This window comes from Reinekea marinisedimentorum (genome assembly GCF_004341165.1).
Classification (GTDB): Bacteria; Pseudomonadota; Gammaproteobacteria; order Pseudomonadales; family Natronospirillaceae; genus Reinekea; species Reinekea marinisedimentorum.
Genome location: NZ_SLZR01000010.1, coordinates 1 through 165,948, shown reverse-complemented (window position 1 = coordinate 165,948; position 165,948 = coordinate 1). Strand labels below are relative to the sequence as shown.

The following is a 165,948-nucleotide window of genomic DNA, read 5'->3' as shown; positions in this document are numbered from 1 at the left end:
TCGTCCATTGTTTTTCATTACTATGAATTATGATGATGAACGATAATTAAATAAGGTGGGAAATGCTACGTTCCCACTTGAATTGGGGAAGACCCATATATAGCCAGTATTTTGGGATTGAGTCAAGGTTAGTGATGGGTGTCTGAGCTTCGGTCGCAAGAGCCTGGGCCATTCTCCAATACGCCAAAACGCTTTGGGGTTATAGCTATGCAAAGTCAGCAGAGAAAGCATGGATGAAATGGTACAGCTGGGCAACTAAAAGTCGACTTACACCAATGAAGACCGCTGCAAAGTCGATCAAGGAAAAACTGTGGGGAATCATTAACGCCATCGTAAAAAACCGAACCAATGCAATGGCAGAAAGCATCAATGCAAAATTAAAAATAATAAAGGTAAGAGCGAAAGGATTTAGAAGTGAGACACGCTACAAAACCGCGATAATGTTCTATCTGGGTGGACTAACTCTGAAACATTAACCCACCGTAAAAGGTGAAGACCCATATATAGCCAGTGTTTTGGGATTGAGTCAAGCTTAGTGATGGGTGTCGGAGCTTCCCCGCGATGCGGAAGTTAACCTCCTGTACTGTATCGGTAAGTACCTGGTCTGCACGGATGTCTATATCACCAATGGCAAAAACCGGGCTCGCTAATAACAACGCACTTATAAAAGCTGTAGGCCGAATCACGATGTGTTCCTTTTTCGTTTTGGCAGTTTTAAAACCCTTTAAAACTACCGGGTCGCAAGTTTTCTACTACACTTAATGTATGAACAGCGCCGCCCGGTTACTTTTGTAACCAAGCCGCAATAGAGTACAACCAACCCAAATTTTCTTTTGGGATGATTAAAATAATTTTTCCGACTATCTGGCTGAGGTCTATTGGGCCAAAGTTGCGGCTGTCGGTACTTTGTTTTGGGTTGTCGCCCAGAACAAAGTAACCTTTTATATTTCCTAATGCTTGTTGCCTTCGGTAAGCAACTTAGCTTTGTGCTTTTATCGTCCATTTCGGTAATCAGTTTTGAAAAGGATACTGAATCACCTGGCACATAAGCGATACGCTCTATTAGCTTCATTTTTTTAACATTTGGGTCGTTTTAAACGATTAGGTCGCCTTTGTTAAAAGAATGATGGCTTTCAAAAATCGTGACTTGCACCAGCCATAGGCCGATGCAAGTTTTCAGTTTTATTTATTGCAAGACATCCGGATCGTTAAGTAATGGGTCGTGCATTTCAGGAATAAGCTCACCTTCTTCACCTTCGCATTCAGAAATAGAGGGGTAGCCTTTACTCCAGGTAAAGTCACTTTCTGAAAGCCACGATTGAATAATTGGCTCGTAAGTTTTTTGAGGCAAATATTCACCTGTAACACCCGCAACAGATTTTTTTTGGCTATCAAGATCCCGTTCGTAATGTGTATACACCTCAGAAATCAATGAAAATCCTTTGATACCACCAACGGTATTGGATCGATAAACCTTTTGCCATGTAACAAGATCTGGATTATTGTCACCATCAAAATCACCTTCGAATAGTTTTGTATAGGAGCGATGAGCAGCAAATATATAATTTCGACTAATGGCCCGACTCGAAATATATTGATAATCACTACCTCCTAGTTGATCTATAAATTCGACATACTCACCTTCTAAAGAAGATGCAACCCAGTCATCAGCAAATGGCATAAAGGAAAAAACCACACCACCATAAAGGGGTGACAAAACAACATGTTCAGTTAATAAAGCAAGATAAAGCTCGAACTCCCCATCACCTTCTATATCACCATATCGCAACGGAGACTTACGCATACAGCTTGGTATTTTATATATAAGATCATTTGGGTTTTGATAAAGTTTACCTCGAAAATTAATTCCGAACTCTTCTTTAAGCGGTAGGGATATGGCAGGAGGAGGTGTCAGATACTGCCAACGACTTAATGTCCATACGCCATCCACTGAACGACTCTCAAAATCAGTCAAGTAAATCACATTGGACTCAGACAAAGAAAACAACTGATTAGTTTCGTCAACCAAGTAAAATGCTTTAGCAAATCCATCATCATACTTTTTCTGTGTTGTACTAGCTTTAGCATATTCCCAACTTGATTTAGCAATTTCTGATATATTTTTACTATTCACGGAAGTCCCGACTACAAAACCATCAAAAGAAGAAGCCATTGAATAACTTCCAATCAAAACCAAAAAAAACTGAAAAATATTTTTCATAATTCCTCACCTGTAAAACAATCTATTCTCCCCTCTGCCGCCTCCTCAAGAGACCCGTATGCCGCATTCCTTACTGTAGAGAAGGAATCTCCTGACCAAACATTATCATCACCAACTTCACCCAGCCATTTCCCCTTAAAATACCCAGACACCCATCTTAAATAATAATCTAACCCATAACCACATAGCCTGCTCATGAACTGCTGGATGCCACCACGCTTGCTATCAATCGGCCAGTTCCAAGACGTTTCAAGTCAAAACCACCGATTTCAGGCATGCCAAGATTTCAGACCGGCTGAATTTTTCAGTATTGTTTGAAGGATTTTCTAAGTCAGCAGTACACCAACGTTTGGTATACGCTGATAGCCCAGATCGGGCAATTTCTGTTTCAGTGAATCCAGTTTTCCGGCAAAACCTTTAAAGCTTTCTTCAAAATGCTGAGCGCTGTAAATCCAGTTTTTAGGTTCAATGTTTAGACGTTTTAAGATGGGCGGCAAGTTGGCGGGTATTGCGCCTCGCTTGTCTTCACGTAGGCAGCGGCCTGTCCAATCGAGCAGTTGCAAGTAATCTTCAAGTTTGAATGGCAGGCCTTCGGGCATGGGCTGGCGTGGATTGCCGACGAATGGAAAGAGTGTTTTTGGTTGGTTGGCTTCGGTATATTCTGTGGGTGTTGTTTTCGCGTCGCTGATGCGTTTTTGTGCAGAAGTAAAGTCGGATTGTTCGGGGGTTTCGGCCATGCTGGCACGAACTGGGTTTAGGTCGACATACGCCATGCAGGCCGCGAGGGCTTGTTCATCGAGCAGTGCCTGAGATTTGAAGCGCCCTTCCCAGAATCGGCCGGTGCATTGGTCTTCAGCATTCGCTTCGCGAGCAATGCCTTCGTTTAATACGCGCATGAACCAGCTGATGTCCATTAACCGGGAACGCCAAGTATCGGTGAGTTCATTGACGACCGCCATTTCTGCATCGGTCATGGGTTCATCCCGCAAAAAGCGAGCAGACAGATGATTGCCTTTGAACAGGCTTTGCCAGCGGGCATGAACCGCTTTACTGGACAGCTGTTCAGCCTGCTGAGCATTGATGTGCAAAACCACATGGTAGTGATTCGACATTACCGCATACGCGCAGACATCGATGCAGAAGACTTGGCCTAATTTGAGTATTTTCTGCTCAACCCAGCCCCGCCGGTGTTCATAGCTGATACCGGTTTGAATATCAGATCCGCACAGAAAGGCACGCCGCACACAGCGTGAAATACAGTGATAGTAGGGGGTTGCATCGATGGATACCTGAGCACTCCTTGGCTTTGGCATGACATCCTCCTGGATGAATACAGCATGGATATATAGCCAGTGTTTTGGGATTGAGTCAAGCTTAGTGATGGGTGTCGGAGCTTCCTGAATCTGCCCGGCTAAGCAGATGCGCTCGCCTTTGGCTCGCGGCCTACAACGTGAACTGAGCAGTTCAGCTTCGGCTTCTTCAGCTTCGCCGAACCTAAAACAAAAACAGCCACCCAAGGGCAGCCGTTTTTGTTTTGAATCTGGTAGGACTAAGCAGATTTGAACTGCTGACCTCTGCCATGTCAAGGCAGCGCTCTAACCAACTGAGCTATAGTCCTGAATTGAGGGCGTATGATACTTATCTAATCTGTTGTGGCAAGGCTTTTCTGAAAAAAATGTTATTTTTCAGTGTGTTAACTCTCGTATCATAGCCAATAGCTCAGATCATACTCCTTAAAACCATAAATACGGCGGTGCTTACCGCTACGGCCAACAGGACGTTCTTAAACCGCCAGGTAACCAATACGGCGATAATTCCGCCCAGTAAATAGGGGTTCACTACGCTCACCAACAGTTCGCCTTCCGGCAGGAAAAGGATTGGGCCAATGATTGCGGCCAGTACAGCGGGCGCTGAATAGCCCAGAAACCGCTTTGCCGTGCTGTTCAGTTTTATGGGCAGGTTGGGTTCCAGGAAGACATAACGACTCAGGAACACGATGGCAGACATCGCCAGTATCGTTAGCACAATCATGCCTTTTCCTCGCTGAAGCGGGTTGCGCGAGCCCTTTTGCTTTGCCAGGTTTCGGCAATAAAGCCAGTGGTCATACCACTTAGGGCAGCGATAAGCAGTGAGCCAGGCACCTGATAAAGGCCTAAGACTACAGAGAGTACCAGAGCAACTATCACGCTGAGCACTACGGGCAAGGTGGTTATGTGCGGCACTACCAGTGCAATAAAGGTAGCGGCAACGACGAATTCCAACCCGACGTTGTTCAGCCAGGGAATTTGGCTACCCAGAAAAATGCCCGCGGCCGAGGCGATATTCCAGACAACATAGAATGAGCCACCCACACCCAGAGCGTACCAGCGGTCGAATTCGGCATCTTTTTGACTGCCGCACACGGCGAACAACTCATCGGTGAGCAGGAAGCCTAAAAGCAGCCGCCAGCGCTTAGGCAGCTTACTGATCTTCTGGCGCATGGATATGCCATACAGGAAATGCCGCGAGGTGATGATCAGCACCGTCAGCATCATGGTGGCGAAAGCGACGCCGCTCTTAAACATACCCGCCGCCACCAACTGAGCAGAGCCGGCAAACAGAATGCCCGACATCATTTGGGCTTCTACTACGTTCAGCCCGGCATCAATCGCGTAAGAACCGGCCAATACCCCCCAGGGGATCACGGCCAGCGATATAGGCAAAGCAACAACCACGCCTTTGAGCAGCTTTTTAGCGGGTGTCGTGTTTGGGTTTTGCAAGCGCCTCTCCAAACGAAAAAATTGAATGGGGCGCGAGTATAACCGAAAAAAAGCCAGCGAGTGCTGGCTTACATTCAAAACGCTAGCCAGCAGACCTATTCAATATAGATAAACCGCGCCGACTTTACTCAGGGTACCGTAATCTTCCGTTTCACTTCCGTCGGTGATGATCCCGCTAATACTATTATCTTCACCATAAGCACCGACTGCCAGAACACTTCCATCGCTGCTCAGTGCAACAAACTGTCCAAAATAGTCTTCAGACTCTGGGTTAGAGGCTTTAATATAAGCCCTTTGTTGCCATGATCCATCGATATTACTAAACAAGTAAACTGCACCTGCATTATCGAGAGTTTCATCATCTTCCGTAACATCACCTAATTGAATGCCTGCCAAACTATTATCTTCCCAATGCGCACCCACAGCTAATGCAGTGCCATCGCTACTTAAAGCTAATGTACGGCCAAAGTAATCCTTTTCTTCTGTATTCGAGGCTTTAATGTAGGCTGTTTCAACCCACTCTTCCGCTTCATAACTAAAAAGATAAACTGCTCCCGAGTGCTCAGCAAAGCCAGTTTCATCAATAACAGTAACACCACCACTCAAATCTGTGACCCCGCTAGCAGAGTTGTCTTCCCGTAATGAATTTACGGCCAGAAGCGTGCCATCATCACTCATTGACATTGTATAACCAAAGTAATCACCCTCTTCAATATTCGAAGGCTTTATGTAAGCTGCTTGCTCCCAGCCCGAGTCACTACTGGTAAATACATATACCGATCCGGAATCTTCCATACTGTTATCATCAGTAAAATCTGTTCCTGAAGCGATATAAACATCTGAACTACTGTCTGAATAGCAGGCACTGATCGCCATGACCGTACCATCATCATTCAGTTCTACTTGCCAGCCAAAGTAATCTGCACTTTCTGCATTAGATGCTTTGATGTATGTTGTCTCTACCCACTCATCTTCTATCAGCTCGTATAAATATACTGCACCTGAATATTCGGAATCTTCATCATCAGTGATGACCGCACCCGCTGTTAAGTCCACAATGCCCTGGCTGCTATTGCTTTCTAACGGCGCACCCACCGCTATTACTGTTCCATCACCACTCACCGAAAGTGACATGCCAAAATAATCGTACGAGCTGGCATTAGATGCCTTGATATAAGCATCCTGTTTCCAACTGCCACTTTCTTTGCTAAAAACGTAGACTGCGCCAGACCCTGTAGCAGTTTCATCATCAATAAGGCCACTGTCGGTATCATCTTCATTCACCACCCAGTTCGCAGGAATATCTTCTCCATGCGCACCAACAACCAGCAAATCACCATCATCACTGAAATCTATAGCATAACCCAGTATATCACCCTCGTTTGCACTCGAGGCCTTTACATAGGCTACCTGCTGCCAATAACCACTTTCATTGGAGTAAAGGTATACGGCGCCAGAACTTTCAGATTCAACATCATCTGCATCGCCGTAATATTCACTACCGTCGGTTATTACACCGGTTGCGCTGTTATCTTCATTAAGAGCACCAACAGCTAAGGTACTGCCATCGTCACTTAGTGCAACTGAGTAACCGTAGTAATCTGAATCCCCGGCATTGGACGCTTTAAAATAACCGATCATTTTAGTAATGGCTTCACTAGATGGCGTTTGAGTGTTTGAAACAACTACTTCGTCACCGTATGTAGCGATAATAAAATAACTGGATTCAAGAGCTTCTATCAGGCTATTCACACTGAATGAAACTTCATAGGTATCTGTAACTTCCGTAATTTGTTCGCAACTCGATTCCTGACTGTCATCTTCACGACAGACCTCGTAACTGACGCCACTGCCATCAAATGCACTTGACCAACTTAGAGTCATTTTCTTTACATCTTCAGTTGATGCTGTAATGTCCAATGAGAATGATGAAGAATCTTCGCTGGCTGTGTCTTCGGTAGTTGCGTCTTCGGTAGTTGCGTCTTCGGTAGTTGCGTCTTCGGTAGTTGTATCTTCGGTAGTTGTATCTTCGGTAGTTGTATCTTCGGTAGTTGTATCTTCGGTAGTTGTATCTTCGGTAGTTGTATCTTCGGCAGCCTGATCTTCAGTTACTGCATCGCTGCTTTCAAACTTGGCTTCCGGCATATCAATATTGCTTTCACACCCTACTAATAGAAACAACGATAAATGAGCAGCAAAAACATACCTAAACGTTTTTAAAATATAATCCTTATTCATACCTTTCCTTCGAATTAGTTAACATTCCTTTAATCTCTTCCGAGTAACGCTATTTACAGAGAGATAAAAATGATGATGTGTAAAAATAGAAAATCCCCGTCGAATGCGAGGATTTATCCAGTTTAAAGCCAGCAATTGCTGGCTCTATGTGTAATCAAACCTAACCGGCTATTCCTCTTCAAACGCAGTTGGCACATAAGTAAGCGTGACACGAATAAAGTACGGTGTCGCTTCTCCACTCCAGTCGGCATCAGTCACGGCCATATCTTCTGAGGTATCCGGGTCATTCAGGTACTCAAAATCTTTAACGGCAATGTAGAAGGTGCCTTCCCACTGCTCATCCACCCAGAAATCGGTGCTGTAGTCTGCTGTATCCAAATCTACGGCATCGTCGGTCAATGTGGTATCGCCTACCTGGCTAAATACGCCTTCGCCGGAGGTTGTTTCCTGCTCTTCAATTTCCATGTTTTGGCTAACATCGCGGTACATGCTCCAGGTGTATTCGCTGTTTTCGCCTTCGTTCGCTACCAGCTCTACCTGAATCAGGTAGTGCCAATCCGTTTCAGCCTCGACTGCTGGATCCGATACGGTATCTTCCAGTATGGCCAGGCCATTGAGGTCAATGGCATACCAATCCTGATCGCCACTGAAGTCAATGTAGCCACCCAGCCATGGGAACGCTATGGTTAGCGTGCCATCGTCATTTTCGGTGACCGTTGCGTTATCTGCTGCATCATCCGGGTAGCTGAAGTTCAGGGTATCCATATCTACCGCATAAAACTCGCTGGAAGCTGCACTGAGGATTAGCTCTAAAATATCCTCGTCTGCTTCATACTGAGCTTGTTCGTCTGCCTCTTCAGCAAACAGATAGTCAGTAACGACTGAAGGTAAGTTATCTTCGGAAAAATCATTCAGGCCTTCCAGTGTTGCCATCAAGCTATAGGTGGCATTGGCATCGCTCTTTTTAGCGAACTCATCACTGATTTTAATGTAATAGTTGAGACCTTCTTCGTTAGGCGCAACCAGTACGGCTTCCTGCAGGTCCAGGATGGCATCACCGGTTACCGGGTCTACCACTTCAACAACAGCATCATCATCCAAGTTTACCAGCATGCGGAAATCAACGTCGGACTCAACCGCGCTGTCACCGTCGGTGAAGCTTAATTCAAACACCAGTCGTTGGTAATTGTCAGAGGCAGGCACATTGATTACATACCAATCGATATCGCCGGCATAAGAAATTTTCTTACCGGTTACGGCCTCACCGCTGGTTAGGGAATAGGCATCTGCACTGGTGTTGTTAGCATCACCGGTTTCATCGGCATCGGTGACTGTTGTCGTTTCCAGAGCAACGCTATAGCTGGCCGACTCGCTGTAAACCTGATCCTCATCCAGAGATACCGTTAAGGTATAGTCACCACTGCTTAACAGAACTTCCAGAGAGTACGCTGCGGAACCCGCCGTATGCACATAACTGAAGACGATTTCACCCGAGGCATCGGTAATGACGTACAGAATATCCATGTCGCTGGTGTTGGCATCCAGCGTTACGCTCAACAGTGAAAGGTCATCACCGGTGACCGACGGCATTTCCAAAAGGTACCAGTCTTCATCACTGCTGTAGCCCAGGCTGCCCGTAACAGAAGCCACATCGGTGGTTAAATCGACAGAGGTTGCATCTTCCGCGGTGTCGTCAGTCATGGCCTCTTCGGTATCGGTAGAGGTTACGCATATTTCATAAGGGGAGCTGGCATCAGAATCGTTCTGGCCAAAATCGGCCACCGATACCAGATAGTTGCCTGCATCGAGATAGTCTGTCATTGAGTAGACTTCATCCACAGAGCTGTACCAGTTTTCGACCAGCGAGGTTGCACCGTCATTATTGCTGTAAAGCTTAATATTCAGGCTGACGTTGGTATCTGACAGCGCATTACTGAAATCGACATCAACTGTGCTGATAGCGCCGCTTTCAAGTGTAAAGCTATACATATCGACATCTGAATTGGTACTGACTGTATCGATTAGGCATTCACCATTTACGGTAATATCCGTTGCACCAGCAAGTGTATCGTCGGCGCTGTCGTCGGTACCTTCGTAAACCTTAATGCTGTAGTTACCGGTCGCTTTGGCATCGTCCATCAGGTCGCGCACAGCAATTAAAACGGGCTCACTGTTATCCAATCCATACACAAGGTGCAGGTCGGTTGCTGTTACTGAACCTTCGGTGGCGTGATCAGCATACAAGCGAACCAGCTCTTCATCTTCTTTCTGATACATGGTAACCAGCAATTCAATATCGCTGCGCAATGTTGCGCTGGTCACTTCAACATTAATCTGGCTATCGCTGGATTCCGGGTAATATTCGTACCAATCAACCTCCCCGATACTGCTGATTGAATCAGTTTTCAAACTGTTGGCCGATAACCGGGTAACTGTTTCACTATCACCTTCATCTTCGTCGGTAGCGAAATTACAGGCGGTCAACATCATTAACGTTAACGGCAGAACGGCGAAGGTTTTTGCTTTTATAGAAGCCGGCTTTTTCGCGAAGCCTACAACGGGTTTTAACGCTTTCATAGGGTCTGTCCTTATTCAAGCAATTCAAAAGTTAAAGACGATGAATTAAGGTCATCTTCGTCGTCATCGACATTGATATAAAATTCTGCAACTCGGAAAATTGGGTCGGTATCGGGGAAGTCTTCCGGTACTTGCGCGATATAAAAACGGATTAGATTATCCCCGGCAGACATACCACTATCGGTCACTTCGGCATAACGGCCAGCGATTAACGTATCGACAATATCGATATTGGTAACGGTATAGCTGTACTCTCGCTGGTACGAAACTTCATCGGTACCCTGATCAATTTCCACTAAGCCCTCATCGTAGATGTAATACTCATAGGCATAGTAAGCGGCAAGGTTCGGGTCGTTAGATTTTGGATTGGTATGCTCCATGACCTCCTGCCAGTTTTCACGGCCGTCAAAATCACTATCGGTACCCGTATCGTCTTCCAGAATATTGGTATCCGCAAAAAACTCGACAATATCGGGCATACCATCGTTATCGGTATCAATGGTATAGCGACTGGAACCAATCAGTATTTCTTCACAATCATTCAAACCATCGCTGTCGGTATCTGGCCATTCACCATTAACGAGGGTATAGGAACTGCAGGTTGTATCGGAAGCATCCAATGGGTCGAATGAATAGCTGGGTGTACTCATGCTTATTTCCACATAATCGCCCAGGCCATCATCATCGGAATCGTAATCTAGAGGGTCAGTTCCGTAGATGTTCTGCTCGTCGTCATTGGACAGACCATCTGCATCACTGTCTGCATAAATCAACTCCGTACCAGGAATGGTATTGAAGTTATAAGCGACCAGATACTTCACTTCGTATTCTGTGGTTAAGCGCAAATCGACAATGTCGATAAAGTCGATGGAGTCAGCCGATTCAAACAACGTAAAGGTACCACCGCCAGCGATGGCCATATCTTCTAACAATTCATATGCATTGCTATAGGTATCATCGTCATCATCCGGATCATCATAATCTGCAAGCCAATCATCAAGAAAAAATGTATGGAAAGAGAAACTACCTACACCGGCATCTTCCGCCATTTCAACCATATCTGAAACCTGCTGAATGATAGTATCGGTGCTCTGATCTCCACTTCCATCGCTAGCAAGCCCATCACTCAGAAAAAGTACGATATATTTAGATCGCGCCAGGTTATCACTATCATCCGAATTGTATATGTCGTCGTACAGATCGGATTGAATAGTAGAGAGAGTACCAATGTAATCTGTGTAACTTTCATTGGCAGCGCCGTCAATCACCCGGCTTATCTCATCTGGGTCTTTGGTAAAGCCGCAGTCGCTATTGCTTTCTTCGGTACAATCCAGAATAGAGCCACTCCAGAGGATAATTTCAAACGAAGTATCCTCATAGGTGTTGTATTCCTCTATGAAACTCTCAGCTGCTTCCAAGCGCAGGCCATCTGGATCGGAACCGATGGAAGCGCCATTCACTGAAGTGCCCATACTTAGCGACATATCAATCGCGAACAGCACCTTCACCGGGTAGGTAATATCATCCGGGCTTTCTGTCAGGAAGGTACCGTCCAGCTTAACAGTCGTTCGGTCCTGAACATGCTCCAGGCTAACGTTGTCTTCACAGGCGGTAAGCGCAACAACGAACAACGCCAACAAGGCATAGCTGTTAATTTTCGCAAACATCGCCAACACCATCTAAGTCTGAATCCAACTGATCGGCATTTGAATCGTATGGGCAGTTGTCACAGACATCACCAATACCATCACCATCGGTATCGTTGTTTTCATCTGAACGTGCCGCTAAACACATATCGGTGCCATCGGTATCGGTGAAACCGTCGTTATCGAAGTCTGAATCACAGGCGTCACCCGCGGTATCACCATCCATATAGGAATCCGAATTGGCCTGATCTTCGTTAGCGATATACGGGCAGTTGTCCAGATCATCAGAAACACCGTCACCGTCTATATCGTCTTCGCAGGAATCGCCCACACCATCATCATTGGTATCTGTCTGGTCATCATTAGAAACCAATGAGCAGTTATCTACGTCATCACTGACGCCATCGCCATCATCATCGGTGTCACAAGCATCGCCCATGCCATCGCCATCGGTATCCAGCTGATCCAAGTTAGAAACGTACGGGCAATTATCACAGGCATCGCCATAATCGTCGGCATCAGAATTTTCGGTCTGATCATTCGCAATAAATGGGCAGTTATCAATATTATCAATATAGCCATCAAGATCGTTATCTTCATCCGTTGTAACATTTGGCCCTAAATTCCAATCGACAATCAGCAATATGCCACCGCCACCGCCGCCATCACCACCCGTGGGGTCTGCACCACATTCTGGATCGTTTTCACATTCATCTATTTCAGGAGTGTCATCAGCAAAGCTAATGCCTGCAGCGAGGATAAAGACCAGCGCACTCAACCAGATTTTAAAGTTTTTCATATAAGCCCCCTGTTGAGCTTTATAAATATTGTTTAGCGTTCATAACCCAGAGTATCTTTAACATCACTTGTTTACTTTGAGTTCCAGTTAAATATTTACTTCTTACTGCTCACAGGTCTTTCTCGAACAACAGAATGGAATTACCTGCATCGTAATAGCTGACGAGTAAGGCTTTACCCTCATCAGTTATCTTTAATTGATTATATTTACCGATATCACTGTAATTGGAGACTTCCTGCAGATCCCAGCTGCCATCTTCTTTGTAGGCGACGGCGAGGTTAGTCAGCTCTGAACCACTGTAGGTTTCAATTTCGTAGTAAGCGATCATCGGGTTGCCTTCTCCATCGAAGGCCAGTGAAGGGTATTGGCCGATCTGCTTTGTGGTGTACAGGGGTTCAACAGTCCACCCACTCGCAGTTTGAGTTAAGTAGTGCAGCTTATGCCAATCGTCATCCCGTTCGTCATCGTCACTTTCACAACCGTAGGTATAAACGGCTGCACTGATGTAACCCTCCGGGTTAAGTGCCGCATCAATACCTTCAACAACACAATCTTCAAACTCATCAATCCACTCTATACTCCAGTCATCGGCCTCATTACGAACCGCAACCTTCAATCCATAGGCATCTGTATTGGTTTGCTGATGCGAATATAGAATGATCGGAATACCTGCATCATTAATCACAATTGAGTTTACGCCACCTGCTACATTTAATTCAGCACCCGACAACACACCACTAGAATAAGAGTACAGATTACCATCTACTGATTCCTCCAAAGCAGCATAAGCATCGTTTTCTAGGCTTGAATAGTCAGTATTAGCATCTAATAGAACATAGTGCAGATCTGGATAATTAAGGTTAATACCGTCACAACCTTCGTAATGGAATTGATACGAAATATGCTGATTTCCATCGCTGTCAATTGCGATATCCATCGAGCCACCCACCAAGCCGTCTGACAAGACATCGACTGTACGCTCGACCAAACCGATAGCAGCAGTTTCATCATACCAACCAAGGCTATCTTCCGATGAAACCATAATGTTTCCCTGACCAACTTGGCAGCTATCGACAATATCTCCACCTTGATAAATAACATTTGGTTGTAAACTTGAGGCATCGTATGCTGCAGACAAGCCAGAACTGTTATCAAGCACTTCCACCACTTCTGGCTCAATTACTATTTCACCAGCATCGACATCCCAAACCAGGTACATGAGGTCATAAACAGCATCAAATTCCTCACCGAAATCAAATGTTTCCCCTTCAACGACTGTATGAGCATCGTAATAAAAAACATGCAGTTCGTTATCGACCAGAATCGTTTGTATATTGGGTTTTAATAAGCCGTTTTCTCCCAATTCAACAAGCTCTATTGCCGCCCAATCGGTTGAATTGTCATCGCCTTGCTGGTCACCGCTGTAGGTTCCACCATCGGTCGTTTCAACGCCAGATGCACCGCAGCCGGCTAACAGCAACGGCACCAACGAAGCTAAGAATATTTGTTGAACAGTTTTCATAACCCGGCGACCTCACTGGATTGAGTAGTTTGCTTAAAATTGTTGTAGTGTTTAGCAACCAAATTGATGCAGGCGTATTTCGGCAGCGGTACCTGCCAGTCTGCCGGCAGTTTGGCAAAGCCCTGTTGCGCCTGCGTAGTGGCATCGTATTCGGCATAAAGAGACGCCAGGTTTGCGATTGCATTCAAATTGCTCGGCGTCAGCTCAATGGCCTGAGTGAAGGCCGCCTGAGCCGCTTCAATGTTGCCCTGATAGAAGTGCACCACACCGGCAATATTCATCAGCCTGCTTTGTGTGCCACTGCTTGCATCCTGCGAGTATTGAGTGGCCAGCAACAGCGCCTGCGCCAAATCACCACGCAGGTAGTACTGATGCACCAAATCCAGCAAGGCGGTTTCGTTTGATTGGTTGGCTATCAGCTGCTGATGCAGTTGATACAGCTCTTCATCGGTAATACTGGTATCCGCAGAAACCGCTTTACCTTTGTTATAAGAGTTCACCGGTATTGCCGCGGTTACACGGCTGTTACCATCACCAAAGTTGTGCAGTTTTTTATCCAGCAGCCCTAAGCGCTCGACTAAATCTTTAGCTGCGGTTTGATAGTTTTCAGATTCCTGCTGATAAGGTGCCGCCTGTTGAGCAATTAAATCGGCATACTGCTGTTTTTCAGCATCCGAAAGCTCGTTTGGTATCGGTGCGTTTAACAGGAAGCTGGCGTACTCGTTGTTGATCGCTGCCAAGCGATAGAGCGCGGCGGCCGACCATTTTGGCGACTGGTAATTCAGCACCTGCTGGTAGCTTTGACTGAGTTGCTGCAGACGCTCGGTTTTTTGCTGAACAATGGCGCCATCAATACCTTTGCTCAGGTTAAGCGAGTTATAAGCCTTCAGGCTGGCATCGCTGACATTGAACTGCAGCTGCGCCAAACGGCGATTCGTTAACGAATTACCCGTGGCGTTTTTCGCCATGGATTGCGCAATCAAACCAGCTGTCTGATAGTTACCCTGTTCTACCAGCAACAGGCCGGCGAGTGCATCGATATCTGCACGCTGAGCAGCCGAAAGCTGCTTACGGCTATCCATCAGGGTTGCCACTGCGTCTTTTTCGTCACCGTTGTTGATCTGGGTTTCAGCAATACTCAGGGTTACATCGGCCAGCTCTGAGCCTGCCGGTGCGTAGCTCTTGCGATAGCTTTCAAACGAGGCAATCGCGGCATCGTTCATACCCAGCTGCTGTTGAATTTTGGCGCTCTGATACAAAAACGCTTTACTGTCCTGCTCGTTCGGATAGAGCATGGCATGCAGCCCCAGGTTTTCCTGCAGCATTCGGAAGCTGCCAGATTTCAACGAGGCATCGATCATCATCTTAACGCCGGTATTAGCCGACTCTGACTGCGGTGCTTTTACAATCAGGTTATCGGTTGCTTTGCTGAGTGTGCGCAAATCATGTTTTTCCTGACTCAACGCCATCAGGCTACCCAACGCCTGTGCGCCCAGTGCTGCCGAAGGATTTTCGTTCGCGAACTTGAGCATTTCGTCTGCGCCGTTATCCCAGTCATCCAGCGCGGCGATGGTCATACTGGAAACGATCTTTTCCTGTGCAGCGGAAGCCAGGCGATTGAGATTATCTTTCTCGGCCTGAGGCAGCTGCGGTATGGCGGCGGCCATTTCAGTAAATTCGTGTAAGCCCTGCCAGTCTTCGGTGATCTGGTAAGAATCGATCACCAGTTCAACTGCGGCTGTTGCGGTATCGCCAGTCGGATATTTCTGCAGGAATTCAGAGAAGCCTAAGATGGCCTCATCGAATTTGCCTTCATCGTAACGAACCCATGCAATGTTGAATTCAACATCTCGGCTGTATTTAGAATCCGGGAAGCTGGCCAGGTATTGTCTGCCCGTTGCCACCAAACCGGAACGCGCCTGCAAGGTATGCAGATGATTCATAGGTTCCGGGCTCTTCAGTGACGCCTGATAAGCATGCAGCGCGCTGTACAGCAAATCACCCTGCTCTTCACCCTGAACACCCCCCTGCTCGGTCACCTTTTCATAGGCGATGGCGGCATTGAAGTAATCACCGGAATTATAGAAGCTATCCGCCAGGTTGAGCTGCATTTGCAGTGTGTGCTCATTGTTGTCGAACCAGGACAGGTAGGCCTCGTATGCCAGAGCAGCACGCTCGTAATCTTCTTGCTTGTTCGAAGCCTTCGCCTTTTGATGAATGCTGGTTGCGATATCGCGACTGTATTCTTCGATGATTTGTTCGGATTCTTGCTTAACTTCTTCATCGATATAAATAGAGGCAGATTGCAAACGCAACGCACGCACCAGCATTTGAATATCGGCTTCACTGCCCGGTAGCGCTTCCTGCCTGGCGTCATCGGCCTTTTGATAGGCATCGAACAGCTGGTGAGAATATTCAATCAGCTGTTCCGGGTCGTTCTCCAGTTTGATCAGCTCCCGGTAAAGCTCGAGCACGCGCGGCCAGTGTTGCTTAACGCGTAAACGCGATGCGGCTTTTTCCAGCACGGTAATATAAGAGGTACGCGACCAGGAAAGCTCTCTGAAAAACTCCAGCGCATGACGCGGGCTTTCGTCTTTGTAGGCATCCGGATAAACGAAAGCCAAATCGACCAGCGATTCCAGGCGAATATCCAAACCATCGTAGGTATCAACATCGCGCTCTTTCTGGGTGTTGGCATCTTTAATAGATTCCACCAGCAGAGCGACCGCTGTTTTGTAATCCTTGAGGTTAATGTGCACCCAGGCTAACTTGTAGCGTGCAATAACAGCTGCGGGGTTACCGGTATACTCGATAACCTGTTCGTAGTAATCCTGACTCTGCTTTGTTTCCGCTTTGCCGAAGTAGTAATCACCGGTTAGCAACAGCGCTTCCGGCGCCAGCGGGCTGGTCGGATGCTCCTCAATCAATCGTTCATACTGGGCAAGCATGTCTTCTTCACGCGCCAGTTCTTTAAACTCGTGCGCAAGATAAAAATGAACCTTGTCCCGCTCCAGAAACTTTGGATAAACATTTAAGATGCGCTGATATATCTCTACCGCCTGCAGCTTATAGTTTTTAGACTCCAGCGCAGAAAAATCAGAAGCATCGGCTTCCGGCCCCTGCAGCAGACGAACCTGCATGTAGGAAACCCGGGAGATTTCAATATACAGCTCTGCCAGCCGCAAATAGAGCTCTGGCAAATAGGCCTTGCTTTGCGATTTTCGGATTAAATCTTTGGTGTTTTGAATGGCACTGCTTAAGCGCTGTTTATCATCGTCATACTTGGCCGCGAGGCGTCTTGTTTCTGCTTCGGCGTCTATCTCTTCAAACAGGCTGGCTTCATTACTGTTGGCAACAGCCAATGAAAGAGGGTTGAGCGCGCCCAAACCCAATATAACAGGTAACAACAGCCTTGTTAGCTTTGACGAATTGAGGGCATATAAACTCATCGTGATGCCTCCCAAACTTCAGTTGTGGCACAGGCGTTTTCAAGCTCTATCACGAAGCTATCGAGTTCATCGTTCCAGTATTCGCCCTGAAACTTATAGGCCACCAGCTTTTCACGTTTTGCTGCCAGCTCATCACCCTTTTCTTCCAGTACTACGCTATCCAGCGCATTCTGATAGCGCTGAACACCAATTTCGTATTCGATCAAACTCATTTCTTCTTCAATTACCAGCGTCTGGTTAGCCAGCTGTTCAAATTGAGTCTCCAGCGCCTGCTTCAGGTACCAGCCGACAGAATCAATTTTCAGGGCATACAGTTCGTTCAGATGCAGCAGCAGGTTTTCTGCAATTAACTTATTTTTTTCCAGCTTTTGTGCTTCTTTCTGCAATCGTTCCATCTGCTTCCAATACTGCTGAACACCCGGGCGGGAAAGTAAGGGCTGATGAATTTGCGCGAAGCTCTCACTTAACGAGGGTTCACGCTCATACAGCGCATCGATGGTTTTTTGGTAGCGCTCAGTAAAGGCATCGGAAACGGCCTCGGCCGCGTTGTAATAGCAAACATCCTTATAGATGTGCGCTTTCAGAATGAAATATTCAGGTGCAAACAGTTTGCGGTAGCTCGGTGCCTGGAATGCATACAGCAAGCCCAGGGCGCGTTCACGGTCGCCCAACAGGTAATATGACCAGGCCAACTCCATAAGGATTGGCGAGGTGCCATCACCACGCTCTACAGCTTCTTCGTAAAGTGGAATTGCCTTTTCGAATTCCCTTTGCTCAAACAACAGGCGTGCGGTCAGCAGCTCTGTTTTTGCCAGAAACGCTTTCGGCAGGTTCTTATGTTTAAGGATGTTGTCAGCGAGTTCCTGAGCGGTTTCGATATCACCGGCGTATATTTTTTGCAGAGCAATATCGTACATGGCACGGTAGTGATAGGGGCTCTCCGGAGAGATCTGCGCAAAGTTTTCATCCCCCCAGGCAACTAAACCAACCCGCCAGTTGTACAGGCCCTGCTGGTAATTAATGAAATCCTGTAGGTCTTCATCAACAAAGCCAAAATCCTGATTTACCAAGCCAAAGTCGATCATCAGCTCCTGGTCGTAGCTGTCGGTAAAGCTCAGCTCTTCAAAGTAACGCAGCACTGCGGTGGTAATTTGTGGATTAGGCTTCTTGCTCAGCAGCTGGGTAAAGGTATCGACCGCTGCATGCTGAAAGCCCAGCTTCTGATAGCTAAGCGCCAGGAAAAACTGACCCCATTCCAGATTCTTGGTGCCTTCGTTCGCGTCTGTAACAAAGTTGTAGAACTGCTCGGCTGAGAGATAATAGCTGCCCTTTTCAAAGGCTTCATAACCGGTATCGAATCGTAGTTTCAGAGTTTCTTCATCGACCAGGGGTAACGCTTCTGTACTCTCGGCATCGGGCGCTAACGCCGTTTCTGCGCCGTCAGCCAGCAGGTCAGACTGCTCTTCTGCTGCACCCGTTTCGGTTGCTGCAGGAGTAGGCTGATCCTCTGCTACCGCAGTTGCGGACAACCCGGCTGTACTGAACAGAGCAGCAGCAACAAATAGCAGAGCGCTACTTCTCATCTGAGACTCCCAGATAATCATACAGAGAGTTCAGTTCTTCATTGGTCTCGGATAGTGGCTGCTGGCGTGAGAACTGATAGCTCAACCCAATGTTCAGAGCGAAGTTATTCTTAACGCCTTCATCTTTAAATGCCCACGATTCTTCCAACTCTACGTGCGCTGCCCAGCGTGCCGATAAATGGTATTTACGTGCCGCAGCCACACGCACCGCCCAGGCTAACTCCTGCGTGTCATCACCGTAGTTGTATTCCGTGTTGTAGGCCGCCAGACCGCCGCCAATCGAAAAATGCGTTTCATGGTTGACCACCCACCGGTTCAACACGCTGTCTTTACCGTAGGTCGGTTTAAAAACTGCCGAGGTATAAAAGCTGTACAGCGGGTAATCGAACTCTTCCGGTGAAAGCCCGTAATCATCGATCAGCTGGTTTTTAATATCGCGCGCCTGAGAAACAAAATAGGTGCCGCGAAAGGCTTCCCAGGCAATGTGATTATTCAGGTGATAGCGATAACTCAGCGATATCGGGTAGTTAACCGTGAAGTCTTCATCTGGCGTCCAGCCACCCCATAGGGTAAAGACGTGTTTATCCTGGTACAGGCGTTCCTGCACCGCTGCGGTGTATTCACTTTCCTCTGCATTCGCATTCAGTGCCAACACACAACCGGCGATTAATACGGCCTTTGTTAATTCCTTATAACTCATTAGAAACCTACCATGTCGAATACAAATGGATATGAAACTTCTACGCTCGCGTTGTTCGGGTTCGGGAAGTTCCAGGTACGGATGGCTCCCTGAATACAGGTATGAACAGCATCAGAGCGTACGGTAGAGCTCTGAATACCAACGCTGCCGACTGAACCGTTTCCAAGAATGGTCCATTCAAATGCAGCTTTACCGGCAATATTCGGATCGAACGCTAATGCTTTTTCATAACAGAAATTGATTTCATCCAGGTGCGACTGAATGACCTTACTGACAGCCGCCTTGCTGATGCCCGCAGAAGCCTGAACATTCTTCACCTGAATCGGCTCAACCAGTGCGCCTCGAACATCTCCACTGGCGGTATTACCTCGCGCCAGTGAAGCCAGCTGATTACCGCCTTCACCAAAGGCTTTACTGTTGCCAACTGAGGTAACAATTTCACCGGTTGGAACATTGGTGCGCACGCCATCAACCGCAGTTGCAAGCCCCGCGACTTTCAAACCTGAGTTGGTATTTGGTGATTCAACCGCATCCAAATTTGTCACTTGAGCAACGGCATTATTAGACGATGGTGCCGCAGCGGGCGCCGCACCCAAAGCGCCCAACAAACCAACCGATTTAACATCTTTGTTGACTACGTTTCCGTCCGATTTTTCAGACTGAACAACAGCCTTGGCCTGCTGAACCGGTTGTTGTTTTTGCGGTTGAGGTTCGGGCTTCACCTCTTCTACGATCTTCTTAGGGGGTTCGGGAATAGGTTCCGGCTCCGGCTCGGGCTCAGGTTCTGGCTCGGGTGCCTTAACTTCTGCGACGGGCTCATCCAGCAATGCCGAAAGGTCAATCTGTACGAATTCTGGCTCGGGCTCTGGCTTAGCGGCTTCATGTACAACAGCAAACAAACCAAGAATAACCAGCACTAAAAGGTGAGCAACGGCGGAGCCACCGAAGAACTTGCGCCAGTCAGTTTTATCCTGAGCTTCGGGCACGTATGGGCGAGTCTTGGGCGCAATAACCGCACGAACCAGGTAATGCTGCGACTCATGAATGAGATCAATACGCTCGCCAACCTTCAGGCTAACAGTCTGATCAGGCTCAATCCGTGTCGCTTCAGAGCCTCGATGCAATAACGCCTTGGTACAATTCTTTGGCAAGCGAATGGACTGTTTGCCATTTTTATCGAGCTTAACCAGAGCGTGTTTACGCCAGCCCTGCTTCAGCCGGAACTGATCACCGGCACAAACCAGATGTATGTTCTGTAGCTGCTTATTTTCAAATACAGCGATCTCTACATCGACAACAGAATCTTTAGTGACCAGTTGCGGTTTCCGCTTCAGGCTTTCAAGGTAATGCTTTTCAAGGTTAAAAAAGTTTCCGGCTTCCAGCTCTGGGTCATCTTCTGCTTCCGTCCTTGCGATGGCTCGACGTACAGGCTTGGGCTTCTGCTCCGTTGCGGTGTGGCTGGCGTGATTGGGTGCAGGGCTCGGCTCAGTTTGCTGGCGAGTTCTGCTATCTTCGCTGCTGACTTTCGCTTTCGTTTTAGTAAAGCTGGCGAATTTCTTTAAACCCGAAAGCGGTGCTTTGCTTTCTTGCTTAGCAGGCTCTTTGGTTTTCGCCTTCGGTACGGCAGTTTTCGGCAGAGCACTGGTTTGCTTCGGCTGTACAGCTTGCTTTTGCTTCGCTAAGACCTGCTGCTTGGATTTTTCCAGCAGGCTTTGTCCTTCAGATTTGAGCTTCGGTTCCGCAGGTTTTAAATCTTCATCATCATTCAACGCTGGGAATTCTTCAGAGCGGTGAACTTCTTCTGATAGCAGCCGTGAGTGCTCAGCTTCCAGAATATCTTCTACGTTAGATTCCAGGCTTGCGGTAATGGCTGCTTCTTTCTTGCTGGCCAGGTGCTTCTGCTTGCGTATATCCAGCAGCGCTTCCAGATCGTTGACACGCTTAGCCAGAATGACGATCTGGTCATTAATCTTAACGCCGCGCAGTTTGCTGACATCTAGCGGCTGCTTAGCCTGCTTGCTGAGTTCACGCGCTCGTTTATGAAGTGCAAACGCCAGACTGGATTTGGTTTTGTCATCCAGCAAATCCATATCGATAGAAACGGCATCAAACTTAATTCGCTGCTCATTCTTTTCAACATAGGCGGTATTTTGGGACATATTACGCTGGCTCATAGAACTCCCCTACTTACCCTGCTGAACAGGTTCAAAACCGGGCTCGTAGCCTTGCTGGCCATAGCTTGCGGGCATAATGGGCTCACCACTTTCATCAACAGGCAGGTAATCGAGCTCGAACAAAACTTCCAGCCGGTAGTTGCTGCGAATAGACAACAGGCTATCGAGCTCATTGGTCTTACGGTGTGATAAATAAACTGCACCAAAATCGTTGGATTGCCCCATGATACGGGCACTGGAAAAGTCGATACGGTCGGTCACCATATCCTCATCTTCAGCAAAACTGGTTGCAGCAATCGAAGCAGACAACAGCAATAGCGCTAATAGGTTTGCTTTCATTGTTACTGCTCCATTACGGCCAGTTGAAAGTTGGTGAAGCCAGCACTGCCGGCTGCTTTAATAACCTGATTAATCACACGGAAAGGAACATCGCGGTCGCAGAACAGAAGAATATGCGGGTCGGAAGGATCGAGAACTTCAACATCTGAAAGCGCGTTGGCTTCGGCAACTTCCAAACCTTCCGGCAAGGCTTCAAGGCTTTGTTTTTTAGCGGTAAAGGCAACTGCCAGAGGGCTTTTAGCAATATGATCCGGATCCAGATCTTTCACGTTTTCGCCATCGATCGTACCAATCACGTTTTCTTCCAGCTTGATGCTGCCCTGAGAAAGGTAAAGCTCCAAGGCATGATCGTAATTAATACTGCTGGTGGAGGTAGGCAGTTCAATGTCTTTAGAAACATCGAATTCATCCGGCTTATCGGAATAAGAGAAGAGCAGAAAAAATACGATAATGGTGAACATATCCATCATCGAGGTAATCTGAATAGCGGGCGGGACAAACTTTTTTTGCCCCTTCATGGTATTCCCTAAACTCATTTTGCAAGCTCCTTAGCGGCTACTTCAATATTCCACTGATGACGACTTTGGCAAACAGAGGTTCTTCCGGATCAACCCCACGGGCCGCATCCATCACCCGCACCATTGAGCTGTAAGGCACTGAATCTTCGGGCGACAACACCATGGTGTCGCTGTTTGGGTATTTCTTTTTCAGCAGCGAAAGCTTCGCCGTTAGGTTGGTAAACAGCGCATCGCTTTCTTGCACTGCTACTTCAAAATCGAGCTTTTCCAACTCTTCCAAAGAAAGTTCATCGGACATAGGCTTCACAATGATCGACTCTTCAGAAAGCGTCACCATCAAGCGGAGCTTCACTTCAGATTGCTCCTCGGTTAATTCACTGCTGCTTTGTGACCTTACCGGTATGGAGGTATTAATCGCTTTTAGATTAAGGAAACTTGAAGAAATCAACAGAAACGGAATGAGCACCAGAAACATGTTCATCACCGGCACCATATCGATTTCGACATTGGTTTCATCGCCGTGGCGGAAGCGAGATGAAAACATTTTAATCTTTACTCTGTTCGCGGGCTGTCAGCACACTGAACACAGACAGCGCCTTCTCATCGATCTTACTGACCAGCCAATCACTGCGGTTATTCAACAGATAGAAGCCCGCCATTGAAGGAATGGCGACCACCAGACCAAAGGCAGTTGTAAACATCGCAACCGAAATACCCGCCGAGAGGATCTCTTGTTTTTCAGAAGCGGCGGCATCGGCAACACCCGCAAATGCAGAGATCAAACCGATGATGGTGCCCAACAAACCCAACAGCGTTGCAATGTTTGCCACCAGGCTCAGGTAGTTAATTCGGCTTTTCAGATTAGGAACTTCGCGCAGTACAGATTCTTGCAGTGCCTGCTCAATTTCTTTGTCGCGGCGACCGGCTTTTAAAATTCCAGATTTTAAAACACGGCCAAGCGGGTGACGGATAATGCGATTGCACTCTTCAAGTGCGGCCTGATAGTTAGATTCCTGAAGCAGTTTTTTAACCTGATTCGCAGACTTATCGATGTTTAGATTCAAACGTAAAAATAAAAAATAGTAACGCTCTGCAAATAAAGCGAAGGCAATGACGGAGACAGCAAGGATAACCCACATGAAGCTACCACCACTCTGCATAATGTAAAGCATGCGATCAGTTCCTTTGTAAAGACATTGAATTTGGGCCGCAGTCTATTCGTGTGGGGAAGCAGAAAATGTGAACTCATGTCTGTAAATGAAAAAACACGGTTTGTTTTTTGTGGAAATCCGACTCAGTTCACGTCAACAAAGTGAATGCACGCATGTTTTAGAAATAAAAATGATGGCAGCCGAAAATTTTTGAAAGCCGCATGAAACGGCGGCCGCAGCAGGATAAAAGTCAGAATTTAGCGCTGTATTTCACTATTGAACGGTGAAGGTTAAATGGTGACATTTTGCGTCACCGACATTTATTTCCAGCTGATTTAAAATCATCGCTGCATTGGCCTGTAAAAATTATTGACCTTAGAGCCGCATCTAAGGTTTAAAATAGTGCCGTATGTGAAGACTTAAGGAACGCGCTATGAGCGACTTCGCCGCTATAGAATTACTGAATAACTTTCTGTTCATGTTTACTGAATCTGCACCCTTCTTATTGCTCGGGCTTTTTCTCGCCGGTGTCATTCATATGATCATCCCTTCTTCATGGGTTGAAAAAACACTCGGCAAGGGTAGCTCTGTAATCACTGCTGCGGTTATCGGTGCCCCCATCCCGCTTTGCTCCTGCTCTGTTATTCCTACAGCTATTGGTATTCGCCGCTCCGGTGCTACGAAAGCCTCTACCGCCAGTTTTATGGTAGCAACACCAGAAACAGGGGTAGATTCTGTCGGTGTAACCTACGCACTAATGGGGCCGGTCATGGCGGTAATACGCCCGGTCAGCGCGGTGTTGGCCGCAATATTTACCGGCACGCTGGTTCGCCTGTGGGATACAGAACAAGCAACCGCGGGTGCCAGCCAAGCCAAAGCATCCGGTACTTGCTGCAGCAATTCGGGTTCCGGTTCGGTGCCAGAAGAAACAAGCAGCTGCTGCTCATCGGGCAAAAAGGTTGAAGCAGAAAGCCCGGCCGACAGTTGCTGCAGCAGCAAGTCAACGCCGGCGAAGACTAGCAGTTGCTGCAGTAGCCGTAATTCAGAACCAGAACAGTCCAGCAGCTGTTGCAGTGGCAGCACACCTAGCAAACAAAAGGTAACAGCCTTAGGCAAGTTGGCCGATGCTGCCAAATATGGCTTCGGTAAACTGCTGGGGGATTTCATGAAGTGGCTGCTTATCGGTTTGTTCTTTGCCGCCGTTATTAAGACCTTTGTGCCGGATTCATTCCTGGCCAGCCACGGCTCCGGTATTTTTGCCATGGCAGTCATGGTGCTGGTTTCCGTACCTATGTACATCTGTGCCACTGCTTCCACACCCATTGCTGCCGGGCTGATGCTTTCCGGAATATCACCCGGCGCAGCGCTGGTCTTTATGATGGCAGGCCCGGCGACCAACATTGCCACCATCATGGTAGTTAAAAATGAACTCGGGGTTCGCTCTGTTTTTGCCTATCTTGTTGGTGTCATCGGCAGCGCCATGGTGTTGGGGCTGACAACAGATGCGGCGTTGAATGCATTAGATATCACCATCACGGTGAGCAGCGGTGAGCACGGAGAGGTACTTTCTGCGCTCTATTCGGTATCGGCGCTTGTTCTGGCAGGTTTAATTGTCTGGAACTTCTACGACCGTTTTATTGGCAAACAACAGCACGCTGCGGTCTAAACTACAGCGGCGATAGCTAACTCCAGAATGACAACACCGTAGTCACACGGTGTTGCAGGTTGTTGATAAACCCCTGGCTGTTATTTAACGTCAAGCTTGTACTGCGAAGTCTGCAGCCGCAATGATGCCGTCATTTGGCGAAGCTCCGCGATGCGTTCCTGCAACGCTTCCGCGCTGGCATTGGTTTTATAGGAGAAGTCACTGATGTTCTGAACATTAGTGTTCATCTCTTCCGCTACGCTGGATTGCTCTTCCGCCGCGGTCGCAATTTGCGTGTTCATATCATTCACATCGGTTACCGACGCTACAATCTGATCAAAAGAATCATCGGCATTACGAATCCTCTCAACGGACTCCTGCACCCGCTGTAATCCAAGCTCCATCGCCGATACAGCCTTATTACTTCCCTCAATCAGCCTGGAAATCATGCCATCAATCTCAACGGTCGAGCTTTGCGTTCGCGAGGCTAAGACCCGCACTTCATCAGCCACAACGGCAAACCCCCGGCCCATTTCACCGGCTCGGGCTGCCTCGATGGCCGCATTCAGTGCCAGTAAATTCGTCTGTTCAGAAATACCGGTAATGGTCTTGGTAATGTCTTTAATCTCCTGACACTCGTCGGCTAGCACATTAATCGATTGAGCAACCTCAGTAATATCTTCTGAAAGCTCGGTAATCGTTGTGCGGGTATCCGCTATCAATACCTTGCCGCTGGAAGCCGCTTTATCTGCCGTTGCCGCCAGCTCTGAGGTGCGTGCCGAATTCTGCGCGATCTCGTTTACGGTGGCGCTCATTTCATGCATTGCCGTGGCGACCAGATCTATCTGCGCATGTTGATGATTCATACTGGTGCGGGTTTCACTGCTGGTTTCGGCAATGTCTTCCGTTGCTGTTGCCAAATCGTTGGTGGAGTCAGAAAACCGCCCCATAACCGCCTTTAAACGGCCCTGCAGCATTTTCGTTGCGGCAACCGCCTCACCGATTTCATCCTTGCGTTCAATACGGATATTCTCGGTTAAGTCGCCAGCAGATATGCGGCGAAGATGGCTGTTCAGTTCAGAAACACGCGTTAGACAATGCTTATTCACGATGACACTCAGCCAGATAATCAAACCAAGTACAGACAGGTTGAGCAATTCATGCGAAAGCGTCGCCCGAAACAACGAGCCGGATTCAATCTCCAACCCGAGCACCGTCAGGAAGAGAACCAGTAACAAACCATTTAACTTGTACTTAATGTTCAGGTTTTTCCAGAAGCGGGGCTTGGGCAGTTGTTTACCGGCATCCTGGCGCATCTCTTTGTAGAGTGCCTCCGCCTTCGCTACCTGCTCTCGGGTTGGACAGCTGCGCACCGATTGATAGCCCACTTTTTTGCCATTTTCGAAGACCGGTGTTACGTAGGCATCCACCCAATAAAAATCACCGTTCTTGCAGCGGTTTTTCACCATGCCCTGCCAAGGCTTATCTGCTTTAACGGTGGACCATAAATCGGCAAACGCAGCCTTGGGCATATCCGGGTGGCGAACAATATTGTGGTGCGCGCCTATGAGCTCCTGTTCTGTATAGCCACTGATGTTGATGAAATCTCGGTTACAGTACTGAATATCGCCCTGCAGGTCGGTTACAGAGATCAATGTTGAACTTTCGGAAAACTTTTTCTCAGCCATGAATACAACTCTCATTTCGCAGGTGAAGCACCTGCGCGGATTGCAGAGTGCCGGATAAGAATAGAACAGATCACAGCCGACATCCGGTAATTGAACCCACAAGCAGCTTGCTCACTGTATCGGCCAGGCATCGGCTAGTTTTAACGGTTAATTCGACGTTCCAGAGACAGACTGGTGAAATGAAATTTACAAATGATATTAATTATCATTTGCATTAAGCAGAGAGATAGGGTTTACTTGTTTTCGTAGTCCTGAACTGAACACCGATCTCTTCCCGGTGATCAGATTCTTAGCCCGGTAACACATCTGTGCTACCGGGTATTTTTTTATTGCGGGCCTCTATTCATCCCGTGGTTAAATTTCAACCACAACGCGACCGCGTACTTTACCTTCCAGCAGTCCATTCGCCGTTTCAATGGCATCTTCCAGCGGAATAGTCACTGCGATAGAGTCGAGCACAGAGGCATCAACCAGCTCTGCCAATCGGGTCCAGGCTTGCTGGCGGTCTTCCAACGAGCGCATCACGCTATCAACACCCGCCAGAGTGACGCCACGCAGAATAAACGGCATAACCGTAGCAGGCAGGTCAAAGCCACCGGCCAGACCACAGGCCGCAACAGCACCACCGTATTTAATCTGCGAACAAACGTTTGCCAGCGTTTGGCTGCCAACGGTATCGACAGCACCGGCCCAGATTTCTTTACCCAGCGGGCGGCCTTTTTCAGATAGGGTCGCACGGTCAATAATTTCCGACGCACCCAGCTTTTTAAGGTAATCCGCTTCATTTACACGCCCGGTAGAGGCCGCAACGGTATAACCCAGCTTCGCCAGCAGCGCGATCGCAAAACTACCCACACCGCCATTGGCACCGGTCACCAGAACGGTACCGTCTTCTGGTTTAACACCCTGCTTTTCCAGCGCCATAACGCACAGCATGGCGGTATAGCCGGCTGTACCAATGGCCATAGCCTGCGCAGGTGTGAAGCCTGCGGGTAACGGAATCAGCCATTCACTTTTCAGGCGGGCGACTTCGCCCAGGCCGCCGCAATGCACTTCACCCACGCCAAAACCGTTCAACAGCACTTTATCGCCTACATTGAACTTGCCACTGGTGCATTCAGTAACTTCACCAACAAGGTCAATACCCGGAATCATCGGGAACTGACGGACCACAGGACTCTTGCCGCTGATCGCCAGGCCGTCTTTATAGTTCAGCGTACTGTGCGATACCTTCACGGTCACATCGCCTTCCGGCAGCACAGATTCATCCACCTGCTTTAACGCTGCGCGGTAGCCCTGCTCGTCTTTTTCAATGAGAACTGCTTTAAACATGAAAAACTCCTGAGTTTTAGAGATAGAAAAATTTCCCGGAGTATGAAGTGGGTCGCACTTTAATTCGAGCAGATGGGCAGATTTAACGGTTGCATTTACATGAATCTGAATTTCAATTTTGCTTAAGGCCGCCCTAATATAAAAGAACAGCCGAACGCAGCAGGCATTGTCATGTCAGAACAAATCACCACCCTTCCTGATTACCCCTCTTTAGATACCACTGAATTTTCGGAGCTGCTACAGAAGCTGACAGCAGACCCGGCAGTGGCCGGACAGGCTTCAGAAGATTTATGCCAGCTCGACCCGCGAGACGGCACCATGATTATCTACGCCGAACATCGTGCCCGCCGCCCTAATGAACATGAGCAAAAACCAGCCAGCACCAGTGGCGTAAAGCCGTGCCCGATATGCACGGAAGATCTGACCGCCATTGTAGATTACGCACCACTCAGCGAAGGCTTCACGTTCATAAGCCAAAACATGTACCCAGTACTCTACCCCACGGTTCATACCGAAGACCTGCACCTGAAAGCGCCGCTGTATGACGACCCCGACCACCTGGGCCGGGCAGCATTCGGCCTTCACCTGCTGCAATGGACCTCTTCGGTGCACAGCAACGACTGGCATAACATGCCGACAGAAGATTTGTTCATAACCCTGAGCAGACTGGCAGCTCTGGAGAATAAGTTGCTGTTCACTTGCGAAGACTACATGCCGATCAGCTGCGAAACAGATGGTGCACGCGGCTATTTATCGATTATTAAGAACTACGGCCCGGATGCCGGCGCCAGCTTGAGCCACGGCCATCAGCAGATTGCCTATTCCAATATCATGCCGCAACGAACGTTTAACAACGCCCGCTTCTTCGATCGCCACAACCGCACTTTTTGCTCTTACATGCATGAGCACAACCCTGAAAACCTGACCGTAGCTGAGGAAGGCAGCGCCAAAGTGATTATTCCTTACTACATGCGCCGGCCTTACAACCTGATGATTCTGCTCGACACCCAAAGCAACCACCTGAGCAAACAGACCAGTGGGCAACTGTGGGATCTGACCCGGGCTATTCAAAAGGTCATCAAAAGCCTGCATCTGCTGCTGCCCTCTATGGGCAAGAGTGTTTCATTCAATATGGCGATTCACACCGGCCCAAGGTGCGAGCTTTACGTTGAGTTTTTCCCGATAGTGCAGGCGCTGGGTGGCTATGAACGCATCGGATTATGGATAAGCCAGCTGACACCACGCAGTGCCGCCAGCCGCTTTAAGGCCATGTATGAATCGCTCGCCTGATCGTTACAGCGCAAGAGCCAGCTCGGTACCCTGTTTTATCGCCCGCTTGGCATCGAGCTCACCCGCCTTATCAGCGCCGCCTATCAGGTGAACGTTTAGGCCGGCCTCTGTCAGCGGGTCGAATAAATCACGGCACGGCTCCTGTCCCGCACAAATGACGATGTTATCGACCGCCAACAGCCGGGGCTCACCGTCAACCAAAAGATGCAGACCCTCATCGTCAATCTTCTGGTACTCGACTCCACTGAGCATTTCCACACCACGGTTCTTTAATGCCGTGCGATGAATCCAGCCGGTGGTTTTGCCTAAGTTAGCGCCCACTTTCGATTTTTTCCGCTGTAACAGGGTAATCTTTCGGGCGGCAGGTGGCACAGCGGTGCTTGCTGCCAAGCCACCGGCGCTGGCAACACTAATGTCCACGCCCCATTCGCTCAGAAACTCGTCTTTTCGCTGAGCCTGTTGCGGATTGCCATGCACCAGGTATTCGGCAGTATCAAAGCCGATACCTCCGGCACCGACGATGGCTACGCGCTCACCCACCGGCTGCTTGGATTTAAGCACGTCCAGATAGCTCATCACCTTTTCATGCTCAAGGCCGGGAATATCCAACACCCGCGGCCTAATCCCCGTGGCCAGAATGACCTCATCGTAACCCTGATCCACCAGCTGACCGGCACTGACAGGCGCACCAAGGCATAACTCAACACCCAGACGCTGTAGCTGAACAGCGAAATACCTGAGCGTTTCATTGAATTCCTCTTTTCCCGGAATCTGCTTGGCGATATTAAACTGACCGCCAATCCGATCAGCCTGATCAAACAACACCACCTGGTGGCCACGCTCCGCCGCCGTCACAGCGGCAGCCAAGCCCGCAGGCCCGGCACCGACAATCGCAACCTTCTTTTCAACCTGCGCCGGCATACGAATCAATTTGGTTTCGTTGGCGGCATAAGGATTTACAAGGCAGGAAACCTCACCACCGCTAAATACATGATCCAGGCAGGCCTGATTGCAGGCAATGCAGGTGTTTATTTCATCCGCAGCATTCGCCGCGGCTTTGTTCACAAAGTTCGGGTCTGCCAGCATTGGCCGCGCCATGGAAATAACATCCGCAGTGCCTTCCTGCAAAATGCTCTCAGCAACATCCGGGGTATTAATACGGTTGGTTGTAATCAACGGCACCCTGAGCTCTTTCTTCATTCGAGCCGTCACTTCCACAAAGGCCGCACGCGGTACACTGGTGGCAATCGTCGGCACTCTGGCTTCGTGCCAGCCAATGCCGGTGTTGATCAGATCCACACCTTCGGCCTCAATGGCCTTACCAAGCTGAACGACCTCCGCCCAGGTGGAGCCTTCTTCCACCAAATCGAGCATCGACAGGCGATAAATCAGGATAAACGCGTCACCTACCGCCGCACGAACACGGCGGACAACCTCTATCGGCAAACGGATGCGATTCTCATAGCTGCCGCCCCATTCATCGGTACGGTGATTCGTGCGTTTACAGATAAACTGATTCAGGAAATAGCCCTCTGAACCCATAATCTCCACGCCGTCGTAACCCGCCTGCTGCGCCAGCAGTGCGCAGTTCACGAAATCCTGAATCTGCTTCTCAATGCCCTCGGCATCCAACTCTTTCGGTTTAAAGGGGTTAATCGGTGCCTGAATGGCGGAAGGCGCAACCAGCATCGGGTTGTAGGCATAGCGGCCGGTGTGAAGAATCTGCATACAGATTTTAGCGCCCTCAACCTCGTGCACGGCAGCCGTTACCTGCTTATGCTTTTCAACCTCTTCCTGGTTAGTAAGCACTGCCCCACCCTGAATACCGACACCTTCCAGGTTAGGGCCAATACCCCCTGTGACAATCAGACCAACACCGCCCTCAGCCCGGGCTTTATAGTAGGCAGCCTGACGTTCAAAGCCCTGCGGGCGCTCTTCCAGACCCGTGTGCATAGAGCCCATCAACACACGGTTTTTCAATTGGGTGAAGCCCAGATCGAGTGGAGCAAGTAAATGCGGGTAAGCTTGAGTAGCCATTGCGACCCCTTAATTCAAACAGTTGTTTTAATTGTTCAACAACCATAGCTACTCAGGCGACAACTTGCCATGCGACTAAAGAAGAATTTCGATTGCAACTAAACACCAGAAGCCTGAGGCTCAATACCCGAACCTGAGGCCTCTCCGATCTTTTTATTCAACTTCCTCAATTCAAAAGACAACACCAGCCCGGTAACCAAAACGGAGATCAAGTCTGATGCCGGAAAGGCCACCCAAATGCCCTGAGCCTGATAAAAGTGAGACAACAGAAAGATCATCGGCAACAGCACGATAAACTGACGTGAAAGCCCCAACAGCATCGCCGGCCTGGCCTGCCCGATCGCCTGAAAGTAAATAGACGAAATCATCTGAAAACCGATAATCGGCGTCGCCATACAGAACATCTTTAATGCAGGGATCGCATAAGCCTGCAATTCCGGATCGGTGGTAAACAAGCCAATCAACGCCCCGGGGAATGTCATCACCAGCGAAAAGAACAGCAGCGAAATGCCCGCACCCAGGCCCAGCGCCAACATAAACACCTGCCGAACCCGCAAATAATTCTTGGCACCATAGTTAAACCCGGCAATTGGCTGAAAGCCCTGTGCAATGCCACCCAACGGCATCATCAGGAAAGACATCAACCGCGAAATAATACCGTAGGTCGAAATGGCAACCTCACCGCTGAATGAACCCAGCAGATTATTGATGATGGTGGCAATCAGGCCCGTACCCGCCATTTGAACAAAGTTTGGCAAGCCTAAAACGACAATCTCTCTGATCAGCTTGAAACGAAGCTTCAGGTTTTCCCGTTTAAGCTTGAGCACACTGTTTCCGCGCAGGTAGTAGAGGAACACCAGCACGAAGTTAACCGCCTGACCAATCACCGTCGCCCAGGCCGCGCCCTTAATACCCATATCCAGCACAAAGATAAAAATCGGGTCGAGAATAATGTTCAGGACGATGCCCGTCAGCATGACATTCATCGCCTTTTTCGCATTACCCTCAGCACGAATCAAATTCATGGTCGACATAGCTGCCATCTGCAACGGAACCGCCCAGAGCAGAACCTGCACATAATCTTTGGCGTAAGGCAAAATGGCGTCGGTGGCACCAAAAAGCGTTAAGGTTGATTCCAGCGTCATCGCAAGCAGGCCGGTCACCAAAACACCCAGTATCAGAACGAAGGCCACGCAGGCCCCTAACGCCGCTTCTGCCTCATCCTGCTTACCCTCGCCCAGCTTGCGCGATGCAATAGAGGCCGAGCCAACGCCAACCATCTGCCCCAAAGCCCCAAGGCTGATCTGCACAGGGAAGGCAATCGCCAAACCTGCTAAAGCCAGAGAGCCTGCCCCCCGACCAACAAAGATGCTATCGACGATGTTGTACATCGCCATCACCATCATACCGACCACAGCCGGAACCGAGAGCCGCATCAACAAAGGAAACAAAGGTTCCTTGCCTAAGAAATCTGAACTCGCTGCCCGCTTCATTTAGCACCCTTTAAACGTTTAGTGATTTTTTGAATGGTGCTGAGCGATTGAAACAGCGCCTCGCGCTCCTCATCCTCTAACACACTGAATTTGCGCCCCAAGTGCGCTCGTAACTCTTTATCTTCCCGGATTGCGACCTGCTGCCCTTTTTCAGTGATCGAAACCAGCACCTTGCGCCTGTCTTCCGGATGCTCCGACCGCTGCACCAGCTCCAGCTTGATTAACTTATCGACAACGGAGGTTAAAGAGCCTTTAGCAATGCCAACCCGGCTACCAATGGTACGCATAGAAACAGGCCCCTCACGGCGTATAGCCATAAGCGTACGGACCTCGGTTTTATTGATGCCCAGCTCATCGGGAACCACATGGTCATGCATCAGCAAGTGTATGAAATGGTGCGGAATCTGGAATGTCAGCAGAATATCGTCAGAATCTGAATCGATCATAGAATGGAGTAGTCTTTAATAAGATAGTTTGAAATCAGACTGTATTGATTCAGACTATTTCAGTCAAACGAAAAACCTTCGTCATCGTGTAAAGAGGTACTGCAACGTTGATGTTAGGCGGGACCAGCAAACCGGCCTAGATAAGGGCCTTTTGGCTGATATATTTCCAAAATTGATGGCCTTAGTATATTTTCAACAAAAATCAACTCAAGGCTGAGAAAAACATGAGAAAATTACTCGCAGTTATACTTTTTACATGGATACCACTGACTGCCCTGGCAGAACCGGTAAACATCAAATTCTCCTTAATCGTCAGTGAAGAAACGCCTGCCGGCAAAGGCGCAGCCCTTTTCCAACAGCTGGTCAGTGAGCGGCTTCCCGGGCAAGTAGAGGTAGAGGTGTACTACAACTCCGAACTGTACAGCGATGCGGATCAGTTGGCCGCACTTGAAGCAAACGACGTACAGATACTGGCGCCATCCATGTCAAAGCTCGGCAGTTACACCGATGAGTTGAAAATATTCGACATTCCCTTCTTATTTAATGACTTTGCAGCCGTACAGCAGTTCTGGAAGAAAGATGCCAGCACGCCACTGTTAGGATCCATGGCCGATCACGGCATCATCGGGCTTGATTTCTGGGGCAACGGCATGAAGCAAATCACCGCCAACAAAGAAATTCATATGCCAGAAGACGCCAACGGACTGAGCTTCCGTATTCAGGATTCCCAGATGATCTCTGAGCAATATCAGCACATTGGCGTAGAGCCGGTACCTATGGCCTTTGGGAAAACCTATGAAAGTCTGGAGAATGGCACCGTGCAGGGTACTGAGAACACCTGGTCCAATATCTACACGCAGAAGTACCAGCAGGTTCAGCCATACATGACAGAGACCAACCACGGCGTTATCGCCTACATGGTCATCACCAATACTGAATTCTGGTGGTCGTTACCCTTTGGCGTAAAGGTGGCTTTAACCGGTATTTTGGAAGAGGTTTCAACCTACGTAAACGAACAGGCCTACGACATCAATCAAGCGGCAATGAAGCAACTGAAGAGCAATTCCGATACCCAGATTATTTCGCTGACCAGCGAAGAAAAAGTCATCTGGAAACAACAATATAAAAGCTTCATAGACGCACACAAATCGACTATTAACCCGAACATCTACCGCGCTGCAGAGATGTCTAATTAGGGGTTGTGAGGGGTAGGACGTAAGACGTAAGACGTAAGATGCTAGCTTCTAGCTTCTAGATTCTAGTATCTCGCATCTAGCAGCTTGAAGCATCAGAGCTACCAGCCGGGGCTTTCTGCGCAGGTGCCGAGGGGTGTCTGAGGCCGCAGGCCGAGTTCCCGAACACCGAAGCAGAAAGTACCGGTTGGTGGGGCGTGGCGTTGGATGTGAGATGTATTAGCTCAGGCGCAATCTGATAGTAATAAATAAAAGTGACCTGCATTAATCCCGACCTTAAAGAACTAGACTAGACCATAGATATCTGAGTCATTATTGAGCATTAATGATTTATCGGACTCTGATCAATAATTGCTAACTCCGGGTGCAACCACTTCCTAGCCGATCAACCAATTCATAAATTCAATTGTGAAAGAGTACGTTAACCACTGCGACTAAATCCAGCTGAGTTAGCGGTAACAAATCCCCCCACCAATGTCCGCTTTACGTACGTAGAAGTAAAAAACGCAGGTCAAAGCCTGCGTTTTTTTTAAACCGACATCGCAGCTTCAATATCAACGATACGAGCCATCAGCGTCAGCGTGTCAAAAGGCGATTCAGTAAAACCAAATTTTAAATAAAATTTTTGAGCAGCTTCGTCAATTGCGTGAACCAATATACCTGCGCCACCAACGGTGGACATAGCGTGTGTTGAGCGAAGCACGCAGTCTTTCAACAGGCCAGAGCCTATGGAATGTCCCTGATAATCTTCATGCACGGCCAGCCTGCCTAAGATAACCATAGGAATCGGGTTTGGGCTATTTCGTTTTAGTGGTGAGATCGATGCTTCCCGTTGTACTGATCCCATCGAGATAGCGTAGTAACCAACGACTTGTTCGGTAGCGGAGTCTGTAGCGACATACACTCTGGCGTGACTGCGGTTTTGGCTTTTTAGTGCTTTTTTAGCTAACCAGCTATCCAGCTCCTCATTTCCACAATTGAAGTTTTCAATATTGTGATCAGCCGTTAGCAACTCTGGTTTTGTTATTCCCAAGGTGACTTCCTGCTCAGCAAATCAACCATGCCTTCATTCACTTCAGCAGGTGCATCAAGCGCTTCTTCAAACGCGGCAAAGGCTTTATCTTCCAGCAGGAAATCACGCTGATTGGCGATAATTTCGTGAGCTTCGCGTAGTGCTGCGGTTTGTATAAACACCGTTCGATCCACTTTTAATAGGTTAGCAGCGGCATCAATGATGCTTCGCACAGAGGGCTCAACCCTCATATTGATGGGTGCCGTTTTCGTTGCCATGACATCTCTCTATGTAGTCATTAGATATACAGGCAAAGTATATCCAACGACTACACATAAGCAAGCGTTTTTGAAATACCTATATCTCTAACTGTTCCGCCATTTCTAAGGCATCATCCGTCTCAATGCCTAGATAGCGCACCGTGCTCTCTAGGTTTGAATGGCCGAGAAGCAACTGTACAGCGCGGATATTTTTAGTTTTCTTGTAGATAAGCGTCGGCTTCGTTCGCCGCATGGAATGTGTGCCGTAATCGGCCGGATCGAGCCCAATCAGGGCAACCCAGCTATCGACAATACGGGCGTACTGACGGCCAGATATATGGTCGCCTGGGTTAACCTTACTGCCAAACAAATAATCGTTCAGCCCTAATCCATTTTTCTGAATCCAAACCTCCAATGCATCTCGTGTATTTTTTGTGATTTCAAATTGGACTGGGCGTTTTGTCTTTTGCTGCATCACCATGGCACGAGATTGAATGGTATTGCCATGCATAACATCCCGAACTTTTAGTTTCACTAAATCACAGCAGCGAAGCTTGCTGTCGATTGCCAGGTTAAACATGGCAAGATCCCGGTGTTGATGGTTTATTTCCAGCCGGGTACGAATACCCCAGATTTCCTGAAGCTTCAGCGGGGGCTTTTGACCAATGAGTTTGCCTTTATTCCAGACTGGATGATTTTGTTTTTGCTGCGTCATGAGATTCCCTCCTTACAGATAGGAATCTCAAATTTAGTTCCGGATGGGAAATAACGCAGGGCATTGATCTGTGTTATTTACAGCTTTGTCAGTAAAGCGGACATTGGTGGGCTAGTGAGCTTCAACTAATGCTGCCCAGAATCAAGGCCGCCGCTAATGTCTGCTTTTTAGTTGGTCGACCAACACAGCAAAAAGCATTATAAACTTTGAACAGTGGTATATGGCTCGAAAAGGGGCAAAGATAAGTTACATCACCGTCAGGATTAGTCTCAGCCTGCTTTAAGCTCTGTAAGGACGTGAGACGTGAGACGTGAGACGTGAGATGCTAGCTTCTAGATTCTAGTATCTCGCATCTAGCAGCTGGAAGTACCGGTTGGTGGCGCGTGGCGTTGAACGTAAGACGTAAGACGTAAGACGTAAGACGTAAGACGTAAGACGTAAGACGTAAGACGTAAGACGCTAGCTTCTAGATTCTAGTATCTCGCATCTAGCAGCTTAAAGTATCAGAGCTACCAGCCGGGGCTTTCTGCGCAGGTGCCGAGGGGTGTCTGAGGCCGCAGGCCGAGTTCCCGAACACCGAAGCAGGGAGTACCGGTTGGTGGCGCGTGGCGTTGAACGTGAGAGGTGAGATGCTAGATGCTAGATGCTAGCCCATCGAATTATCAAGTTGAGCTTGCCTCAGGAAACGCTACAATAGCCGCCCATTTTTTAACCGCTAACTATTAGCCACAACACGGGCAACTATCGCGCTATGGATAACATCATCAACACCTTTAACGTCTCTGAAGGCCACACACTCGACGCGCCGGGCAACATCGGCTTTGTCAGCCTGGGCTGCCCGAAGAACACGGTCGATTCCGAGCGCATCATCACTCAGCTGCGTGCTGAGGGTTACAACATCTCCCCCAGTTACGATAACGCCGATGTCGTCATCGTCAACACCTGTGGCTTCATTGACTCCGCCGTAAAAGAATCACTCGACACCATCGGTGAAGCCCTGCGTGAAAACGGAAAAGTGCTGGTCACCGGCTGCCTGGGCGCCAAAGAAAACGACATCCGCGAAGTTCACCCCAACGTACTGGCCGTCACCGGCCCGCACGCCTATGAAGAAGTGGTCAAACAGGTGCATGAAGTGGTTCCGCCCGCGCACGACCCGTTCACCTCGCTGGTACCGAACGCCGGTGTAAAGCTGACCCCTAAACACTATGCGTACCTGAAAATATCTGAAGGCTGCAACCACCGCTGCTCATTCTGTATTATTCCAAGCTTCCGTGGTGACCTGGTCTCACGACCGATCAGCCAGGTGCTGAAAGAGGCTGAAAGCCTTGTTAACAGTGGTACCAAAGAGCTACTGGTCATCTCTCAGGATACCAGTGCCTACGGCGTCGACACTAAATACCGAAAAGACTTCTGGAAAGGCCGCGAAATAGAAACGCGCATGAAAACACTGGGCGAAGAGCTCGGCCAAATGGACGCCTGGGTACGCATGCACTACGTATACCCCTACCCGCATGTCGACGACATGATCCCATTGATGGCTGAAAACAAAATTTTGCCGTACCTGGATATCCCCTTCCAGCACGCCAGCCATGCCGTATTGAAAAACATGAAGCGCCCGGCGCACGCCGAAAAGGTTCTGAACCGCATTCACAAATGGCGTGAAATCTGCCCCGACATCACCCTGCGCTCCACCTTTATTGTTGGCTTCCCGGGTGAAACCGAAGCCGACTTCCAGGAACTGCTCGACTTCCTCGAGGAAGCCCAGCTGGATCGCGTCGGTGCCTTTGAATACTCCAACGTTGATGGCGCTGCTGCGGCCAACCTGCCAAACCATGTTGACGAAGCCGTGAAGAAAGAACGCTACGAGCGCTTTATGGAAGTTCAGCAGCGCATCAGCGCTGCCAAGCTGCAGGCAAAGGTCGGTACGCAAATAGAAGTCATTGTTGATGAAGTGGTTGAAGAAGGTGCCGTGGCCCGTTCCAAAGCCGACGCACCGGATATCGACGGCCAGATCTTCCTGGATAACCAGACTCATCTGAAACCAGGCGATATCCTCACAGTTGAAGTTGAAGAAGCGGATGAGTACGACATGTGGGCTCATCCAGTTGCCTAATCGATACGCTTAAATGAGCACACTCAGTTAGTTAGCGTGTAACAGCAGAGAATCCTGATTCAAGCTGGTTAGCAATATTGAACGCTCATTAATAATCTCAACCCGGCTGCTTTGCTGCTCAGTTGTCAGCAGCCGGTCTCTCAGCTCATTGATCTGCTCTTTACTCACGCCAAGGCTGCGATTCGTCGGCACATTGGTTATTTCGGTATCTGTCAGAAATAGATAGTTACCGTGCATTTCCCACTGACCCGACTCTGTAAACTCAACGCTTACGGGTGGCTCACTGGCCGCATCATTGCCGTTCTTAAACACGTTTATGTGGGTCACCTTTATAAACACGCCATCCCTGAGATAACGGGTGTTGGAAAAAACCTCGACCTTGCTAAGCGGCGGAACATCTTCTGCACCCTGCTGTATATTCAGCTCAGAAAATACAATGACAGACTTGGATTTCCATTCACTCGCCGTAATCGCATTCTGCAGCCTGTATAAAGGCACCACATAGATTACGGCACATGCAATGAGAGAAGCAGCTAGTACACCGATAAAGAATTTTCTATTCATTGAGCTCCCCTTGAGGCTGGCAATAGGAGTAATCGGCTATTTCATTGCCGGTTAACCGTATAGTTTGGTTGAAATTAGACTGATCGAGACTGAATACAAAATTCATAGACAACCTCTGCAGTTTACCGCCGTTAATAATGACCTCAGAGGGCACTGGGTCGGCCAGACTGAACCTCATCACACAGCGTTCAATAGCGGCATTCCATTTTTCGTCCGGCGCCATACCGTCAGGCGTTTTAATGGCAATACCCTCAATCTGGTTAATGGTGGTGTAGTTTGGTTTTTCCGGTGTTGTCACAAAATAAAAAACAACAGGCAGTAACAAGCAGCCAAGAACAAACAGCGCTGCATAAAGACTGAAACTTTTAGGGTGCTCCTCTGCGCGGCTTTCAACGCCTGGCGCATCATGGCCTGTATCAACGGCCTCCACCGCTGAGGGGGCTTCAACGGTTTGAGGCTCTGCAACAGCTTGAGGCAGCTCATCGGCCCTACCCGGCTCTACGGCCTCCACTGCGGCGATAAATTTGTAGCCCTGGCGCGGTACAGTTTGAATGTACGCGGGTGCCTTGGATGAGTCTCCCAACAACTTTCTTAAATTAAAGATGGCCTGCGTCAGGCTGGAATCATCAACCTGAAACCCATTGTCTTCCCAAACATGCTTGTGAATCTCTGCTCTGGACAGAACCTGACCGGGACTCTGCATAAACAACCGCAGCAGATTCGCCTCATTGGTGCCTAAGGGTTGCTTTACATGGTCTGAGAGCTGTTCAAGTACATGTGTGTTGCCGCTGAACAAGAATTTATTCGAGATTTTAAAATCTAAATAAGTCTTATCCGAAAATTTAGTTTTCATTTCAGACACTTAATTCCCACACTGTTAAAAGGTATTCTAAATTCTTATAAATTTATCTAAACACATTGATTTTGCTGGCTTAGACGACTGGTGCGGACAATAAATTCAGTGGGGTTAACAGCAGGTTAAGAGCCGGTTCTTTTACCAAAACATATCAAAAAATAACGTTTAATATTCCTTAACTGGCAGTTCAGCGATGGTGAGCGCAATCTGCAGTTGTCCCGATTGAGGGGGAGCAGCCTGCCCAGAAGCACTGAAGACTCTCAATCACCTAACTGAAAGTATTTATTTCCAAAGATGAGGAATTACCATGAACAAATTCGCTAAAGTTTCTTCTGCTATTGCTGCTGCTGTACTGATCAGTTCTGCTTCTTTCGCCGGCTCTAACAGCGGTTCAACTACTCTGTATACAGGTACTTATGACAGCGCTTCCGCTGCCTATGAAGCAGGTTTTGATGTCATTGATGATCTGGCGCAGGCCTCTCAGGGTGAGCTGAAAAGCACCTTGAAAACCTACAATGAAGGTGTCGTTCGTAACCTTTCTATTGATGACACGAAAGTGAAAGTAGAGGAAGTGGCGGTTGCACGCAATGTCTATCAATACCGCGCAATGATTGATGTTGACTTTGAATTTGATGGCGGCAGCGACGACTAAGTGCCTACCCTTAAGGTAAGGCCTTTTCTCTGCAAAAGGCTTTACCCTGCCTACCCCTGCTAACCGGAAACCCGGCACAGCTTCATAGAAAATTTCTGCACCCCCTTCCCGAATACCAGGATAATCAAAAATGCGACTGGCCAGGCAATGAGCCAGGCATGTAGCCAGCGACCTACAAACTCACTGTCCAGACCCGTGTTCGCAGCCGTGATCACCGCCGTCATCATCGTCACCATAAGTACCGACATCAGAAACGCGTGAACCATCCTAAAGTGTTTTGCCTGAAACATGAGTGCCTCCACCCTTAATTTAGATAAACCTAATATAATGTATTTTTGCTGAAAATCAAACCTGAACCAGGAACATTAGCAGCTTTCTCTACGGATGGAATCGCAACATTTGCCGGCACACGCTGATCGACACCTAATACCCGCAAAGAAAACCCTAAGCCATTGAACTTTCAGGAACTTTTGAACGTTAAACCATACAAAGCTTTCAACTAACTTCGGAGTATTTGTATGAAACCGACATCCCAACCCTATCTTAACCATTTCTGGGCCATGACCCGGCGCTACTTAAACTTGCCTGGCCCACACCACTCGGCAACCGATGAAGGCGCGGAAAAACGCGGCCACGCCAACACCGCCAGCCGCAACTATCAACAAATCGCAGAGGGGGGCTAACCATGCAAGAAGCTCTCGCTACCACGCTGATGCTGTCGCGCATTCAGTTTGCCGCTAACATCAGCTTTCATATTCTGTTCCCGACCATCACCATCGCCCTGGGCTGGTTGCTGTTTTATTTCAAAATCCGCCATAACATTTCCGGGCACCCGCTGTGGATGAATATCTACCGCTTCTGGGTCAAGGTGTTCGCGCTCTCCTTCGCTCTCGGTGTCGTGAGCGGTATTACCATGAGTTTTCAGTTTGGCACCAACTGGCCCGGCTATATGGAGACAGTCGGCAATATCGCGGGTCCGCTGCTGGGCTATGAAGTTCTCACGGCATTCTTCATGGAGGCCACTTTCCTGGGCATCATGCTGTTCGGCATGAACCGTGTACCCAACTGGATGCATACCGGTGCAACGCTGCTGGTTGCCGTGGGCACCACGCTTTCAGCCTTCTGGATTCTGGTGCTCAACAGCTGGATGCAAACGCCGCAAGGCTACGAGCTGATCGACGGCGTCGCGCACGTGACCAGCTGGAAGGAAGTGATCTTTAACCCGTCGATGCCCTACCGATTTAGCCACATGCTGCTGGCCTCTGGTCTGACTGCCTGTTTCCTGGTGGCCGGTCTTTCCGCCTACCAACTACTGAAGGGCGACACCACCACCTCACCCCGCATGGCACTGACCACAGCGATCTTTACCGCCGCACTGCTGATGCCGGTGCAGGCCGTCGTCGGTGATCTGCATGGTCTGAACACCTTTGAGCACCAGCCACAAAAAATCTCGGCCATGGAAGGGGTTTGGGAAACAGAAAAAGGCGCGCCATTGCTGCTGTTCGCCTGGCCGGATGAACAGGCGCGGGAAAACCACTTTGAAATTGGTATTCCAAAGCTCGCCAGCCTGATTCTGACCCATAAAGCCGATGGTGAAATTCAGGGTCTGAACAGTTTTGCCGATCACCCGCCGGTGAAGCCGCTGTTTTTCGGTTTCCGCATCATGGTCGGCATGGGCCTGCTGATGCTCGCGGTTAGCTGGCTCTCAGCCTTCTTTATTTTGCGAAAACACCAGTTGCCAAACTGGCTGCTCATGGTACTCACCGGCATGACCTTTTCCGGTTGGATCGCCACTCTGGCCGGCTGGTATGTCACTGAAATCGGCCGGCAGCCGTGGCTGGTCACCGGCATCCTGAAAACATCCGATGCGGTTACCAGCGTTGCCAACACACAGGTTGGCACATCGCTGGCGCTGTACCTGGCGCTTTATGGTTTCCTGCTGTTCGCCTACGTTCAAACGCTATTTTATCTGGCCAAGAAGAATGTGAATGCCAGCCTTAACAGTGATCAGGGCTCAGTCAACAAAGGCTTGCCATTTATTCGTGGAGGTCAACAATGATCGATGCTTACTTGCCGGAAATTTTCCTCTGCCTGATGGGGCTTTCTATCCTGATCTACGCCGTGCTGGATGGTTACGACCTGGGCGTTGGCATGACCATGCCGATGGCCAATGAAGCGCACCGCGATAAGATGATCGCCTCGATTGGCCCCTTCTGGGATGCCAACGAAACCTGGCTGGTGCTGGCCATCGGTATTCTGCTGATCGCCTTTCCGTTTGCGCAGTCGATCATCTTCACCGCACTGTATTTCCCAACCTTTCTGATGCTGGTGGGTCTGATCCTGCGCGGTGTGTCGTTTGATTTTCGCGCCAAGGCCAAAGACCATCACAAATACCGCTGGGATTTACTGTTCAAGGCAGGTTCGTGGCTGACGGCACTGACTCAGGGCTACATGCTCGGCCGCTACGTGATGGGCTTTGAAGCCGGCTTCGGCCCGCAATTCTTTGCTTTGCTCAGTGCACTGTGCGTGAGTGCGGCTTACAGCTATATCGGCAGTGCCTGGCTGGTGATGAAGGCAACCGGTGCGTTGCAGAAGCAGGCCGCCAAAATTGGTCGGCGCGCCGGCTGGATGGCTACGTTAGGCATGCTGTCGATCAGCATCGCCAATCCGCTGATCAGCGATGTGGTGTTCGAGCGCTGGTTCAGCCTGCCGGCGCTGTTCCTGCTGGCCACTATCCCGTTCATGTGTATTGTGTTGATCATCAGTGTCGACCGCTACCTGGCGCATGTGCCGACTTATAAAGACATCGGCTGCTGGTTTCCGTTTGTCGCAGTCACGTTGGTATTTATGCTGAATTTTCTGGCGCTGGCGTACAGCTTTTACCCGCAGATTATTCCCGGGGTGATGTCAGCCCAGGAAGCGGCCAGTGCCACGGCGAGCCTGAAGGTTATCTTCTATGGTGTTGCGGTTGTATTGCCGTTCATCCTGCTATACACCGCTCTTGCTTACCGGATATTCTGGGGCAAGACCAAAGACCTGACCTACAGCTAACCATAAAAAGCCCGCAACTGTGCGGGCTTTTTCGTTACACGCCGGCCTTACACCTTAAACTGGCCAACGATACCGCTGAGCTCTTCAGCCGCTTCGGCCACCTCAGAGCTGGAAGCGTTAATTTCCTGAGCGCCCTGATAGGTCTGTTCGGCCAGTTCAGTAATCGCCACAATATTGCTATCGACCTCACTGGCAACCACCGTTTGCTGCTCGGTTGCGGTGGCAATTTGCGCGGCCATGTCGCTGATTTTGGTTACCGCCTCACGGATTTCATCGAACGAGTGCTTGGCCTGCTCGGTGTATTGAGAGGTCTGCATCACCTGACGCTGGTTTGCTTCCATTGAATCAATGGCACGCTTGGCACCGGACTGAATCGATTCAACCATTTGCTGGATATCCGATGCCGAGCCCTGGGTTTTCTGCGCCAGCGACCTTACTTCATCCGCCACCACCGCAAAGCCACGGCCATGTTCACCGGCCCGCGCCGCTTCAATGGCAGCGTTCAGCGCCAGCAGATTGGTCTGTTCAGCAATACTCTGGATGACATCCAGCACCGCTCCGATCTTCTGGCTTTCATCGTGCAGCGAGCTGATCGCCTGCGAGGTTTGCTCACCCTGCTGCACCAAACCGGCCACGGTTTGCAGCGTTTGCTCCATTCTGTCTGTTCCCTGATTCACCAACTGCTGGGCATCCGCCGAGTATCTGGATGTCTCAGCCGTATTGTTGGCAATCTCCTGAACTGTAGCCGACATCTCGGTAATCGCTGTGGCCACCTGATCCGTACCACTGCGCTGCTGCTCCACGGCATCCAGGGTTTGCTTTGATGTCGAGGAGGATTGATCCGCCGCAGAAGCCAGGCGGTGACTGCTGTCTGCCAGGCCGGCAATAATGTCCCGCAGGTTTGCCGACATATCGCGCATGGCCCCGTAAATGGTATTGGAAGACGCCTTGCTGCTGAATTCAACCGTCAGGTCTTTATCGGCTACCGATTTAGCAATGGCCACCATATCCAACGGTTCACCGCCCAGTGGCCGGGTTATGCTGTTGCTGATAACGATGCCCAGCGGCACGATCACGATGGCACAGCCAAGCACTACCAGCACGGCGCCCAGCTGTAATGAACGAATAGCCGCCATGGCTTCATCAACATCCATCTCTGCAATAATTGACCAGGAAAGCCCGTGGCGCTGCAGTGGCGCATAGGCAGAAAGTACCCTATCGCCTGAATAGCTGGTAATCACTTCACTGCCGCTTCGACCACTCAGCGATGCCTCTACGGCCGTTGTATCAACTCTGCCTGCCTCTTTATCAGCAAACGAAGCCGCTAAACTATGATGCTCAGAGTCACGGTTTGTATCGGAACGCATCAGTCTGTCTGGACCAACAAGATAGGTCTCTCCTGTTTCACCCAGCCCTGCCCGCTCAGTCATAATTTTATTTAACTGAACCACGGGAAATTGAAAAATCAGTACCCCTGCGACTTCATCGTCGACAAAAATAGGCGCAGAGACAAAGCCTGCCGGAGCATTATAAGAAGGCGCATACTGATCAAAATCGATAAAGTTAGCCTGACTCATATCGGTTGCGTTTAGAGCAGCGTTATAAGCTTGCCCTATGCCGGTATTACTGAAGGCACCGTCTTTAAGAGAAGTACCAAAATCTACTTCCTTAAAAACGGAATAAATAACATCGCCGCTCCAGGCATCGACCAAAAACAGATCGTAATACTTAAACCGTTCCAGATAATCCCTGAAGAAAGAGTGATAAAGAACGTGTTGCTTGCCGTAACCCTTATATTTATCAACGCCATCCAGCAGGTGCTTGCTGCCCACAGGTTCCGGATTTTCAGCTATATAGTCGAGTTGCAGCACAACACCGACATCAGAAAGCCGCTCTACATAGTCTGCACCAGAGGTGAAGTTTGGAGAATTACCGGCAGCAAAACGGGTTAGGAACTCTCGATCATAATAGTTGGCCAGCTGAGCTCGCTTTTCAGCCATATCAGAGTCATCAACACCTCTCGATGTCATATAGATGGCACTGGCATCGTTGAAATCCGTGAGTGCATTCATAACTTCGTTACTGGAAGCCAACGACAATATTTGATTGTTTATGTCATCAAGATACCGCTCAATGCTGGTCTTTTTGGCCTCACGCAATGACTCAAGCTGATCGAACACCTGCTTTTCAATCGCGTTACTTGCCATCACAACGGACAATATGGCCACCACCAAGCCTGTGACAATGGACACCGTTAGCAGGTTAACCAGTAATTTTATTTTTAGTTTCATTCCGTCCTCCGGCAACGCTAAGAATATTCACCGCCACTTATCACTGACAGCACAGTTCAATAAGTAAGAAAAATCAACGCAAAGCAGCACATCTGTTTTGTCTGACAATATTCTATTAGCGGCAGATTCAGAAAAAAATAAGGAGAAATTTCACAGAATAGCGATTAAGAGGCGAAAAGCCCGCATTCCGCGGGCTAACGAAGTCTATTGCAGGTTAGGCCAGCGCCTTTTGCACCTTTTCCAACACATCCGGCGAGCGCTGGCCACTGTTGAGTATTTTCTCCAGCGCGGCTTTCATCAGGGCACCGCGTTTTTCTGAGAACACCTTCCAGTTTTCCAGCGAAACCACAAAGCGCGACGCCATTTGCGGGTTAAGCGCATCCAGTTCACAGATCTTCTCCGCGACGAAATCGTAGGCATCACCCGCGGAATTGTGGAACGATTTAAAGTTAGAGATAAAGCCCCCCAGCACCGAGCGCACCTTGTTCGGGTTGGTTATATCGAAGGCTTCGTGCTGCATTAAGGCGCTGATGGAGTCAACGCTGACACCATCACTGGCCGACTGCATCGAGAACCAGGTTTCCACCATCTGGGTATCGTCTTTCCAGCTGTCATAGAAGTGGTTCAACATGGCGTTGGCGCGGCTGCGATTTGTTGAATTGACCACCGCCCTTAAGCCGTTCAACCGGTCAGTTTGGTTGTGGGCTGCGCGGTACAGGGCTTCGGCGGCATTCAGTGCGGTGCTGTTACCGGTCATCAATGCAAAGTAACCAAGCGCCAGCCCCTGCAGTTCACGGCGGCCCGCTTCCTGCGCGTTAAACTGATAGTCTTCGGCACTGGCCAACTGCTCTGCCAGCTGCTGCCATTGAGCGCTGAACTGTTCAGCAATCCGGTTACGCATGGCATCGCGGGCCTTAACAATTAATTCGGCATCGACATTCTGCTGAATATTATCCACCAGCATCTGGTAGGAAGGCAGTGTGAGCAATGCCGCCTTAATGGCGTGTGAAAGAGACTCGTCGGCAAGTGTTGCTTCAACAACCTGTTCCACAATGGCAGGCGTAGCTTCACTGCCGCTGCTGATCATGCCCAGCAGCGCGTCCAGATAGATTTTCTGCGCCGCGTCAAAGCGGTTGTAGGTGTTGCTGTCTTTCGTTGCCAGGGTAAAGATATCGCCTTCTGCCTGGTTGAAATCAACCCGGACAGGCGCGGAGAAATCACGGAACAGGCTAGGCACCGGCTTGGCCGCAAGATTACTGAAGGTCACGGTGGTTTCCGCTTCGGTCAGCGTCAGCACCCGGGTTTCCGGGTTGAAGTTGCCATCACAGTCAATGCTCAACTCATCGCCGGCATCGTTCAACAGGGCCATCTTCACCGGTATCACCATGGGGAGCTTTTCACTCTGGCCCGGCGTTGTTTTCAGGCTCTGGCTGAAGCTCAGGCTGTATTGCTGCTGTTCGGCATCGTAACGCTCTTCTACCTTAACCAGCGGCGTGCCGGCTTGGGTATACCAGCGCTTGAACTGAGTCAGATCCATACCGCTGACTTCTTCCATACAGGCGACAAAATCGTTGGTGGTCACTGCCATGCCATCGAAGCGTTCAAAGTATAGATCGGCTCCCTTATGGAATTGCTCGTCACCCACCAGGGTGTGGATCATACCGACCACTTCAGCACCCTTCTCATAAACCGTCACGGTATAGAAGTTATTGATTTCCATGTATTCCTGCGGTTGAACCGGGTGCGCGTTCGGGCCGTTATCTTCCGGGAACTGAGTGTTTTTCAGAAAGCGGACATCCTTAATGCGTTTAACGGTGGCATCGTGCATATCCGAAGTGAACTGACCGTCGCGGTAGACAGTAAAGCCTTCTTTCAGTGAAAGCTGGAACCAGTCACGGCAGGTTACGCGGTTGCCGCTCCAGTTGTGGAAATATTCGTGCGCAACAATAGCTTCGATGCGCTCGAAGCGGTCATCGGATGCGGTATCGGCGTTAGCCAGCACGGCGGCGCTGTTAAAAATGTTCAGGCCTTTGTTCTCCATGGCCCCCATATTGAAATAGTCGCTCGCAACGATCATGAAAATATCCAGATCGTATTCACGGCCGTACTTTTCTTCATCCCAGCGCATGGAACGCTTCAAAGCATCCATAGCAAAGTCAGTTTTATGGGCATTGTGCGGCTCCGCAAAGATACGCAGCGAAATTTCCCGGCCCGAGCAGGTGGTGAAGCTGTCATCTTTGCGCACCAGGTCGCCCGCAACCGCTGCAAACAAATAGGCCGGTTTTACGAACGGATCTTCCCAGGTGGCGAAGTGGCGGTCGCTGTCCAGATCACCGGCTTCTACCGGGTTACCATTGGCCAGCAAAACCGGGAAGCGGCTCTTATCCGCTTCAATGCGGGTTGAGAAGGTGGCCATCACATCCGGGCGATCCAGATAGAAGGTGATTTTTCGGAAGCCTTCGGCCTCACACTGGGTGCAATACGTAGAGCCGGATTTATACAGCCCCTCCAGCGAGGTGTTCTTTTCCGGTTCAATATGAGTGACGGCCTTGAAAACAAACTCATCGGCGGTCGGCTGAACGGTCAGCTGTTCGCCACTGTAGTCATATTCGGTGATGACAAAGTTATCAAAGGCCAGTGACTGAATTTGCTGATCGACACCATCCAAAACCAACGCCGGCAGCCCACGGACGGACTCGTTTTTTACCATGCTCAGCTCAGAAAGGACCTCGGTGTAATCGTCAAAAATACGAATGACCAGCTTGGTGTTTTTAATCCAGTAATCGGGTTGCTTGTAATCTTTTAGGCGAATCGTGACAGGTGTTTCAGTTTTCATAGAGCTTCCAGGTGATGACTTTAGTGCGTTTTGGTCGGATCAGCGCTTCAGCTTAACTGATGCTGACGGTATAGCCGCCAAAACGGCGAATATTGATGACCCCGGTATCAAAGATCAGGTACTGCCCTTTTATGCCTTGCAGTACACCTTCAACAACGGGTGTTTTATCGAAATTAAAGCTGGTGACCTTTTCCGGGTAGGTTTGCACCGGAAATTCAATCGAGAATGGATCGCCATGCGTCAGCAGCTGCACTGCTGCAATGCCATGCTTTTCGACCAGCGCGTCGAGCTCCGGCTTGGCCTGCTCGAACAGCTTGTCACGCTCGGTTGCCATATCCAGTTCGGCAGCGGTGCCTTTCAGCATGGTACGCCAGTTGGTTTTATCGGCCACATGCTTCTTGAAGATAACCTCCAGGAACCCCGCCAATTGACGGCTGGTGACCCGGGCTATGGTAATGGCCTGAATTGCGCCCTGATCGATCCAGCGTGTGGGCACCTGACCGCCGCGGGTAATACCCACCTTGATGCCACTGGCATTGGAAAGATAAACGTAGTGCGATTGCATACAGTTGCGCTCACCCCACTCCGGCTCCCGGCAGGTTCCTTCGTGGTAATGGCACAGCTCCGGCGACATGATGCAGCTGTCGTTCTGCGCCAGCGACATGAAATGCTTGTAGCAATAGCCCTGACCAAAGCTTTTGTTGGTCAGCTCACCGCAATGCAGGCAGTGAATTTCACCCTCGTAGGTCAGCTTAAGGTGCTGGCCAATGTAGGGAGTCATGTCAATCAGGCTGTCGCCGAGCGGCAGTGCATAGCTCACTTTGGCACCTTCGTGCCAGTGGCTGACCATTTTACGCACGGTGCCGGTGACCGGCTCTACAGCGGTCTGGTTGTTTTCGGGCTGATCAGCCATTTCAAACAGGTCCGGGGTGATCATTCGTTTTCTCCGGAATCGACCGAAACGGTAGGGATCGTTTCCGCTGCAGTTTCAGATTTACATTTATCGGCAATAAAACCGGTACGCTGCTCAACGGGAATATCCTGAGCGATTTCGTATTTGATAATGGCTTCAAGGCAAAGCGCCTTCTGTTCTTTAGTCAGCACGGAGCCTGTTGGCCAACGACCCAGTTCAATGGCTTCCCGTAACCGGCTGTAGATATCCGGCGTCATATTGGCGGCCAGTTCATCGAAATTCATTGATCGAACTCCTCGTCGTTGTTTTCCAGTTTGTTGCTCCAGCCCAGTTTAGTCCGGCAGATCTCAAAATAGTTGTAATCCACCAGATGAATCAGCCGAACCGTATGTGCGTATTTGCGGATGTGCAGCTCATCGCCATGCTCGAGCGGCAGGTGGATCTGCGCATCCAGGCTGACGTGCGGCGGGTAGTCGTTTTCATAGCCGAGCTTGATTCGCAATTCTGAATTCCCGCCCACCATCAGAGGCCGGTTAGTCAGGCTGTGCGGAAACATCGGCACCAGTATCAGCGCATCCATACTCGGGTGCACTAAAGGACCGCCGGCACTTAAAGCATAGGCTGTTGAACCGGTCGGCGTAGACACAATGAGGCCATCGGAGCGCTGGTTATAAACAAACTGACCGTCGACCAGCAGATCGAACTCAATCATACGGATAGATTGCCCCTGATGCAGTACAACATCGTTGAAGGCACAGTTCTCTTCCACGACCTCGCCGTTGCGCACAACCTGAACGTTCAGCAGAAAGCGCTGCTCCAGCTGGAAATCGCCATTAATGACCTCGGCAACCCGCTGTTCCATTTCCTGAGGCATCACATCGGTCAGAAACCCGAGCCGGCCGCGGTTGATACCCAGCATCGGCACACCATACTGAGCCAAATCACGCGCGGCGCCTAAAAAGGTACCGTCACCGCCGACCACAATGATCAGATCGGCCCAATTGCCCAGCTCGGTGCGGCTTTTTGCGCCACAGCCCAGTTCGTTCATTGCATCGAGCAAAGACAGCTCTACGCAGTATTCTTTATTCAGTTGATCGAGTAGTTGCGTCAGCCGCTTCACGGACAGCGCGACGGTACGGCTGTGTAGCCTGCCAACGATACCTACGCGCTTAAAGCTGCTGGCTAGAGATTTTGGAGCCATGATGGTGCCTGTGATTATTATGCTGATGGAAGCATATCAAAGGAGCGGGTGTTAGCGAATAGCCCGAAGGCAGGCTCAAAACGGCAATTCGTAGCTGAAGGTGATCAGTTCGGTTCCGGGGTTCTCATCAGCCAGCGAGGCATTGGACAGGTGCGAAAAGTGCAGCCCCATGCGGGTATTGTCGGCAAAGGTCCAGATCAGCCCGGCACTGGTGCGCAGCTCAAACCAGTGACCAAGGTCGGTATCGTCACCATCGCCATGCAGATAAATGCCCGGGCCAAAGGCGAAATGCACCGACAAGCCGGTTGCAGAATCGGTAAATTTGGAGGTTCGGCTAAAGCCCGTGTACAGGTAGTGCGATGCGTAGCGGGTGCGCATCAGGCCGACAAAGGGTTTAAAATCGTATCGGGTTTTACCCTCAGCAAACTGGTACTCAATGCCATACTGGGTATCCTGCGCCTCTTTAAAGGTATCGACGGTACCGATAAATACCTTACCAAACGCCTGCTCATCGGCACTGGCAAACGCACAGACAAACATAAGCAGAACTAACCCTTTTCGCATTGGTAAACCTTTTCTAATGACTGTTTGATTTTCGCTCAGTGTACTGAATGCATTACACCTGAGCCACTTAAGCTGCGTAAATATGTCCAAAGTAATGAACACTTAAACACGATATTCCAGTCAGAAACAACGCGATTTCCGTGCATACCCTTCGGTCAGAATTTGCCAACAGCCATCGGCTGCTACAGAATGTCGGCAATTTGTTAACGAAAGGCGAGTAAGAAATGACTGAAAACATCATGTCAGAAAATGTCGTTTTGGATACGTTGAATGAACTGCCAGTGCTGCGTATTGATAACCAGTATGCCACGGCAACCATTGCTGTACAGGGCGCGCACCTGATTGAGTACACCCCGCTCAACCAGGACAACGTGATCTTCGTGTCTCAGGAAGAGAACTTCGCAAAGGGCAAAGCCATTCGTGGCGGTGTGCCTGTTTGCTGGCCGTGGTTTGGTCCGAACACCAAAGAGCCCGATGCTCCGGCTCATGGTCTGGTCAGGGCTCTGGACTGGGAATATGAAGTGGTCAGCGATACCGCCGAACGCACCGATATTCGCTTTAGTTACACAACGACCGGCGACCAGCTGGGCTTTGCCTACAAAGCGACCTGTGAGCTGCTGATCAGCATTGGCGAAACGCTGGTCATGAGCCTGACCACCACCAACAACGATGACAAGCCCTTTGAAATCAGCCAGGCGCTGCACACCTACTTCAGTTGCGCCAACATTGATGATGTACGCATCCAGGGGCTGGAAGACGCGCGCTTCCTGAACCGCTTGGAAGACAAAGCATACGATCTGAAAGGTGAGTTTTGCTTTGATCAGGAGGTTGACGGTGTCGTGTTGGATAAGGGCGAGCCGGTAAAACTCGTTAACCTGGGTAAAGAGGCGGTGACCATGACCCGTCGCGGCAGCAATTCAATGGTGCTGTGGAACCCGTGGATTGAAAAATCGAAAAGCCTGAGCAACTTTAACGACCTTGAATATACCAAAATGTTCTGTGTTGAAACGACCAACACCTCTGAAGATAGCCGCCTGGTAAAACCGGGGAACAGTCATGTCATGTGCATGGAAATCAGCACCGAAACTGCATGAAGAACCTCAATCTCGATCGCAGGCTGATGCTTGCGATCGAAGCACTGATCTGCCACTCGACTGACGGGATTACTGAGTTTGAGCTCATTAACCGGTTAAACGAGATGGCAGATAGCCCCTACCCCAAGCCCAATCTGGCAGACCCTCTGATCCTCTTCCAGCATCACTTTTATCTGCGCCATTGCCTGTATGTACTGCAGAACGAGTGGCTGCGCGACCAACGTGGTTTTATTGAAATCACTGCCGTCACGATCCGCATACTGCCCATGACCCGCACAGAGAACAACCTCCCCGGCCATACCGACCCGTTGAAGGATTATTATCTGGATCTTGCGAACATGAACCGGGAAAATGCGGCGTCTGTTCAGGGCATGCTTGATCACTTTTGGCAGCAGCTGGCCAGATTTCACGCCAAACCCGAAGCACTGGCCGTACTGGGGCTCAGCGGCAATGAGACAGCTGATGCCCAGAAGCAGCACTACCGGGCATTGGTTCAGCAGCATCACCCCGATAAAGGCGGCTGCGAAGAAAAGTTCCGGGCAATACAGGCGGCCTGGGAAAGCCTTTCAGTCCATAAAAAGGGGTAGCCATGTACCGCATTGTGAATGTTCAGGAATACCAGGGTGGCGTTGAACAAGGCGCTCAGTATATTCATAGCAAATGGGGCAATAAGACTAACCTCAGCTTTTACCTCAATGCCGTGGCGCACGCTTTCCTGCTCGAAAACAGGATTCCAAAGTTCTTTCTGCTGCTGCATGAAGCTGAAGGTTCTACTGAAATAGCGGGCTGTTATGGCCTGATCGCCAATGACTTCATCAGCCGTCACGACCTGATGCCCTGGTTTGCCTGCCTGTTTATTGAAAAAGACCACCGCGGAAGCCGCCTTAGTGAGCGCATGTTCAGTCACGCCAAACAGCAGGCTGCCGCCGCGGGCTTTGCTCATTTGTACCTGACAACTGATCACGATGGCCTGTACGAGAAGTTTGGCTGGCAACGACTAGAAGATGGCTTTGCCCCCTCGGGTGAACGTACCCGAATCTACAGGTTGGCAACGGCCTGAGGCCTCTGAAAAAGTTCAAAGGCCGTTCCCGGTGCTCAGCGGCGTTTTCTTCTCTTTTGAGCCACCGGTTTAACTTCGTCTTTTTCTGCGGTGTAAACGTAGGTATCGTTCGGATTTTTCTTCTGGTGAAAAAAGCTCTGATAAGGATACAGGCGCATCTTGGTATAAACCGTCAGAACCGTCAGGCCGGCACAGTACAACCCCACAAGAGGCACAAACAGCGGGTTCGGCACATTGGAATTAAAGGCCACATAAAAGGTATGGAGCAGCAGGAAGATAAAAAAGTAATAACTGACCGATGAGTGCCGGATCAAAAAATAGGTCACCACCGTTGGCCAAAAGAAATGCCCCCAAATCACCGCAAAATTGCCCTGCAGCGCACTGGCGGTATAGAGCCCGAGAATCGGCACCCAGTACAGCGCCAGCATTAAATACACCAGCCAGCGGGAACTGGCCCGGTCTGCGGCATCGGGCAGCATGGCAGCAATCATCGAGCCGCGAATCGGTTCGCCCTGCGCAGCCCTATATTTGCTGAAGGCTTCATGCTTAGGCATGCCACTGAGAATATCAGAGCGCAGCGCTTTGGTCGGGTCTACTGCTTTATCGGTACTTTTTTTGAACATTCGAATACTTCTTTATTGTTGGCGTTTTCATTCCTGAAGGGATTCTAAAGACCCACTGCAGAATTGCCAGCAAGAATCTGTACGGAATGCCGCTCAACGGGCCGGATACACATCTACAGAGACGGTTTTTTGCAGCTCATCAACGGCGACCTCAATGTACCCCTGCGCCATAGAAGGCAAACAATAGCCCTGCTGAAATTCGTCAACAGTCAACGCCTGCGCCGGAAAAGGCGGAAACAGCACCTGCTGCAGCGCATATTCTGCACCATGCGGCATACCGTCGGAGCCGAACAGCAGGTCCACACCGGGGACGAAGCCAACCTCATCAATGAGCATTCGGAACGGGTTATTACGGCTTAAAAATGGTTGCGGCAAACGATCCGCATAATGGATGGAATCGGAGTTAAAGTTTGGCTGCATGGAAAGCACCATTCCCAGAGCTTTTGCTTTTACAGCGACGTCTTTATCAATGAACTGGCAGTGCTCCATGCGCACAGCCGGAAAGGCTGCATCCTCGGCTCTTAACCTGGCCAGCGTGTTCACGACCTGACGCGTCGAAACATCGCCGATGGCATGAATGGCAAAGGGTAAGCGGTACTGACCAAGCTGCTGCATCTTCAGATAAAGCTCTGCGTCACTGAAGATAAGCACGCCCTCTTCACCACTGAGAAAGGGCTGAGATATAGCCGCGGTACTGGCACCAATAGCGCCATCGGTAAAGAGTTTAATACCGGCGATTTTACCGAGTTCATCGGGTGTCAGCGTTTTCAGAATCGATTCATCCGCCCAGAATCGGGTGCGTTCGGCATAGCCCATTTGCTCGAGCAAGTGAATTAAGTCTTTGTGCGGCAGCAGCATATCTTCTGCATACCAAACCCCCAGCGGCAACAGCTGTTGTTCGAAGAAATCGCGAATACGTTGTTCACTGAATGGCTGAATATTGGCGAGAAATTTCAGAATGGTATAGATGTTCGCTTCCATCCAAACCGGGTTATCGATATTGGCGACGATTTCCGGATAGTCAGGCTCTAATTGTTGTTTTGCAGCGCTGTTCAACAGAAAGCCATGTAACGACAGGTTGCAAATGACTACCGGCGGCAGGGTTTCCAGCTCTGCCTCTGTAAACCGGAAGGCACTGCTGTTCCAGCCAAAGACAACCGTCAGTTGTTCAGTGCTGGCCTGAATCAGCCGGATAACCTCAGATTTCTGTTCAATATTGCGGATATTAATACCACCGGTAAAGGCCGCACCAATGGTGGGGTGAGTATGGTGATCTTTCAGTAATGGCAGTTTAAATGTTTGCATCAATGACGTACTTCTTCCTGGTTCTGTTCAGTTATTAACATCAATGGTTTTAATGACCCGAGCCGGGTTGCCGGCCAGCACAACGTTATCTGCAAAACTTTTTGTCACCACGGCGCCGGATGCAACCACCACGTTATTGCCCAAGGTGACGCCGGGATTAATCACCGCGTGACCGCCAACCCAGCAGTTATCACCCAGGGTCACCGGCTTACCGAATTCTTTGCCGCTGTTACGCGCTGCAGGTTCAAGCGGATGGCTGGCCGTATAGATGCCAACCTGAGGCGCCAGCATGCAGTTCTTGCCGATGCGCACCTCACAAACATCTAAAATAACGCAGCCAAAGTTTGCGTAAAAATCTTCACCGACATGAATATTGCTGCCGTAATCGCAGCTAAAAATCGGTTCAATATAGACACGCTTACCCGTGCTACCGAGTAGTTCTTTCAGTAATCGGGCTCGTTCCAGCCGTTCGTTAATAGACGTTTTATTGTAAGCCTCGAATTTAAGGCGGGCCGCTTTACGCATAGCGCGCAGTTCAGAATCGCCCGGGTCATACATCTCGCCGGCCAGCATTTTTTGTTTTTCGCTGCGCACTGCTCCGCTCCCGCTTTTCTCGCTACAAAAATTTATGCATCACAAAGGTATCAACCAAGCCTTTGGTCCGGTGTTGGTAAGCCTTAGGTAGGGTGCCCACTATAGTGAAGCCGAGCTTCTGCCACAACAACACAGCGGCTTCGTTGGTCGACACCACCGAGTTGAACTGCATTGCACGGAAGCCCGATTGACGCGCCTGATCAAAGGAGTGTTCCGCCATCTTTCGGGCAATGCCCAGACCACGCGATTCTTTCGCTACCATATAACCACAGTTGCACACATGGCTGCCCGGGCCCTCTGCATTCTTTTTGATGTAGTAACTGCCAACCACCTTACCGGCCCTTTCATAGACAAAGGTTTTATCCGGACTTTCGCACCAGAGGCTGTAGGCAACATCTATCGGCATCTGCGGATCAAAGGCATAGGTTTCCTGAAGCGATAGGGTTTCTTTAAAGCATGGCCAAAAGGCCAGGAAATCCTGTTTGGTCATCTCACGAATCGGCACTCAAACCTCCGTTGCCTTTGACTGAAGCGGAAATTTTACCGCCATGCCGACGCAGAGTTCTTTCGAACAGTGCAAATTTTAGCCATAAAAAAACCGGGCAGAGCCCGGTTCGCTTCAGAATCACTGATTTACATACGAGTCACGTTTACCGGCTCGAAATCACTGATAGACAGTGGGCTGTTCTGTTGAATGAAATCAACCAGCAGATCAGCATCGACGAAGCCAGAGCTTACGTAGTTCGGGTGATCGCTCACTTTAGGGTAACCGTCACCACCGGAAGCCATGAACGAGTTGATCGCTAGGCGGTAAGTACCGGCAGGATCAATCGCTTTACCAGCAATAGTCGCTTCTTTCAGCTCAGTACCGGCAATAGTGATATCAACACCATAGAACTGTGCAAATGCACCGCTGCCTGCTTCTTTAGAAGCCGCAACTTTCAGGTATTCCATCAGCTCTTCACCGCTCAGGTCAACGTAGCTCAGGATGTTGGCAAAAGGCTGTACCGTCAGTACGTCTTTGTAAGTGATCTCGCCACCTTCCAGATCAGCACGGATACCACCGGAGTTCATGATAGCCAGGTCTGCATTTGCCTTAACCATCTGAGCTTTAGCAATCAACGCACCCAGGTTAGTCGGGTTGCTGCGTACAACAGAACGCTCGCCAATGAAGTCACCATCGGAGCTGCCGACTACAACGTTGATCGCCTCGGAACCTTTCTTCTGGTATGGAGACAACATGGCCAGCATTTCCAGATCCTGAGCGATTTCAGCTTCACGCAGAACGTAGCTTCGATTGCCTTCGGCATCTTCAACACGGTCTTTCAGGTTAACCGGGATCAGGCGGTAATCGTATTCAACGATGTCACCATTTTTGATGGTCAGGTCCAAACGGCCTACATATTTGCCCCATTCATGGGCCTGAAGAATCAGAGTACCGTTTTGTACATCAGGCTCAAACAATGGCACCTGGCTATGGCCACCAACGATTACGTCGATACCATCAACTGAACGAGCCAGTGTCACATCGCCCGGCGCATTACCACCGTAGGCGCCATCGGCATAGTGACCCATGTGAGTCACGGCAATCACCAGATCAGACTTTTTCTGTAATTTTGGAATCAGTGTTTGTGCAACTTCTACCGGAGTTTTGAAGTCCAGATCGGCGGTGTATTCCGGGTTACCGATTTTAACGGTGTCTTCGGTTGTGAAACCAACGATAGCAATGCGGTTATCCATTACTTCGAACATTTCGTAGGCCGGGAACAAGGTCTTGCTGGAATCTTTATAGAAGATATTCGCTGAAAGGAATGGGAAGCCAGCCCACTCAGCCTGCTGCATCAGCACGTCACGGGCGTTATCGAATTCGTGGTTACCAACGGCCATTGCGTCGTAACCCATCAGAGCCATACCTTTGAAATCTGGTTCTGCATTCTGTAAGTCTGATTCTGGTACACCGGTATTAATATCACCGCCAGACAACAACAGTACTTCGCCGCCTTCTGCCGCAACCTCTTCACGGATCTGGTTTACCAGGGTCATACGGGCAGACATGCCATACTCGCCACGGCTGCTCTGCCAGAAACGGCCATGATGGTCGTTAGTATGCAGGATAGTCAGCTTGTATTCTTTATCCTCTTCGTATTGAGTGCCGTTTAATGCACAGCCAGAAAGCGCAATTGAGGCGGCCAACAGGCTTACAGAAGTTGCCTTCCAAATGTTCATATATATCTCCGATCTAATTCCATTATTCATCTGCGTATTGAACAAACAGTGCCTTTTGCTTTTGCGGAGTTACTGACGAACTCTAACGCAAAATAAGGTTCTATGATTTCTGATGAGGCTTATCAATTTCCTGACCGATAAGACCACAGCTGCAATAACTTGCTCTTGCTTAAGCGAAGTGTCAAGTCATCCATTCATAGTGCTTACAGATTACCGACATCAGATGACCTTCTCTGTGCTATTCGGAGTAATTAATTCGAAAAAAGAAAAAACAACTGCTGAGAAGCCTAACTTTCGTCGGACCAGACCCAGCGCACAGGCTCACCAAAATCATCCAGAATCCACTTCTTGGTGGGCTTACTGCGGCGTTTTGGCTTGTTTTTCTTGGGGGATTTGCGGGCATCGATGGCCGCAATGACATCCGGAACAGGCGTTCGCGGAGGAGATTTTTCCGTCTCGCCGGATTTAAAGGGGTTAATCCAGGGCTTCTCGTGGTCTAAACCACTCTTGCCACGTTCAACCTGATTAATATTTCCGCCACTCGCAACAAACGCCTGAACTTGAGCTTCAAGTTCTGACTGCATGTCTTTTTTACTGCGAACTGGCTTCATGATCATCTCTGAACAAAAATCTAACGCGCTAATATAGCAAAATTAGCGGGATTTTCTAATAGCCCGGCAGGCAGACGTGCCGAAAGGCTTGAATACCGGGCTATGGACGCCATATATATCAATGCTTTCAATTGAAGAGAACTTCTATGCTGTTATGGACCCCCGGCCCGGGTTTTAAGGTTAGCCCTGCACTGGCGCTGATCAACGTTGTCGTTTTTCTGGTGTTGTGCGTTATTAATCTTTCCTTTACGCACTTTTCCAACCAAAGCCTGCTGTTGCTGGGTGCCAACTTTCACCCCTTAGTCGATCAGGGCCAATGGTGGCGGCTGCTGAGCAGCGTATTTCTGCACCTGAGCGTGGCACACCTGCTATTCAACTGCATTTCACTGTTGTTTTTAGGCCGCCTGCTGGAGCCGATTCTTGGCCATGTGAAATTTTTGATTGCCTACATTGCAACCGGTATATCAGCGGACTTTGCCAGCTACTGGCTGAACGATAACGTCATCAGCGCCGGCGCATCGGGAGCCATCTTTGGGTTATTCGGTATTTTTATAGTACTGCTGTTAAGCAACCTGTTTGAGCCGCGTGTGAGAAATTACTGGTTAAAATCGGTGGGTGGGATATTAGCCTTGAACCTGGTATTAGGGCTGGTTCTGCCGATTGATAACGCGGCACATATCGGGGGTTTAATTTCCGGTGTGGTGGCCGGTTTAGTCTTATTGCCTTTCATTTATAAATCGATCAGGCGCACCTGAACTAATCACAGGTACAAAAAAGGCACTGTTAAAGTGCCTTTTTTGTTGCCGGGCGCTTAACCCTTCTTAGCAATCTCATCGATCAGCGCATCTTTTTCCAGCCAAACCCCGTGCAGCCAGCCCTGAAACGCCTTCTTGTCTTCACGATTATTCATGTAATCCATGTCGACAAATTGCTTGGGAATATCAATATGGCGCATATGAACCGTCACCTTACCCACCCGGCCGCAGGCCATATCCCAGAAGCTTGGCCGATGATCGTGATAAACGATGGTGGTATCGATCACAGAAGAGAAACGCTCACCCAGCGCCTGAATGGCGAAGGCAATACCGCCTGCTTTCGGGCGCAACAAATTTTTGTAGGGTGCTTTCTGACGGGAATATTTTTCCGGCGTAAAGCGGGTACCTTCCAGAAAGTTCACCACACTGGTCGGGGTATAGGAAAACCGCTTACAAGCCTTTTTGGTGGCTTCAAGGTCATCTGTTGCCTTTTGCGGGTTCTTGGCTATTTCAGCCCGTGAATGGCGCTGCATGAAGGGGTAATCCAAGGCCCACCAGGCCTGCCCGACAATCGGCACCCAGGCCAGCTCTTTCTTGATGAAAAACTTCAACAGCGGAATTTTCCCCAGTAACACATGGAACAGAGCGAAAATATCCACCCAACTCTGATGGTTGGAGATCACCATGTTCCACTGATCCATAGAAAGCTCAACTTCATTCTCGATATCCCATTCAATGCGCTGAAAGGTATTCAGCCACCAAAGGATGCCGCGCAACCAGATACTGGAAACAAAGATAATAGCCGGCCCTACCAGCTTTCGGCCCAGGTTTTCCGGCAATAAAAGACGTGCCAGCGCGCAGGATAAAACCAATACACTTAACAAAATGGTGTGAATGCCGAGTGCCAGCATTGAAACCACACCCAATAAATTTTCTAACAGCCTTTTCACTGACGCGCTCCGAACAAATAAAGGGCGTTTTTAACGATTTCGCACGAAAGTTGCAACAGAGTTGCGACATTTTTATACAGTTGTGCACTCAGGGAAATATTGTCTGCCTGCACTATCAAAGATAAGCTAGCTTTTTTCCAAGGATTTCATCAATGATCGACCTTTACTGGTGCCTGAGTGCCTTTGTTATATTTCTGGGTTGTGCAATTCAAACGGCATTGGGTTTTGGTATGGCCGTTGTTGCCGCTCCGATTATTGTGCTGTTCAAGCCAGAATGGGTTCCCGTCATTCTCACCATTGTAGTTTTGGCGCTCAGCATCAGAAACGCCTGGAACCTGAGAAACAACGTAGAATGGAAACTCATCACCCCACCGATGATCAGCCGAATTCCCGGCACCATTCTCGGTGCCTGGGTCCTCACACAGGTGCCTCATCAGGTTCTGCAGCTGATGGTCGCCAGCATGGTTCTGATTGCCATCCTGATTACCGCGTTCGCCAAACCCTTTAAATCAACAGTGACCAGTATGTCGATTGCCGGTTTGATCTCCGGGTTCACCGGCTCTACGACAGCCATTGGCGGTCCACCGATGGCTTTGGTGATGCAACACGGCGCCAGCAATAACACCCGAGCGAACCTCTCGGTTTACTTTGGCTATTCCTGCCTGCTTTCACTGGTGATCTATCAGATGATGGGCATTATCACGCGTGAGCTGTGGCTGACGGGCCTGTCGTTTATACCGGCAGGCCTGGCGGGCTTCTACGCCGGCATACATTTGCGCGGCTGGGTTGATACCCGCTTCCGCCCACTGCTGTTAATACTGTGCTCTATCTCGGCGGTAATCGCGTTCTATGGGGCGTTGTCGTATTAGGAGTGAATGGTAAGGCGTGAGATGTGAGACGTAAGATGTGAGATGTGAGATGTGAGATGTGAGATGTGAGACGTAAGATGCTAGTTTCTAGATGCCAGATGCTAGTCTCTAGATCCTAGCATCTAGCATCTAGCATCTAGCATCTAGGATCTAGGATCTAGGATCTAGGATCTAAGCAAATCTCGCAAACGATGGTCATTGCCATCGTTTTTTTTGCGTTTCATCGGAGTTGCGGGCTTCAACCCAGCGTTCACCCTGATCAGAAATTTCTTTCTTCCAGAAGGGCGCGTCGGTTTTCAGATAATCCATAATGAATTCCGCAGCAGCAAAGGCACTGCCGCGATGCGGACTGGACGTGCCCACCAATACAATCTGATCTGACTGGCTTAACAGGCCGACCCGATGAATCACCCGAACGCGATTAATATCCCAGCGTTCACGCGCTTTGGCCACTATATCTTCCAGGCATTTTTCGGCCATACCGGGATAGTGCTCCAGCACCATTTCAGTGACCTGCTCACCTTCGTTGAAATCCCGCACACGGCCAACAAACAGCACCACAGCGCCATCGCGTGTATTAGACTGGCTGAGCGCATCATACTGCTGCTGAACATTGAAATCTTCATTCTGGATATTAATAAAATCCACTGTCAGCCCCCTGTCACTGGTGGAAACAGCGCGACCTCATCCCCTGCAGCCAACAGGCAGTCATCAGTAATCATCGAATGATTCACAGCCGCCATCAGGTTTTTCTGTTGCAGGATAGTCCAATCCTGATGCTGATCCTGTAGCTGGGCAATCAGCTCAGAAAGCTTGGTCATATCACCAATTTCCAGATCCATTGCATCAACGCCTGACTGTTCGCGTAAACGGGCAAAAAATTTAACCGTGATTGTATTCATACTACGCACTCCACAAGCCGGTTTTACCGCCTGTTTTCTTCAGGACACGCAAACCTTCAATTCTCATCCCCGGATCAACCGCCTTGCACATATCAAACAGAGTAAGTGAGGCAACCGATGCCGCCGTCAGCGCCTCCATTTCAACGCCGGTTTTACCATCCAGTTTGCAACGGGTTTCTATGCGCACCCGGCCTTCTGCGGCCTGCAGTTCCAGATCGACTGCAACCTTCGTCAACATCAGCGGATGACAGAGCGGGATCAGATCGGCCGTTTTTTTGGCGCCCTGAATGCCGGCAATACGTGCTGCAGCGAAAATATCACCCTTGTGGTGATCGCCACGCTGTATCAGCGAGATCGCCTCCTCGTTCATGTACACAAAGGCTTCCGCCAATGCTTCACGGGTGGTAACGGCCTTACCGGTCACATCCACCATATTGGCTTCGCCATTGGAAGAAATGTGGCTGAACTCACTCATGACCGGCTCTCGCACAGGTCTGCCGTTGCTTGTTTCAGGTGCATTACAAAATTGCAGGGCTTATGGGTAGCGTTGAGCTGCTCTTTCAGAATACCGCTCCAGGCGGTTCTGCAGGCTCCGGTTGAGCCCGGCATACAGGCGATCAAAGTACCGTTGGCCAACCCGGCAACCGCCCGGGATTGAATAGTCGAGGTACCAATTTCATCAAAGGAAATTTTACGGAATAGCTCTCCAAAGCCCTCAACCTCTTTTTCAAACAGCACCGATACAGCCTCTGGTGTGGAATCGCGGCTGGTAAAGCCGGTACCGCCGGTAATAAGAACCACTTGGGTATCTTCACTGGCGATCCACTTGGACACCTGATAACGGATCTGAAAGATGTCGTCTTTCTCTATGCGTTTTTCACTGATCTTATGGCCGGCTTCAAGGGCGCTGTCGACCAGAAACTTACCGGATGTATCGTTGGATTCATCACGCGTATCTGAAACGGTCAGTACGGCAATGTTCAGTGATTCAAATTCTTTAGCTGCGTGACTCACGTTAGTTCTACCTCTTTAAACTGACGCCATTGCTCTGGCGTGTTTATATTATTGAATTGTTCGTTGTTTAACGGCATTGCCGCACTTTCAGTGCCGAGCTGATCAATGAGAGCCCTCACCGAACGGCGGCCATTTGCATCCACAAGCCAGCGCTGCAGAACAGCAACCGCCTGCTCTGGTTGTCGAATCAACAAGGGGAAAGGTTGGTCTTTATAGCTGATAACGGCGGCATCAATCGGTTGCGCATTCAGCAAACCGTGCAGAGCCTCTACAGAAAGGCTGGGCATATCGACCGGTAACACCAACCAGCGCTGAATTTCCGGGTGCTTGGTTAATGCCGCTTCGATACCCGCCAACGGCCCCAGATAACCGGGGAAATTATCAGCAATACCATGTATTACCTGAAAACCTGCCTGCTGCAGACGGTTTTTTTGCCATTGCAGCAGGGGCAAGCCTTCAAGCGGCAACTGAGCTTTATCCTGCCCCATACGGCGGCTGCGGCCACCACTGAGAATCAAAACAGCCGTTGTCATATCAGCCACCAATCTGACTCAGATTAGCAGTGCCTCCACTTTCGTGGTCGACCAGCCGGTGGCCAGCCACCTTGCCGGAGAGATGGTGGGTCACTGCCTGCACCAGCTCTTCAGTAGCCACACCATCCTGAAGGTAAGGGCGAACATCGATACCCTGTTCCGAGAACAGACACAGATGCAGCTTACCCAGACTGGAAATACGAAGACGGTTGCAACTGGCGCAGAAATCTTTGCTGTAAGGCATGATCAGGCCGATTCGGCCGGCATAATCGGGATGCCAGAACTCTTGAGCCGGGCCTGCGGCAACGCCGCGAATGATCGGCTGCCAGCCCTGTTGCAGCAGTCTGGTGCGAATTGACTCACCACTGAGATGATACTGACGGAAGAAAACCTGCTGATCTGCCGTTTCCATCACCTCGATAAAGCGCAGGGTCACCGGATTGGTTTTCAGCCAGTTCAGCGTCGCGTCCAGATCATCGTTGACTCCGCGCATCAGCACCGAGTTCACCTTAACCTTCAGCCCCAGTGATTTAGCCTCGCGAACACCCTCCAGCACTTCTTCCAGCCGGTTGTGGCCGGTAATGCGATGAAATTCAGCGGCATCGAAAGAATCGATGGATACGTTCAGCTGATTAAGACCGGCTTTGGCCCAACTGGCCACGCGCTGAGGCAGACGATAACCGTTGGTCGTGACTGCCAGTGTTTCAATACCGGGAATGCCGCCAATACGGGAAAGGATTTCATTAAAGTCTTTACGAATAGAGGGTTCACCACCGGTCAGGCGGATCTTTTTGGTCCCCATGGCCGCAAAGCCACGGGCTGCAGACTCAAGCTCATTCGCTGTCAGAAAGCTTTCATCAGGCTTACCCTGATAGCCATCCGGCAGGCAATAGCTGCACTTAAAGTTGCATACATCGGTCACAGAAAGACGAAGGTAAAAGAACCTGCGCCCTAAAGAGTCTTGTAACATTGTTCACCTTTCCAAATACGGGAGGCCTGACCGTTTCCATTCAGACCCTGTCGCGTCTATGCGAGGCAATTCGTTCATATCTGGGCCGCTCTAAGCCCGACGTAGATCCGAATTACTCGGTGTTTTATTGATAGATTTTGCTTTAGTTGAGACAGGATACTACTTAATTAACCGCCAGACACCAAGCACCTGATGCAAAGCTGCTTTGCATCAGATGGACACCCCATTGGACAGCTTAAACGTACTTTAAGTTCTCGAGATTTTTCTCTTCTTCAGTTTTTGGCCGGACAGGCATGTGATAGAGGTTTTTCACTTCATCGCCCTGGACCGACTCCAGGTGAACATCGAACCCCCAAAGGCGGTAGACGTGCTTCAGAACCTCTTCACACTCGTCATTCAGCGGAACATTGTTGTGACGGGTGTGACGCAGGGTAAGTGAGCGATCACCTTTCAGGTCAACGTTCACCACCTGAATGTTCGGTTCGCGGGTACTCAGGTTATATTGCTCAGCCAATGCCGCGCGAACCTTTTCATAGCCCATTTCATCGTGAATGGCGGCAATCTCATATTCGTCACGGTTCTCATCATCAAAGACACAGAACAGGCGCATATCGCGCATGACCTTCGGAGACAGATACTGCTGGATGAAGCTTTCGTCTTTAAAGTTCTCCATCGCAAAGTGAACGGTATCCAGCCAGTTCTTGCCGGCAACATCCGGGAACCAGGCGTAATCTTCCTCCGTTGGTTCCTCGCACATGCGGCGAATATCCCTGAACATATTAAAGCCCAGGCAGTAAGGGTTAATGCCGGAGTAATACTTCGAATCATACGGCGGCTGATAAACAACCGAGGCATGGCTGTTCAGAAACTCGATCATGAAGCCTTCGTTAACGTAACCACGGTCGTACAGGGTATTCATTAGCGTGTAGTGCCAGAAGCTGGCCCAACCTTCGTTCATAACCTGAGTCTGACGTTGCGGATAAAAATACTGGCCGATCTTACGCACTATCCGTACCAGCTCACGCTGCCAGGGCTCCAGCAGGGGCGCATTCTTCTCGATAAAGTAGAGCAGGTTTTCTTCCGGCTCGGCCGGGAACCCAGAGCGCTGCTGCACCTGCTCCTGCGGCTTGCTTGTCGGAATGGTACGCCACAGCAGGTTAATCTGCTGCTGCATGTAATCTTCACGCTCCTGCTGCCGGTTCGCTTCTTCTGCTGCTGAAATCGGCGAAGGTCGCTTATAGCGGTCTACACCGTAGTTCTGCAGCGCATGGCAGGAATCGAGGAAGGTTTCCACCGTGCTGACGCCGTAGCGGTTTTCACACTGAGAGACATAATTCTTGGCAAAGACCAGATAATCAATAATGGCCGTTGCGTCTGTCCAGGTTTTAAACAGGTAATTATTTTTGAAGAAGGAGTTATGCCCATAGCAGGCATGCGCGATCACCAGAGCCTGCATGGCCATGGTGTTTTCTTCCATCAAATAGGCAATGCAGGGGTTTGAGTTAATGACAATTTCATAAGCCAGGCCCATAAAGCCGCGCTTATAGTTATTCTGGGTCTGCAAAAACTGCTTACCGAACGACCAGTGATTATACCCAACCGGCATACCCACGGATGAATAGGCATCCATCATCTGTTCAGAGCTGATAATTTCAATCTGATTGGGGTAGGTATCCAGCCGGTATTCCAGTGCGATGTTGCCAATCACCCTGTCGAACTCCTGAATGAACTCAAAGGTCCATTCACTGGACGCCGTAATAGGGTCATGCCTTTCGCTTTGGCCTGAAGTCACCTTTTCTGTCATGACGATTTCCTCTGAAACAGCTGCCGGAATACCGGGAAAATATCTGCTTGATCGATGATCTGTTCCATCGCAAAGGCATCCGGATGCCGGGAACGAACTTCATCATAGGCTTGCCACAGCGCCTGATGGGCTCGTGGTGTTATTTCAATGTAGGAGAAGTACTGAACCTTCGGTAAAAGATCACGCTCCAGTATTTTCTGGCAGATCGGCGAGTCATCATTCCAGTTGTCGCCGTCTGAAGCCTGTGCAGCGTAGATATTCCATGCACTGGCCGGATAACGCTCATCGACAATTTCCTGCATTTTCTTCAATGCGGAAGAAACAATGGTGCCGCCCGTTTCACGGCTGTAGAAGAACTCTTCTTCATCCACTTCTTTGGCACTGGTGTGGTGCCGGATAAAGACAACCTCGATCTTTTCGTAATTGCGCCGCAAAAACATATAGAGCAACAGGAAAAAGCGCTTGGCCATATCTTTGGTCTGCTGCGTCATTGAGCCGGAAACATCCATCAGGCAAAACATCACCGCGGCATTACTTGGGGTTGGCTCCTTCATGCTCAGGTTATAGCGCAGGTCAAAATCATCAATAAACGGCATTCGGGTGATTTTATTGTGCAGCTTTTCCTTTTCGATGATCAGATCTTCCAGATAGGCTTCGTTCCTTAACGAGCGATCCTTCTGTTCTTCCTCATCGATCAGCGCGGTCACCTCCTTCAGCCTTCGCCGTGCCTTACCACTCAAGGCAATGCGGCGGGCGTGAGAATTTTTCAGTGTGCGCACCACGTTAATCTTTGCCGGCACACCGACATTGGTAAAGCCGGCATGACGATAAACAAAGTCGTCCATCGACTTCAGTTCTTTACGTACCAGATTCGGCAGTTCCAGATCTTCAAACAGAAATTCAAGAAACTCATCCTGAGTGATATTGAAGGTGAACTCATCCATCCCTTCGCCGGAATTGGAGGCCTGATTACCACCACCCTGGCCTTCACCGCCCTTGGGCTTTTCAATCATATCTCCGGATACAAACTCTTTATTGCCCGGATTTACATAATTGCGCTTGCCACCCTTTCCGTGGCCAAACACCGGTTCACGGATATCCTGACCCGGAATGGAAATGGATTCACCGTGCTCCATATCGGTTATAGAGCGGTTATTTACAGCATCATTCACAGCTCGCTTGATGTGTTTTTTATAACGCTCTAAAAACCGCTTTCGATTGACCGCGCTCTTATTCTTGCCGTTCAAGCGGCGGTCAACTACATAGGTATTGATCATAGTCTTACCTCGACTACGACGACTTACGAACCCGCAAATACCATTCGCTCAACAAGCGGACTTGTTTTTCGGTATAACCGCGTTCAATCATGCGATTCACAAAATCGGCATGTTTCTTTTCGTCGTCTTTAGAGGATTTAGCCGTATAAGAGATCACCGGCAGTAATTCTTCCGTATTTGAGAACATTTTCTTCTCAATAACTGCACGCAATTTTTCGTAGCTCTGCCAGTTCGGATTGCGGCCATCATTATTGGCACGCGCCCTTAACACAAAGTTAACGATTTCATTACGGAAGTCTTTCGGATTGGAAATACCGGCAGGCTTTTCAATTTTTTCCAGCTCGTCATTAAGTGCACCGCGATCCAGAATTTCACCGGTTTCCGGGTCTCGGTATTCCTGATCCTGAATCCAGAAATCTGCATAGGTAACGTAACGGTCAAAGATATTCTGGCCATATTCTGAATAGGACTCCAGATAAGCCGTCTGAATTTCCTTACCGATGAACTCAATGTAACGGGGCGCCAAATACTCTTTCAGGTAACTTAAGTAGCGATCCTGTGATTCCTGCGGGAACTGCTGCTGTTCAATCTGCTCTTCCAGAACATAAAGCAGGTGGACCGGGTTCGCCGCCACCTCGGTTGGGTCAAAGTTAAACACCTTGGAAAGAATCTTAAAGGCGAATCGAGTCGACAGGCCTTCCATGCCTTCGTTCACACCGGCGGCATCTTTATATTCCTGAATGGTTTTGGCTTTTGGATCGGTATCCTTCAGGTTTTCACCATCATAAATACGCATTTTGGAGAATAGGTTGGAGTTTTCAGGAACATCCAAACGCGACAGCACAGAGAACTGGGCCAGCATTTTCAGTGTATCCGGTGCACAGGGTGATTCACGCAGAGAACTGTTTTCCAGCAGTTTCTGATAAATAGAAACCTCTTCAGAAACACGTAAACAATACGGTACTTTCACAATGTAAACACGGTCCAGAAATGCTTCGTTGTTGCGGTTGTTTCTGAACTGCTGCCATTCAGATTCGTTCGAGTGCGCCAGAATGGTTCCACTGAACGGGATCGCACTCATGCCCTCGGTAGCGTTGTAGTTACCCTCCTGAGTTGCGGTCAGTAAGGGGTGCAAAACCTTAATTGGAGCTTTAAACATCTCCACAAACTCCATAAGGCCTTGGTTAGACTTACAGAGCGCACCGGAGAATGCATAGGCATCCGGGTCGTTTTGCGGGAAGTCTTCCAGTTGACGAATATCCACCTTACCAACCAGTGCTGAAATATCCTGATTGTTTTCGTCACCCGGCTCCGTTTTGGCAATACCGATCTGATCAATAATAGAAGGATACAGCTTAACAACGCGGAACTTGCTGATATCGCCACCAAACTCATGCAGGCGTTTTACCGCCCAGGGAGACATGACACTCCCCAGATAGCGGGCCGGTATGTTGTATTTATCCAATAGCAAATCTGCGTCTTCTGCCGGGTCAAACAGCCCCAAAGGCGTTTCAAAGACGGGAGACCCCTTAATGGCGTAAAACGGTACTTTTTCCATCAAGGCTTTCAGTCGTTCCGCAAGCGATGACTTACCGCCACCTACCGGGCCCAGCAAATACAAAATCTGTTTCTTTTCTTCCAGAGATTGAGCCGCATGACGAAAATAAGAAACGATCTGTTCAATCGGTTCTTCCATGCCATAAAACTCAGCAAAGGCTGGGTACCTGCGAATAACTTTGTTGGAAAAAATTCGGCTCAGGCTTGGGTTGCGGGAGGTATCGATCACCTCCGGCTGGCCAATCGCTGCGAGCATTCGCTCGGGCGCCGAGGCGTAGGTAAGTGGGTCTTTTTTACAAAGATCCAGATACTCTTCTAGGCTGTACTCTTCGTGGCGTTTTGATTCATACCGCTCTTGGTAATGTTTAAATAGATCCATCCGGCCCTCCTAAACATGCGTTAAGCTGTTGAATAACTCTTTTTGCACGTCTTATGCCAGAGTAACCTTTTACCGACGAAGCGGATAAAAGACATGCATACCTAATCAACAACTCTAAAGTTGAAACCGCTTATCGCCGTTGCCTTCGGCAAACCGTAAATTAGCGGTACTTGAATTAGCTTAGTTCAGCATTAAATAGGGCGCGAAAGTTTTCGCACCGAACATTAGTCGGACAAGACTAAAATGAAAAAGTTTTCTGCGGCTGACTGTTTAATTGCCAGTCGATTGGCGAGAGGTTGAATGTTTCAAGATACTGATTTGTTTTTGAAAAGTGACCGCAACCAAACCAGCCACGATGCGCGGAGAGCGGCGAAGGATGGGCACTGGTTAAAACCAGATGTTTTTTATTCGTTATAAGTGATTGTTTTTTTATTGCGTATGCGCCCCACAATAAAAACACAATTGGCGATTCATTTTCATTGCATGCTTCGATGACTGCATCGGTTACCTGCTCCCAGCCTTTTTTGGCATGACTGCCGGCAGAACTCTTCTCTACCGTTAAAACCGAGTTCAATAGCAGCACACCCTGCTGTGCCCAGGCAGACAAATCTCCGGAGCTGTTGTGGATTCCTAAATCCTGCTGCTGTTCTTGAAAAATATTTTTCAAGCTTGGCGGCAAACGGGTATCGCCCGGCACAGAAAATGAAAATCCGTGCGCCTGATTAGGGCCGTGATAGGGATCCTGCCCTAAAATAACAACTTTCACTTTATCAACGGGCACGGTATTCAGGGCACGAAACCAGTTTTCCTTTGCCGGGTAAATGTCCTTACCACTGCGCTGCTGCTCGATTAAAAAATCTTCCAGTGCCGTAAGCACGCCACTATCAACGTGCTCAGTAATAGCACGGAGCCAGCGATCATCAGCCAAGGTTTCAAACAGGTAATTCATGCCGCATCACTTTTATTTATTCGTTAAAGTCACTAATCGAAATATCGCTGATTAATCACCTTCATATTGACAAAGACTGAACACGCTAATGCCCTGATCCTTCAGATTTTTACTGCCGCCTAAATCTGGCAAATCAACAATGGCTGCACATTCGACAATTTCAGCACCCAGACGGGTGACCAGCTTACAGGAAGCCTCGAGCGTTCCACCGGTGGCAATCAGATCATCAATGACCAGTACTTTTTCGCCCGGCTTCAGGGCATCGGCATGAATCTGGATTTCGGCTTGGCCGTACTCCAGGTCGTACGACTCTTCAAGGGTCGCAAACGGCAATTTGCCTTTTTTACGCACCGGAATGAAAGCCTTGTTTAATTCATAGGCTATTGGCGACCCAAGAATAAAGCCACGGGCATCAATGCCAACAACAGCATCAAACTCAACATCCATATACTGATGTACGAATGCATCCACCAGCTGACGGAAGGCTTTTTTGTCTGAAAACAGGGTGGTGATATCGCGGAACTGAACACCACTTTTTGGCCAGTCTGGCACGGTACGAATGTAGGGCTTAGGGTCGAACATGGAAGATCCTGTATTTTTAAGCGTGTAGTTTTTTATAGCATTAAAAAAGGAGCCAGCAGGCTCCTTTTAACGGCTGAATTATCTTAGTTATTGAAAGTTTTTCAACTTATAACCAGATAAACTTCAGAACGGCCAATGCCGCAATCACATAAACACTGATGTTTACGTCTTTGCCCTTGCCAGAAATCAGCTTGATAACCGCGTAGCTGATGAAACCAATCGCAATGCCTTCAGCAATGGAGTACGTCAGAGGCATCATCACCGCCGTAATCACTGCCGGTGCCGCTTCAGTCATGTCATCCCAGTGGATCTTCGCGAAAGAAGACACCATCAATACAGCAACGTACAGCAGAGCTGCTGAGGTTGCGAACACCGGAATCATCTGGGCCACAGGCGAGAAGAACAGAGCCAGCAGGAACAGCACCGCCACAGTTACAGCCGTTAAACCGGTGCGGCCGCCAGACGCGATACCCGCACCACTTTCAATATAACTGGTGGTCGTCGAGGTACCCAACAGCGAACCGACAACAGAAGCAGAACTGTCCGCCATCAGCGCACGGCCCAGGCGAGGCAGTTTGCCGTCTTTATCCATCAGGCCACCCTTGTCTGCTACCGCAACCAGCGTACCGGAGGTATCGAACAGGTCGACGAACAGGAAGGCGAAGATCACGGCAAACAGACCGGCTTCCAGTGCACCGATCGGATCGAACTTAAACAGGGTGGCCGAAAGGCCGGAAGGCGCCTTAACCAAGCCACCTTCAGGGAAATGTACCAGGCCAATAAAGGCACCGATGATGGTCACTACCGCCATACCGATCACAACCGAGCCCAGAATCTGACGCTGGTGCAGTGCAACAATGATTGCCAGACCCAGGAAGGTCAGCAGGACTGAAGGCGAGGAAACATCACCCAGACCAACCAAAACAGCGTCGTTATTCACGATGATGCCTGAGCTCTGCATCGCGATCAGCGCCAGGAATAAGCCGATACCGACAGAAATAGAGGTTTTCAAAGAACTCGGAATGGCGTTAATGATCCACTCGCGCACCTTAAATACACTCAGCAGAATAAACAGGATACCGGACCAGAATACGCAGCCTAATGCGATTTCCCAGCTTTGACCCATACCCAGAACCACACCAAAGGTGAAGAAGGCATTTAAACCCATGCCCGGTGCCAAAGCGACCGGATAGTTAGCCCACAAACCCATCACAGCGGAACCAAAGGCAGCAGCGATACAGGTTGCAACAAACACCGCATCAAAAGGCATACCGGTCGCTGATAAAATACCTGGGTTAACAGCGATGATGTATGCCATTGTCAGGAAGGTAGATAATCCAGCGAGTACTTCAGTTTTAACATCCGTACCCATTTCTTTTAACTTAAAAAGTTTTTCTAACATTCAGAAAGTTCCTAGTGATATGGGTTGCTGCAGTGCATTAATTGAGTGCTTCACCCCTGCGCGAACGGACGCAGCGGCACAAAAATAAACCATTCGGTCATGTTTTCTGGTCTCCAGAAACAAGAAAACCGACCAATTGGCCGGTTTCTGCAAAGATAATACCATATATAGAATTTTCAAAAAATGTACGTTAGGCACCAAAAATTTGATCTATGCCCTTCTTAATTAACTTAAGCCCAGTGAGCTGAGGGTGTACTTGCGCACATCTGCCAATAACGTTGAATTTTCCACTAATGACTCACCATAAGACGGGATCATCTCACTCAGTTTTGCCTGCCATGCCTCCGTTTCCAGCTGCTCCGGAAAGCAGCGTTCCAGAACACTCAGCATCGCCTCAACGGAAGTAGACGCGCCCGGTGATGCGCCCAGCAGCGCGGCCAGGCTTTTATCGTCTGCCACGATCACCTCGGTACCAAACTCCAGCTTGCCACCCAACGCTTCATCTTTTTTGATAATCTGCACACGCTGGCCGGCTATCGCCAGATGCCAGTCTTCATCACTGGCATTCGGGAAGTAATTGCGCAGCGATTCAACCCGCTGTTTATGACTCAGCCGGGCCTCACTGATCAGGTATCGCGTCAGATCGGTATGGCGCAGGCCAACGCGCATCAGCGGCAGCAGGTTGTTTGGCCGAACCGAGCACAGCAGATCGAGATAAGAGCCCTGCTTCAGGAACTTCGTGGTAAAGCCGGCAAAAGGCCCGAACAACAATGCCTTCTCGCCATCAATAATACGGGTGTCCAAATGCGGAACGGACATCGGCGGCGCACCAATCGCTGCCTTGCCATAAACCTTGGCATGATGCTGCTCAACGATCTCCGGCTTTTTGCACACCAGCCATTGGCCACTGACCGGGAAGCCGCCATAGCCAATGCTGTTTTCAATTCCACTGCCCTGCAGCAGCGGCAGCGAGCCGCCGCCTCCACCAATAAACACAAACCTGGATTTCACATACAGGGTTTTGCCTTCAACGCGGTCTTTTACCCGCACAGACCAGGCGCCATCACCACGCTTGCGGAAACCGAAAGCCTCGTGGCTGACCAGCAATTCAAAGCCACTGCTCTTTTCCAGGTTAAAAATCAGATTCCGGGTTATCGCACCAAAGTCGACATCACTGCCGTGCGCCACACGGGTAGCGGCGACAGGCTCATCAGGGTCGCGGCCGGCCAGGATCAAAGGCATCCATTGCTCGATCACTTCGCGGTCTTCGGTATATTCCATCTCAGTGAACAGATGGTGAGCAGAGAGCTCAGCATAGCGCTTACGCAGGAACTCAACGTTTTCAGCGCCCCAAACAAAGCTGATGTGCGGGGTGCGATTAATAAACTGTTGAGGTTGCGGGAAGAATTGCTTGTTTACCAGGTAAGACCAGAATTGCAAAGACAACTCGAAGGCACTGTTAATGCTCAGAGCCTTGGAGATATCAACACTGCCATCGGCGGCCATTGGCGTATAGTTCAGTTCACAATAGGCGGCATGGCCGGTACCGGCGTTATTCCAACCATCGGAGCTTTCCTGGGCAACCTTTTCGTTCTTCTCCAGCATTAAAACGCTTAAAGAAGGGTCCAGTTGCTTTAGCAACACACCCAGCGTGGCACTCATTACGCCACCGCCGATTAACAGAACATCAACGGATTTCACAGTCATCTAACCAACCCCTTATATTTATTATCATTCGCATGGGCGCTGTTAAAATATCAGCATAGAACAGCGCTCAGCGATTCATTAATTATACGGCTCGTTAACAACGACAAGCGTCATACATTCGGATAATCGATCAACAAGCGGGGTTTGTTAGCAATTACTCAACCATCTCCCGCTCGACCCGAGGAGATACTCGGGTGACCAGCTCATATCCAATAGTATCGACATAGCGACCCACCTCATCGACAGGAAGGTTCGCGCCCCAGAGCTCTGCCAGGTCACCCACCTTAACGTCCGGCAAGTCGGTTACATCAATCATCATCATATCCATGCACACGCGGCCGGATAAAGGAACCACCTTGCCATTCAGCCAAACCGGCGTGCCATCCGGTGCATGCCGTGGATAACCGTCGGCATAGCCGATCGCCAGTGTCGCAATAACTGAATCGCGCCCGGCGGTCCAGCGCATGCCGTAGCCAACACTCTCGCCTTTGGCCAGCTGTTTAATGGCGATAACAGGTGCAACCAATGTCATGGCCGCAGCCAGGCCAATCTCCCGGGCAGAGATATCTGCAAAGGGTGTAGCACCGTAAAGCATAATACCCGGGCGCACCCAATCGGCATGGGTCTGCGGCCACTTAATCACCGAGGCGGAATTAGCAATGCTGATCTGCTTGTCTTCGTGCTGGCTGCCACGAATCACCTTCAGTTGCCGCTCAGTAATCTGCGGTTGGGAAAGGTCATCGGCACAACACATGTGCGTCATAATACCGACCACGTCGACGTTCGCGCATTGCTCCAGATGGGAAACCGCTTCCTGTAAATCTTCCGGTGAGAAGCCCAGCCGGTGCATTCCGGTATCCAGCTTCAACCAAACTTTGAGCGTCTCACGGCTATCGAGCCGCTCCAGAAAGGCCAGCTGTTCACGGCAATGCAGCACACACTCCAGCTGGCTATCGGCAGCTTCTGAGAGGTGCGCAGCCTGAGTCACACCGGCCAGCAGCAGAATCGGCAATTTAATTCCCGCGGCACGCAGAGTTCTGGCCTCGCCAAGTGTCGCCACGGCATAGCCATCGGCATCATGCAATACATTGGCAACAGCCACCGAGCCATGGCCGTAGGCATCAGCCTTGATCACTGCCCAAACACGGGAATTGGGTGCAAGCTGCTTAGCTCGCTGAAAATTATTTTTTAACGCAGACGCGCTGATTAGCGCCTTGGTGCCACGGGTCATAAGGCAGCGGACTCCTTTACTAAAATTATCTGTGCTGCGGATGCGTATTAGTCGCCGACATATTCGGCCATATAGTCCGGAGCCAGGTCGGCAAATTTTGAATATTGCCCCTGGAAAGACAGATGGACCGTATCGGTCGGGCCGTTACGGTTTTTACCGATGATGATCTCGGCTGTTCCTTTTTGCGGCGAGTCCTCGTTATAAACCTCATCGCGGTATATGAACATAATCAGGTCAGCATCCTGCTCAATAGCTCCCGACTCACGCAGGTCGGAAGCAATCGGGCGTTTGTTGGGGCGCTGTTCCAGCGAGCGGTTCAGCTGGGAAAGCGCTATGACGGGGCAATCAAACTCTTTGGCAATCGCCTTCAGCGTTCGGGAAATCTCTGAGATTTCATTGGTACGGCCTTCGGTAAAGCCTTTAATGGTCATCAGCTGCAGGTAATCGATCATCACCATGCCTACACCGCCATGTTCACGCGCCAGGCGACGCAATCTAGAGCGGATCTCCGAAGGCGAAAGGCCGGCAGTATCGTCGATAAACAGCTTTTTATCTTTCAGCAGGTTAATAGCTTTGGCAAGCTTGGGGTAATCATCATCCGCCAGCTTACCGGTAATGACCCGACCGAGATCGATCTTACCCAGTGACGCGAACGAACGGTTCAGCAACTGTTCCGAGGGCATTTCCAGGCTGAATACCGCCACCACCTGATCCTGGTTAATAATCGCCTCTTCCACCAGGTTCATTGAGAAGGTGGTTTTACCCATCGCCGGACGCGCGGCAACAATAATCAGCTCACCGCCTTTAAAGCCTTTGGTGGCCTTATCCAACTGAGAGAATCCGGAAGAAACACCGACAATATCGGAATTCTGTTTCGCCAGCTCTTCAATTCTGGCCAGCGCTTTATCGGCCAGCGGGTTTACATGCTCCAGCCCGCCCTGACTTGGACGATCTTCGGCAATCTTGAAAACGGCACGCTCAGCCTGATCGAGAATAGAGGCGACATCCTGACCGCCGGGGTCAAATGCCGAACCGGAGATATCGCCGGCCACCCGGATCAACTGACGCAAGACACTGCGTTCCTGAACAATTCTGGCGTATGCCACCAGGTTGCTGATCGACGGGGTATTCTCGGCCAGTGCCATCAGGTAGGCCATGCCACCGACCGACTCCAGCAGTTTTTCTGTTTCCAGTTTTTCGCCCAGGGTAATCACATCCATCGGCGAGCTGGCATCGGCAAGGCTGACCATGGCGCGATAGATCTGGCGATGCTCGTTGCGATAGAAATCGTCCGGCAGCAACGAATCGGCGACACTGTCCCACAGCGCATTGTCGACCATCAGCGCGCCCAGCAGGGACTGCTCAGCCTCCAGCGAGTGCGGCGGTGTTTTGATCTGTTGCAGCTCGGCATCTTCCGGGGCAAGAATATCGTCGTCGAACGTATCTACCATTCAGGTAAACCTTTTATCTATCTGAAAAACGGGAACCGCGAGTTTACCAGATAAGGCATTACTCGCATCAGAAATTAAAATGCATCAATTTGACACTGAACTGTATGACACAAATTTCAGGCAAAAAAAAGCCCGGCACTAAACCAGGCTATTTTTACAACTGCCTCAGTTTTCACTGATGGCAGCCTTTGCTGATGCAATTAAGCTTCAGCAACAACGATCAGATGAACCGAACCGGTTACATCGCTGTGCAGCTGAACAGCAATGTTGTATTCACCTACAGCGCGGATTGGACCTTCAGGCATTTTAACCTGAGACTTCTCAATCTCAACACCAGCAGCAGATACCAGATCAGCAACATCGCGTGGACCGATAGAGCCGAACAGTTTGCCTTCGTCACCAGCGTTTGCAGTAACAGTCAATTCAACTTCAGCCAACTGATCTGCACGCTCTTGCGCAACAGCCAGTTTTTCAGCTTCAGCTTTTTCCAACTCAGCACGGCGCTCTTCAAAGAACTTAGTGTTGTCAGACGTTGCCAACACAGCCTTGCCAGTAGGGATCAAGTAGTTTCGTGCGTAACCGCTTTTTACGTTTACGGTATCGCCCAAAACACCCATTTTGCCAACTTTTTCAAGCAGGATAACTTCCATCTCGCTTACCTCATTCGTTATCTGATTTTGTCCGTTCTGGAATTCGCGACTTAAGATCAATCATTGAGTCCGCGATTACGACCAAAACCAGCAACGGTAATATAAATTGTATGAACATGACCGCACCGATATATAAAGCGACCAGCCATTGTCCACCCAAGCCTAATTTCGTCACAATTCCATGCAGCAGTGCCATACCGACAAAGGCCAATGGAATACCGAACAGCATTACCGCTCCGGGCAGATACAGCACCGATACAAGCACTGCAGCCACCAAAAACACAACCTCTTGCCGGGTAAAACGCAGTGCCTGCATTTCACCCTTCAACCCACCCGGGTTATAAAGCCCGGCCTGCCAGTAACGCGCTAACAGCAGCGTAAGCACTGCTTCCGCCAGTTGAGAGCTGATCAGGATAAACCCGACCCAGTCCCTGGTCATTTCCAGCAACTGAGACTCAACCGAGCCGGCACCATTGGTCATAAATACCTGCTGAATGCCGTCTAAAATGCTGTCAAATTGCGCCGCGAACAGGTTCTGAGCGATAAACGCTAAAACCAGCCCGATAACCGACCCTAAAATCAATGTTCGGGACCAGCTCTGTGTTGCCTTCAGCACTTCAGCCAACAGTGTGACCAGCACCAAAACCAACAATGACAACGGTACCCCCGATAAATACCAGGAGACCAGGCCTCCGGCCATCGCCATCAAAAGAGTGCGGGTGCCGTAGGTGATGCCATGCCTTAAGGTTGTTAAAGCAACCAATGCTGCACTTACAAAATACAGCAATGGGGTTGCAGCAAATAATGCTGCGAGAACTCCGGTATGCAGCGGGCTTTTCATCGCATAACGAGCTAAGCCGAGCATATGCCAGGTTCTCCCTTACTACTCGCTCTTACTTATGAGCGTCGGTGTAAGGTAACAGGGCAAGGTAACGAGCGCGCTTAATAGCAGTGGCCAGCTGACGCTGGTACTTAGCGCTGGTACCAGTGATACGACTTGGTACAATCTTGCCAGTTTCAGTAATGTAGCCTTTCAGCAGGTCTACATCTTTATAATCAATCTCAGTAATGCCTTCTGCAGTGAAGCGGCAGAACTTACGACGACGGAAAAAACGTGCCATAGTACGTGCTCCTATTATTCTTCAGACGCTGAGTCATCAGCGGCTTCAGTTTCAACTTCTTCAGCTTCAGCGCGTGGCGCGTTAGCAGCGGCTTGAGCTTCATCTTTAGCTTTCTTTGCTTCAACAGATTTCATCATTGGAGAAGCGTCAGTTACTGCGTCTTTACGACGAATAACCATGCTGCGCAAGATAGCATCGTTGAAACGGAAAGTGGTTTTCAGGTCATCAATAGTTTCATCAGAAACTTCAACATTCAGCAGAATGTAATGAGCCTTGTGCAGATCCTGAATTGGGAAGCCAAGTTGACGACGGCCCCAATCTTCTTTGCGGTGAATGGTACCGCCTGCTTCGGTTACAACGGTAGTGTAACGCTCTACCATTGCAGGTACTTGTTCAGACTGGTCTGGGTGAACCAGCAGAACGATTTCATAATGGCGCATAAATGCTCCCTTCGGGTTAACAACCTCCTGGAGGGCTTAAAGCCTGACCAGTAAGGTAAGGAGTAACGTGGTCAATCTATAGAATCGACCACAACTTACTCTACTCAGTACGAGCAGAGGCGCGGCAGTTTAATGAAAAGGCCCGGTGAAATCAAACAGTTCTCACGGCAATCGTTGATATTACAGATATGAGAAACACCCCTAAATCCCGATCAATAAATCAAACAAACTGCTCAAGAACCCGCGCATACGGCCGAAAAGTAGCTATAACTGAACAGTGATTAACCAAACTTAATAGCCTAAAACCCCGTGCCGGGAATGTTGGTATGCCATGGAGAGCGTAATGCAATTTTTTAGCAACCTGAAAACACTGACCAAACTGATCATTCTGATAGTGGCAACAACGCTATCCATCATTGTCATAACGGCCATTTCACTTGCAGCTGAAAAACAAACCATGATTTCAGACCGCGTAGCAATGCTGCTTTCACAGACAGAGACCGTCAGTTCCATACTCAAGCACTTTTCAGACGCTGCCAACTCCGGAAGCATGTCTGAACAGGAAGCCAAAGCCGCAGCGATCAATATCATTGATGACGTGCGCTATCTGGGTGATGAATATATCTTCATGTTTGAGCAAAAAAGCCTGATTGCTGTTCAGCACGCCACCTCCCCGCACCTGGTAGGCACCTCACTTGCGACAATCAAAGATGTTGACGGCACCGCACTCTTTAAGGAGATGCAGTCGTTGGTGAACAGTGCCGGCCAGGGCACCCTGACCTACCATTGGAACGACCCGGCAACCAACACCAGCAAGCCCAAGCTCAGCTATGTGCTGGAGTTCAAACCCTGGGGTTGGACTATCGGCACCGGCGTCTGGATTGATGATATCGATGCAGCCTTTAACGCCGTGGTTGTTAAAACAATCATCGAATACCTGATCGTAATAATTCTGCTGACACTCTTTACCTGGTATATCGCCAGAGATGTCAGCAAGCCACTGCAGGCGTTGAGTGCCCTAATGGATGAAGTCGGCAGCAACAACAATCTGACCCTGCGCAGCGATATCAGCAACCACAGCGAAACAGGCAAGATTGCCGCTTCCGCAAACTCACTGCTGAGCCATTTCCAGACGATCATCAAGAATATTATTGAAGCCAGCAGCAATTTATCGCGCGAGAGCGAAAACCTGTCGCGCAATGCCGACGATACCAATCAGGCTGTTGCAGACCAGTCGACACAGATAGAGCTGCTTGCCACCGCCATGAATGAAATGTCGGCCACGGTTGAAGAGGTTGCTCAAAACTCTGAACACGCCAACCAGAAGACCCAAACCGTTAACAGCCATGCGCAGCAAGGCAAAGTCATTGTCACCAACACCGCCGAACAGGTTTCTGCGCTGGCCAACGAAGTTGAAAACATCTCAGCGGCCATCAACAACCTGCAGGAAGAAGCTCAGGGTATTGGTGACATCGTCGGCGTCATTACCAGCATTGCCGACCAAACCAACCTGCTGGCATTAAATGCGGCCATCGAAGCCGCGCGCGCCGGTGAGCAGGGCCGCGGCTTTGCTGTGGTCGCCGATGAAGTTCGCAGTTTGGCCAGCAAAACTCAGGAATCAACCGAGGAGATACGAACCAAGATTGAGAGCCTGCAATCCGGCACGGAAACAGCCTTTAACCGCATGCAGCGCGGCCAGGAACAAGCCCGCAGCAGCGAGTCGCAAATGCAGGAGGTCAACAATGCGTTCGATGGCATTGTCAGCAATATGAACGAACTCAGCGGCATGATCGCCCAGATTGCCACCGCCGCCACAGAGCAGAGCTCGGTAGCCGAAGAGATCAACCGCAACATCAACGAAGTGAACAACTCGGCCATCTCCACGCGCGAGCAGGCGAACCAGATCAGTGAAATTGCCCAGAGCGTTGCTGATCAGGCAACCGAAATGGCCGAATCGACTCAGGGCTTCACGGTATAAGGTCATACTCAGGGCAATAAAAAAAGAGGCTTCGGCCTCTTTTTCGGTTTCAGCTTCTAATTACTGAACGAAGACGGGGGTTAACTAAACGGTATCGGTATATCACGTTCATCAATCGCTTCGGCACCGCTCAGTACCAGTACGGGCATCGGGCACTCAAGGCATTCGGCAATAATCCGCACAACCTCATACTCCCGGAAATCTATCTCACCATCAGACTGAATAATGTCGGCACAGGCCTGCAGCACCGCCTTGCGGTGGCTAAAACTCACGGTTTGCAGCGCAAGCAACGCTGACGAGAGCTTATCAAAACCGACTTCCTGCAGCGTTTTATTGGGTTGATAAACAATACCAAAGCGCTCACATACAGACTTATACATCTGCTCGGCTTCCACCACATCCCTGCTCTGTTCGACAAGAATACGGAACAGATCTGAAAGCGCAGCCAGGTGCGGAGTCAGATTTGAACCCAGGCTTTCAAAACCCCGGTCGTCTGCCTGTTGCAGGCGCATCCTGGTGAGCGTCAGAGTGACCCACTCGATAAAATCAACCCGACCGTCAAGCTGCACCAGAAACTCGAGCCGGTCTAAAAATATCACCCGCTCCGATTCCGGCAGACGCTTCAGTGTGGCCAAGGCGATCTCGAGGATTGGCTGGCGCAGCTGTTCGTCCATTTTTTTACAGTATGGCCAGATGTTCTTCAGGCTCGACATCACCTTGGGGTCACGCTGACTGATCTCATCCAGCACCGATTGCTTCAGTTCATCGTTGCCCAACATGACCTGACCATAAATGAATGCCTTGGCCCCTTCTGACTGATGCACCCATATCTTCACCTGCTCCGGTATATGCTTATAGAGCTTTTGCGCGTACTTAACCTGATCCGGAGATACCTGCCCGGCCAGCGCAGCGACACCCGCGGCCATGAGTACATTATTAAAGGCATCCGGTGCTGATCGCGCGACACTGTCTTCAGCCGACTCGGTCTGCCGGCGCCGGGTGCGCTCTTTAGCAATAAAGTTAGGGTTAACGCGCTTAATCCGCTCCAGAATAGGCGGGTGAGTCGCCAAACGGTCTGACAACGCGACCGTCTCGCCGAAGCAGAAATGCGACATATCTTCGGCATGGCGGTGAGCCAGCTGTGACCCCTCGGCTCTGGATTTAATTTCATAGAGAGCACCAGCAATGCCATCAGGGTTGCGGGTAAACTGCACCGAACTGGCATCGGCCAGAAACTCACGCTGACGGGACACAGCCGCCTTAATCATTCGGCCCACCAGCACACCGATGTAGCCAACGGCGACAAACAACACACCTGCCGCAACCAACACAATGGCCAGGCGACCGTCATTATCGCGGGAGCGATACGAACGCCGGTGCCCGGTGCTGAACCCGGAATGGAACAGAAAGCGGCCAATCTGGCCAATCATCACCAGCCCGGCGAGGAAAGCCATCAGCCGCACATTCAGGCGCATATCGCCATTAAGAATATGAGAGTATTCGTGACCAATGACGCCCTGCAGCTGATCCCGGGTTAGATGCTCCAGGGCACCTTTAGTCACCACCAGAACCGCCTGGTTGATTTTATAACCGGCAACAAAAGCGTTGATGCCCTGCTCGCGCTCCATCACATAAAGCTCAGGAACCGGCATGCCGGCGGCAATCGCCATTTCTTCACAGACATTAATCAATTGCCGGTATTCAGAACGCTGGCTAGACATATCAACCGGTGTTGCCCCGGCCCACTCAGCAACCTTCTTGCCGCCTCCGGCCAGTTCCAGAAACCGGAAGGCAGTACCAATCACCACCGCAGCTAGAATACCCCAGCTCACCTGCCAGTTCAGATTAGAACCCCACCAGGATTGCCAAGCCGTGCTGAAATCGCCAAACATCGGGCTTGAGCCATAACCGTCAGAGCTGGTGACGGCCCAGTAGGCAACAAAACACACCAGATTGACGGCTACCAGCGTTGCAACCAAGCCAAGCATAAACAGAAAAACAAGCTGGACCGTTTTCTTGCGAGCACGATCCTGATTTTCAAAGAAATCCATTAGACACCCTTGCTGATATCAACAGAAAGCAGCCACCGGCCTGAAAGGCCGATGATTTACAAACGATCAGAAGCTGACTTTGGGTGCAACCTTGGCTTCAGGGTTTTCAATTTCAAACATAGCGGCATCTTTAAAGCTGCCGAAGTTTGCGATGATATTGTTCGGGAACGACTCTTTGAAAGTCTGATAGCTCATCACGGAATCATTGTAAGCCTGACGGGCAAACGCCACCTTGTTTTCGGTACTTTCCAGGCTTTCCATCAGGTCACGCATGGTTGCGTCACCTTTTAAATCCGGATACGCCTCAGAAACCGCAAACAGACGCCCCAATGCGCCGGTCAGCAAGCCTTCTGCCTGCGATAGCTTACCGATCAGACCACCGTCTGTTGGGTCAGCGGCCGCTGCTTTTTGTGCGGAAACAGCCTGATTACGCGCTGCAATCACGTTTTCAAGAGTTTCTTTTTCATGCTTCAAATAGGCTTTAGCCGTTTCGACCAGATTCGGGATGAGGTCGTGACGACGCTGCAACTGTACATCAATCTGAGCAAAAGCATTCTTAAAGCGGTTACGGTAGGCAACCAGCTTGTTATAAATAACAACCGCGAAAATGATAATTAAAAGTGGAACACCCCAAGTAATTATTGTTCCGATTGGAAAATCCATAGCCGATCTCTTTTAGTAATGTTCGAAGAATGAGTGTATCAGCGACTTTCTATTTCGTCTGCTACGACTGCACATTTCCGCAATCGGACTCAAAAGCAGTACGCCAGTGCACCGCCTCAACACCGTTGAGTATTGCCTGCAACTGGCCGCTGATCAGATACTCGAAATCATAAGGGTGAATCGACAGTCGCACCGGTCGACTTTCGGTGGCCAAGCGCAGGTTCATTGCGTTCCACAATTTCAAGAAGCCTGCCCGAAGCCGGGTATCCGCTTCAAAGCCAAGCAAGGGCAGCCAGCTGACGCACGCCTCTTCGGCCCGGAAAAAGCCACGGGTTGTCTCGTAGGCGGCAAATGGCAGCGAAGCTAAATCTGCCTTACTCAGCGCGCCCAACGCCCAGGCCGGCGGCACGTAGAGTTCCGGTGCATTGAAGCCATGCCGGCGGAACCATCGGTAGTTATCGGTGAGCAGCGAGATCAGCTCCTGCTGATTGTAGGACAAGTGCTCTGCAGCATTTCGTGATATCAAGCGGCTGTGCAGCCAATGAGAAAGCCCCCTGATACCGCTGATTTCATGTTTCCAGCCATGACCGGCAAACTCATAGCCCTGCCGTTGCAGGCGGTGCAGACGGGCCAACTGCGCTTCACTCCAGTTCAGCCCCGGAACAACCAGCAGCAGAATGCGCTGCGCCGGAAACGAGGCCAGATGATTCTGCAGAATATGTTCAACCCGCGACAGCGTTTCCGGCATAACATCGTGAATACTGATCACGGCAGGCTTAACAGTCATCAATGGCTCAACCCCGAATGGTCTTATGAATCAGCGAGCGGTACACCGGGGAGCGCTGATTATCGCTGCCTTCCCGCTGAGTACAGCTCAGCCACAACTCGCGATTCCAGCGAATATGCTGCAAAGCAACCTTGCGGGCTGTAAAGCAGCTGCTGTGGATCTCAAACTCACTCAAGGCCTTATACCGGGCCAACTCGGCACCCAGGCTCGAGTGCTCTTCAACCACGACCAGGCCTTTGCGCAGCTCCGGCCAGGCGCAAATACCACAGGCTGCGGAAACAAAAACCAGCCGCTCACGCACCATGGCTTCCATGGCCACCGTGCCAAAACTCTCTACTTTACTGGGCAGCACCAGTGCATCGTGTTGATCAATCAGTCCAACAATCTGCTCACGACCCACCCAGCCGAGCAGATTCACATTAGCAACGCCTCTGGCGAGCTGTTCGATGGCTTTTCGCTCCGGGCCGTCACCGGCAATGTTAAAGGTCATATCCGGGCAGGCTCTGGCGGCCTCGATAACCGCTTCCAGATTCTTTTCCGCAGCCAGGCGGCCAACAAACAGCACGCTCTGTATCTTTTTCGGCACCTTACGCACCGGCGTGTTGATCAGGCTTTGACCGAGCGGCGTTCCCATTAAATCGACCTTTTCAGCGCCCATCCTGCGTGCAATACCGACCATTTCGTCAGAGTTGGCCAGCACCTGATCCGCCAGACGAAACAGCGATTTATTTACTACATCCAGATAGGTGCGGGTAATACCGCCCTGAACCCGGCTCCAATAAAGGCTTGCCAGCTTTTCAAACCAGGTATGAAAACCCACAATCACCTTAATGCCATAGCGCCGTGCCACCATCGCACCCATGAGCCCGTATAGGCCTGGCGTTGGAATCACCACAACGGTCGGCTTGAACGAGCGAATCTTACGGGACAGTTCAAAACCATTCGGCAAACAGAATTTTTGGGTTGCGTCGCCCGGCAGCGGCAGCATCCAGCCCCCCTGCCATTTGTCACCGATCACTTCGGGCGAAACCAGCTCCGCCCTTTCTACGTAGGGCGACAACTCGTCAATCAAATCGGCATAGTAGGCACCAACACCATTGCGGTGGGGCGCAGCATCTGAAATCACCAGAATCCGGGTCACGGGATGCGCATTGTTCTGCACACGGAGTTTTTCGGTCACTTTGCTACCTCGCGCTTATAAAAACGGCCGACGTAGTGTTTTGGGAACATGGCGAATGCATGCGCCATTGTATTTACACCACTGCGATTATATTTATGGGAACTTCTATAGGATTTGGCCCTGGCGGCCTCTTCTTCCAGACAGCCGGCAAACTGATCACTGAGCGCTACCTTGCAGTGACTCAGAACAACCGCAACTGAACCTTGCAGATCCTGAACCAGAGAATGCATAGGCATCAGCATGACGCTGGGGTGGTTAACCAGATGCGAATCCAGGTAATGGTAGTAACCGGCCATCATCTGAATGATGCGTTCAGAAAACGCTGCCGACAGATCTTCGCCATAGACCAACTGCCACGCAGGCCGCAGAGAACTGATCTGTGAAGGCAGGGTGGCATCCACCTCGCGCTCACACACAACAAAACGGGCATCCTCAAACTCGGCACTGAGCGAACCTACCCAGGACAAAAAAGACGGGTTTTTACACAGATAACGCCGGTCTGTACCGTGAAAATACAGATGCTTCTGAATGATTCGGCGATAGAACCTCAGGATTGTGGCCTTACGCGACTCTGATACCTGCTGATCGAAACCGGTGAGCGCCCAGTAGTGCTTTACCTCAGGAAAGAGCACCACCAACAGAAAGCAGGCGTTGACCGGCATCAGTGCAATAAAATCTTCTTCCGCTTCATTCAGGCCTAGCTTGTGAACCGATCGCATCTTCTCCAGAAACGGGATATTCACGTGACTGAACAGCCGGCCAGCGGGTTTGAAGATGGCGCCAATGGCAGAATAGAAGTAACGCTCACTGATACTGGGCGCAAAGAAGCACTCCCAGGTTTGCATCGAGGTCAGTTGCTCGTGCCTGGCCAGAACACGCTGCAGATGAGTGGTGCCGCTCCTTGGAATTCCGGTGACAAAAACCGGTTGCTGAATATCAACCTTGCGGTAGTTGCGGAACAGAATCTCGTCCAAAGCAAAACCAAGCCAGTGCAGGCATTGAAAGAAAAGATAAACAGGAATGGCCAGACCAAACGCCAGCGCCCTTCTGGGCAAGTGCTTCCAGTGACCGGCCGGCAGGTATCTCACTGTCCAGAAACACAGCTGACACATTTGCCCGACTGCGAGCCAAAAACCGTTACCCATGCGCTTACCCTATTGCCTGAAATTAAACTTGGGCTCAGGGTAAAAAGGTGGCATGACAGACTCATGACAAAGGCCGGTACGCCCTGTAAAAGAGTTCGGCCCGGGGTGAAGGCGGGCACAACGGACTGACAGCTGCTCAGAACAACCCGGCAATGATGCCGCAGGCAAATACTGACGTTTATTTAACCAGATGCGCTATGCGCTCTAACTTGTTGAAATTATTTAAAAAAAATAATTTTTTGATGTTGACAGGTCACATTTTTTACGGATAATACGCGCTCGTTATCGGGGCTATATAGCTCAGTTGGTTAGAGCACAGCATTCATAATGCTGGGGTCGCTGGTTCAAGTCCAGCTATAGCCACCATTTACTGGTCCGTCGCCAAGCGGTAAGGCAACGGGTTTTGATCCCGTCATGCGCAGGTTCGAATCCTGCCGGACCAGCCACTTCTCCGATAACGTCTGCTATAGTTCACTATGCTTGCATTGATTATTGGTCCGTCGCCAAGCGGTAAGGCAACGGGTTTTGATCCCGTCATGCGCAGGTTCGAATCCTGCCGGACCAGCCACCCTGTTAATGCCTCCCTCTTTCGCCTTATGCCCAGTTAGAACTTGAACTGCATTCAGCAACTCTACAATTGTTGCTGTAAGATACCTGCTATAACTAATTGCCGGGGTATCACCTATGTCGCACCTTATTCGCCCTAACGAGCTGCATAATCTAATCAAAACCGCTGAACCCATTATTCTGGATTGCCAGGCCAACCTGACAGACCGGACCAAGTCTCAACAAATGTATCAGAGCGAACACATTCCGGGCGCTTACCATGCGGATACAGAAACCGACCTTTCCAGCGAAATCATCCCAGGTAAAACCGGCCGGCACCCCATGCCCTCCATCGAACAATGGCAACAGCGCCTGCAGAAGTGGGGCATTACTCAGCAAAGCGAGATTATCCTCTACGATCAAAGCAACAGCATGTTTGCCTCCCGTGCCTGGTGGCTGCTGCAGTGGGCAGGAATAACCCATGTGAGAGTTCTGGATGGCGGACTGGCGGCGTGGAAATCCTACGGTGGCGAAACCACCAGTAAAATTCCGGAATTACCCGCACCGTCAACACTGACCATAAGGGTACAACAAGATTGGCTGATCAGTGCCGACGAGCTGCTGCCGCTGGCAGAGAACAGCCTGTTACTCGACGCCCGCGCCCTGCCGCGTTACAAAGGTGCCGAAGAGCCACTGGATACCAAAGCCGGTCACATACCCGGCGCAATCAATGCAGACTTCACCAGAAACCTTGATGTCGACCATCGGTTTTTATCCAGGACACAACTCAAGCAGCGCTTTAAGTCGCTGCAGAATCAGGATGCTGTCTGTTATTGCGGTTCAGGAATCACGGCTTGCCACAATATTCTGGCGATTGCCGAATCCGGCTTACCTATGCCCAAGCTCTATGCTGGCAGCTGGAGTGAATGGATCGTTGACGACAGCCGCCCTATTGCCACCGGCATTGAAGGAGAGCCACTATGAGCAGGCTGCTGCGATCCGGTTTTCTACTGTTGCTGGCTGCTATATTGCCGCCAGCCTTTGCGGCCAATAGCTTCAACATTCTGGTCTATCACCATGTTTCCGAAGAAACGCCAGCCAGCACCTCGATCAGCCCTACTCTCTTTCGTGAGCATTTGCAGCTTATTAAGGACAATGGCTTTCAGGTAGTCGATCTAAACGAAGCCATCAGCGCTGTGCGCAATGGCACGGCGCTTGCGGAAGGAGCCGTAGTCATCACCTTTGACGATGGCTTTAACGATATCTATACAGAAGGCTGGCCGCTGCTGCAGGAGTTCAATTACCCCTTTACCGTCTTTATCTCTACCGATGCAATAGATGACGGGCTTGGAGGGATGCTGAGCTGGGATCAGATTCGCGAGATGCACAGCAATGGCGTCACCATCGCGAACCACACCAGCGACCATGACTACCTGGTGCGAAAGCGTCACTACGACCAATACTGGCTGAATTCCGTTGAACGCAATATTAACAACGCCCAGGCGCGACTGCAGCAGGAGTTAGGCAGCGAGCCGCCCAAGTGGTTGGCCTACCCCTATGGTGAGTACAACCTGCAACTGCAACAGCTGGTTGAGAAAATGGGTTACATCGGGTTTGCCCAGCATTCCGGCGGCGTATGGCAAGGCAGTGATTTTCTCGCAGTTCCCCGTTTTGCCGCAGCAGGAATCTACTCCAATCCGGAAACACTGAAGGTAAAACTGATGTCCAGGCCAATGCCGGTTACGACCGAATCCGTTCAGGGTATGGTGACTCATCAGCGTCAGCCGGTACTGACTGCAACCATCAGCGATCGCAGCGATATGAGCCAGGTTCTGAATTGTTTTGTCGATGGAACTCAAGAGCAGGTAACGTGGATCTCAGATACGGAGTTTCAGGTACAGTCCGGCAGCGAATTGTCTACTGGCCGTCACCGCTACAACTGCACCAGCAGAAGCCTGAGCGGTAACTTTTATTATTGGCTTTCAAAACCGTGGCTGGTTTTAGACAAGTAAACAGAATTTAAAAAAGAAGCAGCTGCCTGAACTGGGCAGGCAGCTGCGGGGATAAACTATCAATCAGGGATAACGTAATCGTGCACCGGCACCCAGCTGTTGCTGTCTGGCAATCGCTCCCAGACACTGCCCACTTCAGATGCTTTAACCAATTCAGAAATACTCGGGTCTAACCGTTCCATGCAGTCCAAAGGCGCAACGCAGGCAGCGTTGTCTTCCATCAAAAACTCGTCAGTTTCCTGGCCGCTGTAAAAACGGAAGCCAGTGTCATTGGCATGCTGAGGCATTTCCTTATAGAAGAAACGAATGGGTAACGGTCGTTCGTTCAGTATCAAACTTGACGCCAGGCAAAGATGACCCGAAGTAGAAGTGGCACAAGCTGCATTCATCATATTTCTATATCAACCTCAAGGAACCAGTAATCGAAGGGCGGCGGATTATAAGCAAACAGGGTAAAAATGCACCCCGAAAATTTACCTTTCGATCAGAAATAAATGTACATCTAGTGAAATCAAACAGTTACGGATGTAATTTTTTGTTACAGGGAAAGAGCCGTCAAAACGACGGCATTTTAGGTCATCAAAACTATAAATTACTTAGGTAGGCTTGCTTAAATTCGGTGAACTGTTCGATCATGGCATTCATCTGTTCTTCGTCGAATGGCATCAGGCCGCCAACAAGCAATTTCTTGTCACCCTGACCAATAACTTCATCGCCATCTTTAATATCAAACAGGAAATGAACTTCGCCGCGCTTGCCGTCGATATCCAGGCTCGACTCCACTAAGGTCAGGGTTGGCGCTGCCAGATCAACGCGATCCAGCTTGAATGACATGCTCTCGTACATTACCAGCGGACGCTTAGTGTTGAACATTACCTGATGCTTGCGCATCAATGGCACCATCACAAACGGGAAGTTCTGCCCGGAAAAGGCAACGTACTCTTTACTCAGTTTCTCAATCACGGTCGAATCTGTGGTCGAGTCGCCAGCGGATTCTACGTGGGTGTAGACCTTGCCCTTCTCATCGATCAGGTCGACTTTACCGTCTGTTTTCTCCGGAAAGATAAGATCAACACCGCGCCCAACCATGCCGGAGAAGGTCACCGACATCTGCTGGCTGAGGCCGACCTTAGCCAGAATCAACGAAAACAGCAGGTCACCGGGTACACAGAAGCGCTTGGCATCAGGGTTGTGAATTGGGTTAAAGTCTCCGGCTACTTCTTTAGCGAAGCGACTGGCCTGCTCCGGGCTGACAGAAACCAGATTACCCTTTTGTGTGTAAAACTCATCCAGATACACGGCGATCCTCACTCAATTAACCAAATATAAAGACGCCGAAGTCTGCCCTTTAACACCACAGTGAAAAAGAGCAACTGTAAGAAAAGATTTGTGCTCAACAGTTATTAAACGACATCGTTTAAGCACAATAGTCGATTACCGGCAAACCTCCAGTGAGACATCACTTTCGTTCATCAGCCTGACGATTTCTGCAGAGGGCGGCTTGTCGGTAAACAGTCTGTTGGCTTGCGACAGGTTACCCAACTGCACCATGGCTTTGCGGCCAAACTTGCTGTGATCTGCAGCCAGAAACACCTGCCGGCTGTGCCCGATAATCGATTGCGCCACCTTCACCTCTCGGTAGTCAAAATCGAGCAGCGTACCTTCGTTATCGATCGCACTGATGCCAATGATGCCGTAATCGAGCTTAAACTGACGGATGAAGTCGAGCGTTGCCTCCCCGACGATACCGCCATCGGTCGCACGCACCTCACCGCTGGTAACAACAACCCTAAAATCAGGCTTCTGACTCATCAGCGCGGCGACATGAAGGTTGTTGGTAATCACCTGCAAACCATTATGCTGCATCAGCGCATGGGCTATGGTTTCGGTGGTGGTGCCGATATTGATAAACAGGCTGGCGTTATCAGGAATGTGAGCCGCAATGGCTCTGGCGATACTTTGCTTGGCGCCAAGGTTGAGAATCTGTCGTTCCTGATAGGCAATATTTCGGGTGGAGTTGACCGGCTCAGCGGCGCCATGAACGCGATTAAGTAAGCGCTGAGAGGCTAATAATGTCAGGTCGCGGCGAATGGTCTGCACCGTCACCTGATAACGCTGCACCATCTCCTGAACGGTGACTCGCCCGTCCGTCTCAACCCAGCGGATAATGCTTTGCTGGCGCTTGTTCAGTGAGACGGAGGGCTCAATCATAGAGATTCAATCATCGGGTTACTGAGCACTCAGGGCAGAAACCCTGGCACTCAAGGTATCCAGCTGATTGGTCAGCGCCGTTAAGCGCTTATTGGTTTCCAGACGCCCGGCATCGATGGCATTGATATGCTGAGACATATCAGCAAGACTGACGGTATTTGCAGATTGCTCCGCCAGCAAGTTTTCCTGAGTCAGCGTTAATGTCAACAACCGTTCTTCAAAATTCGCCTGCGACAAAGAACCCAGTTGATCATTCACTTCGGTCATTTGGGTGCCCAGCAGAACCAGCTCCTGACGGCTTTGCTCAAGTGACGCCTGCAGGCTTTGCAGCTCTTCAGCGCTGGCAAAACCCACCAGCTCGCCATTGATGGTCTCAATTGCTTTTGCATCGGCCTGTTGCTTGGCGGTCAGTTCAGAAAGACGGGTGCTGGCCGCGTTGATCAGCTTCAGTTGCTCGGCGATGGCAGTCTGGTTCTCTTCGATCCACTCTTTATTTCGCTTGTTTGCAACATCCCACAACTTACGAATCTCAGACATATGCAGGTCGGTATCGCCCTTGATCGCTTTGAACTGGGCGTTAATCGCGGTTTCATTGAATACCACCGATTCGTCGGTTTGGGTCAATGCCTTTTCCAGATTAACAATGCGCTCATCGGCAAGCGCCAAGCGCTCTTCATAGGATTGCTGCAACTGATATTGAGAGTATTGCTGTAAAGCCAGAAGGATGACAGCAACACCCAACAGAGTCAGCAGCAATGCCGTTCCCCAACCCGACTTGCTGGCCTGAGCAGGTTTTACAGGCTTGGGCTCCGGCACCGGTTTTCGTTCTTTCGGCGTCGGGGTGTGTTTACGGATATCATCTCGATCCGGAACCATAAGCGGCATCGAATCAGGTGAGGGTTTATCGACCATTCGGTGTTCCTAAATTTAATTTGCAAATATTATCGGAAGTTATTGCGGGCAGAGCAACCAGACACCTGAAAGAGATTCTGCATTAATGACGACCGCGACACACTTTCAGGCTACGGCATTGAAACTACTTTAACAGCCAGCGGCCCAGAACATTCTTAAGTGCATCAATCCTAACCGGCTTGGAAATAAAATCATTCATTCCGGCTTGCTGACACTTCACCCGGTCGATATCGGTATCGTTGGCACTGACAGCAATGATCGGCAAAGTGGATGATATTTCCTTGTCTTCACGAATAGCAATAGCCAGGTCTATCCCACTCATCCCCGGCATCAGGCAATCCAGCAGGACCAAATCAATCTCTGAGCTCTTGATAATTTCCAATGCCTCTTTTGCACTCTGGGCGGTTACCGGTATGGCTTCCAGCTTGTTCAGAAACGCAGACATGATCTTCAGGTTCACTTCAAGATCATCGACAGCCAGAATTCTGGCGCCCTTACAGGAAATAATTTCATCCAGCTTCTGGAAAGGAATATCAATAACCGGACAACTGAAATCGAAGCGGCTTCCACCGGAGTAGTTAGAGACCGTTGCAATACCGCCAACCAGCTCGACCAGGCTTCGGCTTAACAGAGCGCCGGTAGAGCGATCGCCGCCTGCTTTTTCGTCCGGATCGTTATACCAGGCGCACAAGTCTTCATCCAGGTACATGCTTTCGCGAATGATGACACAATTCAGCCAGGTATGGTCGTCTTTCGTTTCCAGACTGAAGCGAAGCGTAACCTTAGAGCAGTCAGGGCATTCCAGCGGGCCTTCCAGAGCGATGCGAATAATTTTACTGACGTGAATCCAGTCAATTTCAATGGTCTTGGGCACATTTTTGAAAAACTCGACATCCACTTTAAAATCCGGTGCCTGATAGATGTGCTTCCACTGATCTCGAACCCGATCCATCTCTGCCCGCAGATCGCAGCGCTGAACAAAACGCCGGCAGTCATCGGAAATGACCGATGAATAGGTCAGCAGGTTATCCACCTTGTAGAGCAGCTGACTGGCTGAGCGATCCGATTGCTGAACCAGCTTTTCATAGTTCGGCTCACGCACATGCTCTGACAGTATCTGCAGGTTACCCATCAATACATGGATCGGTGTTTTCAACTGATGCCCGGCAGAATGCAAAAAGGCTTCTTTTGCTGAATCGCTTTTCTCGACCAGGGCCAACGCTTCTGAAACCTGATTATAGGCATTGTGTATACGCCGCGAGGCGCTTTCCTGAATGCGTCGCAAGCGGTAAACCAGAGCAAAGGACAGCATCATAGATTCCAGTGCCACGCCGATTTCCGCGCTGTGCACCGTTAAGAAATTCGCCTGCACAATACCCACAACCGTCAGGTTGTAAGACAGCATACTGACCATCATCGGCACCCAGCAGATGACGAACAGCCAGGCCGCCTCGGCCTTTTTAATCCAGCTGAGAATCCCCATCACCAGAACGACGATCGTCAGCGTCAGCATACCGCTGGTGATAAAGGTAATGGTCAGGGCTTTATTGATAAACGGCAGAGCAAAGAGTAACAACGGCAGCTGCGCAAACCAGCGGTAATAGCGATCAAACCGCGGGAAGTGTGTACTGAAATTCAGGAATGACCGGCTGAAGTTCAGGCCACCCCAAATAAAGCCAATGTAGGCCAGATACCCGAGGTTTTGCTGCAACCAGACCATATCCCGCCAAATATAGGCATAGCCATAGCCGCTGTTCCAGACCAGCGAAGTGGCCATGCTGGTCATGTAAATAACGTACCAGCCGTACTGCGCATAGCGGGTGCCGATGTACACCATCAGGTTGTACACCGTCATGGCAAAGATGATGCCGTACATGAACAGAATGAAGTTTTCCTGCAGGCTCAGGGATTCAAACAGCGCCATCGGCCGGCCAATACTGAGTGGAATCAATAATGGCGACTCACCGCTGAGCTCAAGCAGCACGCCTTCTACTTTGTCGGTTGGTACCAGAAACAGGAAGCTGCGATAGTCCGCCTGACGGGTGGAAAATGGCCGGGTATCGCCGGTTTCTGTGACCAGCAACGGCTCTAATCGGCCAGCCTTCTCATGCAGGTGATAATAGTTAACGACGTCGACATAGGGGTTATCAAACTCCAGCCAGAGTGGGTGCCTTTCAGACAGAGAATCTCCGGAAAGATAAAGCCATATATGGCTGTCGGTCCGGCCGAAACTGGGAACCGATTTGAGGAACTCAAACTCATCCAACCTGGAAACGATATCTGCTGCCGATAACCCGGCCGTTTTATCTTCATACACCTGTAGTTGCTTCCAGGCAGGCACGACTGTGCCGCTCTCTCCCGGTATTGAAGAGAGTTCGCAATAAGCAGGTGAACTGAAACAGCAAAAAACTACCAGATACAACAGAATTCGGATTGCTTTATTCAGAGTGGTTCCTTAATTAGCAGTAGTACAATCATTTAACCTAGAACAGCTGGTAAACTTTACCATTATCAAACAGATTATTTGACAGCAAAACACAGTTCAACTCAGATAATTTAATATAGTTCGATTAAAACAGGCTCTTGAAACATACATCAACTAACCTAATGATGTTTCTTGGCAATGCTATTCATAAAACAATCCAAAGGGAGAGTATCAATGGCTTTTGAACTACCGGCACTACCTTACGCTCAAAATGCACTGGAACCACACATTTCAGCTGAAACACTGGAGTATCACTATGGCAAGCACCACGCGACCTATGTGACTAAGCTGAATGGCCTTGTTCCGGGTACTGAGTTTGAAGGCAAAAGCTTAGAAGAAATTATCAAAACTTCTGAAGGCGGCATTTTCAACAATGCGGCACAAATCTGGAACCACACCTTCTACTGGAACAGCCTGAGCCCGAACGGCGGTGGCGAACCTACTGGCGCACTGGCTGAAGCGATTGTTGCAAAATGGGGTTCCTTCGAGGCCTTCCAGGCTGCATTCAACGATAAAGCAGTCAATAACTTCGGTTCCAGCTGGACCTGGCTGGTAAAAACCGCTGATGGCAGCCTGGATATCGTAAACACCAGCAACGCAGCAACACCAATCACCGAAGGCGTTACACCGCTGATCACCGTTGACCTGTGGGAACATGCTTACTACATCGATTTCCGCAACCTGCGTCCTAAGTACCTGGAAGCATTCTGGGCACTGGCAAACTGGGAGTTTGCAGCAGAAAACTTCGCAGCCTAAATGGCGATTGCGTTATTGTAGAAAAGCGGCATTAGCCGCTTTTTTTATGCCAGGCAGTCATCCAGCCGCTTAATTAATGCCAACAAGCGGTCAGCTTCAAAGCCTTCACTTTTCAGCGCCTCTTCTGCATAGGGGTAGACCTGCGCGCCAGAGGGCAAGCAACCACCGGCCTCGATAATGGCATGTAAGCGGGCAACATAGACCCATTGCAGCCACTCGGTGCAGGTTAAGGTATCTACGCTGAAGGGCTCAACGCTGTTCAGCTTTTCCGCTGCCGGCGGCACCTGCTGCCAGCAACCCTGCTGCTTCATTTCCTGCTCAAGCTTTATCAGCAACTCTTTAACCGTACCACTCACCCGGCTTTACTCCTCTTCGTTGATCACCTTTTTACAGCTGGCACGCTACAGACAACGGACAAGAACTTTCCTCCCGCTGACAGACTGGCATAATGGCGGGTTCAGTATTCAAACAGAGCAAGATTGATGAACGCACCCAGCTTGTCAGGATTCTTAGACGTCACCGGAGCAAACTATCAGCTCTTTGATCTCGGCACTCATCTGAAGCAGCTACCGCGCAGCACCTTAGCGCTTCTGGACAATGGCAGTAAATACCCTTATCCGTATTTAGGCTTTGCCTGGGTTGCCACCTTCATCTGGGATGCTGAACATCCGGAACAAAACAACCTGTGGTTTCTGAAGCTGCCATTGGATGAACAGGGCTGCCTGGTGCCAGCCGTGCACAGCGACCTGGTACGCCGGCTCTACACAGCACTGCAAACCAACGACGACAACGAACGCCGCCGCCTGCTGACCGACCACCCGTATCAGTTTCAGCCGGATTCCAGCAAGATGGCCGCCCTGCACGCGAAGGCTACGCAATTGCTTTCACTGCCTGCCAGCCCTTATTTTGAACCGGCCGCCGAATTCTATCTGCTGCAGAATGAGCAGACAGACTGGAAAACCCTGGGCATTCAGGGCTTGGCCGACTTAGCCGAGCGCTGCCTGCATACCCACGAGCAGGAGTTTAGCAGAGCTCTGTCTGTAGTCGGTGACGAGCCGTTCATTGCCCTGGCCGGTCAACTACAGCACGTTGAAACCAGCCCGGCGATTACCCGCGCCGCTATTACCAGTGCGCAGAGAAGAGACACTGCCCATACGATTCAGTCTGCGCTGCGGGCCACCAGCCAAACGGCCGAACCGGAACAGGTGGAAGGCTTTATCCTTAACCTGATAGATACCGGCAAGCTTGACCTGGAAACCCTGCTGATCATCTTCACCAATTACCCGGCGCTGTTCAGCAACCTGAACCTTGCTGGTCAGCTCATGACCGAGCTCAGCATTCATACCGATGAAACCGGCTTCAACCGAGTCATCACCAACCTGGCTATGCAGCAGGGAATGGAGGGTATTGTGATGAAGATCTTCTCATCTGATGCCCTGAATGAAACCCTGGCCAATGCACTTAGCCGGCTTATCCAATCCGCGAGAAAATAAATGAACGAGAAAGACCTCTGCCCCTGTGGCAAACAAGCCAACTATCTGGACTGCTGTGGCCGCTACATTGAAGGCGGTGTTTACCCGCAAGATCCGGAACATCTGATGCGAAGTCGCTACACCGCCTTTGCCAAACATAAAAGAAATTACCTGATAAAAACCTGGCACCCAAAAACCTGCCCGCCCATGAGCATGGAAGAGTTGCAGGCCGTCACCTGGCTCAACCTGAATGTACTGGCCGCTAAAAGCGGTCTGAAAAAGGCAACCGTGGAATTTGAAGTCAGTTATCAGGAAGGCGATGAAACCAAAAGCTTTACCGAATGCTCGGTATTTAAGAAGGTAAAAAACCGCTGGGTCTACTTTGGCGAAGAGGCGAACTAAAACCGACCGGACCGGTCTGACTGACAACAACTCGCTTCAGGCCGGCCCTACCGTGTACACAAACCGCTTCAGTCATTTCAATAGTTTCTGGCAATCTGCCAGGGTGCAAAGCCTGCTGGCTGCGTTGGCAGCCTTGCTGGCGTATGGCTCGTGGGCAGCCTGGTCTAATCATGACTTCGGTATGACCGCAGCCACCAAAGCCTTTGCAGCACAGGGCAGCTTCGCCTTTGCCGCCACCCTGACCTTAACCCTAATTGCCGCCAGCCTTTACAGGCGGCTCGGTAAAACGGTGACTGCCCTCGCCGGCGCATTTGGCTGCTGCTTTGTCATCAGTGCAACGGTGCCAGCCGGGCTTCACTGGTTTATCGGCACGCCAAATATTTTTCAATCGATACTGCCCGGGCTCATTTGGGGCTCTGTCTATTTGTTGTCTTATTTGCTTTTTTTACACCGTACCAGCCGAGCGTCCTAGTGGGCTATGCGCACAGTTCGGTCACTAAGGAGCATAGTAGTTCAGTGAAGATCAAGGCGAAAAAACACAGGAATAGTGGCGCTATTTCAAGGTTTTTCAACGAAGATATTCGCTGAACTGCGAAGCGAACCGTTACCTAACTTTGCGCATGGCCCACTAGTGGGCCATGCGCCATTCGCGGCTCATCCAGCATCAACCGCGGTTAACGGCCCCATTCGTTGGCCGCAGCTGCATAAACTTTTTCACATCGTCATCGCCCAAGGCAGAAAAACCAAAAGGCCGATACAACGCATGCGCATCCTGGGTAGCCAGAACAATACGCCTTAACTGCTGCACTTCAGGCTGGTTAAGCAGCCAATCGATCATTTGTTTGGCAACACCCCGGCCGCGATATTCCGGCAATACAAAGACATCAGCCAGATAACCAAAGGTCGTGTAATCGGTGATCAGCCGGGCAAAGCCGATTTGTTGTTTGCCTAGATAGACACCCACGCACAGGGAGTTTTCAATGGATTTCTCTACCCTGGCCAGATCAATGCCTTTTGCCCAATAGCTGTTGCTGAGAAACTGATGAATCAAGGTAATATCCAGCTGAATTTTATCGCTGGAAATCTCGATCTGCTGCTCAATAGCCGGCGACACGAAGACTGGCTCCATTTTCAAAATCAGCAATCAAAGCATTGAAGGTGTTTTCTGCAACCGCTTCCGGCGCAGCCAAACCACCTGCATCATGGCGCTGCACAAATTGCTCGACCAGACTGAACTGCTCCGGTGTCGCGGAGCGGATCTCAGACTGCATTCCGGTATCCATCACACCCGGATCCAGATTGGCACAAAGTATCGGCAACGCTTCAACGCTCTGTTCAACGGCCATCGTCCTGACAAACTGCTCGACACCGGCCTTATTGGCGCAGTACAGGCTCCAGCCATGAAACGGATGGCTGGCCGCGCCGGATGAAACGAAGGCCGCTACCTTGCGTGCATCGACTGCGCGGAACACGGTCTGGAAACGCCCCAGAATCGTAATCGGCAAGGTAAAATTGATATCGATGCTGTGCCACCAGTCTTTCGGTTCACTCATGTGCAGCGGGCCAATCGGCCCCAGGCTTCCGGCATTAATCAGCAGATGAATCTCCTGAAAGCCCTGTGCCGCCAGCTGCTGCATTCGGGCATCGATGACATCGATCGACTCGCGCCGGCTCAGGTCAACACTGTGATGGTGTGGCCCGGAACCGGAGCGCGAAAACTCCTCAACGGTAAAACCGTTTTGCTGATAGTGGTTGTAGAGCGCCAAACCCAACCCTTTGGAGCCCCCTATCAGAATGCACAGTTTAGACATCAGTATTCTCCTTTATTGCAGAACCAGCGAACCGGTATTTTCACAAAAGCCATACGACTGCAGTAGCTGCTTTTGCCAGTGCTGCAGTTTATCAACCTGAATCAGAACCTGATAACAGCCCTGTTTACGCGCAAAATCAATCGCAAAGCTCAACAGCCGCTTCGCATGCCCCTGCTGCCGGTTGATCGGATCAACCGCAAAATGACCCAGCATCGCCATGCTGCGCCCGCCGTGAGCCAGTGTCGGCATGGTCATGTAGTGGCAACAGGCAACGACGAACTTGTCTTTTTCGACCACCAGCAGCTCGGTCAGGCGCTCGCTGACCAACCGTTTGAAGATCAGCTCCTGTCGTTTACTGAATTTCGAAATGGCGTGCCAATCGCTTTGATACAGCGCGTTGATATCATCTAAATCCTGCTCGGTGGCGGTACGGCATAATATCGGCATAGGGGTGCATGTCTTAAAATGAACGTAGTCCGGATAATAACCAAACAACAGTCGAAAAACGAATAGTGAGAACCCGAACACAAAAAAACCCGGCAGCGCCGAGTCATTCATAAAAGGTTTGAGGTAAACAACCGGGCCATCAGTCCCAGCCCGGAACGCCACTCATATCCGGCAGGTGGTGGGCAATCCCCTTGTGACAATCGATACAGGTTTTGTCACCGCTGGCCAGCGCCGTACTGTGCTGTAAGGCTGCACGTTCACTCTGGCGGGTAAAGTCCATGGAACTGAAGTCATGGCAGTTCCGGCACTCCAGTGAATCATTGGCTTTCAGCCGCGCCCATTCGTGCTCAGCCAGCTCCCGCCGCTTGGCTTCAAATTTCTCCGGAGTATCGATGGTGCCGAAAACCTTGCCCCAGACTTCTTTCGATGCCTGCATCTTACGGGCAATCTTATAGCTCCATTCATGCGGTACATGGCAATCAGAACAGGTTGCGCGTACGCCCGACGGGTTAGAGAAGTGCACAGTTTCCTGCAGCTCCACATAAACGTTTTCGCGCATTTCATGGCAACCGATACAGAACTCTTCGGTGTTGGCATATTCCATCGCGGTGTTGAAACCACCCCAGAAAATCACCCCGGCCAAAAAGCCCCCGAGCGTTAAAAAGCCCAGAGACAAATGCACCGACGGTTTGGAAAACACCCGCCACCAGCGCCGGAGCATTGCTTTCAAACGAGTCAACATATACGGCTCCTTAATGGCTTTCGTGAGCGCGTTTAAGCAACTCATCCATGCTGATAAATTCGTTTTCGATCAGCACATCCACTGCCTGCTGCGAAACATGACACTGGTTACAGAAGTACCTGTTCGGCGAAACATCGGCCAGGAAGTTACCGTCGCTATTCATAAAGTGCGTCACCGATATCATCGGCGCCTGACTGGCGCTAACCTGCTGCCGGTTATGGCAAAACAGGCACTTATTAGAGTTCAGGTCGATGCGGTAGCCATCGGTTTTATGCGGTATGGTTGGCGCAGCCATCGGGTAATCACGCGATAAGCGCCGGTCGTCGTTCACTTCCGGCATCATCAGTGGCGCAACTGGCTCGTCGGTTAAAACGGTCTCGCCGCGCAGTGTGGCAATCTGGTTTTCTGCAAAAGACGCTGTCATCAGCGTGATGAAACCGATCAGCATTATTAGTTTTTTCATGATCTACTCCTCACACCTTAACGACTTTAACAGCGCATTTTTTGTAATCCGTTTGCTTCGAAATCGGATCGATGGCATCCAGCGTACACTTATTGATCAACTGGCTGGCATCAAACCAGGGCACAAACACCAGCCCTTTTGGCGGCTTATTACGGCCTCGGGTTTCCACCCGGATGCGGATTTCACCGCGACGGGACACCACCTTCACTTCATCGCCTCGGCGCATACCGCGCTCACGGGCATCGTCCGGATGCATGTAGCAAAGGGCATCGGGCACCGCCTTATACAGCTCAGGCACGCGCTGGGTCATTGAACCGGAATGCCAGTGTTCAAGCACACGGCCGGTTGACAACCACAGGTTGTACTCTTCATCCGGGCTTTCCGCCGGTGGTTCGTATGGCAACGCAAAAATAATCGCGCGTCCATCCGGCTTGCCATAGAACTGCACACCCTTGCCGGCCTCAACATAAGGGTCGTAGCCTTCGCGATAGCGCCATTGGGTTTCCACACCGTTGACCACCGGCCAGCGCAGTCCACGGGTTTCATGGTAGGTATCAAAAGGTGCCAGATCGTGCGCATGGCCACGACCAAAGGAGGCATATTCTTCGAACAACCCTTTCTGCACATAGAAACCAAAATCTTCTGATTCGTGATTGCCGTAGCCGGCTTCAATCTCGTCCAAACCAAATTTATTCACCACCCCATTGGCGAATAGAACCTCGAACAGGGATTTTCCCTTGTAGCCCGGATTGGCATCCAGAATGTCAGCCGGCCAGACGTCTTCGGTGGTAAAGCGCTTAGAGAACTCCATCACCTGCCACAAATCCGACATGGCCTCGCCCGGTGCTTCGGTCAGCTGATGCCAGAACTGGGTACGTCGTTCCGCGTTACCGTAGGCACCTTCTTTTTCCACCCACATGGCGGTTGGTAAAATCAGGTCTGCCGCCTCGCAGGTGACGGTTGGGTAGGCATCGGATACAACAATGAAGTTGTCCGGATTGCGGTAGCCTGGGTAGGTTTCTTCATTCATGTTGGCCGCGGCCTGCATATTATTGTTCACCTGAACCCAATAGCAGTTGAGATCGCCATCCTTCAGCTTGCGGTTTTGCAGTGCCGCATGGAAGCCAACCTGGCCAGGAATGATGCCCTCGGGCAAGTGCCAGATTTTTTCCGCGTACTTGCGGTGCTCCGGGTTGGCAACCACCAGGTCAGCAGGCAGGCGATGAGCAAAGGTACCCACTTCACGCGCAGTACCGCAGGCCGATGGCTGGCCGGTGAGCGAAAACGGGCTGTTGCCCGGCTCGGCAATCTTGCCGGTCAGCAGGTGCAGGTTATAGATCAGGTTATTCATCCAAACACCGCGGGTGTGTTGATTCACGCCCATGGTCCACAGCGACATTACCTTTTTATTCGGGTCAGCGTAGAGCTCGGCCAGGCGGGTCAGTGAGGCGACCGACACGCCGGATTCCTGTGCCGCCTTTTCCAGCGTATAGGGCTTCAGATACTCGGCGCAGGCGTCAAAATCAATCGCCTCTGAAGCACCGGCTTTATCGGCGTTTTTCGCCTTTTGCTCGAGTGGGTGTTCCGGGCGCAGGCCATAACCGATGTCTTCGGCGCCCTTGCGGAAGTTAACGTGTTTGGCGACAAAATCGAGATTTACCCTTTTGTTCTGAATAATGTAATTGGCAATCGCGTTGACGATGTACAGGTCGGTCTGCGGCTTAAACACCATCGGGATATCAGCCAGGTCAAAGCTGCGGTGTTCATAGGTTGAGAGTACCGCCACCTGGACATGCGGAAAGGACAAACGCCGGTCGGTCAGGCGCGTCCACAGAATGGGGTGCATTTCGGCCATGTTAGACCCCCACAGCACGAAGGCATCGGCATGCTCAATATCATCGTAACAGCCCATCGGTTCATCCATGCCAAAGGTGCGGATGAACCCGGCCACCGCCGACGCCATGCAGTGACGCGCATTCGGTTCAATATTGTTACTGCGGAAGCCTGCCTTCATCAGTTTAGAGGCGGCGTAGCCTTCCCACACCGTCCACTGCCCTGAGCCGAAAAAGCCCACCGCAGTCGGGCCTTTTTCTTTCAGGGTTTTCTTCCATTTCTCAGCCATGATGTCGAACGCTTCATCCCAGGAGACCGGAGTGAAGTCACCCTCTTTGGCGTAAACACCGTTCTTTTTGCGCAGCAGCGGCTGGGTCAGGCGATCTTTGCCGTACATTATTTTCGCAAGAAAATACCCTTTCACACAGTTAAGGCCACGATTCACCGGTGCCAGCTGATCGCCATGGGTCGCGACAATCTTGCCGTCTTTAGAGCCCACCGATACAGAGCAGCCGGTGCCGCAGAAACGACAGGGTGCTTTATCCCATTGGATTTTATTTTTCTCACTGGTAGCGATCAGGTTGGTGGCCTGTGCCGGCAACGACAACCCGGCAACGGAGACCGCAGCCGCGGCAGCCTGCGCCTTAATCACATCGCGTCGAGTCAGTTTCATTGATATCTCCTGAATGGATAATTTTGTAATTTGTTTTAAGTTCAGTAGTCCGGTTAATCATCCAGTGCTTCATCTAACGCAGCTGGCAATTCAGTGTGGTGCGCAATCATGGCGACGTTCAGCACACCGGTTATATCCTGTACGGTTTCAATTTTTGCCATCACTTCCCGGGCAGAGCGCTCGTTCAGCAACAGCACGCATTTGCACGCCTGCTGCACAACCATCTCAACCCGCTCCAGTTGCGCTATGGCGCGACAGGCACTCCCGGCCAGCTCGTTGTTCAGGTGCACCACAACACTGACGATGTGCTCTTCACGCGGGTCAACATTTACCGATGCTGCATTTCGCATCACAGTGTTCCTCTCAGTTCGGGTTGGGATTGAATATGAATGCTGCCGACCGGGCATACCGCGACACAAAACCCGCAGCCATTGCAGGCTTCAATGTCGGCTTCCGGGGCTGGTGTTGCGGTTGAAAAATCAAAGCGAATGGCCGATTGATCGCAGATATCGCGGCACGACTGACAGCTGACCTGGTGTTTCGGCAGGCAGCTGCCGGAAATATGTGCGCTTCCGGCAATGCGCTGGCTGTTTAACGGGCGTAAAACCCCGGCAGAGCAGGCTTCGATACAACGGCCACAACTTGTGCAACCGGTCTGCCGAAAGTTCATTTCAACATAGCCTCCGTCACCGGCGACAATCACCTGCTCCGGACAGGCATTAATACAATCACCGCAGCGCGTGCAGGCTTCAATAAACGCACGTTCACTGACAGCACCCGGAGGTCGCACCGGCACATCGGCAATCGCCTGAGCGTTGTCGGGGGACAGCAGTTTACGAAAGAGCGTGCGCCTGTTTACGGTCATAAAGGTTTAGTAACTCCCCGGCCCTAACAGCAACTGTGACATCCAGATGATGAATCCAAAGCCGCCAACAACCGCTACCGACAACAGTGGAAACAGCACCACCGAAATAAACAGAAACGCTTTCAGCTCGCTGGCTTTGGTGATGGGTTTCTCCGACACAGCGGCTCCTCCTTACGAATTCAGTTGTTAGAATTTACTTCGAGCATACTAATTTGTGGAAAACAGGACGGAGTACCTACATGGGGGTATAGTCGTTGCGTAGAATCAAACGAATCGTATTCAGGCCAACAAAACCGTTAAACGGCAAGATGTTATATGCTCAAAATGACCCGACACCCCATTGCGTATTCACTGGTATTCGGCTTTGTACTGCTGGCCACCCTGTCGCTTTCAGCCATCCTGCACAGCCTGTTTATGACCTCGGTGCTGTCCGGTGACGCCGGAGCCATTAACATTGCCGGCTCGCTGCGCATGCAGTCTTACCGCATCGCCTATGAGCTGAAACGCAGTGCCAACCCAACCAGCATTGCAGCACTCATCGTTGAGTTTGATCAGAAGCTCGATACCCTGATCACCATTACCAGCAAGCACGTGAAGCAGAATCAACAATTAATTGAAGAGCTGGAGGGCATTCAGTTAAGTTTCGAGAACATGAAGCAACTGGCTTACAGCAACCCGGAAACCTATCACCGCAATGTCGATGGCTTTGTCAGTCAGGTCGATGCCTTTGTTGAATCCTATGAGCATTGGGCGGAAGCCAAGGTCAGTGCGCTGCACCGCCAGCAGATCGGTGCCAGTGTTTTTACGCTGTTCATCGCACTGATATTTACGGCTTTGATTTATTGCCGGCTGGTTGTGCCGTTGCAAAAGCTGACCAATACCGTGATTAAGTTGGGCAAAGGCGATACCAGCGCCCGGGTGCCACCCGCCTATAAAGATGAACTGGGTCAGCTGGCGACCACACTGAACCGAATGGCCGAAGAAATTTCCCAGTATCAGACTCAGCTGGAAAACAAAATCATCGCCCAAACCAAGGAACTGTCACGCAATAATCAGATACTGGAATTCCTGTTTAATCTGAGCAAGCGCCTGAGCGCCTTTTCCCCGGACATTACCGGCATAAAGCAGCACACCACCGATGCGTTAAGCGAAATCTGTCACGAAAAAACCTTGTACTGGCAAACCAACGAGCCGAAGCCACGATCAGCGACGTTCTACTGGGTTCATATAGCATCCGACCACAGCTACCTGGTGTGCGACTCTGCCGTGGTGATAGAGCCGTGGAAAAAGCAGATTTTCGAAACCATCGGCGACCTGTTTGAAAACGCCTACCGGCGAAGTGAAACCCTGGGCAACGAAAAACGGATTGCTCTGCACGAAGAGAGAAATGCCATTGCCCGGGAGCTGCACGACTCGCTGGCACAAAACCTGAGTTATCTGAAAATTCAGGTTGTCCGCTTTGCCAAGCAAAAAGAAATGGGTGCCGACAGCGACACGCTCAACGCCACCCTGCAGGAGCTCAGAGAGGGCCTCAACTCCAGCTACCGCAAACTGCGTGAACTGCTGGTCACCTTTCGTACCCAGCACGAAGAACTCAGCTTTGAACAGGGCCTGCAGAATATTCTTGATGACTTCAACCGCCAGTCCGGCAACCTGAGCATCAGCCTGCACATGGACGAATGCTGGCCGGGAGACCTGGACGCCCACGAAGAAGTGCACTGCCTGCACATCATCCGTGAAGCCCTGACCAACGTATTTAAGCATGCCTCGGCGACCCGAATTCAGGTACGCCTGAAGTGCAATGCTGAACAGCTGAAAATTCTCATCTGCGACAACGGTATCGGTTTTATGCCGGAACCCAATAAACCCGAACATTATGGGCTCACCATCATGGCTGAGCGCGCGCAGCGAATCGGCGGCAGCATGACCTACGGTAAATGCGAGGAACTCGGCGGCGCCTGCGTTAAACTGGAATTCAATAAAAAGAAATCAACCGGAGCTACTCATGGCTGACATCATCATCGTCGACGACCACCCGATGTTGCGCAAAGGACTGGCGCAACTGTTCGAGCTGGAACCGGAGTTCCATTTAGTGGCGGAACTGGGCAATTCCAAAGATGCCTTGCCGGCAGCCCTGAAGCTCGATCCGGATTTAATTCTGCTGGACTTAAACATGCCGGAGCAGGACGGCCTAACAACCCTATTGCAACTGCGTAACAATGGCATTACCTGCCGTATCATTGTATTTACCGTATCCGATGATCAGGCCGATATTCAACGCGCCATTCAGAACGGTGCCGACGGCTATCTGCTGAAAGACCTGGACCCGGAAGAGCTGGTATTGGCCATCAAAGACTGCATCAGCGGCACCCAGGTACTGAGCCCGAACATTAAAGAGATTGCCCGCCGCGCCATGCGCCAGCGAGTGGCCGGCACCAATACCGAGTTAGAGAGCCTGACCGAACGCGAGCGTGATGTTCTGAAGCTGATCGCCGAAGGGCAAAGCAACAAGGTCATTGGTGCAAACCTGTCTATTGCAGAAGGGACTGTAAAAGTGCACGTAAAGCGGGTACTTTCCAAACTGAATTTGCGGTCACGCGTAGAAGCAGCCATCTATGCACACGACCACATCAACGAGCTATAGGTAATTAAAAATGGGATGTTGTGATCAACCGGGGCTGATGCCTTTAAATGACGGAATCGAAAAAATACTGGCGCTGGTCAACGGCGCAACAGCAACCGAAAGTGTAGAGCTTAGCGACGCTGCCGGCCGGGTTTTAGCCAGCCCGATACTGGCGCAAAGCCCTTCACCCAGCTTCGACAATTCGGCAATGGATGGTTTTGCCGTTAAATTGAGTGACACTCCCTTAGAAACCGAGCTGACAATTCAGGGGACTGCCTTTGCCGGCAAGCCCTACCTGCAGCCATTGACCGCCGGTAATGCTATTCGAATCATGACCGGCGCCGCGCTGCCACAGGGTGCCGATACCGTCATCATGCAGGAAATGGCGCACTACAATGAAAACTGCGTCCGCTTCAATGAGCTGGTCAAGGCTGGCAGCAATGTCCGTAAAACCGGGGACGACTTTAACGCCGGCGACCGACTGGTCGCTGCCAACACCCTGCTGAACGCCGCCCATATCGCCCTGCTCGCCAGTGCCGGCTGCAAAACGGTAGAGGTGTATAAGCGCACCCGGGTGGCGTTGATATCTACCGGCGATGAACTCAAGCAACCGGGCGAAGCGCTGAACTATGGCGAACTGTATGATTCCAACCGCCCGGCGATTCGGCAAATGCTGGTATACCTGAACGTTGAAATTGTCGATTACGGCTCACTGCCAGACCAGCCTGAACTGTTCCGCGAGGCATTCCTGAAGGCGGACAGTGAGTGCGATTTTGTGATCACCTCCGGCGGTGTCAGTGTTGGCGAAGCGGATTTCACCAAAGATATTCTGGCGGAGCTGGGCGAGATCGACTTCTGGAAGCTGGCTATCAAGCCGGGCAAACCCTTTGCGTTCGGTAAGCTGCCCAACAGCTTCTTTATCGGCTTACCCGGCAACCCGGTTTCAGCGATGGTGACATTCCATATTCTCGCCAGTCAGGCGATTCGCCAGCACCAGCGCATTGGCTACAAACCCATGAAGGTGCTGAAAGCTATAATTGACAGCAGACTGAAAAAATCACCCGGTCGGCAGGATTTTCAGCGTGGCGTCTGGTCCACTTCAGAACAGGGCTTAACGGTATCTCCGGCGGGCGCGTTTCAGGGTTCGCACATACTGACCGGCCTGGCAGAGGCTAATTGCTATATCGCGCTGGAAAACGAACGTGGCAGTGTGGAACCAGGTGAGCAGGTGGATATCTGGTTGTTCGATGAGGTGCTATAAAAAAAGCCGCTGAAATGAGCGGCTTTCTGACAGGCGATGGCCTTTATTAAGGCATTAAAAAGGGGATTAAAGCAGAAGGTCTTTAATCTCTTTCAGTTCCTGCTTACCTTCAATCAACTCATCCGGTGTCAGACCCGTCAACTCATGCGGGAATACCAGCCATTCATCACTGGAGCGCACGTAGTAATCCGGCTTCATATCCACCTGAGTATTTTTTGGCTTATACCACGGGCAAGCGACTCGAATATCGTGCGGTGTGTTTTTACGCGACAGGCTCTTAATCTGTGAGATCAGGGCATCAACACTGCGCCCGGAATCAAACACATCATCAACGATGAGCAGTGAATCTTCGGCGTTGGCATTTTCAATCAGATAATGCAGGCCGTGAACCCGAATCTCTTTCGACTGCTTACCAATACCGTAATAAGAGGAGGTACGAACCGCAATATGGTCGGTTTCGATGCCTTTGAAATCAAAGTATTCCTGAACTGAAATACCGATTGGCGCGCCTCCCCGCCAGATACCAACGATAAAGTTAGGGCGAAAACCGTCTTCTAACACCTGCGCGGCAAGACGAAACGAGTCTCTGAGTAGATCACCGGAGGTGATAAAAACTTTTTCTGTCATTTTAGAGAAACCTAATTAAAAGTTGACTGAGTGGGGAAGATTATAGACAAGCCAGGCTGGCTTTGTCTTATTAAATTCATATTCCACTGCTCTCGAGATCAAGACCTGAGCATTCTCGGAGCTAAGAGTAAAACTGAAATTTTCCTACAAAATGCCCTGAACCGGCTTTGCGGTAGAAATAAAAAAACCGCGCCGGAGCGCGGTTTTCAAAGAACGAATTCTGAGCTTACTTAGAAATGTGAGCAGCCAGATCCAGAACCTTGTTGGAGTAACCGATTTCGTTGTCGTACCAGGAAACCAGCTTAACGAACTTGTCAGTCAGAGCAACGCCAGCTGCTGCATCGAATACAGAAGTCTGAGTTTCACCGATGAAGTCCTGAGAAACAACTGCGTCTTCAGTGTAACCCAGTACGCCAGCCATTTCGCCTTCTGAAGCAGCTTTCATAGCAGCACAGATTTCTTCGTAAGTAGCAGCGTTTTTCAGGTTAACAGTCAGGTCAACAACAGAAACGTTTGCAGTTGGTACGCGGAAAGCCATACCAGTCAGTTTGCCGTTCAGTTCTGGAAGAACAACGCCTACAGCTTTAGCAGCACCAGTAGAAGATGGGATGATGTTCTGAGAAGCACCACGACCACCACGCCAGTCTTTAGCAGAAGGACCGTCAACAGTTTTCTGAGTTGCAGTCGTTGCGTGAACAGTAGTCATCAGGCCAGACTCGATACCGAACTTGTCGTTCAGTACTTTAGCCATTGGAGCCAGACAGTTAGTCGTACAAGAAGCGTTAGAAACGATGTCTTGACCAGCGTAAGACTCGTGGTTAACACCCATAACGAACATTGGAGTTGCGTCTTTAGATGGGCCAGTCAGAACAACTTTCTTAGCGCCAGCTTCGATGTGCTTACGAGCAGTCTCGTCAGTCAGGAAGATACCAGTTGCTTCAGCAACTACGTCAACGCCCAGGTCACCCCAAGCCAGTGCAGCAGGGTCACGTTCAGCAGTTACACGAACAGTCTTACCGTTAACGATCAGGTTACCGCCTTCAACTTCAACAGTACCCTTGAAACGGCCGTGAGTTGAGTCGTACTTCAGCATGTAAGCCATGTAATCAACGTCGATCAGGTCGTTGATACCTACAACTTCGATATCGTCACGCTCGCAAGAAGCACGGAAAACGAAACGACCGATACGGCCAAAACCGTTAATACCTACTTTAATAGCCATGGTATTAGTATCCCCTATTTTAGGTGTGTGATTTGGGTTAAAAAATTTGTGTTGCAAAATTACAATATTGTATCAAAAGGTCAACCATCGGAACGGAATTTCTTGCTTTGAATCAACATAGAGACCCGCTTTTCTATGAATATCGTATCAATTTTGACCAGCTAATGGCCGAAATTGTAGTTTAGAAACAAGATTTCGAGAACCACTTTATTTATCCGAACAATGTAAAAGCGCAAAAAGTGGCTGATTCCGGGGCTCTTAAACTGCAAAAATTATTGTGTCGCAGCCGAACCGGCGGCCATTATCGCCGTTAATTGCTCCGCCAGGCAACGAACTTCTCCTTCAGTGAAGGGCTGATCAGTATTTTCACCGGCTTCTACGCCATAAAGCTGAACTCTTTTTTCTGCCGGCTCCGTCACCAATGCCGCCAGTTTTAATACATCGATCAAGCTTAAACCGTGACTGTTACCGCCAGATGTCTGCCAACCGGAATTAATATCGATCTTGAGTAAGCGGCCTCTCGCCTGGCCGGTACAGACCGCATCCAGAATAACGTATTCATCACCGGCGTTGATATAGCTCAGCAAATCGACAGGGTGACGACAGAGATGCACCTGAAAAGCCGCGCCGGGCTTTAATTCTTCAGCTATCTGCCAGCTGACGTGATCCGCGCCAAACCAAGAGCCTACAGCCAGCAGGGTCAGCATCGGTCAACATCCAGCTTCAGAAAATGCACTGAACAGGAAATGCAGGGGTCGTAATTGCGAATAATTTTTTCGCAAAACAGACGCAGTTCATCATCCGTATGATTCAAACCAAAGCGCTCAACCGAGCTTTTCAGGTTTTCTTCAATCCTCAGCTGGTTCTGACTGGTGGGTGGAATGATGGTCGCAGCCCGAATACTACCGCTAGCATCTACCTGATACCGGTGATAGATCATACCCCTGGGTGCCTCGGTACAGAATTCACCAACCCCTGCCTTGGGAACCACCTCGACAAAAGGGCTTTCCGGCAGCTGGTAAGCCTTAAGAATTCGAATGCTTTCCTCCAGGGCGTAATGACATTCAATCGCCCTGGCCACAACGTTATGAAACATATCGGCACTGGGGAACTTCAAGCCCTGTGCTTCTGCCCAGGCTTTAACGGAGCCCGGCAACTGAGAGAAGTTAAGATTCACTCTCGCCAAAGGCCCGAGAAAATAAGAGTGACCATTCAGCCGGGAATAAAAGGCCGTTGAGTGCGGCACCTGTTCTTCGGCGAAGTTATCGGCATACTGATTGAAGCCAATATTCAGGCCGGCGTCTGAACGCAGCCGCCCGGGCATAATCGCGTATTCATTTTCATTGTGAATGGCAACCGAGGTGAACTGCTGCTGATCTTCCGGCAAATTTAACTGAGCACACCAGGCGACCAGCTGGCGCACATCATCCAGGGCGGCCTCACATTTCTTCAGCAGGGATTGAGCAGCATCGACAGACGGTGCCTTATGAAAGCCGCCAACCTTCAGGCCGATGGGGTGGACGCTGCGCCCGCCCAAGAGCCTTAGAATTTCGTTACCCAACGCCTGCAGGCGCATCCCCCGCGTCACGGTTTCCGGGTGGTCTTCCGCCATGTCAATGGCGTTGTCGAAGCCGAGAAAATCCGGTGCTGCCAGCAAATGGATATGCAGCGCGTGGCTCTGCAGCCATTCACCGCAATACAGCAGGCGTCGCATGTCATAGACCCAGGGCCCGGGCTCGACATCAAACAGTTTTTCCAGCGCCAGAATAGAGGTCATCTGATAGGCGATCGGGCAAATACCGCAAATTCGCGCCGTTATGGTCGGCACATCGGTATAGTTTCGCCCCACCAGAAACTCTTCAAACAGCCTGGGCGGTTCATAAATGCGCAGGTGCAGCTGCTCGACTTTGCCGTTACTGGCCTGAAAGCTCAGCGCGCCCTCACCTTCCAGGCGCACCATCACCGGCACCTCGATATTTATTTCGCGTTCAGGATGAGTGTTCATTGCTCACCTCCTGTTTGGCAGCCCAGGATTTGCCGGCTGAATCGAACTCATCAGCGGCGTTATTGATCATATGGAACTTCTGGGCAATTGCGGCCGGTTGCAGGCCAAGACCAATGAAGCGCTGCCCCAACGCTTCGGTATTGATGCCTTCTGCCGGACCATAGCAGGCATAACAGGCTGTTCCGAAACTCGGGCAAAGTGCGCCACAACCGGTGCGGGTCACCGGCCCCATACAGGGCTCACCCTTACTGACAAGCACACAAACGGTATTTTTGCGCTTACACTCTGCGCACACCTTTTCATTGGCGTCCACCGGTTCAACGCCGGTTAACAGCTGCCGCACCACCCAACTGATCTGACGCACGTTAACCGGGCAGCCCCAGAGCTCAAAATCAACCGCAACATGACGGGAAATGGCCGCAGAGGTCGACAGACTTTCAACGTATTCGGGCTTGGCATAGACAGACTTCAGCCAGGCATCGCTGTCCGCGTTATTTTTCAACGCCTGAATACCGCCCGATGTAGCGCAAGCGCCCATCGTAACCAGGTAGCCGCAGTGCTCGCGAATCCCCTTTAAACGGTCAACATCCTCCGGCGTGGTGACGCTGCCTTCAATAAAGGCAATATCGACGGCATCCTCCGGGCCGAGCGGACCAGCCTCAGGAAAATGAACAATATCCACCAGCTCGGTCAGGGTGATCAGGTCTTCGCCCATATTAATGAACGCCAGCTGACAACCGGAGCAGGAGGCAAACTTATGAACAGCAACCCGTGGTTTCATATCAGAACCCCCTGTGGCCGAGCACTTCTTTAACTTCCGGATAGGAGAATACCGGGCCATCCTTACACACAAATGCAGAACCAAACTGGCAGTGACCACAGTGACCAATGGCGCACTGCATGTTGCGCTCCAGCGACAGATAGATGTGCTCTTCCGGCACCCCAAGTTCCGCCAGCATACGCGCAGACCCACTCATCATACCGTCCGGGCCGCACAGCATGACGGTGCAGTTTTGCTTGTCATAGATGGCATCTTCAAACAGCACCGACACCCGGCCCCGCTCCCAGTTCGGCCAATTGGTTTTCTCGCGGCTGGCCGCCAGCAATACCTGCGTATTGGGCAACTGCCGCCACTCATCGTATTGCTTCTGCCAGAGCATATCGGAGCGGTGCTTAACCGACTGCATGATGACCAGCCGGCCAAAGCAGGTGCGGCATTCCGCCACATGCTGAATAGCAGAGATGGCCGGCGCACAACCCAGACCGGCGGTAATGAAAACCACGTCTTTGCCGGTGCAGTCCTGAATCGGCCAGCCGCGGCCGTATGGCCCCCGAATACCGATTCTGTGCCCGGCCTTAAGCTCGGCCATGGCCTTAGTCACCCGACCGACAACACGAATGGTATGCGTTAGCAGGTTTTGCTCTCGGTTTTTAACCGAAACCGGAATTTCACCCACGCCAAACTGGTACAGCATGTTGAACTGACCATGCTGAAACTCATACTGTTGATGCAGCTGTTCGTCAACAAAGCGTAGGCGCCAGGTGAATACATCCGGCGTTTCCTGAATACGCTCTACTATTTCAGCCTCATAAGGCAGGTAAGGATTGGCAATAGGTTGCGCCGACATCAGCTATCTCCTGCAATCAGATTGGCTTCGGCAACAAAATCGATCGCCGCCGGACACCAGGAAATGCAACGGCCGCAACCGGTACAGCCGGTGCGGTCATATTGGTCACGCCAGCTGCCCAGCTTATGAGACATCCACTGCCGGTAGCGCAATCGGGTTTCGTCACGAATGGTTATACCGTGGATGTAACTGTGATCCTGATTAAAACAGGAATCCCATTCACGGATATGTTGGCTCGACTTGCCATCCAGTGCCTGAACCTCCACCTCGCGGTGACAGAAACAGGTCGGGCAAACCATCGTACAGTTGCCGCAGGCCAGGCATTTTTCGGCGACACTGTCCCACTCTCTATCGTCAAGGTTGGAAAAGATATTGGCGTGCATGTTTTCATGCAGCAGCGCTCGCTCCTGTGCCGCAATGACTTCTGCAATTTGCGCCTTTGCGTCAACATGACCTTCAGCAGAGACCGGCGTTAACTCCAGCTGTTCAAAAATTTTCAGGCCCTTTTCACTGCCGAAGCGAACAATGAAGCCATCGTCCAGTTCATCCAGTAACAAATCAAAGCCGGATTGAATCTCCGGCCCGTCACCGGTCGACGCGCAAAAACAGGTGTTGCCGGTATGGCTGCAATTAACACCCACAATAAACAGCGCATTGCGATGGGCAGAATAGAAGGGGTCGGGGTAATCCCCATACATGAAATGTAAGTCTTGCAATTGCAGCGCGGCAAGATCACAGGCACGGGCTCCAATGAATGCAATCGGCTCGGCATTGACTTCCGGCCGGTTGAACACAAAACCCTGTTCAGTCTGCTCTGCGCGCCACAGTAATTCCCGGCTACGGTAAAGCCAGGGTTTGATCCCCTGGGCACCATTGGGCCAGGCGAAGTAACGCTGATGATCGCCCTTAGCCACCCGAACACTGCCTGGCTTCACGGTCAACTCAATGCCTTGTGGCAGCTGAGCAACGGAACTGATCTTGCCGAACTGAACGGCACCATCAATCACACTGGGGCCTACACAGCCGTACCCTGCCGACTGCAACTGACTGAACAACTGATTGAACTTTTCATACTGCAAAAAACCGGATCGACTCATAGACAGCGCCCTGTATAGATCGCCGCAAAAAATTCATAAAACCTTTAAACCTTTCAGGCAGCGAACGACTGTAGTCTCTTAAGACTATAGGCACTCGCACTAAAACGACGGCATTTCAAACAGCGCTAAAGGTTGTCCCAGCTCAGTTTCTTCAACTATTTTTAGAATCACTAAAATTTTTAACAATACGACGCTATTTTTTAGAAATAACGGAAGTGAAAACTATTAATTGATAGAACGGATCTGCATATGTGCTTAGGTGTACCTATGAAAATACTTTCAGTTAAAGATCAGACGGCGATCTGTGAACGCGATGGCGTGCAGCGTGAAGTGGCCCTGCAATTGATCGATGACGAGCTCAATGTGGGTGATTACCTGCTTATCCATCTGGGTTTTGCCATTGAGGTCATTCCCCAAAAGGATGCCGAAGAAGCAGAAAAAACCTGGCGCGCCTGGAGTGCATTAAACAAACAGAAAACAACCGGCAACGCATAAAATCAGCCGCGGCCGGTGTTTCTTTTTTGCAGTGAGCCTGACCGGCGCAATAAGCGCTGGCCTGGCATTGTGATATCTAATTTACAGCAGGGGTTCGCCGTCAGAAGGCAGTGAACCACCGTTTATTCAGTCAGATAAAAAGCCGCCGGTCTGACGATTCCATAGCTGCGCATAAATGCCGCCACTGGCCACCAAATCCCGGTGCGCGCCCTGCTCAACGATCTTACCGTCATCCATAATAACCAGCCGGTCCAATGCAGCAATGGTGGATAGCCGGTGCGCAATGGCGATAACCGTCTTGCCTTCCATCAGCTGATCAAGGTTTTCCTGAATGGCCGCTTCGGCTTCGGAATCAAGCGCAGAGGTCGCCTCATCAAGAATCAACAAGGGGGCATCCTTCAGCAACACCCGGGCAATGGCAATGCGCTGACGTTGGCCGCCGGAAAGCTTCACTCCGCGCTCACCGACCTGAGCGTCGAAGCCGGTATTACCGTACGGGTCACACAACTCCTGAATAAAATCGAACGCCTCCGCTTTCCTGCAGGCAGAGATTAATTCGGCTTCTGTGGCGTCGGGCCGTCCATAGAGAATGTTTTCCCGAATTGAGCGGTGCAACAGCATGGTGTCCTGACTGACCATCCCAATATTCGCGCGCAATGAATCCTGCTCTACCTTTGCGATATCCTGGCCGTCGATTTCAATACAGCCCTTTTCCAGATCATAAAAACGCAACAGCAGATTCACCAGCGTAGACTTACCGGCACCAGAGCGGCCCACCAGTCCAATACGCTCGCCCGGTTTAATATCCAGTGTCAGCCCTTCAATGACCCCGGATGATTTTCCATAGTGAAAGCTGATGTCGTTAAAGCGGATGCCGCCGCGCGCTACCGTGAGCTTCTTTGCGTCTTGGGCATCGGTAACGCTTTGCGGCTTGCTCAGCGTTCTCATACCATCGATGACGGTACCGATGTTTTCAAACAGCGCACCGACTTCACGCATAATCCAATGGCTCATGCCATTCATACGCAAAGACAGCGCAATCGCCAAGGCAATAGAGCCCACGCTGACTTCGCCAATCGACCACAGATAAATTGCGGCTCCGGCTATTGAGAACAGCAGTAAATAGTTAAACCAGGAAAGCACAACCTCAAACAGGGTGACCAGCCGGCGCTGTTTGTGCGCAGCGTCCATAAATTCCTGCATGCCTTCGCGGGCATAATCGGCCTCACTCTGGGTATCGGCAAACAGCTTGACGGTTTGGATATTGGTGTAACTGTCGACCACACGACCGGTCATGGTGGAACGGGCATCCGCCACCTCACTGGAAACATTACGCAATCGCGGAATGAAATAAATCTGAATGCCGATGTAAACCACCAGCCAGATCAATACCGGCAGCACCAGCCGATGATCTGCCTTGCCAATGAGGATGATCATGGTCACCACATAAATGAAGATGTACACCATCACATCCAGCAGCTTAACCACAGAATCACGCACCGCCAGGGAGGTTTGCATCACCTTGGTAGCCACCCGCCCGGCATAATCGTTCTGATAGAATGACAAGCTCTGTTTAAGCAGATAGCGGTGTGCCAGCCAGCGCACCGACATTGGGTAATTGGCCAGAATCGCCTGATTCAGCAACATCGAGGTGATTAAAATCAGCGCCGGAACGATCAGCAGAATAAAAATGCTCAGTCCAATAAGAACGGAAATATTCTCTTTAAAAACGGTTTGCGGATCGACCGTGCCAAGCCAGTCAACCAACCAGCCCATGAGCCCAAACATGGAAGCTTCGGCAATCGCGACAGTGGCTGAAAACAGTGACAAAAACAGAATCGGACGCCACATACCCCGGGTGTAATGCAGGCAGAATTGAACCAGTGAGCCGGGCGGCTGTACTGGTTCCTGTTCGGGAAAGGGAGGAATAATCCGTTCAAAATAGGCAAACATGGCGGGTCCTTTGCAAAAAAAGAACGCCAGCCTAGCAGATTTTTCGAGCTTTAAAACGCTTTAGCTCAACCTTCAAAAAAGTGAATTTTGCCTTCTTCCAGCGAGTACTGAGCACCCACAACCATCAGCTTTCCACTTTGAATCTGAGTTTCCAGATAAGGTGAGGAATAACGAATCTGACTGACCGACGTGCGAATATTGGCGCGCACCGCAAATTTCATCAGATCTTTTTCATTGTGTTGCAGATCCGTCTCTACCAAGGTTTCCAGCGACGGACGGATTCGGGAAACGATCGACATCAGGTTGTGCGAAGGCTCCTGTTCAGGGTTCTTAATCGCATTCAGCGTTGCTTTAATTGCGCCACAACTGTTGTGACCCAAAACAACAACCAACGGTGTGCCAAAGGTCTCAACGGCAAATTCGATACTGCCAACCTGAGAAGGTGCCACAATATTACCGGCTACGCGGATAACAAACAGATCACCCAGGCCCTGATCAAAAATTATTTCAGCAGGTACCCGTGAATCGGAACAACCAAGAATGATCGCGAACGGAGATTGCCCCTCAAGAAGGTTTAACCGGCGCTTTTCTGAGGCCAGTTCCTGCTGAGTCATTTGGGTAACGAAACGTTCATTTCCTTCTTTCAGTCGCTGCAGAGCTTCTTGAGCATTTAACATGAAAATAACCACCTAAATTCAATCATTTGCAGGCATTGAACGATATAGATTTCCCTCATGAGCGCAAGTTCTTTAGATTCAGAGCTTTCGTGAATTAAGCTCACAATCCAGGCCGAGCCAGCTGGCCGAGAACGGGCAAAGGAAGCATCATGCAGCACCCAAAGCGTATTATTTTTAGACTATTGTGGCAGTGATGTCAGCCTTGCGCCAACTTCCCTAACCTGACGCAGTGCCTTGCTACGGATCTGGCGGCACCACAACCAGTGCTATTCCATATAGCGACAAATTTAAGGATGAATAATCATGAAACGATTAATGACCATGCTGTGCCTGCTCATTGGCCTGACAGCAACCCTACCGGCAATTGCCGACTCAACCACAGCCAGCTCTGGCGATACAACCGCAACTGAAAACATCATACTGGTGGTCGATATCAATAAAGACAGCGCCGAGAAGATGTCTGACCTGTTGAACGGTGTTGGGCCGAAAAAAGCACAGGCAATTGTGGACTACCGCGATGCCAATGGCCCATTCCTGAGCGCGGATGAACTGGCCAACGTGCCTGGAATCGGTTCAGCGACCGTCAATAAGAACCGCGAAGCAATCGTCGTCAGCGGCCTGTAGCCAGCAGATTGCAGCACTAAAAGAAATTAAAACGGGACCAGACCAACCGCCATACCCTTTCGGCACAACATTAACGGGAAGTTGCCAGATCTGAAACTAAAAGAAGGGGAAAGAAAGAATTGGTCGGAGCAGAGGGATTCGAACCCCCGACCCTCTGGTCCCAAACCAGATGCGCTACCAAACTGCGCTATGCTCCGACTAAATGGCGGTGAGTGAGAGATTCGAACTCTCGATACGATTTCTCGTATACACGCTTTCCAGGCGTGCTCCTTCAGCCACTCGGACAACTCACCAAAATCTGAATGCTGCATAGAGCTCACATTCAAACCGGCTAAAAACCATGCCTTGAAGGTCACGTCTTCAGCGGGGGCGCACTTTATCGAATTACAGAGCCGCTGGCAAGGTATTTCATAAAAAACAATGGCTTAGCTTGGGTTAATCTGACTCAAAGGTCCATAAAACCGCTCCAAACCTGAAAACCACGGCAAAAAACTGACATCTTTAAACTATGACCTTGCCCAATCTTTTACGGGTGTTTTAAAGTACAGTCATCCTATCAGCAAAAATCATACAAATTCGGGTGTAACAGGGCATGACCAAAAGACAATCGAAATCCAAACGGCCAGCAAATAAGCCAGCCAACAGTCGTGCCAAGCAACAAACCACCCAGGAACTGGAACTCTTTGACCGCTTTACCGTATTGCCGATCGCGGCCGAGTTTAATTCCCGGGCGATCATCTATTTAACACTCGCCGGCACACTGGTCAGCACCATATCCTTTGGCTCGTTACCGCCGTTCTTTATGGTTCTGGTGGTTTTCTGCCTGATCTACCCATTGGCAGCGCGCTATTTCAGCCTGCCGCTACGACACCGCTACCCCAAGCATGTAGGCTATGGGCTGGTCATTTTCGATGCCTTTTTCACCGGTGCTATGATCAGCGCCATGGGCGCACCTATTGAGCCCTCAATTCTGATTCTCATCATGGCCAATGCCAGCTTTATTGTTATCGGCCAAACCACGGCCTACCTGCTTTGCCTGATATTCTTCGCTGCCGGAGCTGCAATCGTCTATCACCTGCACCCGACCTTCGAACGGGTCGAAGCATCGCTGATAACCATTCTGATTGCCGGCTTCGGAACCGGCATGTACGTTGCCATTACCGCCTACTACACCAACCAGTCTGCGCGCCGCTTAAAGGCAGCCCGGCTGGAAATGTACAAGCAAAACGAAAAGTACCGCACACTGTCCCGCAAGCTCTCCAAGTATCTGTCGCCCCAGGTATGGGAAAACATCTTCCGCGGCAAGCAGGATGTAAAGCTGGAAACCAAGCGTAAGCGGCTGGTTATCTTCTTTTCAGACATCAAAGGCTTCAGCCAGCTTTCGGAACAGATGGAAGCAGAAGCGCTGACCGCCTTGATCAACACCTATCTAACTGAGATGAGCAAAATCGTAATGAAGCACGGTGGCACCATCGATAAGTTTATTGGTGATGCCATTATGGTGTTCTTCGGCGACCCGGAGACCAAGGGTGTGAAGAAAGACGCTGAAGCCTGCGTCGCCATGGCCATTGAAATGCGCAAGCATATGAAGGTACTGCGCCAGCGCTGGAAGGCTCAGGGCATTCAGCACCCGCTGGAAATTCGTATGGGCATCAACACCGGCTACTGCACGGTCGGTAACTTTGGCGCTGAAACACGCATGGATTACACCCTGCTGGGCAAAGAAGTCAACCTGGCTTCACGGCTGGAATCCTCCGCAGATTCCGGCGAAATCCTGATCTCCTACGAAACCTACTCCCTGGTTCAGGACCGCATACTGTGCCGCGAGAAGGGCCAGATTAAAGCCAAGGGCTTCAGCCGGCCGATTCCGGTTTATCAGGTCGTCGACTTCCGTAAAGACTTAGGCGCCAGAAGAAGCTTCACCGAACTGGATCTGGAAGGCTTCTCCATGTCGCTGGATATGGAAAAGGTGAAGGATTACGAAAAAGACCGCATTCTCGATACGCTGGAAAAGGTCAAAACCTCTCTGATTCAGAAAAACATCACCGGCTGAAGGCAAGCGCCAGCCTTACTGGCGCACCAAGCGGATATTGTTCACCTCAGCCTGCGCGTCATCGGAGCGGAACGGATTGATATCCAGGCCTCCACGTCGCACATAGCGCGCATAGACGGTTAGGGTCTGGCACCGGCACTGCGCCTTCAGATCAACAAAGATCCGCTCCACACACTGCTCATGAAACTCATTATGCTGACGGAACGAAATCAGATACTTGAGCAGCGATTCACGGTTAATCTTCGGCCCGGTGTATTCAATAAAGACCGAACCCCAATCCGGCTGCCCGGTTACCAGGCAATTGGATTTCAACAGGTGTGAACACAGCTTTTCGCTGACAATCTCATCGGAGCATTCAAGCAACGAGGCATCCGTCTGGTAGCCGGTAATCTGCACATCCAGATCATCAATGCATTCAGCAGCCATAGCAGATACCTGCTCGTGTTCAGCGGCCTGATCAAGCTTAAAGACGTCGACACCAACCGCAGCTTCGGCTGCCGCTGTTAAATCTGCCGCCAGCCTTGCCTGCACCTCATCAATACTGTCGAAATGGCTCTGATTGAAGGAATTCAGATACAGCTTGAACGATTTCGACTCAATCAGCTTTGGCGACTCCGCCGGGATGCGGAATACAGCAATAGCCACCACCGGTTTACCTTTTGGGTTCAGCCAGGAAAGCTCATAGCCATTCCAGACATCCACTCCGGCAAAGGGCAATTCTGCGCTGTCGACACCAATCTCTGTGCGCTTTTCCTGACGCGCAATAGGAAACAGCAAGGAGGCATCGTAGGTGTCTTTATAACTGCTGGCTTTACCCAGCGGAGAAGATTCCGGTGAATTCATTTTCAATCCTGATTAATGTTTAAGAGCGCAGCCCGTGACCGGTTTTCAGCAAATACATCGCCCAGCCGGTCAGCACCACCACAAAAATACCCAGCACGATATAGGCCGTCAGCACCGGGATATCAGACACACCTATAATGCCAAAGCGGAAGGTGTTAACCATATATAAAATCGGGTTCAACTTGCTGACCCACTGCCAAACCTCCGGCAGCAGAGAAACGGAGTAGAACACGCCACCCAGATAAGTCAGCGGCGTCAGAATAAAGGTCGGCACGATGGTGACATCATCAAACTTGGTCGCGAATACCGCATTGATGAAGCCCGCGAGAGAAAACACGACTGCAGTCAACAGAATAACCGATACCGTCACCAGCGGATAAGCAATCGTCAGCTTCGAAAACCACAGGCTAAGCAGCAACACAATTACCCCACAGGCCAGGCCGCGGGCAACGCCACCAGCCACAAAGCCGAACAGCACAATCCAATTGGGCACCGGTGCAACCAGTAACTCTTCGAGCGATTTCTGAAATTTATTAGAGAAGAAGCTGGAGCTGACATTGCCATAGCTGTTGGTAATGACCGACATCATAATCAGGCCGGGCACAATGAACTGCATATAGTCAAAGCCACCCATCTGGCCGATCCGGCTGCCAATCAGATTGCCGAAGATAACAAAGTAAAGCACCATCGTAATAGCAGGCGGCAGCAGCGTTTGCGGCCATATACGCAGAAAGCGCCGTACCTCTTTTGAAACAATCGTCGCGAAGGCCACCCAATAATTACTGTTCATTGTCAGCCTCCTGTTCCGCATTGTTTCCGGTTAAATCCACAAACAGCTCTTCAAGCCGGTTAGTTTTAGGACGAATACTGATCGCGTTGATGCCCGCAAAGTTCAGTAGGTCGAATACACGGTTCAGGCTCGCACCCTTTTGAATACTGAACTCCAGACTGTAGTCATCGATCACTCTGGCACCAAACGCCTGCAGCGCCTCCGGGATTTCAGTCACCGCATCGTGCAAATCTACAACAAAGGTTGAATTGGCCTTTTCTTTTAACAGTTCTTTGGTCGCCCCGCGCGCAATGATGTCACCCCTGCCAATGATGGCCAGGTTGCGGCACAGAGATTCGGCCTCTTCCAGATAGTGAGTCGTGAGAATAATAGTTGTCCCCTGCTGATTAAGCCGGGTTAGAAACGTCCACATGGTGCGGCGGATTTCAATATCCACGCCGGCAGTGGGTTCATCCAGAATGAGAATTTTTGGCTCATGCATCAAGGCCCGGGCGATCATCAGCCGGCGCTTCATGCCGCCTGAAAGCATGCGCGACTGAACATCACGCTTTTCCCACAGGTCCAGCTGCTTCAGGTACTTTTCCGCCCGCTCCAGCGCAACCTTGCGCGGCAGACCGTAATATCCGGCCTGCTGGACAACAATATCAATAACCTTCTCAAAGGTATTGAAGTTAAACTCCTGTGGCACCACCCCCAAACTGCGTTTAACCTGCTCGCGCTGGGTATCCAGGTCGAAACCATTCACCTTCACAGAGCCTTCGGTTTTATTCACCAGTGACGACACAATACCGAGGGTGGTCGATTTACCTGCGCCGTTGGGACCGAGCAAGGCAAAAAAGTCACCGCTGGCCACGTTCAGGTCTATACCATTCAATGCCTGGAAGCCATTGTCGTAAATCTTGGTCAGCCCGGAAATTTCTAATGCATAAGCCATATTTGATTCGCTTAAAAGAATACTTGATTCAGGTAGCCCCTTAATGGGCGCCCATCCGGGAAATTCAACATCCAATTGGCAAACAATCGCAGCCAGAGCTTCAGCGGATAGCTTTTATGACTTACGCTTCTTCAAAACATTTTCCACGTAAGAGACCGCGGCAGCCGGCATGCCAACATCGGCATGGCTAGATTCGCTTAAGTACCAACGGTGTTCGAGTATTTCATGGAACAGTTCCGCATCCTCCAAATCGCCCTTCAGCTCGGCGGGGACCGCCTGCAAGCTGGGGTTAAAAATCTCGGACATCCAGCGGTAGGCTGCCACCGGCAGAGGAATTTCTTTTGCTTCGCGCTCCGATAAGATGACCCGGTAGCGGTTCAGGCTGTTCAGCAAACGGCGCGCCTGGTTTTCCTGAACATGCATACCCGTCAACGAGGCCAACTTACGCTTGTGGTGCCAGTGCTCAACCACGCGCGGCACCATTCGCACCTTTTTACCGCCGTCGACAATGGAAATTTCCATCTCTTCCACATCAAAGCCCAGATCGTTAATGCGGCTGATACGCTTTTCAATCAGGAACTGGTCTTCAGGATCAAATACTTCAAAATGCGTCAACTCGGACCAGAGCCGGTTGTACTGATCAACCAGTGAATCGGCAAGATCGATAGGGTCAAGCCCTCCCGGCAAACAGGCCGCGGCTTCCATATCCATGAGGTCCCCGGCGATATTGGTGCGCGCCAGATCCAGATCAAATTCACGGCGCATGTCCGGCACCTCATCGAGCAGATCGCCCGTTTCCGCATCCACAAGGTAGGCCGCCATCAGGCCGGCATCGCGCCGGAACAGGGCATTGGAAAATGAGCAGTCGCCCCAGTAAAAACCTGACAGGTGCAAACGCACCAGCAGCTCAGCCAGCGCATCCAGCATTTGAAACAGCTGTTCTTTGGAAATACCGTTCTCGATGATAACGCGGTAAGGCAAAGCGCCCACCATGTAGTTAGTGATTAGCAGACCACGCCCGTCAAGGCTCTTTCTGGCGGCCTTTTCTTCATCGGTCAGGTTAGCATCACGGTGTGTGACAAGCCCAACCGCCTCTACAACCGGCAGCTCCAGCTCCTGCAGCTCGCGCAGCAGGCCGTACTCTTTTTCAGCAATCGGCGTCGACAGCTCTTTGAGCGCATATACCTTGCCCTGATTGGAAATAAACTTAACGACATTGCGATGTATACCGCGCGCTACCTCAACAAACTTCTCTTCTGGCCACTCGTTCAGGTGACGATCCCAGGGCAGGTGCAGATCGGTGAAGTAATGGCTGGGTGTCGCTATTTTAAATTTCATTCAAACCTCAGATTCAAAGCCACAACAGTTGGCAGCTGAAAACCATATTTTAAGCCAGATAAAAGCAAAAAAGCCGACAGATGCCGGCTTTTTTTAACAATTGGCGATCCGGAGCTTACAGGCGCTCCTGGGTTTCACCATTAAAGATATGCAACTTATTGGTATTGATGTGCAGAGTAACGGTATCGCCTACGCGAGGCGTACGGTGAACATCCATCTTAGCGATCATCGGCTTGGTTTCACCCTCTACCAGGAAGTGAACCACCACTTCGTGACCCAGAGTCTCAATAATGGTGACCTTGCCATTGATGGTCGCGGTATGGGTCCATTCACTTTCCGTTTCTTCACGCACATGCTCAGGACGGAAGCCAACATAAACGTCTTTACCCTTGCAGGCGGCAACGCCATCTTTCCAGCCTGCCGGCGTATCAATCTCTACCGCTGCATGGGTCAGCTTGCCGCCATCTTCAGAAACCTTCATCTTCACGATGTTCATGTTTGGCGTACCAATAAACTGGGCAACAAACACGTTGGCAGGTGTGTCGTACAGATCCAGCGGAGAGCCAACCTGACGCAGGTTACCATCGTGCAGAACCGCAATGCGATCGCCCATGGTCATGGCTTCAGTCTGGTCGTGCGTTACATATACGGACGTAATACCCAAGCGTTTCTGCAGGTTGGCAATTTCAGCCCGCATCTGCACACGCAGCTCGGCATCCAGATTGGATAGCGGCTCATCGAACAGGAATACTGAAGGCTTACGAACGATTGCACGGCCCAGGGCAACACGCTGACGCTGACCACCGGAAAGTGCTTTCGGCTTACGTTCCAGGAGGTGCGCAAGGCCCAGAGTTTCAGCGGCTTCAGTAACCAGCTGATCAATCTCTTCTTTGGCCATCTTGCGCAGGCGCAGACCAAAGGCGATGTTTTCGTAAACGGTCATGTGCGGGTACAACGCGTAGCTCTGGAATACCATGGCAACATCACGGTCTTTCGGGTGAACGTTGTTTACAACGCGGTCACCGATATAAAGGTTACCTTCGGTGATATCTTCCAGGCCGGCGATCATACGCAGTGTTGTTGATTTACCACAACCGGAAGGACCCACAAGCACCATGAATTCCTGGTCCTGAATATCGAGATCCAGCCCTTTGATGATGTTTACATCGCCATAGCTCTTGATAACGTTTTCAAATTTTATGCTAGCCATTGTTGTCACACTCGTTTGTTAGTTATTTTTTATTCAAAAGCCCGACGGCTCAAGAAGATGCGGCACCGCCCGTATGTTCGAGCGTTTATACCAATCGCGCCCCTAACGGGCACTTTCTGGAATTTCTGAGGGTATTTATACCACCCCTATTGAAGGTGGGCAAGCATGAATGAATTTAAATAATGTATTAGATTAAAATAATTCATGCTTGCTTCGATGACGGCGTCAACCGTCAGTTTTTACGGATTTCACCCAGCTTTTTACAGAACGCCTGAATACCCTGCTGCGCAAACAGTTCGGTGGAACTCATTGTCAGTTTACGCCGCCAGTTCGGGTACTCATCACTGGTACCCGGCACGTTCACCGGCGTTTTGATATCCATCATATCCTCCAGCTGAACAGCAATAATCTGCGAGGCTGTTCCGGCCAACTGATAATGAATGGCCTCATTCAGCGATTTCGTCATTTCTTTGCTGATTGCCGGATCAACGACCATTCCCTGCGGCAGATTGCCATGGCGCTGCAGCAACTCCAGAATCAGGAACTTCGCGTGCTCGCGGGCATTGGCTTCATTTACGAAATCCTCTTCCGTTGCGAACATGCCCAGCTGCTTACGCAGCTCCAGATCCGACTTATCCCAATAGGCGTTTACCGTGGGCATGTCATGATTACAGACAATGGCCAGTGCCTTTTGTGCATAGTGCTGCGGCTCGGTGCAGCCACCCTGATTCATTTCAAAGTAAAAGACCTTGTTGGAATAAAGCTCTGCCTGCGGGAAATAGCGCATAACCTCTTCAGGCACCGTCCCCAAATCTTCAGCAATAACCATGCAGCGGTTACGAACAGACTCCAGGTTCAGCAGGCCAAGCATGTCGAACAGGTCGTAATAGACGTAAGCGCCGTAAGAGGCATCCGCCCCTGGCGGGCACCACCACAGCCGCAGCAGTGCCAGCGCGTGATCAATGCGCAGCGCACCACAGGCACTCATATTGTTGCGTAGCAGGGTAATAAACGTGCTGTAGCCATCGGCCTTTAACTTAACCGGGTCAAGTGGCGGCAAGCCCCAGTTTTGCCCGCTAGGCCCCAAGGCATCCGGCGGAGCACCAATAGATGCATCCAGGCAGAAATCTTCACGGTTACTCCAAACCTCTGCGCCGCCTCTGTCTGCCCCCACGGCTAAATCGCGATACAAGCCAATCTTCATGCCGAGCGATTCAGCCAGAGCACTTAATTCTTTCAATTGCTCATCAGCAATAAACTGCAGATAGCACCAGTAGGTAACAGCGTCGGAATTTTCCTCAGCAAACTGTTTAACCTCTTCAGATTTGTGCCCCTGATAGGCTTCCGGCCAGGTCGGCCAGCCCCAACAGGATTCGTCTTCAGAGCTGAAATGCGCCAGCAGCGCACTGAAAACCGCATGCTGTTGCAATGCACTACCCTGCTTTTCCAGATAGCGCTGAAACGCCTGATCGCGATCAGTACCCTTGTTCAGGTGATTCTTCTTGAACATCTTATACAGCTCGGCAAAGAACTCGAACTTCAGTTCACTGACACCAGCATAGTTGACGCTGTCTGTTTCACGCAGTTTGGCAACCCGCGCTGCAAACTTCTTGGTGCCATACTTTCGCTTCAGCGCCGGCGAGTTTTCGAACTCAACCACGCGGGGAATATCAACATACAGCACGTTCAAAAAACTGCGGTCTGACGGGCTGTAGGGACTGCAGTGATCCGGGCTGTTTGGGTAGAGTGCGTGAATCGGATTCAGACCGATCACATCGGCCCCCTGCTCGGCCATTTCACGAATGAGAACATCCAGGTCACCGAAATCACCCATGCCCCAGTTATTGTCTGAGCGCAGGGTATACAGCTGAATCGCCGTGCCCCAGATTTTATCGCCGCGGGTCATTGCCTCTGAGTGAAAACAGGTTTTCGGCGTCACAACCAGTTTTGCCGCCATTTCCTGGTCTGCAATTTTCACCGTTAACCGGTGGTAACCCAGCGGCAAGCTCTGCGGCAACGGCAGCAAACGCCGAACATAGCGTATGCCGTCCATCCAGTACTCACCGGTTTCCGGCTGTGCCGCCACATCAAACCCGGCAGATTCCGTTGCACCCGTCTCCAGCTCAACTGTCCACTGCCCCGGAACACCAGGACCACAATCCGGATAATAAATACTGACACCCCAAGTGCCGCGCAGCGGAGAGAGTACTGTTATCGGCTCGAGCAGTTTTTTCCACTGATGGGTGTCAAGCTGCCATGCCTGGTCACTGAGCTTGGCCTCATTCTCCAGGTCATATCCCATCGCCCGCACAATGGCACTGACATTTTCGATAGGAACCTCTGAAGAATATCCCCGAAAATCGATGTAATTCCGGGATATGCCGCGCAAATGAGCAATTTTTGCAACCAGCTCATGGTTTACCATACTTAACAACCTCTTAATTAATTTACGACCAATTCTCAGAGAGCTCAGCAGACGTCGAATTCGACCCTAGTCTAAGTTAGTTCAGGTTAAAACCCATGTTGAAAAACGGGATGTCGGGTAGGATTTTTCATCGGGTGGGAATTTTTGCACCCACCGGTTGTGTCCATCTTTTGGAACCGAACAGCACACCTCCGCAATGACTATTCAGAATAGGACAAATAAAAAACCCCGCGACAAAAAAATCGGCGGGGTTTAGTCAATCAGCTGTAAAGCTGACTTTTGGCGGCTCAGATCAGTTCGATATCTTCCGGTTCAATACAGCAGCCGCACCCAACAGACCAGGCTGCTTAGACACCACCACATAGGTCGGTATGGTTTCCACAAACCCGGATAGGCGACCTTTGCTTTCAAAGCGGGCGCGGAATTCACTGCTTTTAAAGAAATCGATAAAGCGCGGAATAATGCCACCGGTAATATAGACGCCGCCTTTGGCACCAATGGCCAGCGCTACATCCCCGGCGTAGCCCCCGAGCACAGCACAAAACATAGACAGCGCCTTCAGGCAGAGCGCATCGGAACCGGCCAGCGCGGCGGCAGAAATATCCTTAGCGGCCATGGTCAGATCCTTACCTTCGCCATGTGCCAGCGCCTGGTAGATGTTTTCCAGACCCTGGCCGGAGAGCAAGCGCTCCTGAGACACCCGCTCAAACTTGGTCAGCAGAAACGTCAGCACCTCCAGCTCATCCAGATTGGTTGGCGCGAAGTGGGTATGGCCACCTTCGGTCTCCAGAGTTACCGGGCCATAGTCTGAAAATGCCAGTGCCGCCAGCCCCAGGCCAGTCCCCGGCCCCGTGACCGCGATTGGCTTACCGGGCTGCGCCTCGCCACGGCCAATCTTGATCAGGCCATCGTCATCAAGCTGTGGAATACAGTTGGCCATGGCGTTGTAGTCATTAATAAAGGACAGGCTTTTCAGCTTCAACTGCGCCTTCAGTTCTTTCACACTGAACGACCAGAAATGGTTGGTCATGGTGATCTGATCCTGATCTGTCGGGCACGCAATCGCCATAACTGCATGCTCGGGGCGCCCGTAGTCCTCTGCAATTTCAGCCAGATAGGCTTCTGCGGCATCCGCAATGGTGGCATAGCTGGCCCCGTCGAGTGCCTGCGGCGCGATCAGATCGGCTTCTTTCAGTGTCAGTGAGCCATCGGCATTAACCGCCCGAATAGGGGTCAGCGCAAACCGTGCGTTGGTGCCGCCAATATCGGCAATCAAACCCAGTTGTTCCATAGTTATTCCTTTCGCTTTCTGTGAATTTAAAACTCATTTTTGGTTTATTGGCTCAGCGACTTTTTATCCGCCTGCCTTTTATAGTTTTGCCGTGCAACGCTGGGCACTCATGCCTTGTCACACTGACAAATTACTTTAGCAGAACGAATGCCTGCTCAGAATAGAAACGGGGGAGGAAACACGACAACCAGACAATATTCGACCACCCATTAGCCTGCGCCAACACCAGCCAGACAGCCCGGCAATGAGCTTCGGCGATGCCTTTTCGTAATTTTATTACAGATTAAAAACAATCTTTTTATTTATGCAAATCCACCACAGGCCAATAAATACGGGCAATGGCAGAACAATTCAGAAAGACTTTAAGAAATAGAAGAAAACCTTAAGCTAGATCACTTTACGGTGAAGTTGTTAATTTCCTACAATCCTTTGCACTCGACCTTATCGGAAAACAACACATGTCGACAAACCTACTGGAACGCCTGAAATCGAACCCCAGCTGCCTGAGTAAAAGTGAAAGAAAGGTAGCCCAGGTGATTCTGCAAGATCCAAACAAAGCCATCCGTTCCAGCATTGCCAGCCTGGCCAAGGCCGCCAATGTGTCAGAACCGACGGTCAACAGGTTCTGTCGCAGCCTGGATTGCACCGGCTTCCCGGATTTCAAACTGAAGCTTGCCCAATGTCTGGCGACAGGCACCCCCTTTGTGAACCGCAATGTGGAAGCCAACGACCGCGTAGAAGACTACAGCGGTAAAATATTTGAAGCGACCATCAGCGCCATTACCGACGCCAAACGCTCCATCGACCCGAATGCCCTGACCCGCGCAGTGGATGCACTTTCTCAGGCTCGGCGGGTCGAGTTCTATGGCCTGGGCGCATCCGGCAGTGTCTGTCAGGATGCGCAACACAAGTTTTTCCGCCTGAATACACCCTGCGTGGCCTATATCGATGTTTTGCAGCAGCGCATGTCCGCCGCCGCGGCGAAACCCGGCGATGTCATCGTGATCATTTCCAATACCGGCCGCACCATTTCACTGGTCGAAACGGCGGAAATCGCTCGTGACTCCGGCGCCACCGTGATTTCGCTGACCTCGCCACACTCGCCACTGGCTAAGGCCAGCAACATTATTCTGGGGGTCGAAAGTTCTGAGAACACCGACATGTACACGCCTATGAGTTCACGCATTGTGCACCTGACCGTACTAGATGTGCTTTCAATGGGCGTCACCCTGAGGCTTGGGCCGGAATTCCAGAGCCACCTGCGCAGAATAAAAGCGGCACTGGCAGATACCCGTTACAAAAACGAGGATACCGACTAACCTTCTGTTTCATCTGCTGTTGAGCGGCGCGACTGCGTGTTGTTTGGTTATTAAAGGTCGAGGGCCCTTTTCATCGGATACTAACGATTAACCTAACCAAAGGTAATAACAACGCATGAGACGTACAAAAATCGTTACCACCCTGGGCCCGGCGACCGATCGGGAAGGGGTTCTCGAAGCCTTAATCGCAGCTGGCGCCAATACCGTTCGACTGAATTTTTCTCACGGCAACGCCGCAGACCACCAACGGCGCGCAAATGAAGTTCGTGCGATCACCGAAAAGCTCGGCTTACCGCCGTGCGCCATTCTCGCCGACCTGCAGGGCCCGAAGATTCGAATCGCCCGCTTCAAAGACGACAAGAAGGTACAGCTGAAAGACGGCCAAAAATTTATTCTGGATGTCGACTTTGATAAGTCCGCAGGCGATGAAACCCGCGTCGGCATCGACTACCCGGCTTTAGCTAAAGATTCCAAACCAGGGGACATCTATCTGCTGGATGATGGCCGGGTGAAGGTGCAGGTTGAAAAGGTCGACGGCAACGCCGTGCATACGATTGTTATTCAGGGCGGCCCGTTGTCTAACAACAAGGGCATTAACAAGCTGGGCGGCGGTTTATCCGCAGCCGCCCTAACCGAGAAGGACAAGAAGGACATCATCACCGCCTCTGAAATTGGTGTTGATTACGTTGCTGTCTCTTTCCCGCGCGGACCTGAAGATATGATCGAGGCGCGCCAGCTATTAAATGCAGCCGGGTCCGGCGCAGAGCTGGTGGCCAAACTGGAGCGTGCCGAAGCCACACTGGATCACGAAAACCTCGACAAGATTATCCTCGCCTCCGATGTCGTTATGGTGGCCCGCGGAGACCTGGGGGTAGAAATCGGCGACCCGGAACTCATCGGTGTTCAGAAGCACATTATTAAGCGCGCCCGTACTCTCGACCGCATTGTCATCACCGCCACCCAGATGATGGAATCGATGATCGACAACCCCTTCCCGACCCGCGCCGAAGTGTTCGATGTGGCCAACGCGGTACTCGACGGTACCGATGCGATCATGTGTTCAGCAGAAACTGCAGCGGGCAGCTACCCGGTTGAAACCGTTAAAGCCATGAGCGATATCTGCATCGGTGCCGAAAAGCACAAGCTCACCACCAGCTCGCGCCACCGTGTTGGCAACCAGTTCAAACGAATTGATGAGGCCACCGCAATGGCCGCCATGTACGCCGCCAATCAGACCCGCGGCGTGAAGGCCATTGTCTGCATGACCGAATCCGGTTCAACGCCGTTATGGATGTCGCGCATCAGTTCCGGACTGCCCATCTTTGCCCTGACCCGACACCCGAGCACCCAGCGCCGCGTGGCTTTGTACCGGGGTGTACACTCAATCATGTTCGATGCAACCTCGTTACCGGCCACCGAAGTAAACCGCCTTGCGATAGAAGAATTGCAACGCAGAAAGCTGGTTGAAGACGGTGATTTATTGATCATGGCGTATGGCGATCACCTCGGCGTACACGGCGGCACCAATACATTAAAGATTGTAAGTGTCGGCAATATCCTGTAAAAAGTAATACAAATGACAAATCAGTATCAAACGGCAGCTTCGGCTGCCGTTTGCCGTTTAAGGGTGTAAGAAAAGCGAAATTTCGCCAGTCGGTGAACTATCGCTGAGTGACGAATATCGCTAAACACTCTAGGCTTGAGCCGATTTGTCAAATCACAAAGTGCAACCATTCGCTCTGCACTCGCTGCAGACCTGCAAGTTGCGTTAACAACAAAACGGAAAAATCCGTTTACCGTCGGGGATGAGGTTTTTACTCTATGGAACACGATTTAGATCCAATCGAAACACAGGAATGGCTTGACGCATTAGCATCAGTTGTCCGTGAAGAAGGTACTGATCGCGCTCAATATCTGCTTAAGCAGCTATCTGATCAGGTGACACATTCTGGTGAAGGCGTACCATTTGCAATCAACACACCTTTCCGCAATACCATTCGCCTTGAAGAAGAGCCCAAGTATCCGGGCGACAACGATCTGGAGCGCAAAATCCGTGCGATGATCCGTTGGAACGCCGTTGCTATGGTGGTTAAAGCCAATAAATCTGGCGATGACCTCGGTGGCCACATTTCAAGCTTCCAGTCTTCTGCCACCCTGTACGATATCGGTTTCAACCATTTCTGGCGTGCACCAACTGCCACTCACCCTGGCGACATGGTTTACTTCCAGGGTCACATTGCTCCGGGTATTTATGCACGTTCTTATGTTGAAGGCCGTTTAACCGACGAGCAACTGAACAACTTCCGTCGTGAAGTCGATGGCAAGGGTCTGTCCTCTTATCCTCACCCTTGGCTGATGCCGGATTACTGGCAGTTCCCAACCGTATCTATGGGCTTAGGCCCTATCCAGGCAATCTATCAGGCGCACGTTATGCGCTACCTTGAAAACCATGAAAAAATTGAAAAAGGCGGTCGTGTCTGGGCATTCCTGGGCGACGGTGAAATGGACGAACCGGAATCACTAGGTGCAATCTCCCTGGCCGGTCGTGAAAACCTCGACAACCTGAACTTCGTGATCAACTGTAACCTGCAGCGTCTGGATGGCCCGGTACGTGGTAACGGCAAAATCATTCAGGAACTGGAAGGCATGTTCCGTGGCGCAGGCTGGAATGTAGTTAAAGTGGTCTGGGGACGTCATTGGGACAAACTGTTCGCCAAAGACTCTAAAGGCCTGCTGCAGAAGCGCATGGACGAAGTTGTTGATGGTGAACTGCAGTCTTACAAATCTCACGGCGGTGCTTACACCCGTGAACACTTCTTCGGTAAATACCCGGAACTGGCTGAACTGGTTAAAGACATGTCTGATGAAGACATCTTCCGTCTGAACCGTGGTGGCCACGACCCTTATAAAGTATTTGCTGCGTTTAACCGTGCGATCAATGAAAACGGTGGCAAGCCAACCGTAATTCTGGCGCATACCGTTAAAGGCTATGGCATTGAAGCCGGTGAAGCGAAGAACATGACTCACTCGCTGAAGAAACTGACGGTTGATGACCTGAAGAAATTCCGCGATGTTTGTGAAGTACCCATTACCGATGCTCAACTGGAAGCTGGCGAAATCCCATTCTTCCGTCCGGACGAAAACAGCCCGGAAATGCAGTACATCCGTAACAAGCGTAATACCCTGGGCGGCTACCTGCCGATCCGTCGTAAGAAGTCTGATAACGAATTGAAAGTGCCAACTCTGGAAAGCTTTGAAGCACTGACCAAAGAATCGGGCGACCGTGAAATCTCAACCACCATGAGTTTTGTACGCGTTCTTTCTACCCTGATGAAAGACAAAGAGATTGGTAACCGCGTTGTTCCAATCGTACCGGATGAAGCCCGTACCTTTGGTATGGAAGGCATGTTCCGTCAGTTCGGTATCTATTCACCATGGGGCCAGAGCTACATCCCTCAGGATAAGAACCAGGTGATGTGGTACAAAGAAGACATCAAGGGTCAGATTCTGCAGGAAGGTATTAACGAAGCCGGCGCCATGAGCTCATGGATTGCTGCAGCAACGTCTTACTCTACTTATAACCACCAGCTGATCCCGTTCTACATTTACTACTCCATGTTCGGTTTCCAGCGTATTGGCGACCTGGCCTGGGCTTCCGGTGACTTGCAGGCGCGCGGCTTCCTGATTGGTGCGACCTCTGGCCGTACAACTCTGAACGGCGAAGGCTTACAGCACCAGGATGGTCACAGCCACATTCTGGCCGGCACTATTCCAAACTGTGTAACCTACGATGCAACCTACGGTTACGAAGTCGCCACCATTATTCAGGATGGTCTGAAGCGCATGGTTGAAGATCAGGAAGATGTTTTCTATTACATCACGACCCTGAACGAAAACTACACGCACCCAGGCATGAAGCCGGAAATGGTAGAAGGCATCAAGAAGGGTATGTACCTGCTTGAAGAAGATGAGAAGAAAGCGAAGCAGCCAACTGTACAGTTGCTGGGTTCCGGCTCAATCATGCAGGAAGTACGTGCAGCAGCAGAGATTCTGCGCAGCGAATATGGCGTGAACGCCGATATCTGGGCAGTGACCAGCTACAACGAACTAACCCGTGAAGGTTTGGATGCAGATCGCGAAAACCTGCTCAACCCTGAAGGCGAGCCACGTGAAGCTTATGTCACACAAATGCTGAAAGGCCGTGAAGGTCCGGTTGTTTCTTCAAGCGATTACATGAAGAACTACGCCAACCAGATCCGCAAGTGGGTTCCACAGAACTATGAAGTACTGGGTACAGACGGCTTTGGCCGAAGTGACTCCCGTGCTCAGCTGCGTCACTTCTTCGAAGTTGACCGTAAGTGGGTCACCGTCGCTGCTCTGAAAGCGCTGGCCGATGAAGGATCAATCAAAGCCTCAGTGGTTACTGACGCGATTAAGAAGTTTGATCTGGACATCAACAAACCAAACCCAATGACAGTGTGATTGCCCAATTAGGAGTCTTATATGGCAACTGAAATTATTCGAGTTCCCGATATCGGCATGGACACTGCCAGCTGTATTGAAGTCAGTGTTAAGCCAGGCGATGTCATCGATGTAGACGATACAATTATTGTTCTAGAGTCTGACAAAGCCTCTATGGATGTACCTTCACCGATTGCCGGTAAGGTCACCAAAGTTTCTATCAGCGAAGGCGACAGCGTCTCTGAAGGCGATGAGCTGGCGATTATTGAAGTAGAGGGTGCAACGGCCGCAGCTGAAGCCCCTGCTGCTGAAGCGGCACCTGCGCCTGCACCAGCACCTGCGGCCGCTCCGGCTGCCAGCAGTGCAATTGAACCGATTCTGGTTCCGGACATCGGTATGGACAGCGCGTCCATCATCGAGATTGCAGTTAAAGTTGGCGATGTTATCGCTGAAGATGACACCATCGTTGTTCTGGAATCTGACAAAGCCTCTATGGATGTGCCGTCACCGAAAGCCGGTGAAGTGGTATCTATTAAGGTGGCTGATGGTGAAAGCGTTTCTGAAGGCACCGTCCTGATCGAACTGAAATCTGAAGGCGGCAGTGCTGCTGCCGGCGCTCCGGTTGCTGAACCGTCGGCATCTCAGGTTGCGGCACCGGGTGCAACTGCTCCGGCTCAGGGCTCCGCAACGAAAGAAGTGACTGTACCGGATATCGGTATGGACAGCGCCAAAATCATCGAAATCTCGGTGAAACCAGGAGATGTTCTGGCAGAAGAAGACACCATCGTTGTGCTGGAATCTGACAAAGCCTCTATGGATGTGCCTTCTCCAACTGCCGGCGAAGTACTGGCCGTTAAGGTGAGTGAAGGCGATGAAGTATCTCAGGGTACCGTTCTGCTGATCCTTAAAGCGGAAGGCGCTGCTCCGGCACCGGCTGCCGCTGCGGCACCTGCTGCTCCGGCTCCGGCCGCTAAAGCAGCACCTGCTCCGGCTCCGGCCGTTGCGGCTCAGCACGATGCGCCAATCGTTCACAGCAAAAATGTTCACGCAGGCCCGGCTGTTCGCCGATTGGCGCGTGAATTTGGTGTCGACCTTGGCCTTGTACCGGGTACCGGACCACGTGGCCGTATCGTTAAAGATGACGTCGCCAACTGGGTTAAAAACCGCCTGCAGGAGCCTGCAAAACCGGCTGCTGGCGCTGGTTTACCAACCGTACCGGATCAGGATTTCTCCAAGTTTGGTGACATTGAAATCGTTGAAATGAACCGTATCCAGCAGATCACTGCAGCGAATATGGTCCGTAACGCGCTGGTCATTCCACACGTTACCCAGTTCGACGAAGCCGATGTAACTGAAACTGAGAAGTTCCGTCAGTCGCTGAAACCAGAAATGGAAAAACGCGGCACCAAGATCAGCCCACTGGCATTCATTATTAAAGCCTGTGCGTCTGCTCTGGTTGAGTATCCGAAGTTCAACGTCTCGCTGATGGAAGATGGCAAACGCTATGTTCAGAAGCACTACGTGAACATTGGTCTGGCGGTTGATACACCTAACGGTCTGATCGTGCCTGTCATTAAAGACGCGGATAAGAAGTCTGTCTGGCAAATTGCAGAAGACATTATCGACTTCGCCAAACGTGGCCGTGAAGGCAAGGTTAAGCCTGCTGAAATGCAAGGCGGCTGTTTCACTGTTTCCAGCCTGGGTGGCTTAGGCGGTACCGCCTTTACGCCTATTGTGAACGCACCGGAAGTTGCCATTCTGGGTGTTTCCAACAATGCGGTTAAACCGCACTGGAACGGTAAAGAGTTTGAACCTCGTACCTTTACGCCACTGTCGCTCTCTTACGACCACCGTGCCATCAACGGTGCTGACGCAGCTAAGTTCACAACTTATCTGTCGACAGTACTGGCTGATATTCGCCGTCTGGTGCTGTAATAAGCGGCAAACTGCTTAACGACAAAGCCCGGCATTCGCCGGGCTTTTTGTTGGGCCATAAAAAACCCGGAACAAGTCCGGGTCTTTCAGTGTTCAAACTCAGCAATCAGTCATCTTTGTAGATGTTTTCGTAGACGTAATTTGTCGCTTCCACAAAGCCAGCAACAGAGCCACAGTCAAAACGCTTACCTTTGAAGCGATAAGCCATAACCACGCCATCCTGTGCCTGAGTCTTCAGGGCATCCGTCAGCTGGATTTCATTATTTTTGCCCGGAGGCGTGTCTTTGATAATATCGAAGATATCCGGTGTCAGGATATAACGGCCAATCACCGCCAGATTACTAGGCTCAGTGCCCTTCTCAGGTTTTTCGACCATGTCAGTAACACGATAAACGCCATCTTTCATTTCTTCGCCGGCAATTACGCCGTACTTATGAATCTCGTCTTCCGGTACTTCCATTACCGCTACAATCGAACAACGGAACTGCTTGTGCACCTTAACCATCTGCGCCAGTACGTTGTCTTCACCCGGCTCGGTTACACACAGGTCATCGGCTAAAACCACACCAAAGGGCTCATTACCCACCAGGGTTTCGCCGGCCAGAATGGCATGACCCAAACCTTTCATTTCTTTCTGACGGGTGTAAGAAAATACACCTTCATCCATCAGGTGACGGATAGATGACAGATACTTCTCCTTTGAAGAACCGCTGATCTGGTGTTCCAGCTCGTATGAGATATCAAAGTGATCTGCGATCGCCCGCTTGCCACGGCCGGTCACGAAGCCGACATAATTCAGGCCCGCATTAATGGACTCTTCCACACCGTATTGAACCAACGGCTTATTTACCACCGGCAGCATCTCTTTAGGCAGAGCTTTAGTTGCAGGTAAAAAACGTGTGCCGTAACCACCTACCGGAAACAAACATTTGCGTATCATTCCTATCTTCCTTCTTTTAAGATGTCCCCTGCTATCAAGCAAGAGTTAAACCATATTAAACCTGCAGTAACTATGCACAATTACTTGGCATTTTGGCAATATATCAATGCACCATTCTATTCCGGTGCACTGTTATAAGTCACCTAAGCCTAGCAGTCGGCTTTGACAATCTCGTTAAATTCCAACTTTTCCTGTTATTGCCCCGATAATTTCTGCATCGCTATTTTCCGGACAAGAGTGACACAACCTATGACAAAGACTGATAAAGATGGCGTGCTACTGGCCTTATGCGCTTATGGGCTATGGGGCATTGCACCGGTTTATTTCAAATGGGTCAGCAGCGTTTCTGCCCTTGAGATACTGGCGCACCGCATTCTCTGGTCTTTGGTTCTAACCCTGCTGATTATCCTGGCAACCCGTCGCCTGCCAAAGCTGATCGCGGCCATACGCAACCGGAAGATCCGCACCTATCTGCTGATATCGACGCTACTGGTTGGCTGCAACTGGGGGATCTTCATCTGGGCGGTCAACAGCGACCGCATGCTGAGCGCGTCCTTAGGCTATTACATCAACCCTCTGATCAACATTATGCTGGGCATGATCTTCTTTGCCGAACGGCTCGACGGCATCAAAAAGCTGGCGGCAGCCATGTGTCTGGTAGCGGTGGGCCTGGAGATATACCACTTTGGGCAACTCCCCTGGATTGCGCTGGCACTGGCAATAACCTTCGCCCTCTACGGCCTGGTGCGCAAGAAGATTGGTGTCGACAGCTTTGTCGGCATGGTTCTGGAAACCGGCCTTATGGTGCCCATTGCGCTGGCATACCTGTTTCTCAGCCCGGCAACCGTCTGGGCTGGCGGTGAAGCCAGCCCGGATATCTACGGCAAGCTGTTTCTCGCCGGCCCGGTCACGATGATCCCGCTGCTCTGTTTTGCAGCAGCCGCCAACCGCATCTCGCTCACTGCGTTAGGCTTTTTCCAGTATCTGGGCCCGAGCGGCATGTTCCTGCTGGCCATCTTCGTTTATGGCGAACCGATCTCATCCGAAAAGTTGATGACCTTTGTCATCATCTGGAGTGCACTGGCCCTGCTTATCTGGGACAGCATTCGAAAACTGAGCACGCGAGCAAGCCGTTCACAACCGGAAACCAGCTGAAGAACTCGCAGATGTCTCTTTCATGCAAAACAAAGACGAAGTGCTGATACTGCCGGTGCGGGTTTCGTTCTAACCTGATTGCTGCAAAACAAAAACAAGCAGCGGGAGCGACCCATGAACACCGAACAGTTTTTTTCAGCACTCTGGCAGGACTACACAGAAATTGCCCCTCAGGCACCTGTCATCGCCCAGGCACTGCAGAGCAGAGGCGAACAACTGATCAACGACCACGTAGCGTTTCGCACCTTTAATCATTCACCGATCAATATTGAACGACTGGAGCCCATCATTCTGTCGCTCGGTTACAAACGGTTTCAGCCTTACCATTTTGAGCAAAAACACCTCGATGCCATGGGCTATGTACCCGCCGATGACCGCCAGCCGAAAATATTCCTCAGCGAGCTGCGCACCGAGGAATTGAGCCCACAAAGCCAACACATTATCGAATCACTCGTCCGCCAGATTCCGGCAACGATGAAGATTGAACTCAGCCTGATGTGGCGAGGTATCCTGTGGCAGCCACCGTCTCTGGAGGACTACCAGCGCCTGGCACAGGAAAGCGAATATGCCGCCTGGATGAGTGTGATGGGCTTACGGGCAAACCATTTCACCATCTTTATCAATGCGCTGAAAACTCTGACCGAGGTTGAGCAGGTTAACCAGTTTATCGAGAGCCTGGGCTTCTCTATCAACGCCAGTGGCGGCCGGATCAAGGGTTCACCACAGGTCTTTTTAGAACAGTCATCAACGCTGGCGTCCACGCAAAACTATCGCTTTGGCTGCGGCAACACGGCCGAAATTCCAACCTGTTACTACGAATTTGCCCGGCGCTACAAAACCACCGATGGCAGCCTGTATCAGGGCTTTGTCGCCGCCAGTGCCGATAAGATTTTCGAATCGACTAATTCAAAACCGCACGCGGAGCAATAAAACTAATGGCTAAGCCATAAAACTATTCGCATGGTCTACTGTCTTAGCTTGTATGTTTAATTTTATCCGGAGCCTCCCATGTGCTTAGCCGTAATCGCCTGGCAACCCAATACATCAGCCCCGCTGACGGTGGTTGCCAACCGCGACGAATTCCGTCAACGACCGACTGCACCTATGCACTGGTGGGCCGATGCCGACATCCTCGCCGGTAAAGACCTGCAGGCGGGCGGCACCTGGCTGGGCTTTAACCGCTCGGGCCTGTTTGCGCTGCTGACCAACATTCGACCGGGCTTCGTCGGCCACCAGGCGGCGAAAAGCCGGGGCAACCTGATCCGTAAATTCCTGCTGGAGAACCAACCGATAGAGCACTTCCATCAATCGCTGATGCTCGATATTGAATTGTACGGTGGCTTTAATCTGCTGCTCGGCGATATGGAGCGGCTGTTCTGGTTCAGCTCGACTATGCCGGAAGGGCAATGGCTGGAGCCTGGAGTTTATGGGCTTTCGAACGACAGCCTGGATACACCGTGGCCGAAAACCGAGCTTGCAAAAGAGCAGATGCGGCGTTTTCTGGCATCGCAGAGTGCGCCACTGTTGCACTCGGACATTCTGACCTCATCGGCACCGGCAGATGAGGGCCGCCTGCCACAAACCGGCGTTCCTCTGGAATGGGAGCGGCTGATTTCAGCCCAGACCATCACCAACGAACAGTACGGCACCCGCTGCCGCACCTACATTCAGAGTCAGAACGGGCTTTTTAACATTACCGAACAGCAGCTGACAGACGGTGGTGAGGTAAGCTCCAGCTGCGAGTTTCAACTGCCTTACTGAGGCCCTTAAAGCAACTTCCGATGCTGATGCACCGGCAAGGCCGTGCGTGCCTGCTCAATCTTACTGAGATCTGCCGTGAACACCTTAGAGCCGGCAGAATCTGCCAGTGATTCGAACTCCCCCCAGGGCGTGACCAGCATCGAATGCCCCCAGGTTTGGCGCTTGGCATCGTGCTGACCGGCCTGATTGACCGCTGCGATAAACAGGCCATTTTCAATAGCCCGCGCCCGACACAGAACCTCCCAATGCGCCTTACCGGTGACATAGGTAAAGGCGGCCGGCACAATCACCAGCTCGGCACCCTGTTCTGCCAACTGCCGGAACAACTCCGGGAAGCGCAGGTCGTAGCAAATGGCCAGACCCAGACGGCCCCAGGGGCTGTCGAAGCAGACCACCTCGCTGCCAGCAGAGTAGTCGTCCGACTCCCGGTAGGCACCCTGCTTGTCCGTCACATTGGCATCAAAGAGATGGATTTTATCGTAGCTTGCAACCAGTTCACCCTCGGCATCAACAACATGGCAGCGCGCCATCGGATTGCTGGCACTGGCCATCGCAGGCACCGAACCGGCCACAATCCAGACTCCGTGTTCAACCGCCAGCTGCCGAATAACGGAGCCCACCGGGCCGTTAAAGGTCGTTTCCTGCTCAGCCAGGGCGCGCTGTTCTTTGGAGCCAAACAACGCAAACATTTCAGGCACGATGACCATATCAACCGAACCAGGCGCCTGCTGAGCCAGCTCGCTGGCCACCTTATCGAGGTTTTGCTGCAGGTTGGCACCGCTGGTCATCTGTATAAACAACATTCGAATATTTTTCATGGCTATGAATCCTGTCGCCTTTACTCTGATGGCTGGGCTGAAGAAACCCGGTAAAACAACACTTCCGGCGAATCGAAAGTGCCGATGATGTGCATTCTGGCAGAACTGAACTGCGAAAGCTCATTGTTCAGGGCTAACTCAGTGACATAAATAGCTGCCGCCGCCTGAGGAGAAACACCGGCCAGCAACGCAACCAGCGGAAAGGTTTTCGACAACGGCACCGTCAGGTTCAAATCCACATCCAGCTGCTCGGTCAGCAGATCGGCGTCGCCGGTAAAGCGGAAGGCTGTCGAAGGGCCCTCGATCACCAATTCCCGGCCAACGCGGGCAAAACCACGGTCAAACAGAATCTCGCCCGCCAGGGTATCAAAGCTGATGCCATCGGCCAGCAGATCGGAAAAATCCAGAGCCACGCGCTGAATAATGCGGGAGAGGTTCAGCAGCCCGACCAGCTTTACGCCTTCCAGCTCACCGACATCGAGAATCGCACCGTCCCGCAAGTCGATATCAACGGTGCCCTTCATCTCTCTGTAATTGAAGAATGACGGTGAACCCGACCAGCTCAGGTCGAACTCAACATCGCCCCGATCTGTCTCCAGAAGCAGCGGCTGAGACCAGGTTTTCAGGATGTCCTGAACATCACCAATGGCCACGTCACCGCTGAAACGGCTGAGGTGTTTTCCATCCTGATAGCGCCAGGTCAGCTCGCCCTGCAATTCAGCACCAGCCATCCTGCCCTGCAGATTTTCAGCAACCATCTCGCCTGCGCTGGATTTCAGTGACGCCCGCCAACTGCCGAGGTCCTTGTCGTTCCAGATCAGATTATTCACCTGAATAGACATCGCCGGTATTTCATCCGGCAAGTGCTGTGCGAGCGGGTCTTCAGGAACCTGGCCGTCGGTAATTTGAGCCGTTCGCAGGTTCAGCCACTGAAAATCAGCAAACATTTCGCCCGGGCCACTGGGTATGGAAACCTGGCCTTCCCCTTCTTCAGCACTGAAACCAGCGAGCCAGCCCTGATCATTCTGCAGCAGTTGCACCGTGGCCTGATGCCACTCTTTGGCCAGGTACCACAGCTTATTGCTGGTCAGATTAATTTCTGCAATCTGCTGTGAAAAAGATTCGGCATCCGCCTCAGGCTGGGCCTGAATACGCTCACCATAAGCCTGTATTGCTGTCCACCAGGCGTCGATATCCACCTCATCGATGTCCAGATCAAAATACATACCCGGTTCATCCCTAACGTTCAGCGGTTGACGGTAGGCAACGCTGCCACGCTGCAACTGATTGTTGGCGTCGAACTCGGAAAACGCCTGCAACTCGCTGCCTATTCTGCTGTAAAAGTGTTTCCGGCCATTGCCGTCAATCTGAATATCCAATTGCATTGGCGTGGCCTGGCTAGCGGTTTTTGCCAGCGGTTCGGGGAGCGCCAGTTCAAACCCGACCAGATCGGAAACCAAGCGGATGTCGGTTGAATCGCTGTCGATCTTAATGCTTGTGTGATGGCTTACGCTGGCTTCACTGCTTGCAAACAACGGATCGCCATAGCGGACACCCCAGAACCGAAGCGGCGTCACGCCTTCAATATCGACCTGAAGATTCATCTGATCACCCGAACCGGCGGTTTGCAGGCTGATCTGCTGTCGCTCACCCTGATGAACCGCCGACAGACCCGAGCTGCTCAAGCCCTGCTGCAGGCTATACGTCAACTCGCCTTCTACATCACTGAACACCAGGCTCAGGTCGGCAAGCTCAGCCTCATTGCCTGCAAACCCGGTATTGGCCGTCAGCGTAAGCGCTTCGGGCTGGCTCAGGGGCAGACTGAGGTTCAGGTCAAACTGAACGTCGTCTTCGATGAAAAGCTGATCCAGCCGGTCGCCCAGATACTGACGAACCGGGCCCTGCTTTAAGAAACTGAGAAACCCGGCGGCAGGCAACTCCGAAGCCGCCGTGGCCGAGAGCTCTCCGGTTTTAAAGTCGATATTCAAACTCAGGTCTGCAAACGTCAGGCCCCGCATTGATACGGGCTGCTCGTTGCGGATGGTTAAACGGTTGTGACCCAGCAGAACGGAGCCATTAAAGTGTTCGATCAGTGGCCAACCATCCAGATAACGAATGCTGGCATCGGCGACATCGGCACTGACAAAAAACTGCTTCTCCGACTTCGATTCCAGAGCGAATGCGGCGAGGAAATCGAGCTTAACATTGGCGAACTCACCGCCTTGCACCGCCTTGTCTATTTCATCAGCGATTGCCGCATTGACCAGGTGATTCCTGGCCAGATGCCGAATCCATAAGGCATCGGCCTGCGCGGCCGTCAAAGACACCTCGACCGTTTTTTCACGCCCGGCCTCGCGGTTCGCCTGGCTGGGAGCCCGGGAATACCAGCTCACGCCCACCGGTAAGGGGTCGGTGCCTTCGCCATCCAACACCTTCGGGTCGAGCAGCAGTTCGGCATTACCGTCGACAAAAGTGCCGTATTCACTGACCCTCTGCCAATTGAGAACACCGCTTTGAATTTCAGCGCTGTGAATCTGATCGTACAAGGAGGTCAACTTCAGTGCGCTTTGCGCAGCTGAAAAGGCGATTTGGCCACCCTGACTGTCCATAGAAAGGGTGCCGGCTATACCATCCAGGCCGGGCACCTGATTTGATGGCGACATGGAAAACGCCGCCAGTTCAGCCTTCAAGCCAAGAGATTCCGGGGATTTAATATTCACCTGCAAGCGGCCGTTTTCAACAAAGCCTCTCGGGCTAATGCGCTTCCAAAAGCCGGTGCTGTCGTCTTTAGCAATCCATTGACCGACCAGTTCTGCCGGCAATGCATCCCATTGCAGCTGCAGCTGATCTCCTTCCAGCGAAAACAGCGCCGTGGTATCCACCACTGCCTCACTGTTCTGTTCAGAATAAAGCCTGAAACTACCGGTGGTTTCTGCGGCGCTGTTGTCGGCACCGGCCTCAAGACTGACCTGCCTGAAGCTCAGCGGCTCAACCTGACCGGCCAGCTCGATAGACTCTGCATTAACCCTGGCCGATGCACTGCGCCAGCGATAGCGGTCGAAATTCAGCCAGTACTCGCCACTCATACGCAGGCCAGTAATGTTCTCGCTCAACGCTGATAACCAGGGGCTGAGCTCAACCGCACCATGCTTAATGTGCAGTCGGTTCAACTGCCCGGGTTCCAGCGTGGTTTCCAGCTGCAACTCAACCGGCACCGTCAGCTTTTGCTGCGACAGCGTGGCGCTTGCCACCAGGCTGTTCACCAGCTGATCGCCAGCGAGACGGCCTTGCTCAAGATTTATATCGAATTCAGGGAAGTTGTCCGGCGTCACCTTCAGCCGGACATTTTCAAAAGCAACATGCTGTTGACGCTGCAACAGCTGCAGCACCGAGCTGATCGATAAGCCGCCACCGCGACTGGCTTCTGCCCGCGCCAGGCCATTGATCTGCCAGCCCAGTTCCGACTGAGTCAGTGCAGCATTCAAGCCGTTCAGCTCAAAGCGAATAAATGAAAGGCCGCCGCGCGAAATGGATTCATACAAGCCCGGGGCCAGGGTCAGCTCTTCTACAAAGAATTCACCGCCCAGCTCAACATCCCTGAGCGTCAGCACCGGGTTGAACTTCAGCCAGCTCCCCTGCAATGAGCCAACCTCAACCTCGGTATTCAGCTGGCTGGAGAGCCATTGCTCCAGCTCCGGCTGCAGTCGCTCTACATAGGGAAAGAATTGGCGGCCAAGCGCCAGGTATGCTGCAAACAGCAGAATCCAGAATGCAAGAACCTTAAACACAGCATTTCGGACAACCGGCCAGAAACCAGAGCTAGTCATGCGATTTGTCTCGTTTGGGTTGTCACTGTTCTACCTGATGCTGATGAGCCGATGAATACTGAAAATACCGCCTGTTAACAGGCGGCCATACTACTGCAGGATAACGTCGAACTGTTCCTGAGAGTACATCTGCTCCACCTGGAAACGTATCGGCTTACCGATGAATTCTTCCAGGTCGGCAACGTTGGAGGACTCTTCATCCAACAGACGGTCAACCACCTGCTGACTGGCCAACACCAGATATTGATCGTTATTGTAGGCACGCTCTTCACGCAGAATTTCACGGAAGATCTCATAGCAGACGGTCTGTGAAGTCTTCAGCATGCCGCGCCCCTGACACACGGAGCAGTTTTCGGTCAGCACCTGTTCAAGGCTTTCGCGGGTGCGCTTGCGGGTCATTTCTACCAGCCCCAGCTCAGAAACACCGGTCACCTTGCTCTTGGCGTGATCTTTTTCCAGGCTCTTTTCCAGCATGCGGTGTACCTGGCGGCGATGATCTTCATCTTCCATATCGATGAAGTCGAGAATGATAATGCCACCCAGATTGCGCAAGCGCAGCTGACGGCAAATTGCCGTAACGGCTTCCAGGTTGGTTTTGAAGATGGTTTCTTCCAGGTTGCGGTGGCCAACAAAGGCACCGGTGTTGACGTCGATGGTGGTCATCGCCTCGGTTTGATCAATGATCAGATAACCGCCGGATTTCAGGTCTACCTTACGGCTCAGTGCGCGCTGAATTTCATCTTCTACCGAGTACAGGTCGAAGATCGGCCGCTCACCCGGATAGTTTTCAAAACACTCCACCACCTCTGGTGTGTACTTGGTGACAAAGTCGATCACCTTGGTGAAGGTTTCCTTGGAGTCGATGCGGATCTTCTCGACATCGGCGCGCACCATATCGCGGGCAACCCGCAGATAGAGCGGCAGATCCTCGTAGATGATGGTCGCGGGTTTGTTCTTTTGGATACGATCCTGCAACACGTTAAAGACGCGCTTCAGGTAATTCATATCGGAGCGGATTTCCTGCTCGCCAATCCCCTCAGCGGCAGTGCGCAGAATAAAGCCGCCATCCTTTACCTCTTCGTGTTCTTTGGCGCTTTCAACAACAGCGCGCAGGCGTTCACGCTCTTCATTGCCGTCGATGCGCTGCGAAACACCAATGTGGCTGGAGCTTGGCATATAAACCAGATAGCGCGACGGAATAGACAGCGCCGTGGTCAGGCGCGCGCCTTTGGTGCCAATCGGGTCTTTGGTGACCTGCACAATAAGTGATTGTCCTTCGCGCACCAGCGTCTGAATTGGCTTATGGCTTTCGTTTTCCGGCCGGTTCAGGTCGATATCGGAGGCATGAATAAAGGCGGCACGTTCCAGCCCGATGTTCACAAAGGCGGCCTGCATGCCCGGTAATACCCGCAGCACCTTGCCCTTGTAAATATTCCCGACCAGACCACGCGTTTGACTGCGCTCAATGTACACTTCCTGCACAGCGCCGTTCTCTACGATGGCCACACGGGTTTCCATCGGCGTAACGTTTACCAGAATTTCAGATGCCATTTTATTTCCTGCTGTTTTTATTCGGCCTGACTCAACAAGCTACAGAATTAAATATCCGCCATTTTCAGCTGACCGTTCCACACAGGAACATCAGCCTGGCCCAACAATTTTGCCGTTTCATGCAATGGCAGCCCAACCACGGCGGTGTAGCTGCCTTCAATTTTCTCTACAAATACCGAGCCCAGGCCCTGAATGCCGTATCCACCGGCCTTGTCTTTGGGCTCTCCGGTTTTCCAGTAGGCGGCAATCTGCTGCTTTGACAGGTTAATAAAGCGTACCCGGGTTTCAACACAATCGACGAAAACCTGATTTCCGGAAACCAGGGCAACCGAGGTCAGCACCCGGTGATCGCGACCGGAGAGCAGATTCATCATGCGGCTAAAGTCCGCTTCATCGCAAGGCTTACCGAGTATTTCCTCACCGGCAACGACAGTAGTGTCAGAACCTAGCACCCAAAGATCGCCGGCAGCCTGCCGGGCATGAACAGCTTCGGCCTTTTCCACCGCTAAACGGCTGACGTAGGCATCGGCCAACTCGCCGGGTTGAACAGTCTCGTCAATATCGGCACCGGAAACGGTAAAATTCACCCCCAGTACCGAGAGCAGTTCACGCCGGCGCGGGGAATGGGAGGCAAGAATAAGCTGAGCCATTATTGAACCCTGAATCGAATTTGTAAGGTGCGGTTAATACCGTACACCCATGGCCAAAGAATGGCGGAAGTTAATGCCGGCCACATGTGCAGTTGGCCGGAAACAGTCGACATAACAGCGCCTTTAAGCCATGCGGCAATAATATGGCTGATGCCGATCACCAAAAATATGACCAATGCCTGCTGCCCGAGCGGGTACATCTTTAATCGCGCATGCAGCAATAAAATGGTGTATGCCAAACAGGAAAAAACCGCGCCATAAAGGCCAAGCGGCGTGCCAACCAGGGAATCGTACAGCAGCCCGACACAGAAGCTGACCAAAACGCCAAAACGCTCCGGCAATACCAGCACCCAGAAAACGACCATCAGGCTTACCCAATCCGGGCGGGCAATTTCAAACCGCCCCGGCAACGGCAGCGCGGCCAGATAAAACGCGATAAAAAAGGTAATCGGAATGAACCACAGCCCGTGGGCTGGTCGTTTATTGTCACTCATTAGATTCTGGCTCCTGCTGTTGCTGAAAAACCATCAGTAGGCTGCGGGCCTGACCCAGCTGCGCCAGCGGTCGGGCGCGAACGTGTGCGAAGGATTCACCCGGGTCATGCTCAATGGCGATCACCTCGGCCACCGGGTAACCCGCCGGGAATCGGCCTCCCAAGCCGGAGGTAACCAGCATATCGCCGATCTGAATGTCCGCTGTATCGGTGACATATTCCATTTCCAGAACGTCCAGATCACCGGTGCCCACCACAACACTGCGCATGCCATTGCGATTCACATAGACAGGCACGGCAAAGTTCACATCGGCAACCAGGGCGATGCGCGAGGTGAGCGAATCAACCTGCACGACAATACCAAACAGGCCATCGGCATCGACAACAGACTGGCCAACGTAAATTCCTTCCTGCGCACCACGGTTCACAATCACCTGAATACTGAACGGATCCGGATCAACACTGATCAGTTCTGCGGTAATAAAGTCATTATCCAGGCGGGAGGTGGCATTCAGCAGGCGGCGCAGGCGCTCGTTTTCAGCCTCTAATACAGAAAGCTGCTGAACCTTCTGCTGCAGAACCAGAATCTGGCTGCGTGCCCGACGGTTGGAATCAAGCAGTTCGTTGCGTTCAGAAAAGGTTTCAGACGACCACTGCACAACATCACCCGGCAATGACACCAGCGACCGCACCGGGGATACCACATAAGAAAGCGACTGCCGCACCAGGTCCACCTGCGCAAAGCGAAGGTCTACAAATATAAACAATATGGAAAGAACCAGAACACTGGCAAAGCGGTAGCCGTGCACCGGTCCGGCGGTGAAAAGCGTCTTAATAACGTGCTCTCCCTACTTCTCAATCGTTACCTGCAACAAGGCCCTGCTAAACAGGGCCTTGAATAACTCTATATGCATTAGCTGCAATTGTAACGGATTGCTTACTCGGCACTCAAAAATTCAAATGTCCGTTCATCCATCATCTCCAGCGCACGACCGCCGCCACGAGCAACACAGGTCAGCGGCTCTTCAGCAATCAGCACCGGCAGACCGGTTTCTTCAGTCAGCAGGCGATCGATATCGCGCAGCATTGCACCACCACCGGTTAAGACCATACCAGTTTCGGCAATATCGGAAGCCAGTTCCGGCGGCGTTTGCTCCAGAGCACTCTTAACGGCCTGAACAATCTGCGACAGGCTTTCCTGCAGCGCTTCCAGCACTTCGTTGCTGTTCAGTGTGAAGCTGCGCGGAATACCTTCGGCCAGGTTTCGGCCACGCACATCAATTTCACGAATCTCTGTACCCGGGTAGGCACAGCCGATTTCAATTTTTACGCGCTCAGCGGTGGCTTCACCGATCAGCGAGCCATAGTTACGGCGAATGTAGGAAACAATCGCTTCATCGAAACGGTCACCACCGACACGAACGGATTCACTGAAGACGATGCCGTTCAGCGAGATCACGGCAATTTCCGTGGTACCACCACCGATATCAACCACCATGGAGCCACGCGCTTCTTCCACCGGCAGGCCGGCACCGATAGCTGCCGCCATCGGTTCTTCAATGAGATAAACCTCACGGGCACCGGCATCAAAAGCCGACTCGCGAATAGCTTTGCGCTCTACCTGGGTAGACTTACAAGGCACACACACCAGCACTCGCGGGCTTGGTGCAAACCAGCTGCTCTCGTGTACCTTGGCAATAAAGTGCTGCAACATTTTTGCAGTGACATGGAAATCAGCAATAACGCCATCTTTCATCGGGCGGATGGCTTGAATACTGCCAGGCGTACGGCCCAACATACGTTTTGCTTCTTCACCAACAGCAGCTACGGTTTTCTGCGCGCCGGTCATTCGGACCGCCACTACAGAAGGTTCGTCCAGGACGATATCCCGATCACGAACGTAAATAAGAGTGTTTGCCGTACCTAAATCGATCGACAAATCACTGGAAAACAGACCACGGATTTTTTTAAACATTTTGGAATCGCTTTAATACAGAAGGTGACTGGTATAAAACAGCCCCGCAATGTAACAACGGCGGGGTTTTTGGGCAAGGAGTAAATGTGATAACGTATGCGCCTTTCAAAGGTTTTTCACTGAAATGTGCGCAAAACATGCAGCCGCGCCAATTTCGCAATCAAAACCAATCAATACCCTGACCGGAACCTTGCTGCACAGGCTCGGGCATACCGGTTTATTTAAACTAAAGGAGATTTGCGACCATGAGCTTAGACCGCTCTCAGGTTGAATCCGTCGCCCAGTTGGCCCGGTTAAAAATTGATGAAGCCGAAATGCCAGACTACTTAAATAGCCTGAACAGCATTCTCGATCTGGTAGATAAAATGCAAGCCGTTGATACCACCGGTATTGAGCCACTGGCAAACCCTTTGGACGCAGCCCAGCGCCTGCGTGCCGATGTTGTTACCGAAACCAATAAGCGCGAGCAGCTTCAGGCCAATGCACCGGCCACTGAAGACGGTTTATTTCTGGTTCCCAAGGTTATTGAATAAGGTCGCAACACTATGGAAAACAAAACTCTCAAGCAGCTGTCTGCAGGCCTGGCTTCCGGCGAGTTCTCCAGCACCGAGCTGACACGCCACTACCTCGATAAAATCAAGCAGCACGACGGCACTTACAACGCCTACATTACCGTGACGGAAGAACAGGCGCTGGCCGCTGCAAAACAGGCTGACGAGCAGATCGCCGCCGGCAATGCGGGTGACTTAACCGGCCTGCCTATCGCCTACAAAGACCTGTTCTGCACCCAGGGCGTTCGCACCAGCTGTGGCTCTAAAATTCTCGACAACTTTGTTTCGCCTTACGAGTCCACCGCAACCGATAACCTGAACAAGGCCGGTATGGTGATGCTGGGTAAAACCAACCTCGACGAATTCGCAATGGGCTCCTCAACCGAATCCAGCTACTACGGCGCTACCCGCAACCCGTGGGATACCGATGCGGTTCCCGGCGGTTCTTCCGGTGGTTCAGCTGTGGCCGTGGCCGCTGACCTGGCGCCGGTATCACTGGGTACCGACACCGGTGGTTCTATCCGCCAGCCGGCCGCCTTCTGTGGCATTACCGGCCTGAAGCCAACCTATGGCCGTGTTTCCCGCTGGGGCATGGTGGCTTACGGTTCATCGCTCGATCAGGCAGGCCCTATGGCACAAAACGCCGAAGATGCCGCCATGATCATGAACGCACTGGCCGGCTTCGACGCCAAAGACTCCACCTCGATGGACAAGCCGGTCGACAACTACCTGGCCGATCTGAACAAGCCGATTAAGGGCTTGAAAATTGGCTTGCCAAAAGAATTTTTCGGCGACTCTCTGGACGATGGCATTCGTGCTGCCGTGATGGACGCCGTCAAACAGCTGGAAGCACAGGGCGCCATCGTGAAAGAGATCTCACTGCCCCGTACTGAACTGGCGATTCCGGCGTACTACATCATTGCTCCGGCAGAGGCCTCCACCAACCTGTCACGCTTCGACGGTGTACGCTACGGCTACCGCTGTGAAGACCCGCAGGACCTGGCCGACATGTACATCCGTTCACGCTCCGAAGGCTTCGGTGCCGAAGTTAAACGCCGTATTCTGGTGGGCACCTACGCGCTTTCTGCCGGTTACTACGATGCTTACTACCGCAAAGCCCAACAGCTGCGCCGCATGATCAAGCAGGATTTCCAGGCCGCCCTGGCCGATGTCGACGTCATTGCCGGCCCGACCACGCCTTCCCCGGCCTGGAAGATCGGTGCCAAGAATCAGGACCCGGTGGCAATGTATCTGGAAGACATTTACACCTTGTCCGTTAACCTGGCGGGTCTGCCGGGCATTTCTGTGCCCTGCGGCATGAAAGACGGCCTGCCGGTTGGTCTGCAGATTATTGGTGACTACTTCAGCGAAGCGAAGCTGCTCAACATTGGCCATCAGTTCCAGCAGGCGACCGACTGGCACACCCGCAAGCCGACCGTAGGAGGAAACAGCTAATGCAATGGGAAACGGTTATCGGGTTAGAAATTCATGTTCAGCTTTCAACCCAAACGAAAATATTCTCCGGATCCAGCACCCAATTCGGTGCCGAGCCAAACACCCAGGCCAACGAGGTTGATCTGGCACTGCCCGGCATTCTGCCCGTGGTGAATGAACAGGCCGTTGCCAAAGCTGTTGCTTTTGGCCTGGCCATCGATGCCGAGATTGGTAAAAAGTCGTTCTTTGAGCGTAAAAACTACTTCTACCCGGATTTGCCCAAAGGCTACCAGACGACACAGCTGGAAGCCCCGGTAGTTGGCCCCGGCCACGTTGAGATCACTCTGGATAACGGCGAAACCAAAAGCATTCGCATTCACCATGCGCACCTGGAAGAAGACGCGGGTAAATCGCTGCATGAAGACTTCCACGGCATGACCGGTATCGACCTGAACCGCGCCGGCACGCCACTGATTGAAGTGGTAACCGAGCCAGATATGCGCAGCGCCGAAGAGGCTGTAGCCTTCGCCAAGAAGCTGCACAGCATTGTGACGGCCATCGGTATTGGCGATGGTGACATGTCACAGGGATCCATGCGTTTCGATGTGAACATTTCCGTGCGCCCGAAAGGCCAGGAAGAATACGGTACCCGTACCGAAACCAAGAACCTGAACTCGTTCAAGTTCATGGAAGAAGCGATCGAAATGGAAGTTGAGCGCCAGATCGACCTGATCGAAGATGGCGGCAAGGTACGACAGGAAACCCGCCTGTACAATGGCGATAAGAAAACCGCACGCGCCATGCGCAGTAAGGAAGAAGCCAACGACTACCGCTACTTCCCGTGCCCGGACTTACTGCCGATCATTTTGGACGACGACTACATCGAAGCCATTCGCGCCACCCTACCGGAACTGCCGGATGCCAAAGAGAAGCGTTTCATGGCCGATTACGGCCTGCCGCAGTACGACGCCAGTGTACTGGCCGCGAGTGCAGCCATGGCAGACTACTTCGAGCAGACGGTGAAGGTTTGTGGCGATGCCAAACTGGCCGCCAACTGGTGCATGGGCGAGCTGTCCAAATTCCTGAATCAACAGGAGCTGGATATCTCTGCCTGCCCGATCCCACCGGAAAACTTCGGCCAACTGCTGGCGCGCATCAAAGATGACACCATCTCCGGCAAGATCGCCAAGCAGGTATTCCAGGCCATGGCGGAAGGTGAAGGCAGTGCGGATGAAATCATCGAAGCCAAAGGCCTGAAGCAGGTGACCGATACTGGCGCTATTGAGGCCATGGTGGATGAAATCATTGCCGCTAACCAGGCTCAGTTTGAAGAGCTCAAAGGCGGTAAAGACAAGCTGATGGGCTTCTTTGTTGGCCAGGTGATGAAAATCTCCAAAGGCCAGGCAAACCCTGGGCAGGTGAACCAGATTCTGAAGAAGAAGATCTCGGAATAAGCACTCTAAATAGGCCGGCACATGCCGGCCTTTCCTTTTAATCAATTCGAACAGCGATCCAGCATTTTTTTTAGATATATTTCACATTCTGTGGCTATACTTCCACGCTGGAACAGCCAAGCGTCAGCTTGTTGTATGTAATCAAGGATCGGATTGAGTATTACCTTTGCTGCAATTATATCGCCCGTTCACCACCCTTTTATTCTGCATACTTTGCCTTCAGGCCTATGCCAGCAACACCCAGATTCCGCAGATTGATGCGGCAGACAGCGCCTTTCATGGCCGGCTCAGCCTGAGCGGCACATGGGCACTGGTGCGCAATGACTGGCCAACCCTGAAAGACATCCAACGCGGTACATTCACCACCGAAAACATCGAAATACCCGGCTTTCTGCATGCCGGTACCGGCGAACAGAGCCATGGTCACAACACCTTTCTGGTAAGAATCAGCAACCTGAATCAAACCTTTGTCAGCCCGGCGGTTAATATCTACGAGTTACGGGAAGCCTGGCGAGCCTGGTGGATTGACGACTCCGGCGAATACAGCTTTCTCGGTGAGTCGGGCAAGATATCCAAAACACCGGCAGACCAGCAGCAGCAAACTCAGCCTTATCTGCTGGAGTTCCCGAGCGACAGTGCCAGTGGCACGCTGGTGATCTATCAATCCAGCCATCACCTGTTCAGTACCGGCATTACCAGCGAGTTGACCGTTACTGAAAAAGATGATGCTCTCAGGGCTATTCTCACCGACCTGGCCGCCCGCTTTCTGTTCTTTGGCGTTGGCCTGTTTGTGATCATCCAGAACCTGGTGTTCTTTGCCCAGCGGCGCAAAGAAACGGTGCTGCTTATTCTGGCCGCCTTCGCGTTTATTACCCTCGCCCGTTCGGCGCTGTCTTCCGGTTATGTTGATTACTTCATTAATCAGCCCGGTTTCTTTTTCTATTCCATACGGCTGGAATACATTCTAATCATCTTCCCCGGCATTATGGCGCTGCAGCTGATTCTTACGGTCTTTCCCATAGCACAGAGCAAGCCCATGCTGTACGCAAGCTACCTGCTGTTAGGTATGACCATACTACTAACCAGCCAAATGTCGGTTACCCAAATGACTCAGTACCTGCCGGTGTATCAGGCCGCGATTTTCGTCATTGGTCTGACCTGTATTGCGCTCATCTGCCGAGGCCTGCTTCATAAGGCCGACGGAGCTCGCAGTTTCCTGCTCGCCTTTACGCCCATCATGATAGCAGTGGCTAACGACATTATTGCCAACCGGTCACCTCACTACAGCTTTTACTGTGCTGATTACGCCATCTTCATCTTTCTGTTCCTGCAGTCACAGATTCAGGCCTCGCGCTTTGTCAGCGCCCTGGATACCGCCGAACACCTTACCGAAAACCTGCATGAAGAGGTGCGCATCAAAACCGAAGAGCTTTCCCGACAGAACAGCCTGCTCACTGAAAAAACTCAGGATCTTGAAAAGCAGCACAGCCAGATCAAGCTGCTTTCCGAAACCGACCACCTGACCGGATTGTACAACCGGCAAACGCTGGAAAGCCATGCCAAGCTGATGATTCAGCTGGCGTTTACCTATAATCAGCCGCTATCGCTGGTCATGATGGATCTCGACAATTTCAAACAGATTAATGACCGCTTCGGGCACATGGTGGGCGATGAGTGCCTAATCTTCACCGCCTCTTACCTGCGCGGCTACAAATTGCGCAAACGCGATATTCTGGCCCGGTTCGGTGGCGAGGAGCTGGTCATCATACTCAACGATACCAGTCTGGAGGTTGCCCGTGAGATCACTCAGGCGCTTTGTGAAGGCCTGGCCAGCCAGCCGGTGACCGGCGACCACCCCGATATTCACCTGACAGCAAGTTTTGGCATAGCCGAGCTGCACAGCAGCCGCTCAAGCAATCTGAAAGACCTGTTCCGTTGTGCCGATCTGGCCCTTTACCGTGCTAAACAGAATGGACGTAACCGGGTTGAAAGCTATCGTGCCAATCGCCCGGCGATCAAACTGTGATAGACGTCTCGACCTAAAAAATACCTGTTTTGGCCAAACCAGCATGATTACCGGCCTTGAAAAAAGTCAACCATCTATCGTAAGAAATAACCCTTTCACCACTACAAATTGTGCTTTAACATTCGCGCAAACACTATAGCTAGTAATTGGACAACAATTCAGAAAGGGCCTTTGAACCATGACCGGAAACACTCAACTGGAACATGACAACTGCGTCAAAATTGCTCATCAGGATGCATCGATCGATATCTGGGATGCTAAATACCGCCTTAAAGACAGTCACGGAACGGCTGTAGACGACGATTTGCAGGCCACCTTTGCGCGTGTTGCTGCCGCACTGTCTTCCGTTGAAGTGAACAAGAAAAAGCAGGACGAGTGGAACAAAAAATTCCTTTGGGCGTTGGAAAACGGCGCAATTCCGGCCGGGCGTATTGTATCTAACGCCGGTGCACTGGAGCACAAACCCGCGACTTCCACCATCAACTGTACTGTTTCCGGCACCATCGAAGATTCTATGGATGGTATTCTGGAAAAAGTTCACGAAGCCGGCCTGACACTGAAAGCCGGTTGTGGCATTGGCTACGAATTTTCCACCCTGCGCCCGCGTAACGCCTTTGTTTCCGGTGCAGGTGCTTATACCTCGGGTCCGCTGTCGTTCATGGATATCTATGACCGCATGTGCTTTACCGTCTCTTCTGCCGGCGGTCGCCGTGGCGCTCAGATGGCAACCTTCGACATCAGCCACCCGGATGTGATCGACTTCATCCGCGCCAAGCGTGAAGACGGCCGCCTGCGTCAATTCAACCTTTCGCTGCTGATCACCTCAGAATTTATGGAAGCCGTGAAGGATGATGCCGACTGGCCACTGGTCTTCCCGGTTTCGGAAGCGGAAGTAAAACGCGACAAGCTGGATACCAGTGATCCAACACAGGTTATCTGGAAAGACTGGCACGTTAAGAACGGCTACATGACCAACAATGAAGGTGAAGTGGCCTGCCGCGTTTACCGCGTCATCAAGGCTCGTAACCTGTGGAACGTCATTATGACCTCCACCTACGATTTTGCCGAACCAGGCTTTATCCTGATCGACAAGGTCAATGAATATAACAACAACTGGTTCTGCGAAACCATTCGCGCCACCAACCCTTGTGGCGAACAGCCGTTGCCGCCTTACGGCAGCTGCCTGCTGGGCTCCATTAACCTGACCCAGTTTGTGGAAGAGCCGTTCACCGAAAACGCCAAATTCAACTGGGATAAGTACCGCGAAGTGGTGAAAATATTCACCCGCATGCTCGACAACGTTGTTGAGATTAACGGCTTACCTCTGGAAGGCCAGCGTAACGAAATTATGAACAAGCGCCGCCACGGCATGGGCTATTTGGGCCTGGGCAGCACCATTACCATGCTGCAGATGCGCTATGGCGATGCCAATTCCGTAGCTTTCACAGAAGAAGTGACCAAGGTCATGGCCGTGGCCGGCTGGCAGACTGCGCTGGATCTTTCCAAAGAGAAAGGCGCCGCTCCGATCATGGATCAGGAGTTCGAGATTACTCATGAAATGGTACGCGCCCGTCCGGAACTGCTCAAAGACGGTTACCAGGTAGGCGACAAGCTGGCCGGTAAAATTCTGCACGCCAAGTACAGCCGCTACATGCAGCAGCTTTCCGAAATTGAGCCGGAACTGGTCGACGAACTGGCCAAAACAGGTGCACGCTTTACACACCACTCGTCGATTGCGCCAACTGGCACCATCAGCCTTTCTATTGCCAACAATGCCAGCAACGGTATTGAGCCAAGCTTTGCGCACCACTACAGCCGCAACATTATCCGTGCCGGTAAAAAATCGAAAGAGAAAGTCGATGTGTTCTCGTTTGAACTACTGGCTTATCGCGAACTGATCAACAGCAAAGCAATGCCGTTCAGCGAAGACCCGGAAGCACAACTGCCGGAATACTTCATTGCTGCCGATGATGTAACACCAACCCAGCATGTAGATATTCAGGCCGCTTCGCAGAAGTGGATTGATTCCTCCATCTCGAAAACGGCGAACGTACCAACCGATTACCCGTTTGAAGATTTTAAAGACATCTATCTATACGCTTACCAGCAAGGCCTGAAGGGTTGCACAACCTTCCGCTTCAATCCGGAAGCCTTCCAGGGCGTACTGGTGAAAGAGAAAGATCTGGAAAACACAACTTACCGTTTCAACCTTGAAGATGGCAGCACCATCGAAGTTAAAGGTAACGAAGAAGTTGAATACGATGGCGAAACCCACACCGCCGCCAACCTGTTCGATGCCCTGAAAGAAGGCTACTACGGTAAGTTTTAAGGAATACTCAGATGAAAAAAATTGAAAAGAAAATTATCGGTTTTGAAGTTTTAACCGAAGAGAAAAAGGCCAAGGCGGCAGCTGCCAAAGCTGAGGCTGAAAAAGCCTCTATTGTACAGATGCACGAATCCGTGGAGCGCCCGGACATGCTCATAGGTTCAACCTATAAAATTAAAACCCCCATGTCTGAGCACGCCATGTATGTGACTATTAATGACATGCTGCTTAACGAAGGCACCGAGCACGAACAGCGCCGACCGTTCGAGATCTTCATCAACTCGAAAAACATGGAACACTATCAATGGGTCGTGGCGTTAACGCTGCTGATCTCTGCCGTGTTCCGCAAAGGCGGCGACATCACCTTTATCGTCGACGAACTACGAGCGGTGTTTGATCCTCAAGGTGGCTACTTCAAACGCGGTGGCAAATTCATGCCGTCACTGGTAGCTGAAATTGGCGACGTGGTAGAAAAGCACCTGAAGTCAATCGGAATGATCAAAGACGACAGCCTGGATGAACACCAGAAGAAACTGATCGAAGAAAAGCGTGCCGAGTACGAAGCTAAAAAAGCCGACAACTCAGAAGAAAGCAGCGAGTTCCCGGCGGACGCTCAGCTGTGCAAGAAATGTAATACCAAGGCGGCCATTGTTATGGATGGCTGTTTAACTTGTTTGAACTGCGGCGATTCTAAGTGTCAGTAATGGCAAGAAAACTGTAAAGATAAAACTTAGTTTTTTCACAACAAGCAACTCAAAAGCCCTTTAACTATATGTTTTAGGGCTTTTTTTTGTTTTAACTGCTCGCTGAACAACTATTGAACAAATACATCTTTTGTGGTACAACTTATGTAAATATATAAGAGCGAGTTATGGCAGAACAGCTTGATTCATCACCTTTAGGTTTTCGCATTCAGAGATTTTTATCAGGAGATAAGGTTAGATTTCTTGTGCAAAGAGATAGCGATAAATCTATTCCTTTAGCCTTATCCATTCTTGAAGCCCACCTTTCATACAAAACCGATTCCCATAACAGTGTGTATGACAATTTGTACTGTTTAACGTTTCTTTATGCCTGGGCAGATAAATTCAACATAGATATTGATAAAACTACCTTAAAAGGTGATTTCTTAAAGCCAGCTCAAGTAAACCATTTCTCTTTTTGGTTAAAGAATCGAGGCAAGAGAACCCGAAACAAAGGCCCTATTTCTGTTCAAGTAATCAACAGAGTTTTAACCTACTGCAAAGGATTTTTCGTGTTTTTTGCTACCCAGTGCGCCGAAATGGTTGAGACTGGAATTGAGCGAGCCATCAAACATAAGAGCTACTTGGACTACATAGACCATCAGTTTTCGGATCAAAAGGTAAAAGAAAGGGTCAAACGTGTAGCAGACGATCTTTCTGAAGAAGATATATACCTCATTGAAGATTACTTGAGACCAGACAAGAGAGTTAAGAACTGCCCAAAGGTATCAAAAGCTCAGGTAGTTAGAGACTATTTGTTTTGGCGTTTCGCAATTGAGTTTGGCCTACGAGAAGGAGAAATCCTAGCGCTTAGGCTAGAAGACCTTCCTACTAGGCAATCCAATTCAATAAAAATTGTGAGGATAGAAGATCGAGGTTCAGATTATATTGATCCTAGAGGGCAGTATGCACCTAGACCGAAAACTCTATCGAGAGAATTGGGGTTCGTTCTAAGCAACTCCCCTATTCCTCATTTGATCAATGAATATACAACGAAGTACCGAAAAAGAAAGGTGCTTAAACACGGAAGAAAAGTCTTTGAATGGATCATGGATAAACCAGCTTTTCTATTGCTGAGTCATCAACATGACAGGGGCGATCCATTATCAGTAGCAGCAGCACAGGATATTGCAGATGATATAAGAGTAAATACTGGAACTAGTTTTCGATGGCACTTGGCTCGACATGCTTTTTTCAATAGAGCATATTCTGGTCTGCTTGAGATAAAGGACAAAGACCCTACCCAACATGATGCCCGATTAGAAGATTTAGTCTATTGGGGCGGATGGCAAAGTTCAGACAGCCTTCAGATCTACGTTAATAGAGCTAGAAGAAATAGAGCAGAAACAGCACTTTCTATCTATGGAAGCAGGCAAAACTGGGGTGCTTTAAATCATGAATAAGCCATTAACTTACATCCCTGAATATGATCATTGGACTAATGAACGGGGAAATCTGTTCATTAAGAGTGAATTTGATCCAGGTTCTCCAGTTTTTATCGATGTATCCAGTGATTACTGGGAGTTTGGCGGATATATTAATTGGGCTGAAATTGACCTTCCTATAATTCTTAAGGATGCAGCTAAGGCAGTACTAAAGCAAAAATTAAAGTCTGTTAGTTCACATTACGTCGATAAATACCGGTTAATGCTTGAAGATATTGCGTCGAACATAAAAAGTGATCACATAGCTTTTGATGCTTCAGATACAAACCGTGTGCTGCATATATGGGAATCACTTAAAACTCCATCTAACAGAATTTTTTTTCGTGAAATGTATGGCCAAATGGCTAAGGCAGGCATGTTGGATGCCAAAAATTCAATATATCTGAAATTGAAACAAACAAAAGCAAGAAAAAATGTCCGGTCCCTCAAAGATGTACTCAATTGGCATCCAACAAAAGGTGCTCTAACCCCTGAAGAAGAGAACCTTATCAGAAACCATCTCGAAAAAGCCCCCCGTAAAGATAACAAAACCTTCGGTGTTAGTTTGTTTGGTTGGTTGCTGTTCGCAACCTTAAAACGAGGAAAGCAAATCCGAGAATTAAGAAGGGACTGTCTTAAATGTATTGAAAATGATGGCATCAAGCAGCACTTTGTCCAAATTAAACCAGTCAAAGCGCAAACTGGTGACCCTCTGCGCCTTTGGCCTATCCCTGAAAAACTTTATGAGGCAATGGTTGAATACTCAGAAAAACCTACCGTAAAGGCACTTCAAGAAGAGCATGATAGATTTCTGGTGATTAAGTGTTCGGATCTCAAAAAAACAGGGGTTATCCCTCAAGCAATAGCAAAAAGTATGCTAACTACATACTGCAATAAAATTATCAGCCCTAGAACTAAGCAACCGATTCACGTAACTCCCACACGTATTCGCCACACTGGGGCAACTCGAATGGCCTACTCCGGTGTCTCTAGGGATATTATTGCTGAAATCTTAGAACATGATGACCCTTGTTCCTGCCAATCATATATCGATGCCATTGGGTCTGAACTCTGCCCACAGATTAATACTGCGGATAGAAACATGGGAAGTTTCTTCAAAGAGCTAAACCAAGTGTATTTCAATGGGAAGATTGTTGATGAACTCAGTGATCAACCAGTATTGATTCCTACTGTCAGCAAAGATCAGCCCATTCCGCTCTTTGTAGGGTCCTGTGGGCGCAATACTGTCAAAGAGGGCAATTGTCATAAGCATCCATTTATCGGCTGCTACAACGGCTGTCCGAGTTTCCTAGCATGGAGAGAAGCAGATCATCGAAAAGCCCTAAACTATATCGAAACCGAGATAGACCGTTGGAATAAAACAGCTGTTGATGAAAAGACAGCAACAACCATCAAGGAATTTGAAGCAGTGAAGGACAACATCCTGACTGTAATAGCCAATATTGAATCCAATACAAAGCAGGTGTAGAGAATGAGTTCTAGTGCTGTATTACTTAATTTTCTTCATAAAAATGAAGCTGATAATGCCCTTGTCAGTATTTCCTCTCGATTAAATGACGCTTTACCTCCTGGAGTCTCATTCACAGATGATCAGTGGAACATTATTGACTGGTTCAAACGACCAGGAAATTCAAAAGTGCGCAACCTTGATTTTTCACTTATACAGAATCAAGAGTTAAAACTAGCAATTAAGACTTACTTGGTCGAAAAACGGCTTTTATCGTACCAAGAAGGAAATGGGCTAGCTGCAATACTTCCACCACTTTGCCTAATTGACGAAGCACTAGGTGCAAGACCTTTTAATAAAATAACTAACGCAGTTTTTGAGGAAACTCAAGAATTGATACAGCAGAGATATAATAAGTCAGTTCCTTACCGTATGGCTGGTTATTTAGAGCTTTTTGGTAAATGGTTGGCTATTAATTTTGGCTTACGTATTACATACACCAAAAAACTCAATAGCAATTACTATCATGGAAGAAAAGCAACGGATGAAGATAGAGAGAATAAACTCATACACCCTCATATTCTTGTTGACCTAATTAACGCCAATCAACGTGAAGACTTGATAGAAAGAGATAAATTTTATTTGTCAGTGTTTACGTTATTGATTGGAACAGGTTTCAGAATTAATGAACTTGCAACTCTACCTGAAGATTCCCTTATTGAAGAAGGAGACAGACTTGGAATTCGGTTCTTCCCAGAGAAAAAACCAAAGTTAGATGTTCGCTGGATTCCGAATGACTGGCATGAAACAGTTAAAGATGCCTATGAGCGAATTCTCCGACTTACTGACTCTGGGCGTACATTAGCAGCAGAAAAACGTAAGAGTCCGGGATTAGATTGGACTCGGATCATGCAAGACCCTGACGCTACCCGATACTTTGTCATTGAGTTCTGCCATCAATGGACGAGCAATCTTGATCATCATCTGCTCATTCAAGGAAGAGCATGGTTCCAGTCAGAACGACGTTACATTGATATTATTTCCCTTATTGGCGAGTTAGGCTCAAAATCAGCCGCCTCTAGACTACTTAAAGTCTCAAGACATACGGTGGATTACCTGCTTGACTGCCAGTTAAGAGCTGGACAAGGACTATTGCCCAGAAAGGCACAAGGTCGTTGTAAGGGCGAAAGAACTGATTGGGATACGGATAGTCGTGTTATCTCTATGGCAAGACTGTTTGAACATACAAATATTTCTAAATTCACGAACAAGGAATGTCATGAGATTGCTATCAAGCTAATTGAAGATGCAAGGGACAACTATCAACTCAAAGGAAAAACCTATCCATTACCGGAATCTAATTCAAAGTTAGAAAAACAATTTCAACGAAAAGAAAGGCCGATCATTAAGGATGATGAAGAAAATGCAGTACTTTGGCCTGAAGAGGCTCTTTTGGTCATCCCTAAGTACTCGCTAACCAGCAAACGGCGAACTAAGCACAACGAATATTATTTTGTGAGTGATGGAGGAATATCACGTTGGCTATGTGGAGAACTTCGCTCTCTTGGCACTGGAAAAGAAGAAGATAGTGTATTCAGCCGGCTGAACATTATCGATCCAAAAACAGAGGCAATTGCAAAGTTTACCAGCCACGACATTCGTCATTGGTTAACTACCTATTACCTTGAAGGGGGAATGCCTAGCGAACAAGTTGCGCTGTTGTTTAATCGATCTGAGGCTCAAAACCATGTTTACGATCAAACTCTATCAACAACAAGACTAAAAAGCCTGAAAAACTCTATCAAAGAAGGTAATGCTATTGGTCATGTAGCTGATACTTATAGCAATATCGCCACCTACTCTCGCAAGCAGGCTGAAGAATACCTAGAGGCTTGCACATTACAAATGAACTTAATGCCTCATGGCGGCTGTTCTCTTAACTGGGGAATGGAAAGCTGCCAAAACCATAATGCCTGCTTTAACAGTCCTGAAGGAGTCTGCAAGTCACTGTGCCTTGACCTTAATGATCCCGAAACGAAGAAAGAAGTTGTCCAACTGCATAAAGAGGCTGCAAGTGCTCTGCTGTACATTCCAGAAACTTCCCCACAGCACAGCCACTACCAGAGCATTAAACAGAATATTGAGTCTACAGGGGTTTTAAATCATGAGTAAAGTCGTACAACTCAGAGGGCAAAACTTACTTGATGCAATAGAGAAAGCACTTATCGACCTTTCTGATAGTGATCAAAAGTATGTCTACAATGCCTCAGAATTAGCTCGTAAGATCGGCTGTAGTCGCCCTACCCTTAACAGTAAGAAGGAATTTATTGATTCGGTACTCGAGAAGATAGGGGCCGCTAAACGCTTAAAGCGGGAACACCCCCTGTTAGAGCAGCTACACATGAAAATTGAGAAGCTAGAGGCCGAGAAAAAAGCTCTGGAAGAGGATTTGAATGCACTAAGGCAGAACCACGCAGACATCTTTACTCGCCTGTATAGGCATTCTAGTGAGATGTCAGCTCTGATACGACCTATCGCAGAAAACGATTCTATAGCCGCAGGCAAATGCATCTTGTGCTCACAGAGTATTGACGAAGGTATTGATTTCAAAAATAGAAGCACCGTCTTTTCAATTTCCCGAAATGACAACGTTAAGGACTAAAAACTGTGAGCAATATCAACGGGCAGCAGAAAACACAGCAGAATCTCGCTGCCTTTAGGTCTTGGGTTGCAACTCAGCCTGATTCTGACATCAAGCAAATCATCTTCAGAGGCCAACTAGGCAGAGGTAAAATAGCCAAAGTTATCGGCTGCGGTAAATCTGCATTGACTCAAAACCTAGCCCTAAAACAAGAGCAGGCAAACCTAAAGACAGAACTACGCAATAAAGGGGTTCTTCCAGAACTAAGTAAGACAGCGAAAGAAGGCGCCACAAAGCCGAATGAGTATGACAACACTGTAACGGCCCAACGCTACCGATTGTTGATCCCACCACTGGTGAGATCCGCAACGCCCAGATCTTTGTTGCCGCTATGGGTGCATCTAATTACACCTATGCCGAGGCAACCTACAGCCAAGGCCTGCAGGTTTGGTTAAGCAGTCACGTTCGGCTGTTCGACTTTTTAGGGTGTTAGACGTCAATTACTTTGTCCGGTCCGCGACAACTATGATGGCCGGTTAGGTGTCGTTACTTCTATGACCTTTGATTCGTTTTAACTGTTGC

Annotated in this window: 147 protein-coding genes, 6 tRNA genes, 4 pseudogenes and 1 riboswitch; of the genes and pseudogenes, 49 read left to right on the top strand and 108 right to left on the bottom strand. The window is 50.6% G+C overall.

Annotation, left to right across the window (positions count from 1 at the left end; all coding sequences use genetic code 11):
* Positions 1–164: 164 nt before the first annotated feature.
* Positions 165–476 (top strand): annotated as a pseudogene (locus BCF53_RS12765) (transposase); the annotation flags it as partial.
* Between the two features lie 307 nt (positions 477–783).
* Here BCF53_RS12765 and BCF53_RS19625 read toward each other — a convergent pair.
* The 19 genes from BCF53_RS19625 to BCF53_RS12675 all read right to left on the bottom strand — a co-directional run bounded on the left by BCF53_RS19625 (position 784) and on the right by BCF53_RS12675 (position 23,697).
* On the bottom strand, positions 784–927 hold the full coding sequence (locus BCF53_RS19625) for a S26 family signal peptidase (protein ID WP_424511407.1): 144 nt from the start codon (positions 925–927) through the stop codon (positions 784–786).
* 259 nt (positions 928–1,186) lie between these two features.
* Positions 1,187–2,221: a hypothetical protein gene (locus BCF53_RS12760; protein WP_132702120.1), complete on the bottom strand. Its 1,035-nt coding sequence runs from the start codon at positions 2,219–2,221 to the stop codon at positions 1,187–1,189.
* Between the two features lie 326 nt (positions 2,222–2,547).
* Entirely contained in the window at positions 2,548–3,534 is a 987-nt protein-coding gene (locus tag BCF53_RS12755; protein ID WP_132702119.1) for a transposase, read from the bottom strand.
* 228 nt (positions 3,535–3,762) lie between these two features.
* Positions 3,763–3,839 (bottom strand) — tRNA-Val (locus tag BCF53_RS12750).
* A 101-nt stretch (positions 3,840–3,940) separates the two neighbouring features.
* Positions 3,941–4,252 (bottom strand): AzlD domain-containing protein, encoded by a 312-nt coding sequence (locus BCF53_RS12745; RefSeq protein ID WP_132702118.1) that lies wholly within the window; start codon positions 4,250–4,252, stop codon positions 3,941–3,943.
* Positions 4,249–4,980, bottom strand: a complete 732-nt coding sequence (locus BCF53_RS12740; protein ID WP_207902728.1) for an AzlC family ABC transporter permease — start codon at positions 4,978–4,980, stop codon at positions 4,249–4,251. Before BCF53_RS12740 ends, BCF53_RS12745 begins: the two co-directional genes overlap by 4 nt.
* A 99-nt stretch (positions 4,981–5,079) precedes the next feature.
* Entirely contained in the window at positions 5,080–7,218 is a 2,139-nt protein-coding gene (locus BCF53_RS12735; protein ID WP_132702117.1) for a hypothetical protein, read from the bottom strand.
* Positions 7,219–7,386: 168 nt separating this feature from the next.
* Positions 7,387–9,795 (bottom strand): hypothetical protein, encoded by a 2,409-nt coding sequence (locus BCF53_RS12730; RefSeq protein ID WP_132702116.1) that lies wholly within the window; start codon positions 9,793–9,795, stop codon positions 7,387–7,389.
* Positions 9,796–9,806: 11 nt separating this feature from the next.
* Positions 9,807–11,462, bottom strand: coding sequence for a hypothetical protein (locus BCF53_RS12725; RefSeq protein WP_132702115.1), 1,656 nt, complete (start codon positions 11,460–11,462; stop codon positions 9,807–9,809).
* Positions 11,446–12,240 carry a thrombospondin type 3 repeat-containing protein gene (locus tag BCF53_RS12720; RefSeq protein ID WP_132702114.1) on the bottom strand — a complete coding sequence of 265 codons (795 nt, stop codon included), beginning with the start codon at positions 12,238–12,240 and terminating at the stop codon, positions 11,446–11,448. Before BCF53_RS12720 ends, BCF53_RS12725 begins: the two co-directional genes overlap by 17 nt.
* A 109-nt stretch (positions 12,241–12,349) precedes the next feature.
* Entirely contained in the window at positions 12,350–13,762 is a 1,413-nt protein-coding gene (locus BCF53_RS12715; RefSeq protein WP_132702113.1) for a hypothetical protein, read from the bottom strand.
* The gene (locus tag BCF53_RS12710; RefSeq protein ID WP_132702112.1) at positions 13,759–17,211 is read right to left on the bottom strand and encodes a tetratricopeptide repeat protein; all 3,453 of its coding nucleotides are present in this window, start codon (positions 17,209–17,211) and stop codon (positions 13,759–13,761) included. The genes BCF53_RS12715 and BCF53_RS12710 overlap by 4 nt, the downstream gene beginning before the upstream one ends.
* A complete protein-coding gene (locus BCF53_RS12705; protein ID WP_132702111.1) occupies positions 17,208–18,794 on the bottom strand; it encodes a tetratricopeptide repeat protein in 1,587 nt (528 codons plus the stop codon). Before BCF53_RS12705 ends, BCF53_RS12710 begins: the two co-directional genes overlap by 4 nt.
* Positions 18,784–19,494: an outer membrane beta-barrel domain-containing protein gene (locus BCF53_RS12700; protein WP_132702110.1), complete on the bottom strand. Its 711-nt coding sequence runs from the start codon at positions 19,492–19,494 to the stop codon at positions 18,784–18,786. Before BCF53_RS12700 ends, BCF53_RS12705 begins: the two co-directional genes overlap by 11 nt.
* Entirely contained in the window at positions 19,494–21,668 is a 2,175-nt protein-coding gene (locus tag BCF53_RS12695; RefSeq protein WP_132702109.1) for an AgmX/PglI C-terminal domain-containing protein, read from the bottom strand. Before BCF53_RS12695 ends, BCF53_RS12700 begins: the two co-directional genes overlap by 1 nt.
* A gap of 9 nt (positions 21,669–21,677) precedes the next feature.
* Positions 21,678–22,007 (bottom strand): hypothetical protein, encoded by a 330-nt coding sequence (locus BCF53_RS12690; RefSeq protein WP_132702108.1) that lies wholly within the window; start codon positions 22,005–22,007, stop codon positions 21,678–21,680.
* A 2-nt stretch (positions 22,008–22,009) separates the two neighbouring features.
* The gene (locus BCF53_RS12685; protein WP_132702107.1) at positions 22,010–22,543 is read right to left on the bottom strand and encodes an ExbD/TolR family protein; all 534 of its coding nucleotides are present in this window, start codon (positions 22,541–22,543) and stop codon (positions 22,010–22,012) included.
* 19 nt (positions 22,544–22,562) lie between these two features.
* Positions 22,563–23,069, bottom strand: coding sequence for an ExbD/TolR family protein (locus BCF53_RS12680; RefSeq protein WP_132702106.1), 507 nt, complete (start codon positions 23,067–23,069; stop codon positions 22,563–22,565).
* A 1-nt stretch (position 23,070) separates the two neighbouring features.
* On the bottom strand, positions 23,071–23,697 hold the full coding sequence (locus BCF53_RS12675) for a MotA/TolQ/ExbB proton channel family protein (RefSeq protein ID WP_132702105.1): 627 nt from the start codon (positions 23,695–23,697) through the stop codon (positions 23,071–23,073).
* A 412-nt stretch (positions 23,698–24,109) separates the two neighbouring features.
* Here BCF53_RS12675 and BCF53_RS12670 point away from each other — a divergent pair, with 412 nt between their 5' ends.
* The gene (locus BCF53_RS12670) at positions 24,110–25,342 is read left to right on the top strand and encodes an SO_0444 family Cu/Zn efflux transporter (RefSeq protein ID WP_243645830.1); all 1,233 of its coding nucleotides are present in this window, start codon (positions 24,110–24,112) and stop codon (positions 25,340–25,342) included.
* An 80-nt stretch (positions 25,343–25,422) separates the two neighbouring features.
* Here the strand turns inward: BCF53_RS12670 and BCF53_RS12665 are convergent, their stop codons facing one another.
* Together BCF53_RS12665 and acuI are read right to left on the bottom strand one after the other, a co-directional pair.
* Positions 25,423–27,009 (bottom strand): methyl-accepting chemotaxis protein, encoded by a 1,587-nt coding sequence (locus tag BCF53_RS12665; protein WP_165901912.1) that lies wholly within the window; start codon positions 27,007–27,009, stop codon positions 25,423–25,425.
* A 354-nt stretch (positions 27,010–27,363) separates the two neighbouring features.
* Positions 27,364–28,341 (bottom strand): acrylyl-CoA reductase (NADPH), encoded by a 978-nt coding sequence (gene acuI / locus BCF53_RS12660; RefSeq protein ID WP_132702103.1) that lies wholly within the window; start codon positions 28,339–28,341, stop codon positions 27,364–27,366.
* Positions 28,342–28,512: 171 nt separating this feature from the next.
* On the opposite strand from acuI, the gene BCF53_RS12655 reads away from it, so the two are divergent.
* The gene (locus BCF53_RS12655; RefSeq protein WP_132702102.1) at positions 28,513–29,631 is read left to right on the top strand and encodes an HIT family protein; all 1,119 of its coding nucleotides are present in this window, start codon (positions 28,513–28,515) and stop codon (positions 29,629–29,631) included.
* Between the two features lie 3 nt (positions 29,632–29,634).
* Here BCF53_RS12655 and BCF53_RS12650 read toward each other — a convergent pair whose 3' ends face one another.
* The 3 genes from BCF53_RS12650 to BCF53_RS12640 form a co-directional block, all read right to left on the bottom strand.
* Positions 29,635–31,668 carry an NADPH-dependent 2,4-dienoyl-CoA reductase gene (locus BCF53_RS12650; protein ID WP_132702101.1) on the bottom strand — a complete coding sequence of 678 codons (2,034 nt, stop codon included), beginning with the start codon at positions 31,666–31,668 and terminating at the stop codon, positions 29,635–29,637.
* Between the two features lie 98 nt (positions 31,669–31,766).
* On the bottom strand, positions 31,767–33,161 hold the full coding sequence (locus tag BCF53_RS12645) for an MATE family efflux transporter (protein ID WP_132702100.1): 1,395 nt from the start codon (positions 33,159–33,161) through the stop codon (positions 31,767–31,769).
* On the bottom strand, positions 33,158–33,607 hold the full coding sequence (locus tag BCF53_RS12640; protein ID WP_132702099.1) for a MarR family winged helix-turn-helix transcriptional regulator: 450 nt from the start codon (positions 33,605–33,607) through the stop codon (positions 33,158–33,160). The genes BCF53_RS12645 and BCF53_RS12640 overlap by 4 nt, the downstream gene beginning before the upstream one ends.
* Positions 33,608–33,831: 224 nt before the next feature.
* Between BCF53_RS12640 and BCF53_RS12635 the strand changes: the two genes are divergently transcribed.
* On the top strand, positions 33,832–34,803 hold the full coding sequence (locus BCF53_RS12635) for a DctP family TRAP transporter solute-binding subunit (RefSeq protein ID WP_132702098.1): 972 nt from the start codon (positions 33,832–33,834) through the stop codon (positions 34,801–34,803).
* Positions 34,804–35,329: 526 nt separating this feature from the next.
* On the opposite strand, the gene BCF53_RS12630 is transcribed toward BCF53_RS12635, so the two are convergent.
* The 3 genes from BCF53_RS12630 to BCF53_RS12620 form a co-directional block, all read right to left on the bottom strand.
* On the bottom strand, positions 35,330–35,833 hold the full coding sequence (locus BCF53_RS12630) for a GNAT family N-acetyltransferase (RefSeq protein WP_132702097.1): 504 nt from the start codon (positions 35,831–35,833) through the stop codon (positions 35,330–35,332).
* Positions 35,824–36,090, bottom strand: coding sequence for a type II toxin-antitoxin system TacA family antitoxin (locus BCF53_RS12625; protein WP_132702096.1), 267 nt, complete (start codon positions 36,088–36,090; stop codon positions 35,824–35,826). Before BCF53_RS12625 ends, BCF53_RS12630 begins: the two co-directional genes overlap by 10 nt.
* A 79-nt stretch (positions 36,091–36,169) precedes the next feature.
* On the bottom strand, positions 36,170–36,787 hold the full coding sequence (locus BCF53_RS12620; RefSeq protein ID WP_132702095.1) for a tyrosine-type recombinase/integrase: 618 nt from the start codon (positions 36,785–36,787) through the stop codon (positions 36,170–36,172).
* 751 nt (positions 36,788–37,538) lie between these two features.
* On the opposite strand from BCF53_RS12620, the gene rimO reads away from it, so the two are divergent.
* Positions 37,539–38,900, top strand: coding sequence for a 30S ribosomal protein S12 methylthiotransferase RimO (gene rimO, locus BCF53_RS12615; protein WP_132702094.1), 1,362 nt, complete (start codon positions 37,539–37,541; stop codon positions 38,898–38,900).
* Between the two features lie 27 nt (positions 38,901–38,927).
* Here the strand turns inward: rimO and BCF53_RS12610 are convergent, their stop codons facing one another.
* Both BCF53_RS12610 and BCF53_RS12605 read right to left on the bottom strand, forming a co-directional pair.
* Positions 38,928–39,464, bottom strand: a complete 537-nt coding sequence (locus BCF53_RS12610) for a regulatory protein ToxS (protein WP_132702093.1) — start codon at positions 39,462–39,464, stop codon at positions 38,928–38,930.
* A complete protein-coding gene (locus BCF53_RS12605) occupies positions 39,457–40,317 on the bottom strand; it encodes a winged helix-turn-helix domain-containing protein (RefSeq protein ID WP_132702092.1) in 861 nt (286 codons plus the stop codon). The genes BCF53_RS12610 and BCF53_RS12605 overlap by 8 nt, the downstream gene beginning before the upstream one ends.
* A gap of 310 nt (positions 40,318–40,627) precedes the next feature.
* Here BCF53_RS12605 and BCF53_RS12600 point away from each other — a divergent pair, with 310 nt between their 5' ends.
* A complete protein-coding gene (locus BCF53_RS12600) occupies positions 40,628–40,972 on the top strand; it encodes a DUF3316 domain-containing protein (RefSeq protein ID WP_132702091.1) in 345 nt (114 codons plus the stop codon).
* Between the two features lie 59 nt (positions 40,973–41,031).
* On the opposite strand, the gene BCF53_RS12595 is transcribed toward BCF53_RS12600, so the two are convergent.
* Positions 41,032–41,262, bottom strand: a complete 231-nt coding sequence (locus tag BCF53_RS12595) for a DUF2798 domain-containing protein (RefSeq protein ID WP_132702090.1) — start codon at positions 41,260–41,262, stop codon at positions 41,032–41,034.
* 228 nt (positions 41,263–41,490) lie between these two features.
* On the opposite strand from BCF53_RS12595, the gene BCF53_RS19220 reads away from it, so the two are divergent.
* Genes BCF53_RS19220 through BCF53_RS12585 form a run of 3 tightly spaced genes read left to right on the top strand, consistent with a single transcriptional unit; the run spans position 41,491 to position 44,023 of the window.
* Entirely contained in the window at positions 41,491–41,655 is a 165-nt protein-coding gene (locus BCF53_RS19220; protein WP_165901911.1) for a hypothetical protein, read from the top strand.
* Positions 41,656–41,657: 2 nt separating this feature from the next.
* On the top strand, positions 41,658–43,031 hold the full coding sequence (locus BCF53_RS12590) for a cytochrome ubiquinol oxidase subunit I (RefSeq protein ID WP_132702089.1): 1,374 nt from the start codon (positions 41,658–41,660) through the stop codon (positions 43,029–43,031).
* A complete protein-coding gene (locus BCF53_RS12585; protein WP_132702088.1) occupies positions 43,028–44,023 on the top strand; it encodes a cytochrome d ubiquinol oxidase subunit II in 996 nt (331 codons plus the stop codon). The genes BCF53_RS12590 and BCF53_RS12585 overlap by 4 nt, the downstream gene beginning before the upstream one ends.
* Positions 44,024–44,070: 47 nt before the next feature.
* Here the strand turns inward: BCF53_RS12585 and BCF53_RS12580 are convergent, their stop codons facing one another.
* From BCF53_RS12580 to BCF53_RS12555, 6 genes are all read right to left on the bottom strand, one after another.
* Positions 44,071–46,314 carry a methyl-accepting chemotaxis protein gene (locus tag BCF53_RS12580; RefSeq protein WP_132702087.1) on the bottom strand — a complete coding sequence of 748 codons (2,244 nt, stop codon included), beginning with the start codon at positions 46,312–46,314 and terminating at the stop codon, positions 44,071–44,073.
* Positions 46,315–46,528: 214 nt separating this feature from the next.
* Entirely contained in the window at positions 46,529–49,150 is a 2,622-nt protein-coding gene (pepN, locus tag BCF53_RS12575) for an aminopeptidase N (RefSeq protein WP_132702086.1), read from the bottom strand.
* Between the two features lie 52 nt (positions 49,151–49,202).
* Positions 49,203–50,087 (bottom strand): DUF2797 domain-containing protein, encoded by an 885-nt coding sequence (locus BCF53_RS12570; protein ID WP_243645829.1) that lies wholly within the window; start codon positions 50,085–50,087, stop codon positions 49,203–49,205.
* On the bottom strand, positions 50,084–50,347 hold the full coding sequence (locus BCF53_RS12565; protein ID WP_132702085.1) for a YeaC family protein: 264 nt from the start codon (positions 50,345–50,347) through the stop codon (positions 50,084–50,086). The genes BCF53_RS12570 and BCF53_RS12565 overlap by 4 nt, the downstream gene beginning before the upstream one ends.
* Entirely contained in the window at positions 50,344–51,264 is a 921-nt protein-coding gene (locus BCF53_RS12560; RefSeq protein ID WP_132702084.1) for an NAD(+) kinase, read from the bottom strand. The genes BCF53_RS12565 and BCF53_RS12560 overlap by 4 nt, the downstream gene beginning before the upstream one ends.
* Positions 51,265–51,339: 75 nt before the next feature.
* Positions 51,340–51,828 carry an acyloxyacyl hydrolase gene (locus BCF53_RS12555; RefSeq protein ID WP_132702083.1) on the bottom strand — a complete coding sequence of 163 codons (489 nt, stop codon included), beginning with the start codon at positions 51,826–51,828 and terminating at the stop codon, positions 51,340–51,342.
* 224 nt (positions 51,829–52,052) lie between these two features.
* On the opposite strand from BCF53_RS12555, the gene BCF53_RS12550 reads away from it, so the two are divergent.
* From BCF53_RS12550 to BCF53_RS12540, 3 genes are read left to right on the top strand one after another with little or no spacing between them, the layout of a single operon-like run.
* Complete coding sequence (locus BCF53_RS12550; RefSeq protein ID WP_132702082.1) at positions 52,053–52,922, top strand: D-hexose-6-phosphate mutarotase; 870 nt, start codon at positions 52,053–52,055, stop codon at positions 52,920–52,922.
* Positions 52,919–53,509, top strand: a complete 591-nt coding sequence (locus tag BCF53_RS12545; RefSeq protein WP_132702081.1) for a DNA-J related domain-containing protein — start codon at positions 52,919–52,921, stop codon at positions 53,507–53,509. The genes BCF53_RS12550 and BCF53_RS12545 overlap by 4 nt, the downstream gene beginning before the upstream one ends.
* Positions 53,510–53,511: 2 nt before the next feature.
* Positions 53,512–53,982: a GNAT family N-acetyltransferase gene (locus BCF53_RS12540; protein WP_132702080.1), complete on the top strand. Its 471-nt coding sequence runs from the start codon at positions 53,512–53,514 to the stop codon at positions 53,980–53,982.
* Positions 53,983–54,017: 35 nt separating this feature from the next.
* Here BCF53_RS12540 and BCF53_RS12535 read toward each other — a convergent pair whose 3' ends face one another.
* The 6 genes from BCF53_RS12535 to BCF53_RS12510 form a co-directional block, all read right to left on the bottom strand.
* A complete protein-coding gene (locus BCF53_RS12535) occupies positions 54,018–54,605 on the bottom strand; it encodes a hypothetical protein (RefSeq protein WP_132702079.1) in 588 nt (195 codons plus the stop codon).
* A gap of 93 nt (positions 54,606–54,698) precedes the next feature.
* Positions 54,699–55,910, bottom strand: a complete 1,212-nt coding sequence (locus tag BCF53_RS12530; RefSeq protein ID WP_132702078.1) for an amidohydrolase family protein — start codon at positions 55,908–55,910, stop codon at positions 54,699–54,701.
* Positions 55,911–55,937: 27 nt separating this feature from the next.
* Entirely contained in the window at positions 55,938–56,504 is a 567-nt protein-coding gene (locus BCF53_RS12525) for a sugar O-acetyltransferase (RefSeq protein ID WP_132702077.1), read from the bottom strand.
* Positions 56,505–56,526: 22 nt separating this feature from the next.
* Entirely contained in the window at positions 56,527–56,994 is a 468-nt protein-coding gene (locus BCF53_RS12520) for a GNAT family N-acetyltransferase (protein WP_132702126.1), read from the bottom strand.
* A 143-nt stretch (positions 56,995–57,137) separates the two neighbouring features.
* Entirely contained in the window at positions 57,138–58,730 is a 1,593-nt protein-coding gene (ushA, locus tag BCF53_RS12515; protein ID WP_132702076.1) for a bifunctional UDP-sugar hydrolase/5'-nucleotidase UshA, read from the bottom strand.
* A gap of 287 nt (positions 58,731–59,017) precedes the next feature.
* Positions 59,018–59,341, bottom strand: a complete 324-nt coding sequence (locus BCF53_RS12510; protein WP_132702075.1) for a hypothetical protein — start codon at positions 59,339–59,341, stop codon at positions 59,018–59,020.
* A gap of 146 nt (positions 59,342–59,487) precedes the next feature.
* On the opposite strand from BCF53_RS12510, the gene BCF53_RS12505 reads away from it, so the two are divergent.
* A complete protein-coding gene (locus tag BCF53_RS12505; protein ID WP_132702074.1) occupies positions 59,488–60,096 on the top strand; it encodes a rhomboid family intramembrane serine protease in 609 nt (202 codons plus the stop codon).
* Between the two features lie 56 nt (positions 60,097–60,152).
* On the opposite strand, the gene BCF53_RS12500 is transcribed toward BCF53_RS12505, so the two are convergent.
* The gene (locus BCF53_RS12500; protein WP_243645828.1) at positions 60,153–61,046 is read right to left on the bottom strand and encodes an acyltransferase; all 894 of its coding nucleotides are present in this window, start codon (positions 61,044–61,046) and stop codon (positions 60,153–60,155) included.
* Positions 61,047–61,198: 152 nt separating this feature from the next.
* On the opposite strand from BCF53_RS12500, the gene BCF53_RS12495 reads away from it, so the two are divergent.
* Positions 61,199–61,915, top strand: a complete 717-nt coding sequence (locus BCF53_RS12495) for a sulfite exporter TauE/SafE family protein (protein WP_132702073.1) — start codon at positions 61,199–61,201, stop codon at positions 61,913–61,915.
* 195 nt (positions 61,916–62,110) lie between these two features.
* On the opposite strand, the gene moaE is transcribed toward BCF53_RS12495, so the two are convergent.
* The 19 genes from moaE to rpsF all read right to left on the bottom strand — a co-directional run bounded on the left by moaE (position 62,111) and on the right by rpsF (position 79,884).
* Entirely contained in the window at positions 62,111–62,563 is a 453-nt protein-coding gene (gene moaE / locus BCF53_RS12490; protein ID WP_132702072.1) for a molybdopterin synthase catalytic subunit MoaE, read from the bottom strand.
* A gap of 2 nt (positions 62,564–62,565) precedes the next feature.
* On the bottom strand, positions 62,566–62,817 hold the full coding sequence (gene moaD, locus BCF53_RS12485) for a molybdopterin converting factor subunit 1 (protein WP_132702071.1): 252 nt from the start codon (positions 62,815–62,817) through the stop codon (positions 62,566–62,568).
* A 1-nt stretch (position 62,818) separates the two neighbouring features.
* A complete protein-coding gene (gene moaC / locus BCF53_RS12480) occupies positions 62,819–63,292 on the bottom strand; it encodes a cyclic pyranopterin monophosphate synthase MoaC (protein WP_132702070.1) in 474 nt (157 codons plus the stop codon).
* Positions 63,289–63,831 (bottom strand): molybdenum cofactor biosynthesis protein B, encoded by a 543-nt coding sequence (gene moaB, locus BCF53_RS12475; RefSeq protein WP_132702069.1) that lies wholly within the window; start codon positions 63,829–63,831, stop codon positions 63,289–63,291. Before moaB ends, moaC begins: the two co-directional genes overlap by 4 nt.
* Entirely contained in the window at positions 63,828–64,364 is a 537-nt protein-coding gene (mobA, locus tag BCF53_RS12470; RefSeq protein ID WP_132702068.1) for a molybdenum cofactor guanylyltransferase, read from the bottom strand. Before mobA ends, moaB begins: the two co-directional genes overlap by 4 nt.
* 1 nt (position 64,365) lies before the next feature.
* A complete protein-coding gene (moaA, locus tag BCF53_RS12465; RefSeq protein WP_132702067.1) occupies positions 64,366–65,334 on the bottom strand; it encodes a GTP 3',8-cyclase MoaA in 969 nt (322 codons plus the stop codon).
* Positions 65,323–65,469, bottom strand: a riboswitch (molybdenum cofactor riboswitch). It overlaps the preceding gene by 12 nt.
* A gap of 100 nt (positions 65,470–65,569) precedes the next feature.
* Positions 65,570–67,138, bottom strand: coding sequence for a SpoVR family protein (locus BCF53_RS12460; protein WP_132702066.1), 1,569 nt, complete (start codon positions 67,136–67,138; stop codon positions 65,570–65,572).
* Positions 67,135–68,415 (bottom strand): YeaH/YhbH family protein, encoded by a 1,281-nt coding sequence (locus BCF53_RS12455; RefSeq protein ID WP_132702065.1) that lies wholly within the window; start codon positions 68,413–68,415, stop codon positions 67,135–67,137. Before BCF53_RS12455 ends, BCF53_RS12460 begins: the two co-directional genes overlap by 4 nt.
* Positions 68,416–68,428: 13 nt before the next feature.
* Positions 68,429–70,351 carry a PrkA family serine protein kinase gene (locus tag BCF53_RS12450; protein WP_132702064.1) on the bottom strand — a complete coding sequence of 641 codons (1,923 nt, stop codon included), beginning with the start codon at positions 70,349–70,351 and terminating at the stop codon, positions 68,429–68,431.
* A 238-nt stretch (positions 70,352–70,589) separates the two neighbouring features.
* Complete coding sequence (gene ung, locus BCF53_RS12445; RefSeq protein WP_132702063.1) at positions 70,590–71,300, bottom strand: uracil-DNA glycosylase; 711 nt, start codon at positions 71,298–71,300, stop codon at positions 70,590–70,592.
* A gap of 51 nt (positions 71,301–71,351) precedes the next feature.
* Positions 71,352–71,882, bottom strand: a complete 531-nt coding sequence (locus tag BCF53_RS12440; protein ID WP_132702062.1) for an adenine phosphoribosyltransferase — start codon at positions 71,880–71,882, stop codon at positions 71,352–71,354.
* 106 nt (positions 71,883–71,988) lie between these two features.
* Complete coding sequence (locus tag BCF53_RS12435; protein WP_132702061.1) at positions 71,989–73,284, bottom strand: NCS2 family permease; 1,296 nt, start codon at positions 73,282–73,284, stop codon at positions 71,989–71,991.
* A 225-nt stretch (positions 73,285–73,509) separates the two neighbouring features.
* Complete coding sequence (gene mqo, locus BCF53_RS12430; protein ID WP_132702060.1) at positions 73,510–74,991, bottom strand: malate dehydrogenase (quinone); 1,482 nt, start codon at positions 74,989–74,991, stop codon at positions 73,510–73,512.
* Between the two features lie 154 nt (positions 74,992–75,145).
* Positions 75,146–76,222, bottom strand: coding sequence for an alanine racemase (gene alr, locus BCF53_RS12425; protein WP_132702059.1), 1,077 nt, complete (start codon positions 76,220–76,222; stop codon positions 75,146–75,148).
* 47 nt (positions 76,223–76,269) lie between these two features.
* The gene (gene dnaB, locus BCF53_RS12420; protein ID WP_132702058.1) at positions 76,270–77,673 is read right to left on the bottom strand and encodes a replicative DNA helicase; all 1,404 of its coding nucleotides are present in this window, start codon (positions 77,671–77,673) and stop codon (positions 76,270–76,272) included.
* A gap of 200 nt (positions 77,674–77,873) precedes the next feature.
* Entirely contained in the window at positions 77,874–78,323 is a 450-nt protein-coding gene (gene rplI, locus BCF53_RS12415; RefSeq protein WP_132702057.1) for a 50S ribosomal protein L9, read from the bottom strand.
* A gap of 10 nt (positions 78,324–78,333) precedes the next feature.
* On the bottom strand, positions 78,334–79,188 hold the full coding sequence (locus tag BCF53_RS12410) for a hypothetical protein (protein WP_132702056.1): 855 nt from the start codon (positions 79,186–79,188) through the stop codon (positions 78,334–78,336).
* Between the two features lie 28 nt (positions 79,189–79,216).
* Positions 79,217–79,444, bottom strand: coding sequence for a 30S ribosomal protein S18 (gene rpsR, locus BCF53_RS12405; RefSeq protein WP_132702055.1), 228 nt, complete (start codon positions 79,442–79,444; stop codon positions 79,217–79,219).
* Between the two features lie 14 nt (positions 79,445–79,458).
* A complete protein-coding gene (gene rpsF / locus BCF53_RS12400) occupies positions 79,459–79,884 on the bottom strand; it encodes a 30S ribosomal protein S6 (RefSeq protein ID WP_132702054.1) in 426 nt (141 codons plus the stop codon).
* Positions 79,885–80,338: 454 nt separating this feature from the next.
* Between rpsF and BCF53_RS12395 the strand changes: the two are divergent.
* Positions 80,339–81,862: pseudogene (locus BCF53_RS12395) on the top strand (methyl-accepting chemotaxis protein); the annotation flags it as partial.
* Positions 81,863–81,942: 80 nt separating this feature from the next.
* Here BCF53_RS12395 and BCF53_RS12390 read toward each other — a convergent pair.
* From BCF53_RS12390 to BCF53_RS12370, 5 genes are all read right to left on the bottom strand, one after another.
* Positions 81,943–83,913 carry a M48 family metallopeptidase gene (locus tag BCF53_RS12390; RefSeq protein WP_132702052.1) on the bottom strand — a complete coding sequence of 657 codons (1,971 nt, stop codon included), beginning with the start codon at positions 83,911–83,913 and terminating at the stop codon, positions 81,943–81,945.
* Positions 83,914–83,979: 66 nt separating this feature from the next.
* On the bottom strand, positions 83,980–84,576 hold the full coding sequence (locus BCF53_RS12385) for a LemA family protein (RefSeq protein ID WP_207902727.1): 597 nt from the start codon (positions 84,574–84,576) through the stop codon (positions 83,980–83,982).
* Positions 84,577–84,637: 61 nt separating this feature from the next.
* Positions 84,638–85,363 (bottom strand): polysaccharide deacetylase family protein, encoded by a 726-nt coding sequence (locus BCF53_RS12380; RefSeq protein WP_132702051.1) that lies wholly within the window; start codon positions 85,361–85,363, stop codon positions 84,638–84,640.
* Between the two features lie 7 nt (positions 85,364–85,370).
* Complete coding sequence (locus BCF53_RS12375; RefSeq protein WP_132702050.1) at positions 85,371–86,543, bottom strand: glycosyltransferase; 1,173 nt, start codon at positions 86,541–86,543, stop codon at positions 85,371–85,373.
* Positions 86,540–87,688 carry a sulfotransferase gene (locus BCF53_RS12370; protein ID WP_132702049.1) on the bottom strand — a complete coding sequence of 383 codons (1,149 nt, stop codon included), beginning with the start codon at positions 87,686–87,688 and terminating at the stop codon, positions 86,540–86,542. The genes BCF53_RS12375 and BCF53_RS12370 overlap by 4 nt, the downstream gene beginning before the upstream one ends.
* A gap of 289 nt (positions 87,689–87,977) precedes the next feature.
* Here BCF53_RS12370 and BCF53_RS12365 point away from each other — a divergent pair.
* From BCF53_RS12365 to BCF53_RS12345, 5 genes are all read left to right on the top strand, one after another.
* A tRNA-Met gene (locus BCF53_RS12365) sits at positions 87,978–88,054 on the top strand.
* A gap of 5 nt (positions 88,055–88,059) precedes the next feature.
* Positions 88,060–88,134 (top strand) — tRNA-Gln (locus BCF53_RS12360).
* Between the two features lie 47 nt (positions 88,135–88,181).
* Positions 88,182–88,256 (top strand) — tRNA-Gln (locus BCF53_RS12355).
* A 116-nt stretch (positions 88,257–88,372) separates the two neighbouring features.
* Entirely contained in the window at positions 88,373–89,218 is an 846-nt protein-coding gene (locus BCF53_RS12350; protein WP_132702048.1) for a sulfurtransferase, read from the top strand.
* Positions 89,215–90,246, top strand: coding sequence for a polysaccharide deacetylase family protein (locus tag BCF53_RS12345; protein ID WP_132702047.1), 1,032 nt, complete (start codon positions 89,215–89,217; stop codon positions 90,244–90,246). Before BCF53_RS12350 ends, BCF53_RS12345 begins: the two co-directional genes overlap by 4 nt.
* 59 nt (positions 90,247–90,305) lie before the next feature.
* On the opposite strand, the gene BCF53_RS12340 is transcribed toward BCF53_RS12345, so the two are convergent.
* The 5 genes from BCF53_RS12340 to BCF53_RS12320 form a co-directional block, all read right to left on the bottom strand.
* Positions 90,306–90,635 carry a DUF2185 domain-containing protein gene (locus tag BCF53_RS12340; protein WP_279389138.1) on the bottom strand — a complete coding sequence of 110 codons (330 nt, stop codon included), beginning with the start codon at positions 90,633–90,635 and terminating at the stop codon, positions 90,306–90,308.
* Between the two features lie 196 nt (positions 90,636–90,831).
* On the bottom strand, positions 90,832–91,557 hold the full coding sequence (locus BCF53_RS12335) for a DUF3581 family protein (protein WP_341539413.1): 726 nt from the start codon (positions 91,555–91,557) through the stop codon (positions 90,832–90,834).
* 123 nt (positions 91,558–91,680) lie between these two features.
* Positions 91,681–92,457: a DeoR family transcriptional regulator gene (locus BCF53_RS12330; RefSeq protein WP_132702045.1), complete on the bottom strand. Its 777-nt coding sequence runs from the start codon at positions 92,455–92,457 to the stop codon at positions 91,681–91,683.
* 18 nt (positions 92,458–92,475) lie between these two features.
* The gene (locus BCF53_RS12325) at positions 92,476–93,369 is read right to left on the bottom strand and encodes a hypothetical protein (protein ID WP_132702044.1); all 894 of its coding nucleotides are present in this window, start codon (positions 93,367–93,369) and stop codon (positions 92,476–92,478) included.
* 124 nt (positions 93,370–93,493) lie between these two features.
* Positions 93,494–95,710: a 7TM diverse intracellular signaling domain-containing protein gene (locus tag BCF53_RS12320; protein WP_132702043.1), complete on the bottom strand. Its 2,217-nt coding sequence runs from the start codon at positions 95,708–95,710 to the stop codon at positions 93,494–93,496.
* Between the two features lie 318 nt (positions 95,711–96,028).
* Between BCF53_RS12320 and sodB the strand changes: the two genes are divergently transcribed.
* Positions 96,029–96,610, top strand: coding sequence for a superoxide dismutase [Fe] (sodB, locus tag BCF53_RS12315; protein ID WP_132702042.1), 582 nt, complete (start codon positions 96,029–96,031; stop codon positions 96,608–96,610).
* Positions 96,611–96,654: 44 nt separating this feature from the next.
* Here sodB and BCF53_RS12310 read toward each other — a convergent pair whose 3' ends face one another.
* Positions 96,655–96,966: a YqcC family protein gene (locus BCF53_RS12310; RefSeq protein ID WP_132702041.1), complete on the bottom strand. Its 312-nt coding sequence runs from the start codon at positions 96,964–96,966 to the stop codon at positions 96,655–96,657.
* Positions 96,967–97,092: 126 nt separating this feature from the next.
* On the opposite strand from BCF53_RS12310, the gene BCF53_RS12305 reads away from it, so the two are divergent.
* Genes BCF53_RS12305 through BCF53_RS12295 form a run of 3 tightly spaced genes read left to right on the top strand, consistent with a single transcriptional unit; the run spans position 97,093 to position 98,956 of the window.
* Positions 97,093–98,103 (top strand): DUF3549 family protein, encoded by a 1,011-nt coding sequence (locus BCF53_RS12305; RefSeq protein WP_132702040.1) that lies wholly within the window; start codon positions 97,093–97,095, stop codon positions 98,101–98,103.
* On the top strand, positions 98,104–98,484 hold the full coding sequence (locus BCF53_RS12300) for a YchJ family protein (RefSeq protein ID WP_132702039.1): 381 nt from the start codon (positions 98,104–98,106) through the stop codon (positions 98,482–98,484).
* 52 nt (positions 98,485–98,536) lie between these two features.
* Positions 98,537–98,956: a hypothetical protein gene (locus tag BCF53_RS12295; RefSeq protein ID WP_132702038.1), complete on the top strand. Its 420-nt coding sequence runs from the start codon at positions 98,537–98,539 to the stop codon at positions 98,954–98,956.
* A 192-nt stretch (positions 98,957–99,148) separates the two neighbouring features.
* Here BCF53_RS12295 and BCF53_RS12290 read toward each other — a convergent pair whose 3' ends face one another.
* The 9 genes from BCF53_RS12290 to BCF53_RS12250 all read right to left on the bottom strand — a co-directional run bounded on the left by BCF53_RS12290 (position 99,149) and on the right by BCF53_RS12250 (position 105,477).
* The gene (locus tag BCF53_RS12290; protein WP_243645827.1) at positions 99,149–99,598 is read right to left on the bottom strand and encodes a GNAT family N-acetyltransferase; all 450 of its coding nucleotides are present in this window, start codon (positions 99,596–99,598) and stop codon (positions 99,149–99,151) included.
* Positions 99,582–100,295 (bottom strand): SDR family NAD(P)-dependent oxidoreductase, encoded by a 714-nt coding sequence (locus BCF53_RS12285; RefSeq protein ID WP_132702036.1) that lies wholly within the window; start codon positions 100,293–100,295, stop codon positions 99,582–99,584. Before BCF53_RS12285 ends, BCF53_RS12290 begins: the two co-directional genes overlap by 17 nt.
* A gap of 12 nt (positions 100,296–100,307) precedes the next feature.
* Positions 100,308–100,742, bottom strand: coding sequence for a GNAT family N-acetyltransferase (locus BCF53_RS12280; RefSeq protein WP_165901908.1), 435 nt, complete (start codon positions 100,740–100,742; stop codon positions 100,308–100,310).
* Between the two features lie 139 nt (positions 100,743–100,881).
* Positions 100,882–101,484, bottom strand: a complete 603-nt coding sequence (locus BCF53_RS12275; RefSeq protein WP_207902726.1) for a cytochrome c3 family protein — start codon at positions 101,482–101,484, stop codon at positions 100,882–100,884.
* 10 nt (positions 101,485–101,494) lie between these two features.
* Positions 101,495–101,947: a nitrate reductase cytochrome c-type subunit gene (locus BCF53_RS12270; protein ID WP_132702034.1), complete on the bottom strand. Its 453-nt coding sequence runs from the start codon at positions 101,945–101,947 to the stop codon at positions 101,495–101,497.
* Positions 101,948–101,957: 10 nt separating this feature from the next.
* Positions 101,958–104,453: a nitrate reductase catalytic subunit NapA gene (napA, locus tag BCF53_RS12265; RefSeq protein WP_132702033.1), complete on the bottom strand. Its 2,496-nt coding sequence runs from the start codon at positions 104,451–104,453 to the stop codon at positions 101,958–101,960.
* Between the two features lie 53 nt (positions 104,454–104,506).
* On the bottom strand, positions 104,507–104,803 hold the full coding sequence (locus tag BCF53_RS12260; protein WP_165901907.1) for a chaperone NapD: 297 nt from the start codon (positions 104,801–104,803) through the stop codon (positions 104,507–104,509).
* Complete coding sequence (gene napF, locus BCF53_RS12255) at positions 104,803–105,318, bottom strand: ferredoxin-type protein NapF (protein WP_132702031.1); 516 nt, start codon at positions 105,316–105,318, stop codon at positions 104,803–104,805. The genes BCF53_RS12260 and napF overlap by 1 nt, the downstream gene beginning before the upstream one ends.
* A gap of 6 nt (positions 105,319–105,324) precedes the next feature.
* The gene (locus BCF53_RS12250; protein ID WP_132702030.1) at positions 105,325–105,477 is read right to left on the bottom strand and encodes a periplasmic nitrate reductase, NapE protein; all 153 of its coding nucleotides are present in this window, start codon (positions 105,475–105,477) and stop codon (positions 105,325–105,327) included.
* A gap of 156 nt (positions 105,478–105,633) precedes the next feature.
* On the opposite strand from BCF53_RS12250, the gene BCF53_RS12245 reads away from it, so the two are divergent.
* From BCF53_RS12245 to moeA, 3 genes are read left to right on the top strand one after another with little or no spacing between them, the layout of a single operon-like run.
* Positions 105,634–107,331, top strand: a complete 1,698-nt coding sequence (locus tag BCF53_RS12245; RefSeq protein WP_132702029.1) for a histidine kinase — start codon at positions 105,634–105,636, stop codon at positions 107,329–107,331.
* Positions 107,324–107,962, top strand: a complete 639-nt coding sequence (narL, locus tag BCF53_RS12240) for a two-component system response regulator NarL (RefSeq protein WP_132702028.1) — start codon at positions 107,324–107,326, stop codon at positions 107,960–107,962. Before BCF53_RS12245 ends, narL begins: the two co-directional genes overlap by 8 nt.
* Positions 107,963–107,972: 10 nt before the next feature.
* A complete protein-coding gene (gene moeA, locus BCF53_RS12235; protein ID WP_132702027.1) occupies positions 107,973–109,202 on the top strand; it encodes a molybdopterin molybdotransferase MoeA in 1,230 nt (409 codons plus the stop codon).
* 66 nt (positions 109,203–109,268) lie between these two features.
* On the opposite strand, the gene BCF53_RS12230 is transcribed toward moeA, so the two are convergent.
* The 7 genes from BCF53_RS12230 to BCF53_RS12200 all read right to left on the bottom strand — a co-directional run bounded on the left by BCF53_RS12230 (position 109,269) and on the right by BCF53_RS12200 (position 115,781).
* The gene (locus BCF53_RS12230; protein WP_132702026.1) at positions 109,269–109,829 is read right to left on the bottom strand and encodes a phosphoribosyltransferase; all 561 of its coding nucleotides are present in this window, start codon (positions 109,827–109,829) and stop codon (positions 109,269–109,271) included.
* Positions 109,830–110,055: 226 nt separating this feature from the next.
* Positions 110,056–111,051 (bottom strand): type I glyceraldehyde-3-phosphate dehydrogenase, encoded by a 996-nt coding sequence (gap, locus tag BCF53_RS12225; protein ID WP_132702025.1) that lies wholly within the window; start codon positions 111,049–111,051, stop codon positions 110,056–110,058.
* 272 nt (positions 111,052–111,323) lie between these two features.
* The gene (locus tag BCF53_RS12220; protein WP_132702024.1) at positions 111,324–111,758 is read right to left on the bottom strand and encodes a hypothetical protein; all 435 of its coding nucleotides are present in this window, start codon (positions 111,756–111,758) and stop codon (positions 111,324–111,326) included.
* Positions 111,752–113,056, bottom strand: coding sequence for a Ni/Fe hydrogenase subunit alpha (locus tag BCF53_RS12215; protein WP_132702023.1), 1,305 nt, complete (start codon positions 113,054–113,056; stop codon positions 111,752–111,754). The genes BCF53_RS12220 and BCF53_RS12215 overlap by 7 nt, the downstream gene beginning before the upstream one ends.
* Positions 113,040–113,837 (bottom strand): NADH-quinone oxidoreductase subunit B family protein, encoded by a 798-nt coding sequence (locus BCF53_RS12210; protein WP_132702022.1) that lies wholly within the window; start codon positions 113,835–113,837, stop codon positions 113,040–113,042. Before BCF53_RS12210 ends, BCF53_RS12215 begins: the two co-directional genes overlap by 17 nt.
* Before the next feature lies 1 nt (position 113,838).
* Positions 113,839–114,684 carry an FAD/NAD(P)-binding protein gene (locus BCF53_RS12205; RefSeq protein WP_132702021.1) on the bottom strand — a complete coding sequence of 282 codons (846 nt, stop codon included), beginning with the start codon at positions 114,682–114,684 and terminating at the stop codon, positions 113,839–113,841.
* The gene (locus BCF53_RS12200; RefSeq protein WP_132702020.1) at positions 114,684–115,781 is read right to left on the bottom strand and encodes a 4Fe-4S dicluster domain-containing protein; all 1,098 of its coding nucleotides are present in this window, start codon (positions 115,779–115,781) and stop codon (positions 114,684–114,686) included. Before BCF53_RS12200 ends, BCF53_RS12205 begins: the two co-directional genes overlap by 1 nt.
* A 249-nt stretch (positions 115,782–116,030) precedes the next feature.
* Here BCF53_RS12200 and BCF53_RS12195 point away from each other — a divergent pair, with 249 nt between their 5' ends.
* Positions 116,031–116,276: a HypC/HybG/HupF family hydrogenase formation chaperone gene (locus BCF53_RS12195; protein WP_132702019.1), complete on the top strand. Its 246-nt coding sequence runs from the start codon at positions 116,031–116,033 to the stop codon at positions 116,274–116,276.
* 126 nt (positions 116,277–116,402) lie between these two features.
* On the opposite strand, the gene BCF53_RS12190 is transcribed toward BCF53_RS12195, so the two are convergent.
* Positions 116,403–118,229 (bottom strand): ABC transporter ATP-binding protein, encoded by a 1,827-nt coding sequence (locus BCF53_RS12190; protein WP_132702018.1) that lies wholly within the window; start codon positions 118,227–118,229, stop codon positions 116,403–116,405.
* A 65-nt stretch (positions 118,230–118,294) separates the two neighbouring features.
* Entirely contained in the window at positions 118,295–118,906 is a 612-nt protein-coding gene (locus tag BCF53_RS12185) for a carbonic anhydrase (protein WP_132702017.1), read from the bottom strand.
* A gap of 303 nt (positions 118,907–119,209) precedes the next feature.
* On the opposite strand from BCF53_RS12185, the gene BCF53_RS12180 reads away from it, so the two are divergent.
* Positions 119,210–119,530, top strand: a complete 321-nt coding sequence (locus BCF53_RS12180) for a ComEA family DNA-binding protein (protein ID WP_132702016.1) — start codon at positions 119,210–119,212, stop codon at positions 119,528–119,530.
* 120 nt (positions 119,531–119,650) lie between these two features.
* Here BCF53_RS12180 and BCF53_RS12175 read toward each other — a convergent pair.
* A tRNA-Pro gene (locus tag BCF53_RS12175) sits at positions 119,651–119,727 on the bottom strand.
* 6 nt (positions 119,728–119,733) lie between these two features.
* Positions 119,734–119,823: transfer RNA gene (locus tag BCF53_RS12170), tRNA-Ser, on the bottom strand.
* 299 nt (positions 119,824–120,122) lie between these two features.
* On the opposite strand from BCF53_RS12170, the gene BCF53_RS12165 reads away from it, so the two are divergent.
* On the top strand, positions 120,123–121,583 hold the full coding sequence (locus tag BCF53_RS12165) for an adenylate/guanylate cyclase domain-containing protein (protein WP_132702015.1): 1,461 nt from the start codon (positions 120,123–120,125) through the stop codon (positions 121,581–121,583).
* 15 nt (positions 121,584–121,598) lie between these two features.
* Here the strand turns inward: BCF53_RS12165 and queF are convergent, their stop codons facing one another.
* The 7 genes from queF to glk form a co-directional block, all read right to left on the bottom strand.
* Complete coding sequence (queF, locus tag BCF53_RS12160; RefSeq protein WP_132702014.1) at positions 121,599–122,426, bottom strand: NADPH-dependent 7-cyano-7-deazaguanine reductase QueF; 828 nt, start codon at positions 122,424–122,426, stop codon at positions 121,599–121,601.
* Between the two features lie 19 nt (positions 122,427–122,445).
* Positions 122,446–123,216 (bottom strand): ABC transporter permease, encoded by a 771-nt coding sequence (locus BCF53_RS12155; RefSeq protein ID WP_132702013.1) that lies wholly within the window; start codon positions 123,214–123,216, stop codon positions 122,446–122,448.
* Positions 123,206–124,150, bottom strand: coding sequence for an ABC transporter ATP-binding protein (locus BCF53_RS12150; protein WP_132702012.1), 945 nt, complete (start codon positions 124,148–124,150; stop codon positions 123,206–123,208). Before BCF53_RS12150 ends, BCF53_RS12155 begins: the two co-directional genes overlap by 11 nt.
* Positions 124,151–124,264: 114 nt before the next feature.
* Complete coding sequence (locus BCF53_RS12145) at positions 124,265–125,488, bottom strand: DUF4032 domain-containing protein (RefSeq protein WP_132702011.1); 1,224 nt, start codon at positions 125,486–125,488, stop codon at positions 124,265–124,267.
* 115 nt (positions 125,489–125,603) lie between these two features.
* Entirely contained in the window at positions 125,604–126,698 is a 1,095-nt protein-coding gene (locus BCF53_RS12140; RefSeq protein WP_132702010.1) for an ABC transporter ATP-binding protein, read from the bottom strand.
* Between the two features lie 232 nt (positions 126,699–126,930).
* A complete protein-coding gene (gene malQ / locus BCF53_RS12135; RefSeq protein ID WP_132702009.1) occupies positions 126,931–129,123 on the bottom strand; it encodes a 4-alpha-glucanotransferase in 2,193 nt (730 codons plus the stop codon).
* 292 nt (positions 129,124–129,415) lie between these two features.
* Positions 129,416–130,414 carry a glucokinase gene (glk, locus tag BCF53_RS12130; RefSeq protein ID WP_132702008.1) on the bottom strand — a complete coding sequence of 333 codons (999 nt, stop codon included), beginning with the start codon at positions 130,412–130,414 and terminating at the stop codon, positions 129,416–129,418.
* Between the two features lie 458 nt (positions 130,415–130,872).
* On the opposite strand from glk, the gene hexR reads away from it, so the two are divergent.
* From hexR to aceF, 4 genes are all read left to right on the top strand, one after another.
* Positions 130,873–131,733 carry a transcriptional regulator HexR gene (hexR, locus tag BCF53_RS12125; protein WP_132702007.1) on the top strand — a complete coding sequence of 287 codons (861 nt, stop codon included), beginning with the start codon at positions 130,873–130,875 and terminating at the stop codon, positions 131,731–131,733.
* Positions 131,734–131,848: 115 nt separating this feature from the next.
* Positions 131,849–133,297 (top strand): pyruvate kinase, encoded by a 1,449-nt coding sequence (gene pyk, locus BCF53_RS12120; protein WP_132702006.1) that lies wholly within the window; start codon positions 131,849–131,851, stop codon positions 133,295–133,297.
* A gap of 257 nt (positions 133,298–133,554) precedes the next feature.
* A complete protein-coding gene (gene aceE / locus BCF53_RS12115) occupies positions 133,555–136,215 on the top strand; it encodes a pyruvate dehydrogenase (acetyl-transferring), homodimeric type (protein WP_132702005.1) in 2,661 nt (886 codons plus the stop codon).
* Positions 136,216–136,236: 21 nt separating this feature from the next.
* On the top strand, positions 136,237–138,129 hold the full coding sequence (gene aceF, locus BCF53_RS12110; RefSeq protein ID WP_132702004.1) for a dihydrolipoyllysine-residue acetyltransferase: 1,893 nt from the start codon (positions 136,237–136,239) through the stop codon (positions 138,127–138,129).
* A gap of 106 nt (positions 138,130–138,235) precedes the next feature.
* On the opposite strand, the gene galU is transcribed toward aceF, so the two are convergent.
* Positions 138,236–139,069 carry a UTP--glucose-1-phosphate uridylyltransferase GalU gene (galU, locus tag BCF53_RS12105; protein ID WP_132702003.1) on the bottom strand — a complete coding sequence of 278 codons (834 nt, stop codon included), beginning with the start codon at positions 139,067–139,069 and terminating at the stop codon, positions 138,236–138,238.
* Positions 139,070–139,318: 249 nt separating this feature from the next.
* On the opposite strand from galU, the gene rarD reads away from it, so the two are divergent.
* From rarD to BCF53_RS12090, 3 genes are all read left to right on the top strand, one after another.
* The gene (rarD, locus tag BCF53_RS12100) at positions 139,319–140,224 is read left to right on the top strand and encodes an EamA family transporter RarD (RefSeq protein WP_132702002.1); all 906 of its coding nucleotides are present in this window, start codon (positions 139,319–139,321) and stop codon (positions 140,222–140,224) included.
* A gap of 114 nt (positions 140,225–140,338) precedes the next feature.
* A complete protein-coding gene (locus BCF53_RS12095; RefSeq protein ID WP_132702001.1) occupies positions 140,339–141,154 on the top strand; it encodes a DUF1338 domain-containing protein in 816 nt (271 codons plus the stop codon).
* A 78-nt stretch (positions 141,155–141,232) separates the two neighbouring features.
* Positions 141,233–141,985 (top strand): NRDE family protein, encoded by a 753-nt coding sequence (locus BCF53_RS12090; RefSeq protein ID WP_132702000.1) that lies wholly within the window; start codon positions 141,233–141,235, stop codon positions 141,983–141,985.
* 5 nt (positions 141,986–141,990) lie between these two features.
* On the opposite strand, the gene BCF53_RS12085 is transcribed toward BCF53_RS12090, so the two are convergent.
* From BCF53_RS12085 to BCF53_RS12055, 7 genes are all read right to left on the bottom strand, one after another.
* Entirely contained in the window at positions 141,991–142,803 is an 813-nt protein-coding gene (locus tag BCF53_RS12085; protein ID WP_132701999.1) for a carbon-nitrogen hydrolase family protein, read from the bottom strand.
* 20 nt (positions 142,804–142,823) lie between these two features.
* Complete coding sequence (locus BCF53_RS12080) at positions 142,824–146,630, bottom strand: YhdP family phospholipid transporter (protein WP_132701998.1); 3,807 nt, start codon at positions 146,628–146,630, stop codon at positions 142,824–142,826.
* 90 nt (positions 146,631–146,720) lie between these two features.
* The gene (gene rng / locus BCF53_RS12075) at positions 146,721–148,181 is read right to left on the bottom strand and encodes a ribonuclease G (protein ID WP_132701997.1); all 1,461 of its coding nucleotides are present in this window, start codon (positions 148,179–148,181) and stop codon (positions 146,721–146,723) included.
* Positions 148,182–148,228: 47 nt separating this feature from the next.
* Entirely contained in the window at positions 148,229–148,831 is a 603-nt protein-coding gene (locus BCF53_RS12070; RefSeq protein WP_132701996.1) for a Maf family protein, read from the bottom strand.
* A complete protein-coding gene (gene mreD, locus BCF53_RS12065; protein WP_132701995.1) occupies positions 148,831–149,325 on the bottom strand; it encodes a rod shape-determining protein MreD in 495 nt (164 codons plus the stop codon). Before mreD ends, BCF53_RS12070 begins: the two co-directional genes overlap by 1 nt.
* A complete protein-coding gene (mreC, locus tag BCF53_RS12060) occupies positions 149,318–150,133 on the bottom strand; it encodes a rod shape-determining protein MreC (protein WP_243645826.1) in 816 nt (271 codons plus the stop codon). Before mreC ends, mreD begins: the two co-directional genes overlap by 8 nt.
* Positions 150,134–150,261: 128 nt before the next feature.
* Complete coding sequence (locus BCF53_RS12055) at positions 150,262–151,299, bottom strand: rod shape-determining protein (protein ID WP_132701993.1); 1,038 nt, start codon at positions 151,297–151,299, stop codon at positions 150,262–150,264.
* A 245-nt stretch (positions 151,300–151,544) separates the two neighbouring features.
* On the opposite strand from BCF53_RS12055, the gene gatC reads away from it, so the two are divergent.
* The 12 genes and pseudogenes from gatC to BCF53_RS19450 form a co-directional block, all read left to right on the top strand.
* Positions 151,545–151,832 carry an Asp-tRNA(Asn)/Glu-tRNA(Gln) amidotransferase subunit GatC gene (gene gatC, locus BCF53_RS12050; RefSeq protein ID WP_132701992.1) on the top strand — a complete coding sequence of 96 codons (288 nt, stop codon included), beginning with the start codon at positions 151,545–151,547 and terminating at the stop codon, positions 151,830–151,832.
* Between the two features lie 12 nt (positions 151,833–151,844).
* Complete coding sequence (gene gatA / locus BCF53_RS12045; RefSeq protein ID WP_132701991.1) at positions 151,845–153,305, top strand: Asp-tRNA(Asn)/Glu-tRNA(Gln) amidotransferase subunit GatA; 1,461 nt, start codon at positions 151,845–151,847, stop codon at positions 153,303–153,305.
* Complete coding sequence (gatB, locus tag BCF53_RS12040; RefSeq protein WP_132701990.1) at positions 153,305–154,738, top strand: Asp-tRNA(Asn)/Glu-tRNA(Gln) amidotransferase subunit GatB; 1,434 nt, start codon at positions 153,305–153,307, stop codon at positions 154,736–154,738. The genes gatA and gatB overlap by 1 nt, the downstream gene beginning before the upstream one ends.
* Before the next feature lie 166 nt (positions 154,739–154,904).
* On the top strand, positions 154,905–156,764 hold the full coding sequence (locus BCF53_RS12035; RefSeq protein ID WP_132701989.1) for a sensor domain-containing diguanylate cyclase: 1,860 nt from the start codon (positions 154,905–154,907) through the stop codon (positions 156,762–156,764).
* A 178-nt stretch (positions 156,765–156,942) separates the two neighbouring features.
* Entirely contained in the window at positions 156,943–159,093 is a 2,151-nt protein-coding gene (locus BCF53_RS12030; protein WP_132701988.1) for an adenosylcobalamin-dependent ribonucleoside-diphosphate reductase, read from the top strand.
* Between the two features lie 11 nt (positions 159,094–159,104).
* Positions 159,105–159,794, top strand: a complete 690-nt coding sequence (locus BCF53_RS12025) for a TSCPD domain-containing protein (protein ID WP_132701987.1) — start codon at positions 159,105–159,107, stop codon at positions 159,792–159,794.
* A 167-nt stretch (positions 159,795–159,961) separates the two neighbouring features.
* Complete coding sequence (locus BCF53_RS12020) at positions 159,962–161,236, top strand: site-specific integrase (RefSeq protein ID WP_132701986.1); 1,275 nt, start codon at positions 159,962–159,964, stop codon at positions 161,234–161,236.
* Positions 161,229–162,746: a tyrosine-type recombinase/integrase gene (locus BCF53_RS12015; protein ID WP_132701985.1), complete on the top strand. Its 1,518-nt coding sequence runs from the start codon at positions 161,229–161,231 to the stop codon at positions 162,744–162,746. Before BCF53_RS12020 ends, BCF53_RS12015 begins: the two co-directional genes overlap by 8 nt.
* Before the next feature lie 3 nt (positions 162,747–162,749).
* The gene (locus BCF53_RS12010) at positions 162,750–164,897 is read left to right on the top strand and encodes a hypothetical protein (RefSeq protein WP_132701984.1); all 2,148 of its coding nucleotides are present in this window, start codon (positions 162,750–162,752) and stop codon (positions 164,895–164,897) included.
* Positions 164,890–165,387, top strand: coding sequence for a hypothetical protein (locus BCF53_RS12005; protein ID WP_132701983.1), 498 nt, complete (start codon positions 164,890–164,892; stop codon positions 165,385–165,387). Before BCF53_RS12010 ends, BCF53_RS12005 begins: the two co-directional genes overlap by 8 nt.
* Positions 165,388–165,392: 5 nt before the next feature.
* Positions 165,393–165,632: pseudogene (locus BCF53_RS19455) on the top strand (VPA1267 family protein); the annotation flags it as partial.
* A 56-nt stretch (positions 165,633–165,688) separates the two neighbouring features.
* Positions 165,689–165,853 (top strand): annotated as a pseudogene (locus tag BCF53_RS19450) (IS21 family transposase); the annotation flags it as partial.
* Positions 165,854–165,948: the final 95 nt, after the last annotated feature.

What these genes read in the sequence shown, in the direction of transcription:
- BCF53_RS12580 (WP_132702087.1), bottom strand. Translation starts at nt 46,314, where the DNA reads ATGAAACTAAAAATAAAATTACTGGTTAACCTGCTAACGGTGTCCATT.
- BCF53_RS12560 (WP_132702084.1), bottom strand. Translation starts at nt 51,264, where the DNA reads ATGGCTCCAAAATCTCTAGCCAGCAGCTTTAAGCGCGTAGGTATCGTT.
- BCF53_RS12080 (WP_132701998.1), bottom strand. Translation starts at nt 146,630, where the DNA reads ATGACTAGCTCTGGTTTCTGGCCGGTTGTCCGAAATGCTGTGTTTAAG.
- BCF53_RS12325 (WP_132702044.1), bottom strand. Translation starts at nt 93,369, where the DNA reads ATGGTCGATAAACCCTCACCTGATTCGATGCCGCTTATGGTTCCGGAT.
- BCF53_RS12755 (WP_132702119.1), bottom strand. Translation starts at nt 3,534, where the DNA reads ATGCCAAAGCCAAGGAGTGCTCAGGTATCCATCGATGCAACCCCCTAC.
- BCF53_RS12280 (WP_165901908.1), bottom strand. Translation starts at nt 100,742, where the DNA reads ATGCCGATATTATGCCGTACCGCCACCGAGCAGGATTTAGATGATATC.
- queF (WP_132702014.1), bottom strand. Translation starts at nt 122,426, where the DNA reads ATGAATTCACCGGAATCTTCTCCGCTGGGTAAAGCCAGCAGTTATAAA.
- BCF53_RS12635 (WP_132702098.1), top strand. Translation starts at nt 33,832, where the DNA reads ATGAGAAAATTACTCGCAGTTATACTTTTTACATGGATACCACTGACT.
- rarD (WP_132702002.1), top strand. Translation starts at nt 139,319, where the DNA reads ATGACAAAGACTGATAAAGATGGCGTGCTACTGGCCTTATGCGCTTAT.
- BCF53_RS12270 (WP_132702034.1), bottom strand. Translation starts at nt 101,947, where the DNA reads ATGAAAAAACTAATAATGCTGATCGGTTTCATCACGCTGATGACAGCG.
- gatC (WP_132701992.1), top strand. Translation starts at nt 151,545, where the DNA reads ATGAGCTTAGACCGCTCTCAGGTTGAATCCGTCGCCCAGTTGGCCCGG.
- gatA (WP_132701991.1), top strand. Translation starts at nt 151,845, where the DNA reads ATGGAAAACAAAACTCTCAAGCAGCTGTCTGCAGGCCTGGCTTCCGGC.
- narL (WP_132702028.1), top strand. Translation starts at nt 107,324, where the DNA reads ATGGCTGACATCATCATCGTCGACGACCACCCGATGTTGCGCAAAGGA.
- BCF53_RS12590 (WP_132702089.1), top strand. Translation starts at nt 41,658, where the DNA reads ATGCAAGAAGCTCTCGCTACCACGCTGATGCTGTCGCGCATTCAGTTT.
- BCF53_RS12595 (WP_132702090.1), bottom strand. Translation starts at nt 41,262, where the DNA reads ATGTTTCAGGCAAAACACTTTAGGATGGTTCACGCGTTTCTGATGTCG.
- dnaB (WP_132702058.1), bottom strand. Translation starts at nt 77,673, where the DNA reads ATGGTAGATACGTTCGACGACGATATTCTTGCCCCGGAAGATGCCGAG.
- acuI (WP_132702103.1), bottom strand. Translation starts at nt 28,341, where the DNA reads ATGTTTAAAGCAGTTCTCATTGAAAAAGACGAGCAGGGCTACCGCGCA.
- BCF53_RS12625 (WP_132702096.1), bottom strand. Translation starts at nt 36,090, where the DNA reads ATGGCAACGAAAACGGCACCCATCAATATGAGGGTTGAGCCCTCTGTG.
- BCF53_RS12450 (WP_132702064.1), bottom strand. Translation starts at nt 70,351, where the DNA reads ATGGATCTATTTAAACATTACCAAGAGCGGTATGAATCAAAACGCCAC.
- ushA (WP_132702076.1), bottom strand. Translation starts at nt 58,730, where the DNA reads ATGAACATTTGGAAGGCAACTTCTGTAAGCCTGTTGGCCGCCTCAATT.
- BCF53_RS12215 (WP_132702023.1), bottom strand. Translation starts at nt 113,056, where the DNA reads ATGAACACTCATCCTGAACGCGAAATAAATATCGAGGTGCCGGTGATG.
- BCF53_RS12180 (WP_132702016.1), top strand. Translation starts at nt 119,210, where the DNA reads ATGAAACGATTAATGACCATGCTGTGCCTGCTCATTGGCCTGACAGCA.
- malQ (WP_132702009.1), bottom strand. Translation starts at nt 129,123, where the DNA reads ATGGTAAACCATGAGCTGGTTGCAAAAATTGCTCATTTGCGCGGCATA.
- BCF53_RS12650 (WP_132702101.1), bottom strand. Translation starts at nt 31,668, where the DNA reads ATGGCTACTCAAGCTTACCCGCATTTACTTGCTCCACTCGATCTGGGC.
- BCF53_RS12015 (WP_132701985.1), top strand. Translation starts at nt 161,229, where the DNA reads ATGAATAAGCCATTAACTTACATCCCTGAATATGATCATTGGACTAAT.
- BCF53_RS12555 (WP_132702083.1), bottom strand. Translation starts at nt 51,828, where the DNA reads ATGCGAAAAGGGTTAGTTCTGCTTATGTTTGTCTGTGCGTTTGCCAGT.
- BCF53_RS12435 (WP_132702061.1), bottom strand. Translation starts at nt 73,284, where the DNA reads ATGTTAGAAAAACTTTTTAAGTTAAAAGAAATGGGTACGGATGTTAAA.
- BCF53_RS12055 (WP_132701993.1), bottom strand. Translation starts at nt 151,299, where the DNA reads ATGTTTAAAAAAATCCGTGGTCTGTTTTCCAGTGATTTGTCGATCGAT.
- BCF53_RS12540 (WP_132702080.1), top strand. Translation starts at nt 53,512, where the DNA reads ATGTACCGCATTGTGAATGTTCAGGAATACCAGGGTGGCGTTGAACAA.
- BCF53_RS12700 (WP_132702110.1), bottom strand. Translation starts at nt 19,494, where the DNA reads ATGAGTTATAAGGAATTAACAAAGGCCGTATTAATCGCCGGTTGTGTG.
- BCF53_RS12025 (WP_132701987.1), top strand. Translation starts at nt 159,105, where the DNA reads ATGAAAAAAATTGAAAAGAAAATTATCGGTTTTGAAGTTTTAACCGAA.
- BCF53_RS12655 (WP_132702102.1), top strand. Translation starts at nt 28,513, where the DNA reads ATGTCAGAACAAATCACCACCCTTCCTGATTACCCCTCTTTAGATACC.
- BCF53_RS12510 (WP_132702075.1), bottom strand. Translation starts at nt 59,341, where the DNA reads ATGAAGCCAGTTCGCAGTAAAAAAGACATGCAGTCAGAACTTGAAGCT.
- moaC (WP_132702070.1), bottom strand. Translation starts at nt 63,292, where the DNA reads ATGAGTGAGTTCAGCCACATTTCTTCCAATGGCGAAGCCAATATGGTG.
- BCF53_RS12380 (WP_132702051.1), bottom strand. Translation starts at nt 85,363, where the DNA reads ATGACTGTTAAGCCTGCCGTGATCAGTATTCACGATGTTATGCCGGAA.
- BCF53_RS12745 (WP_132702118.1), bottom strand. Translation starts at nt 4,252, where the DNA reads ATGATTGTGCTAACGATACTGGCGATGTCTGCCATCGTGTTCCTGAGT.
- BCF53_RS12620 (WP_132702095.1), bottom strand. Translation starts at nt 36,787, where the DNA reads ATGACGCAGCAAAAACAAAATCATCCAGTCTGGAATAAAGGCAAACTC.
- BCF53_RS12610 (WP_132702093.1), bottom strand. Translation starts at nt 39,464, where the DNA reads ATGAATAGAAAATTCTTTATCGGTGTACTAGCTGCTTCTCTCATTGCA.
- rimO (WP_132702094.1), top strand. Translation starts at nt 37,539, where the DNA reads ATGGATAACATCATCAACACCTTTAACGTCTCTGAAGGCCACACACTC.
- BCF53_RS12640 (WP_132702099.1), bottom strand. Translation starts at nt 33,607, where the DNA reads ATGATCGATTCAGATTCTGACGATATTCTGCTGACATTCCAGATTCCG.
- BCF53_RS12695 (WP_132702109.1), bottom strand. Translation starts at nt 21,668, where the DNA reads ATGAGCCAGCGTAATATGTCCCAAAATACCGCCTATGTTGAAAAGAAT.
- BCF53_RS12085 (WP_132701999.1), bottom strand. Translation starts at nt 142,803, where the DNA reads ATGAAAAATATTCGAATGTTGTTTATACAGATGACCAGCGGTGCCAAC.
- napF (WP_132702031.1), bottom strand. Translation starts at nt 105,318, where the DNA reads ATGACCGTAAACAGGCGCACGCTCTTTCGTAAACTGCTGTCCCCCGAC.
- BCF53_RS12345 (WP_132702047.1), top strand. Translation starts at nt 89,215, where the DNA reads ATGAGCAGGCTGCTGCGATCCGGTTTTCTACTGTTGCTGGCTGCTATA.
- BCF53_RS12245 (WP_132702029.1), top strand. Translation starts at nt 105,634, where the DNA reads ATGCTCAAAATGACCCGACACCCCATTGCGTATTCACTGGTATTCGGC.
- BCF53_RS12095 (WP_132702001.1), top strand. Translation starts at nt 140,339, where the DNA reads ATGAACACCGAACAGTTTTTTTCAGCACTCTGGCAGGACTACACAGAA.
- BCF53_RS12330 (WP_132702045.1), bottom strand. Translation starts at nt 92,457, where the DNA reads ATGATTGAGCCCTCCGTCTCACTGAACAAGCGCCAGCAAAGCATTATC.
- BCF53_RS12305 (WP_132702040.1), top strand. Translation starts at nt 97,093, where the DNA reads ATGAACGCACCCAGCTTGTCAGGATTCTTAGACGTCACCGGAGCAAAC.
- BCF53_RS12530 (WP_132702078.1), bottom strand. Translation starts at nt 55,910, where the DNA reads ATGCAAACATTTAAACTGCCATTACTGAAAGATCACCATACTCACCCC.
- rpsR (WP_132702055.1), bottom strand. Translation starts at nt 79,444, where the DNA reads ATGGCACGTTTTTTCCGTCGTCGTAAGTTCTGCCGCTTCACTGCAGAA.
- alr (WP_132702059.1), bottom strand. Translation starts at nt 76,222, where the DNA reads ATGACCCGTGGCACCAAGGCGCTAATCAGCGCGTCTGCGTTAAAAAAT.
- gap (WP_132702025.1), bottom strand. Translation starts at nt 111,051, where the DNA reads ATGGCTATTAAAGTAGGTATTAACGGTTTTGGCCGTATCGGTCGTTTC.
- sodB (WP_132702042.1), top strand. Translation starts at nt 96,029, where the DNA reads ATGGCTTTTGAACTACCGGCACTACCTTACGCTCAAAATGCACTGGAA.
- BCF53_RS12275 (WP_207902726.1), bottom strand. Translation starts at nt 101,484, where the DNA reads ATGTTGACTCGTTTGAAAGCAATGCTCCGGCGCTGGTGGCGGGTGTTT.
- BCF53_RS12350 (WP_132702048.1), top strand. Translation starts at nt 88,373, where the DNA reads ATGTCGCACCTTATTCGCCCTAACGAGCTGCATAATCTAATCAAAACC.
- BCF53_RS12165 (WP_132702015.1), top strand. Translation starts at nt 120,123, where the DNA reads ATGACCAAAAGACAATCGAAATCCAAACGGCCAGCAAATAAGCCAGCC.
- hexR (WP_132702007.1), top strand. Translation starts at nt 130,873, where the DNA reads ATGTCGACAAACCTACTGGAACGCCTGAAATCGAACCCCAGCTGCCTG.
- BCF53_RS12675 (WP_132702105.1), bottom strand. Translation starts at nt 23,697, where the DNA reads ATGCTTTACATTATGCAGAGTGGTGGTAGCTTCATGTGGGTTATCCTT.
- BCF53_RS12220 (WP_132702024.1), bottom strand. Translation starts at nt 111,758, where the DNA reads ATGCTGACCCTGCTGGCTGTAGGCTCTTGGTTTGGCGCGGATCACGTC.
- BCF53_RS12550 (WP_132702082.1), top strand. Translation starts at nt 52,053, where the DNA reads ATGACTGAAAACATCATGTCAGAAAATGTCGTTTTGGATACGTTGAAT.
- BCF53_RS12460 (WP_132702066.1), bottom strand. Translation starts at nt 67,138, where the DNA reads ATGACAGAAAAGGTGACTTCAGGCCAAAGCGAAAGGCATGACCCTATT.
- BCF53_RS12495 (WP_132702073.1), top strand. Translation starts at nt 61,199, where the DNA reads ATGATCGACCTTTACTGGTGCCTGAGTGCCTTTGTTATATTTCTGGGT.
- BCF53_RS12455 (WP_132702065.1), bottom strand. Translation starts at nt 68,415, where the DNA reads ATGATCAATACCTATGTAGTTGACCGCCGCTTGAACGGCAAGAATAAG.
- moaA (WP_132702067.1), bottom strand. Translation starts at nt 65,334, where the DNA reads ATGTTACAAGACTCTTTAGGGCGCAGGTTCTTTTACCTTCGTCTTTCT.
- BCF53_RS12670 (WP_243645830.1), top strand. Translation starts at nt 24,110, where the DNA reads ATGAGCGACTTCGCCGCTATAGAATTACTGAATAACTTTCTGTTCATG.
- BCF53_RS12205 (WP_132702021.1), bottom strand. Translation starts at nt 114,684, where the DNA reads ATGTCGGCGCAACCTATTGCCAATCCTTACCTGCCTTATGAGGCTGAA.
- BCF53_RS12505 (WP_132702074.1), top strand. Translation starts at nt 59,488, where the DNA reads ATGCTGTTATGGACCCCCGGCCCGGGTTTTAAGGTTAGCCCTGCACTG.
- rpsF (WP_132702054.1), bottom strand. Translation starts at nt 79,884, where the DNA reads ATGCGCCATTATGAAATCGTTCTGCTGGTTCACCCAGACCAGTCTGAA.
- BCF53_RS12690 (WP_132702108.1), bottom strand. Translation starts at nt 22,007, where the DNA reads ATGAAAGCAAACCTATTAGCGCTATTGCTGTTGTCTGCTTCGATTGCT.
- galU (WP_132702003.1), bottom strand. Translation starts at nt 139,069, where the DNA reads ATGATACGCAAATGTTTGTTTCCGGTAGGTGGTTACGGCACACGTTTT.
- BCF53_RS12535 (WP_132702079.1), bottom strand. Translation starts at nt 54,605, where the DNA reads ATGTTCAAAAAAAGTACCGATAAAGCAGTAGACCCGACCAAAGCGCTG.
- BCF53_RS12730 (WP_132702116.1), bottom strand. Translation starts at nt 9,795, where the DNA reads ATGAAAGCGTTAAAACCCGTTGTAGGCTTCGCGAAAAAGCCGGCTTCT.
- BCF53_RS12760 (WP_132702120.1), bottom strand. Translation starts at nt 2,221, where the DNA reads ATGAAAAATATTTTTCAGTTTTTTTTGGTTTTGATTGGAAGTTATTCA.
- BCF53_RS12665 (WP_165901912.1), bottom strand. Translation starts at nt 27,009, where the DNA reads ATGGCTGAGAAAAAGTTTTCCGAAAGTTCAACATTGATCTCTGTAACC.
- BCF53_RS12520 (WP_132702126.1), bottom strand. Translation starts at nt 56,994, where the DNA reads ATGACCAAACAGGATTTCCTGGCCTTTTGGCCATGCTTTAAAGAAACC.
- BCF53_RS12150 (WP_132702012.1), bottom strand. Translation starts at nt 124,150, where the DNA reads ATGGCTTATGCATTAGAAATTTCCGGGCTGACCAAGATTTACGACAAT.
- BCF53_RS12735 (WP_132702117.1), bottom strand. Translation starts at nt 7,218, where the DNA reads ATGAATAAGGATTATATTTTAAAAACGTTTAGGTATGTTTTTGCTGCT.
- BCF53_RS12210 (WP_132702022.1), bottom strand. Translation starts at nt 113,837, where the DNA reads ATGAAACCACGGGTTGCTGTTCATAAGTTTGCCTCCTGCTCCGGTTGT.
- BCF53_RS12600 (WP_132702091.1), top strand. Translation starts at nt 40,628, where the DNA reads ATGAACAAATTCGCTAAAGTTTCTTCTGCTATTGCTGCTGCTGTACTG.
- BCF53_RS12090 (WP_132702000.1), top strand. Translation starts at nt 141,233, where the DNA reads ATGTGCTTAGCCGTAATCGCCTGGCAACCCAATACATCAGCCCCGCTG.
- BCF53_RS12645 (WP_132702100.1), bottom strand. Translation starts at nt 33,161, where the DNA reads ATGAAGCGGGCAGCGAGTTCAGATTTCTTAGGCAAGGAACCTTTGTTT.
- gatB (WP_132701990.1), top strand. Translation starts at nt 153,305, where the DNA reads ATGCAATGGGAAACGGTTATCGGGTTAGAAATTCATGTTCAGCTTTCA.
- BCF53_RS12720 (WP_132702114.1), bottom strand. Translation starts at nt 12,240, where the DNA reads ATGAAAAACTTTAAAATCTGGTTGAGTGCGCTGGTCTTTATCCTCGCT.
- BCF53_RS12715 (WP_132702113.1), bottom strand. Translation starts at nt 13,762, where the DNA reads ATGAAAACTGTTCAACAAATATTCTTAGCTTCGTTGGTGCCGTTGCTG.
- mobA (WP_132702068.1), bottom strand. Translation starts at nt 64,364, where the DNA reads ATGACAACGGCTGTTTTGATTCTCAGTGGTGGCCGCAGCCGCCGTATG.
- BCF53_RS12145 (WP_132702011.1), bottom strand. Translation starts at nt 125,488, where the DNA reads ATGAAATTTAAAATAGCGACACCCAGCCATTACTTCACCGATCTGCAC.
- BCF53_RS12370 (WP_132702049.1), bottom strand. Translation starts at nt 87,688, where the DNA reads ATGGGTAACGGTTTTTGGCTCGCAGTCGGGCAAATGTGTCAGCTGTGT.
- BCF53_RS12155 (WP_132702013.1), bottom strand. Translation starts at nt 123,216, where the DNA reads ATGAACAGTAATTATTGGGTGGCCTTCGCGACGATTGTTTCAAAAGAG.
- BCF53_RS12545 (WP_132702081.1), top strand. Translation starts at nt 52,919, where the DNA reads ATGAAGAACCTCAATCTCGATCGCAGGCTGATGCTTGCGATCGAAGCA.
- BCF53_RS12570 (WP_243645829.1), bottom strand. Translation starts at nt 50,087, where the DNA reads ATGATCACCCCGGACCTGTTTGAAATGGCTGATCAGCCCGAAAACAAC.
- moeA (WP_132702027.1), top strand. Translation starts at nt 107,973, where the DNA reads ATGGGATGTTGTGATCAACCGGGGCTGATGCCTTTAAATGACGGAATC.
- BCF53_RS12605 (WP_132702092.1), bottom strand. Translation starts at nt 40,317, where the DNA reads ATGAAAACTAAATTTTCGGATAAGACTTATTTAGATTTTAAAATCTCG.
- BCF53_RS12010 (WP_132701984.1), top strand. Translation starts at nt 162,750, where the DNA reads ATGAGTTCTAGTGCTGTATTACTTAATTTTCTTCATAAAAATGAAGCT.
- BCF53_RS12185 (WP_132702017.1), bottom strand. Translation starts at nt 118,906, where the DNA reads ATGTTAAATGCTCAAGAAGCTCTGCAGCGACTGAAAGAAGGAAATGAA.
- BCF53_RS12020 (WP_132701986.1), top strand. Translation starts at nt 159,962, where the DNA reads ATGGCAGAACAGCTTGATTCATCACCTTTAGGTTTTCGCATTCAGAGA.
- BCF53_RS12710 (WP_132702112.1), bottom strand. Translation starts at nt 17,211, where the DNA reads ATGAGTTTATATGCCCTCAATTCGTCAAAGCTAACAAGGCTGTTGTTA.
- pepN (WP_132702086.1), bottom strand. Translation starts at nt 49,150, where the DNA reads ATGAAAACTGAAACACCTGTCACGATTCGCCTAAAAGATTACAAGCAA.
- BCF53_RS12440 (WP_132702062.1), bottom strand. Translation starts at nt 71,882, where the DNA reads ATGTTCGACCCTAAGCCCTACATTCGTACCGTGCCAGACTGGCCAAAA.
- BCF53_RS12340 (WP_279389138.1), bottom strand. Translation starts at nt 90,635, where the DNA reads ATGAATGCAGCTTGTGCCACTTCTACTTCGGGTCATCTTTGCCTGGCG.
- mqo (WP_132702060.1), bottom strand. Translation starts at nt 74,991, where the DNA reads ATGACTGTGAAATCCGTTGATGTTCTGTTAATCGGCGGTGGCGTAATG.
- aceF (WP_132702004.1), top strand. Translation starts at nt 136,237, where the DNA reads ATGGCAACTGAAATTATTCGAGTTCCCGATATCGGCATGGACACTGCC.
- BCF53_RS12410 (WP_132702056.1), bottom strand. Translation starts at nt 79,188, where the DNA reads ATGCTCGGCTTAGCTCGTTATGCGATGAAAAGCCCGCTGCATACCGGA.
- BCF53_RS12070 (WP_132701996.1), bottom strand. Translation starts at nt 148,831, where the DNA reads ATGGCTCAGCTTATTCTTGCCTCCCATTCCCCGCGCCGGCGTGAACTG.
- BCF53_RS12140 (WP_132702010.1), bottom strand. Translation starts at nt 126,698, where the DNA reads ATGGCTAGCATAAAATTTGAAAACGTTATCAAGAGCTATGGCGATGTA.
- BCF53_RS12260 (WP_165901907.1), bottom strand. Translation starts at nt 104,803, where the DNA reads ATGCGAAATGCAGCATCGGTAAATGTTGACCCGCGTGAAGAGCACATC.
- aceE (WP_132702005.1), top strand. Translation starts at nt 133,555, where the DNA reads ATGGAACACGATTTAGATCCAATCGAAACACAGGAATGGCTTGACGCA.
- rplI (WP_132702057.1), bottom strand. Translation starts at nt 78,323, where the DNA reads ATGGAAGTTATCCTGCTTGAAAAAGTTGGCAAAATGGGTGTTTTGGGC.
- glk (WP_132702008.1), bottom strand. Translation starts at nt 130,414, where the DNA reads ATGGAACAACTGGGTTTGATTGCCGATATTGGCGGCACCAACGCACGG.
- BCF53_RS12385 (WP_207902727.1), bottom strand. Translation starts at nt 84,576, where the DNA reads ATGGATTTTCCAATCGGAACAATAATTACTTGGGGTGTTCCACTTTTA.
- BCF53_RS12285 (WP_132702036.1), bottom strand. Translation starts at nt 100,295, where the DNA reads ATGTCTAAACTGTGCATTCTGATAGGGGGCTCCAAAGGGTTGGGTTTG.
- BCF53_RS12725 (WP_132702115.1), bottom strand. Translation starts at nt 11,462, where the DNA reads ATGTTTGCGAAAATTAACAGCTATGCCTTGTTGGCGTTGTTCGTTGTT.
- BCF53_RS12705 (WP_132702111.1), bottom strand. Translation starts at nt 18,794, where the DNA reads ATGAGAAGTAGCGCTCTGCTATTTGTTGCTGCTGCTCTGTTCAGTACA.
- moaD (WP_132702071.1), bottom strand. Translation starts at nt 62,817, where the DNA reads ATGAATACAATCACGGTTAAATTTTTTGCCCGTTTACGCGAACAGTCA.
- BCF53_RS12300 (WP_132702039.1), top strand. Translation starts at nt 98,104, where the DNA reads ATGAACGAGAAAGACCTCTGCCCCTGTGGCAAACAAGCCAACTATCTG.
- rng (WP_132701997.1), bottom strand. Translation starts at nt 148,181, where the DNA reads ATGGCATCTGAAATTCTGGTAAACGTTACGCCGATGGAAACCCGTGTG.
- BCF53_RS12030 (WP_132701988.1), top strand. Translation starts at nt 156,943, where the DNA reads ATGACCGGAAACACTCAACTGGAACATGACAACTGCGTCAAAATTGCT.
- napA (WP_132702033.1), bottom strand. Translation starts at nt 104,453, where the DNA reads ATGAAACTGACTCGACGCGATGTGATTAAGGCGCAGGCTGCCGCGGCT.
- BCF53_RS12195 (WP_132702019.1), top strand. Translation starts at nt 116,031, where the DNA reads ATGTGCTTAGGTGTACCTATGAAAATACTTTCAGTTAAAGATCAGACG.
- BCF53_RS12200 (WP_132702020.1), bottom strand. Translation starts at nt 115,781, where the DNA reads ATGAGTCGATCCGGTTTTTTGCAGTATGAAAAGTTCAATCAGTTGTTC.
- BCF53_RS12390 (WP_132702052.1), bottom strand. Translation starts at nt 83,913, where the DNA reads ATGGATTTCTTTGAAAATCAGGATCGTGCTCGCAAGAAAACGGTCCAG.
- pyk (WP_132702006.1), top strand. Translation starts at nt 131,849, where the DNA reads ATGAGACGTACAAAAATCGTTACCACCCTGGGCCCGGCGACCGATCGG.
- BCF53_RS12680 (WP_132702106.1), bottom strand. Translation starts at nt 23,069, where the DNA reads ATGTTTTCATCTCGCTTCCGCCACGGCGATGAAACCAATGTCGAAATC.
- BCF53_RS12190 (WP_132702018.1), bottom strand. Translation starts at nt 118,229, where the DNA reads ATGTTTGCCTATTTTGAACGGATTATTCCTCCCTTTCCCGAACAGGAA.
- BCF53_RS19220 (WP_165901911.1), top strand. Translation starts at nt 41,491, where the DNA reads ATGAAACCGACATCCCAACCCTATCTTAACCATTTCTGGGCCATGACC.
- mreD (WP_132701995.1), bottom strand. Translation starts at nt 149,325, where the DNA reads ATGAGTGACAATAAACGACCAGCCCACGGGCTGTGGTTCATTCCGATT.
- BCF53_RS12565 (WP_132702085.1), bottom strand. Translation starts at nt 50,347, where the DNA reads ATGAATTTCGATGAACTGGCCGCCAATATGACGCCGGATATCTACAGC.
- BCF53_RS12005 (WP_132701983.1), top strand. Translation starts at nt 164,890, where the DNA reads ATGAGTAAAGTCGTACAACTCAGAGGGCAAAACTTACTTGATGCAATA.
- ung (WP_132702063.1), bottom strand. Translation starts at nt 71,300, where the DNA reads ATGAATTACCTGTTTGAAACCTTGGCTGATGATCGCTGGCTCCGTGCT.
- BCF53_RS12685 (WP_132702107.1), bottom strand. Translation starts at nt 22,543, where the DNA reads ATGAGTTTAGGGAATACCATGAAGGGGCAAAAAAAGTTTGTCCCGCCC.
- BCF53_RS12585 (WP_132702088.1), top strand. Translation starts at nt 43,028, where the DNA reads ATGATCGATGCTTACTTGCCGGAAATTTTCCTCTGCCTGATGGGGCTT.
- BCF53_RS12230 (WP_132702026.1), bottom strand. Translation starts at nt 109,829, where the DNA reads ATGACAGAAAAAGTTTTTATCACCTCCGGTGATCTACTCAGAGACTCG.